This window comes from Xanthomonas boreopolis (assembly GCF_046529185.1).
Classification (GTDB): Bacteria; Pseudomonadota; Gammaproteobacteria; order Xanthomonadales; family Xanthomonadaceae; genus Pseudomonas_S; species Pseudomonas_S boreopolis.
Window position 1 is genome coordinate 843683 of the sequence record NZ_CP097162.1, and the last position, 230686, is coordinate 1074368.

Genomic DNA, 230686 nt, shown 5'->3' on the forward strand with positions numbered 1-230686 from the left:
ATGCGCGGGTCTTTCGAAAAGTGCGCAACGGGCTATTGCCCCGGCGCCGGGAGCGGCGTAGGGTCTGATACCCAGGTGGCGCATCGGTCGCCTGGAAGAACGGAGGGCCCGGCCGATGAAGCAGTGGCACGCACCAGAGAACGAGGACCGCAGGGGCTGCAATCCCGTCCGCGTTCCTGCTCCCGCCAGCCTGCCGGTCGCCCTTTCATGTCCAAGCAGCGCCCCGTGCCATGACGGCCGGGGCGTTCTTGTTTCCAGCTGAAGGAGGCAACGCCAATGTTCGAAGGGCAATCGCAATCCGAAATCGAAGCCTTGATCAAGGCCGATCCGGAGTTCAAGCGGCTCTATCAACGCCACAAATTACTGGACAAGAAATGCATGGATGCCGAGCTTGGGGTGCTCCCCATCGATGACATGACCCTGGGCCAGATGAAACGCGAAAAGCTGCGTGCCAAGGAAAAGCTCACCCGCATGTACGACCAGATGACGCACTAGTCCCCTCCCGCAACCCGGACAGTTCACCGTCGCGGGCGGTGGCGGTCTCCTCGTCGGCCGCCACCGTCCGCGTCGCCTTTTCCGGCGCGCGCACGACGCCCGCGCGTCCGGACAGGCGAATCGAGGCGGTGCGGGCGGATGCCCGCCCCGCGCGCAGGGCGCGCGGACATTTGCGGCATGTTCGTCGGATAATGGCCCACCCGCCAAACCGCGAACCCAGGTATCCATGGCAATTCACTCCTCGGTCCTTGAGCTGATCGGCGAAACGCCCATCGTCAAGGCGCAGCGACTCGACGCCGGCGTCTGCGAGCTTTACCTCAAGCTGGAAAGCGCCAATCCCGGGGGCTCGATCAAGGACCGGATCGGCCTGTCGATGATCGAGGCGGCCGAGAAGCGCGGCGACATCAAGCCCGGCGCGACCCTGGTGGAGGGCACCGCCGGCAACACCGGCCTGGGGCTGGCCCTGGTCGCGCAGCAGAAGGGCTACCGGCTGATCCTGGTGGTGCCGGACAAGATGAGCCGCGAGAAGATCTTCAACCTCAAGGCGATGGGCGCCGAGGTCGTGCTGACCCGCTCGGACGTGGCCAAGGGCCATCCGGAGTACTACCAGGACCTGGCCGCGAAGATCGCCGCCGATACCCCCGGCGCCTACTTCATCAACCAGTTCGGCAATCCGGACAACCCGGCCGCGCACGAGTTCGGCACCGGCCCGGAGATCCTGCGGCAGATGGACGGCCAGCTCGACGCCATCGTGTTCGGCTGCGGCAGCTCGGGCACGATGACCGGCCTGTCGCGCGCCTTCGCCAAGGCCTCGCCCGGCACCGAACTGGTGCTGGCCGACCCGGTCGGCTCGATCCTGGCCGAATACATCAACGACGGCCGCCTGAACGACAAGTCCGGCAGTTGGCTGGTGGAAGGCATCGGCGAGGACTTCCTGCCGTCGATCTCCGACTTCAGCCGGGTCAAGAAGGCCTATGCGATCAGCGATGCCGAAAGCTTCCATACCGCGCGCGAACTGCTCGCCAAGGAAGGCATCCTCGGTGGATCGTCCACCGGCACGCTGCTGGCCGCGGCGCTGAAGTACTGCCGCGAGCAGGCCACCCCGAAGAAGGTGCTGGTGCTGGTGCCGGACACCGGCAACAAGTACCTGTCGAAGATGTACAACGACTACTGGATGCTGGACAACGGCTTCCTGGAGCGCCCGCAGTACGGCGACCTGCGCGACCTGATCCTGCGCCCGTACAGCCAGCGCGACACGGTCGTGGTCGGCCCCGGCGACCTGCTGACCACCGCCTACCAGCGCATGAAGCTGTACGACGTCTCGCAGCTGCCGGTGATCGACGACGGCGAACTGGTCGGCATCGTCGACGAGAGCGACGTGCTGCTGCACGTCTACGGCGACGAGGCGCGCTTCCGCGACCCGGTCGCCACCGCGATGGTCAGCAAGCTGGACCGCCTGGACGTCAAGTCGCCGATCGAGGCGCTGCTGCCGGTGTTCGATCGCGGCCAGGTCGCGATCGTGATGGACGGCAACCAGTTCCTCGGCCTGATCACCCGCATCGACCTGCTCAACTACCTGCGCCGGCGCGTTCAGTGACCTGCCCGGGCCGCGGCGCGGGCGCCACCCGACGCCGTGCCGCGCCGCACAAACGGTTCAGTATGGCTTGATACAATCTGCGACTTTTGCCGGGAGCCTCCCGATGTCAGACAGCAATCGAAGCCAGGACGGCGAGCGCGCGCTGGCGCTGGCCACCTTGGCGATCCACGGCGGCCAATCGCCCGACCCGAGCACGGGGGCGGTGATGCCGCCGATCTACGCAACCTCGACGTATGCCCAGTCGAGCCCCGGCGAGCACCAGGGCTTCGAATACTCGCGCACCCACAACCCGACGCGCTTCGCCTACGAGCGCTGCGTGGCCGCGCTGGAAGGGGGTGCCCGCGGCTTCGCGTTCGCGTCCGGCATGGCCGCCACGTCCACGGTGATCGAACTGCTGGACAGCGGCGCCCACGTCGTCGCGATGGACGACCTGTACGGCGGCAGCTTCCGCCTGTTCGAGCGCGTGCGCCGGCGCAGCGCCGGACTGGACTTCAGCTTCGTCGACCTCGCCGACCTGGCGGCCTTCGAGGCGGCGATCACGCCGCGGACCCGCATGGTCTGGATCGAGACCCCGACCAACCCGATGCTCAAGATCGTCGACATCGCCGCCGTGGCGGAGATCGCGCGCAGGCACGGGCTGATCGTGGTGGTCGACAACACCTTCGCCTCGCCGATGCTGCAGCGCCCGCTCGAGCTGGGTGCCGACATCGTCGTGCACTCGGCCACCAAGTACCTCAACGGCCACTCCGACATGGTTGGCGGCATGGCGGTGGTCGGCGGCAACGCCGAACTGGCCGAGAAGATGGCGTTCCTGCAGAACTCGGTGGGGGGCGTGCAGGGACCGTTCGACAGCTTCCTGGCCCTGCGCGGGCTGAAGACCCTGCCGCTGCGCATGCGCGCCCACTGCGACAACGCCCTGGCGCTGGCGCAGTGGCTGGAAACCCATCCGGCGATCGAGAAGGTGATCTACCCGGGCTTGGCCTCGCACCCGCAACACCCCCTGGCGGCGCGCCAGATGAGCGGCTTCGGCGGCATCGTCTCGATCGTCCTCAAGGGCGGCTTCGAGGCGGCCAAGCGCTTCTGCGAGCGCACCGAACTGTTCACCCTCGCCGAATCGCTGGGCGGCGTGGAGAGCCTGGTCAACCATCCCGCCGTGATGACCCATGCCTCGATCCCGGTCGCGCGCCGTGAGCAACTGGGCATCAGCGATGCGCTGGTGCGGTTGAGCGTGGGGGTGGAGGATGTGGGGGATCTGCGGGGGGATCTGGAACGGGCGCTGCGCGGAACCCACTGACCATGAGTATTCTTTCGGTGTTCGGAAAGCACCGTTCGCTGGCTTTCGAATTGACCCAGCGGGAAGTCCTCGGACGTTACCGCGGTGCGAGCTTCGGCCTGTTATGGTCGTTGATCAGCCCTTTCCTGATGCTGCTCGTCTATACCATGGCGTTCGGCTACATCATGAAGGGACGCTGGCCTGGTGCCAGTGGTTCCACCACGGATTTCGCTTTGATTCTTTTCGCGGGATTGACCGTGCACGGCTTCTTCGCCGAGTGCTTCACGCGCGCGCCCCAACTGATCGTGAGCAACACCGGCTACGTCAAGCGCGTGGTGTTCCCGCTGGACATCCTGGTCTGGAGCATGACGTTCTCCGCGCTTTTCCACCTGCTGATGAACATGGTGGTGCTGTTGGCGTTGTATCTATGCCTGAAGGGCAGCATTCACCCGACTGTCCTGCTCCTGCCTTTCGTGCTGGTCCCCCTTGTCATTCTGACGGTGGGGGTCGGTTGGATCGTTTCGGCACTAGGGGTGTACCTGCGCGACATAGGCCAGGTGGCCGGCGTGGTTGCCGCTGCGATGCTGTTCCTGTCCTCGGCGATCGTCCCTATAGATTCGGTGCCGGAAAGCTACCGCGTCGTGTTCGAGCTCAATCCGCTCACCTTCATCATCGACCAGGTGCGGGAGGTCGTGATCTGGGGGCGCCTGCCCGATTGGAAAGGATTAGGCATTTATGCCCTGATCGCTTGCGTCATCGCGTTGCTCGGCCATCGCGTCTTCAACAAACTGCGAGTGGGCTTTGCCGATGTCCTCTGACGGGTCCAATACCGAGGTGGTGATAGACGTACGTGGGGCGGGCAAGGCTTATCACATGTACGAGCGGCCCTCCCATCGTCTTTGGCAGGCATTGGCCGGCAAGCGCAAATCCTTCTACAAGGACTTCTGGGCGCTGCGCGATGTCAGCTTTTCGGTCCGTCGCGGCCAGACCGTCGGCATAGTCGGCCGCAACGGCTCGGGCAAGTCCACCCTGCTGCAGATGATCGCCGGCACGCTCAATCCGACCGAAGGCAGCATCTCGGTCAAGGGGCGGGTTGCGGCGCTGCTGGAACTGGGAAGCGGCTTCAATCCGGAGTTCACCGGGCGAGAGAACGTATTCCTCAACGCGACCATTCTCGGCCTGAGCCGCGAACAGATCGAACAGCGCCTGGACAGCATCCTCGCCTTCGCCGACATAGGGGAGTTCATCGACCAGCCGGTGCGCAGCTACTCCAGCGGCATGTCGGTGCGCCTTGCGTTCGCGGTGATCGCCCATGTCGACGCCGACATCCTGATCATCGACGAGGCGCTCGCGGTCGGGGATGCCTTCTTCTCGCAGAAGTGCATGCGCTTCCTGCGCGAGTTCCAGAAGAACGGCACCTTGCTGTTCGTCAGCCACGATGCCGCAGCGGTCACCAACCTGTGCGAGTACGCCGTATGGCTGCAGAACGGCCGGATGCGCATGTGCGCCGGTTCGCAGGAAGTCATCGAGGCCTACATGGCCGAGCAACACGTGGTCGGACGCCGCGAAGCGAGCGGCGAGAACGTGCTGATCACGAAGAAGAGACGCCAGGCCATCGGGGATGCGCCGGACTTCCGGCAGCCGGCGCTGCGGGAGGCTGGCGTACAGAATCGCATTTCCATCTTCCAGTTCGATCCGGAAAACGTCGGCCAGGAGTTCGGCGCTCAAGGGGCGCGCATCGTCGACGTGGCCCTGACCGATGAGGAAGGAGCGGCGTTGGCTCTGCTGGAAGGGGGCGAGCTGGTAAGGCTGAGAATACGGGTCGCCCTGCTCCAGCCGCTGGACAGACTGATTGTCGGCTTTTATGTGAAGGACCGGCTTGGCCAACGTCTGTTCGGCGACAACAGTTACTTCGCCTACAAGGACGACCCGGTGTCGGGCGCGGCAGGCGAAACCGTGGTCGCGTCCTTCCTGTTCCGCATGCCGATCATGCCCTCCGGTTCATACATGATCGATGCGGCGGTCGCCTCCGGCGACCAACACGACCACACCCAGCAGCACTGGGTCCATGACGCCCTGGAATTCCGGGCGATCGACGAAACCATGCGGTTCGGCCTGGTTGGCTTGCCGATGCTGGCCATCGATGTCTCGAAGGAATCCTGATGATCGAGTTCACGGGTGAACGATTCGTGCCCACCGAGCATGGCGTGATCCGCCAGGAGCACTTGCATCGTTATGCGTGGTGCCTGTCCTTGGTGCAAGGCCGGGATGTCCTGGATGTCGCAAGCGGGGAAGGCTACGGCAGCGCGATGCTGGCTTCCCGTGCTCGCTCGGTGCGCGGCGTGGATATATCCCAGGAAGCTGTCGAGCATGCTGCGGCGCGCTATGCGGGCATCGGCAATCTGAAATACCTGCAAGGTTCGGCTGCGGCCATCCCGTTGGCCGACGACAGTGTGGATGTGGTGGTCTCCTTCGAGACCATCGAGCACCTGCTTGAGCAGGAAGAGATGATGGCCGAGATCCGCCGGGTGCTGCGTGCCGATGGCATCCTCGTGATGTCGTCTCCGAACAAGGAGGTCTACTCCGACCGCGCGGGATATCACAACGAGTTCCACGTCAAAGAGTTGTACCAGGACGAGCTCCATGCGTTGGTCTCGCGCCATTTCCCTGCGTCGCGCCTGTACGGCCACCGCATGTCGGTTTGTTCCACGATAACCTCGCTCGACGGCAGTGCCGCGCAGCCTGTTTACCAGGCGTTGACCGATACCGTTGAAGGCGCCGTTGAGGAGCGAACCGCGGCGATCCCCGACGCGGTTTACTTCGTGGTTGTCGCGGCTGCCGATGCATCGCTGTTGCCGCGGTTGCCGGCGTCGGTCCTGTATGCGGAATCCGAAGACTTGTACGCCCATCACCACGAAGTTGCGCGATGGGCGCAGGCGCAGGATTCCGAGATCGGTGCTCTACGCGGCCATGTGGCACGCGAGCAAGGCATCGTGGCGGAACTGCACAGGCAACTGGAAGAAGCACGGCAACAGGAAAATATTCTACGGTCCGATGCCGAGCGGCTGCAGCAGCAACTCGCGGGGGAGCAGGCGCGGGCCGCTCGACTCGAATCGGCACTGGCCGAGGTCTGGGAAGTGCGTACCCGCCTGCAAGCGCAGATGAAGGCCATGTCCAGCCTCACGGACGCTGCGCGCGCCGAGTTGCAGCAACGCCACTACCAGATCGAGCAGCTGATGCAGAGGTCTGGCGTTCCCTATCCGTCGAACTCCGATGCTGCCGTCGAAGATGATGCAAACGGGGTTTCGGCGCTACTGGCTTCCTATCGCGCGGAACTGCAATCGTTGCAGGACCTCACTGGCTCGTTGATCGGCTCGCGTTCTTGGCACGTCACAAAGCCGCTGCGCTTCGCCGGCCGTGTCTTGCGCGGGGAGTGGCGCGTGGTGCTGCAGTCCTTGCGCGCGTCCGGCCTGGCGCGGCACCCCCTGCTCAGGCCGATCGCGCCTATGGCCAAGCGCGTGCTGCTTCGCCACGACGAGTCGACGGTGGCGCCTTTGGATGGCCTGTTGCTGGAAGAGGCCAGGCGCGATCCGCAGAGGGTCATTGAGAACGTGCGTTTTTACGACGTCCTCGAACCCGTGGTGAGCATCGTCATCCCCACTTACGGCAACTACGAGCAGAGCTTGGCCTGCGTGGCCTCCATCGCGCGGGTTGGCGCGAAAGTGCCGTTCGAGGTGCTGGTGCTGGAAGATGCATCCGGAGACGCAAGAATCGATGCGTTGGCGAAGATTCCCGGACTGCGTTATCACGCCAATTCCAAGAACCTCGGCTTCCTGCGTTCCTGCAATCAGGCGTTGGTCCTCGCCAAGGGGCGCTACATTTGTTTGCTCAACAACGATACCGAGGTGCGCCCGGGGTGGCTCGATGCTCTCGTGGATGTATTCCAGTCGCGTCCGGATGCCGGTTTGGTCGGTTCCAAGCTGGTTTATCCTGACGGGCGGCTGCAGGAGGCTGGAGGCATCGTTTGGTCGGACGGAAGTGCCTGGAACTTCGGGCGCCTCGATGATCCGTCGCGCCCGGCGTACGGCTATCTGAAGGAGGTGGACTATGTGTCCGGCGCATCGATCATGCTGCCGACGGATTTGTTCCGTGAGCTGGGTGGGTTCGATGAGCATTTCGCACCAGCCTATTACGAGGATACCGATATAGCCTTCCGCGTGCGTGCTCGTGGCTTGAAGGTCTACATGCAGCCGGCCTCGGTGGTGGTGCATTACGAAGGGGTGTCCAGCGGCACCGACGAGGGCAGTGGGGTGAAAGCCTGGCAGGCGATCAACAGGGACAAGTTCCTCGAGCGCTGGCAGGAAACCTTGCGGGAGGCACAGTTCGCCAATGGCGAGCACGTATTCCTGGCCCGCGATCGATCCCGCGGGAAGCGCCATGTCCTTGTTGTCGATCATTACATCCCCCAGCCGGACCGCGACGCTGGATCGCGTGCGACCTGCCAGGTTCTGCAGACGCTCGTGCAGGAAGGTTGCCAGGTCACCTTCTGGCCAGCCAATGCCTACTACGATGCGGAGTACGCATCGCCGCTACAGCGTATGGGCATCGAGGTTATGCACGGCTCCGAATGCGTGGGCGCGGCCGGATTCGAAAATTGGATGGCCGAGCATGGCCGCTACCTGGAGGCGGTGATCCTTAACCGGCCGCACATTTCGGCCGAACTCGTAGCCAGCGTCCGCCGGCACAGTACTGCCACCTTGGTTTACTACGGTCACGACATCCACCATTTGCGCATGCAGCAGCAGCTGGTGCTGCAGCCGGATAGCGAACTTGCGCAGGAGACTGACCGCTATCGCGATCTCGAACACACGCTGTGGCAGCAGGCCGATGTGGTGCTTTATCCTTCTGCTGATGAGACCGAGCATGTGCGTAGCTGGTTGGCCGCGCACGCTCCGACGGCCACTAGTCGGGTCGAGACTATTCCGCTGTATGCCTTCGAGTTAAAGGATGCGCTTCCCACTCCGCAGGGGCGGAAGGATATTCTGTTCGTAGCAGGATTCGCGCATGCACCCAACGTCGATGCGGCAAAGTGGTTCGTCAACGAGGTGCTGCCACTGGTCGAACGCGAAGTCCCCGATGTGCGGGTGAGCCTGGTTGGCTCGAATCCTCGCCCGGAGGTGCAAGCCCTCGCATCGGGGCGCATTGAAGTAACGGGCTATGTCAGCGATGCGCGTCTTGAGGCGTATTACGCGCATGCTCGAGTCGCGGTCGCGCCTTTGCGATTCGGTGGTGGCGTGAAGGGCAAAGTGCTTGAAGCTTTTCGCCACGGCGTGCCGTGCGTTACCACTTCAGTGGGCATGCAGGGCTTGGCGGGTGCAGGCGCTTTTATGCCGATATCCGATGAGCCGGCTGCGATGGCCGCGCACATCATTGCGTTGCTGCGTGATGACGCGCTATGGCGGAAGATATCGGCAGCCGAGCGGGCTTTCATCGAGCAGGAGTATTCGCGCGATGCGCTATGGCGCGTCCTGTCCGCCTCGTTGAGGCCCGCGGGACATGGACATGACCTGGGCAAGGAGAGCGGCGGGACAACGTAAACGTATGCGCGAGGCTACAGCTATCAGTTCGCTAAAATTGCGCGATCGCAGCACCGCAGTGGTAGTGGTGATCGCGATGATATTCGCGGCCATTCATCAGGTGTTCGTCAATCGCGCGCACCCGAATGCGCTGTATATGGATTCGTTGCGGCTGCTGTTTCAATTGGATCAGTGGCAAGCCGGGCATTTATCCACGTTTGAATTCTGGGGTGGGTCTTCGCATCGCGGATTCGTGAATCAGTTGTTTTTGTGGGCGAATGTTAGCCTCTTCGATCTGGATGTGTTACTGGCTAATCGTCTTACCGGTGCGGTAATTGCCCTCGTTGCGATTATCCTGGGTATGGCGTGGATGGCCGACATGCGCAGGCAGCCAGGTGTTCGCCGGCCGGTCCTGGAGATCGTGGTCGCGACGATAATATCTGCACTGTGCTTCAGTTGGGCAGGTTATGAACTGTTGACGCTAGACCTGGGCCTGCCATTGTGGACGAAGAATCTAGTCTTCGTATTCTTTTTCTTTGGTCACGCGCATTTGCTTTCGGGACGCTCGCGTTACCCTGCGCTTTGGGTGATAGGGCTTACGCTGGCCGCGCCCGTGGTGGTGCTGGTCTTTGGCATGGGCTGGAACTATGCCTTCGTCTGTGCTGTGCTGACGGTGCAGGTGTTTTCGTTCCTGCCGCATTGGCGTGCCGAAGGCCGTTGGACAGGCGTTCTGCCCAGCGTGGCCATCCTGCTGTCGATGGTCGCCTACCTGCTTGGCGGCTCGGTCACAGATGCCTCCACCAGGAATGGTTTCAACCACGGCCCGAGTGCCCTGGTATTGCCGTTCTACGCGATGGGTTCGGCCGTCGGCTACCCACAGGCAGTGCTGATGGGTAAGCTGCCAATGCCGATGATCGCGGTGATCGGTGGCGTCGTGCTAATAGTGGCTGTACTGGCCCTTTTCGCATGGTTACGACGCGGTGCTCCGGGTTCTCGGCTTCCGGTGGCACTGGTGCTGTATGGCGGGTTAGTGGCGGTGTCTGTCACCCTTGCGCGCGGCGCCGATGGCCCGCCTGCTGTCATGGCCTCCCGCTACTACATGGACCTGATGTTGGGCCTGGTGGGCGTGATTTGGTTGGCCGGACGCGAACTGCAGGCGGTCCACAAATCCGCTACCCCGACCTGGAAAGTTCTGACATGCGGGCTGTTAGCAGGTGTAGTGATCGCGCAGCTGCTCACCTACGGTAACGAGTGGAGGGCGAGTCCTTATCGTGCGGCGATCTTTGCTGCCATGAACGAGGCGCTCCTCCGGTCGGTTCCGGACGAGTCAGCGGCTAGCCTGCTGCAGTCGCCTCTGGATCATGCCAGGAAGGGCGTCGAGGTCATGCGCAACCGCCAACTGGCACTCTACTCGGGCGGTGCAATCGCCACTTGCTCTACGCGTGCCATTGAATACAACCAAGGTTGGCATCAGTCCGAAGGCAATGTGCGATGGAGTAGCGGAAGGGCGTTACTGACGCTTCCGCCCTGTTCCTGCGCTTATTTTGCGGACCTGTATGTGCCGGAAAACCAACCGAAGCGGCAGGTGCGGGTCGTCGCGAAGAACCACGAGGACAGTATGCTTACGGTCGAGCCGGGCCAATCCGTGCGTGCTCGCCTTGGCAACGACCATGTCGAGCTGGATGTAACCCCTGTTAGCATTCCTAGCCGAGACCATCCCGGCAATAGGGACGGTCGCGAATTGGGCGTACTGCTTACCGGCTTCTCCGTTAGCTGCGAGACGCCTTGAAGATGGCTGATGAGGACAAAAAGCCGTTGGCGTTCGCCCAAAGCCCGCCGGGTCCGTTGCAGCGACTGATCAAGGATCAGCGGATCCTGTTCCTGCTGGTCGGTGGTGCCAACACTGCTTTCAGCACCGCCTTGTTCGCCGCTTTGGTGCTGTTGTTGGGGCCGGGGGTGCCCTCGGTGGTCAGCCTGGGCATCGCCTGGATAACGTCGCTGGTGCTGGTGTTTTTCGTATACCGGCGGCTGGTGTTCCGGGTTACCGGCAATGGCTGGCGCGACTTCCTGCGCTTCACAAGCGTCAATATCGGTAGCCTATTGTTGAATATGGGAGCGCTGGCTCTGCTGGCCGATGTGCTGGGCCTGCCCGCCATTCCGACCCAGGTCGCCATCACCGTCCTGGTGGTGGTCTTCAACTATGTCGGCCACAAGTATTTTTCGTTCCGGCGCGCACCGGAGCCGCCCACTGGAGAGAACAAGGAATGAGTCCCCGGGTTTCGGTTGTCGTACCCGCGTACAGGAACGTCGAGTACCTCGCGCAAACGCTGGATTCGATCCTGGCGCAGGACTACGACGACTTCGAGTTGGTCGTGGCGGACCATTCCTCCAATGACGGTACCGAGGAGCTGCTGGCTGGCTATGCGGATCACCCGAAGGTGCGCGTGCTCAGTCCTACGCCAGCCGGTGGCGGTGCCAAGGCGAACTGGGATCGCGTGAGCATGGCTGCACGTGGCGAGCTGCTGAAGCTGGTCTGCGGAGACGACCTGATCGCACCGAATGCCCTTAGTCGCCAAGTCGCGGCATTGGATGCCCACCCAACGGCGGTACTGGTGGCCTGCCAGCGCGATCTGGTGGATGCATACGGCAAGGTGGTGATCGCCGCGCGCGGGCTGGGGTCGTTGCGCGGACTGGTCAGTGGCCGCGACGCCGTACGCGCTTCGGTGCGGGCGGGCACCAATCTGTTCGGTGAGCCGGGCTGCGTGCTGTTTCGCCGGGAACTGCTGGTGAAAGCGGGAGGGTGGGACAATACATATCCTTACTTGATCGACCAGGCGAGTTACTCGGCGATCATGCTGCAGGGGGATATGGTCGCACTGCGCGAGAGTCTGGCGAGCTTCCGCATCAATGCGGGGCAATGGAGCGTGCGGTTGGTGAACGACCAGGCGCGACAGGCCATCGGTTTCCACAAGACGTTGGCGCTGGCCGATCCCGATCTCATCCCGGCCATGACGCTGCGCCTAGGCAACCTGAAAGCGCGCCTGATGGCGCATGCGAGGCGCCTGGCCTATTTGTACCTGGGACACCGGATGGGGAAGGCCTGAATCCGCCGTGCAGTGGATCAGCCGCGATCGACCTGGCCCTGGTCGTCCAAGTTGGCGGTCCTTCCGATGACGTACTGGGGACGATTGTTGATGTTCAACAGGATGCGGCCCGTGTACTCGCCGATCGCTCCCAGTGCCAGCAATTGCAGCCCTCCCATGAACAGGATGGTGATGATTAGCGATGGCCACCCGACCGCCATCTGGGGCGTATGCAGCTTCTGCCAGAACACGACCACCGCAAGCAGGAAAGCGACAAGAGAAGCAGCCATGCCCGCCAATGAAACAAATCGCAGCGGGACGATGGAAAAGCTGGTGGCCATCTGCAACCACAGCGAGATCGATTTCTTCAGGCTATAGCCGGACTTGCCATCGCTGCGGGCATGGTGTTGCGCCTGAATGGTGACGATGTTGTCGGTGCTCTGGAGCAGCAATCCGTCCAGATAGACAAAGGGACCGTTGTAGCGGCTGGCCTCGTCCCGGATTTCGGCGCGGAAACCCCGGAATGGAGAGAGATACAGGCCGCGAGGCTTTTTCAACAGGCGGCTGGCGACAAGATCGTTGAAAGCGCTGCCGGCACGCTTCCAGAGGGCATGCTGACGCGACTCGAATTGCACGTAGCACAGGTCGGCACTCCGAAGCGCACTCAGGATGCGCGGGATGTCGTCCGGGTCGTGCTGCAAGTCGTCGTCCATGGTGACGATGAAGCGCCCGCGCGCCACGCTCAATCCTGCCATGATGGCGTTGTGTTGGCCGGCGTTCCTGCGCAAGTCCAATCCGCGCAGCCAGGAGCGGGTAGCGGCCAGATCGGAAATCACTTGCCAGGAATTGTCCGGGCCGTGGTCGTGCACCAGTACGACCTCGTAACCGCCTTGGCCGACCGAGCTGTCCAAGGCGGATTCGAGGCGCGCAGCGAGCCTGGGAAGGATGGTGGCACTGCCATAGACCGGGATGACGACTGAAACCTCAAGAGTCATGGGAGGCTCCGTAATATTTTTCGATCAATGATCGGGGGTAGTCGGGGCCGAGGTCGAGCTCGAGCCGATGAGCGATGGAAAGGGCTTCCCTCGCGTCGATCTGCATGGCATCCCCGCGGTCCTCCAGATCGAAGAGCGCTTTTTTTCCCAGCACCTGCTCGAACAGCGCAATGATCTCGGGCATCGTCAAAGTGTGCGGCGACGCGATGGGAATAGCTTGCGACGTCGGGCTATTGATCAATTCCGTGGCGATGGCGACGACGTCGTCGATGTCGATCAGGTTGCGCTGTGCATTCCGCCATACCGTGAATCGTTCGCCCGCGAGAATGCGATCGCGGAGAAAGTTGGTAAGCGTATGCGGGTTCGCCGTTCGGCCGACGACCTGGGGCAAGCGCAGGACGAGTCCGCCGCTGCTTCCCATGACCAACTGCTCCATCTGGCGCTTATGCTCGAAGTACGGACTGGTTTGCGCCGAATTGGCGACATTGCAGCTTCCGAAGTACACCAGGCGGGGGCGGCGCTGCGAGATGGCCTCCTGCAGCAACTGCCTTTCGCGCATGAATGCGGCGGGATCGCGCTCCTGGGAGTTCGAAACGCCGGAGGCAAACAGCAGTACGTCCCGTTCGTTGCCGAATCGAGGCGCGAATGCACGTGCAATCAGCCCGGAACCAATAATCATGCAAGCAGAAATGATCCAATAGCTGCCTGGACGGCCGTCCTGGCAAGTTCCAAACCTGAGAAGAACGCGCGCTGCATCCCCGTCCCGGGCGTCCCCCCGGTCGGCAGAGGCTACAGGAGTCCGCTCGCACTGGCAAAAGCAGTGCGCCCCCAGTGTGCGCGGAATCGCCGCGCCCCGGACCGATGCCAAGGCGCGGCCCGCCTGCCCTTACAGTGCCGCTTCCAGCTCCGGCAGCAGCTTGAACAGGTCCCCTACCAACCCGATATCCGCGATCTCGAAGATCGGCGCATCGGCGTCCTTGTTGATCGCCACGATCGTGCCGGCGTCCTTGATGCCGGTCAGGTGCTGGATCGCACCGCTGATGCCGATCGCGACGTACAGTTCGGGCGCGATGATCTTGCCGGTCTGGCCTACCTGCAGTTCGTTCGGGACGTAGCCGGCGTCCACCGCCGCGCGCGAGGCGCCGACCGCGGCACCGAGCTTGTCGGCGAGCTGGTAGATGATCTGGAAGTTCTCGGCCGAGCCGACGCCGCGGCCGCCGGAGACGACGCGCTTGGCGCTCTGCAGGTCCGGGCGGTCGGACTTGCCGGCGGCCAGGCCGACGAAGCGGGTGTGGCCGGGCAGGGCGGCGGAGACGTTCGCCGTTTCGACCGGCGCGTTGCCGCCCTGGGCGGCTTCCGGCCATGACGCGGTACGCACGGTGGCCACGACGACCTGGTCGGCCGGTGCCTCCACGGTGATGATGGCATTGCCTGCGTAGATCGGGCGCTTGAAGGTGTGGCTGCCCTCGACGGCCATCAGGTCGGAGACCTGGTTGACGCCGAGCAGGGCAGCCACCGCCGGCATCAAGTCCTTGCCGAAGGTCGTGGACGGGCCGAACACGTGGCTATAGCCACCGGCCCTGGCGATCTCGACGATCTGCGGCGCCAGCGTTTGCGCGATCGCATGCTCGTTGGCGGGGTTGGCGATGGCCAGCACCTTCGACACGCCGGCGATCCCGGCGGCCTGGGCGGCGATTGCATTCGGGTCGGCGGCCAGCACGACGATGTCGACGGCTGCGCCATCGATCGCCTGCGCGGCGCTGACGGTCTTGGCCGTTGCGCCATTGAGCTGGCCATGGAGGTGTTCGGCGACTACCAGGATCTTAGACATCGGAACGTCCTTAAAATGTAGGGCACAAGGGCTTCGGCATTGGAAAGTCCGGCCACGGATGGCCGGGCTCTTGATCGGGGACGATCACAAGAGCCCCTTCTGCTTGAGTGCGGCCACCAGCTCGGCAGCGTCCTTGACCATCACGCCGCGGCTGCGCTTGGCCGGGGCGGCGTAGTGCGTGGTCTTCAGGCTGTCGTTGGTCTCCACGCCGAGGTCGGCGAAGGCGATCGTTTCCAGCGGCTTGCTCTTGGCCTTCATGATGTCCGGCAGCTTGATGAAGCGCGGCTCGTTCAGGCGCAGGTCGGTGGTGACCACGGCCGGCAGGTCCACTTCCAGCGTTTCCAGGCCGGCGTCCACCTCGCGGGTCACGGTGGCCTTGTCGCCGGCGATCTCGAGCTTGCTGGCGAAGGTCGCCTGCGGGCGGCCCCACAGCGTGGCCAGCATCTGGCCGGTCTGGTTGGCGTCGTCGTCGATCGCCTGCTTGCCCAGGATGACCAACTGCGGCTGCTCCTTCTCGACCAGCTTGAGCAAGGTCCTGGCGGCGGTCAGCGGCTGGATCGGGGCGTCGGCGACCACGTGGATGGCGCGGTTCGCGCCCATCGCCAGGCCATTGCGCAGGTGCGCGGCGGCGTCGGCCGGGGCGATCGTGGCGACCACGACCTCGCTGGCCAGGCCCTTGTCGCGCAGGCGCAGGGCCTCTTCGAGCGCGATTTCGTCGAACGGATTGGCCGACAACTTGACGCCGTCCGTGACCACGCCGGAACCGTCCGGCTTCACCTGGATGCGGACGTTGTAGTCCACCACGCGCTTGTAGGCGACGAGGATTTTCATCTTGTACGAGATCCTTCAGCTGTTGCGGGAAGGCCCGGCCGCGGCGGCTGGCGCGGGGCAGTCCCGCATTCTAGCGGGGGAAGGCTTACCATGCGATGGCGTATGGATTGATTGGGGGTCGTTCCGGCTTCATTGGTCCTTTGCTCGATGTAGCCGGCTAAACTGAGTGTTTGGACCGAGGCCTGCCCCTGCAGGCGACAAGACAGGAGATGTGCGTTGGCAACTTGGCTCGTGACCGGCGGTGCCGGTTTCATCGGCGGTAATTTCGTCCTCCAGGCCGTGGCGCTGGGGCACCGGGTGGTCAACCTGGATGCGCTGACCTATGCCGGTAACCTGAATACGCTGGCATCGCTCGAAGGGAATCCCGACCACGTCTTCGTCCAGGGCGACATCGGCGACCGTGCCCTGGTGGCACGCCTGCTGGCCGAGCACCGGCCGGATGCGGTGCTGAACTTCGCCGCGGAGAGCCACGTGGACCGCTCGATCGATGGCCCGGCCGCCTTCGTGCAGACCAACGTGGTCGGTACGCTGGGCCTGCTGGAGTCGGTGCGCGATTACTGGAAGGGATTGCAGGGCGAGGCGAGGGAGGCGTTCCGCTTCCTCCACGTCTCCACCGACGAGGTCTACGGCACGCTGGGCGAGACCGGCAAGTTCACCGAGACCACGCCGTATGCGCCGAACTCGCCGTATTCGGCTTCCAAGGCGGCTTCCGACCACCTGGTGCGGGCGTTCCACCACACCTACGGCCTGCCGACGCTGACCACCAATTGCTCCAACAACTACGGTCCCTACCATTTCCCGGAAAAGCTGATCCCGCTGGTGATCGCCAAGGCGCTGGCCGGCGAACCGCTGCCGGTCTACGGCGACGGCAAGCAGGTGCGCGACTGGCTGTTCGTCGCCGATCACTGCGAGGCGATCCGCACGGTGCTGGCCAAGGGGCGGGTGGGCGAGACCTACAACGTCGGCGGCAACTCCGAGCGCCAGAACATCGAGGTCGTGCAGGCGATCTGCGCGCTGCTGGACGAGCGTCGCCCGCGCGCCGACGGACGGCCGCGCGCCAGCCAGATCACCTTCGTCGCCGATCGCCCCGGCCACGACCGGCGCTACGCGATCGATGCCTCCAAGCTGAAGAACGAACTGGGCTGGGAGCCGAAGCACACCTTCGAACAAGGCATCGCCTTCACCGTGGACTGGTACCTGGACAACCAGGACTGGGTGAAGGGGGTCCTCGACGGCAGCTACCGGCTGGAACGCATCGGCACCGCGGCCTAAATGCGAGTCCCTCGCAAGAGCCCGCACATCCATGTGCGGGTTCCAAAAGGAAAACAACGATGACACAACGTAGAGGCATCATCCTCGCCGGCGGCTCCGGCACGCGCCTGTACCCGATCACCAAGGGCGTCAGCAAGCAACTGCTGCCGGTCTACGACAAGCCGATGATCTACTACCCGCTCAGCGTGTTGATGCTCGCCGGCATCCGGGAAGTGCTGATCATCAATACGCCGCACGAGCAGGCGTTGTTCCGGAACCTGCTGGGCGACGGCTCGCAATGGGGCATGGACATCCGCTATGCGGTGCAGCCGAGCCCGGACGGCCTGGCGCAGGCGTACCTGATCGGGCGCGAGTTCGTGGACGGCAAGCCCAGCTGCCTGGTGCTGGGCGACAACATCTTCCACGGACATGGCCTGACCGAGACGCTCAAGCGCGCCGATGCGCGCCAGCACGGCGCGACCGTATTCGGCTACTGGGTCAACGACCCCGAGCGCTATGGCGTGGCCGAGTTCGACGCCAACGGCAAGGTGATCGGGTTGGAGGAGAAGCCGGCGCAGCCGCGTTCGCACTACGCCGTGACCGGACTGTACTTCTACGACGGCCGCGCCGCGGATTACGCCGCCGAACTCAAGCCGTCGCCGCGCGGCGAGCTGGAGATCACCGACCTCAATCGACGTTACCTGGAAGACGGCTCGCTGCACCTGGAGGCGCTCGGGCGCGGCTATGCATGGCTCGACACCGGCACCCACCAGTCGATGCACGAGGCGGCCAACTTCATCGAGACGATCCAGGCGCGCCAGGGCCTGCAGGTGTGCTGCCCCGAGGAGATCGCCTTCGCCCAGGGCTGGATCGATGCGGCCCAGCTCGAGGCGCTGGCCGCGCCGTTGTTGAAGAACGGCTACGGCAAATACCTGCACGAGCTGGCCAAGCGAGGAGTGGTCCATTGAAGATCATCGAAACGTCCCTGCCGGGCTGCGTGGTGATCGAGCCGGCGGTGTTCGGCGACGAACGCGGCGTGTTCTTCGAGACCTGGAATGCGGAACGCTTCGGCCAGCACGGCCTGCCGACCCGGTTCGTGCAGAGCAACGTCTCCACGTCCGTGCGCGGCGTGCTGCGCGGCCTGCACTACCAGTGGCCGCGTCCGCAGGGCAAGCTGGTCTCCGTGCTCGAGGGGGAGGTCTTTGACGTGGCGGTGGATATCCGTCGCGGGTCGCCTACGTTCGGACGCTGGGAAGCGGTGGTGCTGAGCGCGGAGAACCGGCGCCAGTTCTGGATTCCGGAAGGTTTCGCGCACGGGTTTGCGGTGCTTTCCGAGCGCGCGGTGTTCAGCTACCTGTGCACCGACGTCTACGTGAAGGAGGCCGATGCCGGCGTGCGCTGGAACGACGCGGGCATCGCGGTGGACTGGCCGGTCTCCGACCCGGTGCTGTCGGCGAAGGATGCCAACGCGCCGTTCCTGGAGCAGATCGCCGAAGACCGGCTGCCGGTGTACGCGCCACAGAAGGAGACCCGATGAGAGTGCTGGTGTTCGGCGGCAATGGCCAGGTCGGCCAGGAGTTGCTGCGCGCTTTGGCCGGCCATGAAGTCGTGGCGACCACGCGCAGCGGTATCCTTCCGGACGGCACCGCCTGCGTGCGTGCGGACTTCGACCAGCCGGAGTCCTTGGCGGCCGTGCTCGATGGTCATCGTCCGGACCGGGTCGTCAACGCTGCCGCCTACACGGCCGTGGACAAGGCCGAGGGCGACCGCGAGGCTGCGTTCCGCGCCAATGCGGAAGCCCCCGGGGTCATCGCCCGCTGGTGCGCCGCTCGCGGTGTGCCGCTGGTGCACTACTCCACGGACTACGTGTTCGACGGCCAGGGCAAGCGCCCTTACTTGCCGGGCGATGCGACCGCGCCCTTGGGCGTGTACGGCGAGAGCAAGCTGGCGGGCGAGCAGGCGATCCGCGCGGCGGGCGCCGACCATATGATCTTCCGTACCGCCTGGGTCTATGCCTCGCACGGCCACAACTTCCTGCGCACGATGCTGCGGGTCGGGGCCGAGCGCGACGAGCTGCGCGTGGTGGCCGACCAGGTCGGCACGCCGACCCCGGCGGCGTTGATCGCCGACGTCACGGTCCAGGCGCTGCGACAGCCGCGAGGGGCTTGGGGAACCTACCATCTCACCGCGACCGGGCAGACCAGCTGGCATGGGTTCGCCGAGGCCATCTTCGACCAGGCCCGGGCCCGCGGATTGATCGCACGCGCACCGAAGGTCGCGGCAATCGCCACGGCGGAATACCCGACCCCGGCACGCCGTCCGGCCTATTCCTGCCTGGATACGACGTCGTTGGTGGAGACGTTCGGCGTCGTGTTGCCGGACTGGCGTGACGGGGTGGCGCGAGTGCTCGGAGAGCTGCAGGCCGCGTGAGACCCGGCACGGGACAGGCCTCGTGCCCATGGAGTCGTCTGCCGCCGGTGCAGCCGGCGGTCTTCAGCGAGGGGACTTCTTGCGGGGGCTTGGGCCCGGCGCTTGCGGCAGGCCCCCTCGGGACTGGAATCCCTGCCATGCACGGCGCTCCGGCGCGAATGCCGTCCAATGAAAACGGCGACCATGCGGTCGCCGTTTTCGTGGACGCCTGGCCGGAACGGGCTCAGGCTCGGCCGTAGGTATCCTCGAAACGCACGATGTCGTCCTCGCCGAGATAGCTGCCGGACTGCACCTCGATCAGCTCCAGCGGCAGCTTGCCGGGATTGCGCAGGCGATGGGTCACGCCCAGCGGGATGTAGGTGCTCTGGTTCTCGGTCAGCAGCAGGACTTCGTCGCCGCGGGTGACTTCGGCGGTGCCGCTGACCACGATCCAGTGCTCGGCGCGGTGATGGTGCATCTGCAGGCTCAGCGTCGCGCCCGGCTTGACGGTGATGCGCTTGACCTGGAACCGCTGCCCCATGTCGATCGAATCGTAGGCGCCCCAGGGGCGGTAGACCTTGCGGTGCCACGTCGCCTCGGAGCGGCCATCCTGCTTGATCTTCGCGACGACCGACTTGACTTCCTGGATGCGCTCGCCGCGCCCCACCAGCACCGCGTCGTCGGTCTCCACCACCACGACGTCGTCGAGCCCGACCATCGCGATCAGGCGATTGCCGTAGGCGTAGGTGTTGCGGCAGTCGACGGCGATGACGTCGCCATGATGGGCGTTGCCGTTCTCGTCCTGGGCGGAAACCTCGCGCAGCGCGGACCAGGAACCGACGTCGCTCCAGCCGGCGTCGAGCGGCACCACCACGGCCGCATCGGTCTTCTCCATCACGGCGTAGTCGATCGAGTCCGACGGCGTGGCGGCAAAGGCATCCTTGTCGACGCGGATGAAGTCGGTGTCGCGCCTGGCGAGTTCCCACGCCTTGCGGCTGCCTTCCAGGATCGCCGGGTTGAACTTGGCCAGTTCTTCCAGGTAGCGCGAGGCCTTGAACAGGAACATGCCGCTGTTCCAGTAATACTCGCCGGAAGCGACGTAGCCCTTGGCGGTCTCCAGGTCGGGTTTCTCGACGAAGCGTTCGACCGGGCGCGCGGACGTGCCGGCGGCTGCCTTGATGTAGCCATAGCCGACCTCCGGGCCCGTGGGCACGATGCCGAAGGTCACCAGCTTGCCCGCCTCCGCCGCGGCAGACGCCTCGCGCACCGCCTCGCGGAAGGCGGCTTCGTTGGCGATGACATGGTCGGACGGCAGCACCAGCAGCAGTGCGTCCTGGTCGTTGCGGGTGGCTTCGAGGGCCGCCAGTGCGATGGCGGGTGCCGTGTTGCGGCCCGCCGGCTCGAGCAGGATCGCTTGCGGACGGGCGCCGACTTGCTGCAGTTGCTCGGCAGCGACGAAACGGTGTTCCTCGTTGGCGACCACGATCGGGGCGCGGCCGGCGATCGGTGCCACGCGCTTCCACGTGGACTGCAGCATCGTAGTGTCGTCGACGAGGGGAAGGAACTGCTTGGGATAGGCCTCGCGCGAAAGCGGCCACAGGCGCGTGCCGGAACCGCCGGAGAGAATGACGGGCTGGATGTCGTTCATGGGGGGGCGTCCTTGGTCAGGCGTTGATGAGGGCGGAGATTTCCTGCGTACGCGCCTGCATCAACGCCGCGTCGCCACGCGATTCGACATTGAGCCGGAGCAGCGGTTCGGTGTTGGAGCTGCGGAGGTTGAAGCGCCAGTCGCCGAAGTCGGCGCTGACGCCATCCGTATAGTCCAGCGAAGGCGATTGGCCGGCAAAGTGCTCCATCACCCGCGCCACGGAGGCCTTGGCATCGGCGACCTTGAAGTTGATCTCGCCGCTGCAGGGGAATTTCCGCATGCGGTCCTCGACCAGGTCGGCGAGCGTGCGACCGCTGCGCGAAACCAGTTCGGCGATGAGCAGCCAGGGGATCATTCCCGAGTCGGCATAGGCGAACTCGCGGAAGTAATGGTGCGCGCTCATTTCGCCGCCGTACACCGCATTCTCGGAGCGCATCTTTTCCTTGATGAAGGCATGCCCGCTCTTGCACAGCACCGGGACGCCGCCTGCGGCCTCCACCATTTCCACCGTGTTCCAGGTCAGGCGCGGATCGTGCACCACCTTGCCGCCCGGATTCTTGGCGAGGATGGCCTGCGCCAGCAGGCCGACCAGGTAATAGCCCTCGATGAACCGGCCGGTGTGGTCGAAGAAGAAGCAACGGTCGAAGTCGCCGTCCCAGGCGATGCCGAAGTCGGCGCCATGCTCCTTCACCGCCTGAGCGGTGGCGTCGCGGTTTTCCGGCAGCAGCGGGTTGGGGATGCCGTTGGGGAAATGGCCGTCCGGTTCGTGGAAGACGCGCACGAACTCGAACGGCAGGTGCGGCGCGAGCAGGTCCACGATCAGGCCGGCGCCGCCGTTGCCTGCGTTGACCACCAACTTGAGCGGCTTGAGCTGGCGCGTATCCACGTAGCTGAGCAGGTGCTCGATGTAGGCCGATTTGTCCGGCCGGCTGTGCTGGGGCGCGGTGGGTTCGGTGGCGGCTGCGGTATCGGCGGCGACCACGTCGCGGATCGCGAACAGCCCGGTGTCGGAGCTGATCGGCCGGGCCTGTTCGCGCACCAGCTTCATGCCGTTGTAGTCCATCGGGTTGTGGCTGGCGGTGACCATCACGCCGCCGGCCGCGCCCAGATGGTCGGTCTGGAAATAGACCTCCTCGGTGCCGCACAGGCCGATATCGATGACTTCGCGCCCGGCCGAGCGCAGGCCGGCCGACAGGGCATCCTGCAGGGCGGGACTGGCCAGCCGCACGTCGTGGCCGAGCACCACCGGTCCCTCGTTCAGCTGTGCCGCCAACGCCACGCCGATCCGGCGGGCCAAGTCCTCGTTCAATTCGTCTGGTACGCGACCGCGGATATCGTAGGCCTTGAAGGCGGGCAGGGTCATGGGCATGTTCCGTTCGGGGGAAAGCCGAGTTTAGCCGCTTGGTGCAGGCCTGGCACCGTTGGTGCCGGGGTCGGAGGCTCGGTGACAGGCCCCAGTCAGCCACTACAATGCACTGCATCACATCAACGTGGCGAGGGCGTGGATGAGCAGTACGGAAGTTGTGGCGGGACGAGGCAAGCGCTGGCCCGACGCGGCCCGGGCGCTGGCCGATATCGTGGCCGACGGGCAGACGCTGGCGGTCGGGGGATTCGGCCTGTGCGGGATCCCCGAGGCGCTGATCGCGGCATTGCGCGATTCCGGCGTGAAGAACCTGACGGTCATTTCCAACAATGCCGGCGTGGACGGTTTCGGGCTGGGGCTGCTGCTGGCCACGCGCCAGATCCGCAAGATGATTTCCTCCTACGTGGGCGAGAACAAGGAATTCGAACGGCAATACCTGGCGGGAGAGCTCGAACTGGAGTTCAACCCGCAAGGCACGCTGGCCGAGCGCCTGCGTGCGGGGGGAGCCGGTATCCCGGCGTTCTATACGGCCACCGGCTACGGCACGGTCGTGGCCGAAGGCAAGGAAGTGCGTGAATTCGGTGGCAAGCACTATGTGATGGAAACCGCACTCCAGGCCGACATCGCATTGGTCAAGGCGTGGAAGGCGGATGCGGCCGGGAACCTGGTGTTCCGCAAGACCGCGCGCAACTTCAATCCCGCCTGCGCGATGGCGGGCAAGGTATGCGTGGCCGAGGTCGAGGAGTGGGTGGAGGTCGGCGCGATCGACCCCGACCAGGTCCACCTGCCGGGGATCTACGTCGACCGCATCGTGGTCAACGCCACGCCCGAGAAACGCATCGAGCAACGCACCGTCCGCAACAAGGAGGGCACCTGATGGCCTGGACCCGCGACCAGATGGCCGCACGCGCGGCCCGCGAGCTGGCGGACGGCATGTACGTCAACCTCGGCATCGGCCTGCCCACGCTCGTGGCCAACCATATCCCGGAAGGCGTGGACGTATGGCTGCAGTCCGAGAACGGCCTGCTCGGCATCGGCCCCTTCCCGGCCGAGGACGAGGTCGACGCCGACCTGATCAATGCCGGCAAGCAGACGGTGACGGCGCGGCCGGGAGCCAGTTACTTCGGCAGCCACGATTCGTTCGCGATGATCCGGGGCGGGCACATCGACCTGGCCATCCTCGGCGCGATGCAGGTCACCGACAAGGGCGACATCGCCAACTGGATGGTGCCCGGCAAGATGGTCAAGGGCATGGGCGGCGCGATGGACCTGGTGGCCGGCGTGAAGCGCGTGGTGGTGCTGATGGAGCACACCGCCAAGAACGGCGAGCACAAGATCCTGCCGGCCTGCACGCTGCCGTTGACCGGCGTCGGCGTGGTGAACCGGATCATCACCGACCTGGCGGTGCTGGACGTGACGGCAGATGGACTGAAGCTGGTCGAACTGGCGGACGGGGTGGACCTGGATGCGCTGCGTGCGGCAACCGGGGTGGCGATTTCATAGCGTGCCGGTCGTTCTCCGGGAATGCGAAAAAGCCATGCGGATGGCGCATGGCTTTTTCTGTTCGGAGCTGCAGCGTCAAAGGTTCTGGTAGTTCGGCCCCGAGCCGCCTTCCGGCGTCACCCAGTCGATGATCTGGTAGGGATCCTTGATGTCGCAGGTCTTGCAGTGCACGCAGTTGGCGGCATTGATCTGCAGGCGCTTGCCGGCCTGGGCGGCCGGGTCGTCGACGATCTCGTAGACGCCCGCCGGGCAGAAGCGGGTGCAGGGATTGTCGTACTCGGCGGCGCAGCGGGTCACGCAGATCGAGGTGTCGTGCACGCGCAGGTGCACGGGCTGGTCCTCGTCGTGTTCGGTGGCGGCGAAATAGACGGCCTGCAGGCGGTCGCGCGGCGCCAGGTCGCGCTGCACGTAGTCGCGCTTGGGGGCCTCGTGCTCGCCGATCCGGTCCAGCGAAGACCAGTCGGCGCTGTTCTTCAGGGTCCATGGCGAGGCGCCATTGACGACGGTTTCCCAGGCTGCGTTGAGCATGCCGAACCACAGGCCCTTCTTGAAGCCGGGCTTGATGTTGCGCACCCGCTTCAGTTCGGCCATCACCTCCGAGCCGCGCAGCTTCGCGTCGAAGCCTTCCGGCGCCAGCCGCGAGGCGACTAGGTGTTCGGCGGCCAGCATGCCGCTGCGGATCGCCTGGTGGGTGCCCTTGATCTTGGGTACGTTGAGCAGGCCGGCGGTGTCGCCGATCAGCAGGGCGCCGGGCATCTCGACCTTGGGCAGCGATTGCCAGCCGCCCGTGACGATCGCGCGCGCGCCCGCCGAGAGGATGTTGCCGCCTTCCAGCAGGGGCTTGATCAGCGGGTGGTGCTTCCACTGCTGGAAGGCCTCCCACGGCTTGTACTCGGGATCGTGGTAGTCCAGGCCGCTGACGTAGCCGAGCGCGATGCGGTTGTCGGTCAGGTGGTAGAGGAAGCTGCCGCCGTAGGTGCGGCTATCGGCCGGCCAGCCGAAGGTGTGCACGATCTTGCCGGGCGTGACGCGGCCTTCCGGCACCTGCCAGAGTTCCTTGATGCCGATCGAGTAGCCCTGCGGATCGCTGTCGGCGTCCAGGCCGAAGCGCTTGACCAGGCGCTTGGTGAGGTGGCCGCGCGCGCCTTCGGCGAGGACGGTGACCTTGGCGTGGATGTCGATGCCGGCGGTGAACCCGGGCTTGTGCGAACCGTCCTTGGCCACGCCCATGTCGCCGATGCGCACGCCGATCACCTTGCCGGACTCGTCGTGCAGGGTCTCCGCGGCGGCGAAGCCCGGATAGATCTCCACGCCCAGGGCTTCGGCCTGCGGCGCCAGCCAGGCGCATAGCGCGCCGAGGCTGACGATGAAGTTGCCGTGGTTGCGCATGCCCGGCGGTACCACCGGGAACTTGTGGCCGCCGTCCTTGTTCAGGAGCCAGAACTCGTCCTCCGCGGCCGGCACGCAGATCGGCGGCGGGTTGTCGCGCCAGCCGGGCAGCAGGGCGTCGAGCGGGCCCGGCTCGATCACCGCACCGGACAGGACCTGGGCGCCGATCGTGCTGGCCTTCTCGATCACGCAGACCGACAGTCCGGGATCGAGCTGCTTGAGCCGGATCGCGAACGCCAGGCCGGCCGGACCGCCGCCGACGGTGACGACGTCGTACTCCATCACGTCACGCTCAATGACCTCGGACGCGACTGCGCCGTCTCCCGCTACCGACATGTGTTCCGCTCCCGTTGGCTCGTGGCTGGGGACATTTTCGGGGTTTGCGCCGGGGCGGGCAAATTCCGGACGCTGGCGTATGGCGACGGGCCCGCGGTGCGGGCCGCAGGCGCCGCTCGCGGAGTAGGCGCCGTATGGATATCCGTCCGAAGAATGTTTAGCGTGGGCGGATGCGGATCGACCTGCCCGGCGCGGACGTCACCTTGCTGCCCGGCTGGTTGCCGCGCGCGCAGGCCGACGCCCTGCTGGCGGAACTGCTGGCCGGAATCGACTGGGAAGTGCACCGCATCCGGCTGTTCGGCCGCGAGGTCGACTCGCCGCGGCTGAGCAGCTGGATCGGCGACCCGGAGGCGAGCTATCGCTATTCCGGCACCCGTTTCGAGCCACGCCCATGGCGGCCCTCATTGCTCGCCTTGCGCGATCGCCTGGCCGAGGAGACCGGGGTGGCGTTCAACAGCGTGCTGGCCAACCGCTATCGCGACGGGCGCGATGCCATGGGGGGGCACAGCGACGACGAACCCGAGCTCGGTCCTGCGCCGCTAATCGCGTCGCTGAGCCTGGGGGCGACGCGGCGTTTTGGCCTGCGGCATCGCCGCGATCGGGCGGCCCGGCAGGTGCTGGAACTCGCCCACGGCGATCTGCTGCTGATGGCGGGACGGACCCAGGCGCTGTATCAGCACGCGCTTCCACGCACGGCGAAGGCAGTGGGAGAGCGGGTGAATCTGACGTTCAGGCGCATCGAGCCGGTTTTGTAGGACCGGCCTTTGCGGGAGCGGCTTCGGCCGCGATGGGGCTTTCATGCAGATCCCTCTGCAAAAGCCTGCACATCCATGTGCAGGGATTCAAAGAGGCAGGCCCCATCGCGGCCGAAGCCGCTCCTACAAAAACCGATCCTGCGCGGGTACGAGGCCTACTGCCTGGCCGGATGCGCCTGCGCATCCCGTTGCCCGGCGTCCAGCGTCCAGCCGACCAGGTCATGCGTGGCTTTCCGCAGAGCCGCTTCGAAGGCCATGGCGACCGCCGCGGTATCCGTCGAGGCCGCCGGTTCGGCCACCAGGAAGGTGCGCGAGGCGGCGATCCGCTGGTCCACGGTGTGCAGCAGCTTGGCGTTGAACTCGATCGTCGCCGAGGGAATGGCCTGGCCGGCGTAGTCGGACTCGAAGCGGCGCAGGTCGATGGCCAGCTTGTAGTCCGAGCGGATGCCGGTGCCCAGCCGCGCCACGCCGGCGATCCTGCCGGAGTCCTCGAAGGCGCGCAGCAGCGTGTCCTCGAACATGTCGGTGGACGGCTGCGCCCAGCTCACGCCGCGATAGACCTCCAGCTCGCCGGGCGTCGGCCGCACGTTGATGCGCGGGCTGTCGACCAGCCGCGCGGCGCTGGGCTTGGCGATCGCCAGCTGCCAGCCCACCTGCGGCCAGGCGGGGTCGGCCGGCACGCGCACGTTGGGCGCATAGATCGTCACCGGATCCTTGCTGCCGCTGGCCAGGACCGAGCAACCGGCCAGCGCGCACAGCGACAGGCCCAGCAACCAGGGGCGGAACGGAGTCATCGGGCTCATTTCGGTTCGAACTCCTTGGGGGCGTCGCGGCCGAGCAGGTAGCGCGCGGGGTTGTTCTCGAGGCGGTCGCTGACCCGGCGCAGGTCGCGGACCAGGCCGCGCAGCTCGGTCAGGGTCGGCCCGAGCTGGGCCAGGCCGTCGTTGGCGAAGCTGTTGATCGCGGCGCGGTTCTCGCCAAGGATGCTGTTGGCGTTGCCGGCGGCGGAATCCAGCTGGGCGAGGGTGGCGTCGAGCTTGTCGAGGATCGGCGGCAGCTGCTGCACCAGGTTCTGGTCCAGGCGCTTGATCGTGCCGTTGGTGGTGTCGAGCGTGGCATCGAGCTTGCGCGCGGCGTCGCGCGCGCTGACCAGCAGCGCCTGCATGCCCTGGTCGCGGTCGGCGACCGAGCCGCTCAACGCCTCCAGGTTCCGCAGCGTGGCCGAGATCGCCGCGACGTTGCGGTCGCTGAGCACCTGGTCGAGCCGTTCGACGATGCGGTTGGCGGTGTCGGTGATGTTCTGCAGCGCCGAGGGCGTGGTGAGGATGATCGGCGCATCGCTCTTGTCGACCGCGGTCAGGGGCGGCGCTTCCGGCGTGCCGCCGCTGAGCTGGATGATCGACGGCCCGGTGATGCTGGTGATCGCGAGCTTGGCGCGGGTGTCGGTCTTGATCGGCGTGGTGGAGTTGATCCGCAGCCGCGCGACCACCTGGCGCGGGTCGTTCGGCGCCAGCGTCAGCTCGGTGATCGAGCCGACCGCGATGCCGTTGTACTGCACCGGGCTGCCCACCGACAGGCCGGTCACCGCCTCGCGGAACACCACCCGGTAGTTCTGCCAGGTGCGGTCGGAGGAGTACTTGGCCGCCCACAGGCCGAACACCAGCAGGGCCAGGCCTGCCAGGATGGTGAAGGCGCCGATCAGGACGTAGTTGGCTTTGGTTTCCATGCTCAGGCGGTCTCGGTGGAGGCGGCCCGCGCATCGCGTGCGGCGCGCGCGCGCGGGCCGTGGAAGTATTCCTGGATCCAGGGATGGTCGATCTTCTCGATCTCCGCGAGCGGTGCGGTGGCGACGACCTTGCGGTCGGCCAGCACCGCGACGCGGTCGCAGATCGTGTACAGCGTGTCCAGGTCGTGGGTGATCAGGAACACGGTCAGGCCCAGGGCCTGCTGCAACGTCAGGATCAACTGGTCGAAGGCGGCCGCGCCGATCGGGTCCAGGCCGGCGGTGGGTTCGTCGAGGAACAGCAGCGGCGGGTCCAGCGCCAGGGCTCGGGCCAGGCCGGCGCGCTTGCGCATGCCGCCCGACAACTGCGAGGGCAGCTTGTTGAGGGCATCGGCCGGCAGCCCGGCCAGCTTCACCTTCAACAGCGCGAGCTCGTAATACCAGCGCTCGGGGAACTCGCGGTGGTGCTCCTTCAGCGGTACCTGCACGTTCTCGCCGACGGTCAGCGAGGAAAACAGCGCGCCGTCCTGGAACAGCACGCCGGTGTTGCGGGTGATGTGGCGGCGATCCTCCGGTGCATCCGAGCGCGCATCGACGCCGAGCACCTCGATGCGCCCGGCATCGGGCGTGCGCAGGCCCAGGATCGAGCGCATCAGCACCGACTTGCCGGTGCCCGATCCGCCGACCACGCCCAGGATCTCGCCGCGGCGCACATCCAGGTCCAGCCCGTCGTGCACGGTCTGGGCGCCGAAACGGTTGACCAGGCCGTGGACGCGGATGGCGGTTTCGCCGCCATCGGGATTCGCGATTCGCGATTCGCGATCCGTCACGGCGAAAGCCCCCCTGAAGCCGGGGCAGTGCCCGCGCTTTCGCTTCTGGCGGATATCGAATCACGAATCACGGATCATGGCTCCTCTTCACCACCCCATCTTCATGAACCACAGCGCGGCCAGCGCATCGATGATGATCACCAGCGAAATGGTCTGCACCACGCTGGACGTGGTGCGCTCGCCCACCGACTGGGCGGTGCCGGCGACCTTGAGGCCTTCCAGGCAGCCGATCAGGCCGATCACGATGGCGAACACCGGCGCCTTGGACATGCCGACCAGGAAGTGCCGGACCTGCATGGTCTCGTGCATGCGCGCCAGGTACATCTGCGGCGGGATGCCGAGGTCGAACGCGCCGACGGTCACGCCGCCGGCGAGCCCCGCCAGCATCGCGATGAAGGTCAGCAGGGGCAGCATCACCAGCAGGGCCACGACGCGGGGCAGCACCAGCAGGTCCACCGGGTCCAGGCCCAGGGTCTGGATCGCATCGATCTCCTCGCGGGCCTTCATCGCGCCGATCTGCGCGGTGAAGGCGCTGGCGGTGCGGCCGGCGACCACGATCGCGGTCATCAGCACCGCCAGTTCGCGCAGCGTGGCGATGGAGACCAGTTCCACCACGTAGATCTCCGCGCCGAAGTCGCGCAGGATCGTCGAGCCGAGGAAGGCGATCACCGCGCCGACCAGGTAGGACAGCAGTACCACCAGTGGCACCGCGTCCAGGCCGACGTGCTCCATGTGGCTGACGGTCGAGGTGAGCCGGAACCGGCGCGGCTGGCGCAGCAGGCGGGCCAGCTTGACCAGGTTCTCCCCGAGGAAGCTGGCCAGCGTGACGATGTCCCGGCCGGTGGTGCTGACCGCGACGCCGAGGCGCTCCAGCGCGGCGGCGAAGCCGTAGTCGCGCTTGGGCTTGGGCCGGTCGTCGGCCAGGTCCTCGATGGTGCAGACGAGCGCGCGGTGCTCCTCGCGGAAATCGATCGCCTCGTCGTTCAGGCCGCGATGGGCGGCAAACCGCAGCAACTGCAGCACGCCGGCCGAGTCGAGCTGCGCGATCCCGCGCGCGTCGATCCGGCTGACGCCCTGGGGCACGGCGTTGAGCAGTTCCGCCGCGGGCAGGGCCTGCGCGAGCACCCAGCTCCCTGCCAGCCGTATCCGTGCCGGGTCCTGTTCGTCCGTATCGATGTGGGGAGGCTGGGATGTCGTCATGGGCATTTCCGTGGGCGCGAGCATACCCTGCACGGCGTCAGGGCATGTCATCCACCTGCCGGAACGGGCGGTAGGCCGGGGCGGACCGGGCCGGCACGCTGCCCGGGACGGAACGGCCGGCATACACTTGCATGGCCGCCGGCGGTGTCCGCGCGGCTTTCCTTCACGACCGGCTTGCGCATGTCCGACGCTTTCCCCGTCAGTCCGTCCACCAGCGCGACCTACGCGCAGCGCGTGGCCTTCGTGACCGAGATCGCCGGGCGCCTGCACTCCTACGGCACCACCGCCCAGCGCCTGGAGGCGGCGGTGATCGCCTTGTCCCAGCAGCTCGGGCTGGATTGCGAGCCCTGGTCGAACCCGACCGGCATCATCCTCAGTTTCAGCGACCCGACCAAGGCGATCGGCTCTTCGGACATCACCCGCGTGGTGCGGCTGGCCCCCGGCGTGAACGACCTGCACAAGCTGAGCGTGGCCGACTATATCGCCGAGAGCGTCGCCAACGGGCGCATGAGCATCGCCCAGGGCCATACCGCGCTGCGCCGGCTCGACCGCGAGATGAGCCGGCGCGGCAAGGCATTGCAGATCGTCGCCTACGGCCTGGCCGCGGCCGGGGTGGCGGGGCTGTGGAAGCTGCCGTGGCTGGACATCGCCACGGCCTCGGCGATCGGGCTGCTGATCGGCCTGCTCACCCAGTACGCCGATCGCCGGCCGGCCACCAGGGAGGCCAGCGAGGCGCTGGCGGCGCTGCTGGCGGGCTTCGTGGCCACGCTGGTGGCCTCGGTCGCCGGCTCGCTCAACCTCAATACGGTGATCATCGCCTCGCTGGTGGTGCTGCTGCCCGGCATGTCGCTGACCAACGCGGTCAACGAACTGGCCAGCCAGCACTGGGTGTCCGGTACCGCGCGGTTGGCGGGTGCGGTCACTACCGTGCTCAAGTTGACGGTGGGCGCGGTGATCGCGGTGACGCTGGCGCAATGGCTCGGACTGGAGCCTCGGATACGCGCCTCGCGGCCGCAGGCGCACTGGATGGAATGGGCCTCGCTGTTGGTGGCGGCCTATGCATTCGCGGTGCTGTTCAAGCCGCATCGCCGCGACTATCCCTGGGTGATGGCGGCGGCGATCGCCAGCTATGCGATCGCGCGCTTCGCCGGGCAGGCCTGGGGCAGCCCGGCCGGGGTATTCCTGTCGGCGATGACGCTGACGGCCGCCGGCAACCTGTTCGGCCGGATCGTCCAGAAGCCGGGCGCGCTGATCCGCCTGCCCGGCATCATCATGCTGGTGCCCGGCAGCACCAGCCTGCGCGGGTTCCTCAATCTCGTCCAGCAACAGGACGTGGACGTGGGCCAGGCGGCCTTGCTCGCGGTCACCAATATCGTGATGGCGCTGGTCGCCGGGCTGCTGTTCGGCAATCTCCTGGTGCCCGCCCGCAAGAATCTCTGATGCCCAAGCGCGGCCGGCCACGATGTCGAAAGCAGGGGATTCCGCGCCGGCATGCAATGCTTTTCAGTGCCGCCACCCCGGCATTATCCGGCCGGATCCCCGCAGGCGAATACGCCGGGAGAATCGCCCTGCCGGGCGATGCTTATCGCCGATAAAGACGATCATGTCCCGTCGATCAGCGGGGGCCATCCGGTCTTTTCGAATCGCATGACCCGCCGATGGCGCCATGCGAAGGAAATGGATACGGATTAAACAAGGACGCCGGCATCGCGGCCGGCGTCCTCGAATATGGGGCGGGATTACTGCTTGGCCTTCTTGGCCGCGGCCTTCTTCGCGGTCTTCTTGGCGGGTGCCGCCTTGGCGATCAGGAAATCCTCGACCTTCTTGCCCTTGGCGGTCTGTTCGGCGAGCCAGCGCGGCTGCTTGCCACGGCCGGTCCAGGTTTCCTTGGGGTTGGCCGGATTGCGGTACTTGGGCGGGACCTTGCCGAGTTTGCGGCCCGGCTTGGGCCCCGGCTTTCCGGCCTTGCGGCCCGGTGCGGCCCCGAACAGCTCTTCGATGGAATAACCCTGGGATTTGGCCAGCTTGGCCAATTGCGCGCGGACCTTGGTGATCGAGGGACGCTTGGTGACGATCGCCTGCTGCTTTCTGGCGTTCTTGATGAGGGCACCCAACTGCTTGGCCGACAGGCCGCTGAGATCGATGGACATCGCTACTCCGAATTGAATGGGAAGAAATGCCGTCCCATGGCAGTGGTGCCCATCATAATAACGGAATATCGGGGTTACAAATCCACCGTATATTTCCGGTGGATTCGATTCGTTAATATCGGGGGCGGAAAGCCGCCCCGGATCAGCCGGATATACGGGCGAGCAGGGCCGCCTTGTCCAGATTCTCCGATTCGCTGGCGCGGCGCGCGCGATATTCGTAGGTACCGGCGGCCAGGCCGCGTTCGGATACCACGATGCGGTGCGGGATGCCGATCAACTCGATATCCGAGAACATCGCGCCCGGGCGCAGGCCGCGGTCGTCCAGCACCGCCTCGATGCCGGCCGCGGCCAGTTCGGCCAGCAGCGATTGCGCGGCCCCGGCGACGCCGGCGTCGTTCTTCGGGTTGATCACGCACACCGCCACGCGCCACGGCGCCATCGGCTCGGGCCAGACGATGCCGGCCTCGTCGTGGTTCTGTTCGATCGCCGCGGCGACGATGCGCGAGATGCCGATGCCGTAGCAACCCATCGTCATCACCTGCGCCTTGCCGTTCTCGTCGAGCACGGTGGCCTGCAGCGCCTCGGCGTACTTGCGGCCGAGCTGGAACACGTGGCCGACCTCGATGCCGCGCGCGATGCGCAGTTCGCCGCCGTCCACCGCGCGGTCGCCCTCGCGCACGTTGCGGATGTCGGCCACCTCCGGCTCTGGCAGGTCGCGGCCCCAGTTCACGCCCGCCAGGTGGTAACCCGGCTCGTTGGCGCCGACGACGAAGTCGGCCAGCGCGGCGACCTCGCGGTCGGCGACCACGCGGATCGGCTTGCGCGCGTTGACCGGGCCGAGGAAGCCCGGCTCGCTGCCCAGGTACTCGGCGATCTCGGCCTCGCTGGCGAAGCGATGGCCGGCCAACCCGGCGACCTTGGCCAGCTTGATCTCGTTGACCTCGTGGTCGCCGCGCACCAGCGCCAGCACGAACGTGCCGTCGGCGGCCATCAGGGCGATCGACTTGGCGGTGCGCTCCAGCGCGATGCCGAGCAGCGCGGCGACCGCCTCGCAGGTCTTCTGCGCAGGGGTGTCGACCTTGCGCAGCGCCTCGGCGGGGGCCGGGCGGGGCGCGGGATCGGCCGCGACCGCCGCTTCCATGTTGGCCGCGTAGTCCGAGCCGGTCGAGAACACCAAGGCGTCCTCGCCGGAATCGGCGATCACGTGGAATTCCTGCGAAGCGTCGCCGCCGATCGCGCCGGAATCGGCCTGCACCATGCGGAAGTCCAGGCCCAGCCGGGTGAAGATGCGGGTGTAGGCCGCCTTCATGTTCTCGTACTCGCGCACCAGGTCGGCGTCGGCGAGATGGAAGGAGTAGGCGTCCTTCATCAGGAACTCGCGCGCGCGCATCACGCCGAAGCGGGGGCGGATCTCGTCGCGGAACTTGGTCTGGATCTGGTAGAAGTTGACCGGCAGTTGCTTGTAGCTGCTCAGTTCCTGCCTGGCGAACTCGGTGACCGCCTCCTCGGCGGTGGGGCTGTAGCAGAAGCCCTGGTCCTTGCGGTCCTTGATCTTCAGCAACTGGTCGCCGAACTTCTCCCAGCGGCCGCTGGCCTCCCACAGCTCCTGCGGCTGGATCGTCGGGATCTGCAGTTCCAGCGCGCCGGCGCGGTCCATCTCCTCGCGCACGATCGCTTCCACCTTGCGCAACACGCGCAGCCCCAGCGGCGACCAGGTGTACAGGCCCGAGGCGAGCTTGCGGATCATGCCCGCGCGCAGCATCAACCGGTGGCTGACCAGTTCGGCATCGGCCGGGGTTTCCTTGGTGGTATGCAGGTGGAACTGGGAAAGGCGCATCGGGAAGCTTCGCAGGAGGCGGAAGCGGCTATTTTGCCAGTCCATGCGCGCCGGGGGTATGCGCGCCGGCGGCGCGCGGCCCGGGACGCCGCCCGGAGAACGGCAGGGCGCTACTTGCCGGGGGCGCAATACGCCTTCACGGCGGCGTCGGCCAGGTTCTTCTGGGCGGCGCGCTGGTTCTCGTCCAGGGTGGCGTCGGGCTTGCCGTCGCCGTCGGTGTCCTGCATCACCGGGGCGCTGCCGCCCAGCAGTTCCAGGTTCCGCCGGGCGGTGCTGCATTCGCTGGATTCGGGCCTGGCCGGCCCGGCTTCGGCCGCCGGGGCCACCCCGGCGCGGCTGTCGATCCGGCGGGTGTCGTACTTGCGGTCCTCCGGCGGCCTTTCCGAGTAGTGGGTCGTGCCGTTGGCGTCCTTCCACTTGTACAGGTTGGCGGCGCCGGCTGCAGTGCTGGCCGCCAGCAGCGCGAGGCCGAGCGCGCAGGACAGTTTCATCGCGGTTTTCCCCGGGTCGTTCCCGGGGGATTCCAGCACCCCCCGGCAGGGCTGGCAAGTCGATTAAACTGCGCCGATGGAAGAAATGAGACCCGCTCCGCGTTCGCGCACGATCTACCTGCTGCCGAACCTGTTCACCACCGCCGGCCTGTTCTCGGGCTTCTACGCGATCATCTCGGCGGCCAACGGCGACTTCGTGCAGGCCAGCATCGCCGTGTTCGTGGCGGCGGTGATGGACGGCCTGGACGGGCGCGTGGCGCGTCTGACCGGCACCAGCAGCGAGTTCGGCGTGCAGTACGACTCGCTGGCCGACCTGGTCAGCTTCGGCATGGCGCCGGCGCTGGTGATGTACCACTGGTCGCTGTCGGCGCTGAAGTTCGACGGCAGCGTGATGGGCCGGGTCGGGTGGGCCGCGGCGTTCCTGTACGCGGCCTGCGCGGCGCTGCGCCTGGCGCGTTTCAACACCCAGGTCGGCGTGGTCGACAAGCGTTGGTTCGTCGGCCTGGCCAGCCCGGCCGCGGCGGGGCTGATGATGTCGTTCGTCTGGGCCTTCGCCGACGGCAGCCTGGGCTGGAGCGGCGAGGAACTGCGCTACGTGGCGCTGGGGGTGACGATCGTGGCCGCGCTGCTGATGGTCAGCCGGATCCGCTTCTGGAGCTTCAAGGGCGGCGCGAAGGAGCCGCGCGGCGACCGCATCCCGTTCCTGGCGCTGGCGTTCGTGCCGATCGTGCTGGCGGTCCTGGTGATCGACCTGCCGCGCACGCTGTTCGCGATCGGCATCCTCTACGCGCTGTCCGGGCCGTCGCTGTGGCTGTGGCGGCGCGCGCGCAAGGTGCCGGAAAGCGCATGAGCGGGACCGCGGCCGAGCCGTTGTGGTCCGACCTGCAGCTGTCGTGGCTGCAGGCGATGGGCCATACCGTGTACCTCGACCGGGCCACGGCCGCCGCCGCTCCCGGACCGGCCGCCGAGGTCGCGCCGGTGCGCGAGGCCGGGCCGCCGCGCGCGCAGCGGCCGGAGGCCCGGGTGCCGCCCCAGGCACCGGTCCGGCGCAGCGCACCGGCGGCGCCGCCTGAAGCCATGCCCGCGTCCCGCGCCGCGGCACCGGCAGTGCGCCGCGCCCGCGTCGGCCTGCCCGACCGGTTGCAGATCGCGCTGCTGCGCGCTTCCGGTTGCAATCCGAACGATCCGGAGACGCAGCGATTGATGGCGACCTGGCCGCTGGACGCCTTGCGCGCCGACCCGGCCGCCAAGCGCGCGCTGTGGCCGCAGTTGCGCGCGTTGCGCAGGCGGTCCTCGCCATGAGCGCGGTCGGCGCGCCGGCGCCGTTGTCGTTCCGCGCGATGCGCGAGATCGATCTCGACGAGGTGATGGAGATCGAGCGCCGCGCCTATCCGTTCCCGTGGACGCGCGGCATCTTCCGCGACTGCCTGCAGGCCGGCTATCCGGGCCTGGTGGTGGAGGAAGGCTGGGACATGATCGGCTACGGCATGGTCAGCATCGCCGCGGACGAAGCCCACGTGCTCAACGTCTGCATCGATCCGGCGCGACAGTCGCGCGGCCATGGCCGCCAGTTGCTGCGCGCGTTGGTCAAGCTGGTCCGCGATCGCGGCGCCCACCGGATATTCCTGGAAGTGCGTCCTTCCAATACGCGCGCGGTGGCGCTCTACCAGTCCGAAGGCTTCAACGAGATCGGGCGCCGCCCGCGCTACTACCCGGCCCACAACGGGCGCGAGGATGCGCTGGTGATGGCGATGGAGCTGCATTTCGAAGGCTTTTCCTGACGTCGCGGGTCTTCCCGGTGCTGTCCTGCGATGGCGCGGGACATCGTTGCTGTCCTGTTTCCCTGTCCTCGAGACCGTCCGCGTGACGTTCTCTGCAATCCTGATTGCCTGCGCTTTTCCCGCCGCGGCATATCGCCAATAGTGCGCACGCCGAAAACATGCAGAGCGGCCGGGACGCCGCAGTGGCGGCGTCTCGCAACGTCAATCCTCGAGGAGGGATTCCCGATGAGACCGAAATACGCAATCGCGGCAACTCCGTTCGTGCTGTGCACGCTGCTCGCCACCGCGCAGCCGGCGTGGGCGGACGCTTCGCTCGATATCGCCACCACCGGGTGGGCGACGCAGAACGGCGGCACCCGCGGCGGATCGCGCGCGGCCGCGGCCGACATCTACACCGTGCGCAACGCCGCGGAGCTGAAGAACGCGCTGAAGGCGAGCGCGGGCAGCAACGGCCGCATCATCAAGGTAAGCGGCGTCATCGACGTCAGCGAGGGCAGGCCGTACACCACCACCGCCGACATGAAGGCGCGCGCGCGCCTGGACATCCCCGCCAAGACCACGCTCATCGGCATCACCTCCAATGCGGAGATCCGCGAAGGCTACATGTACGTCAAGGCCAACGACGTCATCATCCGCAACCTGACCATCGAGAACCCGTGGGATCCGGAGCCGGTCTGGGACCCGGACGACGGCAGCGCCGGCAACTGGAATTCGGAGTACGACGGGCTGACGATCGAAGGCGCCAGCAACGTGTGGGTGGACCACGTCACCTTCACCGACGGGCGCCGCACCGACGACCAGAACGGCACCGCCAACGGCCGTCCCAAGCAGCACCACGACGGCGCCCTGGACGTGAAGAACGGCGCGAACTACGTGACCATCTCCTACACGGTGTTCAAGCTGCACGAGAAGAACAACCTGATCGGCTCCAGCGACAGCCGCACCACCGACGACGGCAAGCTCAAGGTCACCATCCACAACTCGCTGTTCGAGAACATCTCCTCGCGCGCGCCGCGGGTGCGGTTCGGACAGGTGCACCTGTACAACAACTACCATGTCGGCAGCACGAGCCACGCGGTCTATCCGTTCTCGTACGCGCACGGCGTCGGCAAGAGCTCGAAGATCTTCTCGGAGAACAACGTGTTCGATATCTCCGGCGTCAGCAGCTGCGACAAGATCGCCGCCAACTACGGCGGCAGCGTGTACCGCGACTTCGGCTCGCTGCTCAACGGCAAGGCCTTGACCTGCAGCTGGAACAACAGCATCGGCTGGACGCCGCCGTACACCTACAACCTGTTGCCGGCCAGCCAGGTGGCGGCGGACGTCCGCGCCAAGGCGGGCGCGGGCAAGCTGTAAGGAGGCGGGCCGTCCGGAAGCGAAAGGCCACCGGAATGCATCCGGTGGCCTTTCGTGCTTCGCGCATCCATACATGCATGGGAGCGACGCTGGGTGGCCTGGGGCCATCGCTCGCGACGAGGTTTTACCGGCACCCCCGCCGCGACCGGGGACCCTTCCCGCATGGAGCCGGCTCAGAGCTTGGCGCGCTGTTCGCGCAATCCCTCGAGCTGGGCGCTCCAGTCGGCCAGGCGCTGGCGTTCCTGCTCGACCACCGCCGCCGGCACCTTCTCGGTGAACTTCGCCAGCTTGGCCTCGCTCTTGTCCTTCTCGGCGGCCACGCGCGCGATCTCCTTGTCCAGGCGCGCGCGCTCGGCATCGAGGTCGACCAGGCCTTCCAGCGGCACCAGCAGCTTCAGCTCGCCGACGATCGCCGCGGCCGCCGGCGGCGTGGCGGCATCGGCCGCCAGCCAGTCGATGCGCTCGAGCCTGAGCAGGAACCTGAGCTGGGCGGCGAAGCGCTCGACGCGGCCGCGGTCGGCCGGCTGGCCGGCCTGCAACAGCAACGCGACCTGCTTGGACGGCGCCACGTTGAGCTCGCTGCGCACGCGGCGCAATGCGGTGACCATGGCCTTGAGCCACTCCACGTCGGCCTCGGCGCCGGCGAAGTCCTGGCCGGCCGCTCCCGGCACCCCGCCTTCGGCGGCGCTCGTGCGCCCGTGCACGGCGAAATCGGCCGGCTGCGGATACGCCTGCAGGGAGATGGTGGTCGCGTCGATGCCCAGGCGCGGGGCGACCTGGCGCCACAGTTCCTCGGTCACGAACGGGATCAGCGGGTGCAGCAGGCGCAGCAGCGATTCGAGCACGTACAGCAGGGTGTGGCGGGTGCTGTCGGCCGCGGCGGCATCGTCGCCGTTGAGCGCGGGCTTGGCCAGCTCGACGAACCAGTCGCAGAACTCGTTCCAGGCGAATTCGTACAGCGCCTGCGCGAGCAGGTCGAAGCGATAGGCGGCGAACTGCGCCTCGGCCTCGGCCACGGTCTTGGCAAGCCGCGAGAGGATCCACTTCTCGGCATCGGTTTTCGGAGAAAGCGCGGCTTCGCCCTTGCCCTCACCCCCGGTCCCTCTCCCGGTGGCAGAGGGGAGCGAGAAGCCTTCCGTGTTCATCAGCACGAAACGGCTGGCGTTCCACAGCTTGTTGCAGAAGTTCTTGTAGCCCTCGGCGCGGCCGAGGTCGAACTTGATGTCGCGGCCGTGGCCGGCCAACGCGGCGATGGTGAAGCGCAGCGCGTCGGCGCCATGCGCGGCGATGCCGTCCGGGAACTCCTTGCGCGTGGCCTTGGCGATCTTCTCGGCGAGCTTGGGCTGCATCAGCCCGCGCGTGCGCTTGTCCAGCAGGTCGTCCAGCGTGATGCCGTCGATGATGTCGAGCGGATCGAGCACGTTGCCCTTGGACTTGGACATCTTCTGGCCCTGCGCGTCGCGGATCAGGCCGGTGATGTAGACGTCGCGGAACGGTACCTTGCCGGTGAAGCCGTCGGTGGCCATGATCATGCGCGCCACCCAGAAGAAGATGATGTCGAAACCGGTGACCAGCACCGACGACGGCAGGTAGCGCTCGAAGCCGCGCTCGGCCATCGCTTGCGCGTCCGGCCAGCCCAACGTGGAGAACGGCCACAGTTGCGAGGAGAACCAGGTTTCCAGCACGTCGCTGTCCTGGGTGAGGACGACGTCGGCGCCCAGGCCGTGCTTCTGCCGCACCTCGGCCTCGCTGCGCCCGACGTAGCACGCGCCCTGCGCGTCGAACCACGCCGGGATGCGATGGCCCCACCACAGCTGGCGGCTGATGCACCAGTCCTGGATGTTCTCCATCCAGTGCCGGTAGGTGTTGATCCAGTTCGGCGGCACGAACTTCACCTGGCCCGACTCGACCAGTTCCAGGCCGCGTTTGGCCAGGCCGTCCATCTTCACGAACCACTGGTCGGTGAGGTACGGCTCGATCACCTGGCCGGTGCGGTCGCCGCGCGGCACCTGCAGCTTGTGCGGCTTGGCCTCGACCAGCAGGCCCTGTTCCTCGAGTTCGGCCAGCACCAGCTTGCGCGCCTCGTAGCGGTCCAGGCCGCGGAAGCGCTCGGGCGCGTTCTCGTTCATCGCCGCGGTGGGCGTGAACAGGTTGATCATCGGCAGCGAATGGCGCACGCCGACCTGGTAGTCGTTGAAGTCGTGCGCCGGGGTGACCTTGACCACGCCGGTGCCGAACTCGCGGTCCACGTAGTCGTCGGCGATCACCGGGATCTCGCGCCCGGTCAGCGGCAGCGTCACGGTCTTGCCGATCAGGTGGGCATAGCGCTCGTCGTCCGGATGCACCATCACCGCGGTGTCGCCGAGCATGGTTTCCGGGCGCGTGGTGGCCACGACCAGCTCGCCGCCGCCGTCGGACAACGGATAGCGGATCGACCACAGGAAGCCGTCTTCCTCGACGTTCTCCACCTCCAGGTCCGAGATCGCGGTCTGCAGCACCGGATCCCAGTTGACCAGGCGCTGGCCGCGGTAGATCAGTCCCTGCTCGTGCCAGCGCACGAACGCCTCGGTCACCGCCGCCGACGGCTGGGGATCCATCGTGAAGGTGCTGCGCGACCAGTCGGCCGACGTGCCCAGGCGCCGCATCTGCCGCTCGATGGTGTCGCCGGAATGCTGCTTCCATTCCCACACCTTGGCGATGAAGCCCTCGCGGCCCAGCGAATCGCGGGTCTCGCCCTTGCCCTCGGCGGCGAGATTGCGGCTGACCACCATCTCGGTGGCGATGCCGGCATGGTCGGTGCCGACCTGCCACAGCGTGTCGTAGCCGCGCATGCGGTGGTAGCGCACCAGCGCGTCCATCAGGGTCTGCTGGAAGGCATGGCCCATGTGCAGCGTGCCGGTCACGTTCGGCGGCGGCAGCAGGATCGTGTACGGCTCGCCCTTGCCGGACGGCTTGAAGCGGCCGGCGGCCTCCCACTCTGCGTACAGGCGCGATTCGAAGGACTTGGGTTCGTAGCTGGGGGCTAGGGAAGTCATTGGGGCGGGATCGGGATTCGGGATTGGGGATTCGCAGGAGCGGGATGTCGGGACGAGGGGACGCTTCTGCGAATCCCGAATCTCCAATCCCGAATCCCCGCTTCTCGGCTACATGTCGTACTTGTTCACGTCGAGGCCGCGCGCCTTGTACTGCTTCCAGCGCTCGCGCAGCGGTTCGCGCGCGGCCGGGTCGGCGGGCACCACTTCCAGCACGCGCTCGCAGGCGCCTTCCCAGGCGGCGTCGCGCAGGTTGATCACCAGCGGGCGCGAGGGCGTGTCGCTGTCGGGCGTGGCGATCAGCACTGGGGTGATGTCGTCGTCCTCGTCGCTGCCGGCGATCTGGTGCGGGATGTAGGCATCGTCGTCGAACGCCCACAGCAGGTCGTCCAGTTCCTCGGCCTGGGCCTGGTCGCGGGCCAGGACCAGGGTCGGTTGGCCGCTGTCGTAGGCCTTGCGCGCCAGCTCGCAGACCAGCCGCAGCGGTTCGGCGAGGAAGCGCGGCTTGGCGATCAGGTAGAAGTCGGCGCGGGGCATGGGAGAAGCCGTGATTCGTGATTGGGGATTCGTGATTCGCAAAAGCGGTTCACGGCCAGCAGCGAGTGACAGGGGCGATGGGCATGGTGCTTTTACGAATCACCCATCACGAATCACCCATCACGCCGCGCCGCCCGCGGCGCGGTCCAGCAGCCACTGCGTCAGCAGGCCCACCGGCCGGCCGGTGGCCATGCCGCGCTTGCCCTCGTCGCTGGCGCTGCCGGCGATGTCCAGGTGCGCCCAGCGCTGGCCTTCGGTGAAGCGCGACAGGAAGCAGCCGGCGGTGATCGCGCCGCCCCAGCGGCCGCCGATGTTGTAGACGTCGGCGAAGGTCGAGTCCAGCAGGCCCTGGTACTCGTCCCACAGCGGCAGGCGCCAGGCGCGGTCGAACACGTGCTCGCCGGCGGCCAGCAGTTCCTCGGCCAGGTCGTCGTGCTTGCTCATCAGGCCGGTGGCCTGGTGGCCGAGCGCGACCATGCAGGCGCCGGTCAGCGTCGCCACGTCGACCAGCGCGGCCGGCTCGAAGCGTTCGGCGTAGGTCAGCGCGTCGCACAGGATCAGGCGGCCCTCGGCGTCGGTGTTGCCGACCTCGATGGTCTTGCCCGACATGCTGGTGATCACGTCGGACGGACGGTAGGCATTGCCGTCGATCGCGTTCTCCACCGCCGGCACCACCACCACCAGGTTGAGCGGCAGGCGCGCCTTGACCGCGGCGACGAAGGTGCCGATCACGGTGGCGCCGCCGCACATGTCGTACTTCATCTCCTCGATGCCGCCCTGCGTCTTGAGGTTGACGCCGCCGGTGTCGAAGGTGATGCCCTTGCCGACCAGCACGTAGGGCTTGGCGTCGCCGCCGCCGTTCCACTTCAGCACCACCAGGCGCGGGCGGTTGGCCGAGCCGCGCGCGACGGAGAGCAGCGAGCCCATGCCGAGCGCCTCCATCTGCTGCTCGTCGAGGATCTCCGACTCGGCGCCCTCGTGCGCGGCCGCGAAGGCCTGCGCCTGCGTGGCCAAGTAGGCCGGGGTGCAGATGTTCGGCGGCAGGTTGCCCAGCTCGCGGGCGAACTCCACGCCCTCGGCGATCGCGATGCCCTGCGCCAGCGCCGTGGCATCGTCGCCGGCGAGCGCGAATTCGGCCAGTGCGCGCTCCTCCGGCTTGCGCTTGCCGAGCGTGGCGGTGTAGCGGTAGGCCGCGTGGTCGGCGGCGGCGACGGCCTGGCGGACGTTCCAGGCGGCATCGCGGCCCTTGACGGCCAGCTCGGTCAAGGTCAGCAGCGCCTTGGCGACCGGTGCGCCCTTGAGCGCGCGCACCGCGTCGCCGACCGCCTTCAGGTATTGCGGCACGCCGAACTTGGCGGCGTCGCCCAGCCCGATCACCAGCACGCGCGGGGCGCCGACGTTCGGCAGGTCGTGCAGCAGGGTGCTGGCGCCGGTCTTGCAGGCGAGATCGCCGCGCGCGGACAGCGCCTTGATGCGGCCCCCGCTGGCGGCATCGAGCGCCTGTCCCGCCGGCGACAACGTGCCGTCGGCGAACGCGCCGACCACGACGCAGTCGAATTCCGCGCTGGCGGGGGCGGCTTGGTTCAGGGTGAATTGCAGGGCCATTGATCAGATTCCGTCGGCAAGTACGTACAATCGCGGACCGTCTACGCCGGGCGTGGCAGGCTGCCCGGTACCGCGAACGAATCAGAGAGTTTAAATCAACCCCACCCCATGCCGAAGCTCGATCGATACCTGCTGAGCGATTTCACCCAGAGCTTCCTGGCCACCCTGATCGTCCTGCTGGTGGTCAGCGTCGGCGGCGTGCTGGTGGACATCCTGGGCAAGATCGCCGACGGCGGCATCCCGGCGCGGCTGCTGCTGTCCCAGCTCGGCCTGCAGTTCGTGAGCTACCTGCCGCTGATCCTGCCGCTGGCGCTGATGCTGGGCCTGCTGCTGGCGCTGGCGAGGCTGTACCGGGACTCGGAAATGGCGGTGCTGACCTCGATCGGCGTCGGCCCGCGCCGGCTGCTGCGGCCGATCCTGATGCTGGTGCTGCCGCTGGTGCTGGTCACCGGCCTCTGCTCGCTCTGGCTGGGGCCATGGGCCAGCGCCACCTCGGCCAGGATGATCGAGGACGCCAACCGCAGCGTGGTGATCGCCGGGCTGGAGCCGGGCCAGTTCACGTCGTTGTCGGGCGGGGGCGTGGTCTACCTGAATACGGTATCCCAGGACGGCAAGCAGCTCGGCAAGGTGTTCATGCAGCGCGAGAAGGACGGCCGCCTGGACGTGGTCACCGCCGAGCGCGGCGAGGTCTACCTGGAGGGCCGCAACCACCGCTTCCTGCGCCTGCACGACGGCTACCGGGTCGAGGGGCCGGCCGGCGAGGCCGGGCTGGACTACCGGTTGATACGGTTCGCGGTCAGCGAATCGGCCCTGCCCGACAGCGCCGGCAGCCAGGACGCGAACGATCCCGAGATCATGTCCACCCCGCGCCTGGTCGCCGACCCGCGGCCGGAAGCCAAGGCCCAGCTGCACCTGCGCATCGCGCCGCCGCTGCTGGCGCTGGCGTTCGCCCTGATGACCCTGCCGCTGTCGCGCAGCGCCCCGCGGCAGCAGCGCTACGGGCGGATGATGCTGGCGTTCCTCGGCTACGTGGTCGGCAGCAACCTGTCCACGATCGGCGCGCGCTGGATCGCCGACGGGCGCATTCCCGCCGGGGCCGGCCTGTGGTGGCTCACGTTGCCGCTGCTGGCGCTGGCGATCTGGCTGTATGCCCGTGATGGCCGGCTGGGCCGCCCGCGGAGCGCCGCATGAAGCTGCTGCCGCGCATCCACGATATCTACGTCGGCCGCGCCGTGCTGACCACGGTGCTGCTCACCTGGGCGGTGCTGGTGGGCCTGTTCGTGATGATGGGCGTGTCCGACCAGTTCAAGGACATCGGCAAGGGCAGCTACACCTTCGCCCATGCCGTCGCCTACGTCGCCTATGGCGTGCCGCGCAACGCCTACAACCTGTTCCCCACCGCGGCGGTGATCGGCGCGTTGATGGGCCTGGGGCAGATGGCGGCGACCTCGGAACTGACCGCGCTGCGCGCGCTGGGCCTGTCGCGGCGCCGGCTCGGGTTGTCGGTGGCGGCGACCATCGCGATCCTGACCGCCGCGATGGTGGTCAACGGCGAGACGCTGGCGCCGTGGGCGCAGAACCAGGCCGACGTGCTCAAGGCCAATGCCAAGTACAACACCAACATGGCCACGGCGCGCTATTCCGGGCTGTGGGCGCGCGAGGGCGACACCTTCCTCAATGCCCAGGGCGGCGAGGAGAAGCTGGGCGAATCCGGCGGCACTTCGCTGCAGTTGCACGACGTGAGGCTGTACCAGGTCGGCGACGACGGGCGGCTGGAGACGCTGACCTATGCCGTCAGCGCCGAGCACGTGTCCTCCGGCTGGGTGCTGCACGGCGTGCGCCGGGATACCTTCGAGCCCCGTTCGGTCAAGCGCGAGACGTTCGAGCGGCTGCCGTGGAACTCGCGCCTGGACCCGGCGGCGCTGGCGGCGGGCCTGTCGCGGCCGCGCAACCTGTCCGTGCGCGAGCTGCACGACAGCATCGAGTACCGCCAGCGCAACGGTCTGGATGCGCGCGATTACGAGGACCAGTACTGGAGCCGCTGGTTCTATCCGGCCAACGTGCTGGCACTGTGCCTGGCGGCGGTGCCGTTCGCGTTCGGCTCGCTGCGCAGCGGCGGCATGGGCAAGCGGCTGTTCCTGGGCGTGCTGTTCGCGCTGGGCTTCTGGCTGCTGCAGCTGTTCTTCGGGCGCATGGCGGGCGCGTTGAAACTCGACTACCGCATCGCCTACGCGCTGTCGCCGGTGATGATGCTGCTGATTTCCGGCTGGCTGTTCCGGCGGCGCAGCAGTTGACCCGGGGGCCTGCAGGGCCCTGCCTCGTGCGGACCTAGGGGCGCTTCTGCCTGGGCCTGCGGACCAGCCTGGTCCCGCTCGCGCGGTCGTGCCAGGCCAGCCGTTCCCGGTCCAGCCAGGCCCACCAGAACCCCAGTCCGCCGGCGAGCAGCGACAGCGTGCCGACCAAGTAGCGCAGCCACAGCGCCTTCCAGGCCACCGGACCCGCGCGCTTCCCGTCGACCAGGTGCAACCGCCATGGCCGCATGCCGAGCGTCTGCCCGCCGCGGCGCCAGCTGATCGTCGCGTACAGGCCCGTGACCAGCCAGCAGCTTGCCCACAGCAGCCAGCTCAGCAGCGAGAACGGCGCGATGTTCTGGTGCGGATCGTGGTGGCCGAGGAAGGTGTAGCCGAGCGTGAACGGCACCGCGACCAGCATCCACAACGCGACGACCGGCCACGCGTCGTAGGCCAATGCGAGCAGGCGCCAGCCGACCAGGCTGCGGGGGCGTTCGGGGAGATCGGGCGATGAGGTGGTCTGCATGCGGTGCGCAGCATACCGGCAGCTCGCGCCCGCGCGTGCGGCGCCGCGGGAGCGCGGGTCGCCGCGGCGGGTCGCGCATCCCGCGATTGCCAAGCGCACGGCCCGCTCTAAGCTGTGCGCATGACCGCATCGACCCCGGCCGAGCGCCGCCAGTTCGCCTCGCAGTTGCCCGAATTGCGCGATGAGGACGCGCGCGCGATCCAGCGCTTCCTGGACGCCATCTGGGCCGAGCAGGGGCTGGCCCGGCAGACCCTGGACAGCTACCGGCGCGACCTGGAGGGCTTCGCGCGCTGGGCGAGCTGGCGCGCTTGCGAGCCACTGGCTCGCGCGCCGGCGAGCGCCCGGCCAGGGATGGCCGGGCCGGCGTGTCCGCAAGCCGAGGAGGTCGCGCCAGGGACGGCCTCGGGAACGGGCGTGCTGGCCGGCGCCGATCGCGCCCTGCTGTCGGCCTACCTGGCTTGGCGCTTCGAGCAACGTTATTCGCCCAAGAGCAATGCGCGCCTGCTGTCCTCGCTGCGCGCGTTCTTCGGCCGGCAGCTGCTGCACGGGGAGCGCGGCGACGATCCGACCGCGCTGCTGGAACCGCCCAAGCTGCCGCGTTCGCTGCCCAAGCCCCTCACCGAGAGCCAGGTCGACGCGCTGCTGGCGGCGCCGGACATCGCCACGCCCCTGGGCCTGCGCGACCGGGCCATGCTGGAACTGATGTACGCCGCCGGCTTGCGCGTGAGCGAGCTGGTCGAACTGCCGGCAGGCGCGGTCAACCTGCGGCAGGGGGCGCTGCGGGTCACCGGCAAGGGCAGCAAGGACCGGTTGGTGCCGCTGGGCGAGGAATCCCAGCACTGGCTGCAGCGCTACCTGGACGGCGCGCGGCCGGCGCTGGCGGCGGGCAGGCCGGTGCCGCCAATGGACAACAAGCAGGTGCCGCTGTTCATCGACGCCGCGCGGCACGCGTTGACCCGGCAGGCGTTCTGGGCGCTGGTGAAACGCTATGCCGCGGCCGCCGGCATCGACCCGGCCAAGATCAGCCCGCACGGGCTGCGGCACAGCTTCGCCACCCACCTGCTCAATCGCGGCGCCGACCTGCGCGCGCTGCAGATGCTGCTCGGCCACAGCTCGCTGTCGACCACCCAGATCTACACGCTGGTGGCGCGCGAGCACCTGCAGAACCTGCATCGCCGTCACCACCCGCGCGGATAGGGCCGGCGCCCGGGGCCGCGCTTCATCGTCGCTGTGCGAGAATCGGCGCAACCGTCGCTTCCGGATGCACGAATGCTTCGTTTCGCCATCGCCGCACTGCTGGGTGCCCTGAGCCTGTCCGCCTGCGCCCAGTCCTCGGCGCCTGCCCCGGCCCCCGCCAAGGGGACCGCCACCGCCAAACCGGCCGCCGCCCCGGTCGCCCCGGCTGGTCCGGCCGACCAGAAGGTGCGCGCCGCGCTGACCACGCTGGACCCGGATTTCAAGCCCGATTACATCGGTGCCGCGCCGTTCCCTGGGTTCCGCGAGGTGGTGGTGGGCGGCCAGGTGCTGTACGTGTCCGACGACGGCCGCTACCTGATGCAGGCGCAGCCGTTCGACATCCAGAACAAGCAGTTCGCCGCCAGCGAAGGCCTGCTCGCCTATCGCCGCAAGCAGCTGGAGGCCATCCCGAAGGCCGACCGCATCGTGTTCGCGCCGCCGAACCCGAAGTACACGATCAGCGTCTTCACCGACATCGAGTGCGGCTACTGCCGCAAGCTGCACAGCGAGATCGCCGAGCTCAACAAGCAGGGCATCGCGGTGGAGTACCTGGCATTCCCGCGCATGGGCCTGGGCAGCCAGGACTACAAGGACATGGTCTCGGTCTGGTGCGCGGCCGACCGCAAGCAGGCGCTGACCGCCGCCAAGCAGGGCCAGCCGGTCTCGGCGCGCAGCTGCAAGAACCCGGTGACGATGGAATACGACCTGGGCCAGCGCCTGGGCGTGAACGGCACCCCGGCGATCTTCGCCCCGGACGGCACCCAGCTGGGCGGCTACCTGCCGCCGGCGCAGCTGCGCGCGGCGCTGGACAAGCGAGCGGCGGCGAGCGCGGGCGGCGGCCGCTGATCCGTGCTTTTCCCTTCTCCCGCGGGAGAAGGGGCTCGAAGGGCGGTGCGGGTACGGCCGAAGCCTCGCGTAGCTTGGACGTGGCCCAGGGGCTCCGCCCCCGGGCCCCCACACCCCAACCCCGCTCCCGGAGGGAGAGGGGTTTCGAAGCTTCGGGGAGAGGGGCTCAAGGCGAGGGGCGTGGCTGACTCCGGTACAATAGCCGGCCCGTTACCTCCACGGTTTCCCGGATGATCGTCCTCGAGGGCGCAACCGCCCTGTCGCCGTTCCGTCTCGCCCGGCTCGAATCCCGCCTGCAGTCCGTCGTTCCCGACCTGCGCATCGCCGGCGCCTGGCACGTCTACTTCATCGATCCCGAGCCCGGCCGGACGCCCGGGCTGGACACGCTGCGCCGCATCCTGCAGGCGGAAGGCGAGCCGGTCGTTCCCGCGGATGCGGCGCAGTCGCGCTTCGTGGTGCCGCGGCTGGGCACGCTGTCGCCCTGGTCGAGCAAGGCCACCGAGCTGGTGCGCGGCGCCGGCCAGCCGATCAAGCGCGTCGAACGCGGCATGCGCGTCGACCTGCTGGGCTGGCCCGCCGATGCGGCCGAGCAGGCTGCGCTCGGCAAGTTGCTGCACGATCCGATGACCCAGTCGCTGCTGGACAGCGCGGACGCGGCGCAGGCGCTGTTCACCGCGCTGCCGCGCGGCACGGTGGAGCGCATCCCGCTGGCGGAGCTGGAGCGGGCCAACGCCCGCCTCGGCCTGGCGCTGGCGGCCGACGAGATCGAGTACCTGCGCGCGCGCTACGCCGAGCTGGGGCGCGATCCGTCCGACGTCGAGCTGATGATGTTCGCGCAGGCCAATTCCGAGCACTGCCGGCACAAGATCTTCAACGCCAGCTGGACCATCGACGGCAAGGACCAGGACCGGTCCCTGTTCCGGATGATCAAGCACACCCACCAGCAGACCCCGCAGCACACGCTCAGCGCCTACAGCGACAACGCGGCGGTGATCGAGGGCCATCCGGCGGCGCGCTACCGCCCCGATCCGAAGACCGGCCGCTATCGCAGCGAGGCGGTGGTGCCGAGCGCGTTCCAGATCAAGGTCGAGACCCACAACCACCCGACCGCGATCGCGCCGTTCCCGGGCGCATCCACCGGCGCGGGCGGCGAGATCCGCGACGAGGGCGCGACCGGCCGCGGCGGCAAGCCCAAGGCCGGCCTGACCGGGTTCAGCGTCTCGCACCTGCGCATCCCGACCCTGCCGCAGCCCTGGGAGGCGCCGCGCGCGCTGAACCCGCGCATGGCGTCGGCGCTGGACATCATGCTCGACGGCCCGCTCGGCGGCGCCGCATTCAACAACGAGTTCGGCCGGCCGAACCTGCTCGGCTACTTCCGCAGCTTCGAGCTGGCCGAGGACGGCATCGCCCGCGCCTACGACAAGCCGATCATGCTGGCCGGCGGCCTGGGCGCGATCGATCGCGTGCAGGTGGACAAGATCAAGCTGCAGCCGGGCGACGCGGTGATCGTGCTCGGCGGCCCGGCGATGCTGATCGGCCTGGGCGGCGGCGCGGCCAGCTCGGTGGCCTCCGGCGAGAGCACCGAGGACCTGGACTTCGCCAGCGTGCAGCGCGACAACCCGGAAATGGAGCGGCGCTGCCAGGAAGTCATCGACCGCTGCGTGGCGCTGGGCGCGGACAACCCGATCCACTTCTTCCACGACGTGGGCGCCGGCGGCCTGTCCAACGCGATCCCCGAGCTGCTGCACGACTCCGGCGTGGGCGGCGTGATCGACCTGGCCAGGGTGCCGACCGACGACCCGTCGCTGTCGCCGCTGGAACTGTGGTGCAACGAATCGCAGGAGCGCTACGTGCTCGGCGTGCCGGCCGACCGGCTCGAGGAGTTCGCGGCGATCTGCGCGCGCGAGCGCTGCCCGTTCGCCGCGGTCGGCGTGGCCACGGCCGAGGAGCGGCTGGTGGTGGGGTATGGGGCGACGGTCGAATCCGTCTACGGCAACGGCCCCGCGTCCGGCACACCCGGCCCGGCGAAGCTCGCCGGGCGTCCGGATGAGCCGCGCGGCAATGCTCACCCCATCGACCTGCCCATGGACGTGCTCTTCGGCAAGCCGCCGAAGATGCACCGCGATACCGCGCATCCGCCGGCGCCGCGTTGGCCTGCGCTGGATACGTCCGGGCTCGACCTGCACCAGGCCGGCCTGAGGGTGCTGGCGCACCCGACCGTCGCCGCCAAGAGCTTCCTGGTGACCATCGGCGACCGCAGCGTCGGCGGCCTGACCGCGCGCGAACAGATGATCGGCCCGTGGCAGCTGCCGCTGGCCGATTGCGCGATCACCCTGGCCGGCTTCGACACCTTCGCCGGCGAGGCGATGGCGATCGGCGAGCGCACGCCCCTGGCGCTGCTGAACTCGGCCGCCGCCGCGCGCATGGCGGTGGGCGAGGCGATCACCAACCTGTGCGCCGCCCCGGTCGAGGCGCTGGACACGGTCAAGCTGTCGGCCAACTGGATGGCCGCGGCCAGCCATCCCGGCGAGGATGCGCTGCTGTTCGACGCGGTCAAGGCGGTGGGCATGGAACTGTGCCCGGCGCTGGACGTGAGCATCCCGGTCGGCAAGGATTCGCTGTCGATGCAGGCGCAATGGCAGGCCGATGGCGTCGCGCACAAGTCGGTCTCGCCGGTTTCGCTGGTGATCTCGGCCTTCGCCCCGGTCGCCGACGCGCGCCGCCAGCTGGTGCCGCTGCTGGATCGCGAGGAAGACAGCGAGCTGTGGCTGATCGGCCTGGGCGGCGGCAAGCAGCGCCTGGGCGGCTCGGTGCTGGCGCAGGTGCATGCCGGCGACGAGGCGCTGCCGGCGTTCGGCGGCGACGTGCCGGACCTGGACGATCCGCAGCGCCTGCGCGCGTTCTTCGAGCTGATCCGCGACGCGCGCGAGGCCGGCCTGTTGCTGGCCTACCACGACCGCAGCGACGGCGGCGCCTTCGCGGCGATGTGCGAGATGGCGTTCGCGTCCCGGCGCGGCCTGGACATCGTGCTGGACGGCTGGGGCGACGACGCCTTCCGCAGCCTATTCAACGAGGAACTCGGCGCGATCGTGCAGATCGCCGCCGAGGACCGCGCCGCGTTCGCCGACCTGGTCGAGCGCCATGCCCTGACCGAATGCGCGCAGCGCATCGCTCGTCCGGTGGCCGCCCCGCGCATCCGCGTCGGCGCCGAGGGCAAGACCCTGGCCGAGTGGAGCTGGCAAGAACTGTTCGACGCCTGGTGGTCGGTGACGCATGCGATGCAGAAGCTGCGCGACAACCCGGAGAGCGCCGACGAGGAGCGCGAGGTCGCGCGCGACTTCAACGCGCCCGGGCTGAAGCCGAAGCTGGCCTTCGACCCGGCCGAGGACGTCGCGGCGCCGTACATCGCCACCGGCGTGCGGCCGAAGGTCGCGATCCTGCGCGAGCAGGGCGTCAACAGCCACATCGAGATGGCCAACGCCTTCGAGCGTGCCGGTTTCGACAGTTTCGACGTGCACATGAGCGACCTGATCGCAGGCCGCGTGGACCTGCGCGACTTCCGCGGCCTGGCCGCGTGCGGCGGCTTCAGCTACGGCGACGTGCTCGGGGCCGGGCGCGGCTGGGCGACCTCGATCCTGGAGCGCCCGGCGCTGCGCGATGCGTTCGCCGGGTTCTTCGCGCGCGCCGACACGTTCTCGCTGGGCGTGTGCAACGGCTGCCAGATGCTGAGCCAGCTCAAGGACATCATCCCGGGCGCGGAGCACTGGCCGCGCTTCCTGCGCAACCGCAGCGAGCAGTTCGAGGCGCGCACCTCGCTGCTGGAAGTGGTGGAGTCGCCGTCGATCTTCCTGCGCGGCATGGCCGGTTCGCGGATCCCGGTGGCGGTGGCGCACGGCGAGGGCCGCGCCGAGTTCGACAACGCCGTCGACCAGGCCGCCGCGCGCGTGGCGCTGCGGTTCGTCGATGGCGAGGGCAACGTCGCCACCCGCTATCCGCTCAACCCGAACGGTTCGCCCGACGGCATCACCGGCCTGACCACGGACGATGGCCGCGCCACGATCCTGATGCCGCACCCGGAACGCACCCCGCGCAGCATCAACCTGAGCTGGTCGCCGGCCGGCTGGGGCGAGGATTCGCCCTGGTTGCGGATCTTCCGCAACGCGCGGGTCTGGTGCGGCTGATCGTCCCGGATCGCCGTTCCATCCGCCACGAAAGCCCGCCGTCCCGGCGGGCTTTTTTTGTGCGCCGCATGGCAGGAATGGGCTGTTCGTGTCTTAGGTGATTGTTTTGATTGAAATTACCGGGAAGTTGCCGTTTTTGCATAAATCGTTGATTTTTCTCGTTTTTATTGAGAAATCCGTCAAAAACTTGACGCGACTTTTTGCCGCTGTTAACACTGGGACCACGCCGCACGGTTTGCTTCTGTTCATTTTTTGACGGAGTTCGCAAAAGACGTCCAGCTTTGGCAAAGACAAGCGAACGGGCCGTGCCGCCGGACAACCTCAGGGGGATCGCATGGCTGGAAGTTGCCGTGCGGTGGTGAGTTTTTCACCAAAAAAACCAGCCTATTCGAAGGAGCAAGACGTCGATGAATCGGATTTATCGCAAGGTCTGGAACGCATCGCTGGGTCTGTGGACCGTGGCCTCGGAACTGGCCAGCGGCGACAGCAGGGGACAGGTGGCACAAGGGGGGACGACGCGCCGCGGTCGCCTGGTACTGCCCGCGGCGGTGGCCGCGGTGCTCGCCACGGGGACGCCCGGCGCGGCCATGGCGCAATCGGTCGAAGTCGGCGGCAACCAGAACTGCGTCGTGCTCGGCGGCAGCATCATCGACAGCTGCGTGGTGGACGGTAGCGCCAACGCCTCCGGCAAGAACGCGGTGGCCATCGGTGCCGGCAGCCAGGCCACCGGCGAGCACAGCGTCGCCACCGGTACCGGCGCGGTCGCCAGCGGGGCCGCGGCGGCGGCCGTGGGCGCGCTGAGCCAGGCATCCGGCACCGAATCCACCGCGCACGGCTACTACAGCACCGCCTCGGGCGAACTCAGCACCGCGATCGGCGCGGAGAGCATCGCCGCCGGCACCAGCGCGGCGGCATTCGGCTTCGGCGCGCAGGCGGGCGCGAACTACGCCACCGCGCTGGGCGGCTATGCCAGCGCGGGCGGCTTCAACAGCACCGCGGTAGGCAACTTCAGCACCGCATCCGGCTCGGGCGCGGTCGCGCTGGGCGGCGACGCGGCCGCCTCCGGGGACTACAGCACCGCGTCGGGCCAGGGCAGCATCGCCAGCGGCTACAACAGCGTCGCGGTCGGCGGTGCGCTGGCCGGCTTCCTGCCGACCGAGGCTTCCGGCGACTACTCCACCGCGGTGGGCGGTGCGGCCTGGGCACCGGGCGCCAACAGCACGGCAGTCGGCAACTACAGCACCGCGTATGCCGACGACACCGTCGCGCTGGGCGCCGATGCCACCGCCGAAGCGGCCGGGAGCGTCGCGCTGGGGCAGGGTTCCCATGCCGATCGCGCGAACACGGTCTCGGTCGGTGCGGCGGGTGCGGAGCGCCAGGTCACCAACGTGGCGGCCGGCACGGAAGCGACCGATGCGGTGAACGTGGCGCAGTTGGACGAAGTGGCGGCGGTGGCGCAGGCCACCGACAAATACTTCAAGGCCAGCGGCAGCGCCGACAGCGATGCCGGTGCCTATGTGGAAGGCGACAACGCGACCGCGGCGGGCGAGGCGAGCAACGCGATCGGTGCGGGCGCGTCGGCCTACGGCAGCGGGGCGAACGCACTGGCCGGCGGCGCCACCGCGGTCGGCCTGGATGCGCTGGCCAGCGGCGCCAACGCCGCGGCGCTGGGCAGCAACGCGCAGGCGCTGGGCGAGAACAGCAGTGCGATCGGCAATGGCGCCGTCGCCACCGAGGTCGGCGCGACCGCGACCGGCGCCGGTGCGCAGGCGGCTTCGACCTACACCACCGCGCTCGGCAACGAGGCCACGGCCAGCGACAACCAGGCCACGGCGGTGGGCTTCCGCAGCGCAGCCTCGGGGATCGGTTCGACCTCGCTGGGCGGCTACAGCGAAGCGACCGGCTACCTGTCCTCGGCGCTGGGTTACGGTGCGGTGGCATCGAGCGACTACGCCACTGCGGTCGGCGTCGCGGCCACGGCCGGCGGCGCGAGCAGCGTGGCGGTGGGCGAGTTCAGCGAGGCCACGGGCGACGAGAGCGTGGTGGTCGGCGGTTCCGCGCTCGGGCTGATCTCGGCACGCGCCAGCGGCATCGGCGCGGCGGCGGTGGGCGCGGGCGCCTGGGCGACCGGCGACTACACCACGGCGATCGGCTGGAATTCCTATGCCAGCGGCGCCAATGCCACGGCGCTGGGCGAAAGCGCCTTCGCGCTGCAGCAGGATGCGACCGCGCTGGGCAGCAACAGCCGCGCCTCGGCCGCGAACGCGGTCGCGCTCGGCGCCAACTCGGTGGCGAGCCGTGCCGACACGGTGTCGGTTGGCGCAGCCGGTGCGGAACGGCAAATCACCAACGTCGCGGCGGGCACGGAAGCGACCGATGCGGTGAACGTGGCGCAGTTGGACGAAGTGGCGGCGGTGGCGCAGACCACCGATAAGTACTTCAAGGCCAGCGGCAGTGCCGGCAGCGACGCCGGGGCCTACGTCGAGGGCGACGACGCGACTGCGGCCGGCGAGGCGAGCAACGCGATCGGCATCGGCGCGTCCGCGCTCGGCAGCGGCGCCAATGCGCTGGCCGACGGCGCCACTGCGGTCGGCTACAACGCGCTGGCATCGGGACAGAACAGCGCCGCGTTCGGCCAGAACGCCCAGGCCACCGGGCCGGCCGCGGTCGCGGTCGGCGGCAATGCGGTCGACGAGAATGGCGATCCGCTGATCACCAACGGCGGCGTGCCGGTGGAGACCGGCGCGACCAGCGCGGGCATCGGCGGCACCGCGGTCGGCGCGAGCGCGGATGCGTCGGGCTTCGCCGCGTCGGCCTACGGCGTCGGCGCATATGCGTCCGGGGCGCAAGCCTCGGCGTTCGGCGCGGTCGCCAATGCGATCGGCGATTTCAGCACCGCGGTGGGCACGCAAAGCACCGCGACCGGCACCAGCAGCGTCGCGCTGGGCGGGCCGGTCGACCTGATCCCGGGCTTGGGCCTGTACGTGTCCACCCAGGCCAGCGGCGAAGCGTCGGCCGCGCTCGGTGCCGGTGCGATCGCTTCCGGCGACTACAGCACCGCGACCGGCACGCTGACCGAGGCGTCCGGCCTGGAAGCGACCGCGCTGGGCTACTTCGCCTACGCGCCGGGGGCGGGCGCCAGCGCCTTGGGCGCCGAGTCCTGGGCCAGCGGCGAGATGAGCACGGCGGTGGGCTTCTACAGCACCGCGCGTGGGGCCAACTCGGTCGCGCTCGGCGCCAATTCGGTGGCCGATCGCGCGAACACGGTCTCGGTCGGTGCAGCGGGTGCGGAGCGCCAGGTCACCAACGTGGCGGCCGGCACGGAAGCGACCGACGCGGTGAACGTGGCGCAGTTGGACGAAGTGGCGGCGGTGGCGCAGGCCACCGACAAATACTTCAAGGCCAGCGGCAGCGCCGACAGCGATGCCGGTGCCTATGTGGAAGGCGACAACGCGACCGCGGCGGGCGAGGCGAGCAACGCGATCGGTGCGGGCGCGTCGGCCTACGGCAGCGGGGCGAACGCACTGGCCGACGGCGCCACCGCGGTCGGCCTGGATGCGCTGGCCAGCGGCGCCAACGCCGCGGCGCTGGGCAGCAACGCGCAGGCGCTGGGCGAGAACAGCAGTGCGATCGGCAGTGGCGCCGTCGCCACCGAGGTCGGCGCGACCGCGACCGGCGCCGGTGCACAGGCGGCTTCGACCTACACCACCGCGCTCGGCAACGAGGCCACGGCCAGCGACAACCAGGCCACGGCGGTGGGCTTCCGCAGCGCGGCCTCGGGGATCGGTTCGACCTCGCTGGGCGGCTACAGCGAAGCGACCGGCTACCTGTCCTCGGCGCTGGGTTACGGTGCGGTGGCATCGAGCGACTACGCCACCGCGGTCGGCGTGGCGGCGACCGCAGGCGGCGCCAGCAGCGTGGCGGTGGGCGAGTTCAGCGAGGCCACGGGCGACGAGAGCGTGGTGGTCGGCGGTTCCGCGCTCGGATTGGTCTCGGCACGCGCCAGCGGCATCGGCGCGGCGGCGGTGGGCGCGGGCGCCTGGGCGACCGGCGACTACACCACGGCGATCGGCTGGAATTCCTATGCCAGCGGCGCCGATGCCACCGCGCTGGGCGCCAACGCCAGCGCGGCCGCGGCCAATTCGGTCGCGCTGGGTACCGGTTCGCGCGCGACGGTGGCGGATACGGTATCGGTCGGCAGCGGCGACGGTGCCGGCGGCCCGGCCACGCGCCGGGTCACCAACGTCGGCGACGCGGTGGACGCCAGCGATGCGGTCACCAAGCGCCAGCTCGATGCGGTCGCCACGACCGCGCAGGCCACCAGCAACGGCTTCCAGGCCAATGGCGCCGACGTCGCCGTCGCCAGCGGCACCGACAGCACCGCCGCGGGTGCCGGCGCCGTGGCCAGCGCCGCGCGCAGCACCGCGGTCGGCGCCGACAGCACCGCGTCCGGCATCGGCGGCAGCGCATTCGGCGTCGGCAGTACCGCGGTCGGCAACAACGGTACCGCGATCGGCCGGCAGACCAGCGTGCTCGGCGAGAACGGCGCGGCCGTGGGCTACAACGCGTTCGTCAACCGCGGCGGCAAGAACGGCGTGGCGCTCGGCGCGAATGCCGGTGCCAGCGGCGCCGATTCGGTCGCGCTGGGTTCCGGCGCGCGCACCTACGAAGCCAACGTGGTATCGGTGGGCAACGGGACCGGCAACGGCGGCCCGGCCACGCGCCGCATCGTCAACGTGGGCGCCGGCAACCTCGCGGCCGGCAGCACCGATGCGATCAACGGCGGGCAGCTGTTCCAGTCGCTCGGCAACGTCGCCAGCTTCCTCGGCGGCGGCGCTGCGCTGGGCGCACAGGGCGTGTTCGTCGCGCCGACCTACGTGATCCAGGGCGCGAGCTACAACAACGTGGGCGCCGCGCTGATCGCGCTGGACCGCAAGGTCAGCGAACTGGATACGCGCACCGCGTCGGGCAGCGGCGCACCGGCACCATCGCTGCGCGCGCGGATCGCGTCGGTGGAGGCACCGGTCGAGACCGCGCAGGTGGCCAGCGTGCAGGCCACGGCGGATGCCGCATCGCCGTCGACTGGCAGTAGTGCCGCCACGTCCACCGCCCTGGGTACGGCCGCGCAGGCCAACGACGCGACCGGCACCGCGATCGGCGGCAACGCCTACGCGCACGGGCCCAACGACACCGCGATCGGCAGCAATGCGCGCGTCAACGCCGACGGCAGTACCGCGGTGGGCGCCAATGCCGGCATCGCGGCGGCGGCGACCAATGCGGTGGCGGTGGGCGAGAGCGCCAGCGTGAGCGCGGCCTCCGGGACCGCGCTCGGGCAGGGCGCGTCGGTGACCGCGCAGGGGGCGGTGGCGCTGGGCCAGGGCTCGGTCGCCGACCGCGCCAACACGGTCTCGGTCGGCAGCGCCGGCAACGAGCGCCAGATCGCCAACGTCGCCGCCGGGACGCGCTCCACCGACGCGGTCAACAAGGCGCAGCTGGACAGCGGCATCGCCAGCGCCAACAGCTACACCGACAGCCGCTTCGCCGCGATGGCCGACACCTTCGAGAGCTACAAGGGCGAGATCGACGATCGCTTCCGTCGCCAGGACCGCCGCATCGATCGCCAGGGCGCGATGAACGCGGCGATGCTGAACATGGCGACGAGCGCGGCGGGCATCCGCACCGACAACCGGGTCGGCGTCGGCGTGGGCTTCCAGAGCGGCGAGTCGGCGCTGTCGGTCGGCTACCAGCGTGCGCTCAGCGAACGCGCCACGATCACCCTGGGCGGTGCGTTCAGCGGCGACGACAAGTCGGTAGGCGTCGGCGCCGGTTTCGGCTGGTGAGACACCGGGCGGCCACGCTGTGGCCGCCCGCCTCGTAGTGGCCTGTGAGGACAGGCGGCAATCCCGGCGGGGCCGGCCGGGAGGCGCATGGAAGTGAATGGCCTGGAAAACGACGACGGATCCACGAAAAACACGAGAGGACTTCAACGTGATCGACAAGCACAAGCCCCGTCCCAACGCTCTTGCCTGCGCGCTGCTGGCCGCGGCGCTGGGCGCCTCCGGCGCGCACGCCGCCGAACCGAAGCTGCTGGTCAAGGAACCCGCCAAGGCGGCGCCCGCCGGCGCCGAGGCCGCCAGCCGCATCGTGGTCCGCTACCGCGATGGCAGTTCCGCCGCCGCCAGCGCGGCGAACAAGCTTTCGGTGGTGCAATCGGCGGTGACCCGCGCCGGCGTCAAGGCCACCGCGGCCGGCCGCGCGGCCGCGGTGGCGCCGAAGGCCAGCTACGTGCGCCGGCTCGGCGTCGGCGCCGACCTGCTCAAGCTGTCGGGCAAGCTCGATCGCGCGCAACTGGACAAGCTGGTGGCCGAGCTGGCCGCCGATCCGGCGGTCGAATACGCGGTGGTCGACGCCAAGCTGCAGCGCGCGGACATCCGCCCGGCCACCGACGCGACGGCGCAGTTGGTGCCGAACGACCCGTACTACGCCAACTACCAGTGGCACTACAGCAGCCCGACCGGCGGCATCAACGCGCCCGCGGCCTGGGACGTCTCGCAGGGCGAGGGCGTGGTGGTGGCGGTGCTCGACACCGGCATCCTCTACGACCATCCGGATTTCGCCGGCACCACCATCCTGGAAGGCTACGACTTCATCTCCGACGCGGCGACCTCGCGCCGCCCGACCGACGCGCGCGTGCCCGGCGCGCTCGACTACGGCGACTGGGTCGAGAACGACAACGAGTGCTACGACGGCTCGGTGGCCGAGGACAGTTCCTGGCACGGCACGCACGTGGCCGGCACCGTCGCCGAGACCACCAACAACGGCGTCGGCATGGCCGGCGTGGCGCACAAGGCCACGGTGCTGCCGGTACGCGTGCTCGGCAAGTGCGGCGGCTACCTGTCCGATATCACCGACGCGATCACCTGGGCCTCGGGCGGCCACGTCGACGGCGTGCCGGACAACCCGACCCCGGCCGAGGTGATCAACATGAGCCTCGGCGGCGGCAGCCCGTGCGACACGCTGTACCAGACCGCGATCAACGGCGCGGTCTCGCGCGGCACCACCGTGGTGGTCGCGGCCGGCAACGACGCCAGCAACGCCTCCAACTTCCGCCCGGCCAGCTGCGACAACGTGATCGCGGTCGGCGCCACTCGCATCACCGGCGGCATCGCCTACTACTCCAACTACGGCGCCAAGGTGGACCTGGCCGCGCCGGGCGGCGGCGGCAGCGTGGACGGCAATCCGGGCGGCTACGTCTGGCAGGCGGGCTACAGTGGCGCGACCACGCCGACTTCCGGCAGCTACACCTACATGGGCATGGGCGGCACCTCGATGGCCTCGCCGCACGTGGCCGCGACGGTGGCGCTGGTGCAGAGCGCGGTGGTCGCCGCCGGCGGCGCGCCGCTCACGCCGGCCGCGATGGAGACGCTGCTGAAGCAGACGGCGCGGCCGTTCCCGGTGGCGATCCCCAGCAGCACGCCGATCGGCACCGGCATCGTCGATGCCAAGGCCGCCCTGGACAAGGCCCTGGAAGCGCCGTGCGATCCCGGCACGGAGAACTGCGGCCCCTCGGCCACGCCGCTGACCAACAAGGTCGCGATCGGCGGGCTGGCCGGCGCGGCCGGCAGCGAGGCGCTGTACAGCTTCAAGGCCGACGCCGGCAAGGTGCTGAGCATCCAGACCTACGGCGGCACCGGCAACGTCTCGCTGTACGTCAAGTTCGAGGCCGAGCCCAGCGCCAGCAGCTATGACGCCAAGTCCGCGCGAGGCGGCAACAGCGAGACCGTGCGCGTCAACAAGCCGCAGGCCGGCACCTACTACATCAAGGTGGTGGGCGAGGCGGCCTATTCGGGGGTGAGCATCGTCGCGCGCCAGTGACGCATTCATCGTCCGCGGAAAACCCCGGCCCGTGCCGGGGTTTTCCGTTTCTTGACGGTGCTCACCGCGCCGGGCGCGCGGGCCGCCGCGCCGAACTGCTAAAGTCCGCGCTTCACCGTGGGAGAGATGTGTGAACGCGCTTGCGGCGGGACGGATCGAAGAAGGTGGCGCCGAGTCGCGCGTGATCGAGCGGCTGTTGAAACGGCGCAAGCTCAAGGAGGGCGACCTGGCGCGCGCGCGCCAGCTGCAGGCCGAGTCGGACCTGGGCCTGCTCGCGCTGCTGGGCCGGTTGGGCCTGGTGTCCGAACGCGACCATGCCGAAGCCTGCGCCGAGGTGCTGGACCTGCCCCTGTTGGACGCACGGCAGCTGCCCGACACCCCGCCGGAGTCGCTGCCCGAGATCCAGGCGCTGTCGCCGCGCTTCCTGAAGCAGTTCCACGTCTGCCCGCTCGGCGAGCAGGGCGGCAGCATCGAGCTGTGGAGCGCCGATCCCTACGACGGCTACGCGACCGAGGCGGTGCGGCTGGCGACCGGATGCCAGGTGCGCCTGCGCGTGGGCCTGCGCTCGGAGATCGACGACGCGATCGAGCGCTGGTTCGGCCAGGGCCGCAGCGCGATGGGCGCGATCGTCGAGACCGCCGACGGCGATGCCGGCAACACCGACGACATCGAGACGCTGCGCGACCTCGCTTCGGAAGCGCCGGTGATCCGCCTGGTGAACCTGGTGATCCAGCGCGCGGTCGAGCTGCGCGCCTCGGACATCCACGTCGAGCCGTTCGAGAACCGGCTGAAGGTGCGCTACCGCGTCGACGGCGTGCTGGTCGAGGGCGAGAGCCCGCCGGCCAAGCTGACCGCGGCGGTGATCAGCCGCATCAAGATCATGGCCCGGCTCAACATCGCCGAGCGGCGCCTGCCGCAGGACGGGCGCATCCAGCTGCGCGTGCAGGGCAAGGAGCTGGACCTGCGCGTGAGCACGGTGCCGACCGCGCACGGCGAGAGCGTGGTGATGCGCCTGCTCGACCGCGAGACGGTGGTGTTCGACTTCCACCGGCTCGGCTTCACCGACGAGTTCCTGCCGCAGTTCCGCAAGGTGCTGGAGCTGCCGCACGGCATCCTGCTGGTGACCGGCCCGACCGGCTCGGGCAAGACCACCACGCTGTACACCGCGCTGAGCCAGCTCAACACCTCCGACGTGAAGATCATCACCGTGGAGGACCCGGTCGAGTACCAGATCGAGGGCATCAACCAGATCCAGGCCAAGCCGCAGATCGGCCTGGACTTCGCCAACGCGCTGCGCTCGATCGTGCGCCAGGACCCGGACATCATCATGATCGGCGAGATGCGCGACCTGGAGACCGCGCGCATCGCGATCCAATCGGCACTGACCGGCCACCTGGTGCTGTCCACGCTGCACACCAACAACGCCGCCGGCGGCATCACCCGCCTGCTGGACATGGGCGTTGAGGACTACCTGCTGACTTCCACCGTCAACGGCATCCTCGCCCAGCGCCTGGTGCGCCGGCTGGAGCCGTCGCACGCGGAGAGGTACCCGGCCTCGCCGGAGGAGATCGAGAAGTTCGGCCTGCGCCGGCTGCAGCCGCAGGGCGAGATCTTCCTGTACCGCCCGCGGCCGTCGGCCGCGGCGCCGACCGGCTACCTGGGCCGCACCACCATCGTCGAGTTCCTGGTGATGAACGACGAGCTGCGCCGCGCGGTGATGCGCCGCGCCGGCATGGGCGAGATCGAGCAGCTCGCGCGCGCCGCCGGCATGCGCACGATGTTCGAGGACGGCCTGGCCAAGGCGTTGCGCGGGGAGACCACGATCGAGGAAGTGCTGCGGGTGACGGAGGAGGGGTGAGGATGCGGTTGCTTCCCGATGTCCGCTGTGGAAGTCGCTGGAGCCCTGCGCAGGCGGGTACCCTGCGACCCGGAATTCCGCAAGGGAGTGCGATCCATGGAGAAACAACCGGCGACCTACATCCTCGCCAGTGGACGCAACGGCACCCTGTATGTGGGCGTCACGTCGAATCTGGTTGCCAGGATCTGGCAACACAAGCAGCATTCGGTGGAGGGATTCACGCGGCACCACAGCGTGGACATTCTCGTCTGGTACGAGCTTCAACCGACGATGGAGGCCGCCATCGTGCAGGAGAAACGACTCAAACGGTGGAACCGCGCATGGAAAGTTCGGTTGATCGAAGAGCGCAATCCCTACTGGCGCGGCCTGTGGCCGGAGATCGCGGGCTGACAGGTCGACGCGATACTTCTGTCGTCGTCCCCGCGCAGGCGGGGACCCAGCGTCTTTCGCCGGACCGAAAAGGCAAAAGCCCGAAGTCACTGGGTCCCCGCCGGCGCGGGGACGACGGTCGATAAACATCCTTTCATCACGACCCATGCCCCTCTATCGCTACAAAGCCCTCGACACCCAGGGCGAAATGCTCGAAGGCCAGATGGAAGCGGCCAGCGATGCCGAGGTCGCCGCGCGGCTGCAGGAGCAGGGACACCTGCCGGTGGAGGCGCGCCTGGCCGAAGGGGCCCCGGGTACGGCCTGGTCGTCGCTGTTCCGGCGCAAGGGCTTCGACGGGCCGGCGCTGGTGCAGTTCACCCAGCAGCTGGCGACCTTGCTCGGGGCCGGGCAGCCGCTCGACCGCGCCCTGTCGATCCTGATGGACTTGCCGGAGGACGAGCGCAGCAAGCGCGTCATCGCCGCGATCCGCGACACCGTGCGCGGCGGCGCGCCGCTGTCGTCGGCGCTGGAGCGGCAGCACGGCGTGTTCTCGCGCCTGTACGTGAACATGGTGCGTGCCGGCGAGGCCGGCGGCAGCCTGCAGGAAACGCTGCAGCGGCTGGCCGACTACATGGAGCGCAGCCGCGAGCTGAAGGGACGGGTGATCAATGCGCTGATCTATCCGGCGATCCTGCTGGCCGTGGTCGGCTGCGCGCTGCTGTTCCTGCTCGGCTACGTGGTGCCGCAGTTCGCGCAGATGTACGAGAGCCTGGACGTGGCGCTGCCGTGGTTCACCCAGGCGGTGCTGTCGGTCGGCCTGTTCGTCCGCGACTGGTGGTTCGTGCTGGTCGCGGTGCCGGCGCTGGCCCTGGTCTGGCTGGAACGGCGCCGTCGCGACCCGCAGTTCAGGCTGGCGCTCGATGGCTGGCTGCTGCAGCGCAAGCTGGTCGGGACCCTGGTGTCGAAGCTGGAGACCGCACGCCTGGCGCGCACGCTCGGCACGCTGTTGCGCAACGGCGTGCCGTTGCTGGCCGGGCTGGGCATCGCCCGCAACGTGCTGTCCAACATGGCACTGGTCGAGGACGTCGGCGCGGCGGCCGAGGAGGTCAAGAACGGCCGTGGCCTGTCGGGCGCGCTGGCGCGCGGCGGGCGCTTCCCGCGGCTGGCCCTGCAGATGATCCAGGTCGGCGAGGAGTCCGGCGCGCTCGACGGCATGCTGCTCAAGACCGCCGATACCTTCGAGCAGGAAACCGCGCAGGCGATCGACCGGCTGCTGTCGGCCCTGGTGCCGGCGCTGACGCTGGTGCTGGCCTCGGTCGTCGGCGTGGTGATCGTGTCGGTGCTGGTGCCGCTGTACGACCTGACCAACGCCATCGGGTGAGCACGCATGCCGCCTCGCCCCATCCCATCGTGGAGCCCCGCCCGCCGCAGGGCCCGGCATGAAAATCCCCCTCGCGGCCGAGCCCGCACGATCGTCCCGCAAGCCCGCAACAGAAAACAGGAATCCGCAATGGCAAACCGACGTTCCCTGACTTCCTCGCCCTCCGCCGCGCGCCAGGCCGGCATGAGCCTGCTCGAGATCATCATCGTGATCGTGCTGATCGGCGCGGTGCTCACGCTGGTCGGCAGCCGCGTGCTCGGCGGTGCCGACCGCGGCAAGGCCAACCTGGCCAAGTCGCAGATCCAGACGCTCGCAGGCAAGGTCGAGAACTACCAGCTCGATACCGGCAAGCTGCCGAGCAAGCTGGAAGACCTGGTCACCCAGCCGGCGGGCTCCAGCGGTTGGCTCGGCCCGTACGCCAAGCCTGCCGAGCTCAACGACCCGTGGGGCCATGCGATCGAGTACCGGGTGCCGGGCGAGGGCCAGGCCTTCGACCTGATCAGCCTGGGCAAGGACGGCCGCCCGGGCGGCAGCAGCTACGACGCGGACATCAGGAACGAATAACGCCGCGATCCCGCCTGCCATGCGCCTGCCCGCCCCGCCGCGTGCCGCCCGCGGCGTGACCTTGCTGGAAATGCTGCTGGTCATCGCGCTGATCGCGGTGGCCGGGCTGCTGGCCGCAGGCGCGGTGACCGGCGGCCTGGACGGCATGCGCCTGCGCTCGGCCGGCAAGCAGATCGCCGCGCAGTTGCGCTTCACGCGCACGCAGGCCCTGGCGAGCGGACAGCCGCAGCGCTTCAGCCTCGATCCGGTGGCGCGGCGCTGGCAGGCGCCTTCCGGCCACCAGGGCGAGATCCCGCCGGGGCTGGAGATCCGCTTCACCGGCGCACGCCAGGTCCAGCGGCACGCGCGGGAAGGCGCCATCGTGTTCTTCCCCGAAGGCGGCGCCACCGGCGGGCGCATCGAGCTGCAGGCACGCAAGGCGACCTGGCGCATCGACGTGTCGTGGGTGACCGGCGAGGTCGTCGCGGGGCCGCTGCGGGGAACGGACGAATGAAGCGCCAGCGCGGCTACTCGCTGATCGAGGTGATCGTCGCGTTCGCGCTGCTGGCGGGCGCGCTGACGTTGCTGCTGGGCACGCTGTCCGGTGCGGCGCGGCAAGTGCGCGACGGCGAGGTGCACAGCCGCGCCGCGCTGTACGCGCAATCGCTGCTGGCCGCGCAGGGCGTGGAGGCGCCGCTGCAGCCGGGCCGGTTGGCGGGCGACCTGGAGGGCGGCAGGTTCCACTGGACGCTGGACGTGCAGCCGTTCGTCGATCCGCGCGCGCGCGGGGGGGTGTTGCAGCCTTCCGGCCCGTCGCTGTTGCAGCTGGACCTGCAGCTCCGCTGGGGCGACGCGCCCTCGCAACAACTGCATTGGCGCACGCTGCGCCTGGCCTCGCCGGTGTCGCCGTGACGCGCGGGGCATGCCGTTCCGCTTCGCCTTTTGCCCGCGAGCGGGGTCGTGGCGGCGGGCCGTCGAAGAGCGCCCTCCGCTCCCGCGGGAGCGGCGTATCCATGGAACGGCGAACCCTTCGCCGCAACGGCGGCGCCCGTGCCGCCGGCTTCACCCTGCTCGAAGTGCTGCTCGCCACCGCGCTGCTGGCCGGCGGACTGGCGCTGGCGTTCGCGACGCTGCGCTCGGCCGGCGCCGTGGGCCAGCGGGGCGAGGCGATCGCCAGGCAAAGCGAGCGGATCCGCGCGGTGGAAGGCTTCCTGCGCCAGCGCCTGGCCAGTGCGTTGCCGGTGATGATGGAGCGCGAGCGCGAAACCGGGCAGGCGGTGCTGTTCGTCGGCGAGCCGCAGAGCATGCGCTTCGTGGCCGACGTGCCCGACTACCTCGGGCGCGGCGGTCCTTATCGGCACGCGCTGAAGGTGGAGGGACAGGCGCCGGCGCAGCGGCTGCAGCTGGAACTGGCCATGGTGCAGGCCGGCAAGGTGGTCGAGGAGGCGCCGGTGCCGCCGGAGCAACTCGCCGATGCGCTGGAGGAGGTGCGTTTCGGTTACCGCGGCATCGACCCGGAGAACGGCAAACTCGGGGACTGGCAGGATCGCTGGCAATGGCACGACCGCTTGCCGGTGCTGGTACGCATCGACATCCGCTCCGCGCAGGGCAGGTGGCCGACGCTGCTGGTCGCCTTGCCGCAGGCGGGCAATGCGGGGGCGCGGCCGTGAGGCCCGTACGCGGCGCGGCGCTGGTGCTGGTGCTGTGGTTGATCGTGCTGCTGTCGGCGATGGTCGGCGCGTTCGCGCTGACCGCGCGCGTGGAGGCGATGCAGGCCGGCGTGTTGCGCGGTTCCGGGCAGGCGCGGGAGATCGCGCGCGCGGGCCTCGAGTACGGCTTGTCGCGGGTGCAGTCCGGCGACCCGGCCACGCGCTGGCAGGCCGATGGCCGCCGCTATCGCTGGTCGTGGGACGGCGCGCAGGTGGACATCCGCATCGTCGACGAGGCCGGCAAGGTCGATCTCAACGTGGCCGATCCGGCGCTGCTGGCCGGCCTGCTGCGCGCGCTCGGGGCCGAACGCGGCCAGGACCAGCGCTTGGCCGGCGCGATCGCCGACTGGCGCGACGTCGACGACCTGAGCCAGCCGGGCGGCGGCGCCGAGGACGGCGACTATGCCGCGGCGGGGCTGCCCTACGGCGCCAAGGACGCGCCGTTCGAGAGCCTGGGCGAGCTGCGGCTGATCCTCGGGATGACCCCGGAGCTGTATCGCCGGCTGTTGCCGAACGTCACCCTGTTCAGCGCGCGCTCGCAGCCGGATCCGCGCTTCGCGCCGGCACCGGTGCTGACCGCGATGGGCCTGGATGCGGCCGCGATCCTGGCGCGGCGCGACGCGCCCGCCGGCACCGCGCCGGTCGAGGCGACCGCAGGCGGGAGCGGTACCTATAGTATTGAGAGCCGGGCACGCTGGGGGGAGGGCCGCGAGGCGGTCCTGCATGCGGTGGTGCGTACCGGCGCCTCGCCGCTGCCCGGTGCGGCCTATACCGTGTTGCGATGGGAAGAAGGAGCGGCGGTGCAATGAGCGCGTGGCGCGACAGTCTGGAACGCATCGGCGTGCAAGCCATGCCCGGCGCCGCCGGTTTCTGGCGGTGGTGGACGCGTTCCCTGCTGGCCTGGGTGCCGGCGCGCTGGCGGCAGCCGCTGGGGCTGGAGCAGGCGCGCCTGCTGCTGGCGGTCCACGGCGACACGCTGCAGGTCTCGCGCGAGCGCGGCGGGACGATCGAACCGGTCGCCGCGCTGCCGTGGCCGGTGGCGCCGCCGGACCTGGATGCGGTGCTCAAGGCGCCGCTGGACACCTTGCCGCGCTGCTGGCTGCTGGCGCCGGAACAGGTCCTGCGCCGCCGGCTGCGGCTGCCGGCCGCGGCAGCTGCGCGCCTGCACGACGTGGCGCGCTTCGAGATCGACCGGCAGACGCCGTTCTCGGCCGAGCAGGTGTACTTCGACGTGCGCGCGTCCGGGCCCGTCGAGCAGTCGTTCGTCGATGCCGAGCTGCTGGTGGTGCCGCGCCGCGCGCTCGACGGCGAACACGGCGTCCCCGAGGCCTGGCGCGCCGCGCTGGCCGGGATCGACGTCGCCGGTGCGGCGGGGCAGCCGCTGCACGCCAACCTGTTGCCGGCCGCGCAGCGGCGCGTGCGCCACGATCCGATGCGGCGCTGGAACCGCCTGCTGGCGTTGGCCGGCGTGGTGCTGGTCGCGACCGCCGGCTGGCTGCTGCTGGACAACCGGCGGGCCGCGATCGATGCGCTGCAGGCCGACGTGCAGGCGCGCGCCGAGCGCGCGCGCGTGGTGGCCGGCGAACGCCAGCAATTGGCCGACCTGGTCGACGGCGCGGCGTTCTTCGAGCGCGAACGCACCCGCCGCCCGGCCGCGATCGAAGTCTGGAACGAACTCACCCGCCGCCTGCCCGAGGGCACCTACCTGGAAAAATTCTCGATGGAAGGCTCGCAGCTGCAGCTGATCGGGCTGAGCAACGAGGCCTCCTCGCTGGTGCGCCGCCTGGAAGGCTCGCCGCTGTGGCACACGCCGTCGCTGACCGGTGTGCTGCAGAGCGATACCGGCGGCGTGGACCGCTTCACCATCACCGCCGAACTGGCCGGCGGCGAAGCGAAGGAGAAGGAGGCGGCCGATGGCGCCGCGCGTTGATCGCGACCGCTGGCTGGCGCTGGGGCTGCTGCTGGCGGTGCTGGCGCTGGCCTACCTGCTGCTGGTCCACCCGTGGTTCACCCGGCCGTTGCTGGCGATGCAGGAGGAACTGCAAGGCCTGAGCGAGCGCGACCAGCGCGTGCGCGCGCAGATCGCGCAGGCGCCGCAGGTGAGCGAGCGCCTGCGCCAGGCGCGGGCGCTGCTGGAGGCCAAGCCCAGCTTCCTCACCGAGGCCTCGGCCGAACTCGCCTCGGCGGGCCTGGTGCAGCGCCTGGAGCGCGCGGTCGCCGAGGCCAGCCCGGGCAACCGAAGCTGCGCGATCAGCAACCGCTCGCCGCTGCCGGCCGACGGCAAGGGCCGCTTCACCCGGGTCGCGGTGCAGGTGCGGCTGCGCTGCGGCACGCCGGAGCTGGCGGCGGTGCTGTACGCGCTGGAAAGCGGCACCCCGCGGTTGTTCGTCGACAATCTCAACGTGATGGCGCAGCGCTACCAGCTCTCGCCCAACGAAAGCGGCAACGGCCTGGACGTGGCGTTCGAGCTGGCCGGCTACCTGCGCCCGTCCCTGGCCGTCGCGCCGCCGCCCGCGGAGGCCGCCGATGCGCGTTGAGACGATGGGCCTGCGCACCTGGCTGCTGGCGGCGTTCGCCGGCTGGGCGGCGCTGGTGTGCGTGCTGGCCTTCGCCGGCCTGGGCGGGCGCCTGGCGCTGCAGCCGGATGCCGCGCTGGCGTCGCCGCCCTTGCCGGCGCTGCCTGCGACCGGCGGCGAACGACTGGGACCGGCCGATCGCTATGCGGATATCGCCGCGCGGCCCGTGTTCGCGCAGGACCGCCTGCCGCATCCGTTCTACCTGAGCGGCGGCAACGGCGAAGGCGCCGCCAACACCGGCCTGCGCCTGACCGGCGTGCTGATCACGCCGCAGCTGCGGATGGCGACGTTGAACACCGAACAAGGCCAGTCGCTGCGCCTGCGCCTGCAGGGCGAGGCGGTGAACGGCTGGCGCCTGCTCGAACTGGAACCGCGCAAGGCCACCGTCGAAGGTCCCGGCGGCCCCCGCACGCTGGAACTGCAGGTGTTCAACGGCCAGGGCGGGCAACCGGTCAGCGCCACGCCGGGACACGGCCCGGTGGTCGCGAACGGCAACGCCCCGCCGGCGCCGGTCCTGCCCGCCGTCGCGCCCGCGCCTGCACCGGCCGCGGCCATGGCGCCCGCGCAACCGCCCGTGGCGCCGCCGCCGGCCGCCGCATCCACCCCCGATCCTGGCACCGCAGCGCCGCCGGCGCCTTCCGACGCGCAGCTGCAGGCCATCCGCGAACGCATCGAAGCCCGTCGCCGTCAGTTGCGCGAACGCCAGCAGACCGGCCAGTAACCGTAGAGAGAACGCATGACGCCACGCCTTGTCCCGTCTCCCCTGCCGATCGTCGCCCTGCTGGTCGGCGCGCTGGCCGGATGCGCCAGCACCCCCGCGCCCGACGTGCGCCGCCCGCCGGCGCGCGCCGACGGCACGGCGGGCGTGGCGGGCGCCCAGACCACGCCCCTGGAGACGCCCGACGTGCCGGAGGGCGGCCCGCAGCCGGTGATCCGGCGCGGCAGCGGCGAAGTCATCAACCGCAGCGCCGCCAATGCCCGGGCGCCTTCGCTCGGCAGCGCCGGCAGCGGCAGCGCCACCTTCAACTTCGAGGGCGAATCGCTGCAGGCGGTGGTCAAGGCGATCCTGGGCGACATGCTCGGGCAGAACTACGTGATCGCGCCGGGCGTGCAGGGCACGGTGACCCTGGCCACGCCCAAGCCGGTCTCGCCGGCGCAGGCGCTGAACCTGCTGGAGATGGTGCTGGGCTGGAACAACGCGCGCATGGTCTACAGCGGCGGCCGCTACAACATCGTGCCGGCCGACCAGGCGCTGGCGGGCACGGTCGCGCCGAGCACGGCGCCGGCCAGCGCGGCGCGCGGGTTCGAGGTGCGGGTGGTGCCGCTGAAGTACATCTCCGCCAGCGAGATGAAGAAGGTGCTCGAGCCGTACGCGCGCCCGAATGCCATCGTCGGCGTCGACAGCGCCCGCAACGTGATCACCCTCGGCGGCACCCGCGCCGAGCTGGAGAACTACCTGCGCACCGTCGAGATCTTCGACGTGGACTGGCTGTCGGGCATGTCGGTGGGCGTGTTCCCGCTCGAGTCCGGCAAGGCCGAGCAGGTCGCCGCCGACCTGGAGAAGGTGTTCGGCGAGAGCAGCAAGACGCCCAGCGCCGGCATGTTCCGCTTCATGCCGCTGGAGAACGCCAACGCGGTGCTGGTGATCACCCCGCAGGCCCGCTACCTCGACCAGATCCGCGACTGGCTGGACCGGATCGACAGCGCGGGCGGCGGCGAGCGGCTGTTCTCCTACGAACTGAAGTACATCAAGGCCAAGGAACTGGCCGACCGCCTGGCCGAGGTGTTCGGCTCGGGCGGCGGCGGGCGCGGCGACAGCCCCGCCTCGCTGATGCCGGGCGCGAGTTCCGGCACCTTGTCCAGCGGCGGCGATCGCGATGCCGCGCTGGGCAGCAGCAGCGGCGTGACCGGCGGCAGCGTGGGCGGCGACAGCCTGTCCTCCTCGTCCTCTTCCAGCGGCGGCGGGCTGGGCAACGGCTCGCTGCAGTTGCCGACGCGCGGCCAGGGCAACGGCGCGGTGACCTTGCAGGTCAAGGGCGACACCGTCGGCGTCGCCGCGGTGGAGGAGACCAACGCGTTGCTGGTGCGTTCCACCCCGCAGGCGTGGAAGTCGATCCGCGAGGTGATCGAGAAGCTCGACGTGATGCCGATGCAGGTGCACATCGAGGCGCAGGTGGCCGAGGTCAACCTCAAGGGCGAACTGCAGTACGGCGTGAACTGGTTCTTCGAACAGGCGGTCAACACGCCGTCCACGGTCGAGACCGGCACCGACACCGGCATCGGCATGACCGGCGCGGGCCTGCCGAGCGCGCTGGGCCGCGGCATCTGGGGCAGCATCGCCGGCAAGGTGACCAGCGAAGGGGCGACCTGGACCTTCCTGGGCAAGAACGCGGCGGCGATCATCACCGCGCTGGACTCGGTCACCAACGTGCGCCTGCTGCAGACGCCCTCGGTGTTCGTGCGCAACAACGCCGAGGCCACGCTCAACGTCGGTTCGCGCATCGCGATCAACTCGACCTCGGTCAGCAGCCTGGTCGGCGGCGACACCAGCTACACCACCGCGCAATACATCGACACCGGCGTGATCCTCAAGGTGCGCCCGCGCGTCACCAAGGACGGCATGGTGTTCCTGGACATCGTGCAGGAAGTCAGCAGCCCCGGCGCGCGGCCCACCGCCTGCACCTCGGCCACGACCGTGGTCAACGCCTCGGCCTGCAACGTCGACATCAACACCCGCCGGGTCAAGACCGAGGCCGCGGTGCGCAGCGGCGACACCATCATGCTGGCCGGCCTGATCAACGACAGCACCTCCGACGGCAGCTCCGGCATCCCGTTCCTGAGCAAGCTGCCGGTGGTGGGGGCGCTGTTCGGCCAGAAGACCCGCAACACGACCCGCAACGAAGTCATCGTGCTGCTGACCCCGACGATCGTGCGCAACCCGCAGGAAGCGCGCGACCTCACCGACGAATACGGCCGCAAGTTCAAGGCGATGGAACCGTTGCATCCCGGGTCGCGATGAGCGATGCCCTGCCCATCGTGCTGGTGCCGGTCGGCGTCGACGATGCCGCGCTGGACGCGTGCCTCGGCGCCCTGGAGCAGGCCACGACCGCCGGCACGCGGGTCTGGCTGGCCGACGACGCGCAGGCCGGCCCGCGCGGGCAGGCGGTGGTGGAGAGCTGGCTGGCGCGTACCCGCCTGCAGGCGGACTACACGCGGCGGCCGCGCGTGATCGGCGAGGTGGCGCACCTGGACGAGATGCTGCGCGCCTGCGGCGACGCCGACGTGGTCGTGCTCGTGGCCGACGCGCGGCCGTTGCCGGGCTGGCTGGAGCAGTTGGCGCAGTGCCTGGCGCGCGATGCGTCGATCGCCAGCGCCGTGCCCTGGTGCAACGCCGGCGAGGCGGTCGCCTGGCCGCGCCTCGGCGAGATCAACGCGCTGCCCGACGAACCGGGCCGGCTGGCGCGCGCGTGCGCGCGGATGCCGCCGCTGCATCCGGAGCTGCCTTCGGCGGGCTGCCACGCGGTCGCCTTGCGCGGCCACGCACGGCGCAAGGCCGGCGGCCTGGATGCGAGCAGCTACGGCTCCTGGTACGCGGCATTGATCGACCTGAGCCTGCGCATGGCGGGCCTGGGCTGGCGCAACGTGCTGTGCGAGACCGCCTTCGTCGCGCGTCCGCGCGAAGGCATGCCGTTCGACGGCGACATGGATGCGCTGGCCACGCGCTGGCCGGCCTGGCACGCGCGCCTGGCGGAATTCCTGATGGGCGATCCGCTGCATGGCGCGCGCGAACGCTTGCAAGCCCTGTACGACGAACAGCCGCCGGGCGACCCGCAGCGGCCGTTGTTCGGTTGAACGAGCGGCGCGGCTGTTGTGGGAGCAACTTTAGCCGCGATGGGGCTTTCCCCACGATGGATAAGGAAGAGAGAGTCTTTGTGGGAGGGACTTCAGTCCCGACAAGCTTTCCCGGTGAAGCCCGTCGGGACTGAAGTCCCTCCCGCAGGAATGCTTGTAGGGAGTGCCACGGTAGAGCCCATCGCAGACGTGGCTTTTGTGGTTTCGGCCGCTATCGGCCGAGGGGAGCCTCCGGCGCCCGTACATCCACCGTCACCGCCAGCGCATCGTGGCGCCAGGACTCGATGTCGAATTCCACGGCCTGGCCGTCGGCGGCATAGCTGACCCGCTGCAGGCGGAAGCACGCGGTGCCCGCGGTGGACTGCAGCAGCGCGGCCTGCTCGGCGTCCAGGCTGGACGGGAACATCGTCAGCCGGCTGCGCGCCTGCCGCAGGCCGAGTTGCGCCAGGATCGCGCTCAGCGAACCGGCGAGGTCGTGCTCGAACAGGGTCGGCACCCAGGAGGCGCGCAACACGTTGGTTTCCAGCAGCACGGCGCGGCGGTCGATCCAGCGCCGGCGCTGCAGCACGAACACCTCCTCGCCGGGATCGTCCAGTTCCAGCCGCCGCGCCCATTCCGTGCCGGCGGGCTGCCGGCGCGCGCCGAGCAGTTCCGTGCGCGGTTGCCGGCCCTGCTCGGCCACGTACTGCATGAAACCGGCGATGCTGGTCGGATCGTGGTGCACGCGCGCGGCGCTGACGAACCAGCCGCGGCGGTTCTCGCGATAGATGCGGCCCTCCGCTTCCAACTGCTGCAATGCTTCGCGCAGGGTGATGCGGGTGCAGCCGAACAGCTCGGCCAGCTCGCGCTCCACCGGCAGGCGCTGGTCGCCGGCCCATTCGCCGGCCTCGATGCGCGCCAGCAGCGCATCGACGATGCGCTGGCCGCGGCCGTCGGCCTGCTGGCGCTCGCTCATCCCGCGGTCCCGGCGGCCTGCCGGCGCAGGTCGGCCTGCCACAGCCGCAGCCCGTACGCGGCCAGCACCACGAAGCCGGCGTACAGCGCCGCGGTGGGGTAGAGCTGCTTGTAGAGGAAGACGCCGACGTAGAGGCAATCGAGCACGATCCACAGTCCCCAGTTGGCGATGCGCTTGCGCGCGGCCCAGAAGCTGGCGACCAGACTGAAGGCGGTCAGCGCGGCATCCAGCCACGGCAGCGCGGCATCGGTATGGCGGTGCATCAGCCAGCCCAGCCCGAGCGCGCCGGCCGCGCCGGCCAGAATCGACCATGCGCCCTCGCGCCATGGCAGCGCACTGGCGTGGACCTTGCCGTCGTCGGACAGGCCCCGGCGCCAGCGCCACCAGCCATAGCCGAGCAGGACCACGTAGACGCCCTGCAGCAGCATGTCCGAGTAAAGCTTCCACTGGAAGAACAACCACGCATAGAGCAGCACCGCCACGATCCCGACCGGCCAGCACCAGTGTATCCGGCGCGCGGTCAGCCACACGCCGAGCACGTTGGTGATGACGGCAAGGATTTCGATGGGGGACATGGGGGGCTCGGGATTGGGGATTTGGGATTGGGGATTCGCAAGAGCCAGCTTCGGGGCATTTTCCGGTCCGAGCATCGGGATCAAGGATGCCTTTGATCCCTAATCCCTAATCCCGAATCCCCAATCCCGGCTCTTCAGAAATCAAACTGCGCCGTAAAGCGTGCCGTCCGCGGCGCGCCCAGGAACAGGTAATCGTCGCCGAGGTACTCGCCGACGTCGCGCCAGTAGCGCTTGTCGGTCACGTTGTCCACGTTGAGCCGCAGCGTGGTCGGCACCGTGCCCAGGCGCGTGGCATAGCGCGCGCCGAGGTTGTACACGGTGTAACCGCCGACCTCCACGGTTCCCAGGCGGTCGGCATACTTGCTGCCGCTGTACTGTGCACCGCCCAGCAGCGCCAGCCCTTCCGCGCCGGGCACGTCCCAGGCGGCCTGCACGCTGGCACGCACCTTGGGCACGTTGAGCGACTGGTGGCCTTCGTAGGCGGGCGTGCCGGTGTCCTCGGCGCGGGCGCGGATGCCGGCGGCGCTGGCCTGCAGGTGCAGGCGCCCGGCGATGGTGCCGTCGGCCGACAGCTCGATGCCGCGGTTGTGCAGGCGTCCTTGCTGCACGTACAGGAACGAACCGTCGGCCTGCGGCTGCGCGTACTGGTAGGCCTGGCGGATGTCGAACAAGGCCGCGCCCAGCGCGAGGCCGCCGAGCTGGTACTTCACGCCGGCCTCGCGCTGGTAGGAAGCGGTCGGCGCGAACACCTCGTCGGCGTTGCTCGCGAACCACGACGCGGTGCCGCCCGGCGACAGGCCCTTGGCGAAGCTGGCGTACAGCGACAGGTCCTCCCATGGCTTGAACAGCAGCGCCGCCTGCGGCAGCAGTTCGGACTTGCGGGTACGCCGGGTCAAGATCCCGTCGCGGTCCCATACGCGTTCGTCGTAGCGGACCTGGCGCGCGCCCAGCAGCAGCTGCCAGGCCTCGCCGAAGCCGATGCGGTCGCTGGCGACCAGCGCGCGCTGGGTGCTGTCGAAGCGCCGCCGCTTGGGATCCAGCGTGGCGTCGGCCTGCGCGAACACCTGCGGATCGGCATGGATGTCGCCCGTGCCGACCCATTCGTTGATCGAACCGGTGCGCTCGATGGTGCGGTGCAGCCAGTCCAGCCCGACGCTGAGCTGGTGTTGCAGCGGGCCGGTGGCGAAGGTGCCGGCGACGGTGGCCTGCACCTGGTCGTTGCGGCGGGTGTCGCCCGGGCTGCGGTAGTCGTAGATGTCGTAGCTGCCGTCGCTGCCGAAATGGTTGGGCAGGGGATCGTCGGCGCAACTGGCCACGCCGTAGCAAGCCCACGGGAAGGCGGAGTAATCGTCGATCACCACGCGGCTGTGCGCGGCGGCCAGCTGCGCGCTCCACGCGTCGTCGAAGCGGTACTGGTAGCGCAACTGGCCGTTGAGCGACGCGATCCCGACCGGCTTGGACCACGGCTGGTAGGCGAGCAGCCGGTGCACCGACACCCCGCTCGGCACAGTGGTGCCGCCGAGCAACTGGTAGCCGGGCACCGAGCGCTGCGACTTGTCCTGGTATTCCACGTCCAGCTGCAGCAGCGAGCGCGGGTCGATCTTCCAGTCGGCCGCCAGCGAGACGAAGTTGCGATGGCCGTCGGCATGGTCGACGTAGCTGCGCATGTCCTCGTGCGCGGCGTTGACGCGCACGCCGAACTGCTTGTCGGCGCCGAACCAGTCGCCCAGGTCGGCGGCGTAGTAGCGCCCGCCCTCGTCGTCGGTGCCGACCAGCAGCGTGCGCACGCGTTGCGGGCGCTTGGTGACGTAGTCGATCAGGCCGGCCGGCTCGTTGATGCCCGACTGCAGCCCGGACAGGCCCTTGAGCACCTGCACCTGTTCCTTGTTCTCCAGCGCCACGTTCTGCTCGCCGACCGCGGTCAGCCCGTTGATGCGGTAGCTGTTGGCGGCGTTGAGCGAGTAGCCGCGCACCACGAAGTTCTCGTAGTAGCCGATCGGCGCATAGCTCTCGCCCACCGAAGCGTCGGCGCGCAGGGCTTCGCTCAGCAGGCGCACCTGGCGGTCGGACAGCTGCGTGCGGTCGATCACGCCGATCGAGGCCGGCGTGTCCAGCAGCGCGGCGTCCCCGTAACCGCCGAGGCTGGAGCGGTCGCGCGGGCGTTCGCCCTGGACGTTGACCGCGTCCAGTTGCACCGGATTCCGTGGGGTTTCATCGGCGGCATCCTCGGCGGCGCGTGCCGGCAGCGGAGCGGCGACCGCCAGTGCGAGTGCGAGCGTCAGCGGCGCAAGGGGAAGGGAGTGGGGCATGGGGAACCTCGGGCGGATGAAATCGAAAAGAAAGAAAGTGGAACCGTGCGGTGGCGTGGATTTCTTGTGGGAGGGGTTTCAACCCCGACGGGCTTTGCCGGTAGAGCCTGTCGGGGTTGAAACCCCTCCCACAGAACAGCCCTCAGCGGTGGGTGCGCCTCGCGCGGCGCGGCTCGGTGCCTCATCCACCACCAGCGGCAGCGAGGGATCGGCCGCCCATTCCTGCAGCGAGCCGTCGTAGAGGGCGATGTCGGTTTCGCCGACGAGCGTGAGCGCCAGTGCCTGGGCCGCGGCGCTGATGCCGCCGCCGCAGTACGGCAGCAGCGGTCGCGCGCTTGCGCGCAGCGGTGCCAGCAGTTGTTCCAGGCGGTGCACGGGCAGGTACCGGCCATCCGCGCCGAACAGGTCGCGGGCAGGCAGGTTGAGGCTGCCCGGGATGTGCCCGCGCCGTGCATAACGGGTCGGCGCGCTGCCGGCGAACAGCCGCGCCGGGAGCGCGCACACCAGGGTGCCCGGTGCGCGACCGGCCACGACCGCCTCGACGTGGCGGCGGTCCGCCCAGAGCTCGGGGCGCGGCCGGAGCGTGATCGTGCCGGGCTCGATATCGGCCGCGTCGCCGCTTTCCTCCGGCCATCCGGCAGCGCGCCATGCCTGCCAGCCGCCGTCGAGCACGCGCGCGTGGAGACCGAGGCTGCGCAGCATCCACCACAGGCGCGCGGCCCAGAAACCGTCGCTGCGGTCGTACACCACCACCGCGCTGTCGTCGCCGATGCCCAGCCGTTGCAGGGCGGTCGCCAGCACCGGCCAATCCGGCAGGGCGAAGCCGAAGCCGGCGCGTTTGTCGGCGAGCGCTTCCAGCAGGTCCGCATGGCGCGAACCCGGGATGTGCGCGGCGCGCCATCCTGCCAGGCCGCTGGCCGGGCGGTAGTCGCCGTCGAAGCGGGCCGCCGGCAGTTCGACGCTGGCGTCGAGCACGCGCAACCGCGGCTCGCCCAGGCGCGCGGCCAGCGCGGCGGCGTCGATCAGCGGCGAAACCTGCGCGCTCACGGCATCGCCTCCGCACGCCGCTGCAGGTGCCGCAGCAGGCGCTGGCCTTCCCCGCTGCCGAACCAGTCGGCATGGCCGAGCAGGTAGCGGTCGTAGGCGACGCCGGCATGTTCGTCCGAACCGGTGACGCCGGCGAAGTACTCGACTTCGCTGAGCGCGAAGTCCGCGTGCACCAGCGGCAGCAGCGCGGCCAGCAGGCGCAGCTGCGCAGCGTCCAGCGGCAACACGCTGGCGTAGCCGAACAGCAGCGCATCGAGCTGGTCGAGCTCGGCGACCGCGCGGCCGCCGCCATCCAGGTCCAGCCACGGGATCAAGTTGCGCTCGATCGCGGTGGCGAGGTCGAACAGCGCGAAGGTACGGTCGGACAGGCCGAAGTCGAACACCGCGCTGACCTCGGTCCCGGCGCCGGTCGTGCGCCACAGCAGGTTGGAAGCATGCCAGTCGCCGTGCGTCCACAGCGCCGGTTGCGGCTTACGCAGCGCTTCGGCCCGCGCATGCCAGGGCAGCAGGCGTGCCTGCAGGTCGCCCCGCCAATCGCGCCGCTGCAGCCATCCGGCCAGCGCGGGGCGATGCGGCAGGTCGCGTTCCAGCGCCTGCAGCGGGTCGGCCTGGCCGAACAGGCGGAAGTTGGCGACCAGCAGCGAGGTGCCGCGCGGCGCGGCGGCGTAGCCGGCCGCGGCGCGATGCAGTTGCGCCAGCGCATAGCCGGCGGCGTGCGCATGCTCGTCGTTCGCGAAGGGCGTCCAGGAGGTGGCCTGGCGATACAGGTCTTCGCCCTCGGCCGCGCGCTGCACCTCGTAGGTCCAGTCGCCGAGCTCCACCGCGCTGGCGCCATCGTGCGCGCGCAGCAGCTGCGGTGCCGGCACGCCGTGCGCGCGCAGGTGCCCGATGAAGCGATGCTCCTCGCCCAAGGCCCGCGCGTCGCGCACCGATCGATGGTGGCGCTTGACGAACAGCGTGCCGGCATCCGTCTCGACCTCGGTCGCCGCCGAGAACGGACGCGGGCTGTGCCAGCGCAATGCGCGCACGTGGCCGGCCCCCTCGAAGCGCTGCAGCAACGCCTGCACTTCGTCGGCACGCAGGGCCGGCCAGTCGGCATCGACGTTATCCACGCCCACGCCATGCATCTGATGGCGCGCGCTCATGCGGCGATCTCCGCGAGGAAGCGCCCGTCGGCCGCCTCGCGCCAGGCATCGGCGTCGGCCAGCACGCCGTGCTGCGCCAGCCAGTGCGCGTAGCCCTGCAGCAGCGGACGGCGCATCCGTCCCCAGCGCGCGTCGTGCAGCCAGGTCGGCGCGATCGCCTGCAGCGAGGCGGCCAGCAGGTCGCGCGGGAAGTACGGCGTGGCGCGTTCGTAGGCGTCGAGCGCGGCCAGCGGCTCGGCCGCCGCGGCGAGGAAGCCGCGTGCGGTCGCCGCCAGGAAATCGCGCACCCGCGCAGGGTGCCGTTCCAGCGTGCGCTCGTGCGCGCCGAGCAGGTAGCTGTGGTACGCCGGCGCGCCGAGCGCATCGACCCGCCAGGCCACCCGCCGGGCCGGTTCGACGCGGCTGTCCATCAGCGCCTCCCAGGCCCAGTAGCCGCCGAAGCTGGCATCGGCGATGCCGGCGGCCAGGTCCTCCGGGCGCAGCTCGCGGGCACCGGCGTCGACGATGACCACGGCGTCCGGATCGCCGCCGTCGGCCGCGACCAAGTGGCGCACCATCGCCCGCCCGCGCGGCGTCGGGTTCATCGCCAGCCGGCGCCCGGCCAGGTCCCGCGGCCGCGCGATGCCGGTGCCGGCCAGGGTCTGGATCGTTTCCAGCCCGCACTGGTTGATCGCGGCGATCGCGCGCAGCGGCTCGCCGGCGGTGCGCCGCACCAGCAGGCGGTTGCTCGGGAACACCGCGAAATCGCAATCGCCGCGCAGCAGGTGGTCGAGGCCGTCGCCGTGCCAGGAATCGGGGGTCTGCAACACCGGTTCCAGGCCGCGTTCGGCGTACCAGCCGCGTTCGCGCGCCAGGTAGAAGCCGGCGGAGTTCGGCCAGGGATGGAAGTATTCGAGCATGACGCGCAGTCGGCGCATGGCGGGAGCGGCAGGCAGGGGAGGGAACGGCATGCTCCCGCCGGCATCTGGTCTAGACCAATGACCCCGGGTCCTATCGTTACATCCGATCGATATATCGGCTGAATGGGCGACGGCGCCGCCGGGCCGTCGATAAGCGCGGCCACCGGCAAGCCGGCGGCGGCGTCTGGATTGGGGCGGCAGCATGCAACCACGGAGGGCGCTGGCCGTCATCTCGAACGTCGGAAGTCGTGGGCCGGGCGCGACCTCTGCGCCCGGGGCGCGAAGGATGGCCGAAACGCGGCCGCCCCTCGCGGACCGAGCATTATGGAGACGATGCGGGCGCGGCGCCATGGGGCGCGGGGATCCGGCGTGGGACGCAGTGGCCCGGTCGCCACGGGGTTCTTGTGGCGCGCCGCCGCACCGATAATCGGCCGATGAGCCAAGGACAGATAGCCGCGGTGGTCGTCACCTACGAAAGCGGCAGCACCATCGACGAATGCCTGCGCCGCCTGCGCGCGGCCCGCGACGTGGCGGAAATCCGCGTGGTCGACAACCGTTCCACCGACGACACGCTCGACATCGTGCAGCGGCACGCGCTGCAGGACGCGCGCCTGCATTTCATCGCCAATCCCGACAATCCCGGCTTCGCCACCGCCTGCAACCAGGGCGCGGTGGACTCGGCCGCCCCGTGGCTGGTGTTCATCAATCCCGACCTGATGGTGGAGCCGGACACGCTGGCGCGCCTGCGCGAGCGCGCCACGGGCATCGGCGAGGCCCTGCTGGGCGTGGAGCAGGTGGACGAGCACGGCCGGCCGGACGGCGCGGTGCGCCGGCGCGACCCGGACTTCGCCGCGATGCTGCGCTCGCCGCGGCGCGGCGCGCAGCTGGCGGTGCCGGCCGATCCGTCCCGGACGCTGCAGCCGGTGCCGGCGATCTCCGGGGCGCTGATGCTGATGCCGCGCGCGCTGTTCGAGCGGATCGGGCGCTGGGACGCAGGCTATCGCCTGCACGCCGAGGACCTGGACCTGTGCCGCCGCGCCCGGCAGGCCGGCGCGACGGTGGCGGTGGCCAACGACCTCAAGGTGCTGCACCTGCGCGGCGTCTCCAGCCGGTCGCGGCCGTTCTTCGTGGAATGGCACAAGCACCGCGGCCTGTGGCGCTACTTCCGCAAGTTCGAGGCGCCCTCGCGCGGCCTGGCGGTGCGGGTGGGCGTGTGGCTGGCGATCTGGGCGCACGCGCTGGTGCAGGTGCCGCGCCTGCTGCGCCAGCGGTGATCCGCCGTGGCGCTGCATAATGCCGGCATGATCATCACCTCGCTGCTCGACACCGACCTGTACAAGTTCACGATGATGCAGGCGGTGCTGCACCAGCACCCCGCCGCGCAGGTCGAATACCGCTTCCGCTGCCGCACGCCCGGCATCGACCTGGCGCGCTACCTGGACGAGATCTCCGAGCAGATCGATGCCCTGTGCTCGCTGCGCTTCCGAACCGACGAACTCGATTACCTGCGGCGGCTGCGCTTCGTGAAGCCGGATTTCGTCGATTTCCTCGGGCTGTTCCACCTGGACCGCAAGTACGTGCAACTGCGCGCCTCGGACAAGGCGCCGGGCGAGATCGAACTGGTGATCCGCGGCCCTTGGCTGCACACGATCCTGTTCGAGGTGCCGCTATTGGCGATCATCAACGAGATCTGGTTCCGCAACACCAGCGAGGCGGATTTCGCCGAGGGCCGGCGCCGCCTGCAGGCCAAGATCGACCTGCTGCGCGACGCGCCCGGCTACGAGGGCTGCCTGATCGCCGACTACGGCACCCGCCGGCGCTACTCGCGGCAATGGCACGGGGACATGCTGCCGCTGCTGGCCGAGGGCCTGGGCGCGCACTTCGTCGGCACCAGCAACGTCCATTTCGCCAAGCTGTACGGCTACACGCCGCTGGGCACGATGGCGCACGAGTACCTGCAGGCGTTCCAGGCCCTGGGGCCGCGCCTGCGCGACTCCCAGGTGGCGGCGCTGGAGTCGTGGGCGCGCGAGTACCGCGGCGACCTCGGCATCGCGCTGTCGGACGTGGTCGGCCTGGATGCGTTCCTGCGCGACTTCGACATGTACTTCTGCAAGCTGTTCGACGGCATGCGCCACGACTCGGGAGATCCGTTCGAGTGGGGCGAGCGGATCATCGCGCACCTGCAGCAGCACCGCGTCGATCCGCGCACCAAGGTGCTGGTGTTCAGCGACGGCCTCGACATCCCCAAGGTCAAGCGCCTGTACGACCACTTCAAGGGCCGCTGCCGCCTGTCCTTCGGCGTGGGCACCCACCTGACCAACGACCTGGGCCCGACGCCGCTGAACATCGTGCTCAAGATGACCCGCTGCAACGGCCAGCCGGTTGCCAAGCTCAGCGATTCGCCGGGCAAGAGCATGTGCGACGATCCGGGTTACCTGGCCTACCTGAGGCAGGTGTTCGACGTGCCGCAGGCGTCTGCTTCCTGATGTACTTGTTTCATGAACGCGTTCACCTTAACGGCCTTGGCTGAAAAAATGTGACGATGGTCATATAATTGACTGATCTGGGGCGGGCGTATTTCGAGACGGCGCAAAGCCGTCCCTTCTGGATACGAACCGACTACGTAGCCGAGAGGACTGGACTTGCAGTCGATTTCGCTCGACATCACGGGCATGCCAGCGGAGTTCACCGGCCTCCAGGCAGGAGGCCTCTACTGGGTGGCCTGCGCCGGCGCCGACCATGCCGATCTGCTGGCGGCCGGCGTGCTGGCGCGATCCGGGACGGCCGGCCTGGCGGTCCTGGCCGGACTCGGCCGTTCGCCGGCACCGTCGCTGGAGCTGCTGCCTGCCGAGGAAGGGCCGGCGCGCGTTCGCCTCTACCAATGTCCCGCCGGCAAGGTGCGCCGGGCCCTCCCGCGCTTGGCGGACGAGATGGCCGGTGCGGCAGGCCGGATCGGTGCGTTGTGCATCGTGCAGTGCCCGGCGACCGCCCTGGAGGCGTTCGACGACGCGCGGCTGGCACAGTGGTGCGGGCGACTGCAGCAATGGGCCCGGGCTGGCCGCTACACCGTGTTGCTGCTGTGCCACGGCGAAGTGGCCGCGCTCGCTCCACGCCTGCTCCCGTTGCATCGCAGCTGCTCGGGCGTGGCCCAACTGCACCCGCATCGCGGGGCGCTGCAGTACCTGGTCCATTTCTGGGCCAACCAGTCGGGCGTCGTGGCCCATCGCGAGTTCCAGGTGGAGCGCGCGGGCCGGTCATTGGGCCTGATCGCCGCCGCGGACGAGCCGGCGCCGGTGGTGCGGGAGGGCGGGGACCGCTTCCTGCACCTGGCACAGGCCCGGGCGCTGGAGGGCGCGCCGCCGTTCTCGCCCGCATGGCGGCTGTACGAAAGCTGGTCCACCCTGGTCGTGCCCGCGCTGCAGGCACAGGCCGCCAGCGTGGTGTTCGCGATCGAGGAAAACGCCCAGGTGGACGCGCTGGCGCATCTGCTCTACCGGCTCCGCAGCGAACGCGGCAACGGCCTGAAGCTGGTCGTGAGGGAGATGGCACCCTGCCTGCGCTATGCCGACGAACGCCTGCTGCTCCAATGCGGAGCCAGCCTGATCGTGCCGGCCAATATCCCGTTGCCGCGTTTCCTGACCTTGTTGGAGACCATCCAGGGGCAGCGCTGGTACGGGCAGCTGCCGGAGGACCCGGAACGCTTGGTCCGCGCGCACCGGCCGCCGGACGTGGAAGGCGTGGTCGACGCGCTGCGGTTCCGCCAGATCGTGGGCGACCTGTTCGCCCAGGAAGACGGCATGGTCGAGAGCGCGGTACTGGCGCTGCAACCGGTCGCCGGCCTGCGCCCGGAACAGGTGCTGCAGCAGTTGCGGATCCGGCGGCGCGGCGACCTCGCCTGCATCCATGGCCGGCAGGTGTGGCTGTTCCTGTTCGCGTGCCGGAGCGATGGCGTCGAGCGTGCGCTGGAGAATCTGTTCCGCTTGCCGTGGCGGGAGATGTTCGATGGTTACCAGCGCCTGGCCGAGTACGACGTGGCGACGATGAATGCCATCGATGCCGATCCGGAGACGGCCCGGCCGCTGCCGGTGGCGGAGCCGGAATTCCCGCCCGCGGCCAGGCCGTTCCTGCAGCCGCGGCCGCTGCGCCTCGGAGGGCGTGAATGAACGACCAGCAGGTGTGGGGACTGATCGCGGCTTGCGCGCTTTTGATGATCCCCTTGGGCGCGATGCTGGGAGCGATCTGGCGCGCGTTGCGCGCGCGGCTGGCGCTTTGGCTCCCGCCCCGGTACTTCAGGCGGATAGGCGAACGCCGGCGCCAGGATGGCGCCCACCGGGCGGAGGACCGGGCATGAACCGTTCGATGGCTACCTCGCCGTACGCCTGGGCCGACCTGAAGGGGTGGAACCTGTACTTCATGTCCAAGGTCGTGCTGGCCTGGATGGGCGCGTTGAACCTGCAGGTGCTGCCGAACCTGCTGCTGCTCGCCGGCTTGCTGGTGCCGCTGCCGTGGCGCTGGGCGCGCATCGCGCGCACCCTGGTCGCGCTGCCGTTCGCGGTGGCGCTGTACTACCAGGACACTTGGTGGCCGCCGTTCCAGCGGCTGCTGGCGCAACCGGGCGTGCTCGATTTCTCGGGTGCCTACCTGTGGGAGCTGCTGCAGCGCTTCATCAACTGGCCGATGGTGTCGGCGCTCGCCGTCATGGCCGGCGCCTACTGGCTGCTCAAGCCCTGGGTGCGCATGACCACGCTGAGCGTGGCCGGCATGCTCTGCATGGCGGCGCTGGCGATACCGTTGCCGGCCGATTGGCGCGAGGCCCCGGCGGCGAGCGTGGCCGGCGGCTCGGCCACGGCCGGGCGGAAGGGCGCGCCGGCGACCACCGAGGCGCTCGATGCCTACCTGGCGAGCTTCTACCAGCAGCAGGCCACGCTGAAGACGCAGTTCCCGGCACAGGGGAGCGGGGCGCCGTTCGACGTCATCGTCCTCAACATCTGCTCGCTGGCCTGGAGCGACCTCGACGAGGTCGGCCTGCGCAAGAACAACCTGCTGGACCGCATGGACGTGGTGTTCGACAACTTCAATTCCGCCACCGCCTACAGCGGCCCGGCCGCGATCCGTTTGCTGCGCGCAAGCTGCGGGCAGACCTCGCATACCCGCCTGTTCGATCCGGTGCCGGCCGATTGCCAGCTGTTCTCCAACCTGCAGCGGCTCGGGTTCCAGAACGAGCTGGCGATGAACCACGACGGGCACTTCGACGACTTCATCGGCGAGCTCGGCACCTACGGCGGCCTGCAGGCCAAACCGATGGACGTCGGCGGGTTGCCGCGCGCGCTCGTCGCATTCGACAACTCGCCGTTGCGGCGCGATGCGGACGTGCTGCTGAGCTGGTGGAAGCGCCGCCTGGCCGAGCCGGCCAGCCAGGTCGCCTTGTTCTACAACACCATCTCGCTGCATGACGGCAACCGCATCGTCGCGGCCAACGGGCGGGCGGCGAGCGCCGATTACAAGGCGCGCGCCGACATGGTGCTCAACGACATGGCGGGGTTCGTCCAGGCCCTGGAGCAGAGCGGGCGCCGGGCGATGGTCGTGGTCGTGCCCGAGCACGGCGCGGCATTGCACGGGGACCGCATGCAGATCCCCGGCATGCGCGAGATCCCGAGTCCTTCCATCACCCACGTGCCGGTGGGAGTCAAGCTGATCGGCATGGGCATTCCCGCCAGCGGCGGGCCGCGCCACGTCATCGAGCCGAGCAGCTACCTGGCGATCTCCGAACTGGTGTCGCGGGTCTATGCGCTCAACGCCCAGACCCCGCCCGACACGCGCGACTGGGATGCCCTGCTGACGGGATTGCCGGTGACCCCGTCGGTATCGGAAAACGAGGGCGCCACGGTGATCGACTACGACGGCAAGCCCTACCTGCAGTTGAAAGGCAGCCCGGGCTGGACGCCTTATCCGGAGGAGGGCCGCTGATGGCCGAGAAGCCACTGCCCGGCGCCGCCGGGCCGAACGGTGCCGTCCCGCACCCGTCCACGCCAGCCGCTTTTCCGGCCGGCGCCGGGGCCCAGGCCGCGCTCCAGCTTCCGATGGGAGAGGACGACGTCGGCTATCTGCGACGCCGGCTGGACATCCAGGACCTGCCCTACGTCGACTTCTCCGCGCGGCGCGAATGCGCCCAGGCGCTCGCGCGCTGGCCGCTGCTGGCGGAACTCTCCGCCCTCGACGAAGGCGGTGCCGGCCGATGAGCACGACGCTGTCGCTGCAGGGCGTGCGTGGCGGCGTGGGCGTCACCGCGGTACTGGCCGGGCTGGCCCTGGCATTGCATGCACAGCGCCAGCGCGTGCTGGTGGTCGACGCCAGCCCGGACAACCTGCTGGGCCTGTACATGAACCTGCCGTTGTCGGAAGGACGGGGCTGGGCGCGTGCCGATCTGGACGGCGGCGACTGGCGGGACGCCGCGTTCGCCATCGACGACGGCCTGGCCCTGCTGCCGTATGGCCTGCTGGAAGACGGGGAAGCGGAGCAGGTCGAGCGCGACCTCGCCGCGCGGCCCGGACGCTGGGCCGATCGCCTGGCGGCGATCGAAGCGCAGTTCGACTGGATCCTTTTCGACCTGCCGCAGCGGTGGCCGGCGCATGCGGCGGCGATCGAACACGCGGGGTGCGCGCTGCCGTTGCGGCTGACCACGGTGGACCCGGGCAGCCACGTGCTGCTGCATCGGCGGCGCGACATCGACAAACGCTTGCTGCTGGTCAATCGCTACGATCCCGCCACGATCGTCCAGCGCGACCTCATGCAGCTGTGGTTGCGCCAGTACGCGGGCCTGATGGTCCCGCAGCCGATCCACGAGGACGCGTGCGTGCCGGAGGCCCTGGCCGGCAAGGCGCCGCTGGGCCTGCATGCGCCCGATTCCCTGGCCGCCGCCGACATCGCCAGCCTGGCGGTATGGTGCCTGGCGCAGGCGGCGCGCCTGGCGCCGGGGAGGAACGGGTGATGCGCCTGTACTACCTGAGCTGGCCGCAGTTGCGGCGCAAGCTGCAGGCCCGCCGGATCACCCTGTACTGGATCTGGCTGGCGCAACTGGTCGCCTGGGCGCTGTTGCGGCTCGAAGGCCCGGCCTGGCAGGGCATCGCGGCAAACGTGCGCCAAGCGTTCCCGCAACTGCAGTCGCGCCGGCGCTGGCGCATCGGCGATCCGTTGCGGCTTCTGATCCAGGCCGTCTGGGTGGCGCTGGTGCGCGGGGCGCCGAAGACGTCGGAACGCCGCCATCGGTTCGCGCGGGCCGGCCGCCGGAACCTGGCGACGATGCGGGGCGTGGCCGGGCGTGGCCGGGCGCGCTACTTCGGCCTGCTCCAGGGCGCGCCGTCCAGGATATGGAACAGCGCCCTCTGGCAACGCGCCCTGGCCTGGTCGGGGTCGCTGGCGCCGCGGACGCGGCGGTGGGGCACGCTCGCGGCCGGCGTGTCGACGCTGGCGCTGGCCGCGCTGTGCGTGACCCAACCGTTCAACTATCTCGCCCAGTTCGTCTTCGTCGCGCTGCTGTGGGCCATCGCCCTGCTGGTAAGGCGCATGCCCGGCCGCTACGCGACCTTGATGCTGGTGGTGCTGTCGGTGACGGTTTCGTGCCGCTACCTGTGGTGGCGCTATACCGCGACGCTGAACTGGAACAGTACCTTCGACCTGGTGTGCGGGCTCGTGCTGCTGGCCGCGGAGACCTATTCCTGGCTGGTGCTGATGCTCGGGTACGTGCAGGTGGCCTGGCCGCTGAACCGCAAGCCGGCTCCCTTGCCCGCGGACATCTCGCAGTGGCCCACGGTGGACGTGCTGATCCCCACCTACAACGAAGACCTGTCGTTGGTGCGGCACACGGTGTACGCCGCCCTGGGCCTGGACTGGCCCCAGGAGAAACTGCGCATCCACCTGCTGGACGACGGCCGCAGGCCGGCGTTCCGGGAATTCGCCGAACGCGTCGGCATCAACTACATCGCCCGCAGCGACAACCGCCACGCCAAGGCCGGCAACCTCAACCATGCGCTGAGCAGGATCGACGGCGAGCTGGTGGCGATCTTCGACTGCGACCACTTGCCGGTGCGTTCGTTCCTGCAGATCACGGCCGGCTGGTTCCTGCGCGACCGGCGCCTCGCGCTGGTGCAGACGCCGCACCACTTCTTCTCGCCCGACCCGTTCGAGCGCAACCTGCGGGTGTTCCGCCGGGATCCGAACGAGGGCGAGCTGTTCTATGGCCTGGTGCAGGACGGCAACGATCTCTGGAACGCCTCGTTCTTCTGCGGTTCCTGCGCCGTGATCCGACGCGAGGCCATCGACCAGATCGGCGGGTTCGCCACCGAGACCGTGACCGAGGACGCGCACACGGCGCTGCGCCTGCACCGCAACGGCTGGAACTCCGCCTACCTGCGCATCCCGCAGGCGGCGGGCCTGGCCACCGACAGCCTCGGGGCGCACGTGAACCAGCGCATCCGCTGGGCCCGCGGCATGGTGCAGATCTTCCGGGTCGACAACCCGCTGCTCGGCAAGGGGCTGACGATCTTCCAGCGATTCTGCTACGCCAACGCGATGCTGCACTTCCTGGCGGGCATCCCCCGGCTGGTGTTCCTCACGGCGCCGCTCGCCTTCCTGCTGCTGCACGCCTACATCATCTACGCGCCGGCGCTGGCGATCCTGCTGTTCGTGCTGCCGCACATGGCGCATGCGAGCCTCGCCAACTCGCGCATCCAGGGCCAGTACCGCCGCCCGTTCTGGGGCGAGGTCTACGAGACGGTGCTGGCGTGGTACATCGCCCGGCCGACCACGGTGGCGTTGTTCAGCCCGGGGCGCGGCCGCTTCAACGTCACCGACAAGGGCGGCATGCAGGCGGCGGACCGCTTCGACTGGAAAGTGGCGCGGCCCTACTTCGTGCTGGCGGTGCTGAACGTGCTCGGGCTCTGCTTCGCGGTGTGGCGCTTCGCGCACGGGCCGGCCGACGAGCGCGGCACGGTGATCGTCAGTTCGCTGTGGGTGCTCTACAACCTGCTCATCGTCGGCGGCGCGCTGGCGGTGGCGGCCGAGGTCCAGCAGGTGCGCAAGACGCACCGTGTCAGCACGCGCTTGCCGGTGGCGGTGCAACTGCCCGACGGCCGCGCCCTGCGCGGCACGCTGCACGACTACTCCAGCGACGGCGTGGGCATCGAACTCGCGCAGGCGCCGCAGCTGGCGGACGGGACGCCGGTCGTGCTGCTGCTCGCGCGCGGCCGCCGCGAGTTCGCCTTCCGCGGAATCGTCCAGCGCTGCGTGGACTCCCGGCTGGGCGTGCTGCTGGACTTCGCCGGCGAGCAACAGCGCGTGGAATTCGCGCAGTGCACGTTCGCCCGCGCCGACGCGTGGCTGGACTGGCACGTGGGCTACGAGCCGATGAGCCTGCCGCGCAGCCTATGGGCGGTGATGGCGCTGGGTTGGCGCGGCTATCGCCGCGTGGGCGATTTCGCGCCGTTCGACCTCGACCGCCCCATGCACTGGAGCCGGCGCGCGCTGCGCTGGTTGGCCAGCTTCGCGCCACAACGACCGATTCCCTTCGTTCCGGCTGATGCAGCCGATGCCAGGTTCCGCCCATGAGCCCCCATTCCTACCTCCGTTGGCTGATGCTGCCGTTGCTCGCACTGCCCGCCGCGCAAGGCAGCGGCGCGGCACGCATCGTCGTTCCGCCCATGCCGGCGGCCGCATCCTTGCCGGACTCGGCACAAGCGCCGCCCGCGCCGGCGCCGGCGGGCGGCGCGGACGCTTCCCCGGCCGGCGCACCGGCCGGAGCGAGCGTGTGGACCGGCGGCCAATGGCCCTGGCAACGGAGCAGCAGCTTCGCCGATCTCGGCCGCAGGCAGGACGTGATGCTTTCCGGCGTGCGCACCACCGCCACCTACGAGTTCCAGGTGCGGCGCGATCGACTGGTGCGGCAGGCCGAGCTGCAGTTGAGCTTCACGCCGTCGCCGGCGTTGCTGCCCACGCTGTCGCACCTGCGGGTCTACCTCAACGACGCGCTGATGGACGTGGTGCCGATCGCCGGCGACCAGCTCGGCCGGCCGGTGCAGGCCAACGTGCCGCTGGACGCGCGCCTGATCGCCGATTTCAACCAGGTGCGCCTGGAGTTCGTCGGCCATTACACCGACATCTGCGAGGAGCCCACCCACAGCTCGCTGTGGGTCAACGTGTCCAGCGCCAGCACGCTGCGCCTGGGCGGGCAGCCGCTGGCCATGCAGGACGACCTGGCCAATTTCCCGCTGCCGTTCTTCGATCCGCGCGACACGGCGCGCCTGGAACTGCCGGTGGTGTTCGCCGGCACGCCGTCGCTGGCGCAGCAGCGCGCCGCCGCCGTGATGGCGTCCTACTTCGGGGCGATGGCGGGCTGGTGGCGCCAGGCCCGCTTCCCGGTCAGCTACGACCGGCTTCCCGACGCCGGGCATGCGGTCGTGTTCGCGGTCAACGGCAGGTTCCCGGCGTTCATCGCCGGCCACGCTCCCGTCCAGGGGCCGGTGGTGGAGCTCGCGTCGCTGCCGCAGGATCCGCAGCGCAAGCTGTTGCTGGTCCTCGGCCGCAACGACGAAGACCTGCAGACGGCGGTGGCGGCCATGGCATCCGGCAACGCGCTCTTCCGCGGTACCCGCGTGAGCATCGACGGGGTCAAGGAACTGGCGCCGCGCAAGCCTTACGACGCGCCCAACTGGGTGCGCACCGACCGTCCGGTGCGCCTGGCCGAACTGCTGGACTATCCGCAGCAGTTGCGCGCCTCGGGCGTTTCGCCGCAGCCGATCACCGTCAACCTCAACCTGCCGCCGGACCTGTTCATCTGGCGCAACCAGGGCATCCCGCTGAGCTTGCGCTACCGCTATACGCCGCCGTTCAGCAGCGACGAATCGCGCCTGAGCATCAGCATCAACGACCAGTTCATCTCGAGCTTCCCGTTGATCCGCCGGTCCGGCAAGCAAGGCATGGACGAAATCAGGCTGCCGGTGCTCAGCTCCGACGCCGGCAGCGGCGACGGCAAGCTGCTGATCCCGGCGCTCAAGCTCGGCGACCGCAACCAGCTCCGCTTCGATTTCAATTTCGCCAGCGTGATGGGCAGCGCGCAGCGCGACCATTGCCAGACCGTGCTGCCTCCAAACCTGCAGGCGGCGATCGAGGAAGATTCGACCATCGACTTCTCCGGTTTCCACCACTACATGGGCCTGCCGGACCTGTCCGCGTTCGCGCTGAGCGGTTTCCCGTTCACCCGCATGGCCGACCTTTCCGAAACCGTCGTGCTGATGCCGCCCAAGGCCAGTGCGGCACAGGTGGGCCTGCTGCTCGACCTGATCGGCGGCCTGGGCGTGCAGAGCGGCTACCCGGCCTATGGCCTGCGGGTGAGCGACGACTGGAAGCAAGCCAGCGCGCTGGACGCCGACTTGCTGGTGCTGGGGGCGCTGCCCGACGAGCTGCGCGGCAGCGACAAGCTTTCGTTGCTGATCGAGAACCAGCGCACCGTCCTGCTCAGCGGCCGCACCGCGGATCCCAAGGCCGCCGTCGAGGCCGCGCGCCAGGGCAACCCGCAGTCCGACGCGGCGATCAACCGCGTGGCGATGAGCGCCGATGCCCCGTTCGCGGCGATCATCGGCCTGCAATCGCCCCGGCACGCGCAGCGCAGCATCGTCTCGCTGGCGGCGACCCACGACGCCGACTACGCGCTGCTCGACGAGGCGCTCGCCGACATCGGCAAGCGCCAGGCCATCGCCGGATCGGTCGCGATCCTGCGCAGCTCCGGCATCAGCAGCCAGTTCGTCGGCGAGCATTACTTCGTCGGATCGCTGCCGTGGTGGCTGCTGCTCTGGTACCACCTGGCCGACCATCCCGCGCTGCTCGCCGCGCTCGCCGTGCTCGTGGTGCTGATGGTGGCGTTCCTGCTCTGGCGCGCGCTGCGCTGGGTCTCGCAGCGCCGCCTGGATCCGGATCGCGGATGATCTCCCGGGCTCGCTCGATGTTCGCCTTCGGCGGCGTGGCCCTGGCCGGCCTCGCCGGAGGCGTTTGCGCGCAGGCGCTGCCGGCCGTGCCGGCCGGCACGGTGCCGGAGCAGCGCCAATGGCTGCTGCAGCAGGTGCGCATCGGCGAGGCCACCGGCCGGCAGGAACTCATCGAGGATGCGCTGGCGCGGCTGCGGCTGCTGGCCCCCGACGACCGCGCGACGATGGTGGCGATCCTGGAAGTGCAGCTGTCGCGGCAGAAGCTGGACGACGCGGCGGCGACGCTGCAACGGTTGCGCGAGGCCGGGGCCGGGACGCGCGAGCTGGCCGCGGCCGAGCGCTTGTGGCGCGCCTACCGTGGCGACCAGCAGCAGGAACTGCAGCAGGCTCGCCTGTACGCCACCGGCGGTCGCACGGCCGAAGCGCTTGCGATCTACCGGCGCCTGTTCGACGACGATCCTCCCGGCCTGCAGTTGGGCATCGAGTACTGGCGCCTGCGCGGCGACGAGCGGTCCGGCCGCGCCCTGGCGATCGAGCGCCTGGCGGCGCTGGACCGCGCCTATCCCGGCAATCCCGCGCTGCTGCAGGCGCTGTCGCGCTTCCTGTTCGCCGCCGGCCGGGACGAAGAGGCATTGGCCGCCCTGCAGCGCATGGGCCGCAATCCGGAAACGCTCGCGCTCGCCGCGCAAAGCGAATGGGACTACCTGTCCGACCAGCCGGCCAACGACCGCACCGTGCGCCGCCTGCAGGCCTTCATCGCCCGCTATCCGGGCTGGGCGCAGATCGAGGACGCGCGCAAGCGCTACCAGGAACAATCCCGCCTGGTCCGCGACCCGAACTGGCGGGCGGGCCAGCACGGCCTGCAACTGCTGGACGCCGGCCGCAACGCCGAGGCCGAGCAGGCCTTCGCGCAGGCGCTCCGCGGCTACCCGCGGGAACCGGATTTCCTCGGCGGAATGGGGCTGGCGCTGATGCGCCAGGGCCGCCGCGAACAGGCACTGGACTATTTCCAGCGTGCGCAGCGTGCATTGCCCGACGGCAGCGGCAACGACAAGTGGTACGACCTGGCCGCGAGCACGCGCTACTGGCTGCTGCTGGAGCGGGGCGACGCGGCCCTGGAGGGCGGCGATCCGGACGCGGCGGAGGCGCTCTACGCCCAGGCCCGGCGGCAGCGTCCGCGCGAGGTCAACGCCATGATCGGCCTGGCGGACGTGGCGGTCGCGCGCGGCGACGATGCCGCCGCCGAACGGCAGCTGCAGGCGGCGCGGCGGATCGCGCCGAACGACGCCAACGTGATCCGCAAGCTGGTGCAGCTGTACGGCCGGACCGCTCCCGACCGGCTCGAGGCGTTCGCCGCGACGCTGCCCGCGGCGCAGCGCTTGCCGTATGCCGAGGAGTTGCACCGGCTGCAGCTGTCGCGGTTGCGCGAACAACGTGCGCAGGCGCTGGCGCGCGGGGACGCCGCCGGCGCGCTGGCGCTCGGGGAACGACTGCGCCGGGAGCTGCCCGCCGATCCCTGGCTGGCCTATGCGTTGGCCAACGAGTTGCGTGCCGCCGGGCGCACCGGCGAAGCCGACGCGGTGATCCAGGACATGCTCGAGCATGCCGGGAACCTGCCCGTGCCGCGCTATGCGCAAGCCCTCTACCTCGCTTCGTCCGATCGCCTGCCGCAGGCGCTGCAGGCCCTCGGCCAGGTGCCGCGCGAGTCCTGGGACGCGGACATGCTGGCCCTGTCCGATCGCCTGCAGCGCCAGCAGGTCGTCGACCGCGCCTGGGAGCTGCGCGCGCAAGGACGCGAGCCCGAGGCCGTCGCGCTGCTGCGCGCGCAGCCGCACCGCGCGGAGTACACGCTCATGCTCGCCGACTGGGCCCGGTTGCGCGGCGACCACGCGCAGGCCGTGCAGGCCTACGAACAGGTGCTGGCCGAACAGCCGGACAACGTCGACGCCCAGCTCGGCCGCCTGCGGAGCTGGCTGGGGCTGGGCGAGACCGAGCGGGCCCGCCGGCAGATGGCCAGCGCGCCCCCGGCCGTCGCCAGCGACGACTTCGGGCAACAACGCCAGCTGGCGGCGATCTGGACCGACCTGCGCGAGGATGCCAAGGCGCTGGCGATCCTGCGCGACCTGCTGGCCCGCAAGAACGGCCCCGATCCCCAGGCTTGGCGCGATGCCGCCAGGCTGGTCCGGAAGGAGGATCCGCAGCAGGCGCTCGATCTGTACGCGCATGCGATGCAGGAGAACGGCCTGCTCGATCCGTCGCAGGTGCGGCCGCGCGACGATCGCGCGCTGACCAGGGCCAGCCGCGAGGCCGGGGGCGACGACTGGCTGCGGCGCAGCCTGCGCAGCGATGTCGAAACCCTGTACCAGCAGCAGAATCCGACCCTCACCGTCATGCAGGCGTCCGACCGGCGCAACGACGGGACGCCGGGCATCTCCAGGCTGTCGCGCGATACCCGCATCGCCCACCTGGACGCCCCGTTCGCCGGAGGGCTGGGGTGGGCGCGCCTGGAGCAGGTCCACATGGACACGGGGCGTTTCCGCACCGACGCCGCAGGAACCTACGAAGACGATTTCGGTACCTGCGACCTCGACCTGGTGCTGGCCGACGGCAGCCGCCAGCGCGCGCCGGGCTGTGCCACGCACGTGCACCAGCGGCTGGACTCCGGCGTGGGCTGGGCCGTGGGCTGGCGTACCCTGGACGAACGCCTGGAAATCGACGTCGGCCATACGCCCTCGGGCTACGCGGTGGGCAATTGGCTGGGCGGGGTGACGCTCAGCGGCGACTGGGGCGTGCTCGGTTGGGGAGCGACGCTGTCGCGGCGGCCCATGACCAATTCGCTGCTTTCGCAGGCCGGCGCGATCGATCCGCGCAGCGGCATCGCGTGGGGCGGGGTTACCGCCAACGGTGCGACCTTCAGCCTCGGCTACGACCAGGGAGGACGCAACGGCGTCTGGTCGAACTGGAGCTGGCATCGGCTGACCGGCCGCAACGTGGCCGGCAACGACCGCGCCCGCGCCATGGCCGGCTGGTACCACAAGCTGATCCAGCGCCCCGACCTGCGCCTGGACGTGGGCGCCACCGCGATGTACTGGCAGTACCGGCACGACCTGGGCGGCTATTCGCTGGGGCAGGGCGGCTACTACAGTCCGCAGCGCTACGCGTCGCTGAGCCTGCCGGTGGGTTTCGCCTGGCGCAACGCGGACTGGTCGGTGCGCGTGGACGCTTCGCTTGGCGTATCCAGCGCCCGCACCGACCGCGTCAGCCGGTTCCCCGACCAGGCATCGATCGGGCGCGTGTTGGACGGCCTGGCTGCGCAGTACGGTCCCGTCGCGCTGGACGAGGCGAGCCTGTATACGAGCGGCGGCCACAGCAGCGGTACCGGATATCGCGTATATGCCGCGGTCGAGCGCCGGCTGGGCGACCACTTCGTGCTCGGTGCCGCCGGGACGCTGCAGCGCAGCCGCGATTTCTCGCCGAACACGTTCCAGGTCTATCTGCGCTATGCGCTGCAACCCTGGCAGGGCAACCTCCCGCTCCCCGTGTCGCCGCTGGAGCCGTACGGCGAGTTCCGCTGAACCGGCACGGGCGCTTTCGTGCGCGATAATGCCGGCGAACTCTCCAGGAGGTCCCGATGATCCGGGAAATCATCCGCATGGGCGACCCGCGCCTGCTGCGCCTGGCGCCGCCGGTCGAGCGTTTCGACACGCCGGAGCTGCACGCCTTGGTGGCCGACATGTTCGAGACCATGGACGCTGCGCATGGCGTCGGCCTGGCCGCGCCGCAGATCGCGGTGGACCTGCAGCTGATGGTGTTCGGCTTCGATAGCAGCCAGCGCTATCCGGACGCCCCGCCGGTGCCGCGCACCGCGCTGGCCAACGTCGAGATCGTGCCGCTTTCCGACGAGAGGGAGGATGGCTGGGAAGGTTGCCTGTCGATCCCGGGCCTGCGCGCCGTCATTCCGCGCTGGCGCCGCATCCGTTACCGCGGCGTGTTGCCCGATGGCACCCCGCTGGAACGCGAGGCCGAGGGATTCCATGCGCGGGTGGTGCAGCACGAGCACGACCACCTGATCGGCCGGCTGTATCCCTCGCGCATCGTCGACTTCGGCAAGTTCGGCTTCGAGGACGTGCTGTCGTACGAGTTGTGAGCCGGCGCTCGTCGCCCCCGCGAGGGCGGGGCAGTGGCTTCAGCGCGATCTGGGCGAAAGTCGCTGGATCTTCGATCCCCGGCCCCCGCGCACAGCGCGAGGGCGTTCGGCCGGGTGCGAGCCGGTGGCTCGCAAGCGACCCGTCCTCACCCACGCCTGCGCGGGGATGACGGTTTGGCAAAGCCGGGGCCGCGTTGCGGCCCCGGGCCAAATCGTCACTTCAGCGCCTTGAACCGCAGGCGCTTCGGGCCGGCGTCGTCGCCGAGGCGGCGCTTCTTGTCTTCCTCGTACTCGCGGTAGTTGCCCTGGAAGAACTCCACGTGCGAGTCGCCCTCGAAGGCGAGGATGTGCGTGGCGATGCGGTCCAGGAACCAGCGGTCGTGCGAGATCACGAAGGCGTTGCCCGGGAACTCCAGCAGCGCATCCTCCAGCGCGCGCAGGGTCTCGATGTCCAGGTCGTTGGACGGCTCGTCGAGCAGCAGCACGTTGCCGCCCTGCAGCAGGGTCTTGGCCATGTGCAGCCGGCCGCGCTCGCCGCCGGACAGCGTGCCGACCAGCTTCTGCTGGTCCGGGCCCTTGAAGTTGAAGCGGCCGATGTAGGCGCGCGACTGGATCTCGATGCCGTTGATGTTGAGGATGTCCAGCCCGCCGGAAACCTCCTGGAACACCGTGTTGTTCGGTTCCAGCGCGCCGCGGCTCTGGTCCACGTAGGCCAGGTTCACGGTCGGGCCGATCACGATCTCGCCCGAGTCCGGCTTCTCCTGCCCGGTGATCATCTTGAACAGGGTCGACTTGCCGGCGCCGTTCGGGCCGATGATGCCGACGATCGCGCCCGGCGGCACGATCATCGACAGGTTGTCGATCAGCAGGCGGTCGCCGAACTTCTTGGAGACGTTCTTGAACTCGATCACCGAGTTGCCCAGGCGCTCGCCCGGCGGGATGAAGATCTCGTTGGTCTCGTTGCGCTTCTGGTAGTCCTGCGATTGCAGCTCTTCCAGCCGGGCCAGGCGCGCCTTGCCCTTGGAGCGGCCGCCCTTGGCGTTCTGGCGCGACCATTCCAGTTCCTTCTGGATCGCCTTCTGGCGCGCCTTCTCCTGGTTCTCTTCCTGCTTCAGGCGCTCGTCCTTCTGCACCAGCCACTCGGTGTAGTTGCCCTTCCACGGAATGCCGCGGCCGCGGTCGAGTTCCAGGATCCACTCGGCGGCGTTGTCCAGGAAGTAGCGGTCGTGGGTGACCGCCACCACGGTGCCGGTGTAGCGGGCCAGGAACTGTTCCAGCCACTCGACCGACTCGGCGTCGAGGTGGTTGGTCGGCTCGTCGAGCAGCAGCATGTCCGGCTTCTGCAGCAGCAGGCGGCACAGCGCGACGCGGCGCTTCTCGCCGCCGGACAGATTGGCGATCTTGGCGTCCCACGGCGGCAGGCGCAGCGCGTCGGCGGCCACTTCCAGCTGGTTCTCCAGCGTGTGCGCGTCGCCGGCGGCGAGGATCGCCTCCAGGCGCTCCTGCTCCTTGGCCAGGGCGTCGAAGTCGGCGCCTTCCTCGGCATAGGCGGCGTAGACCTTCTCCAGCGCGGCCTGCGCCTGCAGCACCTCGCCGACGCCTTCCTCGACGGACTCGCGCACGGTCTTGCTGGGGTCGAGCTCCGGTTCCTGGGCCAGGTAGCCGACCTTGATGCCCGGCTGCGGGCGGGCCTCGCCCTCGAAATCGGTGTCCACGCCGGCCATGATCCTCAGCACCGTGGACTTGCCGGCGCCGTTCAGGCCCAGCAAGCCGATCTTGGCGCCCGGGAAGAACGACAGCGAGATGTCCTTGATGATCTGCCGTTTCGGCGGGACCACCTTGCTGACCCGGTTCATGGTGTAGATGTATTGCGACGACATGCAGTCTCCTGGCGCGCTTTCGGCCCGGCCCGGCGAGCGGACGGGTGGGGGATCTGAAGGGATGCGGCAAGTATAGCGGCAACGCCCGCGGGGCTTGCCGGAGGGCCTGCCGACTGGCCGATAAATGGGGGCGGGGGGTAACCGATTCCAGCCAATGCTGGTTCATCTACATGGCGCAATATTGCAGCCGTGACACCAACGAGCCTTGGAGCCGCCATGAAACCGATCCGTCTGATTGCCCTTGCCCTGACGTCCGTGTTGGCGCTGGGCGCCGTAGCGCCTGCCGCGATGGCCGACGGTCGCGGCCATGGCTGGGACCGCGGCTGGGATCGCGGCGACCGCGACTACGGCCGCCACGACCGTCATGACCGCCGGGATCGCTACGACCGTTACGAGCGCTACCAGGGGCGCCGCGACGCCTACTACCGCGGCTACTACGACGGCCGCCGCGACGACCGCTACTACCGGCCGGCGCCGGTGTACCGCGCAGGCCCCCCGTACGGCTGGGCCGTGGGCCGCCGCTACTACGATTCCTACCGCGGCCCGATCTACGTGGTGGACGACTACCCGCGCTACTACCTGCGCCGCCCGCCCCGCGGCTACCACTGGGTCCGCGACGACACGGGCAACTTCCTGATGGTGGCCATCGCCACCGGCATCATCGCCGACCTGGTGCTCAACCACTGACCGGCCCGCCGCAGGCGACGGGAGAAGGGCGCACGGCGACGTGCGCCCTTTTTCGTGGGCCCGCGCGGGCGGCGCCGGCTTTTTGCGGACCGCGTACCGGTATGGGGGTCCCCGGCGGGCGCGAATTGGTCACAAGCCCGCATGGGGCTTACAATTTCCGGCTCCAACCGCCCCCTTCAGCTGCCCCGGAGAGCCGATGTTCCCGCGCGACGCCCGTATCGAAACCTACGATCCCGAACTGGCCAAGGCCATCGCCGACGAGGCCCGCCGCCAGGAGGATCACGTCGAGCTGATCGCCAGCGAGAACTACGCCAGCCCGCGCGTGATGGAGGCGCAGGGCAGCCAGCTGACCAACAAGTACGCCGAAGGCTACCCGGGCAAGCGCTACTACGGCGGCTGCGAGTACGTGGACGTCGCCGAACAGCTGGCGATCGACCGGGTCAAGCAGCTGTTCGGCGCCGACTACGCCAACGTGCAGCCGCACAGCGGCTCGCAGGCCAACCAGGCGGTGTACTTCGCGCTGCTGCAGCCGGGCGACACCATCCTGGGCATGAGCCTGGCGCATGGCGGCCACCTGACCCACGGCGCCAAGGTCAACGCTTCCGGCAAGCTGTTCAACGCCGTGCAGTACGGGGTGAACGACCAGGGCCTGATCGACTACGACGAGGTCGAGCGGCTGGCGCTGGAGCACAAGCCGAAGATGGTGGTGGCCGGCTTCTCGGCCTACTCGCAGCAGATCGACTGGGCGCGCTTCCGCGCCATCGCCGACAAGGTCGGCGCCTATCTCTTCGTCGACATGGCGCACGTGGCCGGCCTGGTCGCGGCCGGGGTCTACCCGAACCCGCTGCCGCACGCGCACGTGGTCACCTCGACCACCCACAAGACCCTGCGCGGCCCGCGCGGCGGCATCATCCTGGCCAAGGGCGCAGACGAGGAGCTGATCAAGAAGCTGCAGTCGATCGTGTTCCCGGGCATCCAGGGCGGCCCGCTGATGCACGTGATCGCGGCCAAGGCGGTGGCCTTCAAGGAGGCGCTGGAGCCGGAGTTCAAGAGCTACCAGCAACAGGTGGTGAAGAACGCCCAGGCGATGGCGGATACGCTGATCGCGCGCGGCTACAAGATCGTCTCCGGGGGCACCCAGAACCACCTGATGCTGGTCGACATGATCGGCAAGGACGTGTCCGGCAAGGACGCGGAGGCGGCGCTGGGCAAGGCCCACATCACCGTCAACAAGAATTCGGTGCCGAACGATCCGCGCTCGCCGTTCGTGACCTCGGGCCTGCGCCTGGGCACGCCGGCGATCACCACGCGCGGCTACCTGGAGCAGGACTGCGTGGACCTGGCCAACTGGATCGCCGACGTGCTCGATGCGCCGGCCGACGAGGCGGTCATCGCCGCGGTGCGCGAGAAGGTGACCGCGCAGTGCAGGAAGTATCCGGTGTATGGTTGAGGAGCCGGGATTCGTGATTCGTGATTGGTGATTCGGAAATGCAAGTGCACGAACCGAGTTGCCGCACGTTTTCGCGGAGCGAGGCGTTCAGCGCTTTTGCCAGTCACGAATCACCAATTACCAATCACGGCCCCTGATGCACTGCCCCTTCTGCCAGCACAACGACACCCGCGTGATCGACTCGCGCGTGTCCGAAGACGGCGCCACGATCCGGCGGCGCCGCGAGTGCGAGGCTTGCGGCGAGCGCTTCAGCACGCTCGAGACGATCGAGCTCAAGTTGCCCACCGTGATCAAGAGCGACGGCGGCCGCGAGGCGTTCGACGCGCGCAAGCTGCGCACCAGTTTCGATCGCGCGCTGCAGAAGCGGCCGGTGTCGGAAGAGCAGATCGAGGCGGCGGTGCGCGCGGTGGTGCATCAGCTGCGCATGAGCGGCGAGCGCGAGGTGCCCTCGATCCGGGTCGGCGAGTACGTGATGGCCGAGCTGCGCAAGCTCGACCACGTCGGCTACGTGCGCTTCGCCTCGGTGTACCGCAGTTTCCAGGACGTGGCCGACTTCCGCGAGGAGATCGAGAAGCTGGAGCGCGAGCTGCCGGTCGGCAGCGACCAGCTGCCGTTGCTGGAAGCGGCGCTGGAGCAGGTCGGCAAGACCGGCAAGCGGTGAACGCGCCGCGCATCGTGCGTCTTGCGCAGGTGCCCGGATGCATCGGTGCGCTGGCCCGGGCGCACGTCGAGGCCTTCGGCGCGCTGCAGCCCGGCTGGAGCGTCGAGCAGGCCGCGGCCGAGTTGGCCTCCCATGGCAACGACGGCATTCCCGCCACCTGGGTGATGCTGGACGACAACGATCCGCGGGCGGGCGCTGGGCAGGCGATGGCCTGGCTGGGTTCGGTGAGCCTGCTGCACGACGACCATCCTTCGATCGGCGGCTACTCGCCGTGGCTGGCCTCGCTGTACGTGCGTCCGCGGGCGCGCGGGCGGGGCGCGGGCGAGGCGCTGGTCGCGCATTGCGTCGCGGCGGCGCGGCAGTCGGGCATCGCGCGCGTGTTCCTGTACTGCGAATCGTCCTTGGTGGCGTACTACGCGCGGCTGGGCTGGTCGGTGGAGACGCGCGTCGAGCTGCCGCACCTGCCTGCCGTGGCGGTGATGGCGATCGATACCGCGGCCGGGGCCTGATGCCGCACACTGTGCCGCACCGCGTCCCACGGATACCGACGATGAGCAGCGCATCCACCGCTCCCCTTTTCAGCGGCGAAGACCATCGCTGGATGGCACGGGCGCTGCGCCTGGCCGAGCAGGGGGCGTTCACCACGCAACCGAATCCCAGGGTCGGCTGCGTGATCGTGCGCGACGGGGAGGTGGTCGGGCAGGGCTTCCACCGGCGCGCCGGCGGGCCGCACGCGGAGGTGTTCGCGCTGCGCGAGGCGGGCGAGCGGGCACGCGGCGCGACCGCCTACGTGACGCTGGAGCCGTGCGCGCACTACGGGCGCACGCCACCGTGCGCGCTGGCGCTGGTCGAGGCCGGCGTGGCGAAGGTGGTTGCGGCGATGCGCGATCCGTTCCCGCAGGTCAACGGGGGCGGTTTCGAGCGGCTGCGCGAGGCGGGGATCGAGGTCGCCTCGGGGCTGATGGAGGCCCAGGCGCGCGCGCTGAACCAGGGATTCCTGTCGAGGGTGGAGCGCGGCCGGCCCTGGCTGCGCCTGAAGTACGGCGCGAGCCTGGACGGGCGCACCGCGCTGGCCAGCGGGGAGTCGAAATGGATCACCGGCGAGGCCGCGCGCGCCGACGTGCAACGCTGGCGCGCGCGCGCTTCGGCGATCCTGGCCGGCGCGGGCACGGTGCTGGCGGACGATCCGTCGTTGACCGTGCGGCTGCCGGCGCCTGCCGAGTTCGTGCCGCCGTTGCGGGTCGTGTTCGACACCCGCCTGCGCTCGCTCGGGCAGGCGAAGGTGCGCGACGGTGCGGCGCCGACGCTGTACCTGCACGCGGCCGGCCTGGTGCCGCCGGCGCTGGACGGCGTGGAGTTCGCCGGCGTGCCGTTGCGCGAGGGGCGGCTCGACCTGCATGCGGCGCTGGCGCTGCTGGGCGAGCGCGGCATCAACGAGGTGCAGGTCGAGTCCGGCGCGGAACTCGGCGGCGCGCTGCTGAAGGCCGGGCTGGTCGACGAACTGCTGCTGTACGTGGCGCCGGTGCTGCTCGGCGGCGACGCGCGTCCGCTGCTGTCGGGGCTGGGGATCGAGACGATGGCGCAGCGCTTGGCGTTCAGGCCGGCCGACGTGCGCCAGGTGGGGGATGACCTGCGCCTGTTGCTGCGCCCGGATGGCGCATGAGGCCGTCGCGGCCGCCGAGGGAGGATTGCTGTGGGAGGGACTTCAGTCCCGACAGGCTTGTGCAGATCTCCTTGCAAGGCCTGGACCTCCCCATGCGCGGGGGATTCAAGTGCAAGAGCCGCCGGGACTGAAGTCCCTCCCGCAAGGTGGCGAAGAAGAAGGGCTCCTTGCGGAGCCCTTCGTTCGCGGTGCCGGTCAGAAGCTGGCGCGGACGCCGAGCGACAGCTGGGTGGTGTCGTCGATGAACTGCGCTTCGCCGACCAGGCCCCAGGTGCGGTTGAAGTTGACCTGGCCGCCGAGGTTGCCGACGAATTCGCCCTTGTCGAAGTCGCTGCCGTCCATGTAGCCGGCCTTGATCCACGCTTCGGTGCGCGGCGAGGGCTTGCCGCGCACGCCCACGGTGGCGCGGCCGGCGTTGACGTGCTCCTTGTAGCTGCCGTCGATGCCGACGACGTCGAAGTAGTCGTCGTAGCCGCTCAGCTTCACCTTGGCGTTGAGGCGCAGGTAGGCGATGTCGGCGATGAAGTCGACGCGCTCGGTCCACTCCTGGCGGAAGCCGATGCCGATCTCCGGCTGGCTCAGGGTGTACTTGTCGCGCACGCCTTCGTCGTAGTGGTAGGTCTTCTCGACCTGGGCGAACGAGGCGAAGACGTAGGCCGGCTGGGCGATCTGCCAGGAGCCGCGGATGTAGCCGCCGTTGCCGTGCTCGTTGCCGTCGCCGATGTCCACGCTCAGGCGGGTCCAGCCGGCCTCGACGTAGTTGTAGCTCAGGCCGTCGGCGGCGGAAGCGGCGAAGGGGGCGGCCGCCAGCATGGCAGCCAGGATCAGGGTGTTGCGCATCAGGGGTTTCTCTCCGAATTGATGTCCATGTCGCCGTCCCGTTGCGGGCCGGCATGCGACAGTCCTGTCGCCGGCGCATTCTAGGTGCCGGCGCGTTCCCTGAACAGGCCGCCGACCGCGGAAAGGCGACATTCCGCCCGCGGAACGCTGCGTGGCGGCAGGCGTTCGTCCCGGGCTGGTAGAATGCCGCGGCCGGTTCGCCGGCATTCCACGAACGTCTTCAGGGCGGGGTGAGATTCCCCACCGGCGGTAGGTGCGGCGCCCTTGCGGCGAGGCACGAGCCCGCGAGCGCTTTCGATGGCATGCGATCACGCCACGCCGCGTGGGTCCGTGCCTTGGAAGGTCAGCAGATCCGGTCAGATGCCGGAGCCGACGGTCGGCAGGGCCCGGGGCCATGCCGGAAAGTCCGGATGAAAGAAGACGGTACCTGCACGGCATCCGCGTCGTGCGGTGCCTGTTTGCCTTGTGGCGTTTTTCGCTTACCCCAACGCGAGAAACGTATATGCAGCTCCTCCAGCAACTGCCCGCAGGCGCGGGCACTCCGATAAACGCCCTCTCCCGGGCCGCGATCGCCGCGGCCGGTTACCGGGAGGTGCGCTGATGTTCACCGGCATCATCGAGGGCGTCGGCCGGCTGGCCGCGCGCGAGCCGCGCGGCGGCGACGTCCGTTTCACGTTCGAGGTCGGCACGCTGCCGTTCGAGGACGTGCAGCTCGGCGAGAGCATCGCGGTCAACGGCGTGTGCCTGACCGTGATCGCGTTCGACTCGCGCTCGTTCCAGGCCGATGCCTCCACCGAGACGCTGGCGCTCACCACGCTCGGCAGCCTGGCCGAAGGCGCGGCGCTGAACCTGGAACGCGCGATGCGCCCCACCGACCGCCTCGGCGGCCACCTGGTCAGCGGCCATGTCGACGGCCTGGGCTCGGTGCTGTCCATCCACGACGACGAGCGCGCGCAGCGCTGGCGCATCGAAGCGCCGGCCGCGCTGCTGAAGTACGTGGCCAAGAAGGGCTCGATCTGCGTGGATGGCGTCAGCCTCACCGTCAACGAGGTGGACGAAGCGGGCTTCGAGGTCGCGCTGATCCCGCACACGGTCGCGCACACGCGCTTCGCGCACACGGCGGTCGGCGACGCGGTGAACCTGGAGATCGACCTGGTGGCCCGTTACGTCGAACGCCTGCTCGGCGAGCGGGGGCAGGCATGAACTTCGCCCCCGTTCCCGAGTTGCTGGAGGAGATCCGCGCCGGCCGCATGGTGGTGATCGTCGACGACGAGGACCGCGAGAACGAAGGCGACCTGATCATGGCCGCCGAACTGGTCAAGCCGTCGGACATCAACTTCATGGTCACGCACGGCCGCGGCCTGGTATGCCTGCCGTTGACCCGCGAGCGCGCGGGCCAGCTCGGGCTGGCGCCGATGGTGCGCGCCAATACCGCGCAGTTCCAGACCAATTTCACGGTCAGCATCGAGGCCGCCGAGGGCGTGACCACCGGCATCTCCGCCTACGACCGCGCGCATACCATCCGTACCGCGGTGAAGCCGGACGCCAAGCCGTCCGACCTGCACCAGCCCGGCCACATCTTTCCCTTGATCGCCCAGCCGGGCGGCGTGCTGACCCGCGCCGGGCATACCGAGGCGGGCGTCGACCTGGCGATGCTGGCCGGCCTGGAGCCGGCCGGCGTGCTGGTCGAGATCCTCAACCCCGACGGCACCATGGCGCGGCGGCCGGAGCTGGAGGCGTTCGCGCGCGAGCACGGGCTGAAGATGGGCTCGATCGCCGACCTGATCGCCTACCGCCTGGCGACCGAGCACACCGTCGAGCGCGTGGACGAACGCGAGATCGACACCGAGTTCGGTCCGTTCAAGCTGCTGACCTACCGCGACCGCATCGCCCACGACCTGCACTTCGCGCTGGTCAAGGGCGCCCCGGACGCGGCCACGCCGACGCTGGTGCGGGTGCAGGTCGAGAACCCGCTGGCCGACCTGCTGCACTGGCGGCGCGACGACTTCGGCATCGCCGGCACCGATGCCTTGCGCGCGATCGCCGCCGAAGGGCAGGGCGTGATGGTGGTGCTGTCGGCGCCGCGCGACAGCGACGCGCTGCTGGCCCGGCTGCGCCGCGAGCCCGTGGTGCGTCCGGCCGGAAAGGACAAGGACGTGGGCCAATGGCGGCGCAACGGTGCCGGCGCGCAGATCCTGGCCGACCTCGGCCTGGGCAAGTTGCGAGTGCTCGGCACGCCGCGCCGGCAGGTCGCGCTGGCGGGGTATGGACTGGAGGTCGTGGAGTACCTGGACGGGGCCGGGACCCGGGATCCGGACGCCGGGACTCGCAAGAGCGTTCCCGATGCCCCCGTCCGATAGCGCGGCCGGCTTTCCGCCGGCCCCTTGCCTGGCCGGCGGAGGACCGCGAGCCTTTCCCGAGTCCCGAGTCCCGAGTCCCGAGTCCCCGCTGTTAAACTGACCCACCTTTTGGATCCCCGCCCCGCATGAGCCACTACGAAGGCGACCTCCGCCCCACCAGCGCGCGCTTCGCGATCATCGCCAGCCGCTGGAACGCCCGCATCACCGACGTGCTGGTCGCCGGTGCCCGCCAGAGCCTGGCCGGCAACGGCATTCCCGACGGCGCGGTGGACGTCGTGCGCGTGCCCGGCGCCTGGGAGATCCCGATGGCCGCCAATCGCGTGGCCCAGGGCGGCCAGCACGCGGCGATCATCGCGCTGGGCTGCGTGATCCGCGGCGACACCCGCCACTACGAGCACGTCGCCGACCTGTGCGCGGAGGGCCTGATGAGCGTGCAACTGCAGACCGGCGTGCCGGTGCTGAACGGCGTGCTCGCGGTCGAGCGCGTCGAGGATGCCGAGGCGCGCGCCGGCGGCAGCCACGGCAACAAGGGCGAGGAGGCCGCGATCGCGGCGCTGGAGATGGTCAACCTGCTGGAGCAACTGCCATGAACAAGCCCGGCGGCCATCACAGGCACGTCCGCCGCGACGGCATCGACCCGGTGCTGCGTTCGCGCGCGCGCCGCCGCGCATTGCAGGCGGTCTACGCCTGGCAGATTTCCGGCGGCAACGCCAAGCAGGTGATCGCGCAGTTCGCCCACGAGCAGGCGCACGAAGTGGCCGACCTGGGCTATTTCGAGAACCTGGTCGAGGGCGTGCTGGCGCATCACGCCGAGCTGGACGAGGCGCTGGCGCCGTACCTGGACCGCAGCGTGGCCGAGGTCGACGCGATCGAGCGCGCGGTGCTGCGCCTAGCCGCCTACGAGCTGCTGTATCGCCAGGACGTGCCGTATCGCGTCGTGATCAACGAGGCGATCGAGACCGCCAAGCGCTTCGGTTCCGAGCACGGCCACACCTACGTCAACGGCGTGCTGGACCGCGCCGCGCTGGTCTGGCGCAAGGTCGAGTCGGGCGGCGGCGCGTAGCGCCGGCGCGGGATTCGGGATCGGGGATTCGCAAAAGCGCCCCTGCTTCTCACGAATCTCCGATCCCGAATCCCCAATCCCGCCTTATGCACGAATTCGCCCTGATCGACCATCTCCGTGCCCGCAGCCGCGGGCGCGGCGATATCGCGCTCGGCATCGGCGACGACGCCGCGCTGCTGCGGGTGCCGCCGGGCGAGGAACTGGTGGTGACGATGGACACGCTCAACGACGGCGTGCATTTCCCGCCGGAGAGCGCGCCATTCGACATCGGCTGGAAGACGCTGGCGGTGAACCTGTCCGACCTGGCCGCGATGGGCGCGCAGCCGGCCTGGTGCACGTTGTCGCTGTCGTTGCCGCAGGTGGACGCGCGTTGGCTGGACGGCTTCGCCGAAGGTTTCTTCGCGCTGGCCGATCGCCATGGCGTCGCGCTGATTGGCGGCGATACCACGCGCGGGCCGCTGTCGCTGTCGGTCACGGCGATGGGGCGGGTGGCGGCCGGCAGCGCGTTGCGCCGCGATGCGGCGCGGGCCGGCGACGATATCTGGGTGACCGGTTCGCTCGGCGATGCGGCGGCCGCCCTGAGGCTTTGGCAGGCCGGCACGCTGGCGGTGGCCGGCGCGGCCGATGCGGCGATCGAGCCGTTGCGGCAGCGCCTGCAGCGGCCGGCGCCGCGGGTGCAGGCCGGGTTGCGGCTGGTGGGCCTGGCGCATGCGGCGATCGACGTATCCGATGGCCTGCTGGCCGATCTCGGCCATGTCTGCGCGCGCAGCCGGGTCGGCGGGCAGGTGTACCTGGAGGCCCTCCCCGCATCCGCGGCGTTGCGCGCTGCGTTCGAGGGCGATGAGCGGTACGCGCTGCAGTGCGCGGGCGGCGACGATTACGAATTGTGCTTCACGGCGCCGCGCCAGCATCGCGACGCGGTGGAGCAGGCGATGCTGTTCGCGGACGTGCCGGTGGCGCGGGTCGGGCGGATCGTCGAGGGGGAGGGGGTGGTGGTGTTGGATCCGGCGGGGCGGGCTTGGGTGCCGCCGAGGACCGGATACCAGCACTTCGCGGGATAGCGGAGGACCTGCCCGAGCGCGTCGTGGGCGTTCGCGCAGCATCACCTTCTTGTCGTCCCCGCGCAAGGCGGGGACCCAGGGACTTCCAAACGATGTCCCCGATCCGCGGCTCCCCAGCTTGGCTGTAACCATACTTGATGGTACGGTCTGGCCGCTGGCTCCCCCGCCGGGTTCCACCTTGTCGTGCCTTCCGCCGGTCCATCCCGGTCCGGCGGGTTTACCTGGGAGGAGCCGTTACATGAGCAGGATCGTCGCCCGCTGGCTCGCGCTGGTCGCGTTGCTGGCCTTTTCCGCCGCTGCGTCCGCGGCCGGTTTCAGCAAGACCTATCAACGCATACCGGGCTGGGACGGCACCCCCCTCGGCGCCCTGGTGCTGGTGCCGCAAGGGCAGGGCGACGGACCCTTCCCGCTGGTGGTGATGCCGGCCAGTTGGTCGCTGCCGAACCTGGAATACCTCGGCCGCGCGACCCAGCTCGCCGGCAGCGGCTACGTGGTGGTCAGCTACACCTCGCGCGGGTTCTGGGATTCGGCCGGGCTGATCGACATCGCCGGCGCGCCGACCGTGGAGGACGTCAGCGCGGTGATCGACTGGGCGCTGGCGAACACCCCGGCCGACCCGGATGCGATCGGCGCCTCCGGCATCTCCTACGGCGCCGGCACCAGCCTGCTCGCGGCCGCGCGCGACCCGCGTATCAAGGTGGTCGCCGCGCTGAGCGGCTGGGCCGACCTGGAAGCCTCGCTGTACGCGAACCGGACCGTCAGCCAGCAGGGCGTGGCGCTGCTGGTCGCGGCCGGCGCGCTGACCGGCCGCCCCGGCCCGGAGCTGGCGCAGATCACCGCAAAGGTCGCGCTCGGCGACTACGACGGCGCGGTGCAAGGCTTCCTGCCGCGGGCCGCCAGCCGCGGGGTGGTGCACGAGGCCGACGCGCTCAACCGCAACGGGACCGCGGTGCTGCTGGCCAATGCGTTCAACGACGGGTTGTTCCCGCCCAACCAGTACGTCGACTTCTACCAGCGCCTGCACGGGCCCAAGCAGTTGCTGCTCAGCCAGGGCGACCACGCCACCGCCGAGCTGCCCGGTGCGCTGGGCCTGCCGAACGCGGTCTACGACGCGGCGGTGCGCTGGTTCGACCGCTACCTCAAGGGCGCCGCGAACGGGGTCGAGGACGAACCGGCGGTGCGGCTGGCGACGCTGGACGGGCAGTGGCTCGACTACCCGGACTGGAGCGCGGTGCAGGCCGCGCCCACGACCTACGGGCTGGACAAGCCGGCCGGGCTGCTGCTGCCGACCGGGCGTTTGCTGGCCGGCGACGCCACCGGCTGGTCGCACCGCATCGTCACCGCGGTGCCGACCGTGGCCGACTCGGGCGTGGTGCTGGTCAGCGGACTGCTGCAGGGCCTGGGCCAGCCGGCGGTCGCCTCGATCCCGCTGGTCGCGCGCGCCGGCGCCGGGGTGTGGATGGGTCCGGTGTATTCCAGCGAGCACACGCTGGCCGGATCGCCGACGCTGCGGATCACGGTGACGCCGAGCCAGCCGGACGTGTCGCTTTTCGCTTACCTCTACAGCGTCGATGCGCTGGGGGTCGGCCAACTGCTCAGCCACAAGCCCTACAGCCTGCGCGGGGCGACGCCGGGCGCGGCGCGGACCGTGAACATCGTGCTGGAGGCGAGCGCGGCCAGGATCGCGGCCGGCCGCCGGCTGGTGTTGGTCGTCGACACCCTCGACCCGCGTTATGCCGACGCGACCACCGCCGGCGGTACGGTCACGTTCGGCTCGCCGACGGCGGCGCCATCGCGGCTGAGCGTGCCGCTGCACTGAGCCGGTGACGGCGGCGCCGGTCAGGCGCCGCCGTCCGATCGAAGTTACGCAGAATTTATGGTCTCTCGCAGCGTCCGCCATGGAGACTTTATGGGGGACAGGAACAGACTGGCTGCATCGGCGGAGGGGTTCCGCCCATGGATCGTGTTTCATGAAATTGCAGTCTGGTCTTCCGTCGTGCCTGCCGGGTGCGATGTTCCTGGGCCTGTGCATGGCGATGCCGTCCGCGCAGGCCGTTACGTTCGGCGGCAGCGCCGCGTTCACCAGCGACTATGTCTGGCGCGGCTCCAGCCAGAACCAGGGCAACGCCGCGGTGCAGGGCGGGTTGAAGGCTTCGGCCGACAACGGCCTCTATGGTTCGCTGTGGGGCTCGTCGGTCGATTTCGGCGATGCGGTCGGCGCCAGTACCGAAATGGACTTCGTCGCCGGCTGGAGCGGCAGCCTGGCGCCGGACTGGGCGCTGGACGTCAACTTCACCCGCTACCAGTACCCGGGCAGCAAGGCCGACCTCGACTGGAACGAGGTCGGCGCCACCGTGACCTGGAAGCGGAATTACTGGCTGCAGCTGGGCGTGTCCGACGATGCGCTCGCCAGCGGCCGCGCCGGCAGCTACGCGCAGATCGGTGCGCGCCTGCCGGTGAACGATGCGCTGCGCTTCGAAGCGCTGGCGGGGCATTACTGGCTCGACAGCGCCTATGCCGACGACTACACGCACGGGCAGGTCAGCGCGGTATGGGCCTTCGCCCGGCCGTGCGAGCTACGCGTGAGTGGCCATTTCACCGATGACGCCGCGCGCCGCCTGTTCCCCGGGCAGGCCGGCTCGCGGCTGGAAGTCGCACTGCAAGCGTCCTTTTGACAGGAGAGAGCAATGAGCGGCTGGCTTTCGTTCGTCTGCGGTGTCGCCGTGCTGGTCGCGGCGGCCTACCTGCTGTACGTGGTCCTGCGCCCGGAAGAGTTCTGAGGACGCCGACATGACCGAAACCTTTCTCGTCTACGCGCTGGCGATCGTGCTGGCATGGCCGCTCGGCCGCTACCTGGCGGCCGTGATGCGCGGTGCGCCGATGCGCGGCGACGCGCTGTTCGGCTGGGTCGAGCGGCCGCTGTACGCGCTGCTCGGCGTGCGGCCGCGGCACGGCATGTCCTGGCGCGGCTACGTGCGCGCGTTCCTGGCCAGCAACCTGGTGGTGGGGCTGCTGGTCTGGGCGGTGTTCATGACCCAGGCCTGGCTGCCGTTCAATCCGGACGGCATCGCCAACCTGCGCTGGGATACCGCGCTGCACACGATGGTGTCGTTCCTGACCAACACCAACCAGCAGCATTACTCCGGGCAGGCGCAGCTGTCGTACCTGTCGCAGATGACCGGCATCGTGGGTTTGCAGGTGGCCACGCCGATGATGGGCCTGGCGCTGGTGGTGGCGACGTTGCGGGCTTTGTTCGGTGGGCGGGCGGTCGCGCGTCCGGCCGATGCCCTGCCGGCACCGGCCGCGACCGGGCCGTACGATCGGGATGCGGCCATGCTGCGCCAGGAACGGTCGCGCGATGTCGCCGGGGAAGGCCGCGCGGATGCGGTCGATGTCGGCAACTACTGGGCCGACGTGATCCGCCCGAGCGTGCGCTTCCTGCTGCCGCTGTGCCTGCTCTGGACGCTGCTGCTGGGCTGGCAGGGCGTTCCCTCGACGCTGCACGGCGCCGCCGTCGCGCATCCGCTGGATGCGAGTGCCGGGATGGCCGAGCAGAAGATTCCGGTGGGCCCGGTCGCGGCGATGGTCGCGGTCAAGCAGCTGGGCACGAACGGCGGCGGCTGGTACGGGCCCAACAGCACGGTGGCGCTGGAGAACCCGACGCCGCTGGCGAACCTGCTGGAGACGCTGGCGCTGGTGCTGATCCCGGTCTCGGTGGTGTTCATGGTCGGCTTCTTCACCGGGCGCAAGCGGCTGGCCGCGCTGGTGTTCGGCACGATGCTGCTGATGTCGGCGGCCTCCACCTCGCTGCTGCTGTGGTCCGAGGCGCATTCGGCCAGTGCCGCCTCGGCGGCGCTGATGGAAGGCAAGGAGGTGCGCATCGGCGCCGACGCGTCCGCGCTGTGGGCGGCGTTGACCACGCAGACGTCCAACGGCTCGGTCAACGCGATGCACGATTCGCTCGCGCCGCTGAGCGGGCTGGTGACGCTGGTGGACATGCTGATCAACGCGATCTGGGGCGGCATCGGCTGCGGCCTGCAGCAGTTCATCGTCTACCTGATGCTGGGCGTGTTCCTGGCCGGGCTGATGACCGGGCGCACGCCGGAGCTGTTCGGGCGCAAGATCGAGGCGCGCGAAGTGCAACTGCTGGCGCTGCTGATCCTGCTGCAGCCGCTGGTGCTGCTGGGGCTGACCGCGTTGGCGCTGGCGCTGCCGCAGTTCACCGGCAACTCCAATCCGGGCTTCCACGGCATCAGCCAGGTGTTCTACGAGTACACCTCGGCCTTCGCCAACAACGGTTCCGGCTTCGAGGGACTGGGCGACGGCACCTACTGGTGGAACCTGAGCTGCGCATTGGTGCTGGCGCTGGGCCGCTATCCGGCGCTGGTCGTGCCGCTGGTCGTCGCCGCGCGCCTGGCCGCCAAGCGCCGCGCGCCGGAATCGGCCGGCAGCCTGCAGATCGAAACCCCGACTTTCGCGCTGACGCTGGTCGCGGTGATCGTGGTCCTCACCGTGCTGCAGTTCATGCCGGCGCTGGTGCTGGGACCGATCGCCGAACACCTGGCAATGCACTGAGGATCACCCCATGAATGCTCCTGTTTCCACGGAAAAGCGCATCCGCACGCAGCCGCGCCTGTTCGATGGCGCGGCGCTCGCCGCGGCCAGCCGCGATGCCTTCCTCAAGCTCTCCCCGCGCCACCTGCTGCGCAGCCCGGTGATGGCGGTGGTGATGGCCGGCACGCTGCTGGCCGCGTTGATCGCCGCCACCGGCCAGGCTTCGCCAGGCTTCGCCTGGGCGGTCACCGCGATCCTGTTCGTCACCGTGCTGTTCGGCAACTTCGCCGAGGCGATCGCCGAAGCGCGCGGGCGCGGCCAGGCCGCCTCGTTGCGGCGCGCGCGCAAGGACCTGGTCGCCCGCCGCCTCGGCGGCGAGCACGACGCGCGCGAGACCCGCGTGCCGGCGGCCGAGCTGCGCCCGGGCGACTACGTGGTCGTGTCCGAGGGCGAGTTCATCCCGGCCGACGGCGAGATCGTGCGCGGCCTGGCGACCATCAACGAGGCCGCCGTGACCGGCGAATCCGCGCCGGTGCTGCGCGAGGCCGGCACCGATCGCAGCGGCGTGATCGGCGGCACCCGCGTGCTGTCCGACGAGATCGTGTTCAAGGTCACCGCCGAGCCGGGGCAGAGCTTCCTCGACCGCATGATCGCGCTGGTCGAGGGCGCCAACCGCCAGAAGACGCCCAACGAGATCGCGCTGACGCTGCTGCTGGCGGCGATGACGCTGACCTTCCTGATCGTGGTGGCGACGCTGCCGGCGATCGCCGGCTTCGTCGGCGTCAAGCTCGATCCGCTGCTGCTGATCGCGCTGCTGGTGTGCCTGATCCCGACCACCATCGGCGGCCTGCTGCCGGCGATCGGCATCGCCGGCATGAACCGCGCGCTGGCCGCCAACGTGCTGGCCAAGTCCGGCAAGGCGGTGGAAGTGGCCGGCGACGTGGACGTGCTGCTGCTCGACAAGACCGGCACCATCACCCACGGCGACCGCCAGGCCACCGCGTTCCATCCGCTGGCCGGGATCGACCGCGGCCAGTTGCGCGACGCCGCGATGCTGGCCTCGCTGGCCGACCCGACCCCGGAAGGCAAGTCGATCGTGAAGCTGGCGCGCGAACAGGGCGCGGCGATGCGGGAGCCGGACGACGCGCATTTCATCGCCTTCACCGCGCAGACGCGCATGTCCGGCGTGGACGTGGACGGCCGCAGCATCCGCAAGGGCGCCGGCGACGCGATCGCCGCCTGGGTGCAGGCGCAAGGCGGCGTGGCGTCGCCGGAACTGGCCGGCCGCATCGAGCAGGTCGCGCGCGGCGGCGCCACGCCGCTGGTGGTGGCCGAAGGCAAGCACGTGCTCGGCGTGGTCGAGCTGAGCGACGTGGTCAAGCACGGCATCAAGGAGAAGTTCGCGCAGTTGCGCGCGATGGGCATCAAGACGGTGATGATCACCGGCGACAACCCGCTCACCGCCGCCGCCATCGCCGCCGAGGCCGGCGTCGACGACTACATCGCGCAGGCGCGCCCGGAGGACAAGCTGGCGCGCATCCGCAGCGAGCAGGCCGGCGGCCGGCTGGTGGCGATGGTCGGCGACGGCACCAACGACGCGCCGGCGCTGGCGCAGGCCGACGTCGGCCTGGCGATGAACTCCGGCACGCAGGCGGCCAAGGAGGCCGGCAACATGGTCGACCTGGATTCGGACCCGGCCAAGCTGCTGGCGGTGGTGGAAGTGGGCAAGCAGCAGCTGATCACCCGCGGCGCGCTGACCACCTTCTCGCTGGCCAACGACGTGTCCAAGTACTTCGCGATCCTGCCGGCGCTGTTCGCCGCGGCGATTCCCTCGATGGCGGCGCTGAACGTGATGCAGCTGTCGAGCCCGCGCAACGCGGTGCTGGCGGCGCTGGTGTTCAACGCGCTGATCATCCCCGCACTGATCCCGCTCGCCCTGCGCGGCGTGCGCTTCCGTCCGGCCGGGGCGACCGCGCTGTTGCGCCGGAACATGCTGGTCTACGGCGTCGGCGGCGTGCTGCTGCCGTTCGCCGGCATCAAACTGATCGACATGGCGCTGGCCGCGCTGGTCGGCGCCTGAGGAGAATCCCATGCCTGTTTCCGATGTTTCTTCCGGTTCCCGGCCGCTGCGCGACCCGGGCGCCTGGCGTGCCTCGCTGGCGATGGCACTGGTCATACTGCTCGGCTTCGGCCTGGCGTATTCGCTGGTCGCCACGGGCATCGCCGGGGCTGCGTTCCCGCGGCAGGCCACCGGTTCGCTGATCGAGCGCGATGGCCGGGTGGTCGGCTCGGCGCTGGTGGCGCAGCCGTTCGCCGACGCCAAGTATTTCCAGCCTAGGCCCTCGGCCGCCAAGTACGACCCGATGTCCGCGGCCGGCAGCAACCAGGCGCGTTCCAATCCCGAACTGGTCCAGCGCATCGCCGATACTCGCAAGGCCGTGGCCGCGCGCGACGGCGTCGCCGAGGCCGAGGTCGCGACGGACCTGCTGACCCAGTCCGGCAGCGGCCTGGACCCGCACATCTCGGTGGCCGCCGCGCGCCAGCAGGTAGCGAGGGTGGCGCGGGCGCGCGGCTGGCCCGAGGCGCGCGTGCGCGCGCTGCTCGACGCACAGGCCGAGCAGCGCCAGTTCGGTGTGCTCGGCCAGCCGCGGGTCAACGTGCTGGCGCTGAACCTGGCGCTGGACGCGGTACGGTGAGTCCCTTTCCCTCACCCCCGCCCCCTCTCCCGCATGCGGGAGAGGGGAGATGCCCAGCGCCTCTCCCGCGGGCAGGAGGGGAGAGGTGCTCATTCCTTCTCCCGCTTGCGGGAGAAGGTGCCCGCAGGGCGGATGAGGGCAGCCTCTCCAGCGTTCGGCGACAATCCATCTCATGACCGATGCCCGCACCCAACAGGCCGATGCGCTGATCGGCGAACTGCAACGCGAACGCGGCGGCCGGCTGACCGTGTTCCTCGGCGCGGCGCCGGGCGTGGGCAAGACCTACGCGATGCTGTCGCGCGCGCGCGAGCGCATGCGCCAGGGCGTGGACGTGGTGGCCGGGATCGTCGAGACCCATGGCCGCGCCGAGACCGCCGCGCTGCTCGAAGGGCTGGCGCTGCTGCCGCGCAAGCGCGTGAGCTACCAGGGGCGCACGCTCGAGGAACTGGACCTCGACGCCCTGCTCGCGCGCAAGCCGCAGCTGGCCCTGGTCGACGAACTGGCCCACCGCAACGTGCCGGGCAGCCGCCACGAGCGGCGCTGGCAGGACGTGGACGAACTGCTCGACGCCGGCATCGACGTCTACACCACGGTCAACATCCAGCACCTGGAGAGCCTCAACGACCTGGTCCATCGCATCACCGGCGTGCGCGTGTCCGAGACCGTGCCGGACGCGGTGTTCGACCGCCTGCGCGACATCGTGCTGGTCGACCTGCCGCCGCGCGAGCTGATCGAGCGCCTGCAGCAGGGCAAGGTCTACCTGCCCGAACAGGCGGCGCAGGCGTTGCAGGCGTTCTTCTCGCCGTCGAACCTGGCGGCGCTGCGCGAACTGGCGATGCAGACCGCCGCCGACCGCGTCGACAGCGACCTGCGCGATGCCCAGGCCGCGCGCGGCCTGCCCGGCACCGCGGCGCTGCGCCGCCGCGTGCTGGTGGCGATCGACGGGCGAGGCGGTTCCGAGTACCTGGTGCGGGTGGCGCGCCGCCTGTCCGAGCGCCGCGACGCGCCTTGGACCGTGGTGACCGTGCAGACGCGCACCGTCGCCGAGGACGACTGGCAGCTGGAGATCGACCGCGCGTTCGCGCTGGCGCGCCGGCTCGGCGGCGACACCGCGCTACTGCACGGCACCGGCATCGCCGATGCGCTGCTGGACTTCGCCGCGCAGAACGGCGTGTCCACGCTGGTGCTCGGGCGCACCCACGAACGGCCGTTGGCGCGGATGTTCAACCGTACCTTGACCCAGCAGCTGCTGCAGCGCGGCGCGCACTACGAACTGGTGATCGTCAGTTCCGCCGATGCGCGCGCGCGCGCGCGCCGGCGCTGGCGGCGCCCGGGGCAATGGCTGCGCCGCTACGACCTGGCCTATGCCGCGCTCGCCGCGGCCGGTGCGGTCGGCGTGGCCTGGCTGCTGCAGCGCTGGACCGACATCGACGACCTGTCGATGGTGTTCATCGTCGCGGTGGTGCTGGTGGCCGCGCGCACGCGCATGGCGGCGGCGGTGCTGGCGGCCTTGCTGAGCTTCGTCGCCTACAACTTCTTCTTCATCGAGCCGCGCTTCACCCTCAACATCAGCGCGCGCCAGGGCGTGGTCACGGTATGCCTGTTCCTGATCGCCGCACTGGTCGCCGGCCGCCTGGCCTCGCGCCTGCGCGGCCAGGTGCTGGCGCTGCGCGCGGCCAACGCGCACGCCAATGCACTGCAGGCGCTGGGCCGCCGGCTCGGCGCCGCGGCCGACCTGGGGCAGGTGCTGGATGCCGGCCGGCGCGCCTTGTCCAGCGCGCTTGGCGCCGAGGCCTGGCTGCGGCTGGAGCAGCGCGAGAGCGACCCCGGCGCCGGATTGGCCGCGCTGGACCGCGATGCCGCGGATTGGGCGCAGCGCCACGGCCAGCCGGCCGGGCGCTATACCGATACGCTGGCCGGGGCGAGCTGGTGGTGCCTGCCGGTGCGCGCCGAGCAGGGCACGCTGGGCGTGGCCGCGCTGCGCTTCGACGCGCGCCAGGCGCGCCCGACCCTGGAGCAGCGCCGCCTGGCCGAAGCCATGGTCGAGGACATCGGCCAGGCCGCATTGCGCACGCGCCTGGTCGCCGACCTGGAGAGCGCGCGCGTGACCGGCGAGACCGAGCGCCTGCGTTCGGCGTTGCTGTCGTCGGTCTCGCACGACCTGCGCTCGCCGCTGGCCTCGATGATCGGTTCGGCCAGCAGCCTGGCCAGCTACGGCGACCGCATGGACGCCGCCGACCGCCGCAGCCTGCTGGAAACCATCCAGCTGGAAGGCGAGCGCCTGGACCGCTACATCCAGAACCTGCTCGACATGACCCGGCTCGGCCACACCGGCCTGACCTTGAACCGCGACTGGATCGGCGTGGACGAACTGCTCGGCTCGGCGCGGCGGCGCCTGCAGCGCTACCAGCCGCAGGCCAGGGTCGAGCTGGCGCTGGCGCCCGGCCTGCCGCCGATCTGGGTGCATCCGGCACTGGTGGAGCAGGCGGTGTTCAACGTGCTGGAGAACGCCGCCAAGTTCTCCCCGCCGGACGAGGCGGTGACGATGAGCGCATCGCTGCACGACGGCGCGCTGCGCATCGACGTCGCCGACCGCGGCCCGGGCATACCCGAGGACGAGCGCGCGCGCATCTTCGACATGTTCTACAGCGTCGAGCGCGGCGACCGCGGCCGCCACGGCACCGGGCTCGGCCTGACCATCTGCCAGGGCATGATCGGCGCGCATGGCGGCAGCGTGGAGGCGCTGGCCGGCCCGGACGGGCGCGGCACCGTGATCCGCATTACCCTTCCGCTGTTGCAACCCGCCCCCTCCGCGCGTGCCGATGACGACTGACCCCGCCTCCGCGATTCCGGCCCCGCGCGTGCTCGTGGTCGACGACGAGCCGCAGATCCGCCGCTTCCTCGACATCAGCCTGCGCGCGCAGGGCTACCGCGTGCTGCAGGCCGCCACCGGCGAGGAAGGGCTGGCGACGCTGGCCGCACAGGGCGCGGAGCTGGTGGTGCTCGACATCGGCCTGCCCGACCGCGACGGCCACGAGGTGCTGCGCGCGATCCGCGAATGGTCGGCGGTGCCGGTGATCATGCTGACGGTGCGCGCCGGCGAGGCCGAGAAGGTGGCCGCGCTCGACGCCGGGGCCAACGACTACGTCACCAAGCCGTTCGGCGTGCAGGAACTGATGGCGCGCATCCGCGTGCTGCTGCGCCAGGCCGGCGCGGCGGCGGCGAGCATGGAGGAGGTGGTGTTCGACGACGGCCACCTGCACGTGCACCTGGGCTTGCGCGAGGTGGCGCTCGATGGCGAGCCGCTGGCGTTGAGCCGCAAGGAATACGCCTTGCTGGCGCTGTTGCTGCGCCATGCCGGCCGCGTGGTGACGCAGCCGCAACTGCTGCGCGAGCTGTGGGGACCGACCCACGAGGGCGATACGCACTACCTGCGCATCCTGGTCGGCAAGCTGCGCCAGAAGCTGCACGACGATGCCGCGGCGCCGCGCTACATCGTGACCGAGCCGGGGGTAGGGTTGCGCTTCATCGGGGTGCAGCGGGCGGGTTGAGGCGGTGCTTTTGTTGGCGTGAGGTTTGATGCGCCATGGGTGGTTGAGGTTGTAGCAATCCCTCCTCGTCGTCTCCGCGTAGGCACCTAGGCACCAGCGACTTTTCCGCCATCTATCTGCTCTTGTTGTTCGTCCTCAGCTATCTATCTACCGTCATCCCCGCGAAGGCGGGGATCCAGGGACGTTGCTTTGCCTTTTCTGTTTGGAGCAACAGCAAAAAGCTTTCGCCTTACGGCGAGTCACTTTTCTTTGCTTGTGCAAAGAAAAGTAACCAAAAGAAGCGCTTCACAGCAGCCGAATGGCTGATCAAGCACACCCCGCCTGCGCCCCCGCAGCCTTGCTGCGGGTTCGCGGGGCCGGCGGGATTTTTCGACGCGACATCCTGTCGCGGCGAAAAACGACGTGCATCCATGCACGTCGCCCTTCGGGGTTTTTCCCGCCGTCTCCGCCGCTACGGAGGGGCCCCCGGTAAGTCAAAGTCAAAGGCGGGAAGCCGAAGCAAAATCACGAGCAACGGCAACGGCAACGGCAACGGCAACAAGTACTCCTTGCTGCTTCATCCTGACCAGTCGGTCGATGCACCGTAGGAGCGGCTTCAGCCGCGAGGGCCTTTCATGCGGTCTCTCCGCAAAAGCCAACATCACGGTGCGGGAGCGCGACGAAGCAAGGCTTGCCGAGGCTCATGCCGCTCCTGCAAAGGCCGCGTTTGCTACGCCGGCAGCACTTTCCCCGGGTTGAGGATGCCGTCCGGGTCCAGCGCGGCCTTGATCGCGCGCATCGCCGCGAGCGTCTCGGGCGAGAACGCCTGCGCCATGTAGTCGCGCTTGGCCACGCCGATGCCGTGTTCGCCCGAGAGCGTGCCTTCCAGGGCCAGCACCAGCGCGAACACGCGCGGCAACGCGGCCTGCGCGCGCGCGGTTTCGGCGGCGTCGCCGTCGTCGTACATGATGTTGACGTGCAGGTTGCCGTTGCCGGCATGGCCGAACGCCACGATCGGCAGGTCGAACTCGGCGGCCAGCGCCTCCACGCCGGCCACCAGGTCGGGAATGCGCGACACCGGCACCACCACGTCCTCGTTGATCTTGCCCGGCTTGATCGTGCGCAGCGCCGGCGACAGCGCCTTGCGCGCCGCCCACAACCGGTCGCGCGCGGCACCGTCGGCGGCGACGTCGAGCGATACGAGGCCGTCGCCCTCGGCGGCATCGGCCAGCGCCTGCAGCGCATAGGGGAGCGTGTCGTGGTCGCCGTCGGCCTCGATCAGCAACATCGCCCCGGCGTCGGGCACGTCGCTGCCGTTGCGCCGCAGCAGCGCGATCGCGCTGCGGTCCATGAACTCCAGCATCGCCGGCGTCGCCGGCCGCGCCATGATCCGCGATACCGCGGCCGCCGCGCTGGCCGCGTCGCGGTAGAACGCGCGCAGCCCGGCCTGCGCCTGCGGGCGCGGCGCCAGCTTCAGCGTCGCCTCGACGATGATCGCGAGCGTGCCCTCGCTGCCGACGATCAGGTGGGCGAGGTCGTAGCCGGTCGCATCCTTGGTGTAGGCGCCGCCGCAGCGGATCACCTCGCCGGCGCCGGTCACCGCGACCAGTCCGAGCACGTTGTCGCGGGTCGCTCCGTACTTCACCGCGCGCGGTCCGCCCGCGTTCGTGGCGAGATTGCCGCCGATGCTGCACAGCGCCGCGCTCGACGGATCCGGCGGCCAGAACAGCCCGTGCGGCGCCAGTGCGTGCTGCAGCGCCTCGTTGAGCACGCCCGGCTCGACGATCGCACAGCGATCGGCCGGGCGCAGCGCGACGATCCGGTTCATGCGCGCCAGCGACAGCACGACGCCGCCGTCGAACGGCACCGATGCCGCGGTGGTCGCGGTCCCCGCGCCGCGCGCGATCAGCGGCACCTTGTGCGCGCGGCAGGCACGCACGACCGCGACCACCTCGTCGACCGTCCGGGGCAGGGCGACGGCGTCGGCCAGCGCCCAGCGCCGCGAATCGTCCTCGCCGTAGCGGCGGCGGCTGTCGGCGTCGGTGAGCCAGCCGTCGGGGCCGAGCCGTTGCGCCAGGGTTTGCTGCAGGTCGAAGGGAAGGTCGCGCATCGCCGCATTATCGCGCGGGCCCGGCCGCTCGGGCCGGATCCGGTTCAGACTTCGTCCGCGCGGAAGGCGTCGCGGATCCACTGCAACTGCGGCGGGTCGCCGTGCGCGTCGACCACGTCGAAACGGCAGGGGGCCTGCGCCAGCGCCGGATGCGAGGCGAGGAACATCTGCGCGGCCAGCGCCAGCTTGCGGCGCTTGCGCAGGTCCACCGAGGCCGCGCCGCCGCCGAACGCGGCATCGCGGCGATAGCGCACCTCGACGAACACGACGCTGTCGCCGTCGCGCATCACCAGGTCGAGTTCGCCGCCGCGGTAGCGCGCGTTGCCGGCCAGCGTGCGCAGGCCGGCGCGTTCCAGCAAGCGGCGCGCGGCCGCCTCGACCGCGTCGCCGCGCGCGCGCCGGTCGTCCACCCTCAGCGGTCGGACGACACCGGCGTCGGCACGCCGGACTGGAAGGTCGACCACGCCGGCGTGCGCATCACGTTGCCGAAGCCGTCCAGGTGCAGCGTGCCGGTGGCGCCGGCCAGGCCGCCGCCGGTGCCGGTGGCGAGCTTCTCCAGGTAGGCGGTGATCGTCCAGGCGTCGTAGCCGAACGCGAACAGGCGCGAGGCCGGCCCGCGCGCGGTCGGCAGCAGGTTGGCGGTGCTCGACGCCGACGGCAGGCCGGCCACGCCGCGCGCGCTCCAGGCCTCGGTCGGGAACACGATGCCGTCCAGCGACACGTCGTCCTCGGCCTTGCCGGTGCCGAGCATCAATTGCGAGGTGCCCACCCGGCTCTTGCCGGCGAACCCGGCCAGCGCGAGCTGCGGGGCCAGGGCGCGCGCGGTGTTGCCGCGCACGGCGAGGAACACCGCGTCGGCGGTGCCGTGGTTGCGCAGCTGCACGCCGATGTCGCCCGGCGCCTCGGCGACGCTGATCACGCCGGCCACCTGGCCGCCGCGCTCGGTGAAGCGCTGCCGGAACGCATCCACCGCGCGCCGGCCGTTGTCGTCGCTGCTGCCGATCACCAGCACGTTGCGGCGCTCGCGCGCGAGCAGGTATTCGGCGGCGATGATGCCGTCGTCCTCCGGCGCCAGCGAGAACCCGGCGCTGCCCGGCGGCGGGGCCTTGCCGTCGGCGGGACGGTTGAGCGCCAGCACCGGCACCTTCAGTTCCTGCCGCGCGAACAGCGCGCTGACCTCGTCGCGGCCGAGCGGGCCGACCACGAAATCGGCACCGGCATCGACGGCCCGGTCGTAGGCCGCCTTCGCGCCGGCCGCCGTGCCGGCGGTATCGAAGAAGTCGATCTCGGGGCGGCGCCGGTGCTCGGCGTAGTAGCCGGCGAGCAGGCCGTCGCGGACCGGCGCGGCGGCGGTGGCGAGATTGCCGGTCAACGGCAGCAGCACCGCCAGCTTGACCGGCGGCCGGTAGCCGTCGCGATCGGCGGGCGGGCGCTTGCTGGTGTCCAGCCCCCACTGCGCGTCGCGGTCGAACGGGCGCGGCAGCGGCAGGCCGCGGCTGATCAATGCGCGGCCGGCAAAGTTGTAGAGCGGGTCGCCGGCGGCCAGCGCGGCGGTGCGGCTGGCGAGGATGGTATCGTCGAGCGAGGCGAGCAGGCGGGCGATCGCGCGCTGGTTGTCGCTGCGCGCCGCGCCGCTCAACGCGATGTCGGCGCTGGCGCGGTCGCCGGCCGCGCCGAACGCGTCGCCGGTGGCCTCGCGGCCCTGCGCCCGCGCCAGGTGCCAGCGCGCCTGCAGGTCCTGCGGCAGGCCCTGCGAGGATTCGCCCAGCGCCGCCAGCGCCTGCGCCGGCTGCTTGTCGGCGATCGCCAGTTCCGCGTTCAGCAGGCCGAAGCGGGCCCGGGTCTCGCCGCCGAGATGGCGCGGGTTGACCTGCGGGATCAGGCTGCGCGCGCGCGCGTCGTCCTTGGCCTCGTGCCAGGCGAAGGCGGCATCGGCCAGCAATCGGCTGCGCTGTGCGCCGCTGGCGGTGGCGGCCTGCGCCTCGAGCTGTTGCGCGGCATCGCGCGGCTTGCCCTGGGCGAGCAAGGCAAGGGCGGCCGACTGCTCCGGCGTATTGGTCTGGGTGAGGCTGCCGGTGGCGCACCCGGCAGCCAGCAGCACGACGAGCGACAGGGCGGAAATCCTTGCGAAGCGCTGGTTCATTCTCAGGTCCATTCGGCGGACGTGCCGGTGAAAACGCTACGATTCTACCCTTGACCCCGGAATGCCCGCTGATGACCGTCCCTGGAATCCTGCACGTGGTTGCCACCCCGATCGGCAACCTTGCCGACCTGTCGCCGCGCGCCCAGGAGGTGCTGCGCGGCGTGGACGCGGTCTGCGCCGAGGACACCCGCCACAGCAAGCAGTTGCTGGCGCACTTCGGCATCGAGCGGCCGCTGCTGGCGCTGCACGAGCACAACGAGGACGCCATCGCGCAGAAGATCGTCGCGCGCCTGCTGGACGGGCAGGCGCTGGCGCTGGTGTCCGACGCCGGCACCCCGCTGGTCAGCGATCCGGGTTTCCGGCTGGTGCGCGCGGCGCGTGCGGCGGGCGTGAAGGTGAGCCCGGTGCCGGGGCCGAGCGCGGCGATCGCCGCGCTCAGCGTGGCCGGCCTGCCGAGCGACCGCTTCGCCTTCGAGGGCTTCCTGCCGGCCAAGGCATCGGCGCGGCGCGAGCGGCTGGCGCGCCTGGCCGGCGAGGCGCGCACGCTGGTGTTCTACGAATCCTCGCACCGCATCGCCGAGTCGCTGGCCGACCTGGGCGAGGCGTTCGGCACGGACCGTCCGGCGGTGGTCGCGCGCGAGCTGACCAAGCTGTTCGAGACCGTGCTCGACGGCACGCTGGGCGAACTGCGGGCGCGGGTCGAGGCCGATCCGGACCAGCGCAAGGGCGAGTTCGTGGTGATGGTGCAGGGAGCTGGCGAGGACGAATCGGCCAAGATCGCCGAGGGCCGCCGCGTCTACGCCTTGCTCAACGCGCACCTGCCCCCCTCGGCGGCCGCCAAGCTGGCCGCGGAGATCACCGGCGCGCCGCGCAAGGCGCTGTATGGGCAGCCGGGCTGAAGGACCGCCGCGCGCGCGCGGGCCGGGCGCCTGGGAGGTGTTCCGGGTGTTCCTGCGGCTGGGATTGACCAGCTTCGGCGGCCCGATCGCGCACCTGGGGTACTTCCGCGAGGAACTGGTGCTGCGCCGGCGCTGGCTGGACGAGCCGGCCTACGCCGGGCTGGTCGCGCTGTGCCAGTTCCTGCCGGGGCCGGCCAGCAGCCAGGTCGGGATGGCGATCGGGCTGTCCCGGGCCGGCCTGCGCGGAGCGCTGGCGGCGTGGTGCGGGTTCACGCTGCCGTCCGCCGTGGCCATGATCCTCATCGCGATCACCTTGCCGGCCTGGGATCCCGGCACCCTGGACGCACTGGTGCATGGACTGAAGCTGGTCGCCGTGGCCGTGGTGGCGCATGCGGTGTGGGGCATGGCCAGGGCGTTCTGCCGCGACTGGGCGCACGCGGCGCTGGCGTTGGCGGCCGCCGCGTGCGTGCTGGTCCGCGACCAGCCCTGGGTCCAGGTCGCGGTGATCGCGGCCGCCGGGCTGGTCGCGCAGGCCTGCTTCCGGCGGCCTGCGGGCGGCGGCGGGACGGCGCTGCCGCCCGCGCCGGTCTCGCGCGCCGGCGCCTTCGCGGCGCTGGCGCTGTTCTTCGTCCTGCTGGGGGTGCTGCCGCTGCTGGCGGCCTGGTGGCCCGGGGCGGCGATCGCGGACACGTTCTACCGCACCGGCGCGCTGGTGTTCGGCGGCGGCCACGTGGTCCTGCCGCTGTTGCAGTCGGGCACGGTCGGCGCGGGCTGGATCGGGCAGGACACGTTCCTGGCCGGCTACGGCGCGGCGCAGGCGATGCCCGGGCCGTTGTTCACGTTCGCTGCCTTCCTCGGCGCCGCGATGGCGGAAGGACCGGGCGGCTGGGCGGGCGGCGCGCTGTGCCTGGCGGCGATCTTCCTGCCGTCGTTGCTGCTGGTGCTGGGCGTGTTGCCGTTCTGGAACGCGCTCCAACAACGGCCGCGCATCCAGGCCGCGCTCGGCGGCATCAACGCCGCGGTGGTCGGCCTGCTCGCGGCGGCCCTGTACCGGCCGGCGTGGACCGGCTCGGTGCAAGGCGCCACGGACGTGCTGTGGGTGGCGTCCGGCATCGCCATGCTGGCCTGGTTCAAGTGGCCCGCCTGGCTGGTCGTGCTGGTGGTGGGCGGCGCGGGATTCCTGTCCGCGCGGTGATCGCGCGCGGCGCGCGGCGGGCGCGAACGGCCGCGGCATGCGACAATGCGCGCGGCGGAGTCGGCCAGGCAGTCGCGTCATCCGAAAGGATGCCGAGGAAAGTCCGGGCTCCACAGGGCAAGGTGCCAGGTAACGCCTGGGCGGCGCGAGCCGACGGAAAGTGCAACAGAAAGATACCGCCTACGTTCCTTCCGAGGAGCCGGCAAGGGTGAAATGGTGCGGTAAGAGCGCACCGCGAGTCCGGTAACGGACCGGCACGGCAAACCCCACCTGGAGCAAGACCAAATAGGGATCCGATGGCGTGGCCCGCGCCGGATCCGGGTAGGTTGCTCGAGCGTCGCGGTGACGCGGCGCCTAGAAGAATGACTGTCCACGACAGAACCCGGCTTATCGGCCGGCTTCGCCGCCTTTTCAGGCTTCGCCCGAAAAGGCGCCCAAGTTTTTGTACCGTCGATACGGCGGTACAAAAAACTTGGGTCCCGCTCCTTGGCTTTCCGAATCCCCGCGGCTGTCGCCGCGCCCCTTTACCAAAGGGGCTGCCTCCTCTTGAATCTATCCGTAAATCCCTTCTCCCTGTGGGAGAAGGTGCCCCGAAGGGGCGGATGAGGGGGGCGGGCGAAGCCTTGTGGGGTTTGAATGCCCTAGGAGCTTGGCCCGTACCCAACCCCCGCGTCGCGCCCCGGCCCACGCCAGCGGCGTGGGCGTTCCAATGCACGCGCGCCATGGCGCGCAATCGGTGCCTTCTCACCCCAGGAGGGAAAGGGCTCAGATATCCAGACGCGTCTCGCCCAGGAACACGCCGTCCGGGCCGAAGCGGCGTTCATGGATCCAGCCGCGGCCGTCGTGGCCGATCGCCAGGATCGTGCTGGCGCGGGTGCCGTAGTCGTGGCCACGGATGAACGCCGGCGACAGGCGCCGTTCCAGGTCCAGGCCGACGCCGGTGTCCGGCAAGGCATCGTCCGGGGCGATCGTTTCGTCGGCGAGGGCGGCCCATAGCGGGTCGAGCGACGTCTCGCCGGCGGCCTGCCAGTCCGACAGCCGCCCGGCCAGCCGGCGTGTCTTGGGCCAGGGGGCGTCGAGCCGGCCGTTGGACATGCCGTGGATGCCGGGCTCCAGAGGGCGGCAGGCGGCCGGGTGGTTGCCCAGGTAGTGGCAGCGCCCGGCATCGACCAGCAGCAGGTTGAACGGCGGGTACTCGGCGGCCCGGCCGCGCATCACCTCGGCATAGGCCGCCGCGTCCGCGCTGCCGGCCAGGTAATCGGCGATGAGCTGCCCGCGCGAAGGGCCCGAGGCGCTCGCCAGCGGATCGCGGACGTTGGTCACCACCGCGGCCCGGCCCTGCCGGTTCGCGCCCACCCAGCTGCCGCCGGAGCGCAGGTCGCGCCCCGCCAATACCCCTTCGTGGGGCGTCGGCCAGGCGTGCAGCGGGGCGGTCGGGCGCCCGTGGAACTCATCGCGGTTGCCTGCCATCAGCAGGCGCCAGCGAGGGTGGGATTGCCAGGAAAGGGCGACGAGGCACATGCCGGGATTGTGGCGCGTTGCGCAATCGGCGGCGATCCCGCGCGATCGAAATCCTGAATGGGAAGCGCCGCTTAACGGCACCTCCACGGGGCTGAATTTCGGTTCAATCTCAAAATCTGAGACGAAACAGCAACTTGTGGATAAGCCTTGAACAAGTCTCTAAAGATTGCTGCAAGCCATTGATGTGCATGGCGATTTGTCCGCCGAAAAGTTGTTGACAACCCATCGCCCGCTGCTAAGGTGGGCATACGAGGGAAAACCGGGTTTTTTGTGGGTTTTCGTGGTTCAATGACCATCCGGGCGGATATCTGAGGTAGCGACGGCGTGTTCCAGGGCGAGACGGCCATCACGGTGGACGACAAGGGGCGAATGGCGGTGCCGACCGCGTATCGCGACCTGGTCGCGCGCGTGAGCGGCAATCGCCTGGTGCTGACCTACAACCCGTTCGAGTCCGGCTGCCTCTGGCTGTATGCGGAAAAGGAATGGGAACGGGTCCGTGACGACGTCATGGCCAAGCCCAACACGCAGCGGGTCGTGCGGGTCCTCCAGCAGAAGCTGGTGGGCTCCTCGGCGGTGCTGGAACTGGACGCCAACGGTCGCATCAGCATCCCGTCGAGCCACCGCAGCGCGGTCGGCATCGAGAAGAAGGCGGTGCTGCTCGGCATGGGCGACAAGTTCGAACTCTGGAGCGAGCAGGCCCATCGCGCATTGATCCAGCAGACGCTGTCTGACGGGGATCTGGGCGATGGATTGCTCGACCTCAGGTTGTGAGCCGGGGTGCCCGGATGCGCGACGAAGCGCAGCCCGGTCACCCGGTGTCGCAGCCGCCGGCGGTGCATGTGCCGGTGCTGTACACGCAGGTCCTGGAGGGTCTGCAGGTGATCGGTGACGGAACTTACCTCGATGGCACGTTCGGGCGTGGCGGGCACGCGCGCGGGGTGCTGCAACGACTCGGCCCGGGAGGCCGGCTGCACGTGATGGACAAGGATCCCGACGCGATCGCGGTCGCCGAGCAAGCGTTCGGCGCCGATCCGCGCGTGTCGATCCACCGCGGCAGCTTCGCCACGCTGGCGCAGGTGGTCGCGCCGGCGTCGCTGGACGGCGTGCTGTTCGACCTGGGTGTGTCCTCGCCGCAGCTGGACGTGGCCGAGCGCGGCTTCTCGTTCGGCAAGGACGGCCCGCTCGACATGCGCATGGACCCGGAGTCCGGCGAGAGCGCGGCCGACTGGCTGGCGCGCGCCGACGAGCGCGAGATCGCCGACGTGCTGTGGACCTACGGCGAGGAGAGACAGAGCCGCCGCATCGCCCGCGCGATCGTCGCGCGCCGCGCCGCGCAGCCATTGGTCCGTACCGCGCAGCTGGCCGAGCTGATTGCCTCGGTGATGCCGCGCGGCAAGGACAAGATCCATCCGGCCACGCGCAGCTTCCAGGCGATCCGCATCCACGTGAACCGCGAACTGGCCGACCTCGAGGCCGGCCTGGACGCCGCGCTGGCCGCGCTCAAGCCGGGCGGCCGGCTGGCGGTGATCAGCTTCCACTCGCTGGAAGACCGCATCGTCAAGCAATTCATCAATCGCCACGCCAAGGCGCCGCCGAGCAACCGCCGGCTGCCCCAGGCGCAGGCGTTCGTGCCGGCGTTGCAGGCGATCGGCGGCGCGGTCAAGGCCGGCGACGACGAGCTGGAGGCGAACCCGCGCGCGCGCAGCGCGGTGCTGCGGGTGGCCGAGAAGCTGGGATTCGGGATTCGGGATTCGGGATGGGAGAGGGACGCTTCGCGAATCCCCAATCCCCAATCCCCAATCCCGGCACCTCCAGAAGGAGGTGCCCAATGAGTCGCATCCTGCTGATCGTGCTGCTGGCCTGCACCGTCGCTTCGGCGATCGGCGTGGTCTACATGCGCCACATGCACCGCAAGCTGTTCGTCGAGCTGTCGCGGCTGGAGCGCGAGCGTGACGAACTGAACATCGAGTTCGGCCGGTTGCAGCTGGAACAGGCCACCTGGGCCGAGAGCAACCGCATCGACCAGATCGCGCGCGAGCGGCTGGGCATGAAGTTCCCGGAAGCCAACGACATCGTGGTGGTGCGCCCATGAAGGCCGGCCGCAACCGCCCCCGCAGCAACTTCAACCTGCGCGGCCGCGTGATGCTGGTCGGCGCGGCGCTCGGGCTGTGCTCGGTCACGCTGATCGGCCGGGCCGCCTACGTGCAGCTGATCAACAGCGACTTCTACCAGCGCCAGGGCGAGGCGCGCTACCTGCGCGAGCTGCCGATCGCGACCTCGCGCGGCATGATCACCGACCGCAACGGCGAGCCGCTGGCGGTGTCCACGCCGGTCGAGTCGATCTGGGCCAACCCGCAGGAGCTGCTGCGCAATCCGGACCGCATTCCCGAGCTGGCGCGCGCGCTGGACCTGCCGGCCGACGAGCTCACCGCCCGCCTGACCCAGAAGGGCGACAAGGAGTTCATGTACCTCAAGCGCCGGATCAACCCGGACAAGGCGCACCAGGTCGTCGCGCTGAAGATCCCCGGCGTGTTCTCGCAGCGCGAATTCCGCCGCTTCTACCCGCAGGGCGAGGCGATGGCGCACGTGCTGGGCTTCACCAACATCGACGACCGCGGCCAGGAAGGGCTGGAGCTGGCCTTCGACGACTGGCTGCGCGGCAAGCCCGGCGTCAAGAAGGTGGTGCGCGACGCGCGCGGCGCGATCGTCGAGAGCGTGGACCTGGTGCGCCCGGCCGAGCCCGGCAAGGACCTGACCCTGAGCATCGACCGCCGTATCCAGTTCCTGGCCTACAAGGAGCTGCGCAAGGCGCTGGTGGAGAACAACGCCGCCGGCGGTTCGATGGTGATCATGGACGTGGCCACCGGCGAAGTGCTGGCGATGGTCAACCTGCCCACCTACAACCCGAACGCGGTGACGGGCATCAACCCGTCGGCGCGCCGCAACCGCGCGGTCACCGACCTGGTCGAGCCGGGTTCGACGATGAAGCCGCTGACCATCGCCACCGCGCTGCAGGCCGGCGTGGTGACGCCGGACACGATCATCGACACCAATCCCGGCTACATGACGCTGGGCCGCTTCACGATCCGCGACGTGCCGCGCAACAACGGCGTGCTCAACGTGACCGGCGTGATCACGCGCAGCTCCAACATCGGCGCGGCCAAGATCGGCGCCAAGCTGACGGACCAGGCCTTCTACCAGTCGATCCACAACTTCGGCTACGGCAGCGCGCCCAAGAGCGGCTTCCCGGGCGAGTCGTCCGGCGTCGTGCCGGCGCCGGGCAGCCCGAGCTGGTACGGCACCACCAAGACCACGATGTCGTACGGCTACGGCCTGTCGGTGACGCCGCTGCAGATCGCGCAGGCGTACGCGGCGCTGGGCAACGGCGGCAAGCTGATCCCGCCGACCTTCGTGAAGGGCCAGCACAACGAGCCGCGCCAGGTGGTCAGCCCGCAGGTCGCGCGCGAAGTCATCGACATGATGGAGACCGTGGTCACCCAGGGCGGCGCCAAGGGCGCAGCGATCCTGGGCTACCACGTGGCGGGCAAGACCGGCACCGCGCGCAAGAACGGCCCGCGCGGCTACGAGCGCGGCCATTACAACTCCCTGTTCGCCGGCCTGGTGCCGGCCTCCAGCCCGCGTTTCGCGACGGTGATCGTCATCAACGACCCGCAGGGCGGCAAGTACTACGGCGGCCTGGTGTCCGCGCCGGTGTTCCACGACGTGATGGAAGGCGCGCTGCGGCTGATGGACGTGCCGCCGGACGACATCCAGTCGTGGTTGGCGGCCCAGGCGAACAGCAAGAACGGCAAGTCCGTGGCCAAGCCGGCGGTGGAGCCGGACCCGGCGACGATGCCCGACGCGGCCGACGAGGTCGAGGCGGCGATCCCGGTCGCCACGGCAGGCGCGCCGGCGCCGCTGAAGGAGAGCCATCAATGAGCCGGTCGATGGCGCTTTCGCAGCTGATCCCCGACGTGCCGATGGCGCGCGACGTGGCGGTGTCCGGCCTGGTGCTGGACAGCCGCCAGGTGCGGCCGGGCTATGCCTTCGTCGCGATCGCCGGCTTCGGCGCGCACGGGCTCGGCTTCGTCGACCAGGCGCGGGCGAACGGCGCCGCGGCGATCCTGTTCGAACCGCCGGCGCCGGCCGAGCTGCCGGCACCGGCCGACGCGATCGCGGTGCCGGGCCTGCGCGCGCGCATGGGTGCGATGGCCGACCGCTTCCACGCGCATCCGTCGCAGACCATGACGATGGTCGGCGTCACCGGCACCAACGGCAAGACCTCCACGGTGCAGCTGCTCGCGCAGGCGTGGAAGCTGATGGGCACCGAGAGCGGCAGCATCGGCACGCTCGGCGCCGGGCTTTACGGGCAGGTCGTGCCGACCGGTTTCACCACGCCGCTGGTGCTGCAGATGCACGAGCTGCTCGCGCAGCTGCGCGACGCCGGCGCGCAGGCGGTGGCGATGGAGGTGAGTTCGCACGCGCTCGACCAGGGCCGGGTCGATGCCGTCCACTTCGACGTGGGCGTGTTCACCAATCTCACCCGCGACCACCTCGATTACCACGGCGACATGGCCAGCTACGGCGCGGCCAAGGCGAAGCTGTTCGCGCGGCCCGGGTTGAAGGCGGCGGTGCTGAACCTGGACGATGCGTTCGGCCGCACGCTGCTGGCCGGCCTCGATCCGGCCGTGCGCGGCATCGGTGTCAGCTCGCGCGGCCAGGCCGGTGCGACGGTGCGCGCCGGCAACCTCGAACTGGACAACCGCGGCATCGGCTTCGACCTGTGGATCGACGGCCAGGCCCACCGGGTACGGTCCCCGCTGCTGGGCCGCTTCAACGTCGACAACCTGCTGGCCGTGGCCGGGGCGCTGCATGCGCTGGGCCACGCGCCGGTGCAGGTCGCCGCGGTGCTGTCGCAACTGCAGCCGATCCGTGGGCGCATGAACCGCCTCGGCGGCGACGGCAGGCATCCGCTGGTGGTGATCGACTACGCGCATACTCCCGACGCCCTGGAGCAGGCGCTGGACAGCCTGCACGCGCACCTCGAAGGCCGGCTGATCTGCGTGTTCGGCTGCGGCGGCGAGCGCGATGCCGGCAAGCGCCCGCAGATGGCCGCGATCGCCGAGGCCAAGGCCGACGTGGTGATCGTCACCGACGACAACCCGCGCAACGAGGATGGCGATGCCATCGTCGCCGGCATCATGGCCGGTTTCGCCGATCCTTCCGTGGTCGCGGTGCAGCGCGACCGCGCCGCGGCGATCGCCACGGCGATCGGGCAGGCCAGGGCCGGCGACATCGTGCTGGTGGCCGGCAAGGGCCACGAGCCGTACCAGGAGATCGCCGGGACCAGGCATCCCTTCGACGACACCGAAGTGGCGCGCGCGGTGCTGGGAGGTGTCCAGTGAAGCGCACGCCCTTGTCGTTGATCGCGCACTGGGCCGGCGGCGAGCTGCACGGCGACGACGTCGCCATCGACGCCGTCACCCAGGACAGCCGCACGCTCGCGCCCGGCAGCCTGTACGTGGCGCTGCGCGGCGAACGCTTCGACGGCCACGACTTCGCCACGGATGCCGCGGCGCGCGGCGCGAGCGCGCTGCTGGTCGAGCGCGTGTTGCCCGACATCGAGTTGCCGCAGGTGCGCGTGGCCGACAGCCAGCTCGCGCTGGCGCGCATCGCGCAGGGCATGCAGCGCGGCCGCGCGACCAAGGTGTTCGCGGTCACCGGCTCCAACGGCAAGACCAGCGTGAAGTCGCTGCTGCTGGCAGTCCTGGAACATGCCGGCCGCATCGCCGGCACCACCGTGTACGCCAATCCCGGCAACCGCAACAACGAGATCGGCCTGCCGCTGGCGGTGATCGACGCGCCGGAGGACGCCGATTACGCGATCTACGAGATGGGCGCCGGCAAGCCCGGCGACATCGCCTACCTGACCGAGATCGTGCGGCCGGATTTCGCGCTGGTGAACAACATCGCGCCGGCGCACCTGGAACGCATGGGCAGCCTGCTCGGCGTGGCCCTGACCAAGGGCGCGATCTATGCCGCGCTGCCGGAGGGCGGCGTCGCCGCCGTCAACGCCGACGATGCGTTCGGCGCGTGGTTCGAGCAGCATTTTTTGCGACTCCCTCGCAAGGGCACGGCACATCCCTCTGCCGGGGTCCTTTCAAGCGCGGCACCGCGCCGGCAGGTGTTGCGCTATGCGCTGGATGCCAGCGCCGACGTGCGCGCGCGCAACGTGGCGCTCGGCGAGGGCGGCTCGCGCTTCACCCTGGTCGCGCCGCAGGGCGAGGCCGAAGTGGCGCTGGCGCTGCCGGGCCGCCACAACGTGCGCAACGCGCTGGCCGTCGCCGCGCTGGCGCTCGGTGCCGGCATCCCGCTGGCGCAGGTCGCCGCGGGCCTGGCCGAGGCCAGGCCGGTCGCCGGCCGGCAAGTCCGCCACGTGCTGGCGAACGGCGCGGTGCTGATCGACGACAGCTACAACGCCAATCCCGGTTCGCTGGCCGCGGCGATCGACGCGCTGGCCATCGGCCCCGGCGAGGGTTGGTTGGTGCTCGGCGACATGCGCGAACTCGGCCCGGAAGCCGAGGCGCTGCACGCCGCCGCAGGCCGCCGCGCCCGCACCGCCAAGCTGGCGCGCCTGTACGCGCTCGGGCCGCTGAGCGCGGCCGCCGCGGCCGCGTTCGGCGAAGGCGGGCGGGTGTTCGGGAGCCATGGCGAGCTGGCGGCGGCGCTGAGGGCGGATATCGCGCGGGTCGTCGGGACCCGGGAACAGCAGGATCAAGAGCAGGAATCGAAGCCGATGCATGAAAACACCGGCGGCAGCGCCATCGGCGGCCGCGCGCCTTCCCGGGTCCCGACCATCCTGGTCAAAGGCTCGCGCGGCAGCGCCATGGACAAGATCGTGACCGCGCTGCTGGCGCATGGGGAGGAAACCTCGGATGTTGCTTGAGTTGGCCCGCTGGCTGCAGCAACTGGAAAGCCTGTTCGGGCTTTTCAACTACCTGACGTTCCGCGGCATCCTCGCCGCGTTGACGGCGCTGTTCCTGTCGCTGTGGATGGGCCCGGCGGTGATCCGCAAGCTCGCCCAGTTCAAGGGCGGCCAGCCGATCCGCAAGGACGGCCCGCAGACGCACTTCTCCAAGGCCGGCACGCCGACCATGGGCGGCGGCCTGATCCTGATGACCGTGCTGGCCTCGGTGCTGCTGTGGGGCGACCTGCGCAACCGCTACGTGTGGCTGGTGCTGGCGGTGATGGTCTGCTTCGGCGCGATCGGCTGGTACGATGACTGGATCAAGATCGTCAAGCGCGATCCCAACGGCCTGAAGTCGCGCTGGAAGTACCTGCTGCAGTCGATCTTCGGCCTGGCCGCCGGCCTGTTCCTCTACTACACCGCCGACGTGCCGGCGGCGATCACCTTCTACATCCCGCTGTTCAAGTCGATCGCGCTGCCGCTGGCCGGCATCAGCTTCGTGGTGATCGCCTACTTCTGGATCGTCGGCTTCTCCAACGCGGTCAACCTGACCGACGGCCTGGACGGCCTGGCGATCATGCCGACCGTGCTGGTCGCCTGCGCGCTGGGCGTGTTCGCCTATGCCTCGGGCAACGCGGTGTTCTCCGGCTACCTGAAGATCCCGACGATCCCGGGCGCCGGCGAGCTGATCATCATCTGCGCGGCGATCGCCGGCGCCGGCCTGGGCTTCCTGTGGTTCAACACCTATCCGGCGATGGTGTTCATGGGCGACATCGGCGCGCTGGCGCTGGGCGCGGTGCTCGGCACCATCGCGGTGATCGTGCGCCAGGAGCTGGTGCTGGTCGTGATGGGCGGCGTGTTCGTGATCGAGACGCTGTCGGTGATGATCCAGGTCGCCAGCTTCAAGCTCACCGGCAAGCGGGTGTTCCGGATGGCGCCGATCCACCACCACTTCGAGCTGAAGGGCTGGCCGGAGCCGCGCGTGATCGTGCGCTTCTGGATCATCTCGGTGGTGCTGGTGCTCATCGGCCTGGCCACGTTGAAGGTGCGCTGATGAACGACCTGTCGCGCCAGGCCACCCGGCTGGAATCGATCGGCGGACGCTACGATCCGTGGCTGATGGGCGCGGCGATCGCGCTCGCCTCGATCGGCGTGGTGATGGTCGCTTCCAGTTCGATCGAACTGACCGACAGCCCGTTCTACTACCTGACCCGCCACCTGCTGTTCCTCGGCGTCGGCGTCGGCCTGGCGTTCTGGGCCATGCGCACCGAGCTGAAGACCGTCGAGCAGCACAACCAGATGCTGCTGCTGGCCTGCTTCGGCCTGCTCATCCTGGTGTTCGTGCCGGGCCTGGGCAGCAGCGTCAACGGCGCGCGGCGCTGGATCAACCTGGGCATTTCCAAGTTCCAGACCGTCGAAGCGGTCAAGGTGCTCTACATCATCTGGCTGTCGAGCTACCTGGTGCGTTTCCGCGACGAGGTCAACGCGACCTGGCCCGCGATGCTCAAGCCGCTGGGCGTGGTCGGCCTGCTGATCGGCCTGCTGCTGCTGCAGCCGGACTTCGGCTCGTCCACGCTGCTGCTGGGCATCACCGCCGGCATGCTGGTGCTGGGCGGGGTCAACCTGCCGCGGATGTCGATGCCGATCGTGGTGGCGCTGCCCGCCCTGGTGGCGCTGGTCGTGTTCGAGCCGTACCGCATGCGCCGCGTCACCTCCTTCCTCGACCCGTGGGCCGACCAGCTCGGTTCGGGCTACCAGCTGTCCAATGCGCTGATGGCGATCGGCCGCGGCGAATGGAGCGGGGTGGGCCTGGGCGCTTCGGTGCAGAAGCTCAACTACCTGCCGGAGTCGCACACCGACTTCATCTTCTCGGTGATCGCCGAGGAGCTGGGCTTCGTCGGCGTATGCCTGATCGTGGCGCTGTACGCGCTGCTGGTCGGGCGCGCGTTCTGGCTGGGCATGCGCTGCATCGAGATGAAGCGCCACTTCTCCGGCTACATCGCGTTCGGCATCGCGCTGTGGATCGCGATGCAGAGCTTCGTATCGATCGGCGTGAACCTGGGCATCCTGCCGACCAAGGGCCTGACCCTGCCGTTGATCTCTTCCGGCGGTTCGTCGGTGCTGATGACCTGCGTGGCGATGGGCGTGCTGCTGCGCGTGTCCTACGAGACCGATCGCGCCGAGCGGCTGCGCAGCAAGCTGGCGCCGGGAGCGCAGCCGGTCGCCGACGCGGCGCCGGCGGAAACCGGGACCGCGGTGCCGGCGCACGCGCCGTCCGTCGCGCCGGCGTCGGCCGCGGTGCAGAGGCCGCTGTCCGAGCGCGGCACCAGCCGCATGCGCGAGCGGGTCGAGCCGACGTTCGGGAGGCTCGCATGAGCGCGGGTCTCTCGCAAAAGTCCGCGCGTCCCAGTGCGGGGATCCGACAGGTGGATCCCATGCAGGGCGGAAGCCGGCCGGTGATGATCCTGGCCGGCGGCACCGGCGGTCATATCTTCCCGGGGCTGGCCGTGGCCAAGGTGCTGCGCGCGCGCGGCGTGCCGGTGGTGTGGCTCGGCGCGGTCGGCAGGATGGAGACCAAGCTGGTGCCGCAGCACGGCATCGAGATCGACGCGCTGGAGATCGGCGGGCTGCGCGGCAAGGGCAAGCTGGCCCTGCTCGGCGCGCCGCTGCGCGTGATGCGCGCGATCCGCGCCGCCGGTTTCGTGCTGCGCCGGCGCCAGCCGCGCGTGGTGGTCAGCTTCGGCGGCTTCGCGGCCGGGCCCGGCGGCATCGCCGCGCGCTTCATGCGGCTGCCGTTGATCGTGCACGAACAGAACCGGGCGCCCGGCATGACCAACAAGGTGCTCGCGCGCTTCGCGCGGCGCGTGCTGGCCGGGTTCCCGGGCAGCTTCGCCGCGCGCGAGGAAGCGGTGGGCAACCCGGTGCGCGAGGAAATCGCCGCGTTGCCGGTGCCGGCGGAGCGCTTCGCCGGCCGTGCCGGTCCGGTCCGGCTGCTGGTGCTCGGCGGCAGCCAGGGCGCACGCGTGCTCAACCAGTCGGTACCGGCCGCGCTGGCCGCGCTTGGCCGCCACGACGTGGAGGTGCGCCATCAGTGCGGCGAAGCGCTGCGCGCCGAGGCCGAGGCGGCCTACGCGCAGGCCGGCGTGCGCGCCAGCGTCGAACCGTTCATCGCCGACATGGCCGGCGCCTACGCCTGGGCCGACCTGGTGGTGTGCCGCGCCGGTGCCTCCACGCTGGCCGAACTGTGCGCCGCGGGCGTGGGCAGCGTGCTGGTGCCGTTCGCGGCCGCCGTCGACGACCACCAGACCCGCAATGCCGAGTACCTGGTCCAGGCCGGCGCCGCCGTGCTGCTCAGGCAGGACGACGCGCTCGCCGCCAACCTGCAGTCGGTGCTGCCGGCGCTGCTCGACGACGCCGGTCGCCGCCTGGCCATGGCGCAAGCGGCGCGCGGCCTGGCCAGGCCGGACGCGGCCGAGCGCATCGCGGACATCGTTCTGGAAGAAGCCGTGATTCGGGATTCGGGATTCGTGATTCGTAAAGAGCAAGAACAAGAGCAGAAGCACATGCACGACAGCCCGCATGACGAGTCGCAGGGACCATCGGCTACAAGCGAGCCCTCGAATCACGAATCACGAATCACCAATCACGGCACCTCCGACGGAGGTGCCCCATGATCCGCCGCCTACACGACACCGGCGACCTGGTCCGCGCGTTCCCGCGCGTGCATTTCGTCGGCATCGGCGGCACCGGCATGAGCGGCATCGCCGAAGTGATGCTGACGCTCGGCTACGAGGTCTCCGGCTCGGACAATGCCGACAACGCCGCCACGCGCCGCCTGGCGCAGCTCGGCGCGCGGGTGATGCGCGGCCATTCCGCGGCGAACGTGCTCGGCACCGATTGCGTGGTGGTCTCCAGCGCGATCCGCGACGACAACCCGGAATTGATGGAGGCGCGCAGCCAGCGCATCCCGATCATGCCGCGCGCGGCGATGCTCGCCGAGCTGATGCGTTTCCGCCGCGGGATCGCGGTGGCCGGCACGCACGGCAAGACCACCACCACCAGCCTGACCGCGGCGGTGCTGAGCGAGGGCGGGCTCGACCCGACCTTCGTGATCGGCGGCAAGCTGCTGGCCTCCGGCGCCAACGCCAAGCTCGGCGGCGGCCAGTGGCTGGTGGCCGAGGCCGACGAGAGCGACGGCAGCTTCCTGCGCCTGAACCCGCTGGTGGCGGTGATCACCAACATCGACGCCGACCACCTGGAGAACTACGGCAACGACTTCGCGCGGGTGCAGGCCGCCTTCGCCGAGTTCCTGCAGCGCCTGCCGTTCTACGGCCTGGCGCTGCTGTGCATCGACGACCCGGAAGTCGCCGCGCTGGCGGCGAAGACGCCGCGCCACGTGATGAGCTACGGCATGAGCGGCAACGCCGACGTGCGCGCCGAGGACGTGGTGCAGGACGGCCCGCGCATGCGCTTCACGCTGCGCCTGCCGGAAGGCACCACCACGCCGGTGACGCTGGCCCTGCCGGGCCGCCACAACGTGCTCAACGCGCTGGCCGCGGCCGCGGTGGGCTGGCAGCTGGGCGTGCCGCCGGAGACGATCGCGCACGCGCTGGAGAACTTCGCCGGCATCGGCCGTCGTTTCAACGACCTGGGCGAGGTGACCACCGCCGGCGGCGCGCGCGTGCGCATCATCGACGACTACGGGCATCACCCGCGCGAGCTGGAGGCGGTGTTCGCCGCCGCTCGCGGCGGCTGGCCGGACCGCCGGCTGGTGGTGGCGTTCCAGCCGCACCGCTTCAGCCGCACCCGCGACCAGTTCGACGCCTTCGCGGCGGTGCTCAGCACCGTCGATGCGCTGGTGCTGAGCGAGGTCTACCCGGCAGGGGAGGCGCCGATTCCCGGTGCCGATTCCAAGGCGCTGGCGCGCGCGATCCGTGCGCGCGGCCGCAGCGAGCCGGTGGTGGTGCCGCAGGTGGCCGAGCTGGCGTCGGTGCTGCCCGACGTGCTGCAGGACGGCGACCTGCTGTTGATGATGGGGGCCGGCGACATCGGCTACGTGGCCCAGCAGATCGCCGGCGAAGGCTTCCAGGGAGGCAAGGCATGAGCGCGTTGCCCGCCCTCCGCCATTCCGATCCGGCGGTGTTCGGCCGCGTGGCCGTGCTGCTCGGCGGCACCTCCTCCGAGCGCGAGGTATCGCTGGACTCCGGCCGCAACGTGCTGGAGGCGCTGCGCACGCGCGGCGTCGACGCGCATGCGGTCGATGGCATCCCGGCGCTCGCGCAGGCGCTGGTCGAGAAGAAGTTCGACCGGGTATTCAACGTCCTGCACGGCCACAACGGCGGCGGCGAGGACGGCATCGTGCAAGGCCTGATGGAGGCCTTCGGCGTGCCGTACACCGGCTCGGACGTGCTCGGTTCGGCGTTGAGCATGGACAAGGTGCGCACCAAGCAGGTGTGGCTGTCGCTGGGCCTGCCGACGCCGCGCTACACGGCGCTGGCCGCGGGCGCGAGCCCGGAGGAAGTGCGTTCGGCCGCCGCCGGCCTCGGCCTGCCGGTGATCGTCAAGCCGGCCAACGAGGGCTCCAGCGTCGGCGTGAGCCGCGTGTTCGACGGCGCCCAGCTCGGCGAGGCCGTCGCGCTGGCCGCGCGCTACGACGGCGAGCTGCTGATGGAGCAACTGGTCGAAGGCGACGAGCTGACCGTCGCCATCCTCGGCGACCTCGCGCTGCCGTCGATCCGGATCGTGCCCAAGGGCCAGTGGTACGACTACAACGCCAAGTACATCGCCGAGGACACCCAATACCTGTGTCCCGGCCTCGATGGCGCGGCCGAAGCCGAGATCGGCCGCATCGCGCTGGCCGCGTTCCGCGCCGCCGGCTGCCGTGGCTGGGGCCGCGTCGACGTGATGCGCGACCGCGCCAGCGGCGCGTTCTACCTGCTGGAGGTCAACACCGCGCCGGGCATGACCAGCCACTCGCTGGTGCCCAAGGCCGCGCGCCAGCTCGGCGTGTCGTTCGAGGAACTGGTCTGGCGCGTGCTGGAGATGACGCTGGAGGACGCGGCCTGATGCTCAACGCCTCGCTGCGCATCCTGGCATGGCTGCTCGCGGTGGCGCTGGTCGCGCTGCCGGTGGTGGCCGTGCTCAACGGCTGGGTCGGCGCCGAGCGCTGGCCGTTGAGCCGCTTGCGCGTGACCGGGGATTTCAAGCGCATCTCGCCGGAGCAGCTGCGCGCCGTGGTGCTGCCGTATGCGAAGTCGGGCTTCTTCGCGGTCAAGCTGCAGGACGCGCAGGACGCGATCGAGCGCTTGCCGTGGGTGGAGAGCGCGCAGGTGCGCAAGAGCTGGCCGGACGTGCTGGAAGTGCGCGTGGTCGAGCACAAGCCCTTCGCGCGCTGGGGCGCCGACCGGATGCTGTCCGAGCAGGGGCGGCTGTTCCCGGTGCCGCCGCGCCTGAAGGATCTCGAGCTGCCGCAACTGGACGGGCCGGACGGCAAGACCGCCGAGGTGGTCGCGCTCTACAACGAATCGCGCGCGCTGTTCGCGCCGGCGGGCCTCGACGTGAAGCGGCTGGCGCTGGACGCGCGCGGCAGCTGGTCGCTCGGCCTGAGCAACGACGTGCAGGTGGTGGTCGGGCGCGACGACGCCAAGGCGCGCCTGCAGCGCTTCGCGCGCGTGCTGCCGCAACTGGCCGATCCGGCCCAGCCGATCGTGCGCGCCGACCTCCGCTACACCAACGGCTTCACGGTGGAGAGGCAGGCAGTGGGGGCTCGGGATTCGGGATCGGAAAAGGCGACGCCCCGAAGCGCCGCGTCCTACGGCCCGGTCCCCGCCATCGGCAATCCACTCCTCGCGAATCCCCAATCCCGAATCCCGAATCCCGGCTCCAGAACATGAACCGCAAAGGCGACAAATCCCTCATCGTCGGACTCGACATCGGCACCTCCAAGGTGACCGCGCTGGTCGGCGAGTACTCGCCGGGCAATCCGATCGAGGTGATCGGCATCGGCACGCACGAATCGCGCGGCCTCAAGCGCGGCGTGGTCGTGGACATCGAGTCCACCGTGCAATCGATCCAGCGCGCGGTCGAGGAAGCCGAACTGATGGCCGGCTGCGAGATCCGCTCGGTCTACGCCTCGATCTCCGGCAACCACGTGCAGTGCCGCAACTCGCAGGGCATCCAGCCGATCCGCGACGGCGAGGTCACCTGGAACGACCTGGAGCGCGTGCTGGAGGCCGCCAAGGCGGTGGCGATCCCGGCCGACCAGCGCATCCTGCACGCGATCCCGCGCGAGTACGTGCTGGACGACTCGCAGGAAGGCATCCGCAACCCGGTCGGCATGACCGGCGTGCGCCTGGAAGTGCACGCGCACCTGGTGACCTGCGCGCAGTCGGCGGCGGCCAACATCAGCAAGTGCGTGCAGAAGTGCGGCCTGCAGGTCGACGACCTGGTGCTGTCCTCGCTGGCGTCCTCGGTGGCGGTGCTGACCGCCGACGAGCGCGAGCTGGGCGTGGTGCTGGTCGACATCGGCGCCGGCACCACCGACATCACCGTGTACGTGCAGGGCGCGATCAGCCATACCGCCTCGCTGCCGATCGCCGGCGACCACGTCACCAACGACATCGCGCACATGCTGCGCACGCCCACGCCGGAAGCCGAGCAGATCAAGGTGCGCTACGCCTGCGCGCTGGCGCAGCTGGCCACCGCGGAGGAAAGCATCCAGGTGCCGTCGGTCGGCGACCGGCCGCCGCGGCGGATGCCGCGCGCCTCGCTCGCGCAGGCGGTGCAGGGGCGTTACGAGGAGATCTTCGAGATGGTGCAGGCCGAACTGCGTCGCTCGGGCTTCGAGGAACTGGTGCGCGCCGGCATGGTGCTCACCGGCGGTGCCTCGAAGATGGAAGGGGTGGTCGAGCTGGCCGAGGAAATGCTGCAGATGCCGGTGCGCGTGGGCATCCCGCAGCACGTCACCGGCCTGGGCGAAGTGGTCGGCAACCCGGTCCACGCCACCGGCGTCGGCCTGCTGCTGATGGGCAGCCAGATCGAGCACCCGCGCCGCCCGTCGATCCCGACCGGGCGCGCCGGCAGTTTGTTCAAGAAGTTGCGGAACTGGTATCGCGGCGAGTTCTGAGGGCCGGGATTCGTGATTGGTGATTCGTAAGGGCAAAAGCAAGAGCAAGAGCAGGGCAAGCGTTGTAGCAGGGCAGTAGAACAACCAACAAGAGAACGCCGGAATTTGTGGTGGTGCCGAAGTGATTCATCGAATCGCCAATCGCCAATCACGAATCACGGCTCCACCATAAAGAGGACAACGGACATGGCACATTTCGAACTGATCGAGAAGATGGCACCGAACGCGGTGATCAAGGTCGTCGGCGTCGGCGGCGGCGGCGGCAACGCCGTGGCGCACATGGTCAACAGCAGCGTGGAGGGCGTGGAGTTCATCACCGCCAACACCGACTCGCAGGCGATCAAGAACTGCGGCGCCAAGCTGCAGCTGCAGCTCGGCAGCAACGTCACCAAGGGCCTGGGCGCGGGCGCCAATCCGGAAGTCGGCCGCCAGGCCGCGCTGGAGGACCGCGAGCGCATCATGGACGCGCTGCAGGGCGCGGACATGGTGTTCATCACCGCCGGCATGGGCGGCGGCACCGGCACCGGCGCCGCGCCGGTGGTGGCGCAGCTGGCCAAGGAGATGGGCATCCTGACCGTGGCGGTGGTGACCAAGCCGTTCCCGTTCGAGGGCCGTCGCCGCATGCAGGTCGCGCTGAAGGGCATCGAGGAGCTGAGCCAGCACTGCGACTCGCTGATCACGATCCCGAACGAGAAGCTGATCACCGTGCTCGGCCGCAACGCCACGATGATCCAGGCGTTCCGCGCCGCCAACGACGTGCTGCAGGGCGCCGTGCAGGGCATCGCCGACCTGATCGTGCGCCCGGGCCTGATCAACGTGGACTTCGCCGACGTGCGCACCGTGATGAGCGAGATGGGCCTGGCGATGATGGGCACCGGCTCGGCGCGCGGCGACGACCGCGCCCAGGCCGCGGCCGAGGCGGCGATCCAGAACCCGCTGCTGGACGACGTCAACCTGGCCGGCGCCAACGGCATCCTGGTCAACATCACCGCCGGCCCGGACTTCACCATGGCCGAGTTCGACGAGATCGGCCGCACCGTCGAAGGCTTCGCCTCCGAGGACGCGACCGTGGTGGTCGGCACCGTGCTGGACCCGGACATGCAGGACGAGGTCCGCGTGACCGTGGTCGCCACCGGCCTGAACCGCGCGGTGTCGCGCCAGTCGCAGCGCCCGGGCGAGCGCGCCCCGATCAAGCTGGTGCGCAACGCCACCACCGGCCAGGCCGAGTTCGGCGACTACGACAACGGCGGCGACGCGGTTTCGCGCGCGGTGGGCGGTTCGATGGGCCTGGGCCTGCGCCGTCCGAGCAGCGACACGGCGGCCGCCTCGTCGTCCTCGCTGGCCTCGACCGTGCCGACCGCGGAACTGCCGAGCGACTACCTGGACATCCCTGCCTTCCTGCGCCGCCAGGCCGACTGAGGCCATCCATGGCGATGCATGGCGACTTCGGAGCGTCCGGCCTGGCCGTCCCCGGCCGGGCGCCCACCGCCGCGCGAAGCAGTCCTTCGCAGGCGCGGCGGCGGGTCCTGCGTCGCCAGGCCGGCTGAGCGGACTCTTCCTCCCATGGGGAGGAGGACGACGCGAAGCGTTGGAGGGGGCACGGGCGTGGCCTTGCGCGGTTGGATGGCGCAAGGGCTTGTCCGGGGCCCCGACCCCGCCCCTCTCCGGGGAGGGGGCTTGAACGTGGCGTGGGGCCTTGTCCACCCCGCGCCGCGGCACCATCATCTTGTGAGTCCCTCACAAGAGCCGGCCCTCGTGCCGGGTCCTCTTTCTGCCGGGTCCCAAAGGGCCCGGCAGGTTTTGCCGACCGCGCCACGACGAGTGATACGGCAGCAATCCGGACCTGCTAAATGTTAAGATTCGGCTAATTCGGCGCCCTCGCGCCCGGTTCAGCTCCCGTCTGCACCTGTCCTTCACACTCCCGGTCATGACCCAGCAACGCACCCTGAAGAACACGATTCGTGCCACCGGCATCGGCCTGCACAGCGGCAACAAGGTCTACATGACCCTGCGACCTGCGCCGGCCAACCATGGCATCGTGTTCCGCCGCGTCGACCTGGATCCGGTGGTGGAAGTCCCCGCGAGCGGCGAGCTGGTGACCGAGGTGACCCTGTGCACCGGCCTGACCTGCAACGGCGCCAAGATCCAGACCGTCGAGCACTTGATGTCGGCCTTCGCCGGCCTCGGCATCGACAACGCGATCGTGGAGCTGTCCTCGGCCGAGTTGCCGATCATGGACGGGTCTTCCGGGCCGTTCGTGTTCCTGCTGCAGTCCGCCGGCATCGTCGAGCAGGACGCGGCCAAGCGCTTCATCCGCATCAAGCAGCCGATCGAAGTGCGCGACGGCGACAAGATCGCCCGTTTCGAGCCTTACGACGGCTACAAGCTCGGTTTCACCATCGAGTTCGACCACCCGATGATCCCGGCGCGGCAGTCGCGCCAGGAGATCGAGTTCTCCACCGCGGCCTACATCAAGGAAATCTCGCGCGCCCGCACCTTCGGCTTCATGCGCGACCTGGAGTACATGCGCGAGCGCAACCTCGGCCTGGGCGGCTCGATGGACAACGCGATCGTGCTCGACGAGTTCCGCGTGCTCAACGAGGACGGCCTGCGCTACGCCGACGAATTCGTGCGCCACAAGATCCTGGACGCGATCGGCGACCTGTACCTCGCCGGCGGCCCGATCCTGGGGCACTACGAGGGCTTCAAGTCCGGCCACGCGCTCAACAACAAGCTGGTGCGGGCGCTGCTGGCCGAGCAGTCGGCCTGGGAGTGGGTGAGCTTCCCCGAGGGTTCGACGCCGCCGCCGGTGGTCTACGCCTCGCCCGCCTACGCCTGAGTCGCCCAACGGGAGGGGTGCCGTCCCGAAACGTGAACCCCGTCGGCCCCATAGGCTGAATTTAACGTTTTCTTAATTTTCATCTAACGATTGCCCGCGCCAAGGCGGCTAGGATGCGTCCGGTCGCGTGCGGGCTTTTTGCATTCCCTTCACGCGCGAAGCCGGCTCCCGGAGCCGGGGACGTCAGCGCTTCTTGGCGAGTCCTTCGCGAGAGCCCGCACTTCCACGTGCGGGGGACTCCCGGGTCGGCGCGACATCCTGCAAGGACGCCAATGCGTCGCGCAGTCCTCTCTGCGTGGCCTCGGAAATCGGTTGTGACCGGTGTGGATCCTGTTGCGTTGGGGAACGCAGCGCAGCGGTCGCGGTCTTGATGGTCACTCGCGTGACCTTCAGCCCGATGGAGTGGGCGGCATCGATGAGCTGGTGTTCGGCGAGCCGCAACTTGGCGTGCCAGACCGGGGATTCGACGAGAAAAACGAGCTGTCCGTCCTTCACGTTGGCCAGCCGGCAACGATTGGCGAGCGAAGGCGGCAGATGGGGGCGCAACTGCCGATCCAGCGCATCAAGCCACAGGGCTCTGCGCAGGGGATCGCCAGACTTTTCCGCCAGCGCGGCCTCGAGGGCCGGCCGGGGGGGAGAGTTGGGTGTGCTGGAGTTCGGCTTTGACATGACAACGCAGATGGCTTTGAAGAAGATCGTAATCAAATCCAGGGAAACCGGTGGGCAGCGCCTCGTGCGGCGGCTCCAGGGTTTCGCCGAGAACCGCCCGCTCGTGGTGCTGGGCACCGTGCTGGGCGTGGGCCTGCTGGCCGGGATCGGCAGCAGTGTCGCAGTGGGCATGGTGGACAATTCCCGCCTGCAGGCCAAGGTCGAGCAGCAACAGGCCGAGCTGGCGAAGGTGCGGCGCGAGTCGCAGGCCGAGGTCAACGCGCTCGCCGCGCGGCTGGGCGAGCTGCAGGCCCAGGCCAACCGCCTCAACGCGCTGGGCCAGCGCCTGACCGAGATGGGCCAGCTCAAGGACGGCGAGTTCGACTTCGAGGATCCGGTCGGCGTCGGTGGCGGCGACGAGCCGATGCAGGACATGCCGGCCCAGGACCTCAAGCAGTCTCTAGGGCAACTCGAGCAGCAGTTCTCCACCTCGGGCAAGCAACTGAACGTGCTGGCGTCGCTGATGTTCGACCACCAGCTGGAACAGAACGCGGTGCCGTCGCGCACGCCGATCAAGAACAGCTACATCACCTCCGGCTTCGGCCGGCGCGCCGATCCGTTCAGCGGCGGCGCGGCCGAGCACAAGGGCATCGACTTCCACGCCAACGTCGGCGACCCGGTGCTGGCGGTGGCCGATGGCGTGGTCAGCTTTTCCGGCGTCCGCAGCGGCTACGGCAACGTGGTCGAGGTCGATCACGGCAATGGCTACGTGACCCGCTACGCGCACAATTCGCGGCTGGTGGTGAAGGTCGGCGACCTGGTGCGCGCCGGCCAGCAGATCGCCAAGGCCGGGTCGACCGGCCGTTCCACCGGCGCGCACGTGCATTTCGAGGTCTGGAAGGACGGGCGGGTGATGAACCCGCGCAAGTTCCTGGGCGACAGCACCACGCCGGTCGGGCGCAGCGGCCGCGGCTGAGCCTCGTCCCGCCCGGCGGCGGGCCCGGCGCTCCCGGGATCGCCGGTGATGCGGGCTTGAATCACCCGGGGCCGCCCCAAGCTACAATGAGGCGTTGCCAGAGACAGGGCGCATTGCGCCCTGTTTCGTTTACGGCGCTCGGGTCCAGGGGAGCCGGCGCCGGTCGAACCGTTCCTTTTCAACCGGTTTATTCAATGATCAACAGCCTGCTTACCCGCGTCTTCGGCAGTCGCAACGAACGCCTGCTCCGCCAGCTCAACCGGATCGTCGCCAAGATCAATGCCCTCGAGCCGGAGCTGGAGAAGCTCTCCGATGCGGAGTTGCAGGCCAAGACCCCCGAGTTCAGGCAGCGCATCGCCGGCGGCGAGACCTTGGACAAGGTGCTGCCCGAGGCCTTCGCGGTCTGCCGCGAGGCCAGCAAGCGCGTGCTCGGCATGCGCCACTACGACGTGCAGCTGATCGGCGGCATGGTGCTGCACCTGGGCAAGATCGCCGAAATGCGCACCGGCGAGGGCAAGACCCTGGTGGCGACGCTGCCGGTGTACCTCAACGCCCTGGAAGACAAGGGCGTGCACGTGGTCACCGTCAACGACTACCTGGCCCGCCGCGACGCCGCGCAGATGGGCAAGCTGTACAACTGGCTGGGCCTGAGCGTGGGCGTGGTCTACCCGGGCATGCCGCACAGCGACAAGCATGCCGCCTACGCGGCCGACATCACCTACGGCACCAACAACGAGTTCGGCTTCGACTACCTGCGCGACAACATGGCGCTGTCCAAGGCCGACCGCTACCAGCGCGGCCTGCACTACGCCATCGTCGACGAGGTGGACTCGATCCTGATCGACGAGGCGCGCACCCCGCTGATCATCTCCGGCCCGGCCGACGAATCGCCGGAGCTGTACATCCGCGTCAACCGGATCGTGCCGCAACTGACCCGCCAGGCCGAGGAGGAAGGCGAGGGCGACTACTGGGTGGACGAGAAGTCCAAGCAGGTGCACCTGTCGGAAGCCGGCATGGAGCGCGCCGAGGAGCTGCTGCGCCAGGCCGGCATCATCGGCGGCGACGCCGAGGGGCTGTACGCGGCGCAGAACCTTAGCGTGGTCCACCACCTCAACGCGGCGCTGCGTGCCCATGCGATCTACCAGCGCGACGTGGACTACATCGTGCGCGACGGCGAGGTGGTGATCGTCGACGAGTTCACCGGCCGCACGCTGCCGGGCCGGCGCTGGTCCGACGGCCTGCACCAGGCCGTGGAAGCGAAGGAAGGCGTGCCCGTGCAGCGCGAGAACCAGACGCTGGCGAGCATCACCTTCCAGAACCTGTTCCGCATGTACAAGAAGCTGTCCGGCATGACCGGCACGGCCGACACGGAAGCCTACGAGTTCCAGAGCATCTACGGCCTGGAAGTAGTGGTGATCCCGACCAACAAGCCGACCATCCGCAAGGACTATCCGGACCAGGTGTTCCTCAACCGCAAGGGCAAGTTCAACGCGGTGCTGGCGGACATTGAGGATTGCGCCAAGCGCGGCCAGCCGGTGCTGGTCGGCACCACCTCGATCGAGACCTCGGAGATGCTGTCCGAGCACCTGCGCAAGGCCGGCGTGAAGCACGAGGTGCTCAACGCCAAGCAGCACGAGCGCGAGGCGACCATCGTCGCCAACGCCGGCCTGCCCGGCGCGGTGACGATCGCCACCAACATGGCCGGCCGCGGCACCGACATCGTGCTCGGCGGTTCGCTGGAGGCGGAGCTGCAGGCGCTGGGTCCGGACGCCGGCGAGGACGCGCGCTTCAAGGCCAAGACCGAATGGCAGCGCCGCCACGAAGCGGTCAAGGCCGCCGGCGGCCTGCACATCGTGGGTACCGAGCGGCACGAGTCGCGGCGCATCGACAACCAGCTGCGCGGCCGTTCCGGCCGCCAGGGCGACCCGGGTTCGTCGCGCTTCTACCTGTCGCTGGAAGACAACCTGATGCGCATCTTCGCCTCCGACTGGGTGCAGAAGGCGATGCGCATGATGGGCATGAAGGAAGACGACGTCATCGAGGACCGCCTGGTCAGCCGCCAGATCGAGAAGGCCCAGCGCAAGGTCGAGGCGCACAACTTCGATATCCGCAAGAACCTGCTCGACTTCGACGACGTCAACAACGACCAGCGCAAGGTGATCTACGCCCAGCGCGACGAACTGCTGGACGCCGAGTCGGTCAAGGAGAACATCGACGGCATCCGCACCGACGTGGTCTACGACCTGGTCGCGCGTTTCGTGCCGCCGAACTCGGTGGACGAGCAGTGGGACCTGCCGGGCCTGGAGGCCACGCTGGAGGCGGAACTGGGCGTGCAGATGCCGCTGGTGAAGATCGCCGCGGAGCACGAGGAACTGGACGCCGAGCAGATCGCCGAGAAGGTGCAGGAAGCGGTGGCCAGCCACTTCGCCGAGAAGGAGGCCGCGGTCGGCGCCGAGACCATGCGCGCGCTCGAGAAACACGTGATGCTGACCGTGCTCGACCAGGGCTGGAAGGAACACCTGGCCAAGATGGACTACCTGCGCCAGGGCATCTACCTGCGCGGCTACGCGCAGAAGCAGCCCAAGCAGGAGTACAAGAAGGAAGCGTTCGAGCTGTTCTCGGAGATGCTGGAGAACGTCAAGCGCGAGGTGGTGAACCTGCTGGCGCGCGTGCGCATCCGCAGCGAGGAGGAGGTGGCCGCGCTGGAGGAGCAGGAGCGTCGCCAGGCCGAGGCGCGCCTGCTGGCCTCGCAGTTCCAGCACCAGGAGGCGGGTGGCTACGGCGCCGACGAGGAGGCCGCCGAGGTGGCCGGCCGCGGTCCCGGTGCGGGCGCGGTCGCCCAGGTCGTCCGCGAGGCGCCGAAGGTCGGCCGCAACGATCCGTGCCCGTGCGGCAGCGGCAAGAAGTACAAGCACTGCCACGGTCAGCTCAGTTGACGCTGAGCTGACCGTGGCGCAGCCCGTTTCACGGGCTGCGCACCCGGAATCCGCTACGCGGATTCCGGGCTCGCGGTCTTACCTCCGATCCCCCGCGGCTGTCGCCGCGCCCCCTTACCAAGGGGGAGCACGCATCGGGCTTCGCCCGCTGCGCCCCAAACTTCGCCCGGCGAAGTTCGGGTCCCGGCTCGACACTTCCAATCCCCCGCGGCTGTCGCCGCGCCCCCTTACTAAGGGGGCTCCGCTCCAGAGAGTTCTGTGGCGGGTTGGGGGGCTTGCGATATGCCTTCTACCGTCGTCCCCGCATCGGCGGGGTCCCAGCCAGCGACTTGGGCCTCCTGGGGAAAGCACGAGGTTCTTGGGCATCCATGTAGGGCTGGTTTGACGACTGATATGGGTCTCCAAGTGCTGAAAGGATATCCGTCTCTATTGCCCGACGCCGGTCCATCACGGCAAAGTCGCGGGCATGCCTGAACCCTTGAGATCGATCCATGTCGTGGCCGGCGTCATCCAGGACGCGCGCGGCCGCATCCTGCTGGCACGCCGTACCGAGACCCGGGACATGCCGGGGCTGTGGGAATTCCCCGGCGGCAAGCGCGAGCCGGGCGAGAGCTCGGAAGATGCGCTGGTGCGCGAACTGCAGGAGGAACTGGGCATCGAGGCCCAGGTCGGCGAGTGGCTGATGGAAGTGCCGCAACTGTATCCGGACAAGCGCCTGCGCCTGGAAGTGCGGCGCATCGACGGCTGGAAGGGCCAGCCGCGCGGGCGCGAAGGGCAGGCGCTGACCTGGGTGAGCCCGGAGAAGCTCGAGCGCTACTCGATGCCGCCGGCGGACCTGCCTGTGGTCGCGATGCTGCGCCAGCCGGAGCACTACCTGGTCACGCCCGAACCCGGCGCGGACGAGGAGCGCTGGCTGGAGCGCGTCGGGCAGTTGCTGCGCGCGGGCGTCCGGCGCATGCACCTGTGCACGCGCGGGCGCGATCCCGCGCGCCGGGCGCATCTGGTCGAGCGAGTGTTGGCGCAGCGGGGGCGCAACCCGGTGCAGCTCCTGCTCGAGGGCGACATCGCGCTGGCCCGCGAGCTGGGGATCGGCGTGCATCTCGACGCCGTGCAGCTGGGGGGCCTCGACGGGCGGCCGCTGCCAGCCGGACAGCCGGTCGCCGCGTCCTGCCACGATTTGCCCAGCCTGCAGCAGGCGCAGCGGATCGGGTGCGACTTCGCGGTGTTGGGGCCGGTGCTTTCCAGCGTGTCCGCGCCGGCGGCGCCGTTCGGCTGGGAAGCGTTCGAGGCGATGCGGGAGAAGGTGTCGCTGCCGATCTACGCGGGCGGCGGATTGCATCCGTCGCACCTGGCCGAGGCGCGGCGGCATGGGGCGCAGGGGATTGCGGCGCTGCGGTCGCTCTGGGCGGGGTGAGGGATGGAGCGGCCGGGCTGGCGAGGCCGATGGGCAGCCGTCCAGGCCGCCCGGGCAAGGCGACCGCGTGAGGCGTCGGCCGTCATCCGTATGGCGCGATCCTCCTAGGCCGAGAATCCATGCGGTGCGGCCGCGAAGCCCACGGCGACCGCGCCCTTGCCGACGTTGACCATGCCGGTCAGGCTCATCACGCTCTCGAACAGTTCGACCTCCTTTTCCACGCAGGCGTCGCGCAATGCGGCGTAGCCGGGCAGGGCGCGCAGTTCTTGGAGTTCGCCGCCGTAGCCGACGCATACGGTCGGCGTCATCAGGCCCTCGCGTACCTTGCGGGCGGTGAACTCGAACATCTTCTGCACCGAAGGTTCGAAGCCTTTCAGCTTGGCCACCGGTTCGGTCACGCCGCGGTACGCACGCAGCACCGGCTTGATGTCCAGCGCGCTGCCGAGCGCGGCGCTGATCAGGCCGACGCTGCGGTCGCCCTTGGCGCGGGCCCGCGCGCGCAGGTAGTACAGGTCGCGCGGGATCATGTAGCCATAGGTGTTCTCGGCCAACTGCTCGATGCGCGTGCGGATCTGCGCGACGCTGGCGTCCTGCGCGCGCAGGCGCGCCGCTTCCACGGCGGTGACGCCCTGGCCGGCGAACAGGTTGAGCGTGTCGATCACCCGCAACGCGAACGGCGAGTTGTAGCCGGCCGACTGCCGCACCGGCTTGTAGTCGTTGAGGATCGCGAAGCTGGCCTGGGTCGCATTGTCGAAGATCTGGCTGCGCAGCTTGGAGATGGTCAGGCAGAACACGTGGTCGTAGTCGATGACCAGCCGCTCCAGGAACAGGTCGCGGATCTGGTTGACCGAGAACGGCGTGGTCTCGGCTTCGTGGCCGCGCTCGGCGACGTGGGCGCGCAGGAACTCCAGCGTGGCCTCCTCGTCGCGGTGGTCGGCCAGTACCGCCTCGCCGATCCGCACGGTGATCGGCAGGACGACGATGTTGTTCTTCTGGATGAAGTCCTGTGGCAGATCGCAGGCAGAATCCACCACGATTCCGATACGCATCGTTGCCCCCTCCGGCTGCTGCGTCCCAATTCGAGTGTGAAAGCTATCGCAAAAATGCCGGGCCGCGTAGCGGCTTGGCCTATCCTCCGCGGCGGATGCCCTCCGGCAGCGTGGCCAGCCTCGCCATCGGCTCGCGCGCCAGGTACTCGGGATCGGTCAGCACCGTCTCGATCAGGCCGTGCGCGTCGTTGCCCCAGAACAGCTCCCCGCCGATGGCCAGGGTGGGCACGCCGAACACGCCGGCGGCGAGGGCGGCCTCGGTATTGGCGCGCAGTTGCGCCTTCACCTCCGGCGCGGCGATCGCCGCTTCCGGGTCGGTGACCCCGAGCACCTCGGCCACCGGGGCGAGCGCGGCGGCGCTGTCGCCGGGATAGCCGTTGCGCCATATCCAGTCGAAGATCGCATCGACCGCCTGGGCGTGCCCGCCGACCGCGATGCACAGGCGCAGGGCCGGGAGCGGATTGAACGGATGCGCCGGTGGGAAGCGCAGCAGCACGTCGTCGTGCTCGGCTTGCCATTGCACGCGGCGGTAGGTGAAAAGCCGCTTGCCGGGAATCTCGGCCGGGCCCCGGATGCCGGTCGCTTCCAGCACCGCGCCGAGCAGGATCGGGACCGGCTGCACCTGGGCCGCCTGCGGCATGCGCTGCAGCTTCTGCCAATGCAGGTAGGCGAACGGCGAAACGAAGTCGAAGTACCAGGGGAGCTGCATGGTGGTCCTCCTTGGAGCTTTCGCGGCGCTGGGGACGATGGGCCGTGGTTCCCGCGCGAGCGGGCTCATGGATCCGGCCGTTGCCCGGCCTGCAAGCGATGTCCGGTTCCCGCTCCGGCGGGCACGACGAGGCAGGTGCAGGTTCCCGGAGAGAGGCGGAAACGGACGCTGGATCCTTCCCGATTATCCACGCCGCGACCCGAAGTACGAAGCCGCGCACGCAGGATGCGACGACTGTGCCTCGCTATTTCCGAACCGGCATAGGGCGCGGCGTAATCGTGATGAATGCTGCAGTGCACAGGCTGCTACGGTCGCCCACGGCTGCGGTCCGATGGCCGCGGCCGGCGGCAGGAGCCGCCCGGACCTGGGCAGGATGCCATCTCGGGAGGGCACCACATGCAACGCGCCAGTTCGAACCACGTGTCTCGCGATCGTTCCGCCGCACCGCCATCGCCGCGCCGCCGCTCGCGCGTCGTGCTGGCGCTGGCCTTGGCCGCGCTCGCGCCGGCCGCCTGGGCCGGGCCGTACAAGGTGTTCGGCAACCACTACGCCTGGGTCAACAACTTCAACGATCCCAACAACGTCATGCAAGGCTCGTTCGGTACCGGCAGCCTGCCCGAGATGACGGTGACCTTCAATTACTCCACCAACAATCTCTACGGCTACCCGGCCATCGTGCGCGGCTGGCACTACGACTGGAATCCGACCAGCGACACGCTGTTCCCGAAGCGGGTCTCGACTATCAACAGCATCCCGGTGACCTTCGGCTACCAGGCTGGCGGCACCAACCTCGGCGGCGACTTCGCCTACGACATGTTCTTCCGCTGGGACACCAACAAGGGCACGCCGCAGCTGGAGGTGATGATCTGGGGCGACCACAATTCGTGGCCGATCGGCACCCAGACCGGCACGCGCGTGATCAGCGCCGGCGGCCGCACCTTCGACCTGTGGGAGGGCTACAACAGCGGCGCCGGCTACTACGTCTATACCTTCATCCCGACCGGCACCGCCGGGCAGGCCAACCTGGCCACCAGCGGCAGCCTCAACCTGGACGTGAAGCCGTTCCTCAACTGGCTGCATGCCAACCGCTCGCAGGACGGGCGCTACAACAACTCCATGTACCTGCACGTGGTCGAGGCCGGTTTCGAGGTCGTGCGCGGCAACGGCTGGGCCTACTTCAACGCGACCATCAACGCGAACTGAGGCCGGGTGCGGCGGGCAGGGGCGATGCATCGCCTCCTGCCCGTCCGTGCTCAACGCGAATACGAGCGCGGCAGCGAGCCCTGCTGGCGCAGGTAGCGGTCGCGCAGTTCGGTCTGGCGCGAGCGCATCGGGATGGCGCGGCCGCCGAGCCAGACCTGCTCGGCGTAATGGGCCACGTCGAGCGGGTCGCCTTCCCACAGCACCAGGTCGGCCTGCTTGCCGACCGCGATGCTGCCGATGCGGTCGCCGACGCCGAAGATCTCCGCCGGCACCCGGGTCAGGCCGGCCAGGCCGTCGTCCCACGGCAGGCCGTTGGCGACGGCGTTGCCGGCCAGCTGCCGCACCTTGCGCGCGTTGTGCGAACCGTCGCCGCCCTGGGTGAAGCTCACTTCCACGCCGGCGGCGCGCAGGCGCGCGGCGTTCTCCAGGGTCGCGCCGATCTGGTCGAAGTTGGACGGCAGGTCGGCCAGGGCTTCGACCAGTACCGGGACCTTGGCCTGGGCCAGTTGCGGGGCCAGCTTCCACGCCTCGCTGCCACCGGCGATGGCGATCCGGACCTTCTCGCGCTGCGCCCAGCGGAGGAGCTGGCGGATGTCGGCGGCGCGCTCGACCTGCACCACGATGCGGCCCTGGCCGGCGAGGTACTTCGCCAGCACCGCCCGGCCGGCCGGGGTGAGCAGGGCATGCGGCGAATCGGCCGGCACGCGGCCGCGCGCCTCGGCGACCAACTGGTCGAGCAGCATCCATTGCGCCGCGCGCGAGTTGCCGGTCAGTTCGGACGCATCCGCGCCCAGGCGCAGGAACAGCGCATGCGGGCCGATCGGATCGGCGCTGCCGTCCAGCCGCACCACGCCGCCCTGGCCGGCGACGAAGGCACCGGACGTCGTCGCGCCGAGCGCCGTGAAACCGATGCCTTCCACGCGCGCCACCGGCACCAGCACCGAATCCGGGTTGTAGGCGAGGGTGGCGTCGAACTCGGGGCGCATCGGCTGGTCGGCCAGTTTCAGGCCGCTGTCGACGGTGGCGTCCTCGCCGGAGACCTCCTCGATGCCGATCTCGGTGATGCCGCCGAACAAGGCCGGCGTCAGCGGCCGCCCCGCGGCCTCGACCACGCTGGCACCGGCCGGCGCGGCCAGGCCGTGGCCGATCGCGCGGATCGTGCCGCCCTGCACCAGCACGTCGGCATGCTGCAGCGTGCCTTGCGCGGTGGCGGTGTGCACGGTGGCGTCGCGGATCAGCACGTCTTGCGCGATAGCGTGGCCGGACCAGAACAGCGACAGCAGCAAGGCCGTCGTTCCCGCGAAGGCGGGAACCCAGCGGCCTCGCTTCTTCCGTTCTCCTGCAGGAAAACCGGGGCACGTCCCTGCATGCGAAGTCCACGGCGACGTCCCTGGGTTCCCGCCTTCGCGGGAACGACGGGCAGAAGCAATGCGGGCCAAGGCAAGGCGAGCGAAAGCAAGGCGAATCACGGCGCACCTCCCTGGCCCAGCATGAAGTCCGAGACCGGCTGCAAGCTCCGGTCGTGGCGGTCGTAGACCTGCGCACCGTCGATGTAGACCTTCTCGGCCAGCGCATACGAGCTGAACGGGCTGCCGTTCCACACCACGACGTCGCCCATCTTGCCCGGCTCCAGCGAACCGGTCTGCTTCTCGATGCCCAGCGCCTTGGCCGCGTTGAGGGTGATCCAGGCGATGGCGTGCTCGGGCGCGACCTGGAGCCCGGCGCGGCGCGCGCTGGCCATCGCCTTGGCCGCTTCCTGGTTGAGCCGCTGGATGCCTTCCTCCGAATCGGAATGCACGATCGCGCAGCTGTCGGCGGGGCGGTCGACCAGCGCGATGTTCTCCTGGATGCCGTCGAAGGCCTCCATCTTGAAGCCCCACCAGTCGGCCCACATCGCGCCGCAGATGCGTTCCTGCGCGAGCCGGTCGGCGATCTTGTACGCCTCCACCGCATGGTGGAACGCGGCGATGTGGAAGCCGAATTCCTTGGACAGGTCGATCATCGTCGCCATCTCGTCGGCGCGATAGCAGTGGATGTGCACGCGGATGTCGCCGTTGATCGCGCCGGCCAGCGTGTCCAGCTTGAGGTCGCGCTTGCCGCCGGTGTCGCCGCTGCTGTCGTCGTCGCCGCCGCGGCTCCACCAGTGGTGCTTGGCGGGCTGCTTCTTCGGTGCGTTCTTGCGCAGGTACTCGGCCGCATCGATGAAGGCGGCGCGATAGCCGGCGACGTTGCCCATGCGCGTGGCCGGGCCGCCCTTCTGGCCGTAGACGCGCTTGGGATTCTCGCCGCAGGCCATCTTCAGGCCCCACGGCGCGCCGGGGAACTTCATCGCCTGGTAGGTCGTGGCGGGCACGTTCTTCAGGGTCACGCCGCGCCCGCCGATCAGGTTGGCCGAGCCCGGCAGCACCTGCAGCGAGGTGATGCCGCCGGCCAGCGCGGTCAGGAAGCCGGGATCCTGCGGCCAGACCGAGTGCTCGGCCCAGACGTTGGGAGTGACTGGCGCGGTCATCTCGTTGCCGTCGCTGTGCGCCTTCACGCCGGGGCTGGGATAGACGCCCAGGTGCGAGTGCACGTCGATGATGCCCGGCGTCACCCACTTGCCCCTGCCGTCGACGCGGGCGGCGCCGGCGGGGGGCGGCAGGCCGCGGCCGACGGCCTGGACCTTGCCGTCGGCCAGCAGCACATCGGCATCGTCCAGGCGCTGGCCGGTCCCGGTCAGCACGGTGGCGTGTTCGATCAGCACCGGGCCGGAGGCGAGCGGCGCGTAGGTGCTGGGATAGGGATCGGCGACGAAGCGCGAGGCCGCGGCCGCGGGCCCGCACAGCAGGACGCCGGCCAGGCCGGCGAGCAGGAAGTGGCGCATCAGGTTTTTCCCCGGATGGATTGCGTGCAGCGGCCACGACGCTAGCCGGCGCGGGGCGGGCTTGCCAAGCCCCATAGGTCACGCTCCCGGCCCGCCGTGACGCGGCGCAGCGGGTGCCCTTGACCGGGAACGGGCATGCTGTGCGGCGGCCCGCACCCCCGAGACCGCTCGATGAAACCCGCGGATACACGCAAGCACATCGCCTCCGTATGCGAGTTCTGGGAGCGCGCGGGGCCGGAGCGCTGGTTCTCGAAGAACGAGTCGTTCGACACCAATTTCCGCCAGCATTTCCTCGAGCTGCACCACGCGGCCGCGCGCCGCGAATGCGAGCACTGGATGGACAGCGCCGACGGCGCGCTGGCGCTGATGATCCTGCTCGACCAGTTCCCGCGGAACTGCTTCCGCGGCGGCGCGCATGCCTATGCCACCGACGGCCTGGCGCGGCACTATGCGCGCCGCGCGATCGAGGCCGGCTACGACTACGAGGTCGCCCCTTCGCTGCGGATGTTCTTCTACCTGCCGTTCGAGCACAGCGAGGATCCGGCCGACCAGGCGCGTTCGGTCGAACTGCATCGCGCCCTGCCCGGCGAGGGCGCCGCCGAATGGGCGCTGCTGCACCGGGACATCATCGCGCGCTTCGGGCGCTTCCCGCACCGCAATGCGGCGTTGGGGCGGGACACGACGCCGGAGGAGCAGCGCTTCCTCGACGAGGGCGGGTTCGCGGGTTGACCATCGTTGATGGCCGGCCTGGCGGGCTTTTGTGGGAGCGGCTGAAAAACCCCGCCGCGGCTGAAGCCGATCCCACAAAAAGCAGGCGGCGGGCCCGAACGAAAAAACGCCGCTTTCGCGGCGTTTTTCGCGGATCCGACGCGTGGCTCAGTACTTCGGCACGCCGTTGTCCACCTCGTCGGACCAGGCGTCGATGCCGCCGGCGACGTTGTAGACGCGGGTGAAGCCCAGGCCGCGGAAGTGCTCGGCGGCCTGCAGGCTGCGGCCGCCGCGGTGGCACAGGAATGCCAGCGGGGTGTCCTTCGGCAGCCGTTCCAGCGCGGCGCGCTCCTCGCCGTCGAGCGTGCGGAACGGCGCGTTGACCGAGGCGATCGCGCGCTCGTCGGCCGGGCGCACGTCCACCAGCGTCAGCGTGCCGGCCTTGACCTGGTCGTCGGCGTCGCGCGGGGCCAGTTCCTGCACCGGCTTGGGCGCGTTCGGGTTGTCGATCGCCAGGCCGCGGCCGCGGATGTCGTCCACCCAGTCGATGGTGATGCCGTCGGCGCGCCGCGCGCTGGACGGGTCGAACTGCACGCGCAGGCCGTTGGACTCGGCGGCGATCGCCTTGGGATTTTCCGGCACCAGCTGGAAGTTGGGCTGGAAGCGCGCATCGATCGCCAGCTGCAGCGCCGCGCCCGGGGCGTCGGCGAGCGCGCCCTTGAGCATTTCCACCGCCGCCGGGGTGATGGTGATCGACGGCGGGGTCAGGTCCGGGGCGGCCACGCCCAGCAGCTGGCTCAGTTCGCCGCTCTCGTACATCTGCAGCATGATGTCGCTGCCGCCGACCAGCTCGCCGTCGATGTACAGCTGCGGGATCGTCGGCCAGTCGCCGTAGGCCTTGATGCCCTCGCGGATCTCCTGGTCGGCCAGCACGTTGACGTGGGCGTAGTCCACGCCCAGCTCGTTCAGCACGCCCACGGCCTTGGCCGAGAAGCCGCACTGCGGCATGTTCGGCTGGCCTTTCATGAACAGCACGACGCGGTTGGATTGCAGCAGCGATTCGATGCGCGAACGCAGGGCGGGGTCGAGGGACATCGTGGGGACCGTGGATCTTCTGGGAGACCGTCCATTCTACGCGCCATGCGAAGATGGGGCATGAGCTCTCCGGAAACACTGCATCGCGCCGCATTCCGCCCGCACTGGGGCTGGTGGCTGGCCGCCTCGCAGCTGGCGGTGGCGCTGCTGTGGTGGCGGTTCGGCTGGCCTGCGGGCGTGCCGGCCCTGCTGGGTTCGCACGCCTGCTTCGTCGCCGCGGTGTTCCTGCCCGGGGCCCGGCTGTACGCGCCGGTCGCGACCCGCCTGGCGGGGGCGGAGCCCCGGGTCTGGTTGACCATCGACGACGGGCCCTCCGACGACACGCTGGCGATGCTGGACCTGCTCGACCGGCATGGCGCCCGCGCCACTTTCTTCCTGGTCGGTGAGCGGGCCGCGCGGCGGCCGGAGCTGGTGCGCGAGATCGTCCGCCGCGGCCACGGCATCGGCAACCACAGCCATACCCATCCGCAGCGCTGGTTCTGGGCGCTGGGCCCGCGCCGGATGGCGGCCGAGATCGGCCAGGCCCAGCGCACGTTGCGCGACATCGCCGGGCAGGCCCCGCGCTGGTACCGCTCGGTGGTCGGCATGACCAATCCCTGGGTGGCGGCACCGCTGCGCAGGCACGGACTGGTGCGGGTGGCCTGGAGCGCGCGCGGGTTCGACGGGGTGGCCTGCGACCCCCGGGCGGCCGTCGCGCGCATCGTGCGCGACCTGCGGCCCGGCGCGATCGTGCTGCTGCACGAGGGCATCGCCCGGGGCCACAACCTCGCGGTCCTGGAAGGCGTGCTGCGCGCGCTGGACGAGCGCGGCCTGGCGGCGGTGCTGCCGCGGGCGTGAGCCGGGCGCCAGGGCCGCCCGGCACGATGCCGGCGTTACGCCGGCTCGGCGACGATCAGCCAGTTGTTGAACGGGGTATTGCCGTAGAGCGGGGTGAAGCGGGCGCGCAGCCCGGCGGCATCGAGCTCGGCCTGCAGGCGCGCGCGCGTGGGAGGGCAGCGCGGGCGCTCCTGCATCCAGCCGGCCACGTGCGCCAGGACATCGCCGATGCGGCTGGTACGGCCGCGCCGGCTGCCGTCGTCCAGCCCGCAGCGGATCACCAGGCGGGCGCCGGGCTCCAGCATCCGCGCGGTGTCGGCGATCAGCCCGGATTGCCCGGCCTCGGGCAGGTACTGCAGGACGTCGAGGATGGCCACGCTGCCGCGATGGCCAGGTGCGCCGTGCTTGAGGTCGAGCACCTCGAAACGGGTGCGCGGCAGGCCGCTCCGCTCGGCGATCCGGCGCGCGCGGCGGATCTTGGCGGCATCGATGTCCACGCCGCGATAGTCCAGCGCCTGCCCGTCGGCGCGCAGGGCGTGCGCGAGCAGGCCCAGGCCGCAGCCGAGATCGAGCAGCGGCGCGCGGGTGCCGCGCAGGGCCTCGAGCACGCCGGGATAGAGAGGATCGGTGCGCAGCTTGATGCGCGTGTAGTAGTAGTCGTAGCGGTTGCCCAGCGGATGCGCCGGCAGGAAGGCGCGGGCGATCGCCTGGGCTTGCGGCGGACTCAGCGGGCGGACGGTGTCGCTCACGGTGCGTTTCGGGGCCGGCGGTGGGGTCAGCTTAGGGCACGCACGGCTTCAGGCAGCGTCAACGCGGTCCAGCCCGCGTACATCGCGGCGGACGGATGCAGCGCGTCGTCGACGAGCATGTCCGCTTTCTCGCCGTGCGCACGGCTGTAGGGCGTGATGTCGATGAAGGCGACGCCGCGCCCGGCGCAGGCCTGGCGCGCGACAGCGTTGAAGGCATCGATCTCGCGCCCGACCAGGGCCGCGTCGCGGCCTTGCGCGCGCGCGAACGGGGTGACGCCCCAGTCCGGGATCGACAGCACCAGCACGCGCTGCGGGCGTCCGGCCGCGAAGGCGATGGCGCGTTCGAGCAGCGCCGCGAACTGGACGCGGTACTCGTCGAGCGGGCGGCCGCGGTACTGGTTGTTGACGCCGACCAGCAGCGTCACCAATCCGAACGGCCCCTGCGGCGCGGCCGCATCGATGCCGGCTTCCAGCTCGTCCGTGGTCCAGCCGGTGGTCGCGACGATCTGCGGATCGTCCAGCGCGATGCCGCGGGCGCGCAGCGCCTGCGCCAACTGCACCGGCCAGCGGCCCGATTCCGGCACGCCTTCGCCGATGGTGTAGGAGTCGCCCAGGGCGAGGTAGCGATGGTTCATGTTCGGCGGGAACGGCGCGCAAGCGCGGCGCGGACAAGGCTGACGGGATGGAGGCCGAGCATACACAATCGCGGCATTCGTCCACCGAGGAGGCTTGCGATGAAACAGTGGCTGCTGCTGGGAGGCGCGATCCTGGCCGAAGTGGTGGCGACTAGTTCGCTCAAGGCCAGCGATGGCTTCCGCAATCCGCTGCCGTCGATCGTGGTGGTGGCCGGGTACGCGGCCGCCTTCTACCTGTTGTCGCTGACCCTGAAGACGATCCCGGTCGGCGTCGCCTACGCGATCTGGTCGGGGCTGGGCATCGTCCTGGTCGCGTTGATCGGCTGGCTGGCCTACGGGCAGAAACTGGACCTGCCGGCGCTCGCCGGCATGGCGCTGATCGTCGCCGGCGTGCTGGTGATGAACCTGTTCTCCAAGGCCGGCGCGCATTGAGCCGCGGCCTGGCGGCTCCTTCCTGGACCGGCGAACGGGACCGGGCTCAGGCCGCCGACTGCTTGCGCTTGAGCGGCACGACCTTGGTGTTGGCCTCGGCGCGGCGCGACAGCGCCCGGTCGATGCGCGCGAACACGTCGCGCATCACCGCCGGCTCCGGCAGCAGGGTCACCCGGAAATGGTTGCGGTAGGGCACGTTGAAGCTCGAGCCGGGCACCACCAGCACGCCTTCCTCGTTCATCAACTCGAGCGCGAACTCGTGGTCGTCGAAGCCGCGCGCGGCATGGCCGACCACCGACGGGAACGCGTACAGCGCGCCGGCCGGGGCGACCAGCGACAGGTGCTCGCTGGCGGCGCAGGCCTCGATCACCGCGCGGCGGGTCTCGTACAGGCGGCCGCCCGGCGAGCACAGCGCGGTGATCGTGTCCGGTCCGTTGACCGCGGCCTCGATCGCGTACTGGCCCGGCACGTTGGCGCACAGGCGCAGCGCGCCGAGCAGGTCCATCGCGTTGCGCAGGTCGCCGATGCGGGCGATGTCGCCGGACAGCAGCGCCCAGCCCACGCGCCAGCCGCAGGCGCGGTGCACCTTGCTCAGGCCGCCGTAGGTGATGCACGGCACGTCGCCGGCCAGCGGCGCGACCGGCTGGAACCGCGCCCCGTCGTAGAGGATCTGGTCGTAGATCTCGTCGACCATCAGCAGCAGGTCGTGCTTGCGCGCGATGGCGACGATCTTCTCCAGCAGTTCGCGCGAGTAGCTGGCGCCGCTGGGGTTGTTCGGGTTGATCAGCACGATCGCGCGGGTGCGCTGCGAGACCAGGGTCTCGATCTGCACCGGGTCGGGCAGGAAGCCGTTCTCCGGCAGGCAGCTGTAGAACACCGGGCGGCCGTCGTTGAGGATGGTCGCGGCCGACCACAGCGGGTAGTCAGGCGAGGGCACCAGCACTTCGTCGCCCGGGTTGAGCAGGGCGCGCAGCGACAGGTCGATCAGCTCGGACACGCCGTTGCCGACGAAGATGCGGTCCGGATGGGCATCCGGGTGCTGGCGCTTGGCGTAGGCCGCGGCGATCGCCTCGCGCGCCACCGGCAGGCCCTGCTGGTGGGTGTACGGGTCGGTGCGGCCCATGTCGTCGGCGATCGCGCGCTGCAGGTGCTCGGGCGCGCGGAAACCGAAGTTGCCGGGATTGCCGATGTTGAGCTTGACCAGCTTGTGGCCCTGGGCCTCCAGCTCCCGGGCTCGCCGCGCCAGTTCGCCCCGGATCTCGTAGCGGACTTCGGACAGGCGTGCGCGGGTGGCGAGCGGCTTTTTCGGGGCGGACATGGAGGTGGGGGCCGTCTTGGCGTGGAACCGGCATGGTAGCGGAAATGCGCCGGGACTGAATGGCGGTTTTCCTTGCAGTTGCAACCACGTCCGGCCAATAGCCGGGGCCCCCGGAGCCGGCCTGGGCGTGCGCGGCCCGGGGCCGTTCCCGGGCCGTCAGGACGCGCTGCTCGGGGAGAAAGCCAATTGGGGCGGCAGCGTCGCCGGTTCGAGCCTCTTCTCGATCCCGTGCTCGGTCCAGGTGCGGCGGCTGCGCCGGGTCTGCGCGCGCAGCTGGCGGTTGAAGGCGATGCTCTCCGCGGTGGCGTAGCCGCGCGGATGGTCCAGGTGCAGGGCCACGGTGCGGTGGCGGATGCGCTTGCCGCGGACGCCGGCGTTGGCCAGGCGCTCGCCGAACTCGCGGTCCTGGCCGCCGTAGCGCATGCGTTCGTCGAAGCCGTTCACCGCCAGCAGGTCGTGCTTCCAGCCGGAGGCGCCGTGCCCGTTCCAACTGGCGCGAGCCGGGCTCACCAGGTCGAGCAGCCAGCCCAGCCGCGGCCCGGCGGACAGCTTGAGATCGCGCCGCGAGGCCCGCATGCCGCGCTCCCGCAGCCAGCGCACGTCGAAGCAGCGGCCGCTGGCGATGTCCTGCGCGCCGATCGCGCGGCTCGTGTCCATCGGCAGCTTGTGGTAGCCGCCGGACAGGAAGCGCCCGGGTTCGCGCAGGCGCAGGTGGGTGGCGACGAAGTCGCGGCGCGGGATGCAGTCGCCATCGGTGAAGATCAGGTAATCGGCGTTGCTGGCGACGATCGCGCGGTTCAGCGCCTCGCACTTGCGGAAGCCGCGGTCCGGCTGCCACAGGTGCAGCACCGGGTACGGCAGGCCGGGCCGCAGCCGTTCGATCGTGGCCCGCGTTTCCTCGCCGCTGCCGTCGTCGGCCACGATCACCTCGAAGTCGAGCCGGCTCTGCGCGGCGAAGCCGAGCAGCACCTTCTCCAGCCACGCGGGCTGGTTGTAGGTGGTGAACACGATGGTGGCGGCGGGCACGTTCGGCATGGCGGAGGCTCGGCGGAAGGCGGTCGCGGCGGGTGGCCGCCACGAACGGAAACATGGCGGCGATACAGTGCGCGGGCATCCCCATGCCCGTGCCGCAGGGCACTCTGACGAGCCATCGCGACAATGCCGTTACGCGCACATGACCCCACGCCGATTTCCGCGACCGTGATCACCCGCGACGAGGCCGATCGCATCGCCGATTGCCTGGCTTCGCTGGCGTTCTGCGACGAGATCGTGGTGGTCGATTCCGGGTCGGGAGACGCCACGCGGGATATCGCCGAGCGCATGGGCGCGCGCGTGCTGGTGCGGCCATTCGACGGATTCCGCAGCCAGAAACAGTTCGCGGTCGAGCAGGCCGCGCACGACTGGGTGCTGTGCGTGGACGCCGACGAGCGCATCGACGCGGTGCTGCGCGAGGCGATCCTGGCCGAGCGCGCGGCCGGCTTCGCACGCGCGGCCGGCTACCGTTTCGCGCGCAGGTCGTGGTACTTCGGCCGCTGGCTGCGCCACGGCAATGCCTATCCGGACCGCAAGTTGCGGCTGTTCGACCGCCGCCGCGGCGGTTGGCGGGGCGAACGCGAGGTGCACGAGAGCGCCAGCGTGGACGGGCCGGTGGCCACGTTGCCGGGCGACCTGCTGCACCTGCCGTTCCGTTCGTTCGAGCACCAGCTCGACAAGGGCCGGCGCTATGCGCAGATGATGGCCGAGCATGCGCATGCGCGCGGCAAGCGCGCGTCCTGGAGCAAGCTGGTGCTGGCGCCGGCATGGCGGTTCTGGCGGGGTTATCTGCTGCGCGGCGGCTTTCTGGATGGGCGAGCGGGATTGGTCTATGCGTACGTGACCGCGTTCACCGCGCGCCAGAAGGCGATCCGGTTGTGGGGATTGCAGGCGGGGGATGGGGGGAACGGTCCGGGTACATGATTCGCGCGTGGCGTGCGGCGCCTCCCGCCGAGGCGCGGCGCGTTCGCGCGGCCCTTTCGCCGCGGCGCCGTCTCCCTGCCGCTGGGCGTCGCGTCCAGGGGCGGATTCCAGCCTGGGCTCGCTCGCCTCCGGGCGGCGGACCCGTAGAATCCCCGCCATGACCGATGCTTCTCCCGACTACCCCGAACTGCGCCGGATCGGCTGGCCCTGGATCGGCACGGCCGAGGACCCGGATTGGCAGGCGCTGTTCGAGGCGCATCCGCAGGCGTTGCCGGCACGGGTGGTCGAGCAGCATCGCTCCGGCTACGTGGTCGCCGATCGGGTCGATGCGGCGATCAAGGCCGAGTCGCTCCCGCAGTGGCAGTTGCCGCGCTTCCCTTCGCATGAACGTGCCGCGGTCGGCGACTGGGTATTGATGGAGGGATCCCGGATCGTCGCGCTGCTGCCGCGGCGGAGCGCGATCAAGCGCGGCGCGGCCGGCGAGCATTACCACCAGCAGGTGATCGCGGCCAACATCGATACGGTGTTCATCGTCTGCGGGCTGGACGACGACTTCAATCCGCGCCGGATCGAGCGCTACCGCCTGCTGGTCGGCAGCGGCGGCGCCGAGCCGGTGGTGGTGCTGACCAAGGCCGACCGCAATGCCGATGTGCCCGGCGCGGTGGCGGCACTGATCGACCTGGCGGCGCAGGACGTGCCGGTGCGCGCCGTCAACGCCAAGGATCCGCACAGCGTGAGCGCGCTGCAGGCCTGGCTCGGGCCGGGCCGCACCGCGGTGCTGGTGGGATCGTCCGGCGCCGGCAAGTCGACCCTGACCAACACCTTGCTCGGCGTGGAGAAGATGCGCACCGGCGAGGTGCGCGAGAGCGATTCGCGCGGCCGCCACACCACCACGCACCGTGCGTTGATCGCGCTGCCGGACGGCGCCTGCCTGATCGACACGCCGGGCATGCGCGAGCTGAAGCCGACCGGCGAGGAAGACCTGGCCGAGGGCGGCTTCGCCGACATCGAGGCGCTGGCGGCGCAGTGCCGCTTCCGCGATTGCTCGCATCGCAGCGAGCCCGGCTGCGCGGTGCGCGCGGCGATCGAGGCGGGCCGGCTCGATCCGGCGCGGCTGGCGAACTACCTGAAGCTGCGCGAGGAAGTCGCCGGAGCCGCCGGCAAGCTGGCAGTGCGGCTGGCGCAGAATGCGGCCGCGAAGGCGCCCGGCAAGCCCTCCGACAAGCGCTCCGGCGGACGGCGTGGACGGCGTTGAGATGACCGGGACCGACCGCGCCGTCGCGCATCACGCGGCGCTCGATGCGCGGTTGGTGCGCGCGGTGCGCGGGATCAAGCTGCTCAGCCTGACCAGCTGGCCGGCGTCGTTGCAGGCGCCGTTCCTGGAGAGCGTCGCGCGCGGTGCGCCCAGGCCACCGCAGGTGGCGTACCCGCGGCTGGATTTCGCCGATGCCCGCCGCGAGCTGGAGGCGATCGCCGCGGCGGCCGATCCGCAACACCCGCTCGGCCACTACCTGCGCGAGTCCGTGCGCAGCTGGGACCTGGCCGCGGCGTTGCTGGAGTCGCTCGGGACCGTGCAGGCGGCGCGCCATTCCGAACGGCTGTTCGGCGTGCCCGACGACCCGATGCCGGGCGAGGGCCCGACCACGCGCGAGGCGGCGCGGCATTTCATCCAGATCGCGCAGGAGCTGGATCGCGAGCTGCTGGCGCCTGAGGAGCAGGTGCCGGTGTCGGCGACCGCGCTGGCCCTGCAACTGCAGAACGACCTGGACGATTTCTTCGAAGGGCGCGTGATCGCGGTCGAGCTGGACCCGGAGCTGATCGCCAAGGCCGCGGCCGGTCCGGAGCGCATCCGCTTGCGCAGCGGCGCCAGCTTCGGCGACTACGACCGTGCGCAGTTGTTCCACCACGAGGCGCTGGTGCACTCGCTGACCGGGCTCAACGGGCGCGAGCAGGCGAACCTGCCGAGCCTGGCGTTGTCGTCGCCGCGCGTGACCGCGACCCAGGAGGGGCTGGCGACCTTCGCCGAGCAGATCACCGGCAGCATCGATATCGAGCGGCTGAAGCGGATCAGCCTGCGCATCGAAGCGATCGCGCGGGCGCGCGAGGGGGCGGACTTCGTCGAGGTGTTCCGCTACTTCCTCGACGCGGGACAGAGCGAGGCCGAGAGTTTCGCGTCGGCGCAGCGGGTGTTCCGCGGCGTGCCGACCGGGGGCGGCGCGGCCTTCTGCAAGGACACGGTGTACCTGCGCGGGTTGGTGGCGGTGCACACGTTCTTCCGCCAGGCGCTGCAGCGCGACCGCCTGCCGCTGTGCCGTTGGCTGTTCGCCGGCAAGATGGCCCTGGAGGACGTTGAGCCGTTCGCGCCGTTGTTCGACGCGGGCGTATTGGCGCCGCCGCGGTGGCTGCCGCGCTGGGTGCTGCGCACCAGCGGATTGGCGGGGATGCTGGCGTTCTCGCTGTTCGCCAACCGGATCAGGATGGACCGGTTGGGACGCTTGCCCGGCGAGGACGAGGCCGGTTGAGCCCTCCGGCGCGTCCCCTTCGGGAGGCATCCCGGTCCCGGAGGCTCATCCCATGTACAGCCCGCCGTTGACCGCATAGTCGGCGCCGGTCACGTAGGCGGCCTCGTCGGACACCAGCCATGCGCACAGGCCGGCCACTTCCTCGGCCTTGCCGAGCCTGCGCACCGGCACCGAGCTGGCGAGCCGGTCGAGCACGTCCGGCGGGAAGCTGCTGATGGAAGCGCTGGCGATGTAGCCGGGCGAGATCGTGTTGACGGTCACCCCGCGCATCGCCACCTCCTGCGCCAGTGCGCGGGTGAAGCCGTGCATCGCCGCCTTGGCGGTGGCGTAGTTGACCTGGCCGATCTGCCCTTTGTGCGCGCTGACCGAGCCGATGTTGACGATGCGGCCCCAGCCGCGCGCGGCCATGCCGTCGATCACCTGCTTGGTGATGTTGAACAGCGAGTCGAGGTTGCTGGCGATCACCGCCCGCCAGTCCTCGCGGTTCATCTGCCGGAACAGCATGTCGCGGCTGCCGCCGGCGTTGTTGACCAGCACGTCGATCTCGCCGACCTCCGCGCGCACCTTGTCGAAGGCGGCCACGGTGGACTCCCAGTCGGCGGCGTTGCCTTCGGAGGCGATGAAGTCGAAGCCGAGCTCGCGCTGCTCGCGCAGCCAGGCGGCCTTGCGCGGCGAGTTCGGGCCGCAGCCGGCGACCACGGTATGGCCGTTGCGGGCGAGCTTCTGGCAGATCGCGGTGCCGATGCTGCCCATGCCGCTGGTGACGTAGGCGATGCGGAGGGTCATGGTGTCGTTCCTCGGGAGTGGACGCGGGCGGACAGTGGGGGGAGGGCTCAGGCCGCGAGCGGGTACAGCGCGAACAACAGGCTGCCGGCCATCAGCAGCAGCGAGATCAGCACCGCCCATTTCAGGGTGAAGCGCTGGTGGTCGGCGAAATCGACCTTGGCCAGGCCGCACAGCAGGTAGGTGGACGGCACCAGCGGGCTGAGCAGGTGCACCGGCTGGCCGGCCAGCGAGGCGCGCGCCATCTCGACCGGGGTGATGCCGTAGTGGCCGGCGGCCTCGGACAGGATCGGCAGCACACCGAAGTAGAACGCGTCGTTGGACATGAAGAAGGTGAACGGCATGCTGGCGATCGCGGTGATCACCGCGAGGTAAGGACCCCAGCTTTCCGGGATCACCGCCAGGAAGCTGCGCGACATCGCCTCGACCATGCCGGTGTTGGACAGGATGCCGGTGAAGATGCCGGCGGCGAAGATCAGCGACACCACGGCCAGCACGTTGCCGGCATGGTTGACCAGGCGACGGCGCTGCTCGGCCAGGTTCGGGTAGTTGATCACCAGCGCCAGCGCGAAGCCGATCATGAACAGCACCGGCATCGGCAGCACGCCGATCACCAGCGCGGTCATCAGCGCCAGCGTCAGCGCGAAATTGACCCACAGCAGCTTCGGCCGCTTGGTGTCCTCGGCGTCCTCCACGCGCGGCAGCGCATCGCCATCGTCGGACACGCTGGCGTCGAGCCAGTTGTCGCCGGGCAACTGCACCACGCCCAGGCGCGCGCGTTCCTTCAGGCCCAGGTACCAGGCCAGCAGCAGGATGCCGGCGATCGACAGCGCCATCGCCGGGACCAGCGGGATGAACACGTCGGCGGGATCGACGTGCAGCGCGGTGGCGGCGCGCGCGGTCGGGCCGCCCCAGGGCGTCAGGTTCATCACGCCGCCGGCGAGGATGGTCACGCAGGTCATGTTGAGCGCGTTCATGCCCAGCCGGCGGTACAGCGGCAGCATCGCCGACACCGTGATCATGTAGGTGGTCGAGCCGTCGCCGTCGAGCGAGATCAGCAGGGCGAGGATCGCCGTGCCCATCACGATCTTCATCGGGTCGCCCTTGACGATGCGCAGGATGCGCCGCACCAGCGGGTCGAACAGGCCGGCATCGATCATCACGCCGAAGTAGAGGATGGCGAACATCAGCATCACGCCGGTCGGCGCGATCTTCTTGATGCCTTCCAGCATCATCTCGTTGATGCCGGAGCCGAAGCCGCCGGCCAGCGCGAACACGATCGGCACCACGATCAGCGCGACCAGCGGCGAGAGCCGCTTGCTCATGATCAGGTACATGAAGGTGATGACCATTCCGAAGCCGAGCACGGTCAGCATGGGAGTTCCTCGGTAATGCGGGGGAGGGAGGGCTTCTGTGGGGGGCGTCTTGCGGGAGGGACTTCAGTCCCGGCGCTTCCCGGGAAGTCCCATCGGGACTGAAGTCATTCCCACAGGAGCGGGCCTGTCAGAAGTCGTAGTGGAAGCGCCCGGTCACCGCGCGGGTGTGGTCGAGCGTGGTGCCGGCCAGGTGGTCGCGGTTGCGGCTGTCGATCAGGTCCAGCATCAGCCGCAGGTTCGGCTTGAGGTACCAGTTCGCGCCGAGCGTCCACGAGGCGGTGGAGGCGTCGATCAGGTCGGCGCCGCCGATGCGGTGCTGCTCGCCCCACATGCGGTCGTAGCGCAGCGCCAGTTCGAACGCGCCGGCATCGTGGTTGAGCGCCTTGACCCGGCCGAAACGCCCGGTCTTGCGGTCGTAGGCGCGCGATTCGCCGGTGACGAACCAGCTGACGAAGCCGTAGGCCGCCTGCACGCGGGCGCGCTGCGCGCCGTCGTCGAACAGGCCGCCGCTGTACTCGCCTTGCCAGGACAGCGGGCCGCGCACCTGCGCGTACTCCAGCGACCACTTGTCCACGTCGGTGTCGCGGCCGTCGGCGAAGCGCGCCAGGGTCAGCCGGCTGTTGTCGGAAAGGTGCCCGGCCGGGCGCGGGCGGATGCTCAGCACCGCCGCGCCGTCGCTGCCGGGATGGTCGTAGCGCTCGTGCGCCAGCGACAGGCCCAGGTGCAGCACGTCGCCCTCGCGCGCGCCGGGTGCCCAGGTCGCGCGGCCGCCGAAGGCGCCGCCCTTGGTGTCGGAAACGTCGATGCTTTCCAGGCTGTAGACGCTGGCCGCCCAGGTGTAGTCCTTGCCTGCGGCCTGCCAGGACACGGCCTTGCGGTACAGCGGCGCCAGCGTGCTGGCCGCGCCGCCGCGTTCCAGGAACTGGCCATAGTTGGAGCCGGTGCGGTCGTCCAAGGTGAAGTACTGCTTGAACTGGCCGATGGTGAGCACGCCGCGATCGAAGCTGCGGGTGATGTAGACGTCCTTGGCCTCGATGCCCTTGCTGCCCGGCTCGTCCTGCAATCCGGCGAAGTCGCCTTCGACCTTGTAGCCGAAGCCGTAGAACTTGCCGGATACGTCCAGCCACACGCGCCGGAATTCCGTGTCGTTGCGGTTCGGCGCGCCGCGGTCGTCGTTGTCGAAGCGGGCGAAGTCCCAGTGGATGCGGCCGCCGAGCTCGGCGGTGACGTTGCCGTCGGCCCATTCGGCGGCGGTGGCGGTGCCGGCGGCGAACGCCAGCGCGCAGGCCAGCGGACCGCGCAGGCGCAGTGTGTGGTGATGCACGTACCCTCCCAGGTGCGCGTGATGGCGCGTTGTTCCAGGGCCATCCCCGTGGCGGGGTGGCCGTACCGGGAGACTAGGCGGGCAAAGCTGTCATCCACCTGTCGAGGAGGGCTCGGGACCGGGAGCCCGGGATCCGGCGAAGCGGCAAGCCCACTCCGGATCGGCGTTGTCGCGGGAGGGACTTCAGTCCCGACGGGCTTTGCCGGCCTGCTGTCGGGACTGGACGGCCTCGGCATGCCGAGGCCATTCCCACAAAGAAGCCCAAAAAACGGCAGGGAAAGCATCAAATCGCTTGACAGCCAAGGCCAGGCAAAGATGCTTTTCCCGAATCCCGAATCCCGAATCCCGAATCCCGAATCCCGAATCCCGAATCCCGAATCCCGAATCCCGAATCCCGAATCCCGAATCCCGAATCCCGAATCCCGAATCCCGAATCCCGAATCCCGAATCCCGAATCCCGAATCCCGAATCCCGAATCCCGAATCCCGCTTAAGATCCCTCCCGATGCGCATCCTGCTGGTAGAAGACAATCCCGACCTCGCCGACGCCATCGTGCGGCGTATGCGTCGCAGCGGGCATGCGGTGGACTGGCAGAACGACGGCATGGCCGCGGCCGGCGTGCTGCGCTACCAAAGTTTCGACCTGGTGGTGCTCGATATCGGGCTGCCGCGGATGGACGGGCTGCGGGTCCTGCAGGGCATGCGCGAACGCGGCGATACCACGCCGGTGCTGATGCTGACCGCGCGCGACGGCATCGAGGATCGCGTGCAGGCCCTGGACGTGGGCGCCGACGACTACCTCGGCAAGCCGTTCGATTTCCGCGAGTTCGAAGCCCGCTGCCGCGTGCTGCTGCGGCGCAACCGCGGCCAGGCCAGCGAAGTGGTGCAGATCGGCGGGTTCCAGTTCGACAACGCCGCGCACCGCGTGAGCCTCGATGGCGAGGTGCTGGACCTGCCCAACCGCGAGTACCGCCTGCTGGAGATCCTGATCGGCCGGCTTGGCCAGGTGGTCGGCAAGGACGAGATCGGCAACGGCCTGTTCGGTTTCGACGACGAGGCCGGTCCGAACGCGATCGAACTGTATGTCGCGCGGCTGCGCAAGAAGCTGGCCGGCGCGCCGCTGCACATCGTCACCGTGCGCGGCACCGGCTATCTGCTGGAGGCCATCGAGGCCGGGACGGACGATGGAACGGCCGGCTGACGGCGGTTCGATCCGTCGCACCCTGTGGCTGTACCTCGGGCTGCTGTCCGCGCTCGGGGCGGTGGTGCTGTTCTTCGGCGCGCGCGCGTACGGCGAGCGCGCCGCCAACCGTTCCTACGACCACCTGCTGGTGTCCTCGGCGCTGTCGATCCTCGACAGCGTCGCGCTGGCCGGCGGGCAGTGGCAGGTGGACCTGCCGTACGCCGCGCTGGACCTGCTGGCGATGGCGCCGGACGACCGCGTGTTCTATCGCGTCTACGACCTTCGCGGCGGCACGATCACCGGCTACGGCGACCTGCCGGCGCCTCCGCGCGCGCCGGTCGCCGGCGCCTCGCCGCAACTGTTCGACGCCGACTACAGCGGCGAGCGCGTGCGCTTCGTGGTGGTCGCGCGGCTGGTGTCCTCTGCGGCCGGGCAGGCGGAGGTGCGCGTGCAGGTCGGCCAGACCAGGCGCGCGCGCGACGCGCTGGCCCGCGCGGTGGTGGTCAACGCGTTGCTGGCGATCGCGGTGCTGACGGCGCTCTCGCTGGCCCTGGTCGGGCTCGGCGTGCATCGCGCGCTGCGGCCGCTGCGACGGATCGAGAGCGACCTGTCGCGCCGCGAACCATCCGATCTCAAGCCGCTCGCGGTGGCGCCGCCGCGCGAGATGGCGCACATGGTCGGCGCGCTGAACCGCTTCATGGAGCGCCTCGCCGGCAGCAACGAGACCCTGCGCGCGTTCATGGCCGAAGCCGCGCACCAGATGCGCACGCCGTTGGCGGCGTTGCGCGCGCAGGCGCAGCTGGCGCTGGACGAGGACGATCCGCGCGAACTGCGCCGCAGCCTGGAGGCGATCGAGCGCAACGCCAGCCACATGAGCCGCCTGCTCAACCAACTGCTCAGCGACGCCAGCGCCATCCACCGCTCGCAACTGCAGCGCTTCGAAACGGTGGACCTGGCCGAGCTCGTGCACCAGGCGCTGCACGAGGCGATCCCGCGCAGCGGCGGCGCGCCGCGGGTGCAATTGGCCATCGATCCGCAGCCGGCGCGCGTGCATGGCGATGCGCTGCTGTTGCGCGAGGCGTTGAAGAACCTGATCGACAACGCCTGCAAGTACGGTGGCGGCGCGCCCTTGCAGCTCGCGTTGACCAGCGACGAACGCGAGTGCGTGCTGGCCGTGGCCGACCATGGCCCCGGCATTCCCGCCGCGGAGGCCGAGCGCGTGTTCGAGCGCTTCGTGCGCGGCGAGCATGCCCCTTCCGGTGGTGCCGGCCTGGGCCTGGCGATCGTCAAGCGCATCGTCGAGAGCCATGGCGGCCGCATCGATCTTTCCAACCGCGTCGGCGGCGGCCTCGTCGCCACGCTGCGATTCCCGCGGGTGCACGCATGAGCCATGCAACGAGTACGCGCGAAGGGCGCAGGGTTCCCGTACTGGCGGGAGCGATGGTCCGGCCATCTCCGGGAAAGCCAGGATGGTATCGGTGGCCCTTGCTGCTGTTGCTGGCCTGCTGCCTGCAAGCGTTCGCCAACCCGGGCGACGTGAAGCGCTTTCCGGCGCAGGGGCCGGCAACCGCGCAGCTGCGCATCCAGGGATCGACCGACATCGAGGTGTTCGCCGCGGTGATCGCCGACTACCAGCGCCTGCATCCGGGCACCGAGGTGGTCTACGAGGACGTGATCGCCTGGGACATGTACGACCGCTACCTGCATCCGCAGGCCGGCGCGGCCGGCGCGGACCTGCTGATCAGCGCGAGCATGGACCTGCAGACCAAGCTGGTGAACGATGGCCACGCGCTCGAGCATCGCTCGCCGCAGACCGAGGCGCTGCCGCAGTGGGCGCGCTGGCGCAACGAGATCTTCGCGATCAGCTACGAGCCGGTGGCGATCGTCTACAACACCCGGCGCTTGCCTGCGGCGAAGGTGCCGCATACGCGCCGCGAGCTGCTGGCGCTGCTGCGCGACCCGGCCATGCCGCTGCGCGGGAAGGTCGGCACGTACGATGTCGAGCGCAGCGGCGTGGGCTACCTGTTCGCGACCCAGGACGCGCAGCTCGGCAGCATCGCCGGCGCCTTGCTGGCCGCGCTCGGCGACAACCAGGTGCACCTGGAGGAACGGACCGGCGTGCTGCTGGACAAGGTCGCGCAGGGCGAGCTGGTGCTGGCCTACAACGTGCTCGGCTCCTATGCGCAGGCGCGCATCGATGCCGGCGCCCCCTTGGCGATCGTGCAGCCGGAGGACTACACGCTGGTCGCCCTGCGCACCGCCGTGATTCCGCGCCGCGCGCCGCACGTGGCCGAGGCCCGCCGTTTCCTGGACTACCTGCTGTCGCCGCGCGGCCAGCAAGTGCTGGCGCGCGAGGCCCGGCTGGCGCCGATCGTGTCGGCACCGGCGCGCACCGCGCCGCCGTTCCGGCCCATCGCGCTCGGCCCCGGCCTGCTGGTGTACCTGGACGCGCTCAAGCGCCAGCAATTCCTTGATGCCTGGCGCAGCAGCGTCAGGCAGTCGGCGACCGCCGGCCCTTAAGAAAGCCGCTCTCTCCGGCGCGCCCGGCGTCCAGGCGTGTGCGCACCGATGGTTCGCAGGCAACACGCCTCGCCCCGGAGGGAGAAGGGAAAAGCTTCCCACCCCGCCCGAGGCACCGGGGCATGGGTTTTGCGCCCGGCCATGCGCGTGCCAGACTTGCGCGCATGTCCAGTCCCTGCCTCATCGTCGCCGACGACCACCCGCTGTTCCGCGCCGCGGTGATCCACGTGCTGCGCGGCAGCCTGCCGCAGGCCGCGGTAGTCGAGGCTTCCAGCGCCACCACGCTGGGCGCCGCGCTGCAGGCCCACCCCGAGGCCGAGCTGGTGCTGCTCGACCTGGCGATGCCGGGCGCGCGCGGCTTCTCGGCGCTGCTGCACGTGCGCGGTGAGCACCCGGACATCCCGGTGGTGGTGATTTCCTCGAACGACCACCCGCGGGTGATCCGGCGCGCGCAACAGTTCGGCGCGGCCGGCTTCATCCCCAAGTCGGCGCCGGCCGAGCAGATCGGCGAAGCGGTGGCGGCGGTACTGGACGGCGGCAACTGGTTCCCGCCGATGGCGGCGGAGCGTTCGGAGGCCGATGCGCAGCTGGCCGCGAAACTGGCGCAGCTGACGCCGCAGCAGTTCCGGGTGCTGTTGTGCCTGGCCGACGGCCTGCTCAACAAGCAAATCGCGCACGAACTGGGATTGGCGGAGAACACGGTGAAAGTGCACGTCACCGCGATCCTGAAGAAGCTGGACTGCTATAGCCGCACGCAGGCGGCGGTCCTGGTGAAGGGACTGGAGCCGGAAGGCGAGGGTGGCGATATTCGTGATTCGTGATTCGTGATTGGTGATTCGCAAAAGCGCAGGAGCGGCTTCAGCCGTGGTCAGGTTTTCCCTGGTAAGGCCCCGATCGCGGCTGAAGCCGCTCCTACGAATCACCAATCACGAATCACGAATCACAGCCTTCAAAAGCACCTGACTCATCAAGGCGCGCAGCGCGGCCGGGCGCACCGGTTTCGACAGGAATCCCCACCCGTTTCCGGCGGCCAGCGCGCGCAGGGCGTCGTCGCGCTCGGCAGTGACCAGGATCACCGGCGGCGTGCTGCCCCAGCGTTCGTGCAGGGCGCCGGCCACCTGCGGGCCCTCGAATGCGCCCATGCGCACGTCCAGCAGCAGCAATTGCGGCGCCTGGCCGGGGGAGGCAAGTTCCAGCGCTTCCTGCGGCCCGCCGGCGAAACCGACCCGGCAACCCCAGCGTTCCAGCAGGGCGCGGGTGGCTTCGCATACGCGCGGGTCGTCGTCCACGCACCAGACGCTGCAACCCTGCAGCGGCGAGTCGCCGTTGGCATCGACCAGCGCCGGCGCGGGCGCCTCGGCCCGCTGCACGGCGGCCGGGTCCCCCAGCGGCACGCTCACGGAGAACACGCTGCCGCGGCCCAGCCGCGAGCGCAGGCCGATGCGGTGGCCGAGCAGGCGGCCGATGCGTTCGACGATCGCCAGCCCGAGCCCGGCGCCGCGGTCGTCGGCGCGCGCATCGTCCAGGCGGCGGAACTCCTCGAAGATCTCGCGCTGCAGGCTGTCCGGGATGCCCGGGCCCTGGTCGTGCACCTCGATCCGCAGGTGGCCGGCCTCGCGGCGGCAGCCGAGCAGCAGGCGGCCGCGCGGGGTGTAGCGGATCGCGTTGGACAGGAAGTTCTGCAGGATGCGGCGCAGCAGGCCCTCGTCGCTGCGCACGACCGCGCGGGTCGGCACGCCTTCCAGCACCAGGCCATGGCTCTCGGCGATGATCCCGAACTCGCGCAGCAGGGCGTCCAGCAGCGGCTGCAGCGCGAAATCGCGCACCCGCGTCTGCAACTGGCCCGATTCCATCCGCGAGATGTCGAGCAGGCTGTTGAGGATCGCGTCCTGGGCGCTGAGCGCGTTCTCGATATGGTCGGCGACCTGGCGGCTGTCGTCGTCGCGCAGGCGCGCGCGCAGCGCGGAGACGAACATCCGCGCGGCGTTGAGCGGTTGCAGCAGGTCGTGCACGGCGGAGGCGACGAAGCGGGTCTTGTAGCGGTTCGCCGCCTCCGCCTCGCGCTTGGCCGCTTCCAGGTCGCGCGTGCGTTCCTCGATGCGGTGCTCGAGCGCATCGGCCAGCGAGCGCAGTTCGCGCGCGGCGTTCTTGTAGCTGGTGATGTCCGCGTAGCTGGTGACGAAGCCGCCGTCCGGCAACGGATTGCCGCGGATCTCCAGCACCGTGCCGTCGTCCTTCTCGCTCTCGCGCATGTGCGGCTTGCCGCTGCGCAGGTGGTTGAGGCGGCGCTGGATCGCCTCCTCGATCGGCCCCGGGCCGAGCAGGCCGCGGCGCGCGTTGTAGCGGAACAGGTCCTCGATCGGCCGGCCCACCTTCACCAGCTCCGGCGGGAAGCGGAACAGGTCGACGTAGCGCGAGTTCCATGCGACCAGGTTGAGGTCGGCGTCGATGATCACCACGCCCTGCGGCAGGTGTTCCAGGCTGCGGCTCAGCCCGGTGTCGGCCTGCTGCGCGGCCTGCACGATGCCGTCCTGCGCCGTGCGCAGCTCGCGCGCGTGCTGTTGCAGCACCACTTCCAGCTCCTGCCGGCTGCGCTGGCGCAGGGCGGCCAGCCGGCGCCGTTGCTGGACGTACAGCACCAGCAGCGACAGCGCGAGCCACAGCCCGGCCGCGGTGAGCGCGGCGCCGCGGCCGGCCGCGCTGCTGGCGCGGGTGTCGTGCAGCAGGTGCAGGCGCCAATGGCTTTCCGGCAGCTCCAGGGTCTGCCAGAGGATGCGGCCGGGCAGCTCCGGCTGGTCCACGCGCGCGAGCACGCCGCCGTCGGCGGTCCGTTCCAGCCGCCGGTAGCGCAGCGGCAGCAGCAGCTGGTCCAGGTACTGGCGGGTCTGATCCAGCTCGCGGCGGTCCTGCTCGCTCAGCGGCGCCAGCACCCGGTAGCGCCATTCGTTGCGGCTGGCGAGGAACACCACGCCGTGCGCGTCCGAGGCCAGCACCACGTCCTGCGTCTGCAGCCATTCGCGTTCCAGGGCCGCGAGCGCGATCTTGATCGCCACGATGCCGCGCACCGTCCCGTGCTCGTCCACGATCGCCTGCGACAGGAAGTAGCCGGGCTCGTTGGTGGTCATGCCGATCCCGTAGAAGCTGCCGCTGCCTTGCGCCAGGGCCTGCTGCACGTACGGGCGGAAGCTGTAGTCCCAGCCGACGTTGCTGCGCGGCTCGCGCCAGTTGCTGGCCGCCAGGGCGATGCCGCGGCGGTCGATCAAGGTCAGCGTGGACGACTGGGTGACGGCGTTGGCGCGTTCCAGCTTGAGGTTGAGCCGCTCCACGTCGTCCGCTTCCAGCGGACGCGATACCGCCTCGCGCAGCTCCGGGTCCATCGCCAGGATCTGCGGCAAGGTGCGGTAGCGATCGATGCGCTGCTGCAAGGCCTGTGCGTACAGGTCGAGCTGCCGGCGCACGGTGGCGCTTTCCTCCTGCAGCGCGCGCCGTTCCACCAGCACGTCGGCGCTGACCGCGGCCAGGACCATGCCGCCGACGACCACCAGCAGGGTCAGCAGCAGGCGTTGGCGTTGGTGGGGGGAGTACATGCGGGGATTATCGGCGACTTCCCTCCCGCGTTGGAGGAGAAGGCGTGTCGCTTGCGAGCTGTCGGCTCGCGTGCGCGTGGCCTGGCGCGAAGCGCCGGGCGAGGGCACGGGCGAAGCCGCGCCGCAGGGAAGGAAGACGCGTCGCCACGCGCCAGCCAAGGCGAACCATCGCACGGCGCACCTTCGGATCATTTGCCATATCGGCGCGCGGCGACGCGTTCAGCGATTCGTCGCCGCGGGATCCGGAGGCACGGCTTCGCCCCGTACCCTCAGCCCAGCCCCCGCTTCGCGCCCCGCCCGGCACAGTGCGCCGGGCGTTCCAGGGCACGCGCGCCATGGCGCGCGTGCCGTGCCCTATCGCCCATTGGGGAGAGGGGCTTCAAGCCAGGATCAGAACATCACCTGCGCGCGCAGTTCGACGATGTCCGGCTTGGTCTCGACGCCGGCGCGCTTCACGTCGGCCTTGACGTAGTTGGCCTGGAACTTGAAATGGCTGGTCAGGTACCAGTTGGCGCCCAGCGTCCAGGCGTTCTGGCGGCCGCCCTGGATGCCGGCGTCGTTGAGGTCCAGCGTGCTGTAGCGGGCCAGCAGTTCGACCGCGCCGTAATCGTGCTCGGGCTTGACGTTGGCGACCGCGCCGCCGGCGTACGGCCGCGACTCGCCGGTCACGATCCAGCTGCCGTACACGTAGCCGCCGTTGGCGGTGTAGTCGGGCAGGCCGTTCTCGCGGGTGACCTTCATCTGCAGGGCTTCGCTCTGGACCGAGAACGGGCCGTGGATCCAGATCTGCTCCAGGCCCACGCGCTGGATCTGGTCGACGAAGCGCAGCGTGCCCGAGTCGACCAGGCGCACGTCGGTCAGGCCGGCTTCCGGGCGGGCGCGCACGCGCGCGCTGGGCGGGAAGCTGACGTCCAGGCCGTTGTGGTAGCCGCGCGGGTTCTCGACCGAGGCGGCAATGCCCAGGTGCAGCACGTCGCCCGGGGCCTTGAACGGGGTCCAGACCGCGCGCACCGCCTGGGTGGTGCCGGGGTTGTCGCCCTGCAGGTCCTTGCCGCCGTAGGCGCCGACCTGCAGCAGGTACTGCGGGCGCTCCAGCACCCATTCCACGCCGGTGCGGCGACCCTCGTAGATCGCCTGCGTCGGCAGGCCCACCTCCATGAAGCTGGTCGCGCGCGAACTGGTCACCGCATCCAGACCGACCGGGGTCTTCATGTAGCCCAAGCGGACGCGGCCGTAGTCCTTGCCCAGCAGCGCCTTGGTCTCGAAGCGGAAGAACACGTCGAGCCAGGTCTTGGCCTCGAAGTCGAAGTAGACCATCGCGTCGTAGACGCCCTTCTTCTTCAGGGTCGCGCCGAACTCGCGGCGGCGCATGCCGTCGTCGTCCTCCAGGCGGCTGTTCCCGGAGAAATCGTTGTAGTCGTAGGCGAAGTTCAGCGTGCCGGCCAGCTCCGTGCCATCGCTGAAGGTGTACTTGGTCGGCCAGTTCTCGAGGTCCGCGGCGCTGGCGGCGGCGGGGGCAACGGCCAGGCACAGGGCGGTGAAGAGCGTAGTCGGGCGCATGGAAATTCTCGTATGGGCGGTCGGTTAGGGGCCGTGGGGGCCTGCCGTGGGCGGGCATCCGTCGCCGTCGTGCGGCGGAATGTCCGGGCCCGCCGCTCCGGCAAGGACTGGGAGCCTACGCGACCGCGGCGGGGGATGGCGGCCGGCTAGTACCAATAGGTTATCCGCACCGGCGCGAGGCTCGGATAAAAAGTGCGCCTCAGCCGCGTCCGCCGGACACGGCCGTGTCACAGCCGGAGCCCTCGCCATGCATGTCAGCACGCCCGTCCATACGCCCCCGGCCCACGTGCCCTTCTACCGCCAGCTGTACTTCCAGGTGATCGTCGCGATCGTACTGGGCGCGGTGCTGGGCCACTTCGAGCCGGCCTTCGCCGAGAAGCTCAAGCCGCTGGGCGACGCGTTCATCAAGCTGGTCAAGATGATCATCGCCCCGGTGATCTTCCTCACCATCGTCACCGGCATCGCCGGCATGACCCACCTGCGGACGGTGGGGCGCGTGTTCGCCAAGGCGATGATCTACTTCCTGTTCTTCTCCACGCTGGCGCTGGTCGTGGGCATGATCGTGGCGCACGTGGTGCAGCCCGGCGCCGGCATGAACATCAATGCGGCCGACCTAGACCAGAGCGCCGTGCACAGCTACGTGGAGAAGTCTCACGAACTGACCCTGGTCGGCTTCGTGATGGACATCATCCCGAAGACGCTGGTCAGCCCCTTCGTCGGCGACAACATCCTGCAGGTGCTGTTCGTGGCGGTGCTGTTCGGCGTGGCGCTGGCGCTGGTGGGCGAGCGCGGGCGACCGGTGCTGTCGTTCCTGGAGGCGCTGACCGCCCCGGTGTTCCGTTTGGTCCACATCCTGATGAAGGCCGCCCCGATCGGCGCGTTCGGCGCGATCGCCTTCACCATCGGCAAGTACGGCGTGGAGTCGCTGGTCAACCTGGCCTGGCTGGTGGGCTCGTTCTACGTGACCTCGCTGCTGTTCGTGCTGGTGATCCTGGGCGCGGTCTGCCGGATGAGCGGCTTCTCGGTGGTCAAGCTGATCCGCTACCTGAAGGCGGAACTGCTGCTGGTGCTGGGCACCTCCTCGTCCGAGTCGGCGCTGCCGTCGCTGATGGAGAAGATGGAGAAGGCCGGCTGCGGCAAGTCGGTGGTGGGCCTGGTGGTCCCGACCGGCTACTCGTTCAACCTGGACGGCACCAACATCTACATGACCCTGGCCGCGCTGTTCATCGCCCAGGCCACCAACACCGAACTGACCCTGGGGCACCAGATCGCGCTGCTGCTGGTGGCGATGCTCAGCTCCAAGGGCGCGGCCGGCGTGACCGGCGCCGGCTTCATCACCCTGGCCGCCACCCTGGCGGTGGTGCCGGAAGTGCCGGTGGCCGGCATGGCGCTGATCCTGGGCGTGGACCGCTTCATGAGCGAGTGCCGCTCGCTGACCAACTTCATCGGCAATGCCGTGGCCACCGTGGTGGTGTCGCGCTGGGAGGGCGCGCTGGACCGCGACCGCCTGCGCAGCGTGCTCGACGGCGAAGTGCCGCCGCCCGCGCTGGACGCCGAGCCCGTCGTCGCGCGCTGATCCCGTCCGTTCCCACCGAACCCGCGCCATTCCGATGGCGCGGGTTTTTTCTCTGGCGCGAGGCCGCGGGCGCTCGCACGCCGCCCGCAGGGGCCCGGCGGACGGGCACGCGACAGCCGAGCGACAGGTCCATCCGGCGGGGTGGGGGTAGAATCCCCGTTCCCGCGCCCATTCAGCGATCCATCTCCCGATGTCCAACGACGAATTCAAACAGGCCGCCCTCGACTACCACCGCCAGGCGCCCGCCGGCAAGATCAAGGTCACCGCGACCAAGCCGATGCTCACCCAGCGCGACCTGTCGCTGGCGTACTCGCCCGGCGTGGCGTTCGCCTGCCAGGCCATCGTCGAGGACCCGCAGCAGGCCAGCGAACTGACCGCGCGCGGCAACCTGGTGGCGGTGATCTCCAACGGCACCGCGGTGCTGGGCCTGGGCAACATCGGTCCGCTCGCCGGCAAGCCGGTGATGGAGGGCAAGGGCGTGCTGTTCCAGAAGTTCGCCGGCATCGACGTGTTCGACATCGAGATCGACGAGCAGGACCCGGACAAGCTGGTCGACATCATCGCCAGCCTGGAGCCGACCTTCGGCGGCATCAACCTGGAAGACATCAAGGCGCCGGAGTGCTTCATCGTCGAGCGCAAGCTGCGCGAACGCATGAACATCCCGGTGTTCCACGACGACCAGCACGGCACCGCGATCATCGTCGGCGCGGCCGTGCTCAACGCGATGGAAGTGACAGGCAAGAAGATCGAGGAGGTCAAGCTGGCCACCACCGGCATGGGCGCGGCCGGCATCTCCTGCGTCAACATGCTGGTGGCGCTGGGCCTGAAGCCCGAGAACATCCTCGCCTACGACCGCGACGGCGTGATCCACACCGGCCGTACCGACCTGGACCCGGAAAAGGCCCGCTACGCGCGCGAGACCGACAAGCGCACGCTGGCCGAGATCGTCGAGGGCGCCGACATCTTCCTCGGCCTGTCCGCGGCCGGCATCCTGACGCCCGAGATGGTCGCCACGATGGCGCCCAACCCGGTGATCTTCGCGCTGGCCAACCCGACCCCGGAGATCATGCCGGAAGCGGCCAAGGCCGTGCGCCCGGACGCGATCATCGGCACCGGCCGTTCGGACTACCCGAACCAGGTCAACAACGTCCTGTGCTTCCCCTACCTGTTCCGCGGCGCGCTCGACGTGGGCGCGACCACGATCAACGAGGAGATGAAGATCGCCTGCGTGAAGGCGATCGCCGCGCTGGCCCGGCGCGAGGCCTCCGACCTGGGCACCGCCTACGGCGGCGAGACCCCGAGCTTCGGCCCGGATTATCTTATCCCGCGCCCGCTCGACCCGCGCCTGCTGGTCGAGCTGTCCTCGGCGGTGGCGCAGGCCGCCATGGACTCCGGCGTGGCCTCGCGCCCGATCGCCGACATGGCGGCCTATCGCGACCGCCTCAGCCAGTTCGTCTACCGCACCAGCCTGATGATGAAGCCGGTCTACGACCGCGCCCGCGCCGACAAGCAGCGCGTGGTCTACGCCGAGGGCGAGGAGGAGGTGATCCTGCGCGCGGTGCAGAACGTGCTGGACGAGGACCTGGCGTACCCGATCCTGATCGGCCGCCCCGACGTGATCGAGGCGCGCATCAAGCGCATGGGCCTGCGCATGAAGCCCGGCATCGATTTCGAGATCACCAACATCCACGACGACCCGCGCTTCAACGACTACTGGCAGTACTACCACGCGCTGACCGAGCGCCGCGGCGTCACCGTCAGCGCCGCCAAGGAACTGATGCGCTCGCGCCCGACCCTGATCGCCGCGGTGATGGTCGCGCGCGGCGAGGCCGACGCGATGCTGTCCGGCGTGGTCGGCCGCTTCCACAAGAAGCTCGGCTACGCGCGCAGCGTGATCCCGCTGGAACCGCGCGTCAGCTCGACCTCGGCGATGACCGGCGTGATCAACCAGCAGGGCGCGTTCTTCTTCGTCGACACCCACGTGCACGAGGACCCGAGCGCCGAGCAGATCGCCGAGGCCACGCTGCAGGCGGCCTACCGGCTCAAGCTGTTCGGCATCGAACCGGCGATCGCGCTGCTGTCGCACAGCAACTTCGGCAGCCACGACTCGCGCGACGCGCTGAAGATGCGCCAGGTGCGCGAACTGCTGCTCAAGCGCAACCCCAAGCTCAACATCGACGGCGAGATGCAGGGCGACACCGCCTGGGACGAGGCGCTGCGCAAGCAGATCATGCCCAACAGCACCCTCAAGGGCCGCGCCAACCTGTTCGTGCTGCCGAACCTCGAGGCGGCCAACATCGCCTACAACCTCGTGCGCGTGTTCACCGACGGCGTGGCGATCGGCCCGATCCTGATGGGCATCTCCAAGCCGGTGCACATCCTTACCACCAGCGCCACCTCGCGCCGCGTGATGAACATGACCGCCATCGCCGCGGTGGACGCGCAGATCCGCAAGCAGCTGGAAGGCGAGAAGGTCGGCTGATGGACCGGGAAGCGGCGGTGAGCCGCCGCTTCCTCCCATGGGTTTGAGGCACTGCTAGAATTACCCGACCCCGATCCCCGCAGTACATACCGCCATGAGCCAGACCGCCACCGCGCCCGCCAATGCCGAGAAGCGCTACACCGTGCATCGCAGCGACCTGCCGCTGAGCTGCCCGACCCCGGAAATGGCGCTGTGGAACTCGCATCCGCGCGTGTACCTGCCGATCGAGGACGAGCCGAACCGCGAGGCCAAGTGCCCGTATTGCGGCGCCGTGTTCACCCTCGCGGACTGAATCCCGCCCGATGCACCGCCTGACCGTGGTGCAGTTGCTGCCGGCCCTGCAGTCCGGCGGCGTCGAGCGTTCGACCCTGGAAATCGCCGCGGCGCTGGCCCGCGCCGGGCATCGCGCCGTGGTGGTCTCCGCCGGCGGCCGGCTGGTGCCGGCCTTGCTGGCGGCCGGCGCGGAGCACGTCGCCCTCGACATCGGCCGCAAGTCGCTGCTGACCTTGCGCCACGTCGCCACGCTGCGCCGGCTGTTCGCCGAGCTGGGGGCCGACATCGTGCACGCGCGCTCGCGCCTGCCGGCCTGGATCGGCTGGCATGCGCTGCGGGGAATGCCGGCGGCGCGGCGGCCGCGCTTCGTCACCACCGTGCACGGGCTGAATTCGCCCGGCCGCTACAGTGCGGTGATGACCTACGGCGAGCGGGTGATCTGCGTATCGCAGACCGTGCACGACTATGTGCTGCGGCATTACCCGCGCACCGATCCCGGCACGTTGCGCACGATTCCGCGCGGCATCGACATCGCGCAGTTCCCGCGCCGGCCGCAGCCCGACCCGCGCGCCCGCGCCTGGGTGCGCGAGCAGGTGCCGGCGCTGGCGGCCGATGAGCGGCTGTTGCTGTTGCCCGGCCGCGGTACCCGGCTGAAGGGGCACGCCGATGGCCTGCGCCTGCTGGCGACGCTGCGGGCGCAAGGCATGCCGGTGCGCCTGTGGCTGCCGGGTGCGGTCGAACCGGGCCGGGAGGCCTATCTGCGCGAGCTGCAGGCCGAGGCCGGGCGGCTCGGGGTGGCTTCGGCGGCCACGTTCAGCGAGCCGACCGCCCGCATCGCCGAGGCCTACGCCGGCAGCGACCTGGTATTGCAGCTCTCGCGCAAGCCCGAGGCGTTCGGGCGAACCGTGCTCGAGGCGCTTGCGGTCGGACGCCCGGTGCTGGGATGGGCGCATGGCGGCGTCGGCGAGCTGCTGGAAGGGCTGCAGCCGGAGGGCGGCGTGGCGCCGTTCGACGAAGCGGCGCTGGCGGCGCGGGCGGCCGCGCTGTTGCGGCAGCCGCCGCGCCCGCCGCAGCATATCCCCTATACGCTGCAGGCCATGCAATCGGCCACCTTGAAGGTCTATGACGAACTCCGCCGTTGAACCCGGCGCCGTCGGCGCGCCGACGCGCGAGCCGGGGCACTGGACGCCGGCCTGGATCATCGCGTTCGTGGCCTTGTGGCCGCTGCCCGGCATCGCCGAATCGGTGCTGTCGCTGGGAGCGCTGTTCGCGGCGGTAAGGCTGTTGCAGACGCGCTTCCGGGGCGGTACCCGGTTGCTGAGCGGGGCGGCGTGGGCGCTGACCTCGGTGCTGTTCTTCGCCTACTGGCTGCCCGAGCTGCTGTCGGCGTTCGATGCGGTCGACGTCGGCCTGGCGCTGCGCAAGACCGCCACCGACCTGCGCTACCTGCCTTTCATGTGGTTGTGCGCCATCGCAGTGGCCACGTCGCGCCGCCGCCGGGTCACCTTCGGCGGACTGGCGGCGATCGGCATGGTCTGGACGATCGATGCCCTGGCCCAGGTCGCGCTCGGCAGCAGTCCGCTGTTCTGGTCGCTGGACCAACTGAAGCAGATGGTCAGTGGCCATGGTTTCTGCACGCCGGAGGAAATCGCCGTCGCCGACCGGCTCAGCGGCGTGCTCGGGCCATGCAACCTGAAGTTCGGGCAGACCCTCGCCAGCCTGTCGCCGTTCCTGCTGTTCGCGGCGGGCGGGCGTTCGCGCGCGGCGTGGCTGCTGGCCGCCGCCGCGGTGGCCGCGGTGCTGGTGCTGGCCGGTTCGCGCGCTTCGTGGATCACCTTCGCGGTGATCGGGGTGCTCTCGGGCTGGAAGCTGCTCGGGCCGCGCCGGTTGCTGGCGGTGGCGATGGCGGGCGTGGCGCTCGCGGCAGTGCTGGTCTACGTGTCGCCGCAGGCGCGCGAGCGCGTCCATCGCACCACGTTGGCTTTCACCGGCGAAGGGACGGGCGTGAACGAGGCGCTTTCCGGGCGCAGCGACATCTGGAGCGCGGCGTGGTGCATGGTGCGCGAGCACCCGCTCAACGGCATCGGCGCACGCGGTTTCCGCGAGGCCTATCCGGCCTGCGATCCGCACCCCGGGCAGGCGCCGGCGTGGGGCGAAGGCCCGGCCTTCCATGCCCACCAGATCGTGCTGGAAATCCTCGCCGAAACCGGCGTGGTCGGCCTGCTGCTGTGGCTGGCCGGTGCGGCGCAGGCCTGGCGCGCATGGCGGTACTCGTCGCCGGAAGCGCGCGATGCGGCGCGTCCGGCGATGGTGGCGCTGGTCGCGACGGTGTTCCCGTTCAATACGCACCTGGCGTTCTATTCCAGCTTCTGGGGCGGACTCGCGCTGATGCTGGCCGGCCTGTATGCCGGTGCGCTGCTCAATGCCGGCGACGGGAAATAGATGGCGCTCGATGGATGGCGCTTCGCCGTCCCCCGTGCGCTCTCAATCGTAGAAGGAGCCGCGGCCGCCCGGTTGGCGCTTGAAGCGGCGATGGATCCACAGGTACTGGTCCGGCGCCTGCCGCACCATGTCCTCGATCACCTCGTTCACGCGCGCGGTGTCGGCGACCACGTCGTCGGTCGGGAAATCCTGCAGCGGCGCGCCGATCTTCAGCCGGTAGCCTCCGCCTTCGCGCCGGTGGTAGTACGGCACCACCGCGCATCCGGTAAGCCGTGCGAACTGGTGGGTCGCGGTGATCGTGGCCGCCGGATGGCCGAAGAACGGCACGAACACGGTGTCCTTGCCGCGCATGTCCTGGTCGGGCGCGTACCACAGGAATCCGCCGCGCTTGAGATGGCGCACCGTCGCGCGGATGTCGCCGTTGCCGAACATGTGCGTGGCGTAGCGCAGGCGGCCGCGCTTGACCGCCCATTCGGTCACCGGGTTCTTGTACGGGCGGTACATACCGGCCAGCGGGACGTAGTCGCACAGCAGCCGCCCGCACATCTCCAGCGTCATGAAGTGGCCGGACACCAGCAGCACGCCGCGGCCTTCCTCCTGCAACCTGCGCAGGTGTTCCAGCCCCTCGACCTGCACCTGCGGGCGGATCGCGTCGATGCTGCCCCACCAGGCGCGCGCGAACTCGAGGATGCCGACGCCGAACGCATCGAAGCTGTCGCGCAGCAGGCGCTGGCGCCAGGCCGGGTCCTGGTCGGGAAAGCACAACTCGAGGTTCGCCTGCGCTGCCCTGCGCCGGCTGCCCATCAAGCGATAGGCGATCCAGCCCACGCCGCGCCCGATCGCCCGCTGCAGCGTCCACGGCAGGCGGGCCGCGGCAGCGGCAAGGGCCAGCCCAAGGAACGTGGGCCAGTGGGCCGGCTTGAGCAGGGAGGGGCGGATGGCGACATCGGGCGCTTCGGACATGCGGGAATTCTACTGGACCCGGGGCTCGGGACCGGGACTAGGGCTAGGGGAAGCCTGCCCGGGATCGAGCGCCGTTGCAGCCGGGCTTCAGCCCCGACCCGGTCTTGCCGGGAGCCGGGGCTCGGATCTGAGGACTCGGGACTGGGAAGCACGACAAGCCAGCTTCGGGTCGGGTGTTGTTGCGGGAGGGACTTCAGTCCCGACAGGGCTTCACCGGCCCTCCCTCGGGAAAGTCCCTCCTAACAAAAAGCTGCAAGAAAGCACCGGATCGCCTGGCAGCCGAACCCAGGCAAAGATGCTCTGCCCCGAGTCCCGAGCCCCGCCATCCCGTATCCTTCGCGGATGCGGAAAGACCCCATCGAATGGCTGTTGCGCACGCTGTACTCGGCGCTGCTCTACCTGTTGCTGCCGATCACGGTGTACCACCTGGTGTGGCGCGGATTCCGGGTCCGCGAGTACTTCAACCGCTGGAACGAGCGCTATGCCTCGTATGCGCGCTCGTGCGGGCAACCGCGGGTATGGCTGCACGCGGTGTCGGTGGGCGAGGTCAATGCCGCCGCGCCGCTGGTCAACGCGCTGCGTGCGCAGCGCCCGGACATCCGCTGGGTCATCACCACGATCACGCCGACCGGTTCGGAGCGCGTCCGCGCGCTGTGGGGCGAGGCGATCGACCACGTCTACCTGCCCTACGACGTGCCGGGCAGCGTCGGGCGATTCCTGGAGCACTTCCGGCCCAGCCTGGCGCTGATCCTCGAGACCGAGTTGTGGCCGAACATGCTGTTCGGCTGCCGCGACCGCGGCATCCCGGTCTACGTCCTCAACGCGCGCCTGTCGGCGCGCTCGCTGCGCGGCTACCGGCTGTTGGCGCCGTTGATCGCCCGCGCGCTGCGCACGGTGACCTGCGTGGCGGCGCAGTCCGCGGACGATGCGGCGCGCTTCGTCGCGCTCGGCGCGCGACCGGAACAGGTGGTCGCGCTCGGCAACCTCAAGTTCGACATCGGCGTGCCGGAGCATCTCGACGCGTTCGTCGCGCAGTTCCGGCAGCACGTGCCGGCGGCGCGCCCGGTCTGGATCGCCGCCAGCACCCACGATGGCGAAGAGGCGGCCACCCTCGATATCCATGCGAAGCTGCAACGGCGTTTCCCCGACCTGCTGCTGCTGTGGGCACCGCGCCATCCCGAGCGGTTCCCCAAGGTCGAGGCGCTGGCGCGGGAACGCGGCTGGCGCGTGGCCACCCGCAAGGCCCAGCAGTGGCCGGACGCGCAGAGCCAGGTGTTCGTGATCGACACGCTGGGCGAGTTGATGGCGTTCTATGCCTGCGCGCAGGCGGCCTTCGTCGGTGGCAGCCTGCAACCGATCGGCGGGCACAACCTGCTGGAGCCGGCCGCGGTCGGCACGCCCTCGGTGACCGGCCCGCACCTGCACAATTTCTCGGAGATCTCGCGCCGCATGCGCGAGGCGGGCGCGGTCGCGATCTGCAACGATGCCGAGGCCGTCGCCGACGCCTTGGAAACGCTGCTGGCCGACGCCGGGGCGCGCAAGGTGATGGCCGAGGCCGGGCTTGCGCTGGTGGCCAACGGCCGCGGCGCGGTGCAGCGGACGCTGGCGCAGATCGCACCGCACTTGCCGCCGGTCGCGACCCTGCCCGGCAAGACGGCCTGCTGAAAAAAAGAGCGGGCCGAAGCCCGCTCTTGTGTCGTTGGCAATCTGCCTTCGCTCAGCGCGAGGCTATCGGCGATTGCAGCCGCGCCTCGGCATCGGCGGTCAGCAGGCGGTTGATGTCCTGCAGGTCGGCGATGTCGAGCTTGCCGGTGGCCTGCGCCAGCAACAGGCGGTTCTGCAGGAAGTTGTACTTGGCATTGGCGTAATCGAGCTTCGCCGCGAACAGGGTCTTTTGATTCTGCACCACGTCCAACACGGTGCGGGTTCCGACCTCCAGTCCGACCTGCGAGGCGTCAAAGGCGGCTTGGGCCGACACCACCGCCAGGCGGCGCGCCTCGATCTCGGAAATGCCCTGCACGACCGTCTGGTAGTAGTTGCGCACGTTGCGATCCAGCGCGCGCTTCTGCTGCTCGTAGGTGTCCTGCTGGATGTCGCGCTGGGCGATCGCCTGGCGCACCGCCGACTGGGTGGCGCCGCCGGAGAAGATCGGCACGCTCAGGGTGATGCCGATGGTGTTGGTGTCGTTGCGCGGACCGCCGATGCCGCCCGGGTCCTGGCTGGCGAGCTCGCCCGAAATGTCGCCCCAGGTGGTGCTGCGGCCCAGGCTGCCGGTCAGGTTCAAGGTCGGCAGGTGGCCGGCGCGCGCGGCGGACACGCTGGATTCGGCGGCGCTGACCTGCAACTGCTGGGCCTTGAGCGCCGGGTTCTCCCCGATCGCGTTGGCGACCAAGTTGTCGACGTTGCCGTAGTTGGCCGGCAGTTCGGGGCGGAAATCATCCGGCAGGCCGCGCAAGCCACGCACCGGCTGGCCGGTGATCTCGGTCAACGCCTGGTAGTAGTCGGCCAGGGTGTTGCGTGCCGTGATGGTATTGGCACGCGCCTGGTCGTATTCGGCGCGGGCCTCGTGCACGTCGGTGATCGGCGCCAGGCCGACCTGCAGGCGCTTGTCGGCGTAGTCGAACTGCTTCTTGGCGGCCGCTTCGTTGGACTCGGCCGCGGCCAGCGACTCGATCGCCACCAGCACGTTGAAGTAGGCGGCCGAGGTGCGCACGATCAGGTCGTCGTTGGCCGATTCCAGGGTGAAGTCGGCGGCCTTGCTGACGTCGCGCTGCGCGCGCAGGTTGGAGAACTGCGCCCAGTTGAACAGCGTCTGCGTGCCATCGACAGAGTAGCGGCGGGTCTTGGAGATGCTGCGGCCGGTCAGGCCTTCGGCTTCGGTGCGGGTGCGGCTCAGCGAAGCGGTACCGTCGAGCTGCGGCAGCAGTGCGGCGCGTGCCTGGACCTGGCCTTCCTTGTTGTACAGGCGGGTCGATTCGGCCGACGCCAGCGTCGGGTCGCCGTTGCGGGCCATTTCGTAAGCCTGCAGCAGGTCGGTAGCCTGCGCGGCCATCGGTAACAGGGCGGCGGCCAGCGCCAGAACGAGGGATCGGCGAATCATCGGGGGCTTCCTTGGGATCAGAATTTGAACTGGGGCGCAGGTGCCGCGCCCTTCAGGTACGCGAGGTCGGTTTCGAACAACGATTCCACGCGCGGGGCGTTGACCTCGCCACGCACGAGCACCGCTTCCATCACCGGGTCACGGCCGCGCACCACGAACAGGCGGCCGTTCGGGCGCAGCCAGGAAAGCAACTGCAGCGGCAGCGCATCGACCGCGCCGGTCAGGCAGATCGCGTCGAACTTGCGCTCGGTCTGCCAGGCGAACACGTCGGCGGCCTCGATGCGGACATTGCTGCCCAATCCGGTGGCATCCAGGCGGGCACGGGCACCGGCGGCCAGCGCGGGATCGATCTCGAGGCTGACCACCTCGCGCGCCAGCGCGGCCAGGCAGGCCGTGGCGAAACCGCTGCCGGTGCCGACTTCCAATACGTCCTCGCCCGGCTGCAGGTCGAGGGCCTGCAGCATGCGCCCCTCGACCACCGGCTTCATCATCTTCTGGCCGCCCGGCAGCGGGATCTCCAGGTCGGCATAGGCCAGCGCCTTGTAGGCGTCCGGCACGAAGGCCTCGCGCGGCAACCGCGCCAGCACGTCCAGCACGCGCAGGTCCAGCACGTCCCAGGGACGGATCTGCTGTTCGACCATCTTTTCGCGGGCCTGGGTGTAATCGATCGTCATGGTGCGGTCATCCAAACGCAGTGGGGCGGGCATTTTACCGGGTGCCGCGAGCCGTTGGCGTGGCTAGCATCGCCGTGGGCGGCACCCCGGCGCAGTGCCGGAAGTCATCGCGACCACCGGCGCCGTCGGGGGAGGAGCGGGAAGGCACACCCTAGCGCGGAGCATAGGCGCGCAGGAAGAAGTCGACGCTGGCGGCGAGGTGGTGTTGCACCTCCTCGGGGCTCGGCGGCGGCCGCACCCCGCACATCATGGTGATGTGAAGGTCGCCCTTGAGCAATTGGAAGAACTGGGAGGCGGCCAAATTCAGGTCGTCGATCGCCAGTTCGCCCGCGCGCACCCGGGCGGCGAGGAAATCGGCCATCGCCTGCTGGGTGCGGTGCGGGCCGGCTTCCCAGAACATGCGGCGGATATGGTCGTCGCCGGTGCCGGGGCTGAGCATCATGCGGTGGGTGGCGATCGCCGCATCGGTGCTGATCATCGCGAAGAACGCCGAACCGATCTCCAGCAGTTGCTCGCGCAGGGAACCCTGCAGTTCGTGCTGGAACAGGTCGTCCGGCATCATCTGCTGGCACTGCGCGCGGATCGCCTCGCCGAACAAGGTGTCCTTGTCGCCGAAGTGGCTGTAGACGGTGAGCTTGGACACGCCGGCCAGCGCGGCGATGCCATCCATGCTGACGCCGGCATAGCCCTGTTCGAAGAACAGCGTGCGCGCGGCGTTCAAGATCGCGGCGCGTTTGCCGAGGTCCTTGGGCCGGCCGGGGCCGGTGCTGCGGATGCGTGCCTTCGAGGGAGTCGTGGTCGCCATGGCGCCAATACTAGACCATGCGGTTCTATATTTATACTGAACCGATTGGTTCATTATTTCGACGTGCAGCGGGGCGGCACGGCTCGATGATGGGACGCCGCCGATCGAAGGGGGCTTCAGGCCGCCTTGCCGCCGATGCCGGGCGCTTGGCCGGCCGGTGCTTCGGTTGCCGGTTCCGGCGCGGTCGGCGCCGGCCGCGGCGGGGTGGCCGAGTGCCGCGGCTGGTCGCGGTCGCGGCGGGCCTTGGCGCTGGCGATCTCGGCCTGGAAGGCCAGGTTGGCGGCCGTGTTGCTGTCGCGCGTGGTCATGCCGTCGGTACCGGTGAGGCGGGCAGGAACGGCGCCGATGCGCCGGAAAGGACGGACCGCAGTCCGCCGCAGGGCAGAAGGATGACGGGAGGCATGACGAGGGGTCTTGGGATGGCGATCGAGCTGAGGCAATTCCCGTGCCGTCTTCGAGGCTGGTGGAAGGCGGAGGTCGCGAGGGAGACCGCGGCGGCAGGGAGGGCTGGCTGTAGTGGGGCGGAATCCTTGCAGAGAACAGGCGGGCGGCCCGGGGCCGGCGGAGCGCGCAATGTAGGCCAAGCCGGAGTGGTTGTCACCAGCGGTCGGCGTGCTCCTCCAGCAGGGCGATGAACGCCCGCGCGGCGCGCGAACGGGTGCGCCCGCCATGGGTGACGTGGCCGAGCCGGCGTCGCAGGTCCACGCCGGGCAGCGGCAGCGCGACCACCTGGGCGTCGACCAGGCTCTGCGGCAGCACGCTCCAGGCCAGCCCCACCGACGCGAGCATCTTGATCGTCTCCAGGTGGTTGGTGGTCATGCGCAGGCGCAACGACAGCCCGTGCGCGGCGAACAGCTCGGCGACGATGCGGTGGGTGAAGGTGTGCCGCTCCGGCAACACCGCGGGGTGGCCGGCGATGTCCTGCAGCGTGAGCGCCGCGCGCGTGGCGAGGGAATGATCGGGGGCGACCACGAACTGCAGCGGGTCGTCCCAGACCGGGACCGCCCGCAGGGGAGGATGGGTCTCCGGCCCGAGCGTGGTCACCGCCAGTTCCACTTCGCCCTGCAGCACCTGGGCATAGGCCTGTTCCGAATCGAGGAAGCGGATGTCGAGCGCGGCCTCGGGATGGCGCGTGGCGAACTGGCGCAGCAGGGGCGGCAGCCGGTGCAGGCCGACGTGGTGGCTGGTGGCCAGGCTCAGGGTGCCGCCGACCTCGCCGCCCAGGGTGTCCAGCAGCCGGCGCGCGTCCTGCACTTCGTCGAGGATGCGCTGCGCGCGCGGGCGCAGCGCCTGCCCGGCCTCGGTCAGCACGACCTGGCGGCCGAGCCGATCGAACAGCCGGACCCGCAATTCGGCTTCCAGCAGGCCGATGCGCTTGCTCACCGCGGGCTGGGTCAGGTGCAGCCGTTCGGCGGCCCCGGAAAAGCTCCCGCTGTCGGCAATGGCCAGGAACGCGGCCAGGTTGGCGATGTCCATTTCAGTCGCATTGGTTATGGATTTGAATGAAAAATATGAATTTGTTTTATGGAGTGCAACGGCCTAGCATCGTTTCTCCAGCCCGGCGGCCCGCTCCGCCGATCGCCAGAACCGTTTTGGAAGCACTGCAATGGCCGGCAAGACCCTCTACGACAAGCTGTGGGAGATGCACGAAGTGGCCCGTCGCGACGACGGCTCCTCGTTGATCTACATCGACCGCCACATCCTCCATGAAGTGACCTCGCCGCAGGCATTCGAGGGCCTGCGCCTGGCCGGGCGCAGGCCGTGGCGCATCGATGCCAACATCGCCACGCCCGACCACAACGTGCCGACCACGCGCACCGAACGCCTGGGCGGGCTGACTGCCATCGCCGACCCGGTCTCGCGCCTGCAGGTGCAGACGCTGGACGAGAACTGCGACGACTTCGGCATCCTGGAGTTCAAGATGAACGATGTCCGCCAGGGCATCGTGCACGTGGTCGGCCCGGAGCAGGGCGCCACGCTGCCGGGCATGACCGTGGTCTGCGGCGATTCGCACACCTCCACGCACGGCGCGTTCGGCGCGCTGGCGCACGGCATCGGCACCTCCGAGGTCGAGCACGTGTTGGCCACCCAGTGCCTGGTCGCCAAGAAGATGAAGAACATGCAGGTGCGGGTGGAAGGCACGCTGCCGTTCGGCGTCACCGCCAAGGACATCGTGCTGGCGGTGATCGGCAGGATCGGCACCGCCGGCGGCAACGGCCATGCGCTGGAATTCGCCGGCAGCGCGATCCGCGCGCTGTCGATGGAAGGGCGCATGACGATCTGCAACATGGCGATCGAGGCCGGCGCGCGGGTCGGCATGGTCGCGGTGGACGAGAAGACGATCGAGTACGTGCGCGGCCGCCCGTTCGCCCCCAGGGGCGCCGACTGGGACGCGGCGGTGGCGGCATGGAAGGAACTGGTGTCCGACCCTGACGCGCATTTCGACGCGGTGGTCGAGCTGCGCGCGGAGGACATCAAGCCGCAGGTCAGCTGGGGCACCTCGCCGGAGATGGTGCTGGCGGTCGACCAGAACGTGCCGGACCCGGAACGCGAGGCCGATCCGGTCAAGAAGGATTCGATCGTGCGCGCGCTGAAGTACATGGGCCTGCAGCCCAACCAGCCGATCACCGCGATCAAGCTCGACCGCGTGTTCATCGGCTCGTGCACCAACTCGCGCATCGAGGACCTGCGCGCGGCGGCGCAGGTCGCCAAGGGCCGCAAGGTCGCCGCGAACGTGAAGCAGGCGCTGGTGGTGCCGGGCTCGGGCCTGGTCAAGGCGCAGGCCGAGGCCGAGGGCCTGGACAAGGTGTTCGTCGAGGCCGGCTTCGAATGGCGCGAGCCGGGCTGCTCGATGTGCCTGGCGATGAACCCGGACAAGCTGGGCAGCGGCGAGCATTGCGCCTCCACTTCCAATCGCAACTTCGAAGGGCGCCAGGGCGCCGGCGGGCGCACCCACCTGGTCAGCCCGGCGATGGCCGCCGCCGCCGCGGTGGCCGGCCACTTCGTCGACGTGCGGGAGATGGTGATCCGTGATTCGTGATTTGTGATTCGTTAAAAGCAGATCCTCCGAACCCGTCTCCGGCCTTTCCCAATCACGAATCACCAATCACGAATCACGTCCAATGAAAGCCTTCACGACCCACACCGGCCTGGTCTGCCCGCTGGACCGCGCCAACGTCGATACCGACCAGATCATCCCCAAGCAGTTCCTGAAATCGATCAAGCGCACCGGCTTCGGCCCGAACCTGTTCGACGAATGGCGCTACCTGGACGTCGGCGAACCCGGCCAGGACAACAGCGCGCGCCCGATCAACCCCGAATTCGTGCTGAACTTCCCGCGCTATGCCGGCGCCAGCGTGCTGCTGGCGCGCGAGAACTTCGGCTGCGGCTCCTCGCGCGAGCATGCGCCGTGGGCGCTGGACGAGTACGGTTTCCGCGCGGTGATCGCACCGAGTTTCGCCGACATCTTCTTCAACAACAGCTTCAAGAACGGCCTGCTGCCGATCGTGCTGAAGGACGCGGAGGTCGATGCGCTGTTCGCACAGTGCGAGGCCACCGAGGGTTACACGCTGACCGTGGACCTGGCTGCGCAGACCGTGACGCGGCCGGACGGCGTGCAGTACCGCTTCGAGGTCGACGCGTTCCGCAAGCATTGCCTGCTCCACGGGTTGGACGACATCGGCCTGACCCTGCAGGACGCCGACGCGATCCGCGCCTTCGAGGCGCGCCATCGGGCGGCGCAGCCGTGGCTGTTCGGCCTGGGCGAACGCGCGTGAGCGCGTCCGCTTCCCACGCGCAGGTGGTGCAGGCGCAGTTCGGCGAGCAGGCCGAGGCCTATCTCCGGAGCGCGGTGCACGCGCAGGGGAGCGAGCTCGCCGAGTTGCAGGCCGCGCTCGCGGCACGGCCCCGGGCGCGCGTGCTCGACCTGGGATGCGGCGCGGGACATGTCGCGTTCCATCTGGCTCCCCTGGCCGACGAGGTGGTGGCCTACGACCTGTCGGCGCAAATGCTCGACGTGGTCGCCTCGGCGGCGGCCGGGCGCGGGCTGGACAACATCCGCACGGTGCGCGGCGCGGCCGAGCGGTTGCCGTTCGCCGACGCGGAATTCGATGTCGTGGCCAGCCGCTATTCGGCGCATCACTGGAGCGACGTCGGTCAGGCGTTGCGCGAAGTGCGCCGGGTGCTGAAGCCAGGCGGCACGGCCGCCTTCATCGACGTGATGGCGCCCGGCGCGCCGCTGCTGGATACGCACCTGCAGGCGATCGAGCTGCTGCGCGACACCAGCCATGTGCGCGACTACTCGGCCGCCGAGTGGCTGCGCCTGGCCGGCGAGGCGGGATTGCAGGTGCAAAAGCTGCATCGCCAGCGCCTGCGGTTGGAGTTCGCCCCGTGGGTGGAGCGCATGCGCACGCCGGAGCTGTTCCGCCAGGCGATCCGCTCGCTGCAGCAGGGCGTGGGCGCGGAAGTGCGCGAGTACTTCGAGATCGCCGGGGACGGCTCCTTCAGCACCGACGTACTGGTGCTGTGGGCCGGACGCGGGTAGACGCGGGTACATGCCATCCATCCTGTGGGAGCGACTTCAGTCGCGACGGGCTTTGGCGGTAAAGCCCCATCGCGACTGAAGTCGCTCTCACAAAAAGTAAAAGCAGCAAAAACAACAAGGAAATATAGATGAGCAAGCAGATTCTGGTCCTTCCTGGCGATGGCATCGGCCCGGAGATCGTGGCCGAGGCGGTCAAGGTGATCGAGCGCGTGGACGCGCGCTTCGGGCTGGGCATCACGCTCGCCTTCGACGAGCTGGGAGGCGCCGCGTACGACAAGTACGGCACGCCCCTGGCCGACGAGACCCTGGCGCGCGCGCGCGCCGCCGACGCGGTGCTGCTCGGGGCGGTCGGCGGGCCGAAGTGGGACACGATCGATCCGGCGCTGCGCCCGGAGCGCGGCCTGCTCAAGATCCGCTCGCAGCTGGGCCTGTTCGCCAACCTGCGCCCGGCGCTGCTGTACCCGCAGCTGGCCGAGGCCTCGACGCTCAAGCCCGAGGTCGTCGCCGGCCTGGACATCCTGATCCTGCGCGAGCTGACCGGCGGCATCTACTTCGGCCAGCCGCGCGGCAACCGCACGCTGGAGAGCGGCGAGCGCCAGGCCTACGACACGCTGCCCTACAGCGAAAGCGAGATCCGCCGCATCGCCAGGGTCGGCTTCGAGATGGCGCGGCTGCGCGGCAAGAAGCTGTGCTCGGTGGACAAGGCCAACGTGCTGGCGTCGAGCCAGTTGTGGCGCGCGGTGGTCGAGGAGGTCGCCAGGGACTACCCGGACGTGGCGCTGTCGCACATGTACGTGGACAACGCGGCGATGCAGCTGGTGCGCGCGCCCAAGCAGTTCGACGTGATCGTCACCGACAACATGTTCGGCGACATCCTGTCCGACCAGGCCTCGATGCTGACCGGCTCGATCGGCATGCTGCCGTCGGCCTCGCTGGATGCCGACAACAAGGGCATGTTCGAGCCTTGCCATGGCTCGGCGCCGGACATCGCCGGCCAGGGCATCGCCAACCCGCTGGCGACGATCCTGTCGGTGGCGATGTTGCTGCGCTACAGCTTCGGCCATGCCGAATCGGCCGAGGCGATCGAGCGCGCGGTGGGCGCGGTGCTCGACCAGGGCCTGCGCACCGCCGACATCTGGTCGGAAGGCACGACCAAGGTCGGCACCGCGGCGATGGGCGATGCGGTGGTGGCGGCGCTGTAAGGCCGGAAATGATCTGAAGCGCAAAGCCCCTCTCCCATCGGGAGAGGGGAGAGGGCGCGCGGGCGAAGCCCTCCCGTGACGTTCAACTGCACGAAGCTTCGCCCGAACCCTCATCCGCCCCTTGCGGGCACCTTCTCCCGAGGGAGAAGGGATTTGCCTACGCCGCCACCACGTCCTGGCGGTTCTGCTCCGCATTGCGCTGCCGCAGCAACCGGTTGGCCACGTCCAGCCAGGCCAGTGCGCTGGCTTCGATGATGTCCTTGCTGGTGCCGGTGCCTTCGTACTCCACGCCGTCGTGGCGCACGCTCAGGCTCGCCTCGCCACGCGCATCGGCGCCGATGCCGACGCTGTGCACCTGGTAGCTGTCCAGCTCCAGGCGTACGCCGGTGGCGGCCGACAGCGCGCCGAACAGCGCGTCGACCGGGCCGTTGCCCTGCGCGGTCTCGGCGACGCGGTTGCCGTCCGGATCGGACAGTTCGACCAGCGCGTTGGCGCGGCTGCCGACGTCGCTGATGGTCATCGAGGCCAGGCGATAGCCGTCCTGGGTGGTGGCGCCCTGCATCAGCGACTGCAGGTCGGCGTCGGTGACCACGCGCTGCTTCTCGCACAGCGCCTTGAACTGCTCGAACACCAGCTTCAGCTCTTCCTCCTCCAGCCAGAAGCCGAGCGCGCGCAGGCGCGCCTCGACCGCGGCGCGGCCGCTGTGGCGGCCCAGCACCATCTGGGTGTCCGGCCAGCCCACGTCCTGCGGGCGCATGATCTCGTAGGTGCCGCGATGGCGCAGCATGCCGTGCTGGTGGATGCCCGACTCGTGCGCGAACGCATTGGTGCCCACCACCGCCTTGTTGCGCTGGACCGGCATGCCGATCAGGCGCTGCAGCAACTGCGAGGTCGGCACGATGCGCGGCGTGTTGATGCCGGTCTCGAACCCGTAGAACGCGTTGCGCACCTTCAGCGCCATCGCGATCTCCTCCAGCGCGCAGTTGCCGGCGCGCTCGCCGATGCCGTTGATGGTGCACTCGATCTGGCGCACGCCGGCCTCGGCGGCGGCCAGCGAGTTGGCCACCGCCAGTCCCAGGTCGTTGTGGCAGTGCGCGCTGAACACCACCTTGTCCGCGCCCGGCAGGTCGGCCACGCCGGCGATCACGCGCCGGAACATGTCGCCGATCTCCTCCGGCGTGGTGAAGCCGACGGTGTCGGGCAGGTTGATGGTGGTGGCGCCCGCGGCGATCGCCACGCGCGCGACCTCGATCAGGTACTCGACCTCGGTGCGGGTCGCGTCCTCGGCCGAGAACTCGATGTCGTCGATGTAGCCGCGCGCCAGCGTCACGTGCTTGTGCACCGATTCCAGCACCTGCTCCTGGGTCATGCGCAGCTTGTGCTCGCGGTGCAGCGGGCTGGTGGACAGGAACACGTGCAGGCGCGGGTTGGCCGCCGCCTCCAGCGCCCGCGCGGAGGTCTCGATGTCGGCCTGCAGGCAGCGCGAGAGCACCGCCAGGGTCGGGCGGCGCAGCTCGCGGCCGATCAGCGCCATCGCCTCGCGATCGGATTGCGAGCTGGCCGGGAAGCCGGTCTCGATGATGTCCACGCCCAGCTCGTCCAGGGCCCGGGCCATCACGACCTTCTGCTGCGGGGTCATGCTGCAGCCGGGGGATTGCTCGCCGTCGCGCAGGGTGGTGTCGAAAATTCGGATACGCGGGGTCTGGTTGGATACGGTCGTGTTCACCAGGATGACTCCTCTACTGCGATGGCTATTGCGGGCGTGGTGGCGGGGGCGGTGGGGCGGGGTGGAGCGGTCGGGGGCGAAGCGTCGGGTGGCCGGCCGCGTTGGCCCTTGATCCGCTCGCTGCTGCGCCGGCGCGGTTTCCGGGGCGGCCGCGGCCGCACTTCGGAGAGCAGGTTGGCCAGCACGGTGGCGTCGATATTACCGCCTGAGACGACGGCGCACTTGCGTTTGCCGGCCACGCGTTTACCCGCCGCCAGCGCCAGCGCGCCGGCGCCCTCGGCGATCACGTGTTCTTCCAGCGCCAGCCGGACCAGGGTTTCGCGCAGTTCGGCCTCGCGCACGATCACGATGTCGTCGAGCAGGCTGGTGCACAGCCTGCGCGTGATGAAGCCGGGGACCTTGACCTTGACGCCGTCGGCGAGGGTGGCGACCGGCTCGATGGCGCGCACGTCGCCCTTCACCGCGCGGGCCATCGAATCGACCCCCTCGACCTGCGCGCCGATCACCCGCACGCCCTGCGATTTCAGCGCCAGTGCGACGCCGGAGGCCAGGCCGCCGCCGCCGATCGGCACGATCACCACGTCCGGCATGTGCGGGGCGATCTCGATCCCGAGCGTGCCCTGGCCGGCGATCACGTCCGGGTCGTCGAACGCGGGCAGGAAGCGGTAGCCGTTCTGCTGGGCCAGCTCGCGCGCGAACGCGTAGGCCTCGTCGTAGCTGTGGCCGTGCTGGCGCACGGTGGCGCCCCAGTGCTGGACGCCGGCGATCTTGGTGGCCGGGGCGGCCAACGGCATCACGGTGATCGCCTGCAGGCCCAGCCGGTAGGCCGACCAGGCCACGCCCTGGGCATGGTTGCCGGCCGAGGCGCAGATCACCGGGCGGTCGTCGCCGCGCTCCAGCCCGGCCAGCATCGCGTTCAGCGCGCCGCGTACCTTGTAGGAGCCGGTGCGCTGCAGGTTTTCCAGCTTGAGCCAAGTGCCGAAGCGTTCGGCGTAGTGCAACGGCGTGGGCGTGAGATAGCGGCGCAGGCGCGCCTGCGCGGCCAGCACGTCGGCCACGCTGACGGCTACGTCGCCTACGTCCGGTTCCTGGGCAGGGGCACGGCCGGCGTCAGGCATGGTGGTGGAGCCGGTGCTGGGGACCCGGGGGCCGGGTCCCGGGAGAGCGACAGGGGCGAAGAAGATCCCTCCGCGGTCCAGACGACAGGCACCGGTGGCAGGACGCCGGGAGGCGTCGAAGAAGACGCCTCCTGCCGGGCGCGCGAACCAGGCGGCGAGGGCTTGCCCCGAGTTCCCGGTCCCGGGTCCCCGGCCCCGGCCTCACCGCGTTCATGCCGCTTCCTCCAGCGCGGTGATCCGCACCGATTCGCAGTCGTAGACCTTTTCCAACTGGCGCTGCAGGGTCTCGGCCGGGCGTGCGCCGCCATCGACCACCAACTGCAGGTGCCAGCGGCCGGCATCGGCCGCGTTCGGGCTGCCGCTGATCGCGCACGGGCTGAAGCCGCGGCGCTCGGCCATGCCGATCACGCGCAACAGGGCGCCATCGACGGGCTTGATGACCAGGTCAAGCCGGTAACGCATGGCTGGCCTCCTTCGGGGCATGGGCGGGGTTGCTCTCCAGCATGGTGCTGTTGGCGTTGTTGGGGGGGACCAGCGGCCAGACGTTGGCGCGCGCGTCGATGGTCACGTGCAGCAGCGCCGGGCCGGGCTGCGCCAGCAGTTCGGCCAGGCCGTCCTCGACTTCGCCGCGCAGGGTGATATGGCGGGCCGGGATGCCGAACACCTGCGCCAGCGCGGCGAAGTCCGGGTTGTCGGACAGGTCGATCTCGCTGTAGCGCTCGGCGAAGAACAGCTCCTGCCACTGCCGCACCATGCCCAGCGAGGCGTTGTCGATCAGCACGATCTTCACCGGCAGCCGGCAGCGGGCGATGGTCGCCAGCTCCTGCACGTTCATCATGAAGCCGCCGTCGCCGTTGACCAGGATCACGGTGCGGTCCGGGCAGGCGAACTGCGCGCCCATCGCCGCCGGCAGGCCGAAGCCCATCGTGCCGAGCGCGCCGCTGGTCAGATGATGGCGCGGATGGTTGAAACGGTAGTGCTGGGCCACCCACATCTGGTGCTGGCCGACGTCGCAGGCGACGATCGCGTCGGCCGGGGCGACCTCGCTCAGGCGCTTGAGCAGCGCCGGGGCATAGATGTCGGTGCCGGGCGCGTCGTAGCGCGCGCCGAAGCGCTCGCGGTTGGCGATGCAGCGCTTGCGCCATTCCTCGCAGGTGCTGCGCGCGGCCGCGAGCGCCTTCAGGCCGGTGGCGACATTGCCGGGAATGGCGATGTCGGCGCTGCGCAGCTTGGAGATCTCGTAGGCGTCGGCGTCCAGGTGGATCACCCGCGCGAACGGCGCGAACTCGCTCAGCTTGCCGGTGGCGCGGTCGTCGAAACGGGCGCCGACCACGATCAGCAGGTCGCATTCCTGCACCGCCATGTTGGCGGCGCGGGTGCCGTGCATGCCGAGCATGCCCAGGTACTCGGGATGGTTCGCCGGCAACGCGCCCAGGCCGCGCAGGGTCAGCACGGTCGGGATGCGGGTGGCGTCGACGAACTGGCGGAACGCCTCCACCGCATCGGCCAGGCCGATGCCGCCGCCGCCGTAGATCACCGGCTTCTCGGCGCCGGCGATGGCCGCCAGCGCCTCGTCCAGGCGCGCCGCCTCCGGCGGCGGCGGCGGCTCGATCGCCGCCGGCACGTGGTCGGGCAGGTGCGAGGCGTCGGCCAGCTGCACGTCCTTGGGCAGGTCGATCAGCACCGGCCCGGGACGGCCCTCGCGCGCGATCCGGAATGCCTCGCGCACCATGTCCGGCAGGTCGTCCACGCGCTTGGCCAGGAAGCTGTGCTTGACGATCGGCATGGTCAGGCCGAACACGTCCAGTTCCTGGAAGGCATCCGTGCCCAGCAGGCTGGTGGCCACCTGGCCGGTCAGGCACACCATCGGCACCGAGTCCAGCATGGCGTCGGCGATGCCGGTCACCAGGTTGGACGCGCCCGGGCCGGACGTGGCCACGCATACGCCGACCTTGCCGGAGGCGCGCGCGTAGCCGTTGGCGGCCAGGGCGGCGCCCTGCTCGTGGCGTACCAGGATGTGCTTGAGCCCGGAGTCCACCAGGGCGTCGTAGAACGGCATGATGGTGCCGCCCGGATAGCCGAACAGCGTGTCCACGCCTTCGGCTTCCAGGGCCTGCGTCAACCAGCGCGCGCCATTGCGGGGCGCGCCGGGTTGTGCGGAGGTGTTCATGCGGTGGCGACCTTTGCGTTGCGGTGGGGGGAGGCCGCGGTTACGCGGCCTGTTGCTGCTTGGCGGATGCGGGCGCGGTCTCGGTCTGGCCGCTGAGCCATACCATCTTGGCGCGCAGTTCCTTGCCCACCTTCTCGATCGGGTGCTCCAGGTCGGCCTGCTTGAACTTCTTGTAGTTCGGCAGGCCCGCTTCGTACTCGGCCACCCAGTTCTTGGTGAAGGTGCCGTTCTGGATGTCGGTCAGCACGTCCTTCATGCGCGCCTTGACGCCGGCGTCGATCACGCGCGGGCCGCTGACGTAGTCGCCGTACTGGGCGGTCTCGGACACGAACTCCAGCATGCGGGTGATGCCGCCTTCGTAGAACAGGTCGACGATCAGCTTCAGTTCGTGCAGCACTTCGTAGTAGGCGATCTCCGGCTGGTAGCCGGCTTCCACCAGGGTCTCGAAGCCGGCCTGCACCAGCGACGAGGCGCCGCCGCACAGCACGGCCTGCTCGCCGAACAGGTCGGTCTCGGTCTCTTCCTTGAAGGTGGTCTCGATCAGGTTGGCGCGCGCGCCGCCCAGGCCGGCGGCGTAGGCCAGGGCGTAGTCCTTGGCCTTGCCGCTCTTGTCCTGGTAGATGGCGTAGATGCACGGCACGCCGCGGCCGATCTCGTACTCGCGGCGCACCAGCGCGCCCGGGCCCTTCGGCGCGACCAGCACCACGTCCAGGTCCTCGCGCGGGGCGATCATGCCGAAGTGCACGTTCAGGCCATGCGCGAACAGCAGCACCGCGCCCTGCTTCAGGTTCGAGGCCAGCACCTCGTCGTAGAGCTTCTTCTGGACCATGTCCGGGGTCAGCACGGCGACCAGGTCGGCGTCCTTGACCGCCTCGGCGGGCGCCTTGACCACGAAGCCGTCGGCCTGGGCCTTGGCCTCGGTCGGGCCGCCCGGGCGCAGGCCGATGGTGACGTCGAAGCCGGAATCGCGCAGGTTCAGCGCATGCGCGCGGCCCTGGCTGCCGTAGCCGATGATCGCGATTTTGGGGTTGGACTGCTCGTTGCTCATGGTGGATTCCTCGGGGAAGAGTGGGACGGGGAGGGCGGAAAGAAAATCAGCCGGCCGCGGAGGCGCTGGCCGGCTGACGATGAGGGGTTTCCAGGGCTGCGGCGCGGGCGCATGCCATCGCCGCGCGCGGGGCGGTGGCTTTGCCGTTGGCCTGTTTGCGGGTTGCCGTGTTCATGTCATTCGAAACTTTTCTGGATCCCTGAAACGCGAAACCCCGCGCCGTTGCCGGTGCGGGGTCTTGTCGAAACCTGTGTGCTTCTGCTGCTTACACGTAGGCTCGTCCCGCACCTGTCGGCGAGGTAATGAGTACGAGCACGAGAAGCGAAGCGGCCACGCCACTGCCTGCCGGCAAGGGCAGCGAAGCGTCGAAGGCGGCGGTGCGTGGCGTCATGCCGTTGAGATAAACACGCCGTTTTCGCCGCTGTCAACCCTTGCGTGCGGAATTACGTGACCTGCGTTGCCGGGGGCTCCCGGAAGCCCTGTCGCGAAAGGATCGTTACCGTCGAAACCGACCCGCCTCGCGGCCCCGTTCCGGCCCGTCCCGGCCACATTTGCGCAGATTCGCGGGGAGGAAGGCCTGAACGAAGGCGGCGATGGCGTTATCGTGCGGGGCTGTTCTTCCGGGGAGTCCTGCATGCACCACCGTCTTCGCCTTCTGCCGCTGGCCGCGATCCTGCTGGCCGCCCTGCCGTCCGCCCATGCCGCCGACCGCATCACCGGACCGTCCTTCGCCACGCGCTCGGAGGTGATCGCGCCCCACGCCATGGCCGCGACCTCGCAGCCCCTGGCCACCCAGGTGGCGCTGGACGTGATGAAGCGGGGCGGTTCGGCCGTGGACGCGGCGATCGCCGCCAACGCCGCGCTCGGATTGATGGAGCCGACCGGCAACGGCATCGGCGGCGACCTGTTCGCGATCGTCTGGGATCCCAGGACGAAGAAGCTGTACGGCTACAACGGATCCGGCCGCTCGCCGAAGTCGCTGACCCTGGCCGAGTTCCAGCGCCGCGGCTTGAAGGAAATCCCGCCGACCGGGCCCTTGCCGGTGTCGGTGCCGGGGGCGGTGGACGGCTGGTTCGCCTTGCACGAACGTTTCGGGCGCAGGCCCATGGCGGAGAACCTGGCGCCGGCGATCCGCTATGCGCGCGAAGGCCACCCGGTCGCCGAGACCATCGCGTATTACTGGGACCGCTCGGTGCCGCGGCTGTCGCAGTACCCCGGCTTCAAGGAGCAGTTCACCATCGACGGCCGCGCGCCGCGCAAGGGCGAGTTGTGGAAGAACCCCAACCTCGCCAATACCCTGCAGAAGATCGCCGAGGGCGGCCGCGATGCGTTCTACAAGGGCGACATCGCCCGTACCATCGATGCGTACTTCAAGGCCAACGGTGGTTTCCTGAGTTACGAGGACATGGCCAGCCACCACGGCGAATGGGTCGAGCCGGTGTCCACCAACTACCGCGGCTACGACGTCTGGGAACTGCCGCCCAACAGCCAGGGCATCGCCGCGCTGCAGATGCTCAATGTGCTGGAAGGCTACGATTTCTCGAAGATCGCCTTCGGTTCGCCCGAGCACGTGCACCTGTTCGTGGAAGCGAAGAAGCTGGCGTTCGCCGACCGTGCGCGCTTCTACGCCGATCCGTCATTCCAGCCGGCACCGGTGAAGAAGCTCGTCTCCAAGGAATACGCCGCGCAGCGCCGGCAGCTGATCTCGATGGACAAGGCGCTGAAGGAGGTGCAGCCCGGCACGCCGAAGCAACTGGAGGAAGGCGACACGATCTACATGACCGTGGCCGACGCCGACGGCATGATGGTGTCGCTGATCCAGTCGAACTACCGCGGCATGGGCAGCGGCATGGCGCCGCCGGGACTGGGTTTCATCCTGCAGGACCGTGGCGAGATGTTCGTGCTGCAGGACGGGCACCCGAACGGCTATGCGCCGGGCAAGCGCCCGTTCCAGACCATCATCCCGGCGTTCGTCACCAAGGACGGCAAGCCGTGGCTGAGCTTCGGCGTGATGGGCGGGGCGATGCAGCCGCAGGGGCACGTGCAGATCGTGATGAACCTCGTCGACTTCCGCATGAACCTGCAGGAGGCGGGCGACGCGCCGCGCATCCAGCACGACGGTTCCACCGAACCGACCGGGCAGAACGCGGCAATGAGCGATGGCGGCGAGGTGAACCTGGAAACGGGATTCCCCTACGAGACGATCCGCGCGCTGATGCGCAAGGGGCATCGCGTGGTGTTCGCCGACGGACCCTATGGTGGTTACCAGGCGATCCTGCGCGATCCGGATACCGGCGTGTATTACGGCGCTTCGGAGAGCCGCAAGGACGGGCAGGCCGCGGGCTACTGATCTCCACAAAAAAATTGCCGCCGAGTCTGGTCGGCGGCAGGGGAGAGAGAGCTTTTGTAGGAGTAGTGGAGCCAGCCTAGGCCGCTCCGGTGCCTGGCGTTTGCCGGCGGTTGCTAGGCGAGTTGTGTCATGTGGCGCGGATGGCAAAACCGGGACGTTCGTCGTTCATTCGCTGAATGGAAACGAAACGACGCATCCCCGGCGCCTCACAAAAAAAACGCGCCAGAAGGCGCGAATTCTGAAGCAGATTGTATGAATGCGTCGGCGAGAGAGAGAGCCTGATGCGGCCCCCCTGATAGGGGAACTACATTGCATAGGCTAAAATTCATCGTCGCTGCCGCGCCTGATCGAATCCGTTGCGATGCTTTGCAGGATTTGGCGATTGGCTGGCCCGCAGAACGAGCAACGAAGATCGCTGTCCTCCGCCCATGAATTCCGCCCCACTTGAGTCCACGTCGCCTTCACGGCTGCGCATAGGCGATTGCGTGGTGCATCTGGCGTCGCGCGAGGTGCATTCGCCGGCGGCCAGGCGGGCGGCCAGGCTCACGCCGAAAGCGCTGGCCGTGCTGCAGGTGCTGGCCGGCCATGCCGGCCAGGTCGTCTCCCGCGAGCAGTTGCTCGCCGAGGTCTGGCCCGACACCTTGCCGACCAACGACGTGGTCACCCAGGCGGTGACCCAGTTGCGCAAGGCCCTGGTGCAGGGCGAAGGACGCGAAGGCGGAATCGAGACGATCGCCAAGACCGGTTACCGGCTGCTCGGGTCCGTCGAGTGGCTGGATGAGCCCGTGGCGCCCGCAGCCCCGGCGCCTGGGCCCGCGCCGGAGGCGTCCGAGCTGCAGGAGGAGCAGGCGCATGCCGTGCCGGTGGCCAATGCACGCCCGCCGATCTCCCGGCGCTGGTTGGCCATGGCGGGCTTGTTGCTGCTGGCCTTCGCCGGTGGTTTGTCGCTCTCCTTCTGGTTGCGTCCCGAAGCAGAGAAGAGCGCCGCGGTGAGCGTCCCCAAGCCGCCCTATCGCCTGATCACGTCCAGCGGCAATTTCGACATCACCCCGACGCTCTCGCCGGACGGATCGATGGTGGCCTATACCTCGGTGGTGCCGGAGCAGCCCGGGACGTCCATCCTGGTCAAGACCACCGACAATGCGCCGCCGCGCGTACTCAGCCGCCCGCCCGCGCAGGGGAGCGACAATCTGCCGGCCTGGTCGCCGGACGGGCGCGAAATCGCCTTCGCGCGGCATTCGGCCGATGGGCAATGCCGGGTGATGATCGCCTCGGCCAATGGCGCGGCCGACGAGCGCGAAGTCACGCGCTGCGATGGAGCCGAGATGCTCAGCTTCAGCTGGTCGCCGGACGGGCGTGCGCTGCTGTTCGGGAGCATGGCCAAGGGCGATGCCGGCCACGGCATCCGCCGCTTCGATATCGCGAGCGGACGATGGACGGAACTGTCGTACCGGACTGGCCCGCAGGATTTCGATTACGCCCCCCGGTATTCGCCGAACGGCAAATGGATCGCCTTCATCCGCAATCCGCAAATGGGCGACATCTGGCTGATGCCGGCCGACGGTGGCCAGCCCGAGCCATTGACACGCGACAACGCCGAATTCCGCGGCCTGACATGGTTGCCGGACAGCAGTGGACTGGTGTTCGGGCGGCGGATCGAGAGCCAGTCGCGCCTGTACCGGATCGACCTGGCGACGCGACGCGTCCGCGACATGGGCGTGGACGATGCCCAGGCGCCGGTGGTTTCCGCCAGCAAGGACAAGCTGGCGTTCGTGCAGCGCAAGCCGAAATTCGGCATCTACCGGGTCGAACGCGACGGGCAGGGCGGCTACAGGCGCGAACGTCTGTTCGCCTCCAATGGCCGGGATGCGCAACCAGTGGTGGCGCCGAATGGCCGCCAGATCGTGTTCACTTCGGACCGTTCGGGCGAGTTCGCGTTGTGGTGGGCGGACCTGGCAGCCCCCGATTCGCTGCGTCCGGTGGAAGGACTGGTGCCGGAAACGCGGCAGCCGCCGGACTGGTCCCCGGACTCGCTGAGCGTGTTGGTGGTGGCACGCGACGACGAGGGCCGCTCGGCCTTGTACGAAGTGATGCCTGCGCTGAACCGGGTTGCGCGCCTGACGGTGCCGGAACGGCGGCCGCTGCAGGCGGTGTACTTGTCCGACTCGACCCGCATTCTGATCCTCGGCGCGAGCGACGATGGGGCTGCGACCTTGAGCCTGTACGACCGCTCGAGCAGCCCTTGGAAGCGGGTGGCCTCGCTCGGCGATGTTTCGCAGGTGCGCTTCGATCGGGCCAGCGGGCGCATCCTGTTCACCCGATTCTCGTCGGAGGGGCTCTGGGCGGCCGATGCCGCCCTCGATCTCGCCAGTGTCAGTCGTGTGGACGCCGAAGGTCCTTCCCGGTGGCGCTATCGTAGCTGGGCCGTGGGAGGCGGGGGGCAGATCCACTATCTGGCTCCCGTCCAAGCTTGTTCGACCTTCGAAAGCGTCCTCGGAAGCGGGCAGCCATCTCCCGGCGGATGCCTGGATGCGAGCAGCTTCAGTGCCACGAACGGGTTCAGCATCAATGCCGCCTCGTCCGTGCTGTATGTCTCGCTGGCAAGCGAAGAGGGAAGCGGGATAGGCTTCATGGACCTGCCACATGAGCGGACTAGCTTTGTTGGCCTTGCCCCCAAGTTGTTGAATGTTTTGGAAAAATAGATTTCGTAACTTTTTCGGAAGCCATTCGTGGCGAATTCGCCACGAATTCGGCAAAACCTCCTGATTGGTGCCAGATCCGGCAAAACAATCCTGCCCTTCGTGCACATCCGGAGGGGCGAATGAATCAGGTAATGGTGGCCGACCGGGGCGTCCCGGTACTCCTGGACCATGAGGTGGACCTGCCGGCCACGGCCTGCATGGCGGCGGCGCGGCTGGGCAGCGTGCGCGCCGCGCCCAGCATGTTCACCATCTGGGTGCAGTTGCGCGGTCGCTCCTGGATCGAGGCGAAGGAGGGTAAGTTCCGGCTGCGGGCCGGCGACTGGATCGCCTTCGACAAGGAATCCCGGCCGACCCTGCAGGCCGATCGCAATGGCCTGTGCATCGGCGTAGGGCTGGACGGCTCCAGCCTGCAGTCGTTGGCCGAGCTGACCGATACCACCTTGTATCCGGGGCGCAGTCGCCTGGCTACGGGCGACCTGCGCGCGGCCCTGCGGCTGTGGCGCACGGCCGCCCAGGGCGAGGGGGCGCACACCGCCAGGCCGCTGTTGCTGCATCTGGCGCAGATGCAGCTCGGATTGGCCGAGCAGGAACAACGTTGCCCCGGCCGGTCGCGCAGCCGGCGCCGCCAGGTGCTGCATCGCATGCAGCGCGCCCGCTTGTACCTGGAGGGCAACAGCGACCGGGTGGTGCGCGTGGCCGAGCTAGCCCAGCTCACCAACTTTTCCAGCTGGTACGTCTCCAAGACGTTCCAGAGCCTGTACGAAGAAAGCCCCCAGGCGCTGTCGGCCCGGCTCCGGCTGGAGCGGGCGGCCGATCTGCTGCGCGACACGTCGATGATGATCGGCGAGGTGGCGGCCGCGAGCGGGTTCGACAATTGCTGCAGCTTCGCGCGCGCCTTCCGTGCGCGCTTCGGCGTCTCCGCATCGCGCTACCGCGAGCAAACGGCACTGTCGCCAGATTCGGCAAAGTCACGTGGCGTCCGCCGCAAAGCGATGCCCTTTATGTGAACGTAACTTCTCCAAGGTGTTTTAACGCACACCTAACGACCTTGGAGAGATTGATGAAGCTTCGCACTCCTGCGATGCGGATGGGCCTTTTGCCCGCCGGCATTGCGATCGCGTTGGCGCCGGCCTTCGCCGGCGCACAAGAGCAGCCCGCCAACCAGACCACCACCACGCTCGATCGCATCGAGATCACCGGTTCGCGCATCCGCTCGGTGGATGTGGAAACGGCCCAGCCGGTGTTCACCGTTTCCAGCGAGGACATCAAGAAGTCCGGTCTGGTGAGCGTGGGCGACATCCTGCAGAACATGTCGATCTCCGGCACGCAGACCTTCAGCAAGGCCGCGGTGCTGACCTCGAACCCGGAGCAGGGCGGCCAGTACGTCAACCTGTACAACCTCGGTGAGAACCGCACCCTGGTGCTGGTCAACGGCAAGCGCTGGACCTCCAGCCTGGCCGGCTATACCGACCTGTCGACCATCCCCAGCGCCCTGATCGAGCGCATCGAAGTCCTGAAGGACGGCGCTTCGGCGATCTACGGCTCCGACGCCGTCGCGGGCGTGGTCAACATCATCCTGAAGAAGAACTTCGACGGCGCCGAAGCCTCGGTGCTGTATGGCCAGAACGGCCGCGGCGACGGCAGCAAGACCCAGTACTCGCTGACCTTGGGTACCGTTGGCGACCGCTCGTCGCTGATGTTCGGTGCCAGCTACACCAAGGAAGATCCGGTGTGGGCCAAGGATCGCGAACTGACTCGTTATACCTATGGAACCCGGCATATCTCCAGTGGCCTGAGCGCCACCGGTCCGTGGGGCCGTTTCGTCGATCCGCGTGCTCCCGGTACCGCGGGCGCAGGCAACTATCTGAACGACGACGGCGAAATCACCGATGCCGCCAACGGCAAGTGGACGCCCAATCAGTGGGTGCTGAACCATACCGGCAGCTGGGATGGCGTGGGCGTTGGCGCTGACAGCCGCAACTTCGCCAACTACCACAACGGCGTGACGACGAACGATCGCTACAACTCGATCGATCAGATGATGTGGAACCAGGGCAGCACCAACAAGTCGGTGTTCGCCTCGGGCAGCTACAACATCACCGACAACATCACGCTGAACTCGACGGCGATGTACTCCGAGCGCGAGTCCAAGCGCCAGATCGCCGGTTATCCGCTCAGCACCGATTCGCAGCCGAATTTCCCGGTCTACGTCGACGCGGACAGCTACTACAACCCGATGCCGGGCAACGACCTGACGTTCTACCGCCGCATCACCGAGATCCCGCGCGTCACCGACAACAACGTCAAGAACACCCACTTCGACGTGTCGCTGGAAGGTGCGTTCGACGTGGGCACCCATGGCTGGAACTGGGACGTCGGCTTCAACTACAACAAGTACGACGTCACCCAGGTCAGCACCGGCAACATCAACCTGCTGGCCCTGCAGAAGGCCCTGGGCCCGTCGTTCATGAACAGCCAGGGCGTCGTGCAGTGCGGCACGCCGGATAACCCGATCACCTATGGCACCAACATCGGCCTGGGCCAGTGCGTGCCGTTCAACATCCTGGGCGGTCCGAGCGCTTCGACTGCCGACGTGATGAAGTACATCGGCACGTTGGGCCAGGCGACCCAGCGCAGTGAAAGCAAGATCTGGACCGCCAACATCACCGGCGGCCTGTTCGACATGCCGTGGGAAGCGGGCGAGCTTTCCTTCGCTGCCGGCGTCGAGCACCGCTCGGTCGAAGGCTACGACTATCCGGACCAGGCTTCGAGCAACGGCTTCACCACCGATCTGGCCGCGCAGCCGACCACCGGCCGCTACCAGACCAACGAGGCCTACCTCGAGTTCATGATCCCGGTGCTGAAGGACGTGCCGTTCGCGAAGGAACTGTCGTTCGACGTGGCGGGCCGTTACTCCAACTACGACCGCTTCGGCAACACCACCAACACCAAGTACAGCTTCACCTGGAAGCCGATCGAGGACCTGCTGGTCCGCGGTACCTACGGCAAGGGCTTCCGTGCGCCGACGCTGGATGACACCTTCGGCGGTGGTTCGCAGTCCTTTGACACCTACCTCGACCCGTGCGATGCCGTCTACGGCTCGCGCAACAACCCGGTCGTGGCGGCGCGCTGCGCGGCGGATGGCCTGGCCGGCAACTTCCGCCAGACCGACAACGCAGGCGTTCCGGTCGACGGCCCCAGCGGTACGCAGGGCATCGCGCCGTTCCAGGCAGGCGTTGGCAACAGCGAGCTGGAGCCGGAGTACAGCCGTACCCGTACCCTCGGCTTCGTGTACAGCCCGAGCTACGTGCAGGGTCTGGACGTCTCGTTGGATTGGTACCGCATCTCGATCTCCAACGTGATCACCCCGATCTCGGCGGACTACGTGCTGGATCAGTGCTACACCGGTGCCAACACCGACTACTGCAACCAGTTCACCCGCAACGAGAACGGGCAGGTCATCACGCTGCAGCGTGGCAACGTCAACCTGGGCAAGCGCGAGACCGAGGGCTACAACTTCGGCGTGAACTACCGCCTGCCGGAGCTGGGCATCGGCCAGTTCGTCGTCAACCTCGACGCCAACTACTTGGTCAACTACCGTATCCAGAGCGATGCGGGCGCTGCATGGGAAGATTACGCCGGTTACTGGAACTTCCCGCGCGTGCGCGGCACCCTGGGCGTGAACTGGTCCAAGGGCGATCTGTCGGCGAGCTGGGACCTGCGTTACTACGGCGGTTTCCGCGACTACTGCTGGGATACCGACGTGGAGTGCAACGAGCCGGGCTACATGACCTCCAACCCCGGTTGGGGTGGCGGCCAGGGTGCCAACAAGAAGGGTTCGATCAACTTCCAGGACGTGTCCGTCAGCTGGAATGCCCCGTGGAACGGCAGCGTGACCGTGGGCGTCCGCAACATCTGGGACAAGGAGCCGCCGATCACCTATTCGGTGACCAACGCCAGCACCGCGTTGCTCGATCCGATGCTGGACTACGATCGCTACTTCTTCATGCAGTACACCCAGCGCTTCTGATCGACCGAAGCCTGGCGCAACAAGGGAGGGCGGGCCGCAAGGCCCGCCCTCTTCCTTTGTCGGGACCGGCGCCGTGGCTCACCAGTCGTACTGCACCTGGAACCGCACGTAGCGCGGGGTGGTGTAGTACTTGCCCACCAGGTAGTTGTTGTAGACGTAGCCGTAGGTGGTGTTGTCGGTCTGTTCGTAGACCTGCAGCGGCTCGACGTTGTTGAACAGGTTGAGCACGGAAAGCTGCATGCTCAACCCGTCCAGCCAGGACGGGCGATAGACGGCGTTGGCGCCGAGCGAATACGTCCAGGGCGTGCGGCCGGCGGTGCCGAGCTTGGCGATCTCGCCGTTGCAGTAGTGGAAGACGCCGCCGTAGCCGTACTGGGTATCGAACGTGCCTGTGCCGCCGCCATAGCAGCTGATCGGGGAACCCGATTGGACCTGGAGATCCAGGCCCACCTGCCATTCCGGCGTGAAGTTGTAGGCGCCGTAGGCCTTCAGCGTGTGGCGGTGGTCGTTGAACAGGTAACCGTCTGCACCGTACATGATCTCCGGGAAGTCGAAGTCGGAAGTGGTGCCGGTGTCGTCCTGGCCGTTGGTGCTCTTGACCAGGCCTTCGTAGTTGCCGCTCAGCTTGGCCCAGGTGTAGTTGAGGCTGGCGTACCACTTGTCGGTCTTCTTGTCGGCGCTGAGGGTGACCGCCTTGTAGTAGCGCTTGGCCTTGGGGCCGAGCTCGCTGCCGGGCACGGTGATGGTCTCGGTCGTGCCGTTGCCGTCCACGTCGAGCGTGACGGTCAGGTCCTCGCCTGGGTTGTACAGCCAGCAGCCGGGCAGGTTGCCGGGCACCGTCCATTCGTCGTCCCAATTGGACAGGTCGTAGCCGGCGGCCGTGGCCGCGTTGTAGAGCGCGCGCGCGTCGCAGGTGTCGTCGATGACATTGTTGATGCGACGGTAGGTGCCCTTGATGCCCAGCGTCCAGGCGTCGAGGAAGCCGACGTCCGAATGCAGGTCGAACTGGTAGCCGAGGATCGCCTCGTCCTGCGTGTACGGCTTCAGGTTCTTGCTGGCCACGGCTTTCGCGTCCGGCACCGTGCCGTTCTCGCCGTTGTAGACCGCGTCGTAGGCTCCGTTGGCGTATGAGCCGGTGACATTCGGCACGCCGCTGACCGCGTCCACGCCGCTGTAGGTGTAGTAGTTGACGGTGTAGTACGAGGCGCTCGCCGCGCGCAGCGCGACGTTGGCCGCGATCGGAAGCGAGTAGCGCCCCAGCGAGGCGAACAGCTTGCTGCTGCCGTCGCCTGCGAGGTCCCATGAGAAGCCCAGGCGCGGCTGCCAGATGTTGTCCTGCTTGACGAAGCTGGTGCCGGCCGAGTTCTTGTTGTCGAACCCGTCGTTGCGGATGCCGTAGTACAGCATGAAGTTGTCGGTGATCTGCCAGTTGTCCTGGACGTACCACGACTTCTGGTCGATCTCCACGCTGCCGCCGGTACGGTAGTTGATGCGGTAGGCATAGCTGCTGCGGATGACCCAGTAGGCGCCGGCCGAGTACGACTCGCCTTGCTTGGACTTCCAGTCCTCGTCGCTGTAGCCGAACGACAGTTTGTGGTCGCCCAGTTGCCATTCGAAGTCCAGCTTGCCGCCGTCGCGTTCGTTGCGGCCGCCGTAGATGCCCACGCTGCTGGTCACCGCACAACCGATCTGCTTGCCCGCCACGTACGAGTATACGTACGGGCACGCGCCGTCGGCGGCATTGATGTCGCCGGTGTAATAGCTACGGACCCCATCCGGGCTGATGGTGAACTGCGAGCTGCGGTTGCGCATCTGGCCGTACTGCAGCGAGGCTGTCAGGTTGTCGGTCAGGTAGCTGGTCCACTTGAAGATATCGGTCTGGCCGCCGCTCTTGCCTACCAATTGGCCCTTGTAGGAGGTCTTGCCGACGTCTCCGGTGTCGGTGTCGTAGGTCGCGTTGTAGTAGTCGTAGGTATAGCGGCCGCGATTGCGGAAACCGGTGTATTCGAGGTGGTTCCAATCGTTGGGATACCAGTCCAGCTTGACCAGTTCGTACGGCGTCTTGTTGGCGTAATCATAGGCCGTTGCGGAGACCGAGGCGTCGTTGGTGGACGAACGTTCGCCATAGCTGGTGGTATGGCTGTCGTTGAACTGGCCCAGCGCGTAGACGAACAGCTTGTCCTCGATCAACGGACCGCCGACCCAGGCGGTGTAGACGTTGGACGCGTTGTAGTTATTGTCGTAGTTCCGGAAGATTTCACCGTCATTGCGGTGGACCTTGCCCACCGACTCGCGCAGCGAATCGGGGGCACCGGTCCAGCTGAAGCCGCCCTTCCATTCGTTGGTGCCGTGCTTGACGTTGACGCTGGTCACGCCGCCGGTGGAGAAACCGTACTTGGCGCCATAGCCGCCGGTCTGGACGTCGAGCTGGTCGATCGCCTGGAATGGAACCTCGGTGAACGACAGGCTGTCGTAGAGGTTGGTGACGTTGAAGCCGTCGACGTAATAGCTGTTCTCGGCCGCCGAGGCGCCGCCGAACGAGGCATTGTTGAAGTAGCCGCTGCTGCTCACCGTGCCGGGCGTCAACAGCGAGACCGAGGTGATGTCGCGCGGCACCGGCAGCTCGTTGAGTTGCTTGGCGGTGAACGTGGTGCGCGACTCGACGCTCGACAGGTCGATGGCATTGGGCCCGGTGCCGCGGACCACGATGGTGTCGAGACTGGTGGCCTCGCTGAAATTGGCGGTGGCCGCTTGGCCCGCCACCACGGTGACCACGCGCGTGCCGGTGGCCTGGCCGTCGCGGATGAGCGTGACTTCGTACTGGCCGGTGGGCAGGGCCGGGAAGCGGAAGCGGCCGTCGGCGACCGGGACTTCGCGCGTGACGCCGGAATTCAGGCTCTTGACCTGGACTTTCTCGCCCAGCGAAGCCGGGACCGTGCCGATGATGTCGCCGGACGTGCTCTGGGCCCAGGCCGTGCCCTGGCCGAGCGTGGCGGCCAGGACCATGGCCAGGGCGGTGCGCTTCAGCGCCGTTCTGTTTGCTCGATTCATGTCATCCCCTAGGTTGTAGGCGCGCCGGCGAGAAGCCGGCGGCGTGCGGCGTCATCCGGCGGCGAGGCCGCGGCGAATGACGACTAACGGGACCCTAACAACCGGGATGCGCGCTCCAATGTTGGCCAAGGCCTACGAGTGGCTGGCGGGGACACGATGTTGCGGCGGTGTGACAAAAAGAACGCCCGGCTGCACAACCGGGCGTTGCTGTGTCGATGCGATGGGAAATATGACGCCAGGAGATCAGCCGTCCCCGGCGGCCTGCCCCGAGAACGTCTCGGCCTGCTCTTCCCACGCCGGCAGGCGCGCGATCATCCCGACCTTGGCCAAGTAGTCCCTGTTCACCGGCTCACCGCTGGCCAGGGCCGTGGCGACGTGCACCGCGCCGGTGACCCAGAAGCTGCGCAGGCTGGAGCGTTGCGGGTCGCGATGCAGGGCCACCGCTTCGATGATCGGCATCGGCAGGCCCCACAGGCCGAGCAGATAGGCGCCGGCCTCGGTGTGGCCGGGGCGCTCGTCGTCTTCGCTGGCCGGTTCCTGGCGCTCGTCGCGCACGCCCGGCAGCAGCAGGCCGATATCGGCCAGCAAGGCCGCGGTGGCGCCGAGTTCGGAGCTCGAGGACGGCAGCAGCTTGGCGGCGATGCGCGAGGCGAGCAGGGCGCGGCGCTGCATCGCCGCGCGCTCGGCCGGTGCCAGGGTCGGGGCCGAGAACACTTCGCTGGCCAGGACCAGGTCGCGCAGCGTGGACACTCCCAGCCGGGTGACGGCGGTGCGCAGGTCGGTGATGGGGCGGCCATTGGAGAAGAAGGCCGAGTTGCACAGCTGCAGCACCTTGGCGGCGATCGCCGGATCGGCCGCGACCAGCTTGGCGATGTCGCCGGCGTCGCTGTCGTCGTTCTCCTCCAGCGCGTGCATCAACCGCGTGTACAGGTGCGGCGGCGAAGGCAGCTTTTCGATGCGGCCGATGGCGCTGCGCAGGCGCGGGTTGTCCAGCAGCTCGCGCAGTTCTTCCAGGCTGGTGATCGCTTCCAGCAGGAATTCAGGTGGCAGCGGCAACGGCAGGAAACGATGGGCCACCCCGATGATGCGGGTGGGTGCGCGGCCGCCCTCGTTGGCGTCGAGCAGGGCGATCCGGATCGTTTCCGGGCGCAGGGTCCGGATCTGGCCGAGCAGGGTCGCCGGCGTCAGGTCGGGCAGCGCGGGAGCGACGATGACCGCATCGAACGGCGAGTGCGCCGCGGCCGCGATCGCGGTGTTGCCGTCCGGCACCTGCTGGGCGTGCCAGTCGTCGCCGAGGTCACGGATATAGCCCACCAGCTCCGGCGGCAGGCTGGCTTCGTCGCCTACAAACAGAATACGCAAGACACTTCCCCAAGATCGGGCCGGCCATGCTGGCGGCCTGGACTGCGCTGGAAATGTACCCAATCCCTTGGGGTGAGGTCACCGGGATCACGCGCGAAACGTGATCCCGATTCAGGGAGCGGCCGGTCCGGCGGGAGCGGACCGGCCCGCTTCGGGTCAGGCCGCGTCGGCCTTGTAGCGTTCCACGGCCTCGACCAGGATGCGCTTGGCTTCCGTGGCGCCGCCCCAGCCGTCGAGCTTGACCCACTTGCCCTTCTCCAGGTCCTTGTAGTGCTCGAAGAAGTGGCCGATGCGCTCCAGCCAGTGGCTGGACACCTGCTCGATGTCCTCGATGTGGGCGTAACCGGAGAAGATCTTGGCGACCGGCACGGCCAGGATCTTCTCGTCGCTGCCGGCCTCGTCGCTCATCTTCAGCACGCCGACCGGGCGGCAGCGCACCACCGAGCCCGGCACCAGCGGCAACGGCAGCACCACCAGCACGTCGGCCGGGTCGCCGTCGCCGCACAGGGTGTTGGGCACGTAGCCGTAGTTGCAGGGGTAGCGCATCGGGGTGGACAGGATGCGATCGACGAAGATCGCGCCGCTGGCCTTGTCCACTTCGTACTTGACCGGCTCGGAATCCTTGGGGATTTCGATGATGACGTTGATTTCTTCCGGCACGTTCTTGCCGGAGTTGACCAGTTCCAGGCCCATGCGCTAGCTCCGAAGCTTGCAGTGATTGTTATGAGGCGGCCAATTCTACGCGTTCGGCTGCTGCGCTGCAGCGAGGCCGGTTCGGGTTTTCCCGACGGTAGCCGACTGGCGTTTCCGGCCCATGGCAGGGAAAAAGGCCGATCCCGCAGGCCCGCGACCGGCGCGATGCTGGCCCTTCCATCAACGAAGGAGCCGTGCATGCGCAAGGGAATGGGGATGGCCGGGGTATTGGCGGCGGGACTGGCGATGGCGCTGGCCGGGACGGCCAGCGCGGCGGAGCCGGTCTACGTCGATGCGGTGGACTATCCCGGCAACGGCGAGGGCTGGGAGGCGTTCGGCGACCTGCGCCGCAAGCTGGAGAAGGATTTCGACATGATCTGCGGCGATACCTTCTGCGAGGGCGACTTCAGCGACTACCGGCCGCTGCGCCTGCGCTGCTCGGTCCACCGCGCCAGCGGTGCGATGCGGCAGTGCACCTGGACCTTCGGGGCCAGCGAGATCGACGTGGAGCCGCGTACCGGCCGCCTGTTGGTGACTACCCGGACCTGGCGCTGCCCGATCGCGCTGCCGCCGGGGCTGACCCTGCCGGAGTTCCATCGCGCGCTGGCGGTGCCGAATCCTCTGTTCCGGCCGTTGCCCGGTGGGCAGCCCATCTACGAGAACCTGATCGGTTGCCTGTGACGGCGACCCCGGCCCGCCCGGGGCGAGTGGCTGTGCCACGTTCGCGATCCCCGGCGGCTGCGGAAAGCCCGCCATCCTCGCTTCCGCGGGATGGCGGGCAGGGAACAGGGCGGCCCGGCGCCCGGGGGAAGGTTGCGAGCGCCCTCCCTCGAGCGCCATGCCGCGGGCGGAATGCGGAAGCGCCGCGCGCCGCCGGTTGGCTCGCAGCGACGGTACCAGCAGCGGCGCCACGATGTTGACGATCTTGATGACGCCTTCGGCGCGCCCTCGCCCCGTTCCCCTCTCCCGTGGGGCGGGAGAGGGGCGAAGGCGTCGAACGCGGCCGGCTCCGGTCAGAGCAGCGGCACCATCAACAACGCGACGATATTGATGATCTTGATAAGGGGATTGATCGCCGGCCCGGCGGTGTCCTTGTAGGGGTCGCCCACGGTATCGCCGGTGACCGCCGCCTTGTGCGCCTCGCTGCCCTTGCCGCCGAAATGGCCGTCCTCGATGTACTTCTTGGCGTTGTCCCAGGCGCCGCCGCCGGTGGTCATCGAGATCGCCACGAACAGGCCCGTCACGATCGTGCCGATCAGCAGGCCGCCGAGCGCGCGCGGCCCGAGCAGCAGCCCCACGACGATCGGCACCACCACCGGCAGCAGCGAGGGCAGGATCATTTCCCGGATCGCCGAGCGGGTCAGCATGTCCACCGCGCGGTCGTACTGCGGCTTGCCGGTGCCCTGCATGATCCCGGCGATCTCGCGGAACTGCCGGCGGACTTCCTCGACCACCGCGCCGGCGGAGCGGCCCACCGCTTCCATCGCCATCGCGCCGAACAGGTAAGGGATCAGGCCGCCGATCAGCAGGCCGATGATCACCGTATGGTCGGACAGGTCGAAGGCGAACGTCTCGCCCGGGTGCGCGGCCTGCAGGTTGTGGGTGTAGTCGGCGAACAGCACCAGCGCCGCCAGGGCGGCCGAGCCGATCGCATAGCCCTTGGTCACGGCCTTGGTGGTGTTGCCGACCGCATCGAGCGGATCGGTGACGGCGCGCACCTCCGGTGGCAGTTCGGCCATCTCGGCGATGCCGCCGGCGTTGTCGGTGATCGGGCCATAGGCATCGAGCGCCACCACCATGCCGGCCATCGACAGCATCGCGGTCGCGGCGATGGCGATGCCGTACAGGCCGCCGAAGTGGAACGCTCCCCAGATCGCCGCGCACACCGCGATCACCGGCAGCGCGGTCGATTTCATCGATACCCCGAGCCCCGCGATGATGTTGGTGCCGTGGCCGGTGGTGCTGGCCGAGGCGACGTGCTGCACCGGCTTGTAGTTGGTGCCGGTGTAGTACTCGGTGATCCACACGATCAGCCCGGTCAGGACCAGGCCTATCAATGCGCATGCGTAGATCGCGTTCGCCCCGTGCTCGTTGCCGGCCATCAGTGCGCGGGTGATGGGCCAGTAGGCGATCGCCGCCAGCACGCCCGAGACGATCATGCCCTTGTACAGCGCGCCCATGATCGAGCCGCCGGCCTTGGCCTTCACGAAGGCCGCGCCGATGATCGATGCGACGATCGACACGCCGCCCAGCACCAGCGGATAGAGCACCGCGTGGGGGCCGGTTTCGCCGGCCATCAGCCCGCCCAGCAGCATGGTGGCGATCACGGTGACCGCGTAGGTCTCGAACAGGTCCGCCGCCATGCCGGCGCAGTCGCCGACGTTGTCGCCGACGTTGTCGGCGATCACCGCCGGGTTGCGCGGGTCGTCCTCGGGGATGCCGGCCTCGACCTTGCCCACCAGGTCCGCGCCGACGTCGGCGCCCTTGGTGAAGATGCCGCCGCCCAGGCGCGCGAAGATCGAGATCAGCGAGCTGCCGAACGCCAGGCCCACCAGCGCATGCAGCGCCTGCTCGCCGCTGGCGCCGAGATGGCGGGTCAGCACGGCGTAGTAGCCGGCCACGCCCAGCAGTCCCAGCCCGACCACCAGCATGCCGGTGATCGCGCCGCCGCGGAAGGCCACGTCCATGGCCGGGCCGAGCCCGTGCCGCGCCGCTTCGGCGGTGCGCACGTTCGCGCGGACCGAGACGTTCATGCCGATGTAGCCGGCCAGTCCGGAGAGCACCGCGCCGATCGCGAAGCCGACCGCGGTGTACCAGCTCAGGAACAGGCCGACGAGGACGAACAGTACGATGCCGGCGACGGCGATGGTGAGGTATTGCCGGTTGAGGTAGGCACGCGCGCCTTCCTGGATGGCGCCGGCGATCTGCTGCATTCGTTCGTTGCCGGCCGGTTGTTTCAGGATCCAGCGCGCTGACACCACGCCGTAGAGAATCGCAAGCAGTGCGCAGCCCAGTGACAGCGCCAACCCGTACTGTTCCAGCATGACCCCTCCCAAGGATGATGGATGTCGCCCAGCCGGGGACGAACAAGGGGAGCGGTGCGCGGCGAGTGGAACGGCGAAAACGGACTCGTCGGCCCGGAGGGCCAGAAGCGCACGTCGCGATGTTCATGCCTGCCTGGGTCTGGGCCGAGTATGCGCGCGGGGTGGCGCGATCGCCACTGTGCCGTTTTGTCGCGACGTTCAGTCGGGTCGTGCCAGCCTGCCGGTCCCGACGCTTCCAGGAGCCATGCGATGGATCTTCGTCAGTTCGCCTTGGTGGGCTTACTGCCCGTGGCCGGCCTGGCCATGGCCGCCGATCCCGTGCCGGAGCTGCAGCGCCCGGTAGGAACGCCGCAGGCGGTGGGCGCCGCGCATACGCTGCGGCAGATCCCGGAGGCCTGCACGCGGCTGGAGGGCATGTTCACCGGCGATGCCGCCCAGCCCTACAGGTTCGCGACGGTACGCACCAGCCCGACCTGCCAGCCGCGCGCGCGTTTCGTCGATTTCGACAAGGCCCAGCCGAGCGAGGCGGGAGGCTGGAGGCTCAACGACGTCATCCGCGTGCCGAGCGCGGAGTGCCCCTCGCAGCAGGCGGTGGTGCGGGTATGGCACAAGCGGGTGGACGGCAAGCCGCAGCTGGATGGGCAGGGCCAATCGCGGATCTATCTCGAGGAGGCCCGGCAGCAGGCGGCGGCGGGCCAGATCGCGCAGATTCCCATGTACGCGGCGCAGATGAAGGTGGAAGGGAAGGCGTGCCGATAGGCGCGGAAGCTTTCCTGGGGGCTTCCCGATGCCGTCTTCCGTGGGAGGGATTCCGGCCCCGGCGGGCTTTGCCGGTGTCGCCTGGTCTGCCGCCATCCCCGCGCAAGCGGGGATGCAGGCCCTCTGCTATCGCCGGACGAACGTCGCTGGGTTCGCGCCTGCGCGGGGACGACGGACTCCCGTCTTGCCGTTGCTAGTCGAAGCGCCCTTCAAACCAGTCCGAAGCGCCGCAGGACCCGCCGCATCGAGGCCGCATGGGCCACGGTGTCCGCATGCAGGCCGGCCGCGCGGGCGCCGCGGACGTTGACGAACAGGTCGTCGACGAAGAGCGTGGTCGCGGCGCGCGCATCCAGTCGCGCCAGGGCCCGCGCATAGACCTGCGGTTGCGGCTTGCGCCCGCCCAGCGCGCCGCTGCACAACACGCGCCCCTGCAACGCGCCCGCCAATGCCGGAACGATGCGCGGCACCGCCGTGGCCATGAGCGGGCCGTTGTTGGTCAGCACGGCGATCGGCATGCGGGCGGCGACGTCCGCCACCAGTGCCTGCGTCCGCGGGTCGGCGCTGCATGCGGCGATGCGCGCGGCGATCCAGGCGGCTTCGTCGATCTCGGCACCCAGGCCTTCGCCCAGCCGGCGCAGGTAGTCGGCCGTCGTCAGCTCGCCGCTGTCGTAGGCGGTTTCCAGGCCCGAGGCGAACAGCACTTCGTCCACCCGGGCGGCCGTGGTACCGGCGCTCCGGGCGAGGTGGGCGCAACGCAGCGGGCGGGCATAGCGCGCCAGCACGCCGTCGAAGTCGAGCAGCAGCAGCTCGAGCGAAGGCCTCATCGGCGCCGGCCCATGACGGATGCGCGCGCGATGCCGTGGATGTCGTGGGCAGGCAAGGGTGGCGAGGGGTTGGCGAGGAGACGGACAGGATAGTCGCGGGCCGGCCGCCGGGTAGGCGGCGAGCGATGCGGCAACGAGTCGCGCGAGCCGTGGATACCCGGCCGGGATGGTGGCCCCCACCCATCCGTGGCGGACCTACCCGCCGGATGTGATCGATTCGTTAATCGCCGTGGCTATGGTCGATCCATGCCCGACGTGGCTACTGGCCGGCCAGGGGAACCGGCGCGACGCAATCCATCACCACCACTTCTTCCGGGGGTTCCGAGTAATGGGCAAGCGCATCAATTCCGATCGTTTGGCGTATTCGATTTCCAGGGCGCTCGGCGCCAGGCCGCAGGCCGGCCGGCTCGCCGCGGCCGTGCTGCTGATGGGGCAGGTGGCGCCCGTGCTGGCCGCGGACGCGCCGGCCGACGACGCCAAGACGCTGGATGCGATCACGGTGATCTCCACCGGCACGCGCAAGAGCAACATGGCGGTCACCGACAGCCCGGCGCCGATCCAACTGGTCAGCCTCGAGAAACTGGCCTCCACCGCCGCGCCGGACCTGCAGAACGCCATCGCCAACCAGGTCCCGTCGTACAACGCCAACCAGGTCGGCAGCGACATGGCCAGCCAGACGCTGACCGCCGCATTGCGCGGCCTGTCGCCCAACCACACCCTGATCCTGATCAACGGCAAGCGCCTGCACAACACGGCCAACGTCAGCGCCGGCACCGGCGCGGCCGCGCCGGACCTGTCGTTCATCCCGGAGGCGGCGGTCGACCACGTGGAAGTGCTGACCGACGGCGCCGCGGCGCTGTACGGCTCGGACGCCATCGCCGGCGTGATCAACATCATCCTGAAGAAGAACCCCGATGGGGGCGAGGTCACGGCCGGCTACTCGGGGTACCAGGACGGCGGCGGCCGCGACTTCAAGTGGGGCGCCAACCTCGGCTTCGGCGACACCCAGAACTTCTTCAACCTGAGCGTCGAGGCCGAGAACCGGCAGTCGGTGTACCGGTTCGTGCCGTCGGCGATGGGCGCGTGCATCCAGAACCCGGCCGACTGCCGCGCCAATGGCCTGGGCATGCAGGATTTCGCGCTGAGCGCCGCCAACCTGCAAGCGGTGTTCAATCCCAAGTTCCCCTACCTCAACAACTGGCTCAATCCGCCGGAGGTGCATCGCAAGGCGCTGTACTTCAACTCCGGGGCGGTGCTCAGCGACAGCGTGTCGTTCTACGCCTTCGGCGGCTACGGCAAGAAGACCGCCTCGTCCGAGGAGAACTACCGCGCGCCCGACCAGTTGATGGGCTACACCGATGCCTCGGGCACGGAGCAGTACAGGTACCCCTACGGCTTCAACCCATCGGAATACGCCGACGAGGACGACTACACGTTGACCGCCGGCCTGACCGGTTTCGTCGCCGATTGGACGTGGGACGCCTCCACGACCTACGGCAAGGACAAGATGGACGTCTACACGATCAACTCGATGAACCAGAACCTGTGGAACGAGTTCGGCTATACGCCCACCGACTTCTACGACGGCACGTTCACCGCCAGCCAGTGGACCAGCGACCTCAACGCCACCCGCGATTTCGACGTGGGCCTGTCCTCGCCGCTGACCTTCAACGCCGGCGTGGAGTACCGCCAGGACAAGTACGCGATCTCGCCGGGCGACGCCGCCTCCTACTACAAGACCGGCGCCTCGTCCTTCCCCGGCTACAACCCGGCCACCAATACCGGCAGCTACAGCCGCAACAGCTATTCGGTGTTCGCCGACGCGATCTTCTATCCGCTGGAGAAGTGGCTGGTCGACACCGCGGTGCGCTACGAGCACTACAGCGACTTCGGCAGCAAGACCATCGGCAAGCTGACCACCCGCTACGACTTCAGCGACGGCTTCGCGGTGCGCGCCACCGCCAGCACCGGCTTCCGCGCCCCGACCCTGGGCGAGGAGTACTACTCGGCGGTCAACGTCAGCCCGTCGGGCGCCTACCCGCAACTGCAGCCCAACGGCAGCGCCGCCGCTTCGCTCGGCTTCGGTGCGCTCAAGCCGGAGACCAGCACCAACTTCTCGCTCGGCTTCGTGTTCAATCCGCTGACCCATCTCACCAGCACGCTGGACTTCTACCGCATCACCATCAAGGACCGCATCGACCGCGGCAGCTTCTGCTACGTCAGCGGCAGCGCCCCGTGCGACCCGGTCAGCGGCGCGGAAACGGACAGCTACAACACCGCGCTCGGCCAGGCGCTGGTGGACGGCGGCTACCTGGGCAGCATCGATCCGACCGCGAGCGACGAGGGCTCGTTGGACACCAGTGCGCGCCAGAACATCAGCGTGTACCTGTTCAACAACGCCCTGGATACCCGCGCGACCGGCGTGGACTGGGTGACCAACTATCTGACCCCGTTCGACTGGGGCTCGGTGGACTGGATCCTGGCGGCCAACTACAACAAGCTCGACGTCATCAAGGTCAAGGAAGCGCCAGCGAGCCTCGGCGGCGGTTCGATGTACAGCACCGCCACGCTCATCAACATGGAAAACGCCTCGCCGAAGTTCCGCGTCAACCTCGGCGCCACCATCAACGTCGGCAAGTTCAGCATCAACGTCACCGAGGCGATCTACGGGCCGCAGTACCAGTGGGCCGACACCAACACCAACGACGAGGGCATGGGCAACGAGTTCCCCGACGAGGTGCTGGCGCAGCTGGATACCAGGATCATGGACGGCCGCACCTACTACAAGGAGAAGATCGGCGTGCTGGCCACGACCAACCTCAGCATCTCCTTCAAGCCGAACGACAAGTGGACCCTGACCGTCGGCGGCGACAACATCTTCAACAAGTACCCGGACAAGTATCCGGCGGCGGTCTGGGACTGGGTGACCTCGCACTACGAGAACCAGTGGGGCTACCTGACCAAGTACCAGACCGGCAGCCCGATCGGCTATTTCGGCGGGCGTTGGTACGCCAAGTTGGCGTACCGGTTCTGAGCGGCCGGCGGCGGGTTCCCGGCGCGACTCCCGTGCGGCCGTCCGCCCTGGCGGGCGGCAGCGCGACGGGACACGCGCCGGTCCGCTAGCCGCGGCATCGGAGCGCACGCTCCGGCCTACCCGCTCCATCCCGACCTACCCGCGGCGGGTGGCTTCCGCCACCACGCCTGCGGCTATGGTCATCGTGCAGTCCGCCTGGCGCCGTGACGAGGGCCAGCGCCGACATGCGGTCCCTATGAGGCTTCGTTGAAGATGCAGGCAAGATCCCGTGGAGCGATGACGCGCCGCCAGCTGCTGGCCAGGATCGGCATGGCGGCCGGTGGCGCGATGATGTACCAGGCGATGAGCAGCCTGGGGATGGCGGCGGAATCGGATTTCCGCGAAGGCTTCAGGCTCGAGGGCGATGCGCGCGGCGCCTCGGTGCTGATCCTCGGTGCGGGCCTGGCCGGCATGACCGCGGCATACGAGTTGCGCAAGGCCGGCTACAGCGTGCAGGTCCTGGAATTCAACGATCGCCCCGGCGGGCGCAACTGGACGCTGCGCGGCGGCGACCGCTATACCGAACTGGGCGGGGCCAGCCAGGAGTGCCGGTTCGACGAGGGCCACTATCTCAACCCGGGGCCGTGGCGGATCCCGCACCACCACCGCGCGGTGCTGGGGTATTGCCGGCAGTTCGGCGTCGCGCTGGAAGCGTTCAACCAGGTCAACCACAACGCGCTGCTGCACAGCCAGCAGGGCTTCGGCGGCGTGCCGAAGCGCTTCCGCGAGATCGACGCCGACTACAAGGGGCACGTTTCCGAACTGCTCGCCAAGTGCACGCGGCAGCATGCCCTGGACCAGGCGGTGAGCAAGGAGGACCAGGAGCTGTTGCTGGAATCGTTGCGCGCCTGGGGCGCGCTCGACGGCAAGTTCGGCTACGTGAAGGGACGCGAGAGCAGCGAACGCCGCGGCTTCGCCAAGTATCCCGGCGGCGGGCTCTCCGGCATGCCCGAGTTCTCCGAGCCGTTCTCGGCGCAGGACGTGCTGCGCTCGCGGTTGTGGGCCACGCTGGCGGCCGGCAGCAACTACGAGATGCAGACCACGATGTTCCAGCCGGTGGGCGGCATGGACCAGATCGGCAAGGCATTCGCGCGCCAGCTGCCGGGCCTGATCCGCTACAACGCCAAGGTCACCGGCATCGACCAGGATGCGCACGGCGTCACCGTCACGTGGCAGGACACCGCCAACGGCCACGCCGAGCAGGTCGCCAAGGCCGATTGGTGCATCTGCACGATCCCGCTGTCGGTCCTCAGCCGCATCCCGGTCACCGCCAGCGAGGCGATGACCAGCGCGATCGCGGCGGTGCCCTATGCCGCCTCGGTCAAGGTGGGCCTGCAGTTCAAGCGCCGCTTCTGGGAAGAGGACGAGGCGATCTACGGCGGCATCAGCTATACCGACCTGCCGATCACCCTGATCAGCTACCCGAGCACCGGCTACCACGGCGCCGGCAAGGGCGTGCTGCTGGGCGCCTACGTGTGGGGGCTGGAAGCCTACGAGTTCACCTCCATGGCGCCGGCCGAACGCGTGCGCAAGGCGGTGGAATACGGGACGCAACTGCATCCGCAGTACCCGCGCGAATTCGACAACGGCATCGCGGTCGGCTGGCACCGGGTGCCGTTCACGCACGGCTGCTTCGGCATGTGGAGCGAGCAGGCGCGCGCCGACCACTACCGCAACCTGTGCCAGATCGATGGCCGGCTGGCGCTCGCGGGCGAGCACGCGTCCTACATCCCGGCCTGGCAGGAGGGGGCGATCCTGTCCGCCCACGACGTGATCCGGCGCCTGCATGGGCGCGTACTGTCCGAAGGAGGCCGCGCATGAAACCGCTGCAGGTATCGACGATCGCCGTGGTACTCGCCGCGATCGCCTGGCTGATGGCGCCGCCGCTCGGGCCGCAGGCGCGCGCGCAGAGTTCCGATGCCACGCCGCTGTATCCGCAGGCCGGTTTCGGCGCCGTCGACGGGCGCACCGTCTACCAGGCGATCTGCCAGGGCTGCCACATGCCGGAGGGCCAGGGCGCGCGCGGTGCCGGCGAGTATCCTGCCCTGGCCGGCAATCCCAAGCTCGCCGCCGCGCCTTACGTGGCGATGATGGTGATCGACGGCCATGCCGGCATGCCGGGCTTCGGCGAGATCCTCAACGACCGGCAGGTGGCCGAGGTGGTCGGCTACGTGCGCAGCCAGTTCGGCAACCAGTATGCCGACACGCTCAGCATCGAGGACGTGCGCAGCCTGCGCCACTGAACCGAACCTCCCTTTTCGTTTCCACGCCACAAGGAGCCAGCATGTTCCCGTCCAAGTCCTCCATCGCCGGCCTGTTGCTGCTGTTGCCGCTGGCCGCCAGCGCCGCCGACGTGGTGCGCCACAAGATCCCGGGCAGCGATTTCCCGATCGCGGCGGCGGTCGAGATACCGGCCGGCAAGACCACGGTCTACGTCAGCGGCAAGGTGCCGGCGGCGATCGACCCGAGCGCGCCCAAGGACTCGCAGGCGGCCTGGGGCGATACCAAAGCGCAGACCATCAGCGTGCTGGCCCAGATCAAGCAGCAGCTCGAGTCGATGGGGCTGGGCATGGGCGACGTGGTGAAGATGCAGGCGTTCCTGGTCGGCGATCCCGCGCTCGGCGGCAAGATGGATTTCGCCGGGTTCATGGCCGGCTATACCCAGTTCTTCGGCACCAAGGAGCAGCCCAACCTGCCGGCGCGCTCGGCATTCCAGATCGCCGCGCTGGGCAATCCGCTGTGGCGCGTCGAGATCGAAGTCGTCGCGGTGCGTCCCTGACGCCCTTTTCGAGGAGGATCGCATGAAGCCTTCGCTCTCCCGCCGCGCGTTCCTGCGCGATTCGGCCATGTTCGCCGGCAGCGCCGGCACGCTCGCCGGCGCGCTCGCCGGCGCGCCCTGGCTGGCCCAGGCCGCGCCGCTGGCCGGCCGGGCCACCGCCGATGCGCCGGTGATGATCAACGCCAACGAATATCCGGACGGTCCCTCCGCCGCCGCGCTGAAGGCGATCGCCGAGATCGCGCCGCAGGGCGGGCGCTACCAGTGGGCACTGCAGATGGAGTTCCTGCAGACGATCGCGCAGCAGCTCGGTGTCGGGATGGATCACCTGATGGCCTATGCCGGCTCCACGGAACCGCTCGATTACACGATCCTGGCGTTCACCTCGCCGCAGGCCGCGCTGGTCACGGCCGATCCCACCTACGAAGCCGGCTGGCGCGCCGCCGCGCGCAACGGCGCACAGGTGATCAAGCTGCCGTTGCGGCAGGACGATTCGCACGACGTGCAGGCGATGTGCGCGGCCGATCCGAAGGCAGGCGTGATCTATATCTGCAACCCGAACAACCCCACCGGCTCGGTCACCGCGCGCGCCGACCTGGAATACGCGCTGGCGCACAAGCCCAAGGGCAGCGTGCTGGTGGTCGACGAGGCCTACATCCATTTCTACGACGGCGCGGCCAGCGCGGTGGACATGGTCGCTGCGGGCGAGGACGTGGTCGTGCTGCGCACCTTCTCCAAGCTGTACGGCATGGCCGGCATCCGCCTGGGTTATGCGGTGGCGCGCCCGGACCTGTTGCAGAAGCTGAAGTTCTATTCGGTCAACAGCCTGCCGGTAACCGCCGTGGCGGCGGGCCTGGCCAGCCTGCGCGACCCGCAGCTGGTGCCGCGGCGCCGCGCGGCCACCGCCGCGATCCGTACCGACACGATCGCCTTCCTCGAAGGCCAGGGTTATCGCTGCACGCGCGCGCAGAGCAACTGCTTCATGGTCGACGTCAAGCGGCCGGCCAAGGGCTTCATGGACGACATGGCCACCCATGGCGTGTTTGTCGGGCGCAGTTGGGAGGTATGGCCGAACGCGTCGCGCATCACCGTCGGCACCGCCGCGGAAATGGCGCGCTTCAAGCAGGCCTTTGTCGAAGTGGCGGCGGGCAGGCGCGGGCCGTTGCCGGTGCCCTCGCCGGGCATGGCGTTGTACGATCCGATGAACAGGTTCTTCCGCTGCGCATGAGCCGCGACCGGTCGTCGCAGGCACGCCCATCGATCGTTCGCCTAGAATCGCTTTCCAACCGCCGCCCCGAAGGAGCGTCTCTTGAAGCTGTTGCAGAAGTTCGCGTTGCTGTCGCTGTGTTTGGTCGCACCCGCTGCCTGGGCCAAGACCTGCGCGGTCACCATCGTCGGCAACGACCAGATGAAGTTCGACCAGAGCGCCATCAAGCTCGCGCCGGACTGCACCGAGGTCAGCCTGACCCTCAAGCACAGCGGCAAGATGGCCGCCACGGTGATGGGCCACAACTGGGTGCTGACCCGTACCGCGGATTTCCAGGCGGTCGCCAATGCCGGGCTGCGCGCCAAGATCGAGGACAGCTACCTGCCCAAGGACGACAAGCGCGTGATCGCCCACACCAAGGTGATCGGCGGCGGCGAGAGCACCACGATCAAGTTCCCGACCAGCAAGCTGGAAAAGGGCGGTGCCTACACCTTCTTCTGTTCGTTCCCGGGACACTGGGCGATGATGAAGGGTACGCTGAGTTTCGGTTGATGCGGTGAGTTCGACTCGAGAGCCCCTCTCCCTGCGGGAGAGGGGTTGGGGTGAGGGTACGGGGCGAAGCCGCGCCGCACGAAATCCATGGTGGCAGCCACGATGAACGCGTCGCCACGCGCCCGGACGGCAAACGATGCGAGCCTGCGCTCTGATGGTTTGCCTTTACCGACGCGTGGCGACGCGTTTTTCGATACGACGACAGTGGGTTCCCTGCGGCGCGGTTCCGCCCATACCCTCATCCGCCCTTCGGGGCACCTTCTCCCGAGAGGGAGAAGGGAGTGTCCCTGGTGACCGTTAGGCGTCCGACAACGGCAAAGGTCCGTTGTCCTGACCTCTCAAAACCCCCCGCTGCAGGGCATTCGCCAGTGCCGCCTCGCGGGTGCGCGCATCCAGCTTCCGGTAGAGGTTCTTCAGGTGGAACTTCACCGTGTTCTCGGACAGGTGCAGGTTCCGCCCGATCTGCTTGTTGGAATGGCCGCCGGCCAGTTGCGCCAGCACTTCCAGCTCGCGTTCGCTGAAATCCTCGCTGAGGGCGTCCTCCTCGCCGCTGAGCCGGTCCAGCAGCGCCTGGATGGTGAGCGCGCGCGTGGTGCCGGCGACGATCTCCGGATCGTGCTGGCGCAGCGAACGCAGCATCGCCTTGGCCGGCAGGCCCAGCTCGGCCACCACCTGCCAGCTGTGGGTCAGCGCGACGTGGTCCAGCACGCTGTGCAGGTGGGGCAGGGCGTCGTCCAGCTCGCCGCGCTGCTGCAGGACCAGCGCCATGCGGATGTGGGCGCGCATGCGGTGGTGCTGATTGCCCTCGGCGGTGCAGGCCTCTTCCAGTTGGCGCAGGATCGCCAGCGCCGCGCTGGTGCGCCCGGCCAGGCCGTGCCAGCGCGCCAGCGCGAAGCCCAGCGCCGCGCGCTGGCGCCAGTGGTGCGCGTGCCGCAGCGCGTGGGCCAGGCCGGCCTCGCCGCCGGCGCGTGCGATCAGCAGGTCGGCGCCCGCGTGCGCGGGCAGGTCCAGCACCACCTGCAGGCGCCAGGCCACCGCCAGTTCCGAGAGCCGGGCCAGGTGGCGCGCCTGCGCGATCGCGTCGATGTGGTCCAGCAGCGCCAGCGCGCCGCGACCGCTGCGGTCGCGTGTCTTCGCCAGGCCCAGCGCGGTTTCGTAGCCGCTGGCGAACAGGTCCAGCCATCCGTCGTGCTGCTCCAGGAACGACAGCGAGGATTCCAGCAGGTCGGCCGCCTGGTCGTGGCGCCCGCGCTCGTACTGCAGTTGCGCCAGCAGGCAACTGGCGGCGGCCTGCAAGGTGCGGTCGGTGTGCTCGTGGCGCTGCGCCAGCTGCATCGCCTGCTGGTAGGCGGCTTCGGCCTCGTCCAGCGCGCCGCGGTAGTAGCGGCTCTGGCCGAGGTGCAGCAGCGCGTAGTTGACGCCGATCTCGCTGCCGCAGCGCCGCATGTCCTCGCACGCCGCCAGCGCGTGGCGCTCGGCCGCCGCGAAGTCGGCCTGGCCCAGCGCGGTGGTGGCGCAGATGCAGGCCAGCGTGCCGCGGCCGAGGTGGTCGTCCTCGTCGAGCGCGGCGGCCTGCGCGGCGATCTGCACGCGCCCGTGCGGGTTGCCGCAGATCTCGTCGAACAGGTCGCGCAGCAAGGCCACCACCACGGTGTAGTCGCGCTGGAACGGTTCGCGCATCGCCGCCGGGAAATCGCGGAAGCGCTCCAGCAGCAGGCGCGCGTGCGCGAACTCGCCCAGCTTCATGTGCAGGTAGGCCTGGGTGAGGTTGAGCGCGGGCGTGTCGCGGATCGTGCGGTGGTCGAAGTGCCGCAGCAGCGTGCGCACCTGCGCCGGGCCGTGCCGCAGCAGCAATTGCCAGGTGCCTGCGCGCGCGATGTAGCCGGCGGCCAGGTCGCCGGCGCCGCCGCGCGCGGCATGCCGCACGGCCTCGGCCAGGTGGCCGTGCTCGCCGAGCCAGCGCGCCGCGCGCTGGTGCACCTGTTGCAGCTCGCCGGGGCGCTCGCGTTCGAGCTGCTGCTGGAGATAGTCGGCGAACAGCGGGTGATAGCGGAACCAGGCGTGCTCGTCGTCGAGCGGCACCAGCAGGCCGTGGAAGCGTTCCAGCCGGGTCAGCAGCAGGCCGCTGTCGGTGCTGCCGCGCACGTGGTCGGCGAGCGCGCCGTCGAAGCGTTCCAGGGGCGCGGTACGCAGCAGGAAGTCGCGCGTGGCGGCGTCCAGGTCGTTGACCACCTGCTCGGCCAGGTAGGCGGCGATTTCCGCCGAGCGCCCGCTGAAGCGCGCCATCTGCGCCGGGCGCTGGGCGGCATCGCGCGCCAGCCACAACCGCGCCAGGTGCAGCGCCACCGGCCAGCCCTCGGTGCT

General features: G+C 69.4%; 184 protein-coding genes, 1 other RNA gene, 2 pseudogenes and 1 riboswitch (1 of these 188 only partly in view). Of the genes and pseudogenes, 125 read left to right on the forward strand and 62 right to left on the reverse strand.

The window, feature by feature from the left end; genetic code table 11:
* Positions 1-276: 276 nt before the first annotated feature.
* From M3M27_RS03850 to M3M27_RS03890, 9 genes are all read left to right on the forward strand, one after another.
* Positions 277-495 carry a YdcH family protein gene (locus M3M27_RS03850; protein WP_140727045.1) on the forward strand — a complete coding sequence of 73 codons (219 nt, stop codon included), beginning with the start codon at positions 277-279 and terminating at the stop codon, positions 493-495.
* Between the two features lie 226 nt (positions 496-721).
* Positions 722-2092 (forward strand): pyridoxal-phosphate dependent enzyme, encoded by a 1371-nt coding sequence (locus tag M3M27_RS03855; RefSeq protein ID WP_140727042.1) that lies wholly within the window; start codon positions 722-724, stop codon positions 2090-2092.
* Between the two features lie 103 nt (positions 2093-2195).
* The gene (locus M3M27_RS03860) at positions 2196-3386 is read left to right on the forward strand and encodes a cystathionine gamma-synthase (RefSeq protein ID WP_434027210.1); all 1191 of its coding nucleotides are present in this window, start codon (positions 2196-2198) and stop codon (positions 3384-3386) included.
* Positions 3387-3388: 2 nt separating this feature from the next.
* The gene (locus M3M27_RS03865) at positions 3389-4183 is read left to right on the forward strand and encodes an ABC transporter permease (protein WP_434027211.1); all 795 of its coding nucleotides are present in this window, start codon (positions 3389-3391) and stop codon (positions 4181-4183) included.
* A gap of 55 nt (positions 4184-4238) precedes the next feature.
* Positions 4239-5528 (forward strand): ABC transporter ATP-binding protein, encoded by a 1290-nt coding sequence (locus M3M27_RS03870; protein WP_434027212.1) that lies wholly within the window; start codon positions 4239-4241, stop codon positions 5526-5528.
* A complete protein-coding gene (locus M3M27_RS03875) occupies positions 5528-8962 on the forward strand; it encodes a glycosyltransferase (RefSeq protein WP_434027213.1) in 3435 nt (1144 codons plus the stop codon). The genes M3M27_RS03870 and M3M27_RS03875 overlap by 1 nt, the downstream gene beginning before the upstream one ends.
* Positions 8922-10730 (forward strand): hypothetical protein, encoded by a 1809-nt coding sequence (locus M3M27_RS03880; RefSeq protein ID WP_434027214.1) that lies wholly within the window; start codon positions 8922-8924, stop codon positions 10728-10730. Before M3M27_RS03875 ends, M3M27_RS03880 begins: the two co-directional genes overlap by 41 nt.
* Before the next feature lie 2 nt (positions 10731-10732).
* Positions 10733-11209: a GtrA family protein gene (locus tag M3M27_RS03885; RefSeq protein WP_434027950.1), complete on the forward strand. Its 477-nt coding sequence runs from the start codon at positions 10733-10735 to the stop codon at positions 11207-11209.
* The gene (locus M3M27_RS03890; RefSeq protein ID WP_434027215.1) at positions 11206-12045 is read left to right on the forward strand and encodes a glycosyltransferase family 2 protein; all 840 of its coding nucleotides are present in this window, start codon (positions 11206-11208) and stop codon (positions 12043-12045) included. The genes M3M27_RS03885 and M3M27_RS03890 overlap by 4 nt, the downstream gene beginning before the upstream one ends.
* A gap of 17 nt (positions 12046-12062) precedes the next feature.
* Here the strand turns inward: M3M27_RS03890 and M3M27_RS03895 are convergent, their stop codons facing one another.
* The 4 genes from M3M27_RS03895 to M3M27_RS03910 form a co-directional block, all read right to left on the reverse strand.
* Entirely contained in the window at positions 12063-13019 is a 957-nt protein-coding gene (locus M3M27_RS03895; protein ID WP_434027216.1) for a glycosyltransferase, read from the reverse strand.
* The gene (locus tag M3M27_RS03900) at positions 13009-13698 is read right to left on the reverse strand and encodes an NAD-dependent epimerase/dehydratase family protein (protein WP_434027217.1); all 690 of its coding nucleotides are present in this window, start codon (positions 13696-13698) and stop codon (positions 13009-13011) included. The genes M3M27_RS03895 and M3M27_RS03900 overlap by 11 nt, the downstream gene beginning before the upstream one ends.
* Positions 13699-13905: 207 nt before the next feature.
* Positions 13906-14850 carry an electron transfer flavoprotein subunit alpha/FixB family protein gene (locus tag M3M27_RS03905; RefSeq protein ID WP_434027218.1) on the reverse strand — a complete coding sequence of 315 codons (945 nt, stop codon included), beginning with the start codon at positions 14848-14850 and terminating at the stop codon, positions 13906-13908.
* Positions 14851-14934: 84 nt separating this feature from the next.
* On the reverse strand, positions 14935-15681 hold the full coding sequence (locus tag M3M27_RS03910) for an electron transfer flavoprotein subunit beta/FixA family protein (RefSeq protein WP_434027219.1): 747 nt from the start codon (positions 15679-15681) through the stop codon (positions 14935-14937).
* Positions 15682-15897: 216 nt separating this feature from the next.
* On the opposite strand from M3M27_RS03910, the gene rfbB reads away from it, so the two are divergent.
* From rfbB to rfbD, 4 genes are read left to right on the forward strand one after another with little or no spacing between them, the layout of a single operon-like run.
* On the forward strand, positions 15898-16953 hold the full coding sequence (gene rfbB / locus M3M27_RS03915; protein WP_434027220.1) for a dTDP-glucose 4,6-dehydratase: 1056 nt from the start codon (positions 15898-15900) through the stop codon (positions 16951-16953).
* A 59-nt stretch (positions 16954-17012) separates the two neighbouring features.
* Positions 17013-17900, forward strand: a complete 888-nt coding sequence (gene rfbA, locus M3M27_RS03920) for a glucose-1-phosphate thymidylyltransferase RfbA (protein ID WP_434027221.1) — start codon at positions 17013-17015, stop codon at positions 17898-17900.
* Positions 17897-18469: a dTDP-4-dehydrorhamnose 3,5-epimerase gene (gene rfbC / locus M3M27_RS03925; RefSeq protein WP_434027222.1), complete on the forward strand. Its 573-nt coding sequence runs from the start codon at positions 17897-17899 to the stop codon at positions 18467-18469. The genes rfbA and rfbC overlap by 4 nt, the downstream gene beginning before the upstream one ends.
* Positions 18466-19362, forward strand: coding sequence for a dTDP-4-dehydrorhamnose reductase (gene rfbD, locus M3M27_RS03930; protein WP_434027223.1), 897 nt, complete (start codon positions 18466-18468; stop codon positions 19360-19362). Before rfbC ends, rfbD begins: the two co-directional genes overlap by 4 nt.
* A 223-nt stretch (positions 19363-19585) precedes the next feature.
* Here rfbD and M3M27_RS03935 read toward each other — a convergent pair whose 3' ends face one another.
* Together M3M27_RS03935 and M3M27_RS03940 are read right to left on the reverse strand one after the other, a co-directional pair.
* On the reverse strand, positions 19586-20989 hold the full coding sequence (locus tag M3M27_RS03935) for a mannose-1-phosphate guanylyltransferase/mannose-6-phosphate isomerase (RefSeq protein ID WP_434027224.1): 1404 nt from the start codon (positions 20987-20989) through the stop codon (positions 19586-19588).
* 16 nt (positions 20990-21005) lie between these two features.
* On the reverse strand, positions 21006-22352 hold the full coding sequence (locus M3M27_RS03940; RefSeq protein WP_434027225.1) for a phosphomannomutase: 1347 nt from the start codon (positions 22350-22352) through the stop codon (positions 21006-21008).
* Between the two features lie 142 nt (positions 22353-22494).
* On the opposite strand from M3M27_RS03940, the gene M3M27_RS03945 reads away from it, so the two are divergent.
* Both M3M27_RS03945 and M3M27_RS03950 read left to right on the forward strand, forming a co-directional pair.
* Positions 22495-23229 (forward strand): CoA transferase subunit A, encoded by a 735-nt coding sequence (locus M3M27_RS03945; RefSeq protein WP_140726975.1) that lies wholly within the window; start codon positions 22495-22497, stop codon positions 23227-23229.
* Complete coding sequence (locus M3M27_RS03950; protein ID WP_434027227.1) at positions 23229-23855, forward strand: CoA transferase subunit B; 627 nt, start codon at positions 23229-23231, stop codon at positions 23853-23855. The genes M3M27_RS03945 and M3M27_RS03950 overlap by 1 nt, the downstream gene beginning before the upstream one ends.
* Positions 23856-23930: 75 nt before the next feature.
* Here the strand turns inward: M3M27_RS03950 and M3M27_RS03955 are convergent, their stop codons facing one another.
* On the reverse strand, positions 23931-25580 hold the full coding sequence (locus M3M27_RS03955; protein ID WP_434027228.1) for an electron transfer flavoprotein-ubiquinone oxidoreductase: 1650 nt from the start codon (positions 25578-25580) through the stop codon (positions 23931-23933).
* 170 nt (positions 25581-25750) lie between these two features.
* Between M3M27_RS03955 and M3M27_RS03960 the strand changes: the two genes are divergently transcribed.
* Positions 25751-26335 carry an alpha-ketoglutarate-dependent dioxygenase AlkB family protein gene (locus M3M27_RS03960; RefSeq protein ID WP_434027230.1) on the forward strand — a complete coding sequence of 195 codons (585 nt, stop codon included), beginning with the start codon at positions 25751-25753 and terminating at the stop codon, positions 26333-26335.
* A 155-nt stretch (positions 26336-26490) separates the two neighbouring features.
* Here M3M27_RS03960 and M3M27_RS03965 read toward each other — a convergent pair whose 3' ends face one another.
* From M3M27_RS03965 to M3M27_RS03980, 4 genes are all read right to left on the reverse strand, one after another.
* On the reverse strand, positions 26491-27129 hold the full coding sequence (locus tag M3M27_RS03965; RefSeq protein WP_434027951.1) for an ABC-type transport auxiliary lipoprotein family protein: 639 nt from the start codon (positions 27127-27129) through the stop codon (positions 26491-26493).
* 5 nt (positions 27130-27134) lie between these two features.
* The gene (locus tag M3M27_RS03970; protein ID WP_140726964.1) at positions 27135-28061 is read right to left on the reverse strand and encodes an MlaD family protein; all 927 of its coding nucleotides are present in this window, start codon (positions 28059-28061) and stop codon (positions 27135-27137) included.
* Positions 28062-28063: 2 nt separating this feature from the next.
* Positions 28064-28888, reverse strand: coding sequence for an ABC transporter ATP-binding protein (locus M3M27_RS03975; protein WP_140726962.1), 825 nt, complete (start codon positions 28886-28888; stop codon positions 28064-28066).
* Between the two features lie 87 nt (positions 28889-28975).
* Positions 28976-30088, reverse strand: a complete 1113-nt coding sequence (locus M3M27_RS03980; protein WP_140726960.1) for an MlaE family ABC transporter permease — start codon at positions 30086-30088, stop codon at positions 28976-28978.
* Positions 30089-30268: 180 nt separating this feature from the next.
* On the opposite strand from M3M27_RS03980, the gene M3M27_RS03985 reads away from it, so the two are divergent.
* Positions 30269-31528 (forward strand): threonine/serine ThrE exporter family protein, encoded by a 1260-nt coding sequence (locus tag M3M27_RS03985; protein ID WP_140726958.1) that lies wholly within the window; start codon positions 30269-30271, stop codon positions 31526-31528.
* Positions 31529-31827: 299 nt separating this feature from the next.
* Here the strand turns inward: M3M27_RS03985 and M3M27_RS03990 are convergent, their stop codons facing one another.
* The 3 genes from M3M27_RS03990 to M3M27_RS04000 all read right to left on the reverse strand — a co-directional run bounded on the left by M3M27_RS03990 (position 31828) and on the right by M3M27_RS04000 (position 34566).
* Positions 31828-32238, reverse strand: a complete 411-nt coding sequence (locus tag M3M27_RS03990) for an H-NS family nucleoid-associated regulatory protein (RefSeq protein WP_434027231.1) — start codon at positions 32236-32238, stop codon at positions 31828-31830.
* Between the two features lie 142 nt (positions 32239-32380).
* Positions 32381-34075 (reverse strand): proline--tRNA ligase, encoded by a 1695-nt coding sequence (locus M3M27_RS03995; RefSeq protein WP_434027232.1) that lies wholly within the window; start codon positions 34073-34075, stop codon positions 32381-32383.
* A gap of 110 nt (positions 34076-34185) precedes the next feature.
* On the reverse strand, positions 34186-34566 hold the full coding sequence (locus M3M27_RS04000; RefSeq protein ID WP_434027233.1) for a DUF4124 domain-containing protein: 381 nt from the start codon (positions 34564-34566) through the stop codon (positions 34186-34188).
* Positions 34567-34642: 76 nt separating this feature from the next.
* Between M3M27_RS04000 and pssA the strand changes: the two genes are divergently transcribed.
* The 4 genes from pssA to M3M27_RS04020 all read left to right on the forward strand — a co-directional run bounded on the left by pssA (position 34643) and on the right by M3M27_RS04020 (position 37703).
* The gene (gene pssA, locus M3M27_RS04005; RefSeq protein WP_434027234.1) at positions 34643-35416 is read left to right on the forward strand and encodes a CDP-diacylglycerol--serine O-phosphatidyltransferase; all 774 of its coding nucleotides are present in this window, start codon (positions 34643-34645) and stop codon (positions 35414-35416) included.
* Positions 35413-35868 carry an alanine acetyltransferase gene (locus M3M27_RS04010; protein ID WP_434027235.1) on the forward strand — a complete coding sequence of 152 codons (456 nt, stop codon included), beginning with the start codon at positions 35413-35415 and terminating at the stop codon, positions 35866-35868. Before pssA ends, M3M27_RS04010 begins: the two co-directional genes overlap by 4 nt.
* Entirely contained in the window at positions 35865-36347 is a 483-nt protein-coding gene (gene rimI / locus M3M27_RS04015; protein ID WP_140719865.1) for a ribosomal protein S18-alanine N-acetyltransferase, read from the forward strand. The genes M3M27_RS04010 and rimI overlap by 4 nt, the downstream gene beginning before the upstream one ends.
* Before the next feature lie 225 nt (positions 36348-36572).
* A complete protein-coding gene (locus M3M27_RS04020) occupies positions 36573-37703 on the forward strand; it encodes a pectate lyase family protein (protein WP_434027236.1) in 1131 nt (376 codons plus the stop codon).
* A 173-nt stretch (positions 37704-37876) separates the two neighbouring features.
* Here the strand turns inward: M3M27_RS04020 and M3M27_RS04025 are convergent, their stop codons facing one another.
* The 3 genes from M3M27_RS04025 to M3M27_RS04035 form a co-directional block, all read right to left on the reverse strand.
* A complete protein-coding gene (locus M3M27_RS04025) occupies positions 37877-40738 on the reverse strand; it encodes a valine--tRNA ligase (RefSeq protein WP_434027237.1) in 2862 nt (953 codons plus the stop codon).
* A gap of 108 nt (positions 40739-40846) precedes the next feature.
* Entirely contained in the window at positions 40847-41272 is a 426-nt protein-coding gene (locus tag M3M27_RS04030) for a DNA polymerase III subunit chi (RefSeq protein ID WP_140719858.1), read from the reverse strand.
* Between the two features lie 120 nt (positions 41273-41392).
* Complete coding sequence (locus M3M27_RS04035) at positions 41393-42877, reverse strand: leucyl aminopeptidase (RefSeq protein WP_434027238.1); 1485 nt, start codon at positions 42875-42877, stop codon at positions 41393-41395.
* A 108-nt stretch (positions 42878-42985) separates the two neighbouring features.
* On the opposite strand from M3M27_RS04035, the gene lptF reads away from it, so the two are divergent.
* Both lptF and lptG read left to right on the forward strand, forming a co-directional pair.
* A complete protein-coding gene (gene lptF, locus M3M27_RS04040; protein ID WP_434027239.1) occupies positions 42986-44068 on the forward strand; it encodes an LPS export ABC transporter permease LptF in 1083 nt (360 codons plus the stop codon).
* Positions 44065-45171 carry an LPS export ABC transporter permease LptG gene (lptG, locus tag M3M27_RS04045; protein ID WP_140719852.1) on the forward strand — a complete coding sequence of 369 codons (1107 nt, stop codon included), beginning with the start codon at positions 44065-44067 and terminating at the stop codon, positions 45169-45171. The genes lptF and lptG overlap by 4 nt, the downstream gene beginning before the upstream one ends.
* 34 nt (positions 45172-45205) lie before the next feature.
* On the opposite strand, the gene M3M27_RS04050 is transcribed toward lptG, so the two are convergent.
* Complete coding sequence (locus tag M3M27_RS04050) at positions 45206-45694, reverse strand: RDD family protein (protein WP_140719850.1); 489 nt, start codon at positions 45692-45694, stop codon at positions 45206-45208.
* Between the two features lie 120 nt (positions 45695-45814).
* Here M3M27_RS04050 and M3M27_RS04055 point away from each other — a divergent pair, with 120 nt between their 5' ends.
* The 18 genes and pseudogenes from M3M27_RS04055 (at position 45815) to M3M27_RS04140 (ending at position 72120) form a co-directional block, all read left to right on the forward strand.
* Positions 45815-46891: a site-specific tyrosine recombinase XerD gene (locus M3M27_RS04055; RefSeq protein ID WP_434027240.1), complete on the forward strand. Its 1077-nt coding sequence runs from the start codon at positions 45815-45817 to the stop codon at positions 46889-46891.
* 72 nt (positions 46892-46963) lie between these two features.
* Positions 46964-47776 carry a DsbC family protein gene (locus M3M27_RS04060; protein ID WP_140719845.1) on the forward strand — a complete coding sequence of 271 codons (813 nt, stop codon included), beginning with the start codon at positions 46964-46966 and terminating at the stop codon, positions 47774-47776.
* A 230-nt stretch (positions 47777-48006) separates the two neighbouring features.
* Positions 48007-51957, forward strand: coding sequence for a phosphoribosylformylglycinamidine synthase (purL, locus tag M3M27_RS04065; protein ID WP_434027241.1), 3951 nt, complete (start codon positions 48007-48009; stop codon positions 51955-51957).
* A 467-nt stretch (positions 51958-52424) separates the two neighbouring features.
* A pseudogene (locus M3M27_RS04070) lies at positions 52425-57797 on the forward strand (ESPR-type extended signal peptide-containing protein); the annotation flags it as partial.
* A gap of 148 nt (positions 57798-57945) precedes the next feature.
* Positions 57946-59832 (forward strand): S8 family peptidase, encoded by a 1887-nt coding sequence (locus M3M27_RS04075; RefSeq protein WP_140719992.1) that lies wholly within the window; start codon positions 57946-57948, stop codon positions 59830-59832.
* Between the two features lie 130 nt (positions 59833-59962).
* On the forward strand, positions 59963-61690 hold the full coding sequence (gspE, locus tag M3M27_RS04080; RefSeq protein WP_434027242.1) for a type II secretion system ATPase GspE: 1728 nt from the start codon (positions 59963-59965) through the stop codon (positions 61688-61690).
* A gap of 96 nt (positions 61691-61786) precedes the next feature.
* On the forward strand, positions 61787-62080 hold the full coding sequence (locus tag M3M27_RS04085; protein ID WP_434027243.1) for a GIY-YIG nuclease family protein: 294 nt from the start codon (positions 61787-61789) through the stop codon (positions 62078-62080).
* Between the two features lie 145 nt (positions 62081-62225).
* The gene (gene xpsF / locus M3M27_RS04090; RefSeq protein WP_434027244.1) at positions 62226-63440 is read left to right on the forward strand and encodes a type II secretion system protein XpsF; all 1215 of its coding nucleotides are present in this window, start codon (positions 62226-62228) and stop codon (positions 63438-63440) included.
* 129 nt (positions 63441-63569) lie between these two features.
* Positions 63570-64004, forward strand: a complete 435-nt coding sequence (gspG, locus tag M3M27_RS04095; RefSeq protein ID WP_140719831.1) for a type II secretion system major pseudopilin GspG — start codon at positions 63570-63572, stop codon at positions 64002-64004.
* A 19-nt stretch (positions 64005-64023) separates the two neighbouring features.
* Positions 64024-64497 (forward strand): type II secretion system protein XpsH, encoded by a 474-nt coding sequence (gene xpsH / locus M3M27_RS04100; protein WP_434027245.1) that lies wholly within the window; start codon positions 64024-64026, stop codon positions 64495-64497.
* On the forward strand, positions 64494-64895 hold the full coding sequence (xpsI, locus tag M3M27_RS04105; RefSeq protein ID WP_140719827.1) for a type II secretion system protein XpsI: 402 nt from the start codon (positions 64494-64496) through the stop codon (positions 64893-64895). Before xpsH ends, xpsI begins: the two co-directional genes overlap by 4 nt.
* Before the next feature lie 101 nt (positions 64896-64996).
* Entirely contained in the window at positions 64997-65653 is a 657-nt protein-coding gene (locus tag M3M27_RS04110) for a type II secretion system protein J (protein ID WP_434027246.1), read from the forward strand.
* Positions 65650-66501 carry a general secretion pathway protein GspK gene (locus M3M27_RS04115; RefSeq protein ID WP_434027247.1) on the forward strand — a complete coding sequence of 284 codons (852 nt, stop codon included), beginning with the start codon at positions 65650-65652 and terminating at the stop codon, positions 66499-66501. The genes M3M27_RS04110 and M3M27_RS04115 overlap by 4 nt, the downstream gene beginning before the upstream one ends.
* Positions 66498-67622, forward strand: coding sequence for a PilN domain-containing protein (locus M3M27_RS04120; protein ID WP_434027248.1), 1125 nt, complete (start codon positions 66498-66500; stop codon positions 67620-67622). Before M3M27_RS04115 ends, M3M27_RS04120 begins: the two co-directional genes overlap by 4 nt.
* Positions 67606-68229 (forward strand): type II secretion system protein GspM, encoded by a 624-nt coding sequence (gene gspM / locus M3M27_RS04125; protein WP_140719819.1) that lies wholly within the window; start codon positions 67606-67608, stop codon positions 68227-68229. The genes M3M27_RS04120 and gspM overlap by 17 nt, the downstream gene beginning before the upstream one ends.
* The gene (locus M3M27_RS04130; protein ID WP_140719817.1) at positions 68219-68989 is read left to right on the forward strand and encodes a general secretion pathway protein GspN; all 771 of its coding nucleotides are present in this window, start codon (positions 68219-68221) and stop codon (positions 68987-68989) included. Before gspM ends, M3M27_RS04130 begins: the two co-directional genes overlap by 11 nt.
* A gap of 15 nt (positions 68990-69004) precedes the next feature.
* On the forward strand, positions 69005-71287 hold the full coding sequence (gspD, locus tag M3M27_RS04135; protein WP_434027249.1) for a type II secretion system secretin GspD: 2283 nt from the start codon (positions 69005-69007) through the stop codon (positions 71285-71287).
* The gene (locus tag M3M27_RS04140) at positions 71284-72120 is read left to right on the forward strand and encodes a glycosyltransferase family 2 protein (RefSeq protein ID WP_434027250.1); all 837 of its coding nucleotides are present in this window, start codon (positions 71284-71286) and stop codon (positions 72118-72120) included. The genes gspD and M3M27_RS04140 overlap by 4 nt, the downstream gene beginning before the upstream one ends.
* Positions 72121-72331: 211 nt before the next feature.
* Here M3M27_RS04140 and M3M27_RS04145 read toward each other — a convergent pair whose 3' ends face one another.
* The 6 genes from M3M27_RS04145 to M3M27_RS04170 all read right to left on the reverse strand — a co-directional run bounded on the left by M3M27_RS04145 (position 72332) and on the right by M3M27_RS04170 (position 79101).
* Positions 72332-73075, reverse strand: a complete 744-nt coding sequence (locus M3M27_RS04145) for a UTRA domain-containing protein (protein WP_434027251.1) — start codon at positions 73073-73075, stop codon at positions 72332-72334.
* Positions 73072-73650, reverse strand: a complete 579-nt coding sequence (gene pnuC / locus M3M27_RS04150) for a nicotinamide riboside transporter PnuC (protein WP_140719807.1) — start codon at positions 73648-73650, stop codon at positions 73072-73074. The genes M3M27_RS04145 and pnuC overlap by 4 nt, the downstream gene beginning before the upstream one ends.
* Positions 73651-73784: 134 nt before the next feature.
* A complete protein-coding gene (locus tag M3M27_RS04155) occupies positions 73785-75959 on the reverse strand; it encodes a TonB-dependent siderophore receptor (protein ID WP_434027252.1) in 2175 nt (724 codons plus the stop codon).
* A 78-nt stretch (positions 75960-76037) separates the two neighbouring features.
* Complete coding sequence (locus M3M27_RS04160; protein WP_434027253.1) at positions 76038-77006, reverse strand: sulfurtransferase; 969 nt, start codon at positions 77004-77006, stop codon at positions 76038-76040.
* Positions 77003-78151, reverse strand: a complete 1149-nt coding sequence (locus tag M3M27_RS04165; protein ID WP_434027254.1) for a phosphotransferase enzyme family protein — start codon at positions 78149-78151, stop codon at positions 77003-77005. Before M3M27_RS04165 ends, M3M27_RS04160 begins: the two co-directional genes overlap by 4 nt.
* The gene (locus M3M27_RS04170) at positions 78148-79101 is read right to left on the reverse strand and encodes an ABC transporter substrate-binding protein (protein ID WP_434027255.1); all 954 of its coding nucleotides are present in this window, start codon (positions 79099-79101) and stop codon (positions 78148-78150) included. Before M3M27_RS04170 ends, M3M27_RS04165 begins: the two co-directional genes overlap by 4 nt.
* A gap of 383 nt (positions 79102-79484) precedes the next feature.
* Between M3M27_RS04170 and M3M27_RS04175 the strand changes: the two genes are divergently transcribed.
* The 11 genes from M3M27_RS04175 to def all read left to right on the forward strand — a co-directional run bounded on the left by M3M27_RS04175 (position 79485) and on the right by def (position 95172).
* Positions 79485-80324, forward strand: a complete 840-nt coding sequence (locus M3M27_RS04175) for a glycosyltransferase family 2 protein (protein WP_434027256.1) — start codon at positions 79485-79487, stop codon at positions 80322-80324.
* A 27-nt stretch (positions 80325-80351) separates the two neighbouring features.
* A complete protein-coding gene (gene pncB / locus M3M27_RS04180) occupies positions 80352-81536 on the forward strand; it encodes a nicotinate phosphoribosyltransferase (protein WP_140719990.1) in 1185 nt (394 codons plus the stop codon).
* A 156-nt stretch (positions 81537-81692) separates the two neighbouring features.
* Complete coding sequence (gene bcsE, locus M3M27_RS04185) at positions 81693-83213, forward strand: cellulose biosynthesis protein BcsE (RefSeq protein WP_434027257.1); 1521 nt, start codon at positions 81693-81695, stop codon at positions 83211-83213.
* Positions 83210-83401 (forward strand): cellulose biosynthesis protein BcsF, encoded by a 192-nt coding sequence (gene bcsF, locus M3M27_RS04190; RefSeq protein WP_434027258.1) that lies wholly within the window; start codon positions 83210-83212, stop codon positions 83399-83401. The genes bcsE and bcsF overlap by 4 nt, the downstream gene beginning before the upstream one ends.
* On the forward strand, positions 83398-85017 hold the full coding sequence (bcsG, locus tag M3M27_RS04195; RefSeq protein WP_434027259.1) for a cellulose biosynthesis protein BcsG: 1620 nt from the start codon (positions 83398-83400) through the stop codon (positions 85015-85017). The genes bcsF and bcsG overlap by 4 nt, the downstream gene beginning before the upstream one ends.
* On the forward strand, positions 85017-85289 hold the full coding sequence (gene bcsR, locus M3M27_RS04200) for a cellulose biosynthesis protein BcsR (RefSeq protein WP_434027260.1): 273 nt from the start codon (positions 85017-85019) through the stop codon (positions 85287-85289). Before bcsG ends, bcsR begins: the two co-directional genes overlap by 1 nt.
* Positions 85286-86038: a cellulose biosynthesis protein BcsQ gene (bcsQ, locus tag M3M27_RS04205; protein WP_434027261.1), complete on the forward strand. Its 753-nt coding sequence runs from the start codon at positions 85286-85288 to the stop codon at positions 86036-86038. The genes bcsR and bcsQ overlap by 4 nt, the downstream gene beginning before the upstream one ends.
* A complete protein-coding gene (gene bcsA, locus M3M27_RS04210; protein WP_434027262.1) occupies positions 86038-88653 on the forward strand; it encodes a UDP-forming cellulose synthase catalytic subunit in 2616 nt (871 codons plus the stop codon). Before bcsQ ends, bcsA begins: the two co-directional genes overlap by 1 nt.
* The gene (gene bcsB, locus M3M27_RS04215; protein WP_434027263.1) at positions 88650-91025 is read left to right on the forward strand and encodes a cellulose biosynthesis cyclic di-GMP-binding regulatory protein BcsB; all 2376 of its coding nucleotides are present in this window, start codon (positions 88650-88652) and stop codon (positions 91023-91025) included. The genes bcsA and bcsB overlap by 4 nt, the downstream gene beginning before the upstream one ends.
* A complete protein-coding gene (gene bcsC / locus M3M27_RS04220; RefSeq protein WP_434027264.1) occupies positions 91022-94600 on the forward strand; it encodes a cellulose synthase complex outer membrane protein BcsC in 3579 nt (1192 codons plus the stop codon). The genes bcsB and bcsC overlap by 4 nt, the downstream gene beginning before the upstream one ends.
* Before the next feature lie 56 nt (positions 94601-94656).
* Positions 94657-95172, forward strand: a complete 516-nt coding sequence (gene def / locus M3M27_RS04225) for a peptide deformylase (RefSeq protein ID WP_140719783.1) — start codon at positions 94657-94659, stop codon at positions 95170-95172.
* A 215-nt stretch (positions 95173-95387) separates the two neighbouring features.
* Here the strand turns inward: def and ettA are convergent, their stop codons facing one another.
* A complete protein-coding gene (ettA, locus tag M3M27_RS04230; RefSeq protein ID WP_434027265.1) occupies positions 95388-97052 on the reverse strand; it encodes an energy-dependent translational throttle protein EttA in 1665 nt (554 codons plus the stop codon).
* Positions 97053-97268: 216 nt separating this feature from the next.
* On the opposite strand from ettA, the gene M3M27_RS04235 reads away from it, so the two are divergent.
* From M3M27_RS04235 to ribD, 5 genes are all read left to right on the forward strand, one after another.
* Positions 97269-97739, forward strand: coding sequence for an RcnB family protein (locus M3M27_RS04235; protein ID WP_434027266.1), 471 nt, complete (start codon positions 97269-97271; stop codon positions 97737-97739).
* 196 nt (positions 97740-97935) lie between these two features.
* Positions 97936-99189 (forward strand): serine hydroxymethyltransferase, encoded by a 1254-nt coding sequence (glyA, locus tag M3M27_RS04240; RefSeq protein ID WP_434027267.1) that lies wholly within the window; start codon positions 97936-97938, stop codon positions 99187-99189.
* A 136-nt stretch (positions 99190-99325) separates the two neighbouring features.
* Positions 99326-99850, forward strand: a complete 525-nt coding sequence (gene nrdR / locus M3M27_RS04245; protein WP_140719775.1) for a transcriptional regulator NrdR — start codon at positions 99326-99328, stop codon at positions 99848-99850.
* Positions 99847-100359, forward strand: coding sequence for a GNAT family N-acetyltransferase (locus M3M27_RS04250; protein ID WP_434027268.1), 513 nt, complete (start codon positions 99847-99849; stop codon positions 100357-100359). Before nrdR ends, M3M27_RS04250 begins: the two co-directional genes overlap by 4 nt.
* Before the next feature lie 41 nt (positions 100360-100400).
* Positions 100401-101513: a bifunctional diaminohydroxyphosphoribosylaminopyrimidine deaminase/5-amino-6-(5-phosphoribosylamino)uracil reductase RibD gene (gene ribD / locus M3M27_RS04255; protein WP_434027269.1), complete on the forward strand. Its 1113-nt coding sequence runs from the start codon at positions 100401-100403 to the stop codon at positions 101511-101513.
* Positions 101514-101708: 195 nt separating this feature from the next.
* Here ribD and M3M27_RS04260 read toward each other — a convergent pair whose 3' ends face one another.
* Positions 101709-102353, reverse strand: a complete 645-nt coding sequence (locus M3M27_RS04260) for a hypothetical protein (RefSeq protein WP_140719771.1) — start codon at positions 102351-102353, stop codon at positions 101709-101711.
* A 212-nt stretch (positions 102354-102565) separates the two neighbouring features.
* Positions 102566-102779: riboswitch (FMN riboswitch) on the forward strand.
* 174 nt (positions 102780-102953) lie between these two features.
* Here M3M27_RS04260 and M3M27_RS04265 point away from each other — a divergent pair.
* The 14 genes from M3M27_RS04265 to M3M27_RS04330 all read left to right on the forward strand — a co-directional run bounded on the left by M3M27_RS04265 (position 102954) and on the right by M3M27_RS04330 (position 118225).
* Complete coding sequence (locus tag M3M27_RS04265; RefSeq protein WP_434027270.1) at positions 102954-103556, forward strand: riboflavin synthase; 603 nt, start codon at positions 102954-102956, stop codon at positions 103554-103556.
* The gene (gene ribB / locus M3M27_RS04270) at positions 103553-104713 is read left to right on the forward strand and encodes a 3,4-dihydroxy-2-butanone-4-phosphate synthase (RefSeq protein WP_434027271.1); all 1161 of its coding nucleotides are present in this window, start codon (positions 103553-103555) and stop codon (positions 104711-104713) included. Before M3M27_RS04265 ends, ribB begins: the two co-directional genes overlap by 4 nt.
* Before the next feature lie 125 nt (positions 104714-104838).
* Positions 104839-105303 (forward strand): 6,7-dimethyl-8-ribityllumazine synthase, encoded by a 465-nt coding sequence (ribH, locus tag M3M27_RS04275; protein WP_434027272.1) that lies wholly within the window; start codon positions 104839-104841, stop codon positions 105301-105303.
* Entirely contained in the window at positions 105300-105776 is a 477-nt protein-coding gene (nusB, locus tag M3M27_RS04280) for a transcription antitermination factor NusB (protein WP_140719762.1), read from the forward strand. The genes ribH and nusB overlap by 4 nt, the downstream gene beginning before the upstream one ends.
* An 86-nt stretch (positions 105777-105862) precedes the next feature.
* Complete coding sequence (gene thiL, locus M3M27_RS04285) at positions 105863-106837, forward strand: thiamine-phosphate kinase (protein WP_434027273.1); 975 nt, start codon at positions 105863-105865, stop codon at positions 106835-106837.
* Between the two features lie 238 nt (positions 106838-107075).
* A complete protein-coding gene (locus M3M27_RS04290) occupies positions 107076-108656 on the forward strand; it encodes a CocE/NonD family hydrolase (RefSeq protein ID WP_434027274.1) in 1581 nt (526 codons plus the stop codon).
* Positions 108657-108807: 151 nt separating this feature from the next.
* Positions 108808-109512 carry a TorF family putative porin gene (locus tag M3M27_RS04295; protein ID WP_434027275.1) on the forward strand — a complete coding sequence of 235 codons (705 nt, stop codon included), beginning with the start codon at positions 108808-108810 and terminating at the stop codon, positions 109510-109512.
* Between the two features lie 12 nt (positions 109513-109524).
* Positions 109525-109617: a potassium-transporting ATPase subunit F gene (locus M3M27_RS04300; RefSeq protein ID WP_140719755.1), complete on the forward strand. Its 93-nt coding sequence runs from the start codon at positions 109525-109527 to the stop codon at positions 109615-109617.
* 10 nt (positions 109618-109627) lie between these two features.
* Positions 109628-111412: a potassium-transporting ATPase subunit KdpA gene (gene kdpA / locus M3M27_RS04305; protein ID WP_434027276.1), complete on the forward strand. Its 1785-nt coding sequence runs from the start codon at positions 109628-109630 to the stop codon at positions 111410-111412.
* A 10-nt stretch (positions 111413-111422) separates the two neighbouring features.
* Positions 111423-113471 carry a potassium-transporting ATPase subunit KdpB gene (gene kdpB / locus M3M27_RS04310; protein WP_434027277.1) on the forward strand — a complete coding sequence of 683 codons (2049 nt, stop codon included), beginning with the start codon at positions 111423-111425 and terminating at the stop codon, positions 113469-113471.
* A 10-nt stretch (positions 113472-113481) separates the two neighbouring features.
* Complete coding sequence (gene kdpC / locus M3M27_RS04315) at positions 113482-114087, forward strand: potassium-transporting ATPase subunit KdpC (protein WP_434027278.1); 606 nt, start codon at positions 113482-113484, stop codon at positions 114085-114087.
* Positions 114088-114259: 172 nt separating this feature from the next.
* Positions 114260-116920, forward strand: coding sequence for a DUF4118 domain-containing protein (locus tag M3M27_RS04320; protein ID WP_434027280.1), 2661 nt, complete (start codon positions 114260-114262; stop codon positions 116918-116920).
* Entirely contained in the window at positions 116910-117638 is a 729-nt protein-coding gene (locus M3M27_RS04325; protein WP_140719744.1) for a response regulator, read from the forward strand. The genes M3M27_RS04320 and M3M27_RS04325 overlap by 11 nt, the downstream gene beginning before the upstream one ends.
* 122 nt (positions 117639-117760) lie before the next feature.
* Positions 117761-118225 carry a hypothetical protein gene (locus tag M3M27_RS04330; protein WP_434027281.1) on the forward strand — a complete coding sequence of 155 codons (465 nt, stop codon included), beginning with the start codon at positions 117761-117763 and terminating at the stop codon, positions 118223-118225.
* Positions 118226-118347: 122 nt separating this feature from the next.
* Here the strand turns inward: M3M27_RS04330 and M3M27_RS04335 are convergent, their stop codons facing one another.
* Genes M3M27_RS04335 through M3M27_RS04345 form a run of 3 tightly spaced genes read right to left on the reverse strand, consistent with a single transcriptional unit; the run spans position 118348 to position 121870 of the window.
* On the reverse strand, positions 118348-119727 hold the full coding sequence (locus M3M27_RS04335; protein ID WP_140719743.1) for an FAD-binding oxidoreductase: 1380 nt from the start codon (positions 119725-119727) through the stop codon (positions 118348-118350).
* A gap of 44 nt (positions 119728-119771) precedes the next feature.
* The gene (locus M3M27_RS04340) at positions 119772-120137 is read right to left on the reverse strand and encodes a YraN family protein (protein ID WP_140719740.1); all 366 of its coding nucleotides are present in this window, start codon (positions 120135-120137) and stop codon (positions 119772-119774) included.
* Positions 120138-120139: 2 nt separating this feature from the next.
* Positions 120140-121870, reverse strand: a complete 1731-nt coding sequence (locus M3M27_RS04345) for a penicillin-binding protein activator (RefSeq protein WP_434027282.1) — start codon at positions 121868-121870, stop codon at positions 120140-120142.
* Between the two features lie 71 nt (positions 121871-121941).
* On the opposite strand from M3M27_RS04345, the gene rsmI reads away from it, so the two are divergent.
* The 3 genes from rsmI to rnpB all read left to right on the forward strand — a co-directional run bounded on the left by rsmI (position 121942) and on the right by rnpB (position 124370).
* On the forward strand, positions 121942-122769 hold the full coding sequence (rsmI, locus tag M3M27_RS04350; protein WP_140719736.1) for a 16S rRNA (cytidine(1402)-2'-O)-methyltransferase: 828 nt from the start codon (positions 121942-121944) through the stop codon (positions 122767-122769).
* Positions 122753-123964, forward strand: a complete 1212-nt coding sequence (gene chrA, locus M3M27_RS04355; protein ID WP_140719734.1) for a chromate efflux transporter — start codon at positions 122753-122755, stop codon at positions 123962-123964. Before rsmI ends, chrA begins: the two co-directional genes overlap by 17 nt.
* A gap of 56 nt (positions 123965-124020) precedes the next feature.
* An RNA gene (rnpB, locus tag M3M27_RS04360) (RNase P RNA component class A) lies at positions 124021-124370 on the forward strand.
* Between the two features lie 359 nt (positions 124371-124729).
* On the opposite strand, the gene M3M27_RS04365 is transcribed toward rnpB, so the two are convergent.
* The gene (locus M3M27_RS04365) at positions 124730-125485 is read right to left on the reverse strand and encodes an NRDE family protein (protein WP_434027283.1); all 756 of its coding nucleotides are present in this window, start codon (positions 125483-125485) and stop codon (positions 124730-124732) included.
* Positions 125486-125854: 369 nt separating this feature from the next.
* Here M3M27_RS04365 and M3M27_RS04370 point away from each other — a divergent pair, with 369 nt between their 5' ends.
* From M3M27_RS04370 to lpxC, 15 genes are all read left to right on the forward strand, one after another.
* Positions 125855-126256, forward strand: a complete 402-nt coding sequence (locus M3M27_RS04370) for a division/cell wall cluster transcriptional repressor MraZ (protein WP_434027952.1) — start codon at positions 125855-125857, stop codon at positions 126254-126256.
* Between the two features lie 14 nt (positions 126257-126270).
* Complete coding sequence (gene rsmH, locus M3M27_RS04375; protein ID WP_140719728.1) at positions 126271-127317, forward strand: 16S rRNA (cytosine(1402)-N(4))-methyltransferase RsmH; 1047 nt, start codon at positions 126271-126273, stop codon at positions 127315-127317.
* A complete protein-coding gene (gene ftsL, locus M3M27_RS04380; RefSeq protein ID WP_140719726.1) occupies positions 127314-127577 on the forward strand; it encodes a cell division protein FtsL in 264 nt (87 codons plus the stop codon). Before rsmH ends, ftsL begins: the two co-directional genes overlap by 4 nt.
* Positions 127574-129424, forward strand: a complete 1851-nt coding sequence (locus M3M27_RS04385; protein WP_434027284.1) for a peptidoglycan D,D-transpeptidase FtsI family protein — start codon at positions 127574-127576, stop codon at positions 129422-129424. The genes ftsL and M3M27_RS04385 overlap by 4 nt, the downstream gene beginning before the upstream one ends.
* The gene (locus M3M27_RS04390; RefSeq protein WP_140719722.1) at positions 129421-130890 is read left to right on the forward strand and encodes a UDP-N-acetylmuramoyl-L-alanyl-D-glutamate--2,6-diaminopimelate ligase; all 1470 of its coding nucleotides are present in this window, start codon (positions 129421-129423) and stop codon (positions 130888-130890) included. Before M3M27_RS04385 ends, M3M27_RS04390 begins: the two co-directional genes overlap by 4 nt.
* Positions 130887-132431, forward strand: a complete 1545-nt coding sequence (locus M3M27_RS04395) for a UDP-N-acetylmuramoyl-tripeptide--D-alanyl-D-alanine ligase (RefSeq protein WP_434027285.1) — start codon at positions 130887-130889, stop codon at positions 132429-132431. The genes M3M27_RS04390 and M3M27_RS04395 overlap by 4 nt, the downstream gene beginning before the upstream one ends.
* A complete protein-coding gene (mraY, locus tag M3M27_RS04400) occupies positions 132421-133506 on the forward strand; it encodes a phospho-N-acetylmuramoyl-pentapeptide-transferase (RefSeq protein WP_140719718.1) in 1086 nt (361 codons plus the stop codon). The genes M3M27_RS04395 and mraY overlap by 11 nt, the downstream gene beginning before the upstream one ends.
* Positions 133506-134828 (forward strand): putative lipid II flippase FtsW, encoded by a 1323-nt coding sequence (gene ftsW / locus M3M27_RS04405; RefSeq protein ID WP_434027286.1) that lies wholly within the window; start codon positions 133506-133508, stop codon positions 134826-134828. The genes mraY and ftsW overlap by 1 nt, the downstream gene beginning before the upstream one ends.
* On the forward strand, positions 134825-136126 hold the full coding sequence (gene murG / locus M3M27_RS04410) for an undecaprenyldiphospho-muramoylpentapeptide beta-N-acetylglucosaminyltransferase (RefSeq protein ID WP_434027287.1): 1302 nt from the start codon (positions 134825-134827) through the stop codon (positions 136124-136126). Before ftsW ends, murG begins: the two co-directional genes overlap by 4 nt.
* Entirely contained in the window at positions 136123-137556 is a 1434-nt protein-coding gene (murC, locus tag M3M27_RS04415) for a UDP-N-acetylmuramate--L-alanine ligase (RefSeq protein WP_140719711.1), read from the forward strand. The genes murG and murC overlap by 4 nt, the downstream gene beginning before the upstream one ends.
* Entirely contained in the window at positions 137553-138518 is a 966-nt protein-coding gene (locus M3M27_RS04420) for a D-alanine--D-alanine ligase (protein ID WP_434027288.1), read from the forward strand. Before murC ends, M3M27_RS04420 begins: the two co-directional genes overlap by 4 nt.
* On the forward strand, positions 138518-139345 hold the full coding sequence (locus tag M3M27_RS04425; protein WP_140719707.1) for a cell division protein FtsQ/DivIB: 828 nt from the start codon (positions 138518-138520) through the stop codon (positions 139343-139345). Before M3M27_RS04420 ends, M3M27_RS04425 begins: the two co-directional genes overlap by 1 nt.
* Positions 139342-140577 carry a cell division protein FtsA gene (gene ftsA, locus M3M27_RS04430; protein ID WP_140719705.1) on the forward strand — a complete coding sequence of 412 codons (1236 nt, stop codon included), beginning with the start codon at positions 139342-139344 and terminating at the stop codon, positions 140575-140577. Before M3M27_RS04425 ends, ftsA begins: the two co-directional genes overlap by 4 nt.
* A 186-nt stretch (positions 140578-140763) precedes the next feature.
* Positions 140764-141996 (forward strand): cell division protein FtsZ, encoded by a 1233-nt coding sequence (ftsZ, locus tag M3M27_RS04435; protein WP_140719703.1) that lies wholly within the window; start codon positions 140764-140766, stop codon positions 141994-141996.
* Between the two features lie 508 nt (positions 141997-142504).
* Entirely contained in the window at positions 142505-143416 is a 912-nt protein-coding gene (lpxC, locus tag M3M27_RS04440; protein ID WP_434027289.1) for a UDP-3-O-acyl-N-acetylglucosamine deacetylase, read from the forward strand.
* 183 nt (positions 143417-143599) lie between these two features.
* Here lpxC and M3M27_RS04445 read toward each other — a convergent pair whose 3' ends face one another.
* The gene (locus tag M3M27_RS04445; RefSeq protein WP_140719982.1) at positions 143600-144085 is read right to left on the reverse strand and encodes a DUF721 domain-containing protein; all 486 of its coding nucleotides are present in this window, start codon (positions 144083-144085) and stop codon (positions 143600-143602) included.
* A 10-nt stretch (positions 144086-144095) separates the two neighbouring features.
* Here M3M27_RS04445 and M3M27_RS04450 point away from each other — a divergent pair, with 10 nt between their 5' ends.
* From M3M27_RS04450 to M3M27_RS04460, 3 genes are all read left to right on the forward strand, one after another.
* A complete protein-coding gene (locus M3M27_RS04450) occupies positions 144096-145040 on the forward strand; it encodes a peptidoglycan DD-metalloendopeptidase family protein (RefSeq protein ID WP_140719698.1) in 945 nt (314 codons plus the stop codon).
* A gap of 194 nt (positions 145041-145234) precedes the next feature.
* Positions 145235-147976 (forward strand): preprotein translocase subunit SecA, encoded by a 2742-nt coding sequence (gene secA, locus M3M27_RS04455; RefSeq protein ID WP_434027290.1) that lies wholly within the window; start codon positions 145235-145237, stop codon positions 147974-147976.
* 466 nt (positions 147977-148442) lie between these two features.
* A complete protein-coding gene (locus tag M3M27_RS04460) occupies positions 148443-149390 on the forward strand; it encodes a Nudix family hydrolase (RefSeq protein ID WP_434027291.1) in 948 nt (315 codons plus the stop codon).
* 104 nt (positions 149391-149494) lie between these two features.
* Here M3M27_RS04460 and M3M27_RS04465 read toward each other — a convergent pair whose 3' ends face one another.
* Positions 149495-150439, reverse strand: coding sequence for a DegV family protein (locus tag M3M27_RS04465; protein ID WP_434027292.1), 945 nt, complete (start codon positions 150437-150439; stop codon positions 149495-149497).
* Positions 150440-150518: 79 nt separating this feature from the next.
* Complete coding sequence (locus tag M3M27_RS04470; RefSeq protein ID WP_434027293.1) at positions 150519-151148, reverse strand: 2-hydroxychromene-2-carboxylate isomerase; 630 nt, start codon at positions 151146-151148, stop codon at positions 150519-150521.
* A gap of 396 nt (positions 151149-151544) precedes the next feature.
* Here M3M27_RS04470 and M3M27_RS04475 point away from each other — a divergent pair, with 396 nt between their 5' ends.
* Positions 151545-152351, forward strand: coding sequence for a GH12 family glycosyl hydrolase domain-containing protein (locus M3M27_RS04475; protein WP_140719688.1), 807 nt, complete (start codon positions 151545-151547; stop codon positions 152349-152351).
* Positions 152352-152401: 50 nt separating this feature from the next.
* On the opposite strand, the gene M3M27_RS04480 is transcribed toward M3M27_RS04475, so the two are convergent.
* Together M3M27_RS04480 and M3M27_RS04485 are read right to left on the reverse strand one after the other, a co-directional pair.
* On the reverse strand, positions 152402-153637 hold the full coding sequence (locus M3M27_RS04480; RefSeq protein WP_434027294.1) for an amidohydrolase family protein: 1236 nt from the start codon (positions 153635-153637) through the stop codon (positions 152402-152404).
* Between the two features lie 179 nt (positions 153638-153816).
* A complete protein-coding gene (locus tag M3M27_RS04485; protein ID WP_434027295.1) occupies positions 153817-155214 on the reverse strand; it encodes an amidohydrolase in 1398 nt (465 codons plus the stop codon).
* A 171-nt stretch (positions 155215-155385) separates the two neighbouring features.
* Here M3M27_RS04485 and M3M27_RS04490 point away from each other — a divergent pair, with 171 nt between their 5' ends.
* Entirely contained in the window at positions 155386-155943 is a 558-nt protein-coding gene (locus tag M3M27_RS04490; RefSeq protein ID WP_434027296.1) for a DUF924 family protein, read from the forward strand.
* A 147-nt stretch (positions 155944-156090) separates the two neighbouring features.
* On the opposite strand, the gene grxD is transcribed toward M3M27_RS04490, so the two are convergent.
* Positions 156091-157017 carry a Grx4 family monothiol glutaredoxin gene (gene grxD, locus M3M27_RS04495; RefSeq protein ID WP_140719680.1) on the reverse strand — a complete coding sequence of 309 codons (927 nt, stop codon included), beginning with the start codon at positions 157015-157017 and terminating at the stop codon, positions 156091-156093.
* Positions 157018-157077: 60 nt separating this feature from the next.
* Here grxD and M3M27_RS04500 point away from each other — a divergent pair, with 60 nt between their 5' ends.
* On the forward strand, positions 157078-157854 hold the full coding sequence (locus tag M3M27_RS04500) for a polysaccharide deacetylase family protein (protein WP_434027297.1): 777 nt from the start codon (positions 157078-157080) through the stop codon (positions 157852-157854).
* Positions 157855-157889: 35 nt separating this feature from the next.
* Here the strand turns inward: M3M27_RS04500 and M3M27_RS04505 are convergent, their stop codons facing one another.
* Together M3M27_RS04505 and M3M27_RS04510 are read right to left on the reverse strand one after the other, a co-directional pair.
* On the reverse strand, positions 157890-158561 hold the full coding sequence (locus M3M27_RS04505; protein ID WP_434027953.1) for a methyltransferase domain-containing protein: 672 nt from the start codon (positions 158559-158561) through the stop codon (positions 157890-157892).
* A 47-nt stretch (positions 158562-158608) separates the two neighbouring features.
* Positions 158609-159217 (reverse strand): SGNH/GDSL hydrolase family protein, encoded by a 609-nt coding sequence (locus tag M3M27_RS04510; RefSeq protein WP_434027298.1) that lies wholly within the window; start codon positions 159215-159217, stop codon positions 158609-158611.
* 99 nt (positions 159218-159316) lie between these two features.
* Between M3M27_RS04510 and M3M27_RS04515 the strand changes: the two genes are divergently transcribed.
* Complete coding sequence (locus M3M27_RS04515) at positions 159317-159649, forward strand: DMT family transporter (RefSeq protein WP_140719674.1); 333 nt, start codon at positions 159317-159319, stop codon at positions 159647-159649.
* Between the two features lie 46 nt (positions 159650-159695).
* Here the strand turns inward: M3M27_RS04515 and M3M27_RS04520 are convergent, their stop codons facing one another.
* Together M3M27_RS04520 and M3M27_RS04525 are read right to left on the reverse strand one after the other, a co-directional pair.
* On the reverse strand, positions 159696-160967 hold the full coding sequence (locus M3M27_RS04520) for a pyridoxal phosphate-dependent aminotransferase (protein WP_140719672.1): 1272 nt from the start codon (positions 160965-160967) through the stop codon (positions 159696-159698).
* 156 nt (positions 160968-161123) lie between these two features.
* Positions 161124-162002, reverse strand: a complete 879-nt coding sequence (locus M3M27_RS04525; RefSeq protein WP_140719669.1) for a glycosyltransferase family 2 protein — start codon at positions 162000-162002, stop codon at positions 161124-161126.
* Positions 162003-162125: 123 nt separating this feature from the next.
* Here M3M27_RS04525 and M3M27_RS04530 point away from each other — a divergent pair, with 123 nt between their 5' ends.
* From M3M27_RS04530 to M3M27_RS04540, 3 genes are all read left to right on the forward strand, one after another.
* Positions 162126-162923: a glycosyltransferase family 2 protein gene (locus tag M3M27_RS04530; RefSeq protein ID WP_140719666.1), complete on the forward strand. Its 798-nt coding sequence runs from the start codon at positions 162126-162128 to the stop codon at positions 162921-162923.
* Positions 162924-163080: 157 nt separating this feature from the next.
* On the forward strand, positions 163081-164178 hold the full coding sequence (gene rsgA / locus M3M27_RS04535; protein ID WP_434027299.1) for a ribosome small subunit-dependent GTPase A: 1098 nt from the start codon (positions 163081-163083) through the stop codon (positions 164176-164178).
* Position 164179: 1 nt separating this feature from the next.
* On the forward strand, positions 164180-165445 hold the full coding sequence (locus tag M3M27_RS04540; RefSeq protein ID WP_140719662.1) for a flavohemoglobin expression-modulating QEGLA motif protein: 1266 nt from the start codon (positions 164180-164182) through the stop codon (positions 165443-165445).
* A 45-nt stretch (positions 165446-165490) separates the two neighbouring features.
* Here M3M27_RS04540 and phbB read toward each other — a convergent pair whose 3' ends face one another.
* From phbB to M3M27_RS04555, 3 genes are all read right to left on the reverse strand, one after another.
* Positions 165491-166231, reverse strand: coding sequence for an acetoacetyl-CoA reductase (gene phbB / locus M3M27_RS04545; protein ID WP_140719660.1), 741 nt, complete (start codon positions 166229-166231; stop codon positions 165491-165493).
* Positions 166232-166278: 47 nt separating this feature from the next.
* Positions 166279-167604, reverse strand: coding sequence for a CitMHS family transporter (locus tag M3M27_RS04550; protein WP_140719658.1), 1326 nt, complete (start codon positions 167602-167604; stop codon positions 166279-166281).
* A gap of 127 nt (positions 167605-167731) precedes the next feature.
* A complete protein-coding gene (locus tag M3M27_RS04555) occupies positions 167732-168928 on the reverse strand; it encodes an OprO/OprP family phosphate-selective porin (RefSeq protein WP_434027300.1) in 1197 nt (398 codons plus the stop codon).
* Between the two features lie 504 nt (positions 168929-169432).
* Between M3M27_RS04555 and M3M27_RS04560 the strand changes: the two genes are divergently transcribed.
* From M3M27_RS04560 to M3M27_RS04575, 4 genes are all read left to right on the forward strand, one after another.
* Positions 169433-170128: a response regulator gene (locus M3M27_RS04560; RefSeq protein ID WP_434027301.1), complete on the forward strand. Its 696-nt coding sequence runs from the start codon at positions 169433-169435 to the stop codon at positions 170126-170128.
* On the forward strand, positions 170112-171497 hold the full coding sequence (locus tag M3M27_RS04565) for a sensor histidine kinase N-terminal domain-containing protein (RefSeq protein ID WP_434027302.1): 1386 nt from the start codon (positions 170112-170114) through the stop codon (positions 171495-171497). Before M3M27_RS04560 ends, M3M27_RS04565 begins: the two co-directional genes overlap by 17 nt.
* Before the next feature lie 53 nt (positions 171498-171550).
* Entirely contained in the window at positions 171551-172630 is a 1080-nt protein-coding gene (locus M3M27_RS04570; protein WP_140719975.1) for an ABC transporter substrate-binding protein, read from the forward strand.
* Positions 172631-172794: 164 nt separating this feature from the next.
* On the forward strand, positions 172795-173451 hold the full coding sequence (locus M3M27_RS04575; RefSeq protein WP_140719652.1) for a LuxR C-terminal-related transcriptional regulator: 657 nt from the start codon (positions 172795-172797) through the stop codon (positions 173449-173451).
* Between the two features lie 105 nt (positions 173452-173556).
* Here the strand turns inward: M3M27_RS04575 and M3M27_RS04580 are convergent, their stop codons facing one another.
* Both M3M27_RS04580 and M3M27_RS04585 read right to left on the reverse strand, forming a co-directional pair.
* Positions 173557-176217 carry a hybrid sensor histidine kinase/response regulator gene (locus tag M3M27_RS04580; RefSeq protein WP_434027303.1) on the reverse strand — a complete coding sequence of 887 codons (2661 nt, stop codon included), beginning with the start codon at positions 176215-176217 and terminating at the stop codon, positions 173557-173559.
* A gap of 390 nt (positions 176218-176607) precedes the next feature.
* Positions 176608-177777 carry an OprO/OprP family phosphate-selective porin gene (locus tag M3M27_RS04585; RefSeq protein WP_434027304.1) on the reverse strand — a complete coding sequence of 390 codons (1170 nt, stop codon included), beginning with the start codon at positions 177775-177777 and terminating at the stop codon, positions 176608-176610.
* A gap of 247 nt (positions 177778-178024) precedes the next feature.
* Here M3M27_RS04585 and M3M27_RS04590 point away from each other — a divergent pair, with 247 nt between their 5' ends.
* From M3M27_RS04590 to M3M27_RS04610, 5 genes are all read left to right on the forward strand, one after another.
* Entirely contained in the window at positions 178025-179353 is a 1329-nt protein-coding gene (locus M3M27_RS04590) for a dicarboxylate/amino acid:cation symporter (RefSeq protein ID WP_140719646.1), read from the forward strand.
* A gap of 190 nt (positions 179354-179543) precedes the next feature.
* Positions 179544-181835: an NADP-dependent malic enzyme gene (locus M3M27_RS04595; RefSeq protein WP_140719644.1), complete on the forward strand. Its 2292-nt coding sequence runs from the start codon at positions 179544-179546 to the stop codon at positions 181833-181835.
* Positions 181836-181929: 94 nt separating this feature from the next.
* Positions 181930-182127, forward strand: coding sequence for a zinc-finger domain-containing protein (locus M3M27_RS04600; RefSeq protein ID WP_140719634.1), 198 nt, complete (start codon positions 181930-181932; stop codon positions 182125-182127).
* Between the two features lie 10 nt (positions 182128-182137).
* A complete protein-coding gene (locus tag M3M27_RS04605; RefSeq protein WP_434027305.1) occupies positions 182138-183250 on the forward strand; it encodes a glycosyltransferase in 1113 nt (370 codons plus the stop codon).
* Entirely contained in the window at positions 183231-184550 is a 1320-nt protein-coding gene (locus M3M27_RS04610) for an O-antigen ligase family protein (protein ID WP_434027306.1), read from the forward strand. Before M3M27_RS04605 ends, M3M27_RS04610 begins: the two co-directional genes overlap by 20 nt.
* 42 nt (positions 184551-184592) lie before the next feature.
* Here M3M27_RS04610 and M3M27_RS04615 read toward each other — a convergent pair whose 3' ends face one another.
* The gene (locus M3M27_RS04615; RefSeq protein WP_434027308.1) at positions 184593-185513 is read right to left on the reverse strand and encodes an LpxL/LpxP family Kdo(2)-lipid IV(A) lauroyl/palmitoleoyl acyltransferase; all 921 of its coding nucleotides are present in this window, start codon (positions 185511-185513) and stop codon (positions 184593-184595) included.
* A gap of 342 nt (positions 185514-185855) precedes the next feature.
* Between M3M27_RS04615 and waaA the strand changes: the two genes are divergently transcribed.
* Positions 185856-187178 (forward strand): lipid IV(A) 3-deoxy-D-manno-octulosonic acid transferase, encoded by a 1323-nt coding sequence (waaA, locus tag M3M27_RS04620; RefSeq protein ID WP_140719626.1) that lies wholly within the window; start codon positions 185856-185858, stop codon positions 187176-187178.
* Positions 187179-187230: 52 nt separating this feature from the next.
* Here waaA and M3M27_RS04625 read toward each other — a convergent pair whose 3' ends face one another.
* The 5 genes from M3M27_RS04625 to M3M27_RS04645 all read right to left on the reverse strand — a co-directional run bounded on the left by M3M27_RS04625 (position 187231) and on the right by M3M27_RS04645 (position 191568).
* Positions 187231-188613 carry a TolC family outer membrane protein gene (locus M3M27_RS04625; protein ID WP_434027309.1) on the reverse strand — a complete coding sequence of 461 codons (1383 nt, stop codon included), beginning with the start codon at positions 188611-188613 and terminating at the stop codon, positions 187231-187233.
* Between the two features lie 17 nt (positions 188614-188630).
* Positions 188631-189287: a protein-L-isoaspartate O-methyltransferase family protein gene (locus tag M3M27_RS04630; RefSeq protein ID WP_140719622.1), complete on the reverse strand. Its 657-nt coding sequence runs from the start codon at positions 189285-189287 to the stop codon at positions 188631-188633.
* A 151-nt stretch (positions 189288-189438) separates the two neighbouring features.
* Positions 189439-190092 carry a TetR/AcrR family transcriptional regulator gene (locus M3M27_RS04635; protein ID WP_140719620.1) on the reverse strand — a complete coding sequence of 218 codons (654 nt, stop codon included), beginning with the start codon at positions 190090-190092 and terminating at the stop codon, positions 189439-189441.
* 116 nt (positions 190093-190208) lie between these two features.
* Complete coding sequence (locus M3M27_RS04640; RefSeq protein ID WP_434027310.1) at positions 190209-190400, reverse strand: hypothetical protein; 192 nt, start codon at positions 190398-190400, stop codon at positions 190209-190211.
* 289 nt (positions 190401-190689) lie between these two features.
* Positions 190690-191568, reverse strand: coding sequence for a LysR family transcriptional regulator (locus M3M27_RS04645; RefSeq protein WP_434027311.1), 879 nt, complete (start codon positions 191566-191568; stop codon positions 190690-190692).
* Positions 191569-191698: 130 nt separating this feature from the next.
* Here M3M27_RS04645 and leuC point away from each other — a divergent pair, with 130 nt between their 5' ends.
* The 4 genes from leuC (at position 191699) to leuB (ending at position 195837) form a co-directional block, all read left to right on the forward strand.
* A complete protein-coding gene (gene leuC, locus M3M27_RS04650) occupies positions 191699-193132 on the forward strand; it encodes a 3-isopropylmalate dehydratase large subunit (RefSeq protein ID WP_434027312.1) in 1434 nt (477 codons plus the stop codon).
* A gap of 82 nt (positions 193133-193214) precedes the next feature.
* Positions 193215-193868: a 3-isopropylmalate dehydratase small subunit gene (gene leuD / locus M3M27_RS04655; RefSeq protein ID WP_434027313.1), complete on the forward strand. Its 654-nt coding sequence runs from the start codon at positions 193215-193217 to the stop codon at positions 193866-193868.
* Entirely contained in the window at positions 193865-194635 is a 771-nt protein-coding gene (locus M3M27_RS04660; RefSeq protein ID WP_434027314.1) for a class I SAM-dependent methyltransferase, read from the forward strand. Before leuD ends, M3M27_RS04660 begins: the two co-directional genes overlap by 4 nt.
* Before the next feature lie 128 nt (positions 194636-194763).
* A complete protein-coding gene (leuB, locus tag M3M27_RS04665; protein ID WP_140719607.1) occupies positions 194764-195837 on the forward strand; it encodes a 3-isopropylmalate dehydrogenase in 1074 nt (357 codons plus the stop codon).
* A 157-nt stretch (positions 195838-195994) separates the two neighbouring features.
* Here the strand turns inward: leuB and M3M27_RS04670 are convergent, their stop codons facing one another.
* From M3M27_RS04670 to ilvC, 5 genes are all read right to left on the reverse strand, one after another.
* Complete coding sequence (locus tag M3M27_RS04670; RefSeq protein WP_140719605.1) at positions 195995-197563, reverse strand: 2-isopropylmalate synthase; 1569 nt, start codon at positions 197561-197563, stop codon at positions 195995-195997.
* On the reverse strand, positions 197560-198681 hold the full coding sequence (locus M3M27_RS04675) for a threonine dehydratase (RefSeq protein ID WP_434027315.1): 1122 nt from the start codon (positions 198679-198681) through the stop codon (positions 197560-197562). Before M3M27_RS04675 ends, M3M27_RS04670 begins: the two co-directional genes overlap by 4 nt.
* Before the next feature lie 210 nt (positions 198682-198891).
* The gene (locus tag M3M27_RS04680; RefSeq protein ID WP_140719601.1) at positions 198892-199143 is read right to left on the reverse strand and encodes an ACT domain-containing protein; all 252 of its coding nucleotides are present in this window, start codon (positions 199141-199143) and stop codon (positions 198892-198894) included.
* Positions 199127-200851: an acetolactate synthase 2 catalytic subunit gene (gene ilvG, locus M3M27_RS04685; protein ID WP_434027317.1), complete on the reverse strand. Its 1725-nt coding sequence runs from the start codon at positions 200849-200851 to the stop codon at positions 199127-199129. Before ilvG ends, M3M27_RS04680 begins: the two co-directional genes overlap by 17 nt.
* Positions 200852-200891: 40 nt before the next feature.
* Entirely contained in the window at positions 200892-201899 is a 1008-nt protein-coding gene (gene ilvC, locus M3M27_RS04690) for a ketol-acid reductoisomerase (RefSeq protein WP_140719596.1), read from the reverse strand.
* Positions 201900-202533: 634 nt separating this feature from the next.
* On the opposite strand from ilvC, the gene ggt reads away from it, so the two are divergent.
* From ggt to M3M27_RS04710, 4 genes are all read left to right on the forward strand, one after another.
* A complete protein-coding gene (gene ggt / locus M3M27_RS04695; RefSeq protein ID WP_434027318.1) occupies positions 202534-204249 on the forward strand; it encodes a gamma-glutamyltransferase in 1716 nt (571 codons plus the stop codon).
* Between the two features lie 428 nt (positions 204250-204677).
* Positions 204678-206951: a winged helix-turn-helix domain-containing protein gene (locus M3M27_RS04700; RefSeq protein ID WP_434027319.1), complete on the forward strand. Its 2274-nt coding sequence runs from the start codon at positions 204678-204680 to the stop codon at positions 206949-206951.
* Between the two features lie 119 nt (positions 206952-207070).
* Positions 207071-207958 carry a helix-turn-helix transcriptional regulator gene (locus M3M27_RS04705; protein WP_434027320.1) on the forward strand — a complete coding sequence of 296 codons (888 nt, stop codon included), beginning with the start codon at positions 207071-207073 and terminating at the stop codon, positions 207956-207958.
* A gap of 53 nt (positions 207959-208011) precedes the next feature.
* On the forward strand, positions 208012-210981 hold the full coding sequence (locus M3M27_RS04710) for a TonB-dependent receptor plug domain-containing protein (RefSeq protein WP_434027322.1): 2970 nt from the start codon (positions 208012-208014) through the stop codon (positions 210979-210981).
* Between the two features lie 78 nt (positions 210982-211059).
* On the opposite strand, the gene M3M27_RS04715 is transcribed toward M3M27_RS04710, so the two are convergent.
* From M3M27_RS04715 to ppa, 3 genes are all read right to left on the reverse strand, one after another.
* Positions 211060-214032, reverse strand: a complete 2973-nt coding sequence (locus M3M27_RS04715; protein WP_434027323.1) for a TonB-dependent receptor — start codon at positions 214030-214032, stop codon at positions 211060-211062.
* Positions 214033-214275: 243 nt separating this feature from the next.
* Positions 214276-215394 carry an HDOD domain-containing protein gene (locus tag M3M27_RS04720; RefSeq protein WP_140719583.1) on the reverse strand — a complete coding sequence of 373 codons (1119 nt, stop codon included), beginning with the start codon at positions 215392-215394 and terminating at the stop codon, positions 214276-214278.
* Positions 215395-215550: 156 nt separating this feature from the next.
* A complete protein-coding gene (ppa, locus tag M3M27_RS04725; protein WP_140719581.1) occupies positions 215551-216087 on the reverse strand; it encodes an inorganic diphosphatase in 537 nt (178 codons plus the stop codon).
* Positions 216088-216297: 210 nt separating this feature from the next.
* On the opposite strand from ppa, the gene M3M27_RS04730 reads away from it, so the two are divergent.
* Complete coding sequence (locus tag M3M27_RS04730) at positions 216298-216768, forward strand: hypothetical protein (RefSeq protein ID WP_434027954.1); 471 nt, start codon at positions 216298-216300, stop codon at positions 216766-216768.
* A gap of 332 nt (positions 216769-217100) precedes the next feature.
* Here M3M27_RS04730 and M3M27_RS04735 read toward each other — a convergent pair whose 3' ends face one another.
* Positions 217101-219131 (reverse strand): sodium-translocating pyrophosphatase, encoded by a 2031-nt coding sequence (locus tag M3M27_RS04735; RefSeq protein ID WP_434027324.1) that lies wholly within the window; start codon positions 219129-219131, stop codon positions 217101-217103.
* 300 nt (positions 219132-219431) lie between these two features.
* Between M3M27_RS04735 and M3M27_RS04740 the strand changes: the two are divergent.
* Positions 219432-219890 (forward strand): annotated as a pseudogene (locus M3M27_RS04740) (hypothetical protein); the annotation flags it as partial.
* Positions 219891-220099: 209 nt separating this feature from the next.
* Here the strand turns inward: M3M27_RS04740 and M3M27_RS04745 are convergent.
* On the reverse strand, positions 220100-220714 hold the full coding sequence (locus M3M27_RS04745; protein ID WP_434027325.1) for an HAD-IA family hydrolase: 615 nt from the start codon (positions 220712-220714) through the stop codon (positions 220100-220102).
* 328 nt (positions 220715-221042) lie between these two features.
* Between M3M27_RS04745 and M3M27_RS04750 the strand changes: the two genes are divergently transcribed.
* From M3M27_RS04750 to azu, 6 genes are all read left to right on the forward strand, one after another.
* The gene (locus M3M27_RS04750; RefSeq protein WP_434027326.1) at positions 221043-223748 is read left to right on the forward strand and encodes a TonB-dependent receptor plug domain-containing protein; all 2706 of its coding nucleotides are present in this window, start codon (positions 221043-221045) and stop codon (positions 223746-223748) included.
* 252 nt (positions 223749-224000) lie between these two features.
* Entirely contained in the window at positions 224001-225608 is a 1608-nt protein-coding gene (locus M3M27_RS04755) for a flavin monoamine oxidase family protein (protein ID WP_434027327.1), read from the forward strand.
* Complete coding sequence (locus tag M3M27_RS04760) at positions 225605-226030, forward strand: c-type cytochrome (protein ID WP_140719571.1); 426 nt, start codon at positions 225605-225607, stop codon at positions 226028-226030. The genes M3M27_RS04755 and M3M27_RS04760 overlap by 4 nt, the downstream gene beginning before the upstream one ends.
* A 41-nt stretch (positions 226031-226071) precedes the next feature.
* Positions 226072-226566 carry a RidA family protein gene (locus tag M3M27_RS04765; RefSeq protein WP_140719569.1) on the forward strand — a complete coding sequence of 165 codons (495 nt, stop codon included), beginning with the start codon at positions 226072-226074 and terminating at the stop codon, positions 226564-226566.
* A gap of 22 nt (positions 226567-226588) precedes the next feature.
* Entirely contained in the window at positions 226589-227791 is a 1203-nt protein-coding gene (locus tag M3M27_RS04770; RefSeq protein WP_434027328.1) for a pyridoxal phosphate-dependent aminotransferase, read from the forward strand.
* A gap of 81 nt (positions 227792-227872) precedes the next feature.
* On the forward strand, positions 227873-228322 hold the full coding sequence (gene azu, locus M3M27_RS04775; protein WP_140719565.1) for an azurin: 450 nt from the start codon (positions 227873-227875) through the stop codon (positions 228320-228322).
* Between the two features lie 297 nt (positions 228323-228619).
* On the opposite strand, the gene M3M27_RS04780 is transcribed toward azu, so the two are convergent.
* Positions 228620-230686, reverse strand: partial view of a LuxR C-terminal-related transcriptional regulator gene (locus M3M27_RS04780; RefSeq protein WP_434027329.1) — the 3' portion only. The gene runs 708 nt beyond the window's last position; 2067 of the gene's 2775 nt are visible here — the last part of the coding sequence; the start codon falls outside the window, past its right edge; its stop codon occupies positions 228620-228622.

Coding starts and splice junctions, on each gene's coding strand:
- M3M27_RS03850 (WP_140727045.1), top strand. CDS start 277: ATGTTCGAAGGGCAATCGCAATCCGAAATCGAAGCCTTGATCAAGGCC.
- M3M27_RS03855 (WP_140727042.1), top strand. CDS start 722: ATGGCAATTCACTCCTCGGTCCTTGAGCTGATCGGCGAAACGCCCATC.
- M3M27_RS03860 (WP_434027210.1), top strand. CDS start 2,196: ATGTCAGACAGCAATCGAAGCCAGGACGGCGAGCGCGCGCTGGCGCTG.
- M3M27_RS03865 (WP_434027211.1), top strand. CDS start 3,389: ATGAGTATTCTTTCGGTGTTCGGAAAGCACCGTTCGCTGGCTTTCGAA.
- M3M27_RS03870 (WP_434027212.1), top strand. CDS start 4,239: ATGTACGAGCGGCCCTCCCATCGTCTTTGGCAGGCATTGGCCGGCAAG.
- M3M27_RS03875 (WP_434027213.1), top strand. CDS start 5,528: ATGATCGAGTTCACGGGTGAACGATTCGTGCCCACCGAGCATGGCGTG.
- M3M27_RS03880 (WP_434027214.1), top strand. CDS start 8,922: ATGGACATGACCTGGGCAAGGAGAGCGGCGGGACAACGTAAACGTATG.
- M3M27_RS03885 (WP_434027950.1), top strand. CDS start 10,733: ATGGCTGATGAGGACAAAAAGCCGTTGGCGTTCGCCCAAAGCCCGCCG.
- M3M27_RS03890 (WP_434027215.1), top strand. CDS start 11,206: ATGAGTCCCCGGGTTTCGGTTGTCGTACCCGCGTACAGGAACGTCGAG.
- M3M27_RS03895 (WP_434027216.1), bottom strand. CDS start 13,019: ATGACTCTTGAGGTTTCAGTCGTCATCCCGGTCTATGGCAGTGCCACC.
- M3M27_RS03900 (WP_434027217.1), bottom strand. CDS start 13,698: ATGATTATTGGTTCCGGGCTGATTGCACGTGCATTCGCGCCTCGATTC.
- M3M27_RS03905 (WP_434027218.1), bottom strand. CDS start 14,850: ATGTCTAAGATCCTGGTAGTCGCCGAACACCTCCATGGCCAGCTCAAT.
- M3M27_RS03910 (WP_434027219.1), bottom strand. CDS start 15,681: ATGAAAATCCTCGTCGCCTACAAGCGCGTGGTGGACTACAACGTCCGC.
- rfbA (WP_434027221.1), top strand. CDS start 17,013: ATGACACAACGTAGAGGCATCATCCTCGCCGGCGGCTCCGGCACGCGC.
- rfbD (WP_434027223.1), top strand. CDS start 18,466: ATGAGAGTGCTGGTGTTCGGCGGCAATGGCCAGGTCGGCCAGGAGTTG.
- M3M27_RS03935 (WP_434027224.1), bottom strand. CDS start 20,989: ATGAACGACATCCAGCCCGTCATTCTCTCCGGCGGTTCCGGCACGCGC.
- M3M27_RS03940 (WP_434027225.1), bottom strand. CDS start 22,352: ATGACCCTGCCCGCCTTCAAGGCCTACGATATCCGCGGTCGCGTACCA.
- M3M27_RS03945 (WP_140726975.1), top strand. CDS start 22,495: ATGAGCAGTACGGAAGTTGTGGCGGGACGAGGCAAGCGCTGGCCCGAC.
- M3M27_RS03950 (WP_434027227.1), top strand. CDS start 23,229: ATGGCCTGGACCCGCGACCAGATGGCCGCACGCGCGGCCCGCGAGCTG.
- M3M27_RS03955 (WP_434027228.1), bottom strand. CDS start 25,580: ATGTCGGTAGCGGGAGACGGCGCAGTCGCGTCCGAGGTCATTGAGCGT.
- M3M27_RS03960 (WP_434027230.1), top strand. CDS start 25,751: ATGCGGATCGACCTGCCCGGCGCGGACGTCACCTTGCTGCCCGGCTGG.
- M3M27_RS03965 (WP_434027951.1), bottom strand. CDS start 27,129: ATGACTCCGTTCCGCCCCTGGTTGCTGGGCCTGTCGCTGTGCGCGCTG.
- M3M27_RS03970 (WP_140726964.1), bottom strand. CDS start 28,061: ATGGAAACCAAAGCCAACTACGTCCTGATCGGCGCCTTCACCATCCTG.
- M3M27_RS03980 (WP_140726960.1), bottom strand. CDS start 30,088: ATGACGACATCCCAGCCTCCCCACATCGATACGGACGAACAGGACCCG.
- M3M27_RS03985 (WP_140726958.1), top strand. CDS start 30,269: ATGTCCGACGCTTTCCCCGTCAGTCCGTCCACCAGCGCGACCTACGCG.
- M3M27_RS03990 (WP_434027231.1), bottom strand. CDS start 32,238: ATGTCCATCGATCTCAGCGGCCTGTCGGCCAAGCAGTTGGGTGCCCTC.
- M3M27_RS03995 (WP_434027232.1), bottom strand. CDS start 34,075: ATGCGCCTTTCCCAGTTCCACCTGCATACCACCAAGGAAACCCCGGCC.
- M3M27_RS04000 (WP_434027233.1), bottom strand. CDS start 34,566: ATGAAACTGTCCTGCGCGCTCGGCCTCGCGCTGCTGGCGGCCAGCACT.
- pssA (WP_434027234.1), top strand. CDS start 34,643: ATGGAAGAAATGAGACCCGCTCCGCGTTCGCGCACGATCTACCTGCTG.
- M3M27_RS04010 (WP_434027235.1), top strand. CDS start 35,413: ATGAGCGGGACCGCGGCCGAGCCGTTGTGGTCCGACCTGCAGCTGTCG.
- rimI (WP_140719865.1), top strand. CDS start 35,865: ATGAGCGCGGTCGGCGCGCCGGCGCCGTTGTCGTTCCGCGCGATGCGC.
- M3M27_RS04020 (WP_434027236.1), top strand. CDS start 36,573: ATGAGACCGAAATACGCAATCGCGGCAACTCCGTTCGTGCTGTGCACG.
- M3M27_RS04025 (WP_434027237.1), bottom strand. CDS start 40,738: ATGACTTCCCTAGCCCCCAGCTACGAACCCAAGTCCTTCGAATCGCGC.
- M3M27_RS04030 (WP_140719858.1), bottom strand. CDS start 41,272: ATGCCCCGCGCCGACTTCTACCTGATCGCCAAGCCGCGCTTCCTCGCC.
- M3M27_RS04035 (WP_434027238.1), bottom strand. CDS start 42,877: ATGGCCCTGCAATTCACCCTGAACCAAGCCGCCCCCGCCAGCGCGGAA.
- lptF (WP_434027239.1), top strand. CDS start 42,986: ATGCCGAAGCTCGATCGATACCTGCTGAGCGATTTCACCCAGAGCTTC.
- lptG (WP_140719852.1), top strand. CDS start 44,065: ATGAAGCTGCTGCCGCGCATCCACGATATCTACGTCGGCCGCGCCGTG.
- M3M27_RS04050 (WP_140719850.1), bottom strand. CDS start 45,694: ATGCAGACCACCTCATCGCCCGATCTCCCCGAACGCCCCCGCAGCCTG.
- M3M27_RS04055 (WP_434027240.1), top strand. CDS start 45,815: ATGACCGCATCGACCCCGGCCGAGCGCCGCCAGTTCGCCTCGCAGTTG.
- M3M27_RS04060 (WP_140719845.1), top strand. CDS start 46,964: ATGCTTCGTTTCGCCATCGCCGCACTGCTGGGTGCCCTGAGCCTGTCC.
- purL (WP_434027241.1), top strand. CDS start 48,007: ATGATCGTCCTCGAGGGCGCAACCGCCCTGTCGCCGTTCCGTCTCGCC.
- M3M27_RS04085 (WP_434027243.1), top strand. CDS start 61,787: ATGGAGAAACAACCGGCGACCTACATCCTCGCCAGTGGACGCAACGGC.
- xpsF (WP_434027244.1), top strand. CDS start 62,226: ATGCCCCTCTATCGCTACAAAGCCCTCGACACCCAGGGCGAAATGCTC.
- gspG (WP_140719831.1), top strand. CDS start 63,570: ATGGCAAACCGACGTTCCCTGACTTCCTCGCCCTCCGCCGCGCGCCAG.
- xpsH (WP_434027245.1), top strand. CDS start 64,024: ATGCGCCTGCCCGCCCCGCCGCGTGCCGCCCGCGGCGTGACCTTGCTG.
- xpsI (WP_140719827.1), top strand. CDS start 64,494: ATGAAGCGCCAGCGCGGCTACTCGCTGATCGAGGTGATCGTCGCGTTC.
- M3M27_RS04110 (WP_434027246.1), top strand. CDS start 64,997: ATGGAACGGCGAACCCTTCGCCGCAACGGCGGCGCCCGTGCCGCCGGC.
- M3M27_RS04120 (WP_434027248.1), top strand. CDS start 66,498: ATGAGCGCGTGGCGCGACAGTCTGGAACGCATCGGCGTGCAAGCCATG.
- gspM (WP_140719819.1), top strand. CDS start 67,606: ATGGCGCCGCGCGTTGATCGCGACCGCTGGCTGGCGCTGGGGCTGCTG.
- M3M27_RS04130 (WP_140719817.1), top strand. CDS start 68,219: ATGCGCGTTGAGACGATGGGCCTGCGCACCTGGCTGCTGGCGGCGTTC.
- gspD (WP_434027249.1), top strand. CDS start 69,005: ATGACGCCACGCCTTGTCCCGTCTCCCCTGCCGATCGTCGCCCTGCTG.
- M3M27_RS04140 (WP_434027250.1), top strand. CDS start 71,284: ATGAGCGATGCCCTGCCCATCGTGCTGGTGCCGGTCGGCGTCGACGAT.
- M3M27_RS04145 (WP_434027251.1), bottom strand. CDS start 73,075: ATGAGCGAGCGCCAGCAGGCCGACGGCCGCGGCCAGCGCATCGTCGAT.
- pnuC (WP_140719807.1), bottom strand. CDS start 73,650: ATGTCCCCCATCGAAATCCTTGCCGTCATCACCAACGTGCTCGGCGTG.
- M3M27_RS04155 (WP_434027252.1), bottom strand. CDS start 75,959: ATGCCCCACTCCCTTCCCCTTGCGCCGCTGACGCTCGCACTCGCACTG.
- M3M27_RS04165 (WP_434027254.1), bottom strand. CDS start 78,151: ATGAGCGCGCGCCATCAGATGCATGGCGTGGGCGTGGATAACGTCGAT.
- M3M27_RS04170 (WP_434027255.1), bottom strand. CDS start 79,101: ATGCCGTTCCCTCCCCTGCCTGCCGCTCCCGCCATGCGCCGACTGCGC.
- M3M27_RS04175 (WP_434027256.1), top strand. CDS start 79,485: ATGAGCCAAGGACAGATAGCCGCGGTGGTCGTCACCTACGAAAGCGGC.
- pncB (WP_140719990.1), top strand. CDS start 80,352: ATGATCATCACCTCGCTGCTCGACACCGACCTGTACAAGTTCACGATG.
- bcsF (WP_434027258.1), top strand. CDS start 83,210: ATGAACGACCAGCAGGTGTGGGGACTGATCGCGGCTTGCGCGCTTTTG.
- bcsG (WP_434027259.1), top strand. CDS start 83,398: ATGAACCGTTCGATGGCTACCTCGCCGTACGCCTGGGCCGACCTGAAG.
- bcsR (WP_434027260.1), top strand. CDS start 85,017: ATGGCCGAGAAGCCACTGCCCGGCGCCGCCGGGCCGAACGGTGCCGTC.
- bcsQ (WP_434027261.1), top strand. CDS start 85,286: ATGAGCACGACGCTGTCGCTGCAGGGCGTGCGTGGCGGCGTGGGCGTC.
- bcsA (WP_434027262.1), top strand. CDS start 86,038: ATGCGCCTGTACTACCTGAGCTGGCCGCAGTTGCGGCGCAAGCTGCAG.
- bcsB (WP_434027263.1), top strand. CDS start 88,650: ATGAGCCCCCATTCCTACCTCCGTTGGCTGATGCTGCCGTTGCTCGCA.
- bcsC (WP_434027264.1), top strand. CDS start 91,022: ATGATCTCCCGGGCTCGCTCGATGTTCGCCTTCGGCGGCGTGGCCCTG.
- def (WP_140719783.1), top strand. CDS start 94,657: ATGATCCGGGAAATCATCCGCATGGGCGACCCGCGCCTGCTGCGCCTG.
- ettA (WP_434027265.1), bottom strand. CDS start 97,052: ATGTCGTCGCAATACATCTACACCATGAACCGGGTCAGCAAGGTGGTC.
- M3M27_RS04235 (WP_434027266.1), top strand. CDS start 97,269: ATGAAACCGATCCGTCTGATTGCCCTTGCCCTGACGTCCGTGTTGGCG.
- glyA (WP_434027267.1), top strand. CDS start 97,936: ATGTTCCCGCGCGACGCCCGTATCGAAACCTACGATCCCGAACTGGCC.
- nrdR (WP_140719775.1), top strand. CDS start 99,326: ATGCACTGCCCCTTCTGCCAGCACAACGACACCCGCGTGATCGACTCG.
- ribD (WP_434027269.1), top strand. CDS start 100,401: ATGAGCAGCGCATCCACCGCTCCCCTTTTCAGCGGCGAAGACCATCGC.
- M3M27_RS04260 (WP_140719771.1), bottom strand. CDS start 102,353: ATGCGCAACACCCTGATCCTGGCTGCCATGCTGGCGGCCGCCCCCTTC.
- M3M27_RS04265 (WP_434027270.1), top strand. CDS start 102,954: ATGTTCACCGGCATCATCGAGGGCGTCGGCCGGCTGGCCGCGCGCGAG.
- ribB (WP_434027271.1), top strand. CDS start 103,553: ATGAACTTCGCCCCCGTTCCCGAGTTGCTGGAGGAGATCCGCGCCGGC.
- ribH (WP_434027272.1), top strand. CDS start 104,839: ATGAGCCACTACGAAGGCGACCTCCGCCCCACCAGCGCGCGCTTCGCG.
- nusB (WP_140719762.1), top strand. CDS start 105,300: ATGAACAAGCCCGGCGGCCATCACAGGCACGTCCGCCGCGACGGCATC.
- thiL (WP_434027273.1), top strand. CDS start 105,863: ATGCACGAATTCGCCCTGATCGACCATCTCCGTGCCCGCAGCCGCGGG.
- M3M27_RS04290 (WP_434027274.1), top strand. CDS start 107,076: ATGAGCAGGATCGTCGCCCGCTGGCTCGCGCTGGTCGCGTTGCTGGCC.
- M3M27_RS04295 (WP_434027275.1), top strand. CDS start 108,808: ATGAAATTGCAGTCTGGTCTTCCGTCGTGCCTGCCGGGTGCGATGTTC.
- M3M27_RS04300 (WP_140719755.1), top strand. CDS start 109,525: ATGAGCGGCTGGCTTTCGTTCGTCTGCGGTGTCGCCGTGCTGGTCGCG.
- kdpA (WP_434027276.1), top strand. CDS start 109,628: ATGACCGAAACCTTTCTCGTCTACGCGCTGGCGATCGTGCTGGCATGG.
- kdpB (WP_434027277.1), top strand. CDS start 111,423: ATGAATGCTCCTGTTTCCACGGAAAAGCGCATCCGCACGCAGCCGCGC.
- kdpC (WP_434027278.1), top strand. CDS start 113,482: ATGCCTGTTTCCGATGTTTCTTCCGGTTCCCGGCCGCTGCGCGACCCG.
- M3M27_RS04320 (WP_434027280.1), top strand. CDS start 114,260: ATGACCGATGCCCGCACCCAACAGGCCGATGCGCTGATCGGCGAACTG.
- M3M27_RS04325 (WP_140719744.1), top strand. CDS start 116,910: ATGACGACTGACCCCGCCTCCGCGATTCCGGCCCCGCGCGTGCTCGTG.
- M3M27_RS04335 (WP_140719743.1), bottom strand. CDS start 119,727: ATGCGCGACCTTCCCTTCGACCTGCAGCAAACCCTGGCGCAACGGCTC.
- M3M27_RS04345 (WP_434027282.1), bottom strand. CDS start 121,870: ATGAACCAGCGCTTCGCAAGGATTTCCGCCCTGTCGCTCGTCGTGCTG.
- rsmI (WP_140719736.1), top strand. CDS start 121,942: ATGACCGTCCCTGGAATCCTGCACGTGGTTGCCACCCCGATCGGCAAC.
- chrA (WP_140719734.1), top strand. CDS start 122,753: ATGGGCAGCCGGGCTGAAGGACCGCCGCGCGCGCGCGGGCCGGGCGCC.
- M3M27_RS04365 (WP_434027283.1), bottom strand. CDS start 125,485: ATGTGCCTCGTCGCCCTTTCCTGGCAATCCCACCCTCGCTGGCGCCTG.
- M3M27_RS04370 (WP_434027952.1), top strand. CDS start 125,855: ATGGCGGTGCCGACCGCGTATCGCGACCTGGTCGCGCGCGTGAGCGGC.
- rsmH (WP_140719728.1), top strand. CDS start 126,271: ATGCGCGACGAAGCGCAGCCCGGTCACCCGGTGTCGCAGCCGCCGGCG.
- ftsL (WP_140719726.1), top strand. CDS start 127,314: ATGAGTCGCATCCTGCTGATCGTGCTGCTGGCCTGCACCGTCGCTTCG.
- M3M27_RS04385 (WP_434027284.1), top strand. CDS start 127,574: ATGAAGGCCGGCCGCAACCGCCCCCGCAGCAACTTCAACCTGCGCGGC.
- M3M27_RS04390 (WP_140719722.1), top strand. CDS start 129,421: ATGAGCCGGTCGATGGCGCTTTCGCAGCTGATCCCCGACGTGCCGATG.
- mraY (WP_140719718.1), top strand. CDS start 132,421: ATGTTGCTTGAGTTGGCCCGCTGGCTGCAGCAACTGGAAAGCCTGTTC.
- ftsW (WP_434027286.1), top strand. CDS start 133,506: ATGAACGACCTGTCGCGCCAGGCCACCCGGCTGGAATCGATCGGCGGA.
- murG (WP_434027287.1), top strand. CDS start 134,825: ATGAGCGCGGGTCTCTCGCAAAAGTCCGCGCGTCCCAGTGCGGGGATC.
- murC (WP_140719711.1), top strand. CDS start 136,123: ATGATCCGCCGCCTACACGACACCGGCGACCTGGTCCGCGCGTTCCCG.
- M3M27_RS04420 (WP_434027288.1), top strand. CDS start 137,553: ATGAGCGCGTTGCCCGCCCTCCGCCATTCCGATCCGGCGGTGTTCGGC.
- M3M27_RS04425 (WP_140719707.1), top strand. CDS start 138,518: ATGCTCAACGCCTCGCTGCGCATCCTGGCATGGCTGCTCGCGGTGGCG.
- ftsA (WP_140719705.1), top strand. CDS start 139,342: ATGAACCGCAAAGGCGACAAATCCCTCATCGTCGGACTCGACATCGGC.
- ftsZ (WP_140719703.1), top strand. CDS start 140,764: ATGGCACATTTCGAACTGATCGAGAAGATGGCACCGAACGCGGTGATC.
- lpxC (WP_434027289.1), top strand. CDS start 142,505: ATGACCCAGCAACGCACCCTGAAGAACACGATTCGTGCCACCGGCATC.
- M3M27_RS04445 (WP_140719982.1), bottom strand. CDS start 144,085: ATGTCAAAGCCGAACTCCAGCACACCCAACTCTCCCCCCCGGCCGGCC.
- M3M27_RS04450 (WP_140719698.1), top strand. CDS start 144,096: ATGGCTTTGAAGAAGATCGTAATCAAATCCAGGGAAACCGGTGGGCAG.
- secA (WP_434027290.1), top strand. CDS start 145,235: ATGATCAACAGCCTGCTTACCCGCGTCTTCGGCAGTCGCAACGAACGC.
- M3M27_RS04460 (WP_434027291.1), top strand. CDS start 148,443: ATGCCTGAACCCTTGAGATCGATCCATGTCGTGGCCGGCGTCATCCAG.
- M3M27_RS04465 (WP_434027292.1), bottom strand. CDS start 150,439: ATGCGTATCGGAATCGTGGTGGATTCTGCCTGCGATCTGCCACAGGAC.
- M3M27_RS04470 (WP_434027293.1), bottom strand. CDS start 151,148: ATGCAGCTCCCCTGGTACTTCGACTTCGTTTCGCCGTTCGCCTACCTG.
- M3M27_RS04475 (WP_140719688.1), top strand. CDS start 151,545: ATGCAACGCGCCAGTTCGAACCACGTGTCTCGCGATCGTTCCGCCGCA.
- M3M27_RS04485 (WP_434027295.1), bottom strand. CDS start 155,214: ATGCGCCACTTCCTGCTCGCCGGCCTGGCCGGCGTCCTGCTGTGCGGG.
- M3M27_RS04490 (WP_434027296.1), top strand. CDS start 155,386: ATGAAACCCGCGGATACACGCAAGCACATCGCCTCCGTATGCGAGTTC.
- grxD (WP_140719680.1), bottom strand. CDS start 157,017: ATGTCCCTCGACCCCGCCCTGCGTTCGCGCATCGAATCGCTGCTGCAA.
- M3M27_RS04500 (WP_434027297.1), top strand. CDS start 157,078: ATGAGCTCTCCGGAAACACTGCATCGCGCCGCATTCCGCCCGCACTGG.
- M3M27_RS04510 (WP_434027298.1), bottom strand. CDS start 159,217: ATGAACCATCGCTACCTCGCCCTGGGCGACTCCTACACCATCGGCGAA.
- M3M27_RS04515 (WP_140719674.1), top strand. CDS start 159,317: ATGAAACAGTGGCTGCTGCTGGGAGGCGCGATCCTGGCCGAAGTGGTG.
- M3M27_RS04520 (WP_140719672.1), bottom strand. CDS start 160,967: ATGTCCGCCCCGAAAAAGCCGCTCGCCACCCGCGCACGCCTGTCCGAA.
- M3M27_RS04525 (WP_140719669.1), bottom strand. CDS start 162,002: ATGCCGAACGTGCCCGCCGCCACCATCGTGTTCACCACCTACAACCAG.
- M3M27_RS04530 (WP_140719666.1), top strand. CDS start 162,126: ATGCCGTTACGCGCACATGACCCCACGCCGATTTCCGCGACCGTGATC.
- rsgA (WP_434027299.1), top strand. CDS start 163,081: ATGACCGATGCTTCTCCCGACTACCCCGAACTGCGCCGGATCGGCTGG.
- M3M27_RS04540 (WP_140719662.1), top strand. CDS start 164,180: ATGACCGGGACCGACCGCGCCGTCGCGCATCACGCGGCGCTCGATGCG.
- phbB (WP_140719660.1), bottom strand. CDS start 166,231: ATGACCCTCCGCATCGCCTACGTCACCAGCGGCATGGGCAGCATCGGC.
- M3M27_RS04550 (WP_140719658.1), bottom strand. CDS start 167,604: ATGCTGACCGTGCTCGGCTTCGGAATGGTCATCACCTTCATGTACCTG.
- M3M27_RS04560 (WP_434027301.1), top strand. CDS start 169,433: ATGCGCATCCTGCTGGTAGAAGACAATCCCGACCTCGCCGACGCCATC.
- M3M27_RS04565 (WP_434027302.1), top strand. CDS start 170,112: ATGGAACGGCCGGCTGACGGCGGTTCGATCCGTCGCACCCTGTGGCTG.
- M3M27_RS04570 (WP_140719975.1), top strand. CDS start 171,551: ATGGTCCGGCCATCTCCGGGAAAGCCAGGATGGTATCGGTGGCCCTTG.
- M3M27_RS04575 (WP_140719652.1), top strand. CDS start 172,795: ATGTCCAGTCCCTGCCTCATCGTCGCCGACGACCACCCGCTGTTCCGC.
- M3M27_RS04580 (WP_434027303.1), bottom strand. CDS start 176,217: ATGTACTCCCCCCACCAACGCCAACGCCTGCTGCTGACCCTGCTGGTG.
- M3M27_RS04585 (WP_434027304.1), bottom strand. CDS start 177,777: ATGCGCCCGACTACGCTCTTCACCGCCCTGTGCCTGGCCGTTGCCCCC.
- M3M27_RS04590 (WP_140719646.1), top strand. CDS start 178,025: ATGCATGTCAGCACGCCCGTCCATACGCCCCCGGCCCACGTGCCCTTC.
- M3M27_RS04595 (WP_140719644.1), top strand. CDS start 179,544: ATGTCCAACGACGAATTCAAACAGGCCGCCCTCGACTACCACCGCCAG.
- M3M27_RS04600 (WP_140719634.1), top strand. CDS start 181,930: ATGAGCCAGACCGCCACCGCGCCCGCCAATGCCGAGAAGCGCTACACC.
- M3M27_RS04605 (WP_434027305.1), top strand. CDS start 182,138: ATGCACCGCCTGACCGTGGTGCAGTTGCTGCCGGCCCTGCAGTCCGGC.
- M3M27_RS04610 (WP_434027306.1), top strand. CDS start 183,231: ATGACGAACTCCGCCGTTGAACCCGGCGCCGTCGGCGCGCCGACGCGC.
- M3M27_RS04615 (WP_434027308.1), bottom strand. CDS start 185,513: ATGTCCGAAGCGCCCGATGTCGCCATCCGCCCCTCCCTGCTCAAGCCG.
- waaA (WP_140719626.1), top strand. CDS start 185,856: ATGCGGAAAGACCCCATCGAATGGCTGTTGCGCACGCTGTACTCGGCG.
- M3M27_RS04625 (WP_434027309.1), bottom strand. CDS start 188,613: ATGATTCGCCGATCCCTCGTTCTGGCGCTGGCCGCCGCCCTGTTACCG.
- M3M27_RS04630 (WP_140719622.1), bottom strand. CDS start 189,287: ATGACGATCGATTACACCCAGGCCCGCGAAAAGATGGTCGAACAGCAG.
- M3M27_RS04635 (WP_140719620.1), bottom strand. CDS start 190,092: ATGGCGACCACGACTCCCTCGAAGGCACGCATCCGCAGCACCGGCCCC.
- M3M27_RS04640 (WP_434027310.1), bottom strand. CDS start 190,400: ATGACCACGCGCGACAGCAACACGGCCGCCAACCTGGCCTTCCAGGCC.
- M3M27_RS04645 (WP_434027311.1), bottom strand. CDS start 191,568: ATGGACATCGCCAACCTGGCCGCGTTCCTGGCCATTGCCGACAGCGGG.
- leuC (WP_434027312.1), top strand. CDS start 191,699: ATGGCCGGCAAGACCCTCTACGACAAGCTGTGGGAGATGCACGAAGTG.
- leuD (WP_434027313.1), top strand. CDS start 193,215: ATGAAAGCCTTCACGACCCACACCGGCCTGGTCTGCCCGCTGGACCGC.
- leuB (WP_140719607.1), top strand. CDS start 194,764: ATGAGCAAGCAGATTCTGGTCCTTCCTGGCGATGGCATCGGCCCGGAG.
- M3M27_RS04675 (WP_434027315.1), bottom strand. CDS start 198,681: ATGCCTGACGCCGGCCGTGCCCCTGCCCAGGAACCGGACGTAGGCGAC.
- M3M27_RS04680 (WP_140719601.1), bottom strand. CDS start 199,143: ATGCGTTACCGGCTTGACCTGGTCATCAAGCCCGTCGATGGCGCCCTG.
- ilvG (WP_434027317.1), bottom strand. CDS start 200,851: ATGAACACCTCCGCACAACCCGGCGCGCCCCGCAATGGCGCGCGCTGG.
- ilvC (WP_140719596.1), bottom strand. CDS start 201,899: ATGAGCAACGAGCAGTCCAACCCCAAAATCGCGATCATCGGCTACGGC.
- ggt (WP_434027318.1), top strand. CDS start 202,534: ATGCACCACCGTCTTCGCCTTCTGCCGCTGGCCGCGATCCTGCTGGCC.
- M3M27_RS04700 (WP_434027319.1), top strand. CDS start 204,678: ATGAATTCCGCCCCACTTGAGTCCACGTCGCCTTCACGGCTGCGCATA.
- M3M27_RS04705 (WP_434027320.1), top strand. CDS start 207,071: ATGAATCAGGTAATGGTGGCCGACCGGGGCGTCCCGGTACTCCTGGAC.
- M3M27_RS04710 (WP_434027322.1), top strand. CDS start 208,012: ATGAAGCTTCGCACTCCTGCGATGCGGATGGGCCTTTTGCCCGCCGGC.
- M3M27_RS04715 (WP_434027323.1), bottom strand. CDS start 214,032: ATGAATCGAGCAAACAGAACGGCGCTGAAGCGCACCGCCCTGGCCATG.
- ppa (WP_140719581.1), bottom strand. CDS start 216,087: ATGGGCCTGGAACTGGTCAACTCCGGCAAGAACGTGCCGGAAGAAATC.
- M3M27_RS04730 (WP_434027954.1), top strand. CDS start 216,298: ATGGGGATGGCCGGGGTATTGGCGGCGGGACTGGCGATGGCGCTGGCC.
- M3M27_RS04735 (WP_434027324.1), bottom strand. CDS start 219,131: ATGCTGGAACAGTACGGGTTGGCGCTGTCACTGGGCTGCGCACTGCTT.
- M3M27_RS04745 (WP_434027325.1), bottom strand. CDS start 220,714: ATGAGGCCTTCGCTCGAGCTGCTGCTGCTCGACTTCGACGGCGTGCTG.
- M3M27_RS04750 (WP_434027326.1), top strand. CDS start 221,043: ATGGGCAAGCGCATCAATTCCGATCGTTTGGCGTATTCGATTTCCAGG.
- M3M27_RS04755 (WP_434027327.1), top strand. CDS start 224,001: ATGCAGGCAAGATCCCGTGGAGCGATGACGCGCCGCCAGCTGCTGGCC.
- M3M27_RS04760 (WP_140719571.1), top strand. CDS start 225,605: ATGAAACCGCTGCAGGTATCGACGATCGCCGTGGTACTCGCCGCGATC.
- M3M27_RS04765 (WP_140719569.1), top strand. CDS start 226,072: ATGTTCCCGTCCAAGTCCTCCATCGCCGGCCTGTTGCTGCTGTTGCCG.
- M3M27_RS04770 (WP_434027328.1), top strand. CDS start 226,589: ATGAAGCCTTCGCTCTCCCGCCGCGCGTTCCTGCGCGATTCGGCCATG.